Source organism: Thalassobacillus pellis, assembly GCF_016908295.1.
GTDB lineage: Bacteria > Bacillota > Bacilli > Bacillales > Halobacillaceae > Thalassobacillus > Thalassobacillus pellis.
The window spans coordinates 1-164,263 of sequence record NZ_JAFBDO010000006.1 but is presented as its reverse complement, the minus strand read 5'-3'; the positions used below and the strand labels follow the sequence as shown (position 1 = coordinate 164,263).

Annotated in this window: 171 protein-coding genes and 2 pseudogenes; 67 read left to right on the top strand and 106 right to left on the bottom strand. The window is 44.5% G+C overall.

Annotated elements, in window-relative coordinates:
* From JOC33_RS17205 to JOC33_RS17180, 6 genes and pseudogenes are all read left to right on the top strand, one after another.
* Positions 1 to 240: pseudogene (locus JOC33_RS17205) on the top strand (hypothetical protein); the annotation flags it as partial.
* A 479-nt stretch (positions 241 to 719) separates the two neighbouring features.
* Positions 720 to 953, top strand: coding sequence for a hypothetical protein (locus JOC33_RS17200; RefSeq protein WP_205093780.1), 234 nt, complete (start codon positions 720 to 722; stop codon positions 951 to 953).
* 334 nt (positions 954 to 1,287) lie between these two features.
* Positions 1,288 to 2,724, top strand: a complete 1,437-nt coding sequence (locus JOC33_RS17195) for a serine hydrolase domain-containing protein (protein WP_205093779.1) — start codon at positions 1,288 to 1,290, stop codon at positions 2,722 to 2,724.
* Positions 2,725 to 3,401: 677 nt separating this feature from the next.
* Entirely contained in the window at positions 3,402 to 4,007 is a 606-nt protein-coding gene (locus JOC33_RS17190) for a TetR/AcrR family transcriptional regulator (protein ID WP_205093778.1), read from the top strand.
* Positions 4,008 to 4,078: 71 nt separating this feature from the next.
* Positions 4,079 to 4,552: a DUF2269 family protein gene (locus JOC33_RS17185; protein WP_205093777.1), complete on the top strand. Its 474-nt coding sequence runs from the start codon at positions 4,079 to 4,081 to the stop codon at positions 4,550 to 4,552.
* A gap of 44 nt (positions 4,553 to 4,596) precedes the next feature.
* Positions 4,597 to 5,262, top strand: a complete 666-nt coding sequence (locus tag JOC33_RS17180) for a DUF1295 domain-containing protein (RefSeq protein ID WP_205093776.1) — start codon at positions 4,597 to 4,599, stop codon at positions 5,260 to 5,262.
* A gap of 43 nt (positions 5,263 to 5,305) precedes the next feature.
* On the opposite strand, the gene JOC33_RS17175 is transcribed toward JOC33_RS17180, so the two are convergent.
* On the bottom strand, positions 5,306 to 5,881 hold the full coding sequence (locus JOC33_RS17175; protein ID WP_205093775.1) for a hypothetical protein: 576 nt from the start codon (positions 5,879 to 5,881) through the stop codon (positions 5,306 to 5,308).
* Between the two features lie 807 nt (positions 5,882 to 6,688).
* Here JOC33_RS17175 and JOC33_RS17170 point away from each other — a divergent pair.
* Together JOC33_RS17170 and JOC33_RS17165 are read left to right on the top strand one after the other, a co-directional pair.
* Positions 6,689 to 7,069 (top strand): hypothetical protein, encoded by a 381-nt coding sequence (locus JOC33_RS17170; RefSeq protein ID WP_205093774.1) that lies wholly within the window; start codon positions 6,689 to 6,691, stop codon positions 7,067 to 7,069.
* 283 nt (positions 7,070 to 7,352) lie between these two features.
* Positions 7,353 to 7,775 carry a hypothetical protein gene (locus JOC33_RS17165; protein ID WP_205093773.1) on the top strand — a complete coding sequence of 141 codons (423 nt, stop codon included), beginning with the start codon at positions 7,353 to 7,355 and terminating at the stop codon, positions 7,773 to 7,775.
* Between the two features lie 5 nt (positions 7,776 to 7,780).
* On the opposite strand, the gene JOC33_RS17160 is transcribed toward JOC33_RS17165, so the two are convergent.
* Complete coding sequence (locus JOC33_RS17160) at positions 7,781 to 8,008, bottom strand: hypothetical protein (RefSeq protein WP_205093772.1); 228 nt, start codon at positions 8,006 to 8,008, stop codon at positions 7,781 to 7,783.
* Between the two features lie 376 nt (positions 8,009 to 8,384).
* Between JOC33_RS17160 and JOC33_RS17155 the strand changes: the two genes are divergently transcribed.
* The 21 genes from JOC33_RS17155 (at position 8,385) to mobQ (ending at position 28,804) form a co-directional block, all read left to right on the top strand.
* The gene (locus JOC33_RS17155) at positions 8,385 to 8,744 is read left to right on the top strand and encodes a DsrE family protein (RefSeq protein ID WP_205093771.1); all 360 of its coding nucleotides are present in this window, start codon (positions 8,385 to 8,387) and stop codon (positions 8,742 to 8,744) included.
* Between the two features lie 433 nt (positions 8,745 to 9,177).
* On the top strand, positions 9,178 to 9,819 hold the full coding sequence (locus JOC33_RS17150; RefSeq protein ID WP_205093770.1) for a hypothetical protein: 642 nt from the start codon (positions 9,178 to 9,180) through the stop codon (positions 9,817 to 9,819).
* Between the two features lie 399 nt (positions 9,820 to 10,218).
* Positions 10,219 to 10,617, top strand: a complete 399-nt coding sequence (locus tag JOC33_RS17145; protein WP_205093769.1) for a hypothetical protein — start codon at positions 10,219 to 10,221, stop codon at positions 10,615 to 10,617.
* A gap of 113 nt (positions 10,618 to 10,730) precedes the next feature.
* Complete coding sequence (locus tag JOC33_RS17140) at positions 10,731 to 11,138, top strand: hypothetical protein (protein WP_205093768.1); 408 nt, start codon at positions 10,731 to 10,733, stop codon at positions 11,136 to 11,138.
* 141 nt (positions 11,139 to 11,279) lie between these two features.
* The gene (locus JOC33_RS17135; protein ID WP_205093767.1) at positions 11,280 to 13,712 is read left to right on the top strand and encodes an ATP-binding protein; all 2,433 of its coding nucleotides are present in this window, start codon (positions 11,280 to 11,282) and stop codon (positions 13,710 to 13,712) included.
* Between the two features lie 15 nt (positions 13,713 to 13,727).
* Positions 13,728 to 14,627: a replication-relaxation family protein gene (locus tag JOC33_RS17130; RefSeq protein ID WP_205093766.1), complete on the top strand. Its 900-nt coding sequence runs from the start codon at positions 13,728 to 13,730 to the stop codon at positions 14,625 to 14,627.
* Between the two features lie 57 nt (positions 14,628 to 14,684).
* Entirely contained in the window at positions 14,685 to 15,017 is a 333-nt protein-coding gene (locus tag JOC33_RS17125; protein WP_205093765.1) for a hypothetical protein, read from the top strand.
* Positions 15,008 to 16,006 (top strand): conjugal transfer protein, encoded by a 999-nt coding sequence (locus tag JOC33_RS17120; RefSeq protein ID WP_205093764.1) that lies wholly within the window; start codon positions 15,008 to 15,010, stop codon positions 16,004 to 16,006. The genes JOC33_RS17125 and JOC33_RS17120 overlap by 10 nt, the downstream gene beginning before the upstream one ends.
* Positions 16,007 to 16,031: 25 nt before the next feature.
* Entirely contained in the window at positions 16,032 to 16,253 is a 222-nt protein-coding gene (locus JOC33_RS17115; protein WP_205093763.1) for a hypothetical protein, read from the top strand.
* Positions 16,254 to 16,256: 3 nt separating this feature from the next.
* A complete protein-coding gene (locus JOC33_RS17110) occupies positions 16,257 to 16,673 on the top strand; it encodes a conjugal transfer protein (RefSeq protein ID WP_205093762.1) in 417 nt (138 codons plus the stop codon).
* The gene (locus tag JOC33_RS17105) at positions 16,663 to 19,221 is read left to right on the top strand and encodes an ATP-binding protein (RefSeq protein ID WP_205093761.1); all 2,559 of its coding nucleotides are present in this window, start codon (positions 16,663 to 16,665) and stop codon (positions 19,219 to 19,221) included. The genes JOC33_RS17110 and JOC33_RS17105 overlap by 11 nt, the downstream gene beginning before the upstream one ends.
* Positions 19,218 to 19,652, top strand: coding sequence for a hypothetical protein (locus JOC33_RS17100; RefSeq protein WP_205093760.1), 435 nt, complete (start codon positions 19,218 to 19,220; stop codon positions 19,650 to 19,652). The genes JOC33_RS17105 and JOC33_RS17100 overlap by 4 nt, the downstream gene beginning before the upstream one ends.
* The gene (locus tag JOC33_RS17095) at positions 19,649 to 21,697 is read left to right on the top strand and encodes a CD3337/EF1877 family mobilome membrane protein (RefSeq protein WP_205093759.1); all 2,049 of its coding nucleotides are present in this window, start codon (positions 19,649 to 19,651) and stop codon (positions 21,695 to 21,697) included. Before JOC33_RS17100 ends, JOC33_RS17095 begins: the two co-directional genes overlap by 4 nt.
* A 17-nt stretch (positions 21,698 to 21,714) precedes the next feature.
* The gene (locus JOC33_RS17090; protein WP_205093758.1) at positions 21,715 to 22,350 is read left to right on the top strand and encodes a hypothetical protein; all 636 of its coding nucleotides are present in this window, start codon (positions 21,715 to 21,717) and stop codon (positions 22,348 to 22,350) included.
* The gene (locus tag JOC33_RS20695; RefSeq protein WP_205093757.1) at positions 22,337 to 23,512 is read left to right on the top strand and encodes an NlpC/P60 family protein; all 1,176 of its coding nucleotides are present in this window, start codon (positions 22,337 to 22,339) and stop codon (positions 23,510 to 23,512) included. The genes JOC33_RS17090 and JOC33_RS20695 overlap by 14 nt, the downstream gene beginning before the upstream one ends.
* 170 nt (positions 23,513 to 23,682) lie before the next feature.
* Entirely contained in the window at positions 23,683 to 23,928 is a 246-nt protein-coding gene (locus tag JOC33_RS17080) for a hypothetical protein (protein ID WP_420825722.1), read from the top strand.
* A gap of 98 nt (positions 23,929 to 24,026) precedes the next feature.
* On the top strand, positions 24,027 to 25,094 hold the full coding sequence (locus JOC33_RS17075; protein ID WP_205093756.1) for a monodechloroaminopyrrolnitrin synthase PrnB family protein: 1,068 nt from the start codon (positions 24,027 to 24,029) through the stop codon (positions 25,092 to 25,094).
* A gap of 60 nt (positions 25,095 to 25,154) precedes the next feature.
* Positions 25,155 to 26,381, top strand: coding sequence for a cytochrome P450 (locus JOC33_RS17070; protein WP_205093755.1), 1,227 nt, complete (start codon positions 25,155 to 25,157; stop codon positions 26,379 to 26,381).
* Between the two features lie 18 nt (positions 26,382 to 26,399).
* Positions 26,400 to 26,795, top strand: coding sequence for a hypothetical protein (locus JOC33_RS17065; RefSeq protein ID WP_205093754.1), 396 nt, complete (start codon positions 26,400 to 26,402; stop codon positions 26,793 to 26,795).
* 94 nt (positions 26,796 to 26,889) lie between these two features.
* Entirely contained in the window at positions 26,890 to 27,948 is a 1,059-nt protein-coding gene (locus JOC33_RS17060) for a hypothetical protein (protein WP_205093753.1), read from the top strand.
* 67 nt (positions 27,949 to 28,015) lie between these two features.
* Positions 28,016 to 28,804 carry a MobQ family relaxase gene (mobQ, locus tag JOC33_RS17055; protein WP_205093752.1) on the top strand — a complete coding sequence of 263 codons (789 nt, stop codon included), beginning with the start codon at positions 28,016 to 28,018 and terminating at the stop codon, positions 28,802 to 28,804.
* Between the two features lie 354 nt (positions 28,805 to 29,158).
* Here mobQ and JOC33_RS17050 read toward each other — a convergent pair whose 3' ends face one another.
* Together JOC33_RS17050 and JOC33_RS17045 are read right to left on the bottom strand one after the other, a co-directional pair.
* Positions 29,159 to 29,374, bottom strand: a complete 216-nt coding sequence (locus JOC33_RS17050; RefSeq protein WP_205093751.1) for a hypothetical protein — start codon at positions 29,372 to 29,374, stop codon at positions 29,159 to 29,161.
* Between the two features lie 86 nt (positions 29,375 to 29,460).
* Positions 29,461 to 29,757: a hypothetical protein gene (locus JOC33_RS17045; RefSeq protein ID WP_205093750.1), complete on the bottom strand. Its 297-nt coding sequence runs from the start codon at positions 29,755 to 29,757 to the stop codon at positions 29,461 to 29,463.
* Positions 29,758 to 29,895: 138 nt separating this feature from the next.
* Here JOC33_RS17045 and JOC33_RS17040 point away from each other — a divergent pair, with 138 nt between their 5' ends.
* Positions 29,896 to 30,159 (top strand): hypothetical protein, encoded by a 264-nt coding sequence (locus JOC33_RS17040; RefSeq protein ID WP_205093749.1) that lies wholly within the window; start codon positions 29,896 to 29,898, stop codon positions 30,157 to 30,159.
* Between the two features lie 1,655 nt (positions 30,160 to 31,814).
* Here JOC33_RS17040 and JOC33_RS17035 read toward each other — a convergent pair.
* The 5 genes from JOC33_RS17035 to JOC33_RS20610 form a co-directional block, all read right to left on the bottom strand.
* Positions 31,815 to 32,081, bottom strand: coding sequence for a hypothetical protein (locus JOC33_RS17035; RefSeq protein WP_205093748.1), 267 nt, complete (start codon positions 32,079 to 32,081; stop codon positions 31,815 to 31,817).
* A 431-nt stretch (positions 32,082 to 32,512) separates the two neighbouring features.
* Entirely contained in the window at positions 32,513 to 32,782 is a 270-nt protein-coding gene (locus tag JOC33_RS17030) for a hypothetical protein (RefSeq protein WP_205093747.1), read from the bottom strand.
* Positions 32,783 to 32,892: 110 nt separating this feature from the next.
* Positions 32,893 to 33,081, bottom strand: coding sequence for a hypothetical protein (locus JOC33_RS17025; RefSeq protein ID WP_205093746.1), 189 nt, complete (start codon positions 33,079 to 33,081; stop codon positions 32,893 to 32,895).
* A gap of 641 nt (positions 33,082 to 33,722) precedes the next feature.
* Complete coding sequence (locus tag JOC33_RS17020) at positions 33,723 to 34,145, bottom strand: hypothetical protein (RefSeq protein WP_205093745.1); 423 nt, start codon at positions 34,143 to 34,145, stop codon at positions 33,723 to 33,725.
* A gap of 65 nt (positions 34,146 to 34,210) precedes the next feature.
* A complete protein-coding gene (locus tag JOC33_RS20610; protein ID WP_275577010.1) occupies positions 34,211 to 34,345 on the bottom strand; it encodes a hypothetical protein in 135 nt (44 codons plus the stop codon).
* A gap of 236 nt (positions 34,346 to 34,581) precedes the next feature.
* Between JOC33_RS20610 and JOC33_RS17015 the strand changes: the two genes are divergently transcribed.
* Positions 34,582 to 35,919 (top strand): MFS transporter, encoded by a 1,338-nt coding sequence (locus tag JOC33_RS17015; RefSeq protein ID WP_205093744.1) that lies wholly within the window; start codon positions 34,582 to 34,584, stop codon positions 35,917 to 35,919.
* A 1,461-nt stretch (positions 35,920 to 37,380) separates the two neighbouring features.
* Here the strand turns inward: JOC33_RS17015 and JOC33_RS17010 are convergent.
* From JOC33_RS17010 to JOC33_RS16985, 6 genes are all read right to left on the bottom strand, one after another.
* On the bottom strand, positions 37,381 to 37,698 hold the full coding sequence (locus tag JOC33_RS17010) for a GNAT family N-acetyltransferase (RefSeq protein ID WP_205093743.1): 318 nt from the start codon (positions 37,696 to 37,698) through the stop codon (positions 37,381 to 37,383).
* A gap of 638 nt (positions 37,699 to 38,336) precedes the next feature.
* The gene (locus JOC33_RS17005; protein WP_205093742.1) at positions 38,337 to 38,549 is read right to left on the bottom strand and encodes a hypothetical protein; all 213 of its coding nucleotides are present in this window, start codon (positions 38,547 to 38,549) and stop codon (positions 38,337 to 38,339) included.
* Positions 38,550 to 39,495: 946 nt separating this feature from the next.
* Complete coding sequence (locus JOC33_RS17000; protein WP_205093741.1) at positions 39,496 to 39,729, bottom strand: hypothetical protein; 234 nt, start codon at positions 39,727 to 39,729, stop codon at positions 39,496 to 39,498.
* Positions 39,730 to 40,536: 807 nt separating this feature from the next.
* Positions 40,537 to 40,779 (bottom strand): hypothetical protein, encoded by a 243-nt coding sequence (locus tag JOC33_RS16995; protein ID WP_205093740.1) that lies wholly within the window; start codon positions 40,777 to 40,779, stop codon positions 40,537 to 40,539.
* Positions 40,780 to 41,301: 522 nt separating this feature from the next.
* A complete protein-coding gene (locus tag JOC33_RS16990; protein WP_205093739.1) occupies positions 41,302 to 41,727 on the bottom strand; it encodes a hypothetical protein in 426 nt (141 codons plus the stop codon).
* 163 nt (positions 41,728 to 41,890) lie between these two features.
* Positions 41,891 to 42,181: a hypothetical protein gene (locus JOC33_RS16985; protein WP_205093738.1), complete on the bottom strand. Its 291-nt coding sequence runs from the start codon at positions 42,179 to 42,181 to the stop codon at positions 41,891 to 41,893.
* A 971-nt stretch (positions 42,182 to 43,152) separates the two neighbouring features.
* On the opposite strand from JOC33_RS16985, the gene JOC33_RS16980 reads away from it, so the two are divergent.
* Entirely contained in the window at positions 43,153 to 43,326 is a 174-nt protein-coding gene (locus tag JOC33_RS16980; protein ID WP_205093737.1) for a hypothetical protein, read from the top strand.
* A 90-nt stretch (positions 43,327 to 43,416) separates the two neighbouring features.
* Positions 43,417 to 43,680 carry a WYL domain-containing protein gene (locus tag JOC33_RS16975; RefSeq protein WP_205093736.1) on the top strand — a complete coding sequence of 88 codons (264 nt, stop codon included), beginning with the start codon at positions 43,417 to 43,419 and terminating at the stop codon, positions 43,678 to 43,680.
* Positions 43,681 to 44,014: 334 nt separating this feature from the next.
* Here JOC33_RS16975 and JOC33_RS16970 read toward each other — a convergent pair whose 3' ends face one another.
* Positions 44,015 to 44,521 (bottom strand): hypothetical protein, encoded by a 507-nt coding sequence (locus JOC33_RS16970; RefSeq protein WP_205093735.1) that lies wholly within the window; start codon positions 44,519 to 44,521, stop codon positions 44,015 to 44,017.
* Between the two features lie 1,100 nt (positions 44,522 to 45,621).
* Here JOC33_RS16970 and JOC33_RS16965 point away from each other — a divergent pair.
* Together JOC33_RS16965 and JOC33_RS16960 are read left to right on the top strand one after the other, a co-directional pair.
* Complete coding sequence (locus tag JOC33_RS16965) at positions 45,622 to 45,870, top strand: hypothetical protein (RefSeq protein WP_205093734.1); 249 nt, start codon at positions 45,622 to 45,624, stop codon at positions 45,868 to 45,870.
* 332 nt (positions 45,871 to 46,202) lie between these two features.
* Positions 46,203 to 46,340, top strand: coding sequence for a hypothetical protein (locus JOC33_RS16960; RefSeq protein ID WP_205093733.1), 138 nt, complete (start codon positions 46,203 to 46,205; stop codon positions 46,338 to 46,340).
* Positions 46,341 to 46,877: 537 nt separating this feature from the next.
* On the opposite strand, the gene JOC33_RS16955 is transcribed toward JOC33_RS16960, so the two are convergent.
* Positions 46,878 to 47,042 (bottom strand): hypothetical protein, encoded by a 165-nt coding sequence (locus JOC33_RS16955; protein WP_205093732.1) that lies wholly within the window; start codon positions 47,040 to 47,042, stop codon positions 46,878 to 46,880.
* Positions 47,043 to 48,032: 990 nt separating this feature from the next.
* A complete protein-coding gene (locus JOC33_RS16950) occupies positions 48,033 to 48,434 on the bottom strand; it encodes a hypothetical protein (protein WP_205093731.1) in 402 nt (133 codons plus the stop codon).
* 174 nt (positions 48,435 to 48,608) lie between these two features.
* On the opposite strand from JOC33_RS16950, the gene JOC33_RS16945 reads away from it, so the two are divergent.
* Entirely contained in the window at positions 48,609 to 48,764 is a 156-nt protein-coding gene (locus tag JOC33_RS16945; protein ID WP_205093730.1) for a hypothetical protein, read from the top strand.
* A 602-nt stretch (positions 48,765 to 49,366) separates the two neighbouring features.
* On the opposite strand, the gene JOC33_RS16940 is transcribed toward JOC33_RS16945, so the two are convergent.
* The gene (locus tag JOC33_RS16940) at positions 49,367 to 49,681 is read right to left on the bottom strand and encodes a hypothetical protein (protein WP_205093729.1); all 315 of its coding nucleotides are present in this window, start codon (positions 49,679 to 49,681) and stop codon (positions 49,367 to 49,369) included.
* 114 nt (positions 49,682 to 49,795) lie between these two features.
* Entirely contained in the window at positions 49,796 to 50,479 is a 684-nt protein-coding gene (locus JOC33_RS16935) for a hypothetical protein (RefSeq protein WP_205093728.1), read from the bottom strand.
* Positions 50,480 to 50,708: 229 nt separating this feature from the next.
* Here JOC33_RS16935 and JOC33_RS16930 point away from each other — a divergent pair, with 229 nt between their 5' ends.
* Entirely contained in the window at positions 50,709 to 50,894 is a 186-nt protein-coding gene (locus JOC33_RS16930; protein ID WP_205093727.1) for a hypothetical protein, read from the top strand.
* Positions 50,895 to 51,533: 639 nt separating this feature from the next.
* On the opposite strand, the gene JOC33_RS16925 is transcribed toward JOC33_RS16930, so the two are convergent.
* The 13 genes from JOC33_RS16925 to JOC33_RS16865 all read right to left on the bottom strand — a co-directional run bounded on the left by JOC33_RS16925 (position 51,534) and on the right by JOC33_RS16865 (position 63,065).
* Positions 51,534 to 51,875, bottom strand: coding sequence for a hypothetical protein (locus tag JOC33_RS16925; protein ID WP_205093726.1), 342 nt, complete (start codon positions 51,873 to 51,875; stop codon positions 51,534 to 51,536).
* A 113-nt stretch (positions 51,876 to 51,988) separates the two neighbouring features.
* On the bottom strand, positions 51,989 to 52,816 hold the full coding sequence (locus JOC33_RS20740; protein ID WP_420825721.1) for a DUF7192 family protein: 828 nt from the start codon (positions 52,814 to 52,816) through the stop codon (positions 51,989 to 51,991).
* Positions 52,817 to 52,898: 82 nt separating this feature from the next.
* Positions 52,899 to 53,660: an AAA family ATPase gene (locus tag JOC33_RS16915; protein WP_205093724.1), complete on the bottom strand. Its 762-nt coding sequence runs from the start codon at positions 53,658 to 53,660 to the stop codon at positions 52,899 to 52,901.
* A 313-nt stretch (positions 53,661 to 53,973) separates the two neighbouring features.
* Entirely contained in the window at positions 53,974 to 54,177 is a 204-nt protein-coding gene (locus JOC33_RS16910) for a hypothetical protein (protein WP_205093723.1), read from the bottom strand.
* A 103-nt stretch (positions 54,178 to 54,280) separates the two neighbouring features.
* A complete protein-coding gene (locus JOC33_RS16905; protein ID WP_205093722.1) occupies positions 54,281 to 54,556 on the bottom strand; it encodes a hypothetical protein in 276 nt (91 codons plus the stop codon).
* Between the two features lie 1,261 nt (positions 54,557 to 55,817).
* Positions 55,818 to 56,252 carry a DUF6884 domain-containing protein gene (locus JOC33_RS16900; protein WP_205093721.1) on the bottom strand — a complete coding sequence of 145 codons (435 nt, stop codon included), beginning with the start codon at positions 56,250 to 56,252 and terminating at the stop codon, positions 55,818 to 55,820.
* A complete protein-coding gene (locus tag JOC33_RS16895) occupies positions 56,249 to 57,136 on the bottom strand; it encodes a hypothetical protein (RefSeq protein WP_205093720.1) in 888 nt (295 codons plus the stop codon). Before JOC33_RS16895 ends, JOC33_RS16900 begins: the two co-directional genes overlap by 4 nt.
* A gap of 231 nt (positions 57,137 to 57,367) precedes the next feature.
* Positions 57,368 to 57,787 (bottom strand): hypothetical protein, encoded by a 420-nt coding sequence (locus JOC33_RS16890; RefSeq protein ID WP_205093719.1) that lies wholly within the window; start codon positions 57,785 to 57,787, stop codon positions 57,368 to 57,370.
* A gap of 227 nt (positions 57,788 to 58,014) precedes the next feature.
* The gene (locus JOC33_RS16885; RefSeq protein WP_205093718.1) at positions 58,015 to 59,160 is read right to left on the bottom strand and encodes a ParM/StbA family protein; all 1,146 of its coding nucleotides are present in this window, start codon (positions 59,158 to 59,160) and stop codon (positions 58,015 to 58,017) included.
* 962 nt (positions 59,161 to 60,122) lie between these two features.
* Positions 60,123 to 60,764, bottom strand: a complete 642-nt coding sequence (locus JOC33_RS16880; RefSeq protein ID WP_205093717.1) for a hypothetical protein — start codon at positions 60,762 to 60,764, stop codon at positions 60,123 to 60,125.
* A gap of 146 nt (positions 60,765 to 60,910) precedes the next feature.
* On the bottom strand, positions 60,911 to 61,534 hold the full coding sequence (locus tag JOC33_RS16875) for a LysE family translocator (protein ID WP_205093716.1): 624 nt from the start codon (positions 61,532 to 61,534) through the stop codon (positions 60,911 to 60,913).
* Between the two features lie 52 nt (positions 61,535 to 61,586).
* Positions 61,587 to 62,063, bottom strand: coding sequence for a hypothetical protein (locus JOC33_RS16870; protein ID WP_205093715.1), 477 nt, complete (start codon positions 62,061 to 62,063; stop codon positions 61,587 to 61,589).
* Positions 62,064 to 62,201: 138 nt separating this feature from the next.
* Complete coding sequence (locus JOC33_RS16865) at positions 62,202 to 63,065, bottom strand: LysR substrate-binding domain-containing protein (RefSeq protein ID WP_205093714.1); 864 nt, start codon at positions 63,063 to 63,065, stop codon at positions 62,202 to 62,204.
* Positions 63,066 to 63,202: 137 nt separating this feature from the next.
* On the opposite strand from JOC33_RS16865, the gene JOC33_RS16860 reads away from it, so the two are divergent.
* The 5 genes from JOC33_RS16860 (at position 63,203) to JOC33_RS16840 (ending at position 66,862) form a co-directional block, all read left to right on the top strand.
* On the top strand, positions 63,203 to 63,823 hold the full coding sequence (locus JOC33_RS16860; RefSeq protein ID WP_205093713.1) for a LysE family transporter: 621 nt from the start codon (positions 63,203 to 63,205) through the stop codon (positions 63,821 to 63,823).
* A gap of 464 nt (positions 63,824 to 64,287) precedes the next feature.
* A complete protein-coding gene (locus JOC33_RS16855; RefSeq protein ID WP_205093712.1) occupies positions 64,288 to 64,572 on the top strand; it encodes a hypothetical protein in 285 nt (94 codons plus the stop codon).
* 135 nt (positions 64,573 to 64,707) lie between these two features.
* Positions 64,708 to 65,112: a hypothetical protein gene (locus JOC33_RS16850; protein ID WP_205093711.1), complete on the top strand. Its 405-nt coding sequence runs from the start codon at positions 64,708 to 64,710 to the stop codon at positions 65,110 to 65,112.
* 30 nt (positions 65,113 to 65,142) lie between these two features.
* Positions 65,143 to 66,246, top strand: a complete 1,104-nt coding sequence (locus tag JOC33_RS16845) for a sensor histidine kinase (protein ID WP_205093710.1) — start codon at positions 65,143 to 65,145, stop codon at positions 66,244 to 66,246.
* Positions 66,247 to 66,259: 13 nt separating this feature from the next.
* On the top strand, positions 66,260 to 66,862 hold the full coding sequence (locus JOC33_RS16840; protein ID WP_205093709.1) for a response regulator transcription factor: 603 nt from the start codon (positions 66,260 to 66,262) through the stop codon (positions 66,860 to 66,862).
* A gap of 495 nt (positions 66,863 to 67,357) precedes the next feature.
* Here the strand turns inward: JOC33_RS16840 and JOC33_RS16835 are convergent, their stop codons facing one another.
* The 9 genes from JOC33_RS16835 to JOC33_RS16795 all read right to left on the bottom strand — a co-directional run bounded on the left by JOC33_RS16835 (position 67,358) and on the right by JOC33_RS16795 (position 73,160).
* Positions 67,358 to 68,086 carry a DUF998 domain-containing protein gene (locus JOC33_RS16835; protein WP_205093708.1) on the bottom strand — a complete coding sequence of 243 codons (729 nt, stop codon included), beginning with the start codon at positions 68,084 to 68,086 and terminating at the stop codon, positions 67,358 to 67,360.
* Positions 68,087 to 68,102: 16 nt separating this feature from the next.
* Positions 68,103 to 68,363 carry a hypothetical protein gene (locus tag JOC33_RS16830; RefSeq protein WP_205093707.1) on the bottom strand — a complete coding sequence of 87 codons (261 nt, stop codon included), beginning with the start codon at positions 68,361 to 68,363 and terminating at the stop codon, positions 68,103 to 68,105.
* 581 nt (positions 68,364 to 68,944) lie between these two features.
* On the bottom strand, positions 68,945 to 69,391 hold the full coding sequence (locus JOC33_RS16825) for a JAB domain-containing protein (protein ID WP_205093706.1): 447 nt from the start codon (positions 69,389 to 69,391) through the stop codon (positions 68,945 to 68,947).
* A gap of 543 nt (positions 69,392 to 69,934) precedes the next feature.
* Positions 69,935 to 70,366 (bottom strand): DoxX family protein, encoded by a 432-nt coding sequence (locus JOC33_RS16820; protein ID WP_205093705.1) that lies wholly within the window; start codon positions 70,364 to 70,366, stop codon positions 69,935 to 69,937.
* A 22-nt stretch (positions 70,367 to 70,388) separates the two neighbouring features.
* A complete protein-coding gene (locus JOC33_RS16815; RefSeq protein WP_205093704.1) occupies positions 70,389 to 70,850 on the bottom strand; it encodes a DUF2269 family protein in 462 nt (153 codons plus the stop codon).
* A gap of 17 nt (positions 70,851 to 70,867) precedes the next feature.
* Positions 70,868 to 71,467: a TetR/AcrR family transcriptional regulator gene (locus tag JOC33_RS16810; protein ID WP_205093703.1), complete on the bottom strand. Its 600-nt coding sequence runs from the start codon at positions 71,465 to 71,467 to the stop codon at positions 70,868 to 70,870.
* Complete coding sequence (locus tag JOC33_RS16805; RefSeq protein ID WP_205093702.1) at positions 71,422 to 71,847, bottom strand: hypothetical protein; 426 nt, start codon at positions 71,845 to 71,847, stop codon at positions 71,422 to 71,424. The genes JOC33_RS16810 and JOC33_RS16805 overlap by 46 nt, the downstream gene beginning before the upstream one ends.
* The gene (locus tag JOC33_RS16800; protein WP_205093701.1) at positions 71,840 to 72,346 is read right to left on the bottom strand and encodes an immunoglobulin-like domain-containing protein; all 507 of its coding nucleotides are present in this window, start codon (positions 72,344 to 72,346) and stop codon (positions 71,840 to 71,842) included. The genes JOC33_RS16805 and JOC33_RS16800 overlap by 8 nt, the downstream gene beginning before the upstream one ends.
* Positions 72,347 to 72,608: 262 nt before the next feature.
* Positions 72,609 to 73,160, bottom strand: coding sequence for a hypothetical protein (locus JOC33_RS16795; protein WP_205093700.1), 552 nt, complete (start codon positions 73,158 to 73,160; stop codon positions 72,609 to 72,611).
* A gap of 105 nt (positions 73,161 to 73,265) precedes the next feature.
* Between JOC33_RS16795 and JOC33_RS16790 the strand changes: the two genes are divergently transcribed.
* A complete protein-coding gene (locus JOC33_RS16790) occupies positions 73,266 to 73,952 on the top strand; it encodes a hypothetical protein (RefSeq protein ID WP_205093699.1) in 687 nt (228 codons plus the stop codon).
* 163 nt (positions 73,953 to 74,115) lie between these two features.
* On the opposite strand, the gene JOC33_RS16785 is transcribed toward JOC33_RS16790, so the two are convergent.
* The 9 genes from JOC33_RS16785 to JOC33_RS16750 form a co-directional block, all read right to left on the bottom strand.
* Positions 74,116 to 74,580, bottom strand: a complete 465-nt coding sequence (locus JOC33_RS16785) for a hypothetical protein (protein WP_205093698.1) — start codon at positions 74,578 to 74,580, stop codon at positions 74,116 to 74,118.
* Between the two features lie 560 nt (positions 74,581 to 75,140).
* The gene (locus JOC33_RS16780; RefSeq protein ID WP_338054552.1) at positions 75,141 to 75,869 is read right to left on the bottom strand and encodes a phosphotransferase; all 729 of its coding nucleotides are present in this window, start codon (positions 75,867 to 75,869) and stop codon (positions 75,141 to 75,143) included.
* Between the two features lie 44 nt (positions 75,870 to 75,913).
* Positions 75,914 to 76,066 carry a hypothetical protein gene (locus JOC33_RS20690; RefSeq protein ID WP_338054550.1) on the bottom strand — a complete coding sequence of 51 codons (153 nt, stop codon included), beginning with the start codon at positions 76,064 to 76,066 and terminating at the stop codon, positions 75,914 to 75,916.
* A 43-nt stretch (positions 76,067 to 76,109) separates the two neighbouring features.
* Positions 76,110 to 76,661 (bottom strand): GNAT family N-acetyltransferase, encoded by a 552-nt coding sequence (locus JOC33_RS16775; RefSeq protein ID WP_205093697.1) that lies wholly within the window; start codon positions 76,659 to 76,661, stop codon positions 76,110 to 76,112.
* A gap of 106 nt (positions 76,662 to 76,767) precedes the next feature.
* A complete protein-coding gene (locus JOC33_RS16770; protein WP_205093696.1) occupies positions 76,768 to 77,256 on the bottom strand; it encodes a DinB family protein in 489 nt (162 codons plus the stop codon).
* A gap of 913 nt (positions 77,257 to 78,169) precedes the next feature.
* Positions 78,170 to 78,787, bottom strand: coding sequence for a DUF7010 family protein (locus JOC33_RS16765; protein ID WP_205093695.1), 618 nt, complete (start codon positions 78,785 to 78,787; stop codon positions 78,170 to 78,172).
* 244 nt (positions 78,788 to 79,031) lie between these two features.
* Entirely contained in the window at positions 79,032 to 79,535 is a 504-nt protein-coding gene (locus tag JOC33_RS16760; protein ID WP_205093789.1) for a GNAT family N-acetyltransferase, read from the bottom strand.
* Positions 79,536 to 79,751: 216 nt separating this feature from the next.
* The gene (locus tag JOC33_RS16755) at positions 79,752 to 80,078 is read right to left on the bottom strand and encodes a nucleotidyltransferase family protein (protein WP_205093694.1); all 327 of its coding nucleotides are present in this window, start codon (positions 80,076 to 80,078) and stop codon (positions 79,752 to 79,754) included.
* Positions 80,079 to 80,080: 2 nt separating this feature from the next.
* Complete coding sequence (locus JOC33_RS16750) at positions 80,081 to 80,482, bottom strand: nucleotidyltransferase substrate binding protein (RefSeq protein WP_205093693.1); 402 nt, start codon at positions 80,480 to 80,482, stop codon at positions 80,081 to 80,083.
* 329 nt (positions 80,483 to 80,811) lie between these two features.
* Here JOC33_RS16750 and JOC33_RS16745 point away from each other — a divergent pair, with 329 nt between their 5' ends.
* Both JOC33_RS16745 and JOC33_RS16740 read left to right on the top strand, forming a co-directional pair.
* Positions 80,812 to 81,369 (top strand): recombinase family protein, encoded by a 558-nt coding sequence (locus JOC33_RS16745; protein WP_205093692.1) that lies wholly within the window; start codon positions 80,812 to 80,814, stop codon positions 81,367 to 81,369.
* A 116-nt stretch (positions 81,370 to 81,485) separates the two neighbouring features.
* Entirely contained in the window at positions 81,486 to 82,406 is a 921-nt protein-coding gene (locus JOC33_RS16740) for an HNH endonuclease (protein WP_338054549.1), read from the top strand.
* Between the two features lie 250 nt (positions 82,407 to 82,656).
* Here the strand turns inward: JOC33_RS16740 and JOC33_RS16735 are convergent, their stop codons facing one another.
* From JOC33_RS16735 to JOC33_RS16680, 12 genes are all read right to left on the bottom strand, one after another.
* Complete coding sequence (locus JOC33_RS16735) at positions 82,657 to 83,439, bottom strand: hypothetical protein (RefSeq protein WP_205093691.1); 783 nt, start codon at positions 83,437 to 83,439, stop codon at positions 82,657 to 82,659.
* Positions 83,440 to 83,862: 423 nt separating this feature from the next.
* Positions 83,863 to 84,372: a hypothetical protein gene (locus tag JOC33_RS16730; protein WP_205093690.1), complete on the bottom strand. Its 510-nt coding sequence runs from the start codon at positions 84,370 to 84,372 to the stop codon at positions 83,863 to 83,865.
* Positions 84,373 to 84,556: 184 nt separating this feature from the next.
* Entirely contained in the window at positions 84,557 to 85,552 is a 996-nt protein-coding gene (pdxA, locus tag JOC33_RS16725; protein WP_205093689.1) for a 4-hydroxythreonine-4-phosphate dehydrogenase PdxA, read from the bottom strand.
* The gene (locus JOC33_RS20605) at positions 85,552 to 85,926 is read right to left on the bottom strand and encodes a nucleotide-binding domain containing protein (protein WP_275577008.1); all 375 of its coding nucleotides are present in this window, start codon (positions 85,924 to 85,926) and stop codon (positions 85,552 to 85,554) included. Before JOC33_RS20605 ends, pdxA begins: the two co-directional genes overlap by 1 nt.
* Positions 85,871 to 86,851: a four-carbon acid sugar kinase family protein gene (locus tag JOC33_RS16715; protein ID WP_205093687.1), complete on the bottom strand. Its 981-nt coding sequence runs from the start codon at positions 86,849 to 86,851 to the stop codon at positions 85,871 to 85,873. Before JOC33_RS16715 ends, JOC33_RS20605 begins: the two co-directional genes overlap by 56 nt.
* A 99-nt stretch (positions 86,852 to 86,950) precedes the next feature.
* On the bottom strand, positions 86,951 to 88,186 hold the full coding sequence (larC, locus tag JOC33_RS16710) for a nickel pincer cofactor biosynthesis protein LarC (protein ID WP_205093686.1): 1,236 nt from the start codon (positions 88,184 to 88,186) through the stop codon (positions 86,951 to 86,953).
* A complete protein-coding gene (gene larB / locus JOC33_RS16705) occupies positions 88,167 to 88,862 on the bottom strand; it encodes a nickel pincer cofactor biosynthesis protein LarB (protein WP_205093685.1) in 696 nt (231 codons plus the stop codon). Before larB ends, larC begins: the two co-directional genes overlap by 20 nt.
* Positions 88,863 to 88,886: 24 nt before the next feature.
* Positions 88,887 to 89,522, bottom strand: coding sequence for an urease accessory protein UreH (locus JOC33_RS16700; RefSeq protein WP_205093684.1), 636 nt, complete (start codon positions 89,520 to 89,522; stop codon positions 88,887 to 88,889).
* Positions 89,523 to 89,527: 5 nt separating this feature from the next.
* The gene (gene larE, locus JOC33_RS16695; RefSeq protein ID WP_205093683.1) at positions 89,528 to 90,340 is read right to left on the bottom strand and encodes an ATP-dependent sacrificial sulfur transferase LarE; all 813 of its coding nucleotides are present in this window, start codon (positions 90,338 to 90,340) and stop codon (positions 89,528 to 89,530) included.
* A 127-nt stretch (positions 90,341 to 90,467) separates the two neighbouring features.
* Positions 90,468 to 91,730 (bottom strand): nickel-dependent lactate racemase, encoded by a 1,263-nt coding sequence (gene larA / locus JOC33_RS16690; RefSeq protein WP_205093682.1) that lies wholly within the window; start codon positions 91,728 to 91,730, stop codon positions 90,468 to 90,470.
* Positions 91,731 to 91,824: 94 nt separating this feature from the next.
* Complete coding sequence (locus tag JOC33_RS16685; protein WP_205093681.1) at positions 91,825 to 92,955, bottom strand: 2-keto-3-deoxygluconate permease; 1,131 nt, start codon at positions 92,953 to 92,955, stop codon at positions 91,825 to 91,827.
* Positions 92,945 to 94,111: a glycerate kinase gene (locus JOC33_RS16680; RefSeq protein WP_205093680.1), complete on the bottom strand. Its 1,167-nt coding sequence runs from the start codon at positions 94,109 to 94,111 to the stop codon at positions 92,945 to 92,947. Before JOC33_RS16680 ends, JOC33_RS16685 begins: the two co-directional genes overlap by 11 nt.
* 144 nt (positions 94,112 to 94,255) lie before the next feature.
* Between JOC33_RS16680 and JOC33_RS16675 the strand changes: the two genes are divergently transcribed.
* Positions 94,256 to 95,353, top strand: coding sequence for a CdaR family transcriptional regulator (locus JOC33_RS16675; RefSeq protein ID WP_205093679.1), 1,098 nt, complete (start codon positions 94,256 to 94,258; stop codon positions 95,351 to 95,353).
* A gap of 18 nt (positions 95,354 to 95,371) precedes the next feature.
* Here the strand turns inward: JOC33_RS16675 and JOC33_RS16670 are convergent, their stop codons facing one another.
* Together JOC33_RS16670 and JOC33_RS16665 are read right to left on the bottom strand one after the other, a co-directional pair.
* Entirely contained in the window at positions 95,372 to 96,289 is a 918-nt protein-coding gene (locus tag JOC33_RS16670) for a selenium metabolism-associated LysR family transcriptional regulator (RefSeq protein WP_205093678.1), read from the bottom strand.
* Positions 96,290 to 96,369: 80 nt separating this feature from the next.
* Positions 96,370 to 97,434 carry a YeiH family protein gene (locus JOC33_RS16665; protein WP_205093677.1) on the bottom strand — a complete coding sequence of 355 codons (1,065 nt, stop codon included), beginning with the start codon at positions 97,432 to 97,434 and terminating at the stop codon, positions 96,370 to 96,372.
* A gap of 347 nt (positions 97,435 to 97,781) precedes the next feature.
* Between JOC33_RS16665 and JOC33_RS16660 the strand changes: the two genes are divergently transcribed.
* Genes JOC33_RS16660 through JOC33_RS16650 form a run of 3 tightly spaced genes read left to right on the top strand, consistent with a single transcriptional unit; the run spans position 97,782 to position 100,541 of the window.
* The gene (locus JOC33_RS16660; protein ID WP_205093676.1) at positions 97,782 to 98,732 is read left to right on the top strand and encodes a hydroxyacid dehydrogenase; all 951 of its coding nucleotides are present in this window, start codon (positions 97,782 to 97,784) and stop codon (positions 98,730 to 98,732) included.
* A gap of 16 nt (positions 98,733 to 98,748) precedes the next feature.
* Positions 98,749 to 99,468 (top strand): FadR/GntR family transcriptional regulator, encoded by a 720-nt coding sequence (locus tag JOC33_RS16655; protein ID WP_205093675.1) that lies wholly within the window; start codon positions 98,749 to 98,751, stop codon positions 99,466 to 99,468.
* Complete coding sequence (locus JOC33_RS16650) at positions 99,465 to 100,541, top strand: Ldh family oxidoreductase (RefSeq protein ID WP_205093674.1); 1,077 nt, start codon at positions 99,465 to 99,467, stop codon at positions 100,539 to 100,541. Before JOC33_RS16655 ends, JOC33_RS16650 begins: the two co-directional genes overlap by 4 nt.
* Positions 100,542 to 100,633: 92 nt before the next feature.
* Here the strand turns inward: JOC33_RS16650 and JOC33_RS16645 are convergent, their stop codons facing one another.
* Positions 100,634 to 101,779, bottom strand: a complete 1,146-nt coding sequence (locus JOC33_RS16645; RefSeq protein ID WP_275577007.1) for a UxaA family hydrolase — start codon at positions 101,777 to 101,779, stop codon at positions 100,634 to 100,636.
* A gap of 14 nt (positions 101,780 to 101,793) precedes the next feature.
* Positions 101,794 to 102,129: a UxaA family hydrolase gene (locus JOC33_RS16640; protein ID WP_205093672.1), complete on the bottom strand. Its 336-nt coding sequence runs from the start codon at positions 102,127 to 102,129 to the stop codon at positions 101,794 to 101,796.
* 341 nt (positions 102,130 to 102,470) lie between these two features.
* Here JOC33_RS16640 and JOC33_RS16635 point away from each other — a divergent pair, with 341 nt between their 5' ends.
* The 5 genes from JOC33_RS16635 (at position 102,471) to JOC33_RS16615 (ending at position 106,949) form a co-directional block, all read left to right on the top strand.
* On the top strand, positions 102,471 to 103,193 hold the full coding sequence (locus JOC33_RS16635) for a succinate dehydrogenase/fumarate reductase iron-sulfur subunit (RefSeq protein ID WP_205093671.1): 723 nt from the start codon (positions 102,471 to 102,473) through the stop codon (positions 103,191 to 103,193).
* A 24-nt stretch (positions 103,194 to 103,217) separates the two neighbouring features.
* Complete coding sequence (locus JOC33_RS16630) at positions 103,218 to 103,592, top strand: succinate dehydrogenase/fumarate reductase transmembrane subunit (RefSeq protein WP_205093670.1); 375 nt, start codon at positions 103,218 to 103,220, stop codon at positions 103,590 to 103,592.
* Between the two features lie 69 nt (positions 103,593 to 103,661).
* A complete protein-coding gene (locus tag JOC33_RS16625) occupies positions 103,662 to 105,389 on the top strand; it encodes an FAD-binding protein (RefSeq protein ID WP_338054551.1) in 1,728 nt (575 codons plus the stop codon).
* A 19-nt stretch (positions 105,390 to 105,408) separates the two neighbouring features.
* The gene (locus JOC33_RS16620) at positions 105,409 to 106,332 is read left to right on the top strand and encodes a fumarate hydratase (protein WP_205093668.1); all 924 of its coding nucleotides are present in this window, start codon (positions 105,409 to 105,411) and stop codon (positions 106,330 to 106,332) included.
* A 20-nt stretch (positions 106,333 to 106,352) separates the two neighbouring features.
* The gene (locus tag JOC33_RS16615) at positions 106,353 to 106,949 is read left to right on the top strand and encodes a FumA C-terminus/TtdB family hydratase beta subunit (protein ID WP_205093667.1); all 597 of its coding nucleotides are present in this window, start codon (positions 106,353 to 106,355) and stop codon (positions 106,947 to 106,949) included.
* A 392-nt stretch (positions 106,950 to 107,341) separates the two neighbouring features.
* On the opposite strand, the gene JOC33_RS16610 is transcribed toward JOC33_RS16615, so the two are convergent.
* From JOC33_RS16610 to JOC33_RS16485, 26 genes are all read right to left on the bottom strand, one after another.
* A complete protein-coding gene (locus JOC33_RS16610) occupies positions 107,342 to 108,109 on the bottom strand; it encodes a sulfite exporter TauE/SafE family protein (protein ID WP_205093666.1) in 768 nt (255 codons plus the stop codon).
* Between the two features lie 16 nt (positions 108,110 to 108,125).
* Positions 108,126 to 108,590: a tripartite tricarboxylate transporter TctB family protein gene (locus JOC33_RS16605; RefSeq protein ID WP_205093665.1), complete on the bottom strand. Its 465-nt coding sequence runs from the start codon at positions 108,588 to 108,590 to the stop codon at positions 108,126 to 108,128.
* A gap of 9 nt (positions 108,591 to 108,599) precedes the next feature.
* Positions 108,600 to 110,138 carry a tripartite tricarboxylate transporter permease gene (locus JOC33_RS16600; protein WP_205093664.1) on the bottom strand — a complete coding sequence of 513 codons (1,539 nt, stop codon included), beginning with the start codon at positions 110,136 to 110,138 and terminating at the stop codon, positions 108,600 to 108,602.
* Between the two features lie 36 nt (positions 110,139 to 110,174).
* Positions 110,175 to 111,158, bottom strand: coding sequence for a tripartite tricarboxylate transporter substrate binding protein (locus JOC33_RS16595; RefSeq protein ID WP_205093663.1), 984 nt, complete (start codon positions 111,156 to 111,158; stop codon positions 110,175 to 110,177).
* A 769-nt stretch (positions 111,159 to 111,927) separates the two neighbouring features.
* The gene (locus tag JOC33_RS16590; protein WP_205093662.1) at positions 111,928 to 112,824 is read right to left on the bottom strand and encodes a class II fructose-bisphosphate aldolase; all 897 of its coding nucleotides are present in this window, start codon (positions 112,822 to 112,824) and stop codon (positions 111,928 to 111,930) included.
* Positions 112,825 to 113,094: 270 nt separating this feature from the next.
* The gene (locus JOC33_RS16585; protein ID WP_205093661.1) at positions 113,095 to 114,261 is read right to left on the bottom strand and encodes a diphosphate--fructose-6-phosphate 1-phosphotransferase; all 1,167 of its coding nucleotides are present in this window, start codon (positions 114,259 to 114,261) and stop codon (positions 113,095 to 113,097) included.
* Between the two features lie 11 nt (positions 114,262 to 114,272).
* On the bottom strand, positions 114,273 to 115,616 hold the full coding sequence (gene sftI / locus JOC33_RS16580; RefSeq protein ID WP_205093660.1) for a sulfoquinovose isomerase: 1,344 nt from the start codon (positions 115,614 to 115,616) through the stop codon (positions 114,273 to 114,275).
* Between the two features lie 234 nt (positions 115,617 to 115,850).
* Complete coding sequence (locus JOC33_RS16575; protein WP_205093659.1) at positions 115,851 to 116,522, bottom strand: DUF4867 family protein; 672 nt, start codon at positions 116,520 to 116,522, stop codon at positions 115,851 to 115,853.
* A gap of 208 nt (positions 116,523 to 116,730) precedes the next feature.
* The gene (locus tag JOC33_RS16570) at positions 116,731 to 117,972 is read right to left on the bottom strand and encodes a Gfo/Idh/MocA family protein (RefSeq protein WP_239534272.1); all 1,242 of its coding nucleotides are present in this window, start codon (positions 117,970 to 117,972) and stop codon (positions 116,731 to 116,733) included.
* A 146-nt stretch (positions 117,973 to 118,118) separates the two neighbouring features.
* The gene (locus JOC33_RS16565) at positions 118,119 to 119,549 is read right to left on the bottom strand and encodes an aldehyde dehydrogenase family protein (protein ID WP_205093658.1); all 1,431 of its coding nucleotides are present in this window, start codon (positions 119,547 to 119,549) and stop codon (positions 118,119 to 118,121) included.
* A 151-nt stretch (positions 119,550 to 119,700) separates the two neighbouring features.
* Entirely contained in the window at positions 119,701 to 120,429 is a 729-nt protein-coding gene (locus tag JOC33_RS16560) for a GntR family transcriptional regulator (RefSeq protein ID WP_205093657.1), read from the bottom strand.
* A 282-nt stretch (positions 120,430 to 120,711) separates the two neighbouring features.
* Positions 120,712 to 121,530: a carbohydrate ABC transporter permease gene (locus JOC33_RS16555; RefSeq protein WP_205093656.1), complete on the bottom strand. Its 819-nt coding sequence runs from the start codon at positions 121,528 to 121,530 to the stop codon at positions 120,712 to 120,714.
* 17 nt (positions 121,531 to 121,547) lie between these two features.
* Positions 121,548 to 122,399 (bottom strand): carbohydrate ABC transporter permease, encoded by an 852-nt coding sequence (locus JOC33_RS16550; protein ID WP_205093786.1) that lies wholly within the window; start codon positions 122,397 to 122,399, stop codon positions 121,548 to 121,550.
* Between the two features lie 88 nt (positions 122,400 to 122,487).
* Complete coding sequence (locus JOC33_RS16545; protein ID WP_205093785.1) at positions 122,488 to 123,735, bottom strand: ABC transporter substrate-binding protein; 1,248 nt, start codon at positions 123,733 to 123,735, stop codon at positions 122,488 to 122,490.
* 824 nt (positions 123,736 to 124,559) lie between these two features.
* The gene (locus JOC33_RS16540) at positions 124,560 to 124,715 is read right to left on the bottom strand and encodes a hypothetical protein (RefSeq protein WP_205093655.1); all 156 of its coding nucleotides are present in this window, start codon (positions 124,713 to 124,715) and stop codon (positions 124,560 to 124,562) included.
* 723 nt (positions 124,716 to 125,438) lie between these two features.
* Positions 125,439 to 126,755 (bottom strand): nucleotide-binding domain-containing protein, encoded by a 1,317-nt coding sequence (locus JOC33_RS16535; protein ID WP_205093654.1) that lies wholly within the window; start codon positions 126,753 to 126,755, stop codon positions 125,439 to 125,441.
* A gap of 10 nt (positions 126,756 to 126,765) precedes the next feature.
* On the bottom strand, positions 126,766 to 127,383 hold the full coding sequence (locus tag JOC33_RS16530) for an SLATT domain-containing protein (protein ID WP_205093653.1): 618 nt from the start codon (positions 127,381 to 127,383) through the stop codon (positions 126,766 to 126,768).
* 518 nt (positions 127,384 to 127,901) lie between these two features.
* On the bottom strand, positions 127,902 to 129,065 hold the full coding sequence (locus JOC33_RS16525) for a hypothetical protein (RefSeq protein ID WP_205093652.1): 1,164 nt from the start codon (positions 129,063 to 129,065) through the stop codon (positions 127,902 to 127,904).
* Positions 129,066 to 129,171: 106 nt separating this feature from the next.
* Positions 129,172 to 129,810, bottom strand: a complete 639-nt coding sequence (locus JOC33_RS16520; protein WP_205093651.1) for a PH domain-containing protein — start codon at positions 129,808 to 129,810, stop codon at positions 129,172 to 129,174.
* Between the two features lie 11 nt (positions 129,811 to 129,821).
* Positions 129,822 to 131,048 (bottom strand): YHYH domain-containing protein, encoded by a 1,227-nt coding sequence (locus JOC33_RS16515; protein ID WP_205093650.1) that lies wholly within the window; start codon positions 131,046 to 131,048, stop codon positions 129,822 to 129,824.
* 280 nt (positions 131,049 to 131,328) lie between these two features.
* Positions 131,329 to 131,727, bottom strand: coding sequence for an HI0074 family nucleotidyltransferase substrate-binding subunit (locus tag JOC33_RS16510; RefSeq protein ID WP_205093649.1), 399 nt, complete (start codon positions 131,725 to 131,727; stop codon positions 131,329 to 131,331).
* Positions 131,703 to 132,026, bottom strand: coding sequence for a nucleotidyltransferase family protein (locus JOC33_RS16505; protein WP_205093648.1), 324 nt, complete (start codon positions 132,024 to 132,026; stop codon positions 131,703 to 131,705). The genes JOC33_RS16510 and JOC33_RS16505 overlap by 25 nt, the downstream gene beginning before the upstream one ends.
* A 751-nt stretch (positions 132,027 to 132,777) precedes the next feature.
* A complete protein-coding gene (locus JOC33_RS16500; RefSeq protein ID WP_205093647.1) occupies positions 132,778 to 133,107 on the bottom strand; it encodes a hypothetical protein in 330 nt (109 codons plus the stop codon).
* A 210-nt stretch (positions 133,108 to 133,317) separates the two neighbouring features.
* The gene (locus tag JOC33_RS16495) at positions 133,318 to 133,662 is read right to left on the bottom strand and encodes a hypothetical protein (protein ID WP_205093646.1); all 345 of its coding nucleotides are present in this window, start codon (positions 133,660 to 133,662) and stop codon (positions 133,318 to 133,320) included.
* Positions 133,663 to 133,969: 307 nt separating this feature from the next.
* On the bottom strand, positions 133,970 to 134,278 hold the full coding sequence (locus JOC33_RS16490) for a hypothetical protein (RefSeq protein WP_205093645.1): 309 nt from the start codon (positions 134,276 to 134,278) through the stop codon (positions 133,970 to 133,972).
* Between the two features lie 126 nt (positions 134,279 to 134,404).
* Entirely contained in the window at positions 134,405 to 135,436 is a 1,032-nt protein-coding gene (locus tag JOC33_RS16485; RefSeq protein ID WP_205093644.1) for a hypothetical protein, read from the bottom strand.
* A 540-nt stretch (positions 135,437 to 135,976) separates the two neighbouring features.
* On the opposite strand from JOC33_RS16485, the gene JOC33_RS16480 reads away from it, so the two are divergent.
* Complete coding sequence (locus JOC33_RS16480) at positions 135,977 to 136,600, top strand: hypothetical protein (protein WP_205093643.1); 624 nt, start codon at positions 135,977 to 135,979, stop codon at positions 136,598 to 136,600.
* A gap of 177 nt (positions 136,601 to 136,777) precedes the next feature.
* On the opposite strand, the gene JOC33_RS16475 is transcribed toward JOC33_RS16480, so the two are convergent.
* The 12 genes from JOC33_RS16475 to JOC33_RS16420 all read right to left on the bottom strand — a co-directional run bounded on the left by JOC33_RS16475 (position 136,778) and on the right by JOC33_RS16420 (position 150,157).
* Complete coding sequence (locus JOC33_RS16475; protein ID WP_205093642.1) at positions 136,778 to 137,119, bottom strand: hypothetical protein; 342 nt, start codon at positions 137,117 to 137,119, stop codon at positions 136,778 to 136,780.
* A gap of 173 nt (positions 137,120 to 137,292) precedes the next feature.
* Entirely contained in the window at positions 137,293 to 137,850 is a 558-nt protein-coding gene (locus JOC33_RS16470) for a hypothetical protein (protein WP_205093641.1), read from the bottom strand.
* On the bottom strand, positions 137,847 to 138,899 hold the full coding sequence (locus JOC33_RS16465; protein ID WP_338054548.1) for a lysozyme family protein: 1,053 nt from the start codon (positions 138,897 to 138,899) through the stop codon (positions 137,847 to 137,849). Before JOC33_RS16465 ends, JOC33_RS16470 begins: the two co-directional genes overlap by 4 nt.
* Before the next feature lie 56 nt (positions 138,900 to 138,955).
* Entirely contained in the window at positions 138,956 to 140,914 is a 1,959-nt protein-coding gene (locus JOC33_RS16460) for a CD3337/EF1877 family mobilome membrane protein (RefSeq protein WP_205093640.1), read from the bottom strand.
* A gap of 22 nt (positions 140,915 to 140,936) precedes the next feature.
* The gene (locus JOC33_RS16455) at positions 140,937 to 141,278 is read right to left on the bottom strand and encodes a putative periplasmic lipoprotein (protein ID WP_205093639.1); all 342 of its coding nucleotides are present in this window, start codon (positions 141,276 to 141,278) and stop codon (positions 140,937 to 140,939) included.
* A gap of 11 nt (positions 141,279 to 141,289) precedes the next feature.
* Complete coding sequence (locus JOC33_RS16450) at positions 141,290 to 143,731, bottom strand: ATP-binding protein (RefSeq protein ID WP_205093638.1); 2,442 nt, start codon at positions 143,729 to 143,731, stop codon at positions 141,290 to 141,292.
* Complete coding sequence (locus JOC33_RS16445) at positions 143,728 to 144,150, bottom strand: TcpE family conjugal transfer membrane protein (RefSeq protein ID WP_338054547.1); 423 nt, start codon at positions 144,148 to 144,150, stop codon at positions 143,728 to 143,730. The genes JOC33_RS16450 and JOC33_RS16445 overlap by 4 nt, the downstream gene beginning before the upstream one ends.
* A 21-nt stretch (positions 144,151 to 144,171) precedes the next feature.
* On the bottom strand, positions 144,172 to 144,393 hold the full coding sequence (locus JOC33_RS16440; protein WP_205093637.1) for a hypothetical protein: 222 nt from the start codon (positions 144,391 to 144,393) through the stop codon (positions 144,172 to 144,174).
* A gap of 13 nt (positions 144,394 to 144,406) precedes the next feature.
* Positions 144,407 to 145,369 (bottom strand): conjugal transfer protein, encoded by a 963-nt coding sequence (locus JOC33_RS16435; RefSeq protein ID WP_205093636.1) that lies wholly within the window; start codon positions 145,367 to 145,369, stop codon positions 144,407 to 144,409.
* Positions 145,370 to 145,406: 37 nt separating this feature from the next.
* On the bottom strand, positions 145,407 to 147,290 hold the full coding sequence (locus JOC33_RS16430) for a TraM recognition domain-containing protein (protein WP_205093635.1): 1,884 nt from the start codon (positions 147,288 to 147,290) through the stop codon (positions 145,407 to 145,409).
* Positions 147,262 to 148,059, bottom strand: coding sequence for a replication-relaxation family protein (locus tag JOC33_RS16425; protein ID WP_205093634.1), 798 nt, complete (start codon positions 148,057 to 148,059; stop codon positions 147,262 to 147,264). Before JOC33_RS16425 ends, JOC33_RS16430 begins: the two co-directional genes overlap by 29 nt.
* 574 nt (positions 148,060 to 148,633) lie before the next feature.
* Complete coding sequence (locus JOC33_RS16420; protein WP_205093633.1) at positions 148,634 to 150,157, bottom strand: primase C-terminal domain-containing protein; 1,524 nt, start codon at positions 150,155 to 150,157, stop codon at positions 148,634 to 148,636.
* Between the two features lie 1,088 nt (positions 150,158 to 151,245).
* On the opposite strand from JOC33_RS16420, the gene JOC33_RS16415 reads away from it, so the two are divergent.
* From JOC33_RS16415 to JOC33_RS16405, 3 genes are all read left to right on the top strand, one after another.
* Positions 151,246 to 151,935, top strand: coding sequence for a MerR family transcriptional regulator (locus tag JOC33_RS16415; RefSeq protein ID WP_205093632.1), 690 nt, complete (start codon positions 151,246 to 151,248; stop codon positions 151,933 to 151,935).
* Between the two features lie 1,627 nt (positions 151,936 to 153,562).
* On the top strand, positions 153,563 to 154,132 hold the full coding sequence (locus JOC33_RS16410) for a biotin transporter BioY (protein ID WP_205093631.1): 570 nt from the start codon (positions 153,563 to 153,565) through the stop codon (positions 154,130 to 154,132).
* A 188-nt stretch (positions 154,133 to 154,320) separates the two neighbouring features.
* On the top strand, positions 154,321 to 155,322 hold the full coding sequence (locus JOC33_RS16405) for a hypothetical protein (RefSeq protein ID WP_205093630.1): 1,002 nt from the start codon (positions 154,321 to 154,323) through the stop codon (positions 155,320 to 155,322).
* A 303-nt stretch (positions 155,323 to 155,625) separates the two neighbouring features.
* Here the strand turns inward: JOC33_RS16405 and JOC33_RS16400 are convergent, their stop codons facing one another.
* The gene (locus JOC33_RS16400) at positions 155,626 to 155,832 is read right to left on the bottom strand and encodes a hypothetical protein (RefSeq protein WP_205093629.1); all 207 of its coding nucleotides are present in this window, start codon (positions 155,830 to 155,832) and stop codon (positions 155,626 to 155,628) included.
* A gap of 725 nt (positions 155,833 to 156,557) precedes the next feature.
* Here JOC33_RS16400 and JOC33_RS20735 point away from each other — a divergent pair.
* The 9 genes and pseudogenes from JOC33_RS20735 to JOC33_RS16355 form a co-directional block, all read left to right on the top strand.
* A pseudogene (locus JOC33_RS20735) lies at positions 156,558 to 157,015 on the top strand (chromate transporter); the annotation flags it as partial.
* A 606-nt stretch (positions 157,016 to 157,621) separates the two neighbouring features.
* Positions 157,622 to 158,404 carry an AAA family ATPase gene (locus tag JOC33_RS16390; protein ID WP_205093628.1) on the top strand — a complete coding sequence of 261 codons (783 nt, stop codon included), beginning with the start codon at positions 157,622 to 157,624 and terminating at the stop codon, positions 158,402 to 158,404.
* The gene (locus JOC33_RS16385) at positions 158,379 to 158,669 is read left to right on the top strand and encodes a hypothetical protein (protein WP_205093627.1); all 291 of its coding nucleotides are present in this window, start codon (positions 158,379 to 158,381) and stop codon (positions 158,667 to 158,669) included. The genes JOC33_RS16390 and JOC33_RS16385 overlap by 26 nt, the downstream gene beginning before the upstream one ends.
* A gap of 845 nt (positions 158,670 to 159,514) precedes the next feature.
* Positions 159,515 to 159,901 (top strand): MarR family winged helix-turn-helix transcriptional regulator, encoded by a 387-nt coding sequence (locus tag JOC33_RS16380; RefSeq protein WP_205093782.1) that lies wholly within the window; start codon positions 159,515 to 159,517, stop codon positions 159,899 to 159,901.
* 48 nt (positions 159,902 to 159,949) lie between these two features.
* Positions 159,950 to 160,783 (top strand): MBL fold metallo-hydrolase, encoded by an 834-nt coding sequence (locus JOC33_RS16375; RefSeq protein ID WP_205093626.1) that lies wholly within the window; start codon positions 159,950 to 159,952, stop codon positions 160,781 to 160,783.
* 99 nt (positions 160,784 to 160,882) lie between these two features.
* On the top strand, positions 160,883 to 161,989 hold the full coding sequence (locus tag JOC33_RS16370; RefSeq protein WP_205093625.1) for a saccharopine dehydrogenase family protein: 1,107 nt from the start codon (positions 160,883 to 160,885) through the stop codon (positions 161,987 to 161,989).
* A gap of 486 nt (positions 161,990 to 162,475) precedes the next feature.
* Positions 162,476 to 163,354, top strand: coding sequence for an intracellular short-chain-length polyhydroxyalkanoate depolymerase (phaZ, locus tag JOC33_RS16365; protein WP_205093624.1), 879 nt, complete (start codon positions 162,476 to 162,478; stop codon positions 163,352 to 163,354).
* 74 nt (positions 163,355 to 163,428) lie between these two features.
* On the top strand, positions 163,429 to 163,845 hold the full coding sequence (locus JOC33_RS20425; protein WP_239534271.1) for a hypothetical protein: 417 nt from the start codon (positions 163,429 to 163,431) through the stop codon (positions 163,843 to 163,845).
* Positions 163,846 to 163,949: 104 nt separating this feature from the next.
* On the top strand, positions 163,950 to 164,263 hold a 314-nt coding region (locus tag JOC33_RS16355), incomplete at its 3' end, for a GNAT family N-acetyltransferase (RefSeq protein WP_205093623.1).

The window sequence follows — 164,263 nt, the reverse complement described above, 5'->3', positions numbered from 1 at the left end:
AAGGACTATATCGCTCCATGGATTGCAGGTATGGTAGGTATCCATTTTTTCTGGTTAACCAGTATTTTTAATGATGGCAGCTTATCTATTTTAGCGGTACTGCTGATTGCTGTGGCCTTGGTTTCCTTATTCCTATCAAAAAAACTGCAAGTGGCGAACAGTGCCATCACCGGGGTTGGTTCAGGGACGGTGCTGTTTGGTTTTGCGATTGCAGGATGGATCCGATTCCTCCTTGTATAAACGTAGAAAACCTTTAAAAATCCACATGCTTGCAGACGATAAGGTTTTCCTTAATAGATTCATATAATTTTCGAAATCACTCGTCTAATGTTAGAACGCAGCAACACTTTCGAAAGCGCGACTCATGCATAAAAAAAACAGCAAAAAAGGGAGGAGTTTACTTGTTAAAAAAAAGCTTGATCACATTGGCCGTCCTTAGTTTGACTCCTTTTCCCGCAGCCTCCGCAGAGTCGTGTGGAAAGAGGAGAATTATTGGGCTTATGCGGGAATTCCGGCAATTCGAGTGAGCCGCATATTCATTTTCAAGTAATGGATTCTCCGGATGTTTTCGAAGGAAACACGATTCGTATACGATTTCAACAGAGAAGTGCCCCCATACAAGGGGAGTTTGTTGAACCGATCGATTAATCATCCACTAATTTACAAACCTCTTATTCAAGAGTAGGAGAAGATGGGAGACGCAAAAAGGAGAGAATGAATTGGACAATAATAATCGGTTAGATGATTCTCCATTCCATTATCGAGTCAATAAAGATAAGACCGTTTTTTTAGAATACCACGGGAAGCAAGTGAAAATTTTAAAAGGAAAAGAAGCGGAAAAATTTTTAAGAAAAATCTCTGCGGCGGAAAATGAAAAGAAACGACAATTAGTAATGGCAAAGATAACTGGTAATTTCAAAAGAGGAAATGAGCGGAATCATTCGAAAAAATAGCCCCTCCTTTCCTCGCTAGGGGTTGTGCTCAATTTCCATCCCATCGAAGATAGAAACAGTTTTCGAAAGCTTACATTCGGGTCAAGAAAGCTATTCATCAAGAGGAAACAGGAAAACAACCGTACACAAACGTTTACATTTACGTATACGTAAATGTAAACGTTTGTGTATAAAAGAACAATAACGATTTTCTTTTCTTTCATTGGAACACCTACCCCCGGACGGCCATCGCATACTAGAAGAATGGAGAAGCCTACCGCCCCGCTCCTCTTTAATGGAATGTTTTTTGTTTGATACTAAAGTGGCGCAAGTTAAGAGAAAGAAAGGTGATCGTATGAGATACATCCTACTGTTAATCGTGCTGTGCCTTATTGCTACTCCTATTCACGCTCAGGAAACAATGTCTCAACGGGATCGTTTAAAAACTTTTATGGAAAAAGGACTGGAAACCTATCATATTCCTGGCGCGTCCTTAGCTGTCGTGCAGGACGGAAAAGTAGTATTTCAACAGTCCTACGGCAAACAAAGCAATGGACAACTGGTCACCAACGACACGTTATTCCCACTAGGATCCATCAGCAAACCCTTGACCAGTCTCGGAATCTTAAAACTGGCAGAAAAAGGACGCCTCGATCTGGATAGCCCGATGGACCGCTATCTCGATTTGGAGTATGGGCAGGCTCAGATGGAAGAACGAATCACCATCCGGCATTTGCTTGCGCATACGAGTGGAATCAGTACTTATGCCGGACTGAAAGTCGCTGAGAAAAAATTAAGAGGAGAAGATGCCATCACACAAGCAGTACAGATGCTAAATCCAGTGAAACTTTCGACGAAACCCGGAGACATCCATCAATATAGCGCAGCCAATTACCTGATCTTAGGGAGAATCATTGAAAAAGTGACGGGAGATACCTATGCCGAATACATGCAACAAGCGATCTTTTCGCCATTACATATGAAGCAAACCGTTGCTACCTATGAAGCTGCCAAACGTCAGGGCTACCAACCAGGGTTTCAATCCTGGTTTGGAAGACCGGTAAAAAGTGAAAATTGGGTGGATGACAGCGGTGCTCCTTATGGTTATATCACCTCCAATTCCAACGATGTGGTGCAATACATGAAGGCGGTATTAAATAGGAATTCCCTGCTTACCGAACCCTTTTCCAGCATGTATGTGTCCCCAGAGATACATCGAAAGGGAGATACGTATTATGGGTTGGGGTGGCGCATGGATTGGAAGCCAGAAGAAAAGATCCTTTTTCATGGAGGGGAAACGCCCGATTCCCGTAGTGAGCTGGTCGTGAATCTCTCCAAGGACTATGCATATATCTTACTTACCAATAAAAGTAACTTTTCAGAGGTCATGCATGCCATTTATTTGAAAGAGGGCATACGCACCATTCTAGAAACAGAAGAAATGCCTGACTTACCACCGCCGGCGTTTCAAAGAAAATGGTACCTCGTCCTCGCGATCGCTGTTACTGCCGCTTGGACGATATGGAACCTCTTTCGCTTGAGAAAAAAGAAAAGAAGGATGCCAAAGCGATGGATGGCGATAGCCGTAGGTATGATGCTTTTCGGCCTCCTATTGATCCCCCTGATGGTTTCGTTTTTCAAAACCCCGTGGCATACAATCGTCGCCTACGCCCCCGATCTTGCTTTCTTCCTCCAAGCATTGGCGGGAGTGCTGCTGATACACGGGATCGGGATTTTAGGAGTACAGAGGTGGAAAGCGAAAAAACACCCGCTTCCCTCTCAACAAGGGTAATAAAACAAAGTTCCCTTGGTGGAGCAATACGGCAGCAATCTCAATGGCTCCCTACTTTTTTTAGAATTTGCTTACGGAATGCCGGAAAGATATCCGACATGTTTCTATCGTTCCTATATAGCCTTTCGAGAGTTCCACCCTCCTTTTTTAGTTTACACTCCCGGAAAACAAACGTTTACATTTACGTAAATGTAAACGTTTGTTTTTATTCTATCTTTCTTCCCCATGTATAAAACGATGAAACGTTGGACAACCTATTAATAGGTAGGAAAACCATAGATGTTCCTTGCTTGAAAAACTTCATAGGATTTAACAATCTATCAATATATTCCCCTTAAACTAAAATGCAAATATCCTGAATAGCCAGAAGGATGGCACCCATTTGTTAATATATGGCAAATTCCTTGATGATGTTTACGTTTATATTTACGTTTTCGTTTACGTAAACATAAACGTTTGTGCCATTAGGTGAATGTAGATGTTGACATGTGTAGCTTTACAAGGGCTAGCTGTTAGTTGCTCCGGGTTGCTTACCCAAGGATTAGATAACCTCTAATGGCGTTGGTTAGCTTCTTCCTACATACGGTCATCTGGTGAAACTAGCACACCTATTGATTGACTGACCGGTCGGACAGTATTATGATAAAGAAGAACAATGTATTAGGGGGAAGGGAAACATGCCAGCAAGGATGCCGGATAAACGATACGAAAAAGGGGAAAAAACCAAGGAAAATCTTTTACAGGTCGCAATAACCATCATGGCCGAGCAGGGACTCAAAGAAGTATCCGCAGCCAAGTTGGCTAAAGCGACAGGAATCAGTAAAAGTACGGTGTTCCATCATTTCCATTCGACGGAGGCGTTACTGCTGCAGACACTAGACCTTGTTTTTCAAGAGCTGTGGCAATACATGAAAGCAGATCCGTCTCCAGATACCGAGCACTTTTTAGAAACGCTGGGACAAAGCATGGTCGATGTTGCTACCGAGGAACCTTCCTTAGTCAAAGCTTTTTTAGCTTTTTTTCACGAAGGGCTCTACAATGCGACATACCGCGAAGTTTTGGTCGCTTATAGTCAGCAGATGAATGACTTCTTCTTCCAGCAACTGCAGCCATTAGCTCCGCATTTAAAAGAAGAAAGAATCAGGGATATTTCGAAACTGCTCCTCCCCATGATCGATGGGATGGGTTTTCACTTTCTATTGAATAAAGATCCGCACTCGTTTGCCCATATGTGGAAGCTGCAAACACAAGGCATCCTGCACCTGATACAGGATCAAAAATAAGGATTTATTTATGGTGCCAAAAACTGACCTACCGGTCGGTTAGTTAATTAAAATGGAACGGAGGGAGAATCATGCTCTACCTTATCTTGAAATACATCCACATCCTGGCCGCCATCCTCATGATTGGAATGTCCCTAGCTAACGGGGTTGGAAAAGTATTTGCCGATCGAACCGGGAATGTCCACCGGATGGCTGCGATATCGGCATTGACCGTGTATGTCAACAAAAGAATTGTGCTTCCATCCTTAGTGGTGTTAGCGTTCAGCGGTATCGGATTAGGGTTATCCCTGCATGTGTCTTTTCGGGAAGGGTGGATCTTCCAAGCGATGGTCCTTCTGGTGATTTTAGTTGTTGGGTACTTTGTCGGGAATCACTATGAGACGCGCCTGCACCACCTTGCCAGCGATGCGGAGAAACACAACCAGTCGAAGGTATCCCCCCTTTATTGGCAGGTCAGCAACGTCTATTACCTGACCGGTGCACCAGTGCTTGTTGCCATGGTCCTCTCCCTCTACTTGATGGTGTTTCAACGAAGTCTCTTTTGAGAAGAGAGACGAATGGCACTCTTGCCAACGAAAGGATGAGTAAAATGTATGGCGTTCAAAAGAAGTCATGGCCACAAAAATGGACGATTATGGGAAGTGAGTGCGTGTTTCTGCTTGTGGTGGTGTGGTTTTTATTTTTCGATGGCACCCAGTACCTGCATCTGTCTGAGGGGAATGATGCACGAAACGTACTCTTGTTTCTTTTTTGCCTGCTTGTATATATCCGAATGAATGGGATGATGGTGTTTTTATTAAAGCGGGGAATTACTTGGGAGGAAGCAGGAGGTGTCATCGGTGCGTTTGCCGTTTATTATGTGGGATTTGCCTTGTTATGCGGGACCAGAAACGTGCCCCTGGATGGGGTGGACGGGATAGCTGTATTGCTTTTCCTCCTGGGTTCCCTGATTAACACCGGATCTGAAGTATTACGCCATCAATGGAAAAAAGATCCCCGGAACAAGGGGAAACTTTATACCGGCGGGCTTTTCCGCTATGCCATCCATATCAACTATTTTGGGGATCTGGTGTGGGTCAGCGGATTTGCTTTACTCACCCGTCATCCATGGGCCGGGGTAGTCCCGATTTTTTTAGGTGTTATGTTTGTGTTTCTCAATATCCCGCAACACGACCGGTACTTACGAAAAAAATACGGAAAAGCGTTTGAATCGTACGAAAAACACACCAAAAAGTTTATTCCCTTTATTTATTAATGGATCCCAAGAAAATTACAAATATTGCGTCCCGAAATGGCAACTATCTCGACATCCTAGCAACGACACCTAAAGGGACCAAAACGCAGAGGGCGAGGAGCACAGCAGCCACCCCAGCGTGCAGCAGCATCGTCAGCACAAACAATCCCGCGATCCCTTTATGCAGGTGCTTGGTCGAAGTAAACGCCGATGATCGCACTAAAAGCCCGAGGCCAAAGAGAAGCAGAAGTACCATCCACGCGACCCACCCGGAACCTTCCATGTAAGGAATGCCATGAATGTGATAAAAGTAGACGACATGAGGAAGCGATGTGACAAAAACAAGGACACCAATCCATACATGGTAGGTGTGAAAGAACCGGAGCAAACGCTGCATAGCATGCCTTTTGAACAAAAGCCCCCTTCTCCTGAGGGCTTTTTTGCTTAGCCATAAGGAAGCCCCCAATACCGTAAACACCCAGGAGGCCATGCCATAGAAAAAGTATTGTTCGGGATGAGGGATCCCGAAGATAGGCGTCTGTTTCGGATAGACGAAGGAAAGGAACGTCCAGCACAAAGACGTACCGATGAACAGGTATCCCACAAGTATAAACCCTTTATTCGCACGCAACACAAGCACCTCGCATGATCCTCATGACTCCCTCTCCTATCTGAAAGTGTTTTCTACCAAGAAGCACATGTAGCGATGGAAAAATCCGTCATTCCAACGGATAGGTCGAATAGTAGCATAATTCGAAATTTTTACAACATGATATTTGTCATGAAAAATCAAACGTGACTACCCGAAGGCACCTCCCTCCTGCACCTTTAAATCATTTTCTCACTGAATATTTCAATCCTTGATTCCCCATAGCTATTCTAGCAGCCACCTGAACAAAGTGAAAAAAGATGCTTGTTGGAGGTTGACAAAATTTTCAGATTGATTACAATTACATTGAAACACAGTATAAGAGGAGTATTGGTGCGGACGAAAATTCGGATGTTGCACAACTCGTTGGCAGCTTTACTGTACGAAAACAACGGATTTGGAGGATTTGTTCACGATCACGAAAAAAGACAGAAGAAGAGCGGGAGGTGAAATGGAAAGGTGTAAGATATCGACCCATTGGACGGATGGTCTACATTACCCCACCACGGTGTTCGCATAAAACGGGTGCCCACTATTGGTGTCGTCATGCCTCTGTATGCCTTGATGGAATGGAGTACCAAAGCGTTTACGGATGTATTTCGCGCAGATACTTTTTTGTTTCAGAGTGAGCGCTTTAATGTTGGTGAAACCTCTAAAGATGGAGGGTTGATGCCATTTTGAAGGCATTGATCAAATGAAGCGACGAGGAAGGAAGTAATGTACGTTCAAAGAATACATGTACCAATACACGGAACGATCTCTTATATTGTATGAATCTAAAAAGATGGAGGAATTCCTTTGAAAAAAATCGGTTTGTCATTCATCGTACTCGCTTTGGGTCTGATCATTCCATTTTCATCTGCAAATGCTTCCAGTGGCTGGGACTACATGGGAGTTTATAAGTTGATTCCCAATGCCTATGGTAACTATGATACATGGAATGTGCGATCTACTGGAGGATCTTTTAAAGTAGAATCATTTGGTGTTTCCAATAACTGTTCTTTAATGGAGTATGACCCTGGGTCAAATAATGATGATCGTGTAGGACACGTTAGACAAAATACCACTACTATTTTTAACGTTCGAGGTTTTGTGGATGGTTCTAATAATAGAGCTGAACTCTACGTGATGTGCCATACACGTCCTAGTTATTACTCGCATGTGGAATATTGGGACTAATAGTAAAAGAGCGGGAAAGTATGGAGTTTATCTGCAATGGGTGGCAGACTCTCTACTTTCTTATAAGGATTACAGGATAGTTGTTAAAGTAAGAAAAAAGCGAATGTTACTCATTCGGCAACATTCATCAGATTGTAGATGGTTCCAATAACCGGGAGGAATTTATGTTACGACAACGCTGGAATGATCACTTTCTGAGATTGAGTGATCTCCTCTTTCTTTCCTCTGCTTTATCCCCATTAGTAGTTTGAGCTTAAATATACTATACGAGGAGGTAATTCGTATGAAAAAAATCAGTTTGCTTTTGACTGCTCTTACCCTTGCCATGGTCATCCCTATAACATCTGCTCATGCTGCTGATCCTACACTTAATAGAGGAAATGGAGAGTGGGATTGGCAAGGTACCTTTGATCTTTTTTATAACGACACATATGATTATTTTCAGACGGTTAATTGCCAGTCTACTGGTGGAAGTTTTATGATGGAAGCCAGAGCTTTTGATAAAACGGTTATGGTTCAATTATGGGAGGACGATCCATCTGGTGATGATTATGTAGGTCAAGCAAAATTAGGACATGGGGACTCCGTATATTTTAACATTGAAAACCTGGTTGATGGTTCAAATAACCGAGCCGAGTTATTCGCTTTAACATATGAAAACCCATGGAAAGGTGGAGAGCTACCTGCCATGTACTTTTGGGATTAAGTTTCCTAAATGTATCGCAGTTGATTTCCGATTGGTAAACGCATCAGAGCTGCCATCTCCTTCGTTCCGAGAATGACACGATGTTTCATGCGTTCCATGGAAAAAAGGCGGTGTTTAAACTCCCAGCGGAAAAGGGAACGATTGGTTCGAAACCACCACCATTCACGCCCTTTTAATTGACTGAGCCGACCACTCGAGAAAGTCCCGATGGATTCCTTCACTCGTTTGATCAAACGTTGTGCATCCTTCGTATTTCGACCAAACGTAATAACCTTCATGTCAAGTCTAGAAAGGATCCTTGTCGATTTACTCTCGATTGCCGTTAAGTAGAGTTCATTATCCTTATAAAGGGATTCATCCGATGTTAGGGGAGGACCAGGGGGGCATGGTGAACCATTAGTGGTCTAGTTATTATTAAATGACTTCAAAAGACCCACTCCATTACTCCTAAGAAAGGAGATCATACAAAAAAGATAGAGAAAGTTTGGTGCAAGTAAGTGGTTGATGGATTCTCGTCCATCCTTTATACTCCCCTTATACTGTTATCGGAAGATGGTCTTTTTTAAGTAGAGATCGAATGCTATTAAAAGAAGGAGGAGGAAGTGAACGATGCCAGAAAAGTTTTTGATCATCATTCAAGCTGGAGAACAGGATGTTGGAAGGGTTTATCATGGTTTGACTTATGGGCAACAATTACATTTTGCAGGATTTGAGGTGAAAATTTTCTTTGATGGACTAGGACCGCAGTGGATTCCCAAGCTCGATGATCACGACCATATATTTCATCCTGTATTTAAAGCGATTCAAAGTCTAGGTATCATTCAAGGCGCATGCAAGTATTGCGCAGAATTTTTTGATGTTGTAGAAGATGTGGAAAAAGCTGGATTGTCCCTGGAAGGAGGTGCACAAGATGATCATTTGAGTATTGTGAAATACGTAAATAACGGGTATTCCCTAGTTGTTATATAAAATGGATGATAAGTAGCACTAGGACCTACGTTTTTAAAGCGGCCATGATTGACACGTCAATGTTCCAACGACTATTATGAAAAAAGTCGAAAGAAGGGTTTATTGCCCCTAATAAGATGATCTGATTTAATTAGTTAAAAGTAAATTTTATATATATGTTAGAATCAAGGTGTCTTACTAAGTTTGGGTTTTTATGATAAATAGATGATAACCTTATATTAATGGGCTAACATTTTCTATGTTTAATCCCACTATTTTAATGAATAATAAAATATATGGTTTCTCTATATCTGTAATCCAGTCAGGTTTTTATTTGGTGTTAACGGAAAGCAGGTGTTGGAGGTGTTTATTTTATTCTGATAACTTGCAAGGGGATATGAATAGACTATTTCTATTTCTGGAAAAAATATAGATTATTTAGGAATGATTGGTAATGGGGTTGAAATTAACCATTTTATTAAACAAAGAGACAAATGAATTATTGGATCGGTTAGCACTTAGAATGGGGACAAGTAAAAGGAATGTTGTTTTGCTTGGTTTATCCAACATTTTAATGCAAGGAATCAGTAAAGAAGACTTAGATCAGATGGAAAACCGTATAGATGATTTGACGCATTCTACGAATATTACCGTTAATGAAACATTTAAAAAACGATTGATGGAAGTTCAGAGATATGGGTTATCCATAAGGAAATTCTTTGGCTATATCATTTGTGATTATTTTCAGAAACATTATCATGAATTTTTCCCAGAGGATTGCGTGGAAGAGGAAAAGGAACTTCCCCTTACAAAAAAGGATGTTGTTCAAACAGCGATAGATAAGTGTCTGAAGGATAAAATAATTTCCTATTGTTATGATCAATCTATATCCGTGAACAGTCTTTTTGCCTATTATATTCTAAATAAACCTATAAAGGTTTGGAATTTCAAATCAGGGAATAAAGAACTGATGGATTTATCTTTTGGTGTGTCTGTTCGAAATAAACTGATTGATGACGCAACAAACGTAGGCATGAGCAAAAGTTTTTATTTAAATCTGATAGCAGTACAAATGAGTTATGATTTGGATCTTTAAAAAAACAGCAAAACTTTTGTTGTTTTTTATTTACCTTCATACACTCCCGTTATACTGAAAACAGGACGCAAAAAATGAATTCGAGCTGTTTAAAGGGAGATGATAAAGGACTGGGATGGTTCCTACTCAAATCGTTGAAAGAGGAAGCAATTGAACAATAACTGGGGATTAGCTTTTTTTGGCCACTATACCATGACATGTTCAAATAACGATTTTTCATGACATTTGTCATGAAAAACAAATGACAAACATGACTACACGATGGCCCCTCCCTCTCGTACCGTTAAAGCAGAAAAACTTTTTGTCGAATAATATGTAACCTTTGCGAACAAGAGAGCGACATATAACAAAAACCAAAGGGTAAATTTTGTCAGAAATACAGAAAGGAGGAAAAGACGCATGAACAAACGTTGGTTGTCATGGATGATATTGGCAGGACTCGTACTTGCTTCGTTTACCCCGATTGCTGCCGTTGAAGCAGCCGGGAATGGGCAGTGGGACACAAAAGGTACGTACAATCTTTATTACCGATCGGCTTATGGATGGTGGGATACCGCCAATGTTAAGTCCACCGGGGGCGGTTTCCGGATTAAAGGAGCACTTTATAACGTGGACTATGAGTTGTGGGAGTATGACCCCGGTCCGGGCAATGATGACTTGATAGGCCATCATTACCAAGTCACGTGGGATCCATATGGAGTATTTAACGTAAATCGATTTGTGGATGGCTCCAATAACCGAGCCGAACTGTATGTGAAGACATACGTAGACGCGGGATCGGTAAAGTTTTGGGATTGATCGGCACCTGCTTTTCGTACGTCATGGCCATGATAGAGGAACGAAATGGGAAACATCCCACCATTGGATTGTTGCCCAACTGTAACCGTTTATTTAAAAAGGAGGAAAAACAAATGAAAAAACGTTGGTTATCCATCTCGATGTTTGCACTAATACTTGTCTCGTTGATCCCGATCTCTTCCGCAGAAGCAGCTGGGAATGGAAGTTGGGATCGGATTTTGAGTGGAACGTTAGACTATAATCCAACTTATGGCTTTTGTGATTCGGCCAATGCCCGTTCGACGGGAGGAGATGTCTTGATTAGAGGAGAGGTGCCCTACGTCACTTATGAGCTGTGGGAATCGGATCCTGGCTCTGGGAATGATGACTACATCGGCAAACGTTACCTCACTCCTGAAAAAATCAATGGCATTTTCAGAGGGATTAACTGGGCGGTGGACGGATCGAATAACCGAGCAGAACTGTACGTGAAGGTGAATGGCAGGGCTGTGGATGGCAAATGGGTAGGGATCTGGGATTGATAGAAACATAGACGAGTTCCCGTCTTAAAGGAAGCGGTTCTCGCCCATCAAAGGGGCAGGGGAACCATTTCCAGGGATAGAGAGCCTTTGAGGCATGGGACGTTTTCGGAAACAACTGCCGGAAAAAGGAGGGGACACACGTTGCGGTATCATTTCTTTCCATTTTTAATTCCAAAACACGGCCAGCGGTATGAACTGACAACCACCAGGGATGCAAACCTAAGCTATACGAAGGAGGAAACCTCCTGGAGGAGCGTACTAAAGGCATTGGAACGCCCCTGGTATCGGCGGGGACGGAAACAGGAGTGGATCAGTTGGGAAATCGTCGCGACGACACGATCGATTCGTTATTTTGTTTGGGTACCGGATACCCATATCGGCCAAACCTTTCAGAACAATTATTATGCTGAACACCCGGAAGTAGAAATGGTGGAAGTAGCCAACCCTTCGCTAGATTTCACCCGTCCCCATGCAGGAATGAAGTTATATACCGATAGCCACTGGACGGTTCCGATTAAAACCTACCAGAAGGAAGCCATCGATACACAAGCCGAGTTAATCGAATTATTGGAGACACTGGAAGATGGACAAGAAATCCATCTTCGGTTTCTCCTGCAGCCGGCCTATCGCACCGAAAAAGATTTTCGGGGAATCACCAAACAATTGCACGAGGAAGGCATCGCGGATGCCTCCCTGCAAAAAGACAACGAACTCTATTTAACGGCCATTGAAGGAAAAGCAAGGCAGAAGCTCGCCTGGTTAGAGATGAAGGCGGTGGCCTTTGGGTCTACCACCACGGAGGCTCAAACCTTAATGAAACGTGTCCGCGGCTCTGTTGGAAGGTTTTCCAGTGGACGGTTGAATCAGTTGAACGGCCGGGAGTGGTGGTGGTTTCGAACCAATCGTCCCCTTTTCCGCTGGGAGTTTCAACATCGGCTTTTTTCCATGGAACGAAAGAAAAACCGGGTCATACTCGGAACCGAGGAAATGGCCGCCCTTCTGCGTCTACCTAGTGAACAGATCCAGCACAGCAAACTGAACCGATTAAACATGCGCTCCACCCCTTTCCCCAAAGAGCTGCAGCAAGAACAGGAGCCATCCCGGCCCAGGATTCCTCTGGGGATCCATTGCTATCATGGCCGGAGCCAAGAGGTTCCTTATGACCTCGCGAACCTTCGACACCATACAGCGATCCTAGGCATGACCGGGATGGGAAAATCGACGTTGATGGTCCACTTAATTGAAGGGCTGATCAAGCAAGAGGGAAGCCAAAACACCTTAGGCGGGACCGTCATTGATCCCCACGGGGATTTATGCCAGGATATCGCCGCCCGCATTCCTCCGGAGAAACAACACGCCATCCGGTACATCAAATTTGCCGAAGGCGATTTTCCGTTTAATCTCTTTCACATGGATTTTGCCATCACCGAAGATAAAATTGCCCAGACGGTCGTCGATGTCTTAAAACGCACGTGGCAAGAATTTTGGGGTCCGAACATCGACGATAACTTACTGAACGGCGGCATTGCCATTCAACGGGTGAAGGAAGCCAACTTAGCCAATTTGCAGCGGCTGTTAAGCGATGCGGTCTACCGGAAAGCCCTGCTGGAACAACTCGACCAGGACGATCCGTTGGAAAAAGAGTTATATCAGTTCTTTTCCGACCTGCAGGATCTCAATAAGCGTGAACACCAGTTCAAAACCAACTCCACCCTGAATAAATTGCGCAAAGTCACGCTATCCGGCGTGCTAGGGCCCATGCTCCAGGCGAAAACCAATGGACTAAGCTTCCGCGAAAGCATGGATCAAGGAAAGATCACGTTACTGGACCTATCTGAATTAACCAATGATGAAAAAAAATTAATAGGTTCCATCTGTTTGACCATGGCCGAACTCGCGGGGAGAAGTCGCGCAGACACCCCGAAACCAGCGCGGGACAAACTCCCGCATCACTTTGTCCTCGTGGATGAAGCCCCGAGTTTCATGGAGCACAGTGCCACAGCGATCGATGCTTTTGCTTCGGAATTACGGAAATATAAAGTCTCCATCATCCTCGGCATCCAAGGATTAAAAGGACAGCTTCCTGATGATATGGTCGACGCCATCTTCCGGAACGTTGGCACGTTGATGGCCTTCCGGTTGGGGAACCCAGCGGATGCGCACTTGATTCATCAGGCGATGCCATCGGAAATTTTAAGCAAACAGGATTACTTAACCATCGAACCCTATCATGCCTACACGCGACTGCAAGTAGGCATGACTCGTACACAACCATTTCCTATCCATATAACGGAGCCGGTCCCTATCAAACGGCCAACGGACCTTTCTGCTATCCGACGACGCACCCTGGAGGAAGCCATGGAACGGGAGCATCAGGCCGGGGCGGCTGCCTCCTTGGCAGCAAAAGATGCTCCTATGGAAGCAGCCAGGTGGATGGAAACACAAGAAAAAGGACAGGGTGCCTTCGATAAGGAAACAGGGGACGATGCCCCGACGGAAAACCTTCCAAACCAGGAACAGGAGAAACCACAGGAAAAGCAACAGGAAGTCAGCATTGAAGATGCCTTATTTTAAGCAGGAGGAGGAACCGTGCCAAAAAAGATCAGCGAGCGAGAGGAAAAACTGTTTGAAGTCTTGCATGATTTGGTGTTCGTCGATTACCCCTTCTTGGAAAAATTTATTTTCGTCAAGGAGGACGGGACTCCCCAACACAAAAACACCATACGCCGAGCCTTAAAGGCATTAGAGAACGAAGGCTATATTCAATCGTTCCCGGTTCCCAAAGCCCACATCCGGGGGGCCGACCGGCTCGCTTATACGTTAGATACCCGAGGGGTCCAGGAAGCAAGCGAAATTTTAGGAGGTACGGATTGGGATAAACGATGGACCCAACGTACCCCGACCTACATCCATCATTCCTTACAAATCGCAAATACCTTAATGACCTACAAGAAAAACCTCCCCCCGGGGAACGGATTGGAATTCATCGACTATTTTTCCGAACGGCGGTCCTTTCGTAATTACGGCACATGGAGATCGGATAAGACCGGGAAACAACGACAGTCACCGATGACCGTCATTCGCCCGGACGGGGCGTTTGTGCTACAGCGCTCGGTCCAAGGACGAACGTTTAGATTTTTATATTTCATCGAAATGGAACGGAGCCGGCAACGCATCGAAAACACGCTGGAAAAAATGTATCGCTACAATCAATATGTGCAAAAGCAGACCTATCGAGCAGACATGGTGTTTGGAGACATGGATGTCGTTCGGGTGCTATTCATCTCCAGAAATAACAACGAACGCAACCGCTTGCGGTTTCATGCTCAACGGGCCGTCACCAGGGACATCGAAAAGATACAGGGAGCGATCCTGTTTGCCACCTATGACGATGTGATGAGCGACCCCTACGGAGCGATCTGGCAAGCCAAGCATGCCAAGGAGCCCGATCATGTTTACACGCTGACCCAAAAAATAGACGGCGGATGATTTTCCCCTAATTCCACCGAACCCAAGGGGGATAACACCAAAGGAGGGGAGGAGAAAATGAGGTACAAAATCAAACGGGGAGCTCCTGCCGACCGAACGATACAACGGCGCATCATCCACCTGGGAATACAAGCGGGAAAGCCCCTGTTTTTGCTCGCCTTTCTGGTTGGTAGTTTGTATGGGGGAGGATGGCTGGCTTATCACAACAGCCCCAATTTTGCCCAAATCGTGGATAGGGGGCTTGGATGGGTGACCGACCTGTATCAGGCCTACGGCCTTTGGACGACTATTTTCTTGGTTTTTCTCATCGGGGCAGGAGGGTGGGCACTTATCGATGAAATGCAGCGAAAGGAATACGAACGCGAAAGGGGGAGAGACCGATGGAAGTGAAGGAGAAGCATGGGAAAAAACGGGAATATCCCCGGACCGTTTTACGCAAAAAAGTGTTCAAGGGCTTGTTTTGGGCAGGGTTTACCTTCGTCTTGTTCCTATCGGTAGTCGCGATCGTCCGCGTAGGAAATGCCAACGGAGGGATTCAGGATTCCTCCCCAGCAGCACGTGCGGAGCAAATAAGCCAAAACCCGGCGACCAGCATCGGTGCCCAAACGTTCGCGCAAATTTTCGCCACCCATTACTTCCATTGGGAAAACACCGACGAAGGGAGAAAAAAGCGAGCCGCCACCCTAAAATATTACCTGGCCAAAGGCATGGAGGAACAGGCGGGGCTCTCCTTTGACGGGTTGGAATGGAACAGCAGCCTCGATTCTTCCCGCGTGTGGGAAGTCAAAGAGACCGGAAACGATACGGCCATCATCACCCTGCGGGTGAAACAAAGGTTGCACCGCACCATTCCGCCGGACAAAAAGGCCATAGAAGCCGCCAAGAAAGCAAAGAAAGACATACCTAAACCCAAAGAAGAGGAAAAAGGGCCTTTCACCAACTATTTCGCCATTCCGGTAAAAACGGATGGACAGTCGTATGTCGTCCATCGAAAGCCGTATTATGTGCCAGAACCCTTCACCCCGGATATCCAGGCGCACCCAGACGTTAGTCCGGAGGGACGGGTGAACGATGCCGCCCTCCAGAAGCAGGTCACCGATTTCTTACAAACGTTTTTTAAGGTCTATACCACCGGTACACAGGAGGAATTGACCTATTACACCACCGGGGAGGACTTCCGAGGGATGAAAGGCATCGTGACCTTCCAGGAAGTGAAAGAGCTCCTCTTGAAAGAAGGGAAAAAACCAAATGAAACCCGCGTCTTTACGACCATTCGCTATTCGGTCGATCATTCAAAGGCCCAGGTGGCTTACAACTATGAACTGCTGCTTGAACAAGAAGGAGATCGCTGGTTGGTGAAGCGGATGCACGTACGATGAACCACCCGAAAGGAGGAAAGCATCCATGAATTTTGGCGATAATCTCGAAGGTTGGTTGACAGCCCAGCTTGGATCCGTCTTATCGGTCATTATTATCCTAGTGTCTATCTATTTTTTAACCCTTCGGCAGTTTTCCAGATTAATCGGATTTTTGATCTTTGCCATGATCGTATCTGTGGTCATTCTCCAGCCAGAAAAATTGAAAAACTTAGGGGTTGATCTCTGGGGGAAAATATTCGGGGGGTAAACGATGGAACCAAGACTGCTGCGAACCTATAACAATGTATGGAAAGTCCAGAAGGTGCTTTATGGCATTCAAGACATTCGGCTCCCGATTCCGGTGTCCTACCGGCAGCTGGCCTTTTTTGCCGGGACGGTGTGGCTCATGTGGCTGCTCAATCACTTCCCGCCGTTGAGCTTGTTACAGTTAGAACTGCTCGAATACGTGGTGATCCCTGGGGCTGCGGCGTGGTTTTTCACCAAATATCATATCGATGGCAAAGTGCCCCATCGTTTTCTGTTTCGCGTGATGCAATATCAGTGGGAACCTCGCTTGCAAAATCGGTATAAAGAAGTGTCCACGATAACCAAACCCTACCGGTATACCAGTACCATCGGGTACCGGGAGCGGGACGTTGTAAAAAGGGGGGAATCGGATGAAGATTGAATTTCCAATCAAATACTTTGAAGGAAATCTCGTTTTTTCCCAAAACGGTACGTGCTGGGCCTATTATCACCTGCCCGGATTTAACTATGATTTCCTTTCCCGGGAAGAAAAAGATATCCACTTCCAACATTTACAATCGTTTTTTTGGCAAATGCCATTCGATACCCATTTGCTGGTGGTCCCTAATTTCCAATCCATCCAGGAAAAACACGAACGGTTCAAACAGAAATTGACCGGCCCCCTGACAGCGGCCGCCCGGAAACATACCGACGATGTAGCCCGGCAACTGGAGCACATGTTAGGAAAAGAAGGAACGGAATACGGCTTTTATATTGGCATTCAATTGCCCAAACCGGACAACCAAAAACCGAAAACCAACCTGTTTCAAGATCTCAAGGAAGCATGGAAATCGTTCATCGGAGACGTGCATGCCACCGCCGGCTTAGACACCCCGGACATCATCGAGGAAGAGCTGGTGCGTTACCGGAAAGCCGAACGCCGTATCTTTCATAAAATCTATCCGCGATTAAAAGCCGAACCTGTCCAGGAGATGGATATCCAATGGCTGATCCGCCGCAATTGGTATCGGGGCATCGGAAAAGCTCCTCTCTTGGATACTTGGAGCCCGACCTACACCGTTCCTTATCAGGAATGGAACGAAGACGCCATCACCATCCGACGTCCCCTCTACCATGACGTATTACGGCTCACGGAGGGACTGATCGATGATTCCCCGAAACGAAGCCTGGTCGTGAAACAGGTGGTGGGAGGCGAAGAAAAAGAGGGCCATGTCGCTTTCTTGACCATTGCCAATGTGCCCTATGAACTGGAGTTTCCGGGAGAAGAATGGCTGTATCTGATCCAACAGTTGGATTTTCCTGTCGAAATCAGTGTCCGTACCGAAACGATGGACAACCGCAAAGCCTTGGCTACCATTCGTAATAAACAAAAAGAATTAAAAGATCAGGATCGCCATGCCCGGGAAACCGGCAATGAAACAGAACTAAACGTATTAGAGGGCCGACAGGAATCCTATGAATTGGAAGCCCATTTACAGAAAACACGGATGCCGTTGATCAAAACGTCCATCATCCTGGCGGTTGCTGCCGCGGACGAAGAGGAATTGAAACGACGGTGCGACACCGTGAAAGAGGTGTATGGGGATATGATGATTCAAGTGGAACAGCCCTATGGGGATCAGTGGCTCGCGTTCAATGAATTTCTCCCCGGGGCCCGTCGCTATATTCCCGATTATACCCATTTCATGGAACCGGCCACCGTAGCCGGAGGCATGTTCGGAGCCACGAAGCAGTTAGGGGATGGGGAAGGCTTTTTTATTGGCACGACCGGAATTCTCGATCAACCCGTGTATATCATGCCAAATCTGGCGGCCCAAGGGATCCGCGGCACCAAAACCAATGCATTATCCACGGCTTTTCTCGGCTCCCTCGGGGGCGGGAAGTCGTTTAGTGCCAACTTGATCACGTATCTTTCGGTCCTTTCGGGCGGAAAAGCGCTCGTCATTGACCCGAAAGGGGAACGGGGAAACTGGAGCAACGACCTCCTGGATCTACAAGACCAGGTGAATATCATCTCTCTTTCCACCAAGGCCGAAGACAAAGGACGGTTGGACCCCTTTTCCATTCATGACGATCGCAAAGAAGCCGAAACCCTCGCTGTCGACATTTTAACCTTTCTCACGGGGGTGCGATTGGATGATTCCAAGCGGTTTCCGAAACTGACCGGAGCGGTCCGGGCCGTTGCCCAAGGAGAGAAGCCCTGTTTGACCAAAGTGATTGCCCATTTATTGGCCGATAAGCAGGAAGAAGCCAGACTACTTGGCGAGCATATCCGTTCGTTTAGCGATTTATCGTTCGCACAGCTCTTGTTTGGAGATGGGGAGACGGAATCCGCCATCAGCCTGGAAAAAGCCATGAACGTGCTTCAAATTCAAAACTTGGAGTTGCCGGCACCCGATACCCCGCAGGAAAAATACAACTTATCGGAAATGCTTTCGGTCGCCATGATGCTGCCGATCTCCTCATTTGCGCTGAAATTCATTCATGCCAATCGCTCGATCTTTAAAGTCGTCCTGCTCGATGAAGCATGGGCCGTCTTAAATACGAGACAAGGCAGCCACCTGGCCACCCGTTTGGTTCGTGCCGGAAGGTCAATGAATGCCGGCATTTATATGGTCACGCAAAATGCCGATGACTTATTGGATGAAAAAATGAAAAACAACATTGGTATGAAATTCGCCTTTCGCAGTACCGACCCGAAAGAAATCGAGCATGTCCTCTCGTTGTTGAACCTGAAACAGACCGACTATAATGCCAATACTCTTCGGGAATTGCAGAATGGCCAATGCCTATTCCAAGACATTTCCGGACGCGTCGGTGTCGTTTCGATTCATGCGTTGTTTCAAGATTTATTTGATGCGTTTGACACCCGGCCGCAATTGGACAAAGAAACCTCCCCCACCTCCGGGGAAACGCAGCACCCGATGCCCGACACACCACCAGGGGAAAAGGAAGAGGAGTATGTATGAGACAACGTCTAACCATTCCATCCGTTATCGTTACCGTTTTTCTTGTGCTGGTGGGGTGCCAGGACAATGGGAACAAAGACGCCCCCACGAAAGTGGCGATCGCCTGGGTCCATGCGGAAGTACAGCAGGATGAAGCAAAAATGTGGGAGCTGTTAGCCGAAAAATCGAAGGTACTTGACCGGGAAGATGAAGCGGATCATACGTTTTCCATCGACCATATGGGGATCACGGCATGGCAGGCAGGGGCGGAACGATATTTCTATGAGGTGAGCTATGAACACCCGGAAACCAACGAGGTGATCATCGAACAGATGGAGATCATCCGTACCCAGGAAGGCTGGAAGCGAACCGAGTATGCGGATGTAAAGGATTTTGAAAGCCGGGTCAAAGACCTTCAGCCAGAAGTTCTAAAGGAGATGTATGCGCCATGAAACAAGTTTTTTTCATCGCCATAGTAGGCCTGGCCGTTTTCCTGTCCACGCCATTTTCTGTCTCTGCTGCGCTGTCGGATAACCTGGTTCCGCAAAACACCGGCGACGTCATCGGAGATGTTCCGCTTTTCTATAATGAATATTCGCCGAATCACTACCGTTTGGAGACCTATGTCGATACCTCAGGCGATTGGATGCCCTGGAATTGGGACGACGGGGTGGAACACGCCTTTTACTTAAAGCTCAATGAAATCATCAATACGCTTTGGATGCACAACATCATCCTCTCCAATTTCACGATGAAAGTCGTGCAGGAAGCCTTTGCATTAAATTTTGTCCAAGACGTCATTCAGCAGCTGGAACAAGCGATTCAACAAACGGCAGGGATTGGCCCCGGCGGTTTTCAGGAGAAAGGGATTTGGCCGTTATTGGTCACGCTGGTCCTCACCCTGGCGGGAACATGGGCGGCTTATGTCGGGATGGTCAAACGGCAGCTCAGCCGCGCTTGGGGCGGACTGGTTTCCACCCTGCTGGTGTTTGTGTTTGCTTTGGGCTTCTTTTCCAACGCCGGGACGATTCTTGGCGGGATCAATCACTGGACGAGCGAGGTCAAAAGCGATGTCTTAGCCATTTCCGCGAGCATCGTTAATCCTAGTGCTTCCTACAATCAGCAAGAAGGCATCGCCACGATCCATAACCAAATGTTTGATCTCATGGTCAAAAAACCGTACATCCTGATGCAATACGGGACCTTGGATGTCGAAAAAAAACGCGTAAAGGATTTGCTGGAACTAAGTCCAACCGAGCAAAAAGAAGCTGAAGACAGAGAGACCGCCGTCAAAAATGAAGTGGAAATCGAAGAGAATGTCATGATGTCTTTGGGCGGGGTCATGCAGCGATTAGGGTTTATCCCGTTGCTGTTTGTTTCCAATACGATCGTTGGCCTTGTGCTATTAATCGTTTCTGGATCGATCATTTTGTACCAGGTCGCCTTTATCGCCCTGGCGTTGTTCGCTCCGATCCCCTTATTGATGGCCCTGGTCCCGCGCTGGCAGCAAGCGGCCATCACCTGGCTGATGAAAGTCGTTCATACCCAGCTCATGCAAATCGGGATTTCTTTCTTTCTGATCATTCTCTTTGTCATTTCAAACATTCTCTACAAGGCAAGCCTATCGTCCGACATGGGTTACGTTTGGATGATGGTCTTGCAGATCATTTGCTTTGCCGGCATCACCACCCAGCGCCGTTACTTCTTTGCGATGGTGTCGACCATTACCAACCATGTCCAGAGTACCACGGGGCAGTCCCTGCAAAACACCTTGCGCAGGTATTACCAAGTCAAAGCCATCAGCCATATGGGGAGTGCCTTCACAGGTGGACGAAAAGGTCCACGCCCATTGCCACTGGCCAATCGGAGAGCCGCTTCCCAAGGCTCGGGGCGTATCGCTACCATTACATTCCCGAAGCGCACACCGGGAGATGCCCCACAAAAGCCAGCGGATATGAAACCGTACATCGAAAAAGGGAAGCAGCAGCCGATTTATAAAAACCCTAACGCGTACAAGGAGAAAAATCCAAATGACCTCCAGGGGGTCGAACGAAATGGAAGCCCTCCAGAAACAGGAGCAGCCCCGAAGGAGAAAGAGGCACACGGAAAAGAGCTGCAACGGCAGGAGCATAGCCCCACCCAAGAACATTGGCAACATATCGGAAGACAAAACAGCGCAAAGGTGGAAGACCGCGTGAACGGTCCACTCCCGGAGCATCTCACCAAAGACACCGCGAATATCAAAACGAAAGCGAATTACCAGGAACATGACCTGGCTCGCGCGCAATCACGGGCGTATGTGGCAAGACATAACAGCCAACAGAAGATAAAACACCCCGCCTCCCAGCAGTACCAAAAGGAAGAGAAAGACCTACACAGCACCGCTCAAAAGAGTAAACAACCTGCGCACGTCCAGCATGCCGCGCCGACTGCGACAAATCGGACGGCTGCCCAACACCCGTCCCCACCGCCAACAAATACATCCAAACGAGCGTAGGAACAAGGAGGAGAATCATGGTTGGCTGGCACTATGAAAATAAAAAAGACCGGATGCTTGGCGGGATTATCCTCGTCGTCCTTGGTCTTATCCTAGGGATGTGGCTTATGGCGAAGGTCTTCCCCATCGAGACGAACGGTTCGAAAACAACCACCCATGCACCCCAAACGCCAGTTGGCTCCTCTCCGTCGGAAACAGAAAAAGTACCGACGGAAGTAGGAGAGGAGAAAAACGTAAACCAAACGCAGGAGAATCCTTACGACCAGTCGCAAACCTTTTCAGAAGTGGCGTTACAAGCATCGAAGAAAATCGCTGTACAATTTGTAACCGCTTATCACACCTATGATGCCAAGGATCCAACCGCTTATCTGGAAAACAGCAAACCTTACATGACCGAAGCGTTATATGAACGAAAACGAGAACACGTGCGTCGCGGGACCCTCGCTCGGTCTCAATTAGCGGTGAAACACACCGAAGTCGTACCCGTGGCCAATCCCAGCAAGCACCTCATCCGTTGGAATATTATCGTCCAAGGAGCAGCCACCTCCGTGGATGGCACCGTAACAGAAACCGTCGATGCCTACGTCATCGGGGTAAAAGAGGTGGATGGAGAATGGAAAGTAGAGGAAGTGAACGTCAATGTTCCCCACTAATTCGAACAGAGAAACCAAGCCGAGCGCCCCCTTCAAACAAGCGGGACGGGTGGCGGGCAAAATAGCTTGGAAAAAAGGCGTGCTGGTCCTGGGCATTCCTGCGCTGTTTCTTATCCTCTTAGGGATGCTCCTGATCGGCATCCTGGCAATGGCTTTGTTCAGCAGTGACGACACCGGTACCCAAGCATGGGGAGGAGACATTTCCACCCTGGGAAAACATGAAATTCCGGCCCAATATATTCCGATTTACAAAGCGGCCGCCAAGGAATACGGGGTCCCCTGGAATTTACTTGCCGCCCATCACCGGGTCGAGACCCACTTTTCCACGATCCACCCCATGGTTTCTCCCGTCGGCGCCGAAGGGCATATGCAATTCATGCCCTGTACATGGGTGGGAAATAAATATCCTTCATGCAAAGACAAGCGGGGAAAAGGCAAGATTCCTAAAAAAGATTTAATTAATCCTGAAGTCATAGAAGAAAATGGTGGATATGGGCTCGACGCCGACGCAATCATTAAAGAAAATGGTGGTTACGGCCTCGACGGCCTCAACATCGACGAAAAAGGAAAGGCCGATCCTTATGATATCGAAGACGCCATTTTTGCCGCCGCTAAACTGTTGAAAAAGAACGGTGCCGCAGAAGGACGTTTGAGAGATGCCGTCTATGCGTATAACCATGCCGATTGGTATGTCGAAAAAGTCCTGGGATTCGCCGACCGCTATGTGGAGCATTACGTGGCGGTCCACGGGCCGGGCGAGGCTACCGGGGTCGAAGTGGTCGATGTCGGGAGAAAATGGATTGGAAATTCCACCTATGTCTGGGGAGGCGGGCGCAACCAGGCGGATATTCAAGCCGGCCGTTTTGATTGTTCTGCTTTTGTCCATTGGGCGTTTGCCCAGGTTGGGGTGGAACTGGGGAGAGTGGGAATGACCACCACCTTCACCTTGAAAAACATGGGAAGAGCCGTAACCCCCGAAAACATGAAACCCGGAGATTTGGTCTTTTTTGATACCAATGGCGTCGATGGCCATGTCGGGATCTATGCCGGAAACGGAAGATTCATCGGCTCCCAATCGTCCACAGGCGTCGCTTTTGCTGATATGTCTACGGGGTATTGGAAGAAATACTTTAATGGACGTGTAAGACGCATATTACCTTAAAGGGACCATCCAGAGGTGTCAAGAACAACACCCTTCCTCCAAAACAAGAACGAAAATAGAAAAGCTTTAGGAGGAGATACACATGCACACACGTACAGACCCCGCCACCGCCCTATTACGCGGTGACCTTTTCGGTCGAACGGACCGAAGGGGATCGCGGATATAGCCAAATGGCCGAAAAAATGGTAGCACTCGCCACCCAACAAGCAGGGTTTATCGGCATCGAAAGTTTCGGGGAGGAGCAAACCGGACTTGTCCTATTGGGAAACGCAAGAAGCCATCGAAAAGTGGAAAGCACATGCGGCTCATCAAGTCGCTCAAGCGAAAGGGAAAGAGGAATGGTAGCAACAACTCGCCCTTCGGGTCTGCCGGATGGAAAGGGATTACTTTTTTCCAAAGTTGAACAGGAGGGATAGGAAACCGGAGGGACATGCCCCTATTTACGTCAATAATTTTCAGAAATTTACCAATGTTCGTATAATAAATCCCCTTAATGAAAGGAGTACACATGGATATGCAGGAAGTACAGACAGAACCATCGTTATCCGTCGATCCCCTTTTTCCGCTGGAAGCTTTCAGTGACTATGTGGTGCACCAGTTGCCAGAAGCTAATGTGCAACAGGAGGTCGCTGCCATCCGAGAAGGAAAACGGCACCTGCCGGACATGGCCCGCTTGGAACACATTGCCTATCAGGAACCCTATCACGTCAAAATGGTGGCGATGGGAGATTTAGGCATGTTCCTGGTCAGCTGTTTGAAAGCCGGGATCAACCTTAAAGAAATCCCGACGGTTGTTGATCAATTGGAATTGCTATCGCTGGTGACCGGAGTGGTGCCGCGGGATACGTATGCGACCTATGTGACCTATAACCCCCCGGAAGCTTTACGGACGTTTTCCGCACATCCCAGTGAAGTCGGGTTTATCCAGCAGCATCGGTTGTCCGATGAAGCCATGAAACCGGCGGCAGAAGCAGCGTTTCGCTTACAAAACGAAAAGGTCGATCAAGCAACCAGACTCATGTGCTTAAAGGAGATCCAACAAGGCTTACAAGGATTGAAACAAGAAAATAAAGCGGTGCATCAAAAAGTCGATCCGAAGTATTTTATTCGTTTGTTCCGGGATTACTTTTTCCCCATTACGCTGCATGGCCAGGAATACCAGGCCCCGAGTGGCGTGCATATTGCCAATATCATTCTGGTGGATATCATTGTCGGCACCGCCAACGATGGGTACTTCCAGACGACGGAGGAACTGCTCCCTTACCTGGAACCCAGGGATCGCTGGAAAATCCAGCAGGCGATGCACCGCGTTTCCTTAAAAACCCGGTTGATGAACCAATATCAGGAACCGTGGGACACGGAAGAAATGCGGGTGGTCATCGACATCTATAAAATGCTCAAACATTTTCGCTACGTGCACCAGGGCCTGGTGAACCGCTATATTCGCAAGCAAGACACAGGCGTCACCCATGGGACCGGTGGGTTTTCCTTCGATGAATTTCTCTTGGAAAGAATCGAGATCACCGAAGCGACCCAACGGGAGGTACAGAAAGCCGTGGAGGAGAAGAAACACCTGCATTGACAAGGTGGATTTCTTTGCCACAAGCATCCTACCCACGACAAAAAGAGAGGAGAGAAGCACATGAAACCATCGGATTTTCCGCGTGATCGGCGTTTTCGGACGCCTGGTCCCGCGTTCATCGAACATGGGGTGGCACACCTGCGCAGCTATACCGACGTCCAACGGGCCATGAAGGATAACCAGGAGGACGAATTTTCCCAGGACAGTTCCTTTTGGATGCCGCCGAACGAGCGGGTCCATCTAGTCTTTCATTTTATGTGGTCCAAGGGGAGGAAAAAAGCGGACGGTTCGCCGGGTCGTCATGACACACTGCGGCGCATCATCGAATCCTGGTTCCGGAGAAAAGCGGTGAAGACGATGGAACGGAAGGTGCAGGAACAGACCAGCATCCTGATCCGCACCATTATTGAAAAGGGTACCGGGGAGTTCAATTTAGCGACCGAACTGGCTTATCGTTTATCCATTCGTACCATCTGCTCCCTGATAGGACTGCCCCTGGAACGGGAAGAATGGATGCGCCAGCACCTCGAAGCTTTTGCCAAAACTCCAAGCTTTGCACAAGTACACCGCGAGCCAGAAGAGGTGGAGGAGTACTTCTGGGAAGTCATTCATGCCCGCATCCAACACCCGCAGGAAGAATTGCTCGACGTCCTGATTGGGGCCTGGAAACAACAGAAGATCACCGACCTGGAACTGCTCGGCTACCTCTGGGGAGCGTTTTCCGCTGGTACCGATTCCACCGGGGTCAACATCACCAACTTCTTTTGTTTACTGGCCGAATTCGATCTGCTGGAAGAAGCGAGGAGGAGATTGGATGACCCGACTTGGTGGAACCGGGCCGGGGAAGAAGTGCTGCGTTTTTGTACGTCCTTTGCCGCTGCGCCTACGCTGGCCATTAAGGATGTCGTGTTGGAAAGCGGCCTCCGTATTCCGGCCATGACACCAGTAAGTTTATGGTTAAGTGCCGCGAATCGCGATGAAAAAGTCAATGGGGGAAATCCTCATGCCACCCATCCGAACTTTTTTGATATTCATCGATCGCCCAATCACCACCTCACGTTTGGTTCCGGGATCCACTACTGCCTTGGCGCCCAGTTGGCTCGGCTGGAAATGCGGATTGCACTGCAAACGGCCCTGCGGTTTTTACCGGAGCTCACGTTTGATGACACGAAACCCTTCCACCGCTACGCCGGGCTCGCGGATGGGGTTAGTGAAGCCCCCTTTCGTTTTAACCAGCGGAAAGCCGAACAACACTTGGACCAATTGCAAGCATCGTTCATTTGCTAAGAGAGGAGGAAATTTACTTTGAAAAAAATTATTTTGTCACTCGTCGCACTTGCCTGTGCCCTCATACTCCCTATTTCATCCGCTGATGCTGCCGGGAATGGTAGTTGGGACTACGTAACTACCGAACCTTTCGAGTTAAAGGATGGTTACCTGTGGGTTACGAAAAAAGTCTCTTCCACCGGCGGAGATTTTATGATCAAGTCAAATTGCAATTTTTATACCGAAGTTCAATTATGGGAGTACGATCCGGGCTCGGAAAATGACGACTTAGTCGATACGAGATCTTTTGGCTATGGGGATGAGGAAATATTCAGGGATATTAATAGCTTTGTCGACGGTTCGAATGATAAGGCGGAATTCTTTGTGGTGCGTTATGACGATTACAATGATGGAAAGGTCAAATTCTATGACTGATTGGAGAATGTTCGGTGTTATCAGAACGAACTCCCCAGCACTATATAAACACAAACTTTAGGTCATTAAAGGAACAGAAAAAGGAGATATTGGAGTGGGAAAAAGAAATGTTTTGATAGTCGGCAGTTTGCCATTTGAAAATGAAACCATGGCCATGGACCACGCATTGACCACCTTTCAAGGGGACTTGATGGGGCTGCCGGATGGAGAGATCGGAGAAAAGTCCAACAGGTATCCGAATGGCGATCGATCGGCCTGGGCGATGGTGGCCATCGATCAGTGTATTGCCGATGACAACCATTGGGAAGTCATCCAAAAAGGGAAATTAGGAGAAAACGGCTTCCCGCTTGACTATGACACGTTGTATAAGGTACGTCCCAAACATGCCCCGGAGGTGATAGGCAAACACTTGAATTTTCATTACCACGAGTTTTTCGAGCGAAACTATCCGATTTTTCAACAATTACGGGAGGATCACCACGTAAGGGATCTCCCCTTCCAGGTAGGCGTTCCTACCGGGATGGCGCTCGTCCTGCATATGCTGGAAGAAGACCAGCTGAACACGTATTATAGCCTGTTTAATCAACGGCTGGCGTATGAAGTGAATGAAATCGTAAGGATAGCGGGAGAGGATGTCACGATTCAAATCGAAATACCTGCGGAAACGGCGCTGGTCTATCAAGGTCAAGCCGACCTGGCGATGGAGAGTGTCCTGCATCTGGTGAGGAATATCCATCCTCCGGTGACGATCGGCATTCATATGTGTTATGGAGACTTGAACAATACCTCCTTGACCCACCCGTTATCGCTTGAACCGATGGTCGCTTTCATCCATCAACTGATCGACCATTGGCCGCGTACCCACCAGTTGGGCTATATCCACCTCCCCTTGGCGGAAGGGAATATCCCTCCCAAATTGGAAAAAACGTTCTATCTGCCGTTAAAAAAGCTGCAGATCCCAGAAACGACACGGATCGTAGCCGGATTGGTCCATGAACGCCGGGAAATTGCCGAGTTGAAAGCCATACTGGCTACCATAGAAACGTTGTGTGGCCGGACAATCGACGTTGCCTGTGCATGCGGCATGGGGCGAAGAAGCAAAGCGACCAGCATGCAGCTGATGGAAGTGACCAAACAACTACTGAACACCTAACCCCTTTCTACCGGAAAGAGAACATGGATAAGAAGTTTCGGAAATGTGGAAGAAAAGAGGAGGGTTCATGGCCATTTATCATTTTTCCGTCCAAATGCTCTCCCGCAGCAAAGGCCAGTCGGCCGTGGCCGCCGCAAGCTATCGTTCCGGAGAACGTTTACGAGAGGAACGCACCGGAGAAACGAAATATTACCCGCGGAAAGTCCGCCCGGAAACGTGTATTCTCGCACCGCCGCATGCTCCTGCATGGGTGCAGGATCGCCAACAGCTGTGGAATGCCGTCGAGAAAGCGGAGACACGCAAAAATGCCCAAGTCGCTCGAGAAATCAACATCGCGCTCCCGATTGAGCTCCCTCCTCCCCAACAGCGGCGATTAAGTCAAACGTTTGTTCAAGAGGTATTGGTAGCTCTGGGGATGGTGGCCGACCTGGCGATCCACCGCGATGAAGCCCACAACCCCCACGTGCATGTCCTATTGCCGACAAGAGAAATCTCTCCAACGGGATTCACCAGGAAAAACCGGGAGTGGAACCATCGAAGGCTGTTGCTGGAGTGGCGAAAGCGATGGGCAGAATATGTCAATCAGGCCTTAGGGGCGGCCGGCATCGAACAACAAATCACCCACCTTTCCCACCGCGAACGGAACCTCCCCCTGTTGCCGACGATTCACCTGGGGCACGTCGCGCATGCGATGGAAAAACAAGGAATCATCAGCGACCGGGGGCAAATCAATCGGGAACGACTGGCCTATAATGCGCTTATCACTGCGTTAGCGTTGGAACGGAAAACACAAGTACAGAACACCGACACGCCCGTGCCCACGCGGGAATCCGCGGGGCATGGCCGAAAAAAATAAAGCGCCCTTGTCCTTTGGGCCCATGGATGCTACTGGTAAAAAAAACCAAAAGGAATCCGGGTTCAAAGGACATCGAGTTTGTATAAGTGCGCTCTGTAGCATTTCCAATAGACCGACCAGCAAAATTCCGCTTCTCGCTTAGCTCCCTTTTTCCTTTCGTATGGCTTCTTCGAAAACGAAAGAAGAAAAAGAAAGAAACCTCAAATTATCCCCCTACTTTCTCCCAATCCCTTAAAAAATTCCGCTTCTAACAAGATAAGAGACAGAGAACCAAGGAAAAAGGAAAAGCCTCCTCCCACGAAAGCGGGTGGGACGAACCCTCCCCCGCTTTCGTGGATACTTGCAATTCCCTCCTTACTGGGAATCGTCTCCCGTGAGCTCCTTCCGCACCTCCTCCGCATAAGCAAGGAGATAGGGGAACGCAATCTCGGGGTGCTCGTAGTGGGCCGCCCGATTCCGCAGCCGGTTCCCGTAGTCGTTCAGGTAGCGGATATACGTACCAACTTCAAGCTTCACCGCCTGTCCCAGATCCGAACGAATGGCGGCGCGGTCCGTCTCGAAAAGCTCCATGAAAACCTCACTTCCTCGTTTGGCGGGCTGATAGGGACTAGCTTACCGGATGTCCGCCTGCCATGCAAGCGGACATCTCCGGACGATTACCGGCGCCGAATCTTCGCCAAAGCGGCGTTCGCCAGCCAAACGCCGTTATTCTCGCCCATCATGTGCGAGAGATCAAGCGCAGCCGAAAAGTCGGGGCCTTGCAGGGTGTAGGTATCTCCGCTTCGGTGTTGGATGGTGTAAGCATACCCGTCCGGACCGGTAAAGGAAATCTCCGTTCCGTCATAGGTCGCCTTACAAGCACGCTGATAAGCAAGGTGTTCGGCCGCATGGCTCATCGTTGCCCGAGGATTGGACGGCATAGCAGAAACCCTTTCTGTTTTTCCGGTGCTCACCGGAACAAGCACCACTCTACACGGATCGTCGCTCCGTGTCCAGGACCGAAAAAACCGCCGGTCACCACCCTTTTGACAAGGGGGAGGCCATCGTGTAAGGTCTTCCTTGTCAGCGCAAAAAGTGCGGAAGGAAACGAGATGCGCACGGTCACCACGCAGGAAGCGTTGGAGCGGGCCATCCAGGCAGGCGTAAGGGAAATCGCCGTAAAGAACGGAGACTTTCGGGTGGCTGCCGCCATCACCGTATTCGCGAAGGCCGGGGCAGTGGTTGTCGCCGGGCGAGGGTCGAAAGTGCATGCCCGTTCCGGTTCGGTGGTGTATGCCGGTCGAGCATCGGTGGTCGTCGCCTATCGAGGGGCAAAGGTGCACCCCCGCTCTGGAGCCAAAGTGGTTTCCCGTTGAGGTTTCATGGATGAGCAGGTCGAGGGTCCCCGTCATAATTGGTGGGGACCCTTCCTCGTTGTACCGTGTTTAACCATGTTCGATTTATCTGGAGCCGCAGAAACACGTGCCGTACATTCAAGGAGAGAACTCTAAAATCCACGAAAACGGCCTATCACCTGAGGCGATAGGCCGTTTACTGTCTATACGACTGCTTGGATTTTTTTCCTGTTCCACCCCCTAAAAGGGTTAAGACTTTGGAAAGACCCCTCTAGTTCACCAGGGGTGTCGCTGACGCCATTCCCTCTCCGTAAGATTGATCTGAGCCCGTGTGAGACCCGATCGATTTCGACCGGTGATGAGAGCGACACCCTTGCCGAAATGCTGGACCCGCCCACCCGAGAGGATGGTGCATGCCGGTTTCTTACCGACAACCGCCTGAATGGTTCTGGCACGCTCTGACGGATCATCGGATAGCGCGATTTGAGTAAACGTTCCGTTCACTATCTGAATGGCTATCATGAAGCTCTCTCCTGCCTGTTGTTCGGACAAGGGAAACATTACCCCTTCCACCTCCCGATGTCAAAAGCCTCTGACCTGCGGTTCTCTGCGTTTCGCAGGGCAGGGATGAATAAAAAAGTCGAGTGTGACTTGCCTTACACCCTCTTATCCTGATTTGACTTGGTCGATAGCGCTGGTAGAGTGGACGGTGTCCTGGGGAGAGTAGCCCACTTATAGGGGACTGCTCTCCCCTCCCTGTCGCCATAGCCAGCGTTTTGCAGACCCTCCGCAGATAAAAACGAGCGGAACCCCAAAGTGGGTCTCCGCCTTTTTTCCCCGTCCTCTCACCGATTCCCTTCCCGGCGTGCTGGACGGGCAAGGGGATCGTGGAATACCGCAGCGCAGCGAGGATATGCCGCGAAAGCCCCTTGACCGGGAGGCACAACGGGATATACTCGAAAAAGAGGACGGGCGAATAGGAGAAGCCCCTAAAAACCGAAGGAGCGCAGCAAATGCCGATCATCCCATCACGACAGACGTATCGCCACCGACAACGACATGTTCGATTTATCCGCCAGGATCAATCGAGACATGTCGGATAAATCCGGATATAGGCATATCTGGATTTATCCGGGACCGGTAGAGCAAAAGGCTAAAAAATAACAACGGTCACAACCTATTCTCCACACGATAACATCACACCTATAAAGCAGGAAAGGGAACATCCTCCACTATAGGACGATCCCTTTCCGCTTTCTTCACTTCTCGAACGTCTCTTAAGGGACTAATCAAGCATCCCTTTGGCCGTTCCCTAAAGGCCCAGCCTTTCTACAATCGCTTGGATACTCCCCTTGAGGGCAGTCGAAGCCTTCTTTCCCGATGGCCATACTGCCGTGATCCACTCCCCATCCGAAATGAGCGTGACCCCACGCCGGGCCCTTCCCGTTTCCTGGAGGAACTTCAGAATGTCGTTAATCGAGGCCATCTGTTCACCTTCTTCGATCTGTCGTACCCGGACAGGAACAACCTTACAGGGCAGGTGGTCCTTGTGCAAGTCAATTAAGATGGAAACAGGTGACTTGCCTCCCTACCCCTTGTCGCAAACGGAGGATTCCGCAAAGAATCCTCCGTTTGCTTTTCAACCATCTTTCTTAGCTAAGGTCGAGACCGTAGCTTTACACCACTCGATGGACCGTGTAGGGGGAGTAAATCACCACCGTCCCATCCTTGTAGTAGACGTAAGTGGGATCCTTCATACGATCCAGATCCTTACGATTCTGAGGTCCCCGTACCTCCTTGACCTGAGGATCCCTGGTAGCTTCAAGGATCTTCTGCTTCGCCTCTTCCGGATCCATGGTGGCGACGTCGCCCCGCTTTTTGTCCCGTACGTTCTTGCTGAAGTAATGCTTCGTTTCCAATGGCAAGGGTATCCCCTTTCCCACAAGTGTTTCCCGCTGACAGGTACAACACTACTCCCGTGAGTGGAAGAAGTCCACCGTCCAACGGGTGACTTCGACCACACAAGCAGGGCTTGGCAAGCATTCCACATGGCATAATGGGACAAGGACGTACAAAAAAGCAGCCCATCCCTTGGTAGCCCGCGTATATCGAGAACCAAAGCTTCAAATCCTCGTCCTCCATACCCACTTCCCCTCGGCATGTTCGATTTATCTCTGGACGAAGTCCGGGGATCAATCAGGACATGTCGGATAAATCCAACGGATTTATCCGTGGCCGGCACAAACGAAAACATTTTATTATTCCCTAAAACCTACGAAAAGCGGGGACGTATAAGCCCCCGCTTTTCGTACATCATTTCCAAAGAAAGCCGCTCATTGGTCACCCGAATGAACCGTTTCCTTCAGATTAATGATCAAAGCCCCAGATTTTCCAGCCAGGCACGAGTGTAGTAGACGATGCGGTGCCGCTTGTGCCGGTGCGTGACAATGACACACCCGGCCTGAAGGCTCCCGCTCACTTTCCATACCGGGCATCCCTTCCGGTCCCGGAGACGCCCGAGATACTGCATTTCCTGGAGGGCTTCCCCGACCGTCTTTTCCCGATCCTTCCACCTCCGCGAATCCTCGCAGATTACGGGGAACTCGCTACCATTTCCGTACGTCTGGCTGAATTGCTTCGGCACGTTTCTGCCTCCTTCGTTCCTCGTGGTGCCACCACACTAGCAAAGGCGGCCCTGCTTGTCTACCTCCACAGGTGTGATGCTGTTCACATAGGAAAGTTGCCCTTGCCGTTCTAGATGAATCCCTTCACGTAATCCAGAACGTCCCGCGCGTTGGTGAACACCTGCGGGGTGCCGTTCCGGGTCTCAAAAATCACCCATTCCCCACTACCCTCACGATGCCAACGGTTGATCTTGCGCTTCGAGACAAGAAAATTGAGAACGTCCCGTGCAGCCTTGTTCTGGTGCTTCAAACGGTCCATCGTATCTCCCTTACCGGCTTCACTCTTCCCGAGCAACACCCAGCATACACAGTGTCCCGCTTCCTGACCACCCTCCCCCGAGGTGAGACAGCTCACATCAAAGGAAGTGGACACAGTACGGTTGGTCCGGTAGATTCATACCAATTAACGTAATCGATCTCTAGGGGGGACAGCATGGCGCACACCCCGTGTAAAAAGTGTAGGGCCACCGCCAACTATACGTGCTGTGGGCGCTTCTACTGTAGAAAACACTTCATGGCCCATCGCTACGGTTCCCATTAGGGAGCACTAGACAGGGGACCAGTTCCTGAAAACTGGTCCCCTGTCTACACGTATCACGATAATTCCCATCCAAAAACGTCCGTTCGCCGGAAAACCGAGCAGACCCAATGCCTCCCTCCCGTAGCCTGCCTCTATCGGACCATAATTCTACCAAAAGGAAACAACACGGCCTATTATCGGCAACCATGGGGACATGTTCGATTGATCCTTGGACGAAGTCCGGGGATCAATCAGGACATGTCGGATAAATCTTATAGAATTTATCCAGGTGCAGACACCCATAACAGAGAGGCATGTCTGCCCTCCGTTATGGGTGTTAACCGTCCGCAGAAATCCCTGTCATAAATGCAGGGCAATGGTTAGGGACGAATCACTACCGGGGCGAGATGGCGGATATGGAATGAGAAGTTCGTCAAGTCAGCATACGTCGTTCGCTTCCATCCCTGATTGGTCTGAATGACCGCCATCTCTTCTGTAACGGGAACCCCGCGCGGATTGGAATAGGTGATCCGGTAAAAGTACCGAACATCGCTCGCCTTCCATGCGATCAGGCGGTAGTCATCCAGAGTCCAATGACGATCCGCTCCATCCTTCGGGTCCAGAACACGGGACTTTTTCGCCAGAAGAGTCCACATCTTTCCCTCGTCCTCCTGCTCTTCGGCCGTGACCCAGGCGACCGGAACCGTTGCCGCCTCCTCGGAATAGGGGTGCTGGTAGAGTCCGCAGGCCACGGTAAAGACACCCAAAAGAGGGAGCAGACAAAACAGACGAACCTTAACCATCGAAATTCCTCCTCGGATTACGTGCTCGATCTGGTGCCTATCCTTTCAACGAGGACCCTCCCTTGTCAAGCCGCTTCCCCGCTCCCTCTTGTGAGAGACATCACAACACCTAAAGGGACTGCTGAACTTGACGGGATGACCAGCGGTGCTAAGATGGAACGGGCATCCACTACCTGCATAAAAAGGTGATTCGGTGCCATTCTGGGCCGTAGCCCTAGGAACGGGAGCGGTCATGCTCTGGGTCGGCTTTTGGGCGGGGAGCTTGAAACTGGCGTATTGGCTGGGAATTCGCGCGTACAAACGAAGCAAGGAGCCTAACAATCAGCCCTAACAGACGCATGGGAGCGACCTTATCCCTGCCACCTTGCGCGCACCTTCCCAACCGGCTAAGGTGGTTCCCAACACGCGAAAGAACGAACGTGAGAAAGGATGTGTCGTGTCTCCTGATACACAGGCCGCTATTTACTCCAGCATCATCCGGAATTGGTTCCTGTTTGGACCCATTCCGGTGGCGCTCATGCTCTATATCGGGGCTTCTCCTCTCCATATCTCTATCGTGGTAAGTATGTTGTCCCTCGCCAAACCCATTGAGTGGGTGGTTCCTCGCTTGATGCGACGTTTCACCGACCGGAAACGCATGTTCATATGGTGCAGTATGTTGGAACTCGCTTTTCTGGTGGCTGCCGGTCCCCTCGCCTTGGTCATGCCGGTAGATTGGCAATTGCTGGTCTTCATCGCTTGTTATCTGCTAACGGCCATCTGTATGTCCATCAGTATGGCTTATTGGACTTCTCTCATCGGAGACGTCATCCCGCGAGAGGAACACGGAGCTTACTTTGGTAACCGGCAAATGATTTCCTTCCTGGCAGGATTCATTGCCTTGATCGTGGGCGGCGTGGTATTGGAATGGATAGGGGAAACCCTCGGATTCGGTTTGTTGTATCTGAGTAGTGCCGTGTTGCTGGTCGTCCGTTTGTTCATCTTGCGGAAATACCCCAATCCCCCGTTTGTCCAATCGGTGGAAACAAGTCTCCTTCGCATGATGCGAAAGCCGCTCGCGGATCATGCGTTTATGAAGATGACCGCTTTTCTAGCGGGATTTATGTTCCTCATGTACTTTGCGGCCGCCCAGTTTTCCTATATTCTGCTCCGGGTCCTGTCGATTGACCCCTTTTGGGTTACCATTGTCTCTGCAATCGCCGTGGGCATGCAGACGATAGCGTCATCGGTCTGGGGGCGATTGACCAAAAAGTACCCGATCCGAACCCTTTTCATCTGGACATTGCTCGCCCTTACCATCGTTTGGCTCCTGTTTGCAGGGCTGATGGTTCTTCCTGCCCTATTCCTGGTTATGGTGATTCAGGCCGTGTCCGGCGTGGGGCTGGGGGGATGGCGGCTGTTTCCCCTCCTGTATCGCCTTAATGCGCCACACACCGAACGTCCCGCCTATTCGGGAATGTTCAACGCACTGATCGGGTTGGCAGGGTTTATCGGTGGATTCCTTGGTGGATTCGTCTACGATCACACCGAATCCATTTGGATGCAAAGCATCGGTATTCCGGTAACCATTGGTCTCCTGCTTCTTGTCCTTACGGGAATCGCTCCCTATGCCATTCCCCATCTCAACCGTCTGGAAAAGGAGCAAGCGGAGGAACGCAAACTGCTTCGGTTCCTCAAAAAAATGGAAAAGCGCAGCAATCGAAACCTAACCCGAATAGAAAAGGGCTTGACCCGCATGGAAAAACGAATTACCGCCCTTCAAGGGACGGTTTAAGAAAGAACGTTCCCGTCTAGATTAATGGCATAGCGGTCCGGTACCTCTTAGCCTAAAGGTACCGGACCGTAAACGTGAATAGGCAGGAATTCATCGAACCCGATTACAACCGGTACACGGCTGATCACCTTCCGTGGCCCCTCGCTTCCCGTAGCCCGCCTCTTCTGAACGACGAATCTACCGAAAGAAATCTACGAACCCGGAGACCAAACGATTGGAACATGTTCGATTTATCCCTAGCCGAAGGCAGGGGATAAATCAGGACATGTCGGATAAATCCGGATATAGCATGGATTTATCCGGACCAGCAGAAGCACGAAGCACCGAAAAAATTCGTTAAGCTTTGTAATCTTTTTCAAACTATGTAATGGAAACCCTCCACATAAAGGGGGAACCCTCCAGGGTGGAGGGTTCCCCTTCAAACCGTTCTTAGGCGTACTTCAGTAGGCATGATGGGCACGGTGTGACCATCTTCCCGTCGATCTTGATCGGAATGGTTCCAGCCTTATTGTTACACCCCTTCACCTCACACTTAATGTGGTTCCGACGCTTCCGCCCCGTTTTCTTACGAATGACCCTGCCTGTAGCTGAACTCCTACTTATCACACTTCGGGCAGTAGAAGTGCTCCTGCTTCTTCCCCTTCTGCCCACTGGCGTCTGTCCAGACCTCTGTCTTCTTGAGGGCACCCTTACACTTCTTGCACTTCTTCTCAGGCAAGGATTGATCCAATCTTCCTTGTGGCTCTTGCTGACAGGAACAACATTACTTCATCTAGGGTACTCATTCAAGCCCAACCATGTCTTGGGATAGTGAGATGGCTCACAGCAACAGCCAGCCCCCCTGCTTCATAGCCGGCGCTTTACAGAAACCTCCCACTTGCCGCAACCATCCTTAAGAAGGCCGCGGGTGGACTGACGGATCGATTCGGAGGATCGATGCCCCACAATTATCAGTAAGTAAGTCTTCTACATTAATCCTACGGGACATGTTCGATTTATCCTCTGACGAAGTCGGTGGATAAATCAGGACATGTCGGATAAATCCGTGGTGATTTATCTGAGTCCGAAAAATTTTATCCCCCCCATTACCCGCCGTAATTATGGGATTATGCTACGTAACCACCCATCCACATCAAGGGGAAACCAGCGGGAAGGATTTCCCCCTGATGGGACTCGAATTTACATGATTGTTCGTGTGTTCTAGGGAATTCTAAGGAAGCGTTTCCCCCCTTGTGTGTTTGAGGAGGCACCGATAACAAGGAAAAACGGTCTTCCGTTTGCCATTAACCTTGATGGTAATGGACGTGGTGGTGCCCCGAGTGTTGTTACAGCCGGGAACGCCACATTTCATAGCTACCACCTTCCCTCGTTGACTGAAGCCAGCTTACTGCATCCGGCGTACGACTTCAAAGCGAATCAGTGGCTCGATCGAGTGAGAGGAATCACATTCCCATCATCCAATCAAGACTGCGGGGGGCGAATCATCGCCTCCCAGGTGGAACAATCCCGACGGCGTCCCGTGTTCGGACGGAAACCGAATGAACGGTACCAGCTCTTCAGTCGCCGCACGTTCCTGCCAAACTGGTTACTTGGGGTAAGGGCCACGGTGTCGCCATGCGCATCGGCCAACTCCAGCAGGCTTCGCATGATCTGGTTTCCGATGCCGTTGCCTCGCTCTGACTCGCTCACCTGAATGTGCGAAAGGATGACGATGCCAGCTCGATTACGGGTCAGGGTAAGAGCTTCCAGACTTTCGTACCGGTCCATCTGCGCTTTCACAAATGGGGACATCCAGTCGCTCGGCATAGGGGGCCTTTCTTCTCGACGTCTCTTCCCTCCTATGATAGGACCACCCCCTAGTGGATACAAGGCAGCATCGATAACATAAGGATAACGACCCAGCATTCCTAAAATGGCTATAAACAGAAATACTGTTATTCCCTCCCCCGACGTCAACCGTTGTAAGCTCCATTGACTTGCGGCCAGAAGGAAGCTGGAGCGATAAAAAAGGGGAAGACAGACGCCCTGTTCAAAGGTAGACTAGCCACCCGTTCTCCCACATGTTCGATTTATCCTTGGACAGAGTCCGGGGATAAATCAGGACATGTCGGATAAATCCCTCGGATTTATCTGTTTCTATCCATCACGCTAGGTTATTACACACCTTCACGAATCAAAAAAGCGCCAGCCTCCCCGGAGAGGCTGGCGCTTTCCCGCCGCGTTACGCGATCGGACGGCTCGTCAAATCAGGCCGTTTATCCGCTCGTTAGCGACACCGCTTGCAATAGGTCTTCTCCTTCTTTTCCTCCCCCCTACTGGTCTTAATCGTTACGACAACCCGTGAGAGTGGCCGGTGACATTGCTCGCATTTTTGGATACGCATGGTACGATGGCTTCCCTTCCGTTGAAGCGATGAGTTATAGGAGATGATTGATACGACGCTTGACCTCCTCGACGCTCCCGTGGAGAGGAACCATAATTCCTTTCCCGTTTGGAGGAGAAACCAGCACGTCTTCTCCCATATCGACCAAAACGGCCTTCCCTACATAAACCTGTTTCACCCCATTCTTATTTGTAAAGACCTGTGGGTTGTTTGTCAGATCCCGAATAAGGGCATCAAACGTAGCCATGTCCTCCCCTTCTACCCGTAAGGAGTAGCAATCACCGGGCCTGCCACCCACACTTCTCACATTTATATCGATCCCCCAGATAGCAATACTTCATCTTTCCCCCACACCACTTACATGGAAATATGAGCTTTCTCAACTCCTTCGGTGCAACCGGTCGTTGCCTAACAAGAACAATCCTAGGGCTTCTCTGCCCGTCATTCAACCCGCGTGTACTTCCTCGGACAGTGAATCACCTCACATCCTTATCCGGTTGCCGGTGCCTGCCGATCTGGTAAGCTGTCGATGTCAGCGGTAGTCAATACCAACATAAGGGAGAGCACATTTATGGCTTGTGCCGGAGATAAAAGCTGCCCTCGAAGCCCGAGCAGCCCCTGTGGTGCAACCCGCGCATAAAGGTGTGCCTTGCGCACTGGACGTTGCACGTCAAAAAGTGCCAAGCATGCAAGGGGTACCATTCCACTTCCTAACCGCCGGGACTCACCCCCCCTATCTGAGTTATAGGAGGAGTTAACCAAATACCCCCTTACTCGCTAACGAGTAAGGGGGCTTCTACTGGGAAAACGACTTCTCTTCTTCTCGTTGAGCCGATGCTCCTATAAGGAAAAGAAGCAACAAAAGGCACGCCACCTTCATTAGCCTGCGTGTCATTCCTGTGGTAGCCAGCGTTTTAAGGGAATGGACGCCCTGTGTTGCGCCAGCCACCGACTACCCGACATGTTCGATTTATCCGCCAGGATCAATCAGGACATGTCGGATAAATCCGGATATTTTCAATAGCTGGATTTTATCCGAAACCTGCGTTTCCTCATACAAAACACGAAAACGGCCAGCCCCTTAAGAGACTGACCGTTTTCTGTAGGCGGAACCCAATTAGAAGCAAAGACAACTATCCCGATTTAGGCGGTGCTCGAATCATCTCACTACCGTTGGAACTCATGCTGTCCTCTTACTTCCCCCGGAGATGCGGGAACAGTTGGTCGGCAACATTTCCACGGTATCCCTTCCCGGCCTTACGCTTCGCACCGTTGGGGTAGATAGCGATAAATTCACGACCGCCGTCCAGGAGAACGATACCGTCCTTGTTCTGAGCCTCCCCGCCCATCATCCCGAGCTGGAAACCCATGCTGTACCTGTCGTTGAGGTACCCCACGAGATCACGAAGGTTACGTGCCATGACCATGATGTACTCCCAAATATCTTCTTGGTTGTTTCTCCCCCGAACAAGAACCACAGTACCGGGTAACAGGTTCACGCGCAAGCCGAAACCGGGTTCCCCCGGTGTGAGGCACCTCACATCCGAAACGGTCGACACGCTTCTCCAGGAGGGGAAACGGCCGAAAGTCGGACGACAAACCCAAGCCCCTTGCGACTTATCCGTAGCCCGCGTATGTCAGAACCACTATCGCCTTTCAACCTCTCATGCTACCAAAACCATGAAAAAGTGAGGGTTAAACGCTCAAAAAAACTACTCTACGATGGAGCGACCACCGAATCGATTTCCGAAAACGACAGAAAGAAGTCTCCGATCTAAACCATCCAGGCATGTTCGATTTATCCTTTGACGAAGTCAGGGGATAAATCAGGACATGTCGGATAAATCCCCCGGATTTATCTAGGGCCTGCGAAAACTCGTAACGCCAAAAAAAACGACCATTCCCCTTGGGGGAACGGCCGTTTCTATCCATTGGTAGGAGGTACCCAGAAAGATTCGTTACTATCGCAGGCACCTACAAGCTACCCTAGTGCAGCGGGAAGAATGATTACACCTGGCCTCTTTGCAATTCGGGCAAACCATCAGCCCGCACTGGTGACCTTGAGCGGACAACCTTTACCTCTTCTCTCACCGGCGCCCACATGCACAACGCTCAAGCTCTACCGGAAACTTCGTCATCAGAATTCGAAAGGCTCTTGTTGCTGGGGCCTCCCCTCGAAACAGACTCGCCGGAGTCGGTCCCCCGGGGCGTATTTTCCCCGGGGGACTGACTGGTTACCGCTTTTGCTTCCTAGCCAAAAGACCGATAACCTCCCGGGCCGTTTGTTCCGGAGTAGTGATTTGGACGCTGTCCCGTCCAACATAGATCAGGTTCTCAATCAAGATAAGAACCTGATGACGTTCGTTTTCCGCGTCCACCCCGTATGCACCGATCTTGAAACGACCTTGTCGTTCGGTGAAGCCTTCCTGAGAGTTGATTGCATCTACAATCGATTTGAACGTCTTGCGGGTTGACACGTTACTGTCTCCTTCGTTCTCGTCTCCCCTGAACAAGAAGAACAGTACCGTATCTCAGACCCTAGTGCAAACCGAAACCGGGTCGCCCTGGTGTGAGGTACCTCACAACCGTAACGGTCGACACGTTCTCTCTTGGAGGGGAAACAGCCGACATTCGGGCGCCAGCTCCAATCCCCTTGCTCCCTCCCCGTAGCCCGCCCTTGTGCCGAACCAAATCCAGCGTACATCCCTCAAAAAACGTTAAATCATACAACCTGGAAAAAGATTGATGCCCAACATGAAGAAATTCCCAAACCTTACATGAGCCTTCCCCCGTCATGTTCGATTTATCCTTTGACGAAGTCAGAGGATCAATCAGGACATGTCGGATAAATCCCATGGATTTATCCGTAACGGGTACCTGATTACGTTCGGTAACCCATTGCCACACTGCGTTACGTCTTCAGTACACACCTAAAAATGACTGGAAACCCAAAAACCATCCCCCGGATTTCCGGGGGATGGTTTTGCCGTGAAAGAGGATTAAAGCTGCAAGCTCCCTTCTTTGGCCTGGATGATCGTTCCATCCGGTCGGGTGATGGTGACTCCCTTCAGTGTCAGTGTACAGGGAGCGGGGATACTTTCGGGAATCGGGGAAAGCGTCTTCTCGCTCGGAATCGCTTCCTTCTTCCGCAAACGCTTATACAGCACCATGAAAAGATTGGACACATACATGACGACGGTTATCAGGGGGTTAAGCATCATGCCGGGCTGCGTGGAAACCACAAAGTAATAGATGTATATCAATTGAACAAGGAAGCCCACGAAAAAGAGCGTGCACAGTTTGCGAACGCTCGACTTCTCCGGCCTCCTCGAAAGATAGGCAATCATCCATTGAACACCGACGGAGATGATGGAAATGGTAAACGTGATCCAGTCCCAAAACGTGTATGAGCCAAAAGCAAACATGTTTTAATTCCCTTCCTAAAGGTGCCGTTAACGGCTTGGATACCTGTCCATGCTCGGAATAGCTTAGTAACCGAGCTGCTAGTGACCTTCCCGAACAAGCACAATAGTACCAGGTGACAGGTACTCGTGCAGCCGAAACCCGATCACCATGGTGTGAGGTGCGTCACCCCACCGTCTTCTTCCCGCTCCTTGTCCGCTTCCGGCTCTGGTACATCTTCCGCATTTCACGGCAGCAATGAACGATTACCCAAGCGTTGAGGAAGAGCCAAAAAACAATAGGGTAGTTGTCGGAAGGATTCCGAGCAATAAGGGAGATTCCGATGAACAGCCAAGAAACCTGGAAAAATAGGATGATCCAGAACCCGGCTACCTTCTTCAACATTTCCTTGGAACTGCTCAAGAAGATTCCGATAGCCCCAATCAAGGGAAGAACCATAATAACTAGGATGGACACTTTTTCTCTCTCCTCTGTCTCTCCACGGGTCTCCGCCGAACGGCCTCAACGGTACCCGCTTCCGGCTTCTGGTGCAACCCTAACTGTGTCACCGTGGGGTGAGGTGACTCACAGCGAAAAAGACAAGCGCCACAAAAAGGTCCTCGGAAAATCCGAGTACCACATTCGGCCTCCTAGCCCGCGCTTTGCCTGTACCAACATCGACCGTAACCCCCCTGGAACCTTATATACGTCCCCCCAACATGTTCGATTGATCCGTCAGGATCAATCAGGACATGTCGGATAAATCCATTGGATTTATCCGCAGCCGGCAAACGGGATATCAAAAATAGAAACGGGTAACCCCCCAGGCCTCGGGTTACCCGTTTCCGATTACTCCTCTGATTGCTCCGGTTCCTCGGAATCCGTTTCGGCTTCCTCCTGATGTCCGGTAAAGATTCGAATGACTTCGCGAACCGGATCCATGTCGGCAGCCACTTGGGACCTCCATCGGAGATGAAAAAACCATTCTTGTTCACGCGGAGCAAAGGGACCCCGAGAAACACGTGATCCCTTTGCTCCTTGGCTTAGATAACTAGGAAAGCTACCTACTCCGTCAGTCCGTCTCGGGCTGCTGGTCCCGACCCGTGCGCTGGTCGGCGGTCCCGTCTGCGGGGTCCTTCGACAATGTTACTCCTTCTTTTGGTGGGGACAACTTATCGCGGACATGAACAGTGTCGCTGGCAGTGTCGCTGACGTTTACAACCAGCGAACACAGGCGCACCACATTCACACATGTTACCTCCCTGTTGTTGGCGGCATCTCCCCCGAACAAGCACCACAGTACCGGGTTACGGACGCTCGTGCAAGCCGAAAGCGGGTGATGAGGTGTGTCGTGTCTCACCTTCACAGACCCTTGACGACGGGACTGGGAGGGCATAGAGTGGGAATCGTCCCTCTCACACCGAATCGAAAGGATAACACAAGCAACCATGTCCCGAATTGGAAAGAATAAGAAAGACAAGGGGCAGGTCACCCCACCTTCCGAGTCCGAACGGATTCAAGGCCAGATTGCTCGGGGGGAAGTCCGGGCGGGTCCAGAAGCGGCGCGGGAAATTGCCGCTAAGATCGAGGCAAAGGGAGGGTTCTGGGGACCTCGGCAGTAAACGAACATCGGATGCCCCCTCTTTCCCCAGTGAGGGGGCATCCCTAGGCGAGTGATAGGGAAAAAAGACCAACGATAGATGGAGGACCCATTGCGTAAGGGCTTCTCACTCGAAGCGACCCTATCCCGGATGCACATGGCCATGGAAAAGGGCTATCCCGTTACGATCGATTACGTCAAGGAAGATGGAACGCCAACACTGCGAACCATCGAGATCTACGCCTGCCGGATAACCAAAGCCGGAAATCCCCTGCTTATGGCGATGGACCGGGAAACCCAACAACCGCGTTCCTGGAGGGTGGATCGCATCCAAACCTTTACCGTACACCGCAGCCGCTATCGCGTGAAGCGATAAAACCGAAAGAACAAAAAATCGGTTGCCCTCTCTGTCCACAAACAGAAAGGGCAACCGGGCGAGTACCCCCAGGCTCCCCAACCGATGTAGCCCGATTCCTGCCTTTCCGCCAAAAGATACTCATCCCTTACTATAAGAGCCCGGGTTCAGCTCCAGCACCTGAGTCCCACATGTTCGATTTATCCCTTGACGAAGGCGGGGGATAAATCAGGACATGTCGGATAAATCCCTGGATTTATCCGAGGCCGGCAAAAAACAAACTCCTTCCATGCTGCAACCCCCGTTACGCTCTGTTATCAAGGATACGGAGCGTAACGGGGGCTGTTTGCTAGGGTTATAGGGAGATTTTCCCTTCCTTCGCCGCCACCTTCGTTCCATTCGGAAGGTTGATCGTGATGCCCGTCAAGTGGGCGTCACCCATTTCCGTCCCGGTGACCGGTCGGTCTGCCTTCTCCATGGGCGAAGGGTGTATGTATTGCTCGTTGATACCGCCGGTGTTCGCCTCCGCGTACATGTTCACATGCTCAATGCAGAGCACCTCGCCACGACACGCTACAGCAGGGGCTACGCCACACCTGTGGCAAAACGCTTCCGGCTGGCGCATCTTTTTCAAGGTCAGGACAGACGTCACCACCGTGATGATATTGATGATGAACAATCCGTAAGACTCGGCGATGACGTTGAAGATGAACCACGGAATCTGGGCCACCAGGTTGAACCAAATCCCGTACTTCTTGATTCGCTTCGTCCGCTGGGTTCGCTGGCCGGACTCCCAAATCGAGAGCGCAACGCCAATGGCGCTCAGAATGCCGAGTACGTACGACATCATCGTAACCATCATCAACCCTTCCGCTTGCCTTGGTGAACATCCCCAGTATAGCAGCAAGAAAGCGGAAACAGGCACTTCACCGATAACAGAAAGGTCTCAGATCGGAAACAACCCCCACCGGCTACAGGCGCAGGCGCGTTTATGCCGCGAAAGCCTCTTGTTGTGGGGGAGTCCCCTCGAAACAGACTCAACGGAGTCGGTCCCCCCGGGGCGTACTTTCCCCGGGGGGAGTGACTTCGGGGAGCTCGAGGGGACAGGGGACCCGCAACAAGGGGAACGTGGAATAAATGCTCCACCACCGCAACCACGAGGGAATCGGAGGCTGACAGGTCCCCTCAAAAGTGCAGGGGTGAAGCGAATGCTGATGACTCCTTAACGGAAAGATGGGAGCCACCGACACGCCCCTCCGGCATGTTCGATTTATCCGCCAGGATAAATCAGGACATGTCGGATAAATCTGGATATGGTTATATCTAGATTTATCCGGGGCCGGCGAGGCGCGAAGCAACGAAAAAATTTTTTTGGTCGTTGTTACGCTGTGTAATCTATCCTTACACTACGTAATTGTCTTTCTCCACCAAAAAGGGGAAGTTCTCTCCTAAAGAACTCCCCCTTTTTGATCTATGGTCTCGGTCTTTACATGCTCTCCACCCCTTCCAATTATGAGTCTTGATTCGTTTTTAGGTATTGGATAAATATCCGGGTTAGGGCGGGGCTCGAATCATCGGATTCCTCCGTTTAGTGAGCTGGTACTAGCGGCGGGGACCCAGGCAGGTCTTCAGGTGGTCCAGCAGCGGGCTGCCCCCGTTCTTGACGAGAGCACCGCATCCCCTCGGGCACTTACCCGAGTCACGCTTGATCCCGAACTTCTTCATGGATGCCGCCATCGTCTTGTCCTTGCTCCGACTCGCCTGAGACACGATTTTCTCCTTGTTGGCTCTTAGAGGTGTCTCCCCCGAACAAGCACTACAGTACAGGGAAGCGGTCTCTGGCGCAACCCGATACCAGGGTCACTATCGTATGAGGTGTCTCACAAGCTGGAGGATGGACAAGAGCAGTGGTCCCCACTACATTGGAAGTTGTCCGCAAATCACGAAAGGGGCAAGTCCTCCATGATTCACGAAACGGCTCACCCGCTGGCCGGAAAGACCGTCACGCTCAAGAACGGAAAAATGTTCCGTATCGAAGACTGGTGGGACCGTGTTTCCGGAAAGTCCTGGAGGGACTCGGGAAGAGACCCTGCGGTACTCGAATATGCTGTTCGAGCGGGAGGTTCAGGGCTTCCCCTCAATGACGAAGTCGTTTACGGCAAAATCGGTTCAGATGGGCACCTGATCCACAAATCAGAACTACGGAAGTAGGGCATACCCTCCCCCCTCTGTCTTAATAGATAGAGGGGGAGGGTAACCTCATAAAAAGCACTCCCGTTACGATCGATACCGTTAAGGAGGGTGGAACGGGAAACAAAGAAATCACACTTTTTGGAAGGGGAATCACCTTAGGGGTACAGGATAAAACTAACTGTACAAAAAGCATTCCCCTCTGTATTCGAAAATAGAAAGGGTAACTGGATATCGGCCCTCTCCCTTTCCCTTGTAGCCCGCCCCTTACCTTCATTCCAACGATAGGCAGCCATTCCTAGAAGCAAAGCTCAAACAGGGAGTAAGGACCAGAGAAGGATACTTCACCTGACATGTTCGATTTATCCTTGGACGGAGTTCGTGGGATAAATCAGGATATGTCGGATAAATCCGGATATGGCCATATCGGGATTTATCCGGTATTGGCAGAGATGCAAAGCATCGACCCTCCCGCCATACCAGGCGGGTAATGTAAAGTAAATGGCGCAGGACGAGGCGCGAAGCGCCAAAAAAAATTTTTCAGCCATTACGCTCTGTAACCAGTATCACGCAGCGTAATGACCTAAACCCGAAAACAGCCCCCACCAAGGGAGGGGGCTGTTTTCAGTGTTGCTCAACCAGGACCGGGGTCACTTAGAGCGGGCTGGGGTCCCGCAGGTCTCACACATCCCAGTCTGGGGGTTGTAACCGGGATGACCTGCCGCTCTGCATGCCTCCCGGCCCGTGGCCCGCTTCTCCTTCTTCCTGCGAGTTCCCGCTGACGACTTACGCTTTCCCTCTCCCATGACTTCCTTTTCTCTCTATATTCCATTAGTTCCGGAACACCTATGGGGCCTACGCTTTTCTATACCATACGCTTCTCTTGGGGGTGCGTGCAAATCCTCCTCCCGCACTTGGGACATGGCTTCCAGTCCTTCGGAGGCTCATTCGGCGGTCTCGGAGCCATTAACCTCTCTCAATCTCTCGGCTTTTACCGATGAACTGTATCCATAGACGACCGATCTACTCTATACGAGCAGCACAGTCGTCCTCACGGTAGTAGTGTCCACCACCACTCCCATGACCATAACTACTTCCACCAATAACCCCAGTATTCCCATTGTTACCGTTCTGGTATCGACCGCTTCCCCCAGTGGTCCCACTGCTACCGCTAAGACTGCCGGTACTTCCACCGGTGCTCACACTTCTGCCGCCACTACGAGTTCCGCTACTCCTGGCTACAACCTCAGAGCTGGAGACGAGCGCCATGTCACGCTTACATACGTCTCCTACACGAGTGTTGTCTTCACAGGCAGTCAGAGCGAAGACAGTCAGAGCAGCAAAGCCAGCCCTGATGCCAAGCTTCTTCACGATCTATCCGTTCCTTTCGATCGCTTCATCGCGTCGTGATGACAGACAATACAGTACGGGAGGACAACGCCTGTGTCAACAAGCTCTGACCTGCGCCGTAGCGGAAAACGCAGGTCAAACGGGTTCTCCATCCGCGAAGAATTCAGAGTGTCTCTCGATCTGAGACGACATTCACCCATTGTCATCAAAAACCGGGACCGATAACAGCGGGTGACGATGACCACCGGGTCCCCGGGGACTCGGCCCGTGTGAGAGTTCTCACACTGCCAGTTGACAGACGGGCGTCACCCCTGCTTCCTAGCCCGTGCTTTTCAGAAACCAAAACAGACGGGAAGTTTTTCTCCCACCAACAACCCTAAATCTTTCAACAGCACGGAACCTACCACCGGATGAACAACGACCGGACCCTGATCTAGAATGTCCACTTGCCGAAACCACCCTAATCAGGTCGCGGGGGCTCCTCCGGCCCCTTCTCGCTATGATCGCAAGGAGCGCCAGCGACGAAGCCCGGAGGACCGCCATAAGGAGGGCTCCCAGGGCCCGACGACGGCGGCGGACGGCCGGATCGATCCGAAGGATCGATGCCCCACCAATGACAGGTAGTAAGTCTTCTACATTACCCGACACGGACATGTTCGATTTATCCTTTGACGAAGTCAGGGGATAAATCAGGACATGTCGGATAAATTCAAGGATATGGCTATATCTGAATTTATCCGGTATTGGCACCGAAAAAATTTTGTGCTCCCGTTACTCGCTGTTACCATTCTTACAACCCGTAAAGGGAGGAACCTCGCGGCTCCCCCCTTTACTCACCGGGCGTTGTGGTCACGATTCCTTAGCTCTTTGTATACCTTCCATGCACCATAAAAAGGGATGTAGATAAACAACATTATGTAGAGACCGAACCCACAAAGTGCCCAAGGTGCCCACATAATGGAATCAAAGTCCCACTCCTGCTCCCGAAAAACGGGGAGAATTAGCTGAAAAACGAGAAGAGTTTGGCTAACCCCCAGCACACAATAACCGGCCATTTCGAAGCCTTTTCGTTTGCTCCGTCGTGCTGTCATCACCAGGAGGTTACCGATGGCAAAAATCACCATCCAAAGGAACGTGATCGACACTGTCTCTCCTATGTCTTCGGGGGTGTAGCCTTTTCGTTGCTCCGTCATGCTGACAAGGAGCACATTACGGGATGCCATCCCCTGTGTCAAAATGCGCTGACCTGCGATGATGCAGAAAACCGCAGGTCAGCGAGCCTGTAAAAAAAGCGTGTGTGACCCTTCTCACATCGAGCGTTCTCGATTTGACTCGGGCGTCTTCTCTGGTAGACTGGTCCTGTTCATCAGTCACCTATGCGTTAGGACGTACATCGGATGATTCGGATCATGGGCGAGTTTGTACCGGATGATGTCTTGATGAGCATGCCCGGTACAGACGAAGACGGGAACTGTACCCACCTGGAAACCACACTCGACTTCGTAACCGGAGTGGAAACGTGTGAGGGCGAGGGATGCCCGAAAGTCTGGGGGGCGTGGGACTGATTCTCGCAGAAAACCGACCGCCCCCCGTAAAGGGGGGCGGTCGCTCGTTTGGCGCTGGCATCCTGGGTGTTTCGGTCAGGTGCAAGAGTTCTCACACGGGCAGCTGACAGACGGGCGCCACCCCCTGCTCCATAGCCCGCGCTTTTCATTACCACAAAAGACTGAATGCGCTATCCAACCTCCGACAACCCTAAATCACTGACCGACGTGGGATACATACTGCAAGATTCATAACGACCGGACCCTGATCCAGAACAACCTCTAACCGCAACCACCCCAATCAGGTCGCGGGGGGCGGGGGTCCGGAGGAGCCCCCCGCGAGGTTCGCAAGGAGCGTAGCGACGCAGCCCGAAGGGCCGCCATAAGGAGGGCCCCCAGGGCCCGACGACGGCGGCGGACGGCCGGATCGATCCGAAGGATCGATGCCCCACCCACGACAGATAGCGGGTATCCTACATCAACCCAACACCGACGGGGGGAGCCCCTAAAAAGGGGATGAGCGTCCAGCGAATTCCTCTTTCTGCCCCCCCTGCAGAAAGTTTACAACCTACCCCAACCACCGAAAAAAAATTTTTGGCCCCCGTTACGCTCCGTAACCGGAGTTACGGAGCGTAATCCCAACCGAATTCGTTTAGGTCCCCTATGGCAATATGAATAGCCAAATGAGCGAAACCAGAATCGGCTTTTCCCATGCCATAGGCGGAACAGTAAAGCTCAATCGCTTTCTTTGGTGTAATGCGGCTTTGCTTGATCCCTTTTGCCAGCTCCAGAGCGAATACCGCTTGATTTCTCGACGAAACCGTCACATCTCGATATACAGCTCGGTATTCGGCCTTTTGCATTCCATAGGCCGTTTGAAAAAGAATGCAAGCGCCCTCTTCGGTAATGGCACCGAAATGAATACCTATTTCCAGCATTCCCCAGAAATTCTCTTGCGTGGTGGGGGAAACCATGCCTATCCTTTCCATTTGGCGATTAGGAGAGCAGTATTACTCGGGAATACTGCTCTCCCAAAACTGCATTCCTCCAAATTACTGGGGATTCTTTCGGATAATCTTAACGTTAGCCGAGTGGAAATGCACTTCCGCTTTCGCGTTCACGAATACCGCTGCCGCATCTTCGTGGTACTGAACCTGACCAAAGGTATACACCCGCACCCGGTCATAGGCGTGAATTGTCGCCTTATCGTGAAGATATACCTTCCCATTGCCACGGGCAATAACCGTTGCCGAACCACCGGCAATGACCGTTGCATTCCCATATGCATTAACCGTACACCTGTACGAAACTCGTACGGTCGCTGCTCCGGTTACACTGAGTTCTATGTTTTGTGCGGTTACGCGAATTTCCTCCGGCATTTCATAAGGGTCGGAATGAATTTCAATACGTGTTGCACCGTCCCGAATCGCCTTGTCGAATTCTTCTTGCGAAGAAACCCTGATCAATTCTCCGCTAGGCTTGCGAGGCTTTTTGGTGGTCTTGAAAAACCGCACATTCTCAGCCTTAAACCAGTCAGCCCACTTACCATTATGTCCCCCGTCATCAAAAATGACGAATACCTTACCGATCACGGTCGCTTCCGCGTCGTTGAGAAAGATCCCCTCTTCGGTAACCCGAAGTGCTTCGGGGTCCATCCACTCGGCTGGCTCCCCGCTGACCGTAACGCGAACCTGTCCATTCACCTTACCGGCGATACCGTCAACCATAACGCGCATGTCTGCTCCTTTTTGCTCCGTCGTGCTTACAAGGAACACACTACGGGATGCCGCCTCCTGGGTCAAAACGCGCTGACCTGCGACGATGCGAAAAACCGCAGGTCACAGCACAGGTAAATATAAACGTATGTGACCTTCCTCACCTCGGGCGTTCTTGATTTGCATTCAGAGCTGATCATGACTACTGTAGTGATTGTTCAAGGGATACGCCTCTAACAGGAGTAAACAGATGAACAGCCAGGCTCGGTCCTTCTTTGTGCTTGTCGGTTCTGTCATCGGTGGAATTACCTTTGGCAATTTCCTCGGCGATTACGTGTCCATTCACGGGGTCCCTTTCCTCAATTCAGACAACCATGATGCTCTGATAGCGAGCATCGTTACAGTCATGCTTTATAAGAAGTTCGAAAACGAATAAGTAGAAACCTGGTAGGATGAAGCCCGTCGCTGTAGGAGGAATTCAATCCTCTCATAGCGTCGGGCTTCACCATGAGGCTTCTACAGAAGCGGACAAAAAAGCGAGTGTGACCTACCTCACAACCGGTAGACAGAAAACCAGCGCCACCACCCCCCAGGGGTCCCCCGCCCTTTTTTGCCCGTCCTCCCACCGATTCCCTTCCCGGTGCGCTGGACGGGCAAGGGGATCGTGGAATATCGCAGCGCCAGCGAGGATATGCCGCGAAAGCCCCTTGACCGGGAGGCGCACCGGGATATACTTGGGAAAGGAGGACGGGCGGGGGCGTAGCCCCTAAAAAGGGGGATGAGCGACTAGCGAATGCCTCGGGGCCGCTAGGCCCCATAAAAGGGATGAGCGTCCAGCGAATGCCTCGGGGCCGCTAGGCCCCATAAAAGGGATGAGCGTCCAGCGAATGCCTCGGGGCCGCTAGGCCCCACAAAAGGGATGAGCGTCCAGCGAATGCCTCGGGGCCGCTAGGCCCCACAAAAGGGATGAGCGTCCAGCGAATGCCTCTTTCTGCCCCCCACTGCAGAAAGTTAACCACTTACCTCAGCCACCTGAAAAAATTTTTTTGTCCCCCGTTACGCTCCGTAACCAGTGTCACGGAGCGTAATTCCAACCGAATTCATTCAAGTTTCCGATTTCCATATCAATGGCCAGAATGCCAGCAAGAAAATCGACGTTTTCCCTTCCATACGCGGAACGATAAAGCTCGACCGCCATTCGCCGTGTAAGGATATTCCGCTTCATGCCTTTTGCCAGCATTCGAGCGAATGCCGCTTGAGTAAACGTGGAAACCTTCACCGCTCGAAATTCGGCCGTTTCCAAATGATAGGCGGTTTGGAAAAGAATACGGGCACCCGCTCGGGTAATCGCACCGGCTTCAATTCCTGTTACCAGCATGTCCGAAAATTGCTTTTGGGTGTTGACGGAAATCATCATGCCGTTATGCTCCTCTATCATCTAGCCCTTTAAATCTAGCGAATGGGGCAAGCGACATTCCGAAAAATGCCACTCACCCGAAACGCTAGCATTTGAGCGATTCGTAATCCAGGTTATTTCAGTTCGATTCCCTGGGCCTTCAATTCTGATCCTATCCATGCGGTAGCGGCGGTTTCACTCTTCCATTGCGCATCCCTGCCACGCATGGCACTTAGATAAATGGTTCCCGATTCTATCTCCTTAATATCTGTCGGTATCCCATATCCGTCCCCCTTTCCTATCCCCACCTTATCGCGGATCTCCTTTCCTTCGCATTCCCTCGCCGAGAAAACCAACCGTCGGAGCATAGAAGGATGGGCAAGGGCAAAGGCGATACTTGGTAGGTTCACCTTTTCCTGACTCGACTTCAGGGTTATACGGTATTCAATGGAGCTTGCCCCCTCGTATGCACGAGAAACGGCCACCACTTCACACCTTCGGCCCGCACGCTCTAGCGTAGAAACTAGTGCGGTAATGGCGGCTCCTCGCCGTTCAATCACGGAACTATTCACCTTGGATGATGCGGCAATGTTGACGAGAAACCGCACTACCTTCCCTTTTCCCGTGCGGGGGCGGTTGGTCTCTTGCAGCGTGACGTATGGCTGCGGGTGACCGGTAAGGTAATTACCCATGGACAATACGCCGGGCCCGACTTCCCGCATAGCGGTGGTCCGGCGGGGCTTCCGACCCTTGGGGGTGAGTTTTGCGCTTTGCTGCGCGAAACGTCGCGCACCTTCCTGCCATCCATGGGCAAGGCGTGTCGCCTCCTCCCAGCTAGACGTACCGGTGAACTCCCGATTTCCCTTTGTGCGAGAGGAACGACGATACGTTGGCATGTCGCTTTCCCCCTTGGCAAAATCGACAAAGGCGGCCGGACTGCGAAACTGTCGGAAGACGTCCATTTCTAAAAAGCCTTTCTATGGGTGAAAGTATTTCCGCCAAAGGGAGGGGGCTATCCCCCCTCCCTTTATTACGGCCGGAGCCTTACATCTGCGCGAGTATCGACCGCTTCTCGTCGGTGCTTACTCCCTTCCACAAAACCAAGTTGGCGACGGTCTCGCGGTCCATCCCCTTTCGGATTAGCTTTGCACCGTTGATGCTGGCCCGGGGGGTGACAAGTAGCGAAACGCTGGCACGTTCGGCGGCGGCCCGGACGTCCTGCACGCAAACCACCCAAGCGGCTTGATCCTCTCCGGCGGCCTTGCGCTCTAGGGCCTCATCATACGACCATTCCACCATGGCGAAACGGTCAAGCGTAGCCGCGTCCAACTGCTCACGACCCACGTATTCCGCACTCGCACCGTCCCCGAATGTGTTCGCACCTGCAATCAGTACGAAATTCTCATGCCGGGGCACGTTCTTTCCGTCGGGGAAGGTGACCGTTTCCCCTGCCTCGACGGACGCCAAAAGATTGATGGAAACCAGAACGGCGGGATTCGACGCGTCCATTTCATCCAGCAAAACAACGCCGCCGTTTTCGAACGCTTCCCGAATAACGCCGGGAACGTAATTTCCGTTCGGGCCGACAAACCCGAACAGATCCCATTTGGTCATCATGGGGTTACACGATTCGGAACGGAAGGAAAGCCCCATTTCTTCGGCGACCTGGCGGCCTGCCGTGGACTTTCCCGAACCTGCGGGGCCGACCAGCATTACCGGTACGCCTGCCTGCGCGGTCGCTAGCAGAGTCGGGAATGCCTTGTGCCGCCGCTTCGGCTCCTCCTGCTTCGATTCGGCCTCCTTCACCCAAGACGTGCAGGAAGGGCAGTAGCGCGGGCGCGGGCCCTGAATGGCGGTCCGGGTCCACGGACCCCCACAGCTCTGGCAAGTAAGCCTCTGCTTCGGTGCCTGCTTGGGCTTTTCCGGCTGGTGTTCGGGGCAGTTATGCGGTCGGCGTCCCTTCTGAGCCGGTCGCCGCCACATGTGGTTTCCCTGCTCACAAGTCAATACTACCATCTGCATGATTTTCCTCTATTCTTCCGATGGGTGAATACGGACGGGGAGCGCGTGAACAGTTTTCACGCGCTCCCCTGCGGTTCGTTCGTGGGGAACGTGGCGTTTACCGGCCGGTGAGTACCCGGAACGTGGCACGCTCCGACGCGGCGAACACCGTGACGCGGTCGCAGTCGGCCGGGTGCCACTCCATCACGTCGTTTCCGGCCGCGTCCACCTGGTCAAAGAGGATCGCGAGCTTACCACGGTTGGGCCCGCAACCCTGACCAACGACGATACCGGAACGGTCCTCCACAATGGCGGTACGCATGTTCTGTTTCTCCCTTACTTATTCTTATCGATTGACGTTCAACCGATTTAGCGTGTGGCCGTTACCCATAAAGGGCAACGGCCACCGCTAGACCTGTTAAAGATCAGTCACAAGCCCACGGACAAAAGTCCGGAACCTTCTTCGGGTCGTTGTGCCCGTGCTTGATGGCTGCTACGGCCTCCACCGGCGAAAAGCCACGGTTGGCCCACTCAGCGGCCACCTCGGGGTAGAAGCCGTAAGCCATGTAATCCATGACACGCTTGTGGAACTGTACCGCGTTCTCCTTGAACGTCCGCACGTACCACTCATCGAGGATAATGACCACAAAAATCTCAAGCACGACTCTTCCCTTTCTTGTGAATTGAGAGTCAATCCACATAGTGACCGCCGCCCGGAAATGGCCGGTTGTCACTAGACAGATTGACTGTCATATGTTTCCCGGACATTTGGTTCCCTACGGGTTTCACCCCACGTCGGCTATAGCGCAAGTGGCTAAGGTGACCTGCCCTTTGGGCGAGTGTCGCATTCCGCTATCCGGTATCTTCGGTCCGGTCCACTATGGAGTTTTCAAGGTACTAGCACTAGCAGGAGGTCCGGGCGGTGGGGCCTTGCCGTTTGCTCCGTCGTGCTGACAAGGAAAACATTACTCTACTCCGCCCCCTGGGTCAAAACGCGCGACCTGCGACGATGCGGAAAACCGCAGGTCAGACGGGGGGTGCTCCCTGGAAAAAAAACGATTTTCTCATGATCGGAGGTAACGTTCACCCGCTGTCAGCAACATAAGCCGTTCGGACACGGAGCGTCACCGAACGGGCGGCAAGCAAAAAGGGCCCTCCGGTGTGAGATACCTCACATCGGCCGGTCTTGCTTCCCCTTCAGGGGGGGCACTACACTGGCGGGGGACGGGGTAGCACGGGCGGGGACCCGCGTAGCAAGGGGGACGGGAGCGCATCGTGGGCTGGTTGGGCGCGAAGCGCCTCAACCGCCCACGGCGCTCCGTCCCCCGCAGCGAAGAGGGGCCCCGCCCGTGCTAAAAAACAAAACACAGAAAGACCCACCCACCTTCCACGCCTCTCCCAACCGCAAACCCTTTCTCTTTCCCTCCCCCTTTCCGCCAGTCTGCTGCTCTTATGTCGCCTCCTTATTCTCAGCTTCCACAATTCCTTCGATGATCGTCCCTTCTTCCTTCTCCCTCTTCTCTCCTGTTCTTCCTCTCCTCCATCTAAACAGTCACAGGGAATGCGTTTCATTTTGAGGAAGGAAAAACCCGGAACCACAAGGGTTTCACACGAGGACCACCGATTCAAATAGCAACCATAGAAAACCTATTCATGCACCTATCCAAGCACACTTCCAATGACACATACAGGTTAGTGATAGAAGGAGTTCATCCATCCTTCTTGATACGATCATGAGATGGAACAAGCGTCTTTCCCCCACGAAAATACCAATGGGCAGGTTCCCATTCGGACACCTGCGCCTGCCTGGTCTGCTATAACTACTAAAACACAGGTGAAGTGGGACAAACACTCCCGAATCAACTAGTTTAAACTAGTTTAAAAAAGATCCCCTCCAAAGGGGGATAGAAAAAACGCCAGAGGGGAAAGACGGGCAAGCGAACAGTGGCAAACCAACCATAACTACGGGTGGAAATCTTGGGTGTGAAGGGCATAATAGCGCAATTGCTCCCCAATCCCCTTTCCTTGTAAGGGGGTCTGACAGGGGATTCCCCGTAACTCGAGATCATGCATAAGCTGTTCTCGATAGGGCCTCCCCGCATAAAAGTCGATGCGGGAGATGGGGGTCGGAAACGCCATCACTTGAGCAAGCACCGAATGCGACCATGTTTTTCTTGCAGAGGTATGCAGCTGGTTCACGGAAACATCGTACGGTTCAATCACCGTATCGGGTTCCAATAGTCCATATTTGGCGGAAAGGATGAACCAGGCATCATAATCGCACTGCTCCACGTACCGCACCGCCTTCTGAAATAAGGCCGATGGTTGATACATCTCGCGAGCGCTGCATGCATGCAGGGACTTGGTTTTCGTACAACTGATAAAAGCGACCTTCATGGCATCTCCTCCTTCGACATGGACCCAAGGCTTTGCAAGGTTGTGTTCATGTTATAAATCGCCCGCTTCACTTTCGCTTGGCGACTCTTCCCCTGGATGTGGCTGGGCTTGCCGTTCGCTGCTTGCTGTATCCATGTGGAACTATCACAACTGAAAAGTGGGGTGGTTTCAATGATCTTCCTGGAACTTGAACCCAATAAATGAAAGTGAACGTCCGGATGCTTTTTATGGAGCGTCCTCACCCACTGGGCAACTTTCCGTTTATTCCGTTCCGGAACGGTCCCCCCTAAAGCGATGTAGGGATTCCCAAGGTGGATATACCGGTCGAGCACATCCTGTTCTTCGCCATAATGATAGACCGGCAGAGGTCGAAACCCTTTAAACCGCATCATTTCGTAATAGTAAAACGTCAGATCAGGGTCCCCGATAACATCCAGACTGATGTAATGATCCAGATAATGCTGATTGGTTTCAATAAAAGTCATATAGTCTAAGGGAGCGATGTTTCTTCCGGAGTGGAAGGCACTGAACGCTCCGCTATCCAGCATGATGGCAGGCAGGTAACCCAGTTTGTCGACCACTTCCTCTAACGAACGGTTGCGAAAATAAAAGTAAGACAACAGTAAATGCTTGGGTTGGACGTGTCGAATCGCCTCCGTTTCCGCTGGACTATTCGTGTAAACAAAATATGCTGTACGGGTGGCATAGGAGGAAGCTTCCCCTGTTTGACAGAGAAACTGGCGGATTTGTTGAAAATAGGTCCCATAACGCGGATTCCCTTGGAGGAACATCAATGCCGTTTGGGTATTTCCCAACGATTGAAGGACGCGTTGTTTGACTTTTCCTTCGGAACGATAAGACTCCACCAAACTCCAATAATACACCCCTCGGATTTTCCTTTTTTTTAGGTACATTTGACCCCACATTCCTTCCATGTTGACACTACAAAACCGCTGGTACTTTCTCCTGAAAAAACACTTGACCCAGGTCAAAAAACATCCTCCAATTAGAAACCTTGCCCATACATATAGATATCCCTGCCTCTAACGGGGAGATGGATAGGTAAGGGACTTCCTTATTGGGAAGAGGAACCTAATACACAGAGTCCCAACTATTCAATTGGGATGCAGCAGGTGCCGTTTTCGCCTCAACTTTTCCAACACGTCCCGGGTTGATACAGGAGCGACCTGCTTTCTCTCGTTAACCGTGGAAGCAGGGGCGTCCAGGGTGTACGAAGATGGGACTTCCTCCGGCTTTCGCTCCGTTGCCTGGCCCCCTTCGCTTTTCTGCTCCCGGGCTCCAGGCATCGAGGAGAAAGACTCCCCCAACGCCTGTCCCAGCAATAACTGCAGGACATTATAGAGGATTCTCTGGCCCTGTTTACTCTGAAGCAGTGCCACCTCAGCAGGAGAAAAACCCGAGAGCGGTATTGTCAGGACCGAGTCCCGGTCCGATTGCTGGAAGAACGATGGAGATTGAGACCGAAGCCCATCTTCCAGGAGTTTTTCCGTCAGTTTATTCCGACTGATGGGCACTCCTTTTCCTTGGTATTCCGAAAGGAGCTGGTTGAACGCCTCGCACCAGGCTGCCTGCTGCGAGGGGGTAAACGTGCGGCCCTTCCCGGGTTCGTAACCATTTTTTCCATATGACAAAGCTGTTTTCTCCCCTTTCTCCTAGGATGACGGTGCCACCGTTTCTTTCTCCAGCTGATCAAGAACATTCGCGATCAGGTAGGCTTTACTGGTAAAAAAAGCAGTATCCCTCAAGGGTTCGGGAAACAGAAATCGCGGGGCAAGGGTGCGTAATTCCAGGAAACAAACAATAAACCGCCCCCGACCAACACAAACTTCTCCGCATGCGACGTTACCCAAAACGTATGCAAAGCTTGCGTCACTTCTGCCGCATACGCCTGGATGCCCTTGGTCACAATCGGGGTGACATCCACCTCTTTCACAAAGAGCCAGCTGGCGGTAAAGCGTACGTCCGATGGGTCCGTTCCCGCCACCATTTCCATCACCCCTGGAATCACGACCTTTCGCATAAACTCTTCCCTCGTCCGGTACGGCTGCCCTTCTTCCCCCGTCTCTTCGAGTAACCGATGGACCTCCTGGAAAGCTTCCATCTGCGCGATCTCCTCGAGAATGGCATCAATGTACGGGTTGGTACCGATACGCTTGTTGGTGCTTTTGTTTTTATCAAACCCGAGTTCTGTATGGAGGGCTAAATCCAGGGTTCCCGCTCCTAAATCCCCTAGGGCAAAATCATCGCCGATGACTTCTCCTAAGGGAAGTTCCGAAAGTTCCCCACGAGTAATGGTAAACCCTAAGGCAAGCGAACTGGTGACCCCTTCGACGTGGACCGTTCCCTCTCGGATGGTAAGCGTCACGCGTTTTCCTTCATAGGCGCCATCCAGGGCTTCGATGACATGGGTACCTTGCAGCTGGGCAAGAACCTTTTCCGGTCCGACGTTTTTATACTCTTCCACCGGAAGACCGCCGGAATAAGGGACTTGCACCTCCGCTTTCCCTGCCCGCCAAGCAGCAACCGCCAGCCCCGTCAACGTGGTGACGATATGTAACTTATTGTTAAACTTTTGCTCCGCGTCGGCGTGGGGTTCAATTTTGCCTGCTTTGTCTTTCGCATATTCCCCGACATAGAAATAGGCCGTGGTCTCATTGGCCGGCAACGCTTGACTTTCCACCCGCACGTGCAACAATTGCTCCCCGGTCATTGCCTGTTTCCGCTTCGCCATGTCCGTGACCTTGCTGGATGGTGCCGGTGCGATGATGGTCGGGATGGTAAACGATTCGATATCGCCCAATTGATTCAGAAAGCTCACTTTATTGGAAGTATTTCCACTATCCGTCCCTGTAATAAGGACATTTCCCTTGTACAACGCCTCTAACATGCCAACACTCCTTTTTAAAAGTAGAACCGGGACGAAAGGTGGAGGATTTCTAAGATGCTTCCCACTAGGATTAGACGATCTGGATGACCGTTGGGTCACAAATCGGCCCCAATTTTATCGATACTATAGCACAGGAACCTCCCGCCGTAAATCACCCATCAAACTAGTGGAAGTTAAACTAGTTTCCCCTAGTTGAGAGCAAGAGCCCTTGTGGCAGTATGGTCGGTGGTGGGTGCAGGAATCGAAAAGATGATAGGTATCATCAAAAAAAGTGACAAACATCACTACCAAAACACTCTTTTCCACGGTAACTTTTAGATGATTCAAAAATTTCTGCCGAATGATGTAACCGATGGGAAAAAGAATCGACATATAATACGAACGGACAGACATTCTTACCAACAGTAAGGAGGGAAAGAACAGAGGACGCTTATTTCCACCCATCTTAAACGATGGAATATAAAGAAGAAAACATACTTAGGTCATTCTAGGATGGATAGAGAGTAGCGTCTTTGCCATAAGATGGGACATTATCGTTAGCATGCCGACTCGAGCATCGGCGATAGGAAGATCTGTTTGGCGTTGTTAATGGCTACCAACCATGAACCATACAGGAAGAAACAAAGGAAAATAGAGAAAAAACAAGAGACGCTGGAAGTAAAAGAGAATCTATCAAAAAAACGTTCCCCCTTTTCCTTCCAACTTGGACACGAAATCCACGCTTGGAAGAAGAGAGGGAAAGAGGAAGAAGGAGGAAGCATGGTTGAAGTTCAGTGGAAGGGAACCGGAGGAACCGCATTTCCCAGTAACAGGAGCAACCAATTACAACTACAAGAAATTGGTTTGGGTAGGACGACTTGTTTTGGAATTCTTTTAAGTATCCTCTACTAATTCTCGTATGACCCGAAAGTCTTCCACCATCCCCTTGGTAAGGTAGCCTTCCTCCATTTGTATGTGTAAGGTCATAAACGTACGGTAGATGGTATGCCCTCCTTATTCATGAGATAAACGGATCCTCCTGCTTGAATCTTTCCATTTTGATAGACCGAGAGAAAATCATGGAACGCTGGCAATGACTTACCTACAAGACTGATCCTCCCCGCCCGTACAAGCGCATCCACTTCCCGAACCACTTGTAATGCGTCTGCTTGGAGACGGGGATGCAGTCCTCGATGGATTTCATAGTTGGGATACATCCCTTTGATTTCTTCCGGAATTTCCTCGGCCTGATAATGGGAGAAAAAGATGTTCCGTTCTTGTTCATAGGGATCCCCCCTGGTTGCCTTCGATGAGGCCGGGGCGGTAAATCGTTGCATGATCGCAAGATGGTAGACAAGAGCTTGTTCCAAATCATTCATCCGATACTTTTCTCCATTGGCATCTAAGAAGTTCCCTGCCTGATAGGTAGCCTGAAAGTGATCGAAAAGCGCCCGTTCACCCTTCTGGAGCGGGCGCTTTTCGGCATGGGCTTCATCGAGGATAGAAAGCATGTGGTTCACATCTTCTCGCAATTCATAGTGGATCAACCCAAAGCTTTTTGCATAAGAGGGTGGGCATACGACGAGAACAAGGAATGTCAATAGTAAAAGTGTGATTCGACTCATCGGTCCATCCCCTTCCGTTGTAGTTCCCCTTTATTCTACATAATTTTCAGAATAAAGAAAGGGAGATCCACAGCCTCCAAAGCGGGAGAACCTAAAACCGATAGAGCGTTAGCAGAGATACGTCCCTTTTCTAATCGGTATATGGGTTACTTTTGCCGTAGAGCCATTTGCAAACCAATGATAATAAACATGGAACCTTTGAGAACATTCATTTTTTGAGCAATCCAAGGATGACGGAGGAAGAGAACGCGCACCTTTTCCGAAAACACACTGATGAGCGTGAAAATCACGAGGGCTTGCCCCAAAAATAGCATCCCTAAAAGCAGCATTTGAAGGGATACTGCCATCCCGGACGGAGTGACAAACTGTGGAAGCAAGGCTAAAAAAAAGACGGAGACTTTGGGGTTTAACAGATTCATCACAATCCCTTTTTGATACAAAGCTTTGTACTGCCGTGGTTGCTGGGTTCCCTCTATCCCCACATCCGCTTTTTCTCGAAACGACTGCCAGGCCAAAAACAACAAATAAAGAGCTCCGGCATATTTCACCAAAGCAAAAACGAAGGCCGATTGGTAAACCACCGCCGAAAGGCCAACCGTAGCCGCAGTAATATGAACGATCAGCCCCGTACACAACCCGAACGAGGTGGCGATGCCGGCCTTCCGGTCCTGCGACATGCTTTGTACCATCACAAACAAATTATCCGGTCCCGGCATTAGGGTAAGAATGACCGCGACCCCTAAAAAAGCTAGTACGCTCGTGACTTCCATGCTTCTACCTCCGATACTTTTCGAATCTAACACAAACATTTACGTAAACAATTTAGGGTGTGTGATGCTCCTCCACAAATCGCAAAACGGTCTCGCGCAACCAAAAAGGTTTGCCATCAAAAATAAAATCCTCGGAAGGAAATTTGCCCCGTTTCCGATACACCGCAATTTTATTTTGGGTATAGGGAATTCCCTGGTCTTGCAAGTAACGGGCAAAATCCGATTGATTGAAATACGCTCCCCTTTCGCTATCTTGGACGAACGACGGCAGGGTTTCCCCGGCCATGACATACGTATCCCGCTCAAAAAACAACCGAATGGCTTCCAAAACAAAGGCAATCCATTTCCCATCCCGTAGGTCATAGATCTGCTGTAAAGCAAAGGTGTGCGCTCTTGGGTGATCAAAATACAGACATAATTGATACATCACTTGTTCCACGTCGTTTAAGGGCTGGCTCAACTCCTGTCCGTCCAAACGCCTCCGTACGTTCGGAAAACGGGCTACCACAAATCCTACGCTATGTTTCATCCAATCGCCTCCCTGTTGTAGGTAACAACAGTATACCTGTTTTTGTTGTAATGTACAACACCTTTCTTGGAGCATTCGTCTCAGGAAGAAGAGCGGATAGGTCCTTGGGAGAAGAAAACCCATGTGCTCGCGATAGAGTTAATAGAAAGTTTTCACCCATTGAATAAACGGTTGGAGTGCTTCCGATTCCTTTTTATACGTAGGGTAGGCGAGAACGGTCGGTCGTGATAACGTGCCCGCGGCGATATCACAAGCGACCAGGTCACCCTTTTGCACCTCCGTTTGAATCGTACGCGACGGAAGAAGCGTCATGCCCAGGTTTTCCTGTACCATGCTTTTCACAGCACTGAAACTATCTAACTCCATAATGATGTTCGGATAAACCTGATGTTTGGCCAAAAAGAGGTCGATTTGCCTTCGGAAGGGGGCAGTATGGTTCCCAAACGTAATCACTTCCTCTCTTCCCCAGTAGTCAAACCCTGGAAACCCCTTTGCCCACGGGTGATCCGGAGAGAGGACGAGTACGATGGGATCTTCCGGTAACAACACCTGGTGTAACTGAGGGTGGAAAACTTCCGCCCCAAGAAAGGCAATATCAGCTGCCCCCGTCAGAAGGGCAGTGACACATGCATCATAGCGAGCGGCACGGGCATAACAGGTAAACGTTGGGTGTGCTCGTCGATATTCCCCGAGTAAGCGTGGCAACTGATACGCCGCCAGGGCTTTCCCTGCCACAATACTCAGAGGGGGGATATGTTTTCGATCCGTATAGGTATGGAGCTGGTCCACGATCGAAGTAGCGATGGGCACGAACCGCTTCCCTTCCGAGGTTAACTGCACACCGGTGGAAGTTCGGATAAACAAAGCACTACCGATATAGGCTTCCAATTGTTTTAAACGATTGGTTACGGTGGATTGGGCAAGAAAAAGGGCGTTCGCAGCTTGGTTAATCGATTCGTAACGAGCAATTTGCAGGAACAATTCCAAATGTTCGATATGCACGGCTTTCGGTCTCCTTTTTGTTATCCAATGTTTCGATAGCATAAGCACTACAGGCGATAACCGGATAGGGGGATGCTGCGATAGACTAGAAAAGTAGATGAAAACACACGGGCATGAAACGGAAAGGAGAGAACCCGATGGAGTATGTAAATGTATTTGGATTAATGGTCATCATCCATATCCTCACGATGAGTATCCCGGGGATCAACTTTATCGCAGTCACGCAGGCATCCATTCGATTCTCCAAAAGGATGGGTATCGCCACGGCGGCTGGCATCGCCACGGGTGCCCTGATCTGGGCTAGTGCAGCAGCATTTGGGATCGGCCTGCTTTTTGAAACCTATCCATGGATGTACCATGCCTTAAAGTGGCTGGGCGGCGGTTACATCCTCTATATTGGAGCAAAATTTTGGTTCTCCTCCAAAGGGGGAGCTAACGAACCAACAAAAGAGAATGGACCTGCCCCCACCTATTTCCGATCCTTTCTTTTTGGCTTAATGACCAATCTCTCCAATCCAAAATCCATCCTGCTATTTGGAAGTATCTTCACCACTGTCTTACACCCTGTTTTCCCGCAATGGGTTCGGATCACAGCCGTCCTTGTCATTTTTTTAAACGTCCTTTGGTGGCACACCGCCCTTGCTTTACTTTTTTCCAGCAAACCCATCCAAAGCACCTATATACGTCATAGGAAATGGATGAATCGACTGGCAGGTTTCCTATTTATCCTCTTTGGGCTTCAGATTTTGATTCAATAAACTCTGTGAAAATGCAACTGGCGGTTGGAAATCTCAAGTATCCCTCCGTCATTACAATCAAGCAAAGGATGAAACGATAGATGCTTCAAAGACTTTCCGTCCGTGAATCGTTCTCTGCTCCGTTTCAGCCCCCTTCCCTAGTGCCCTCCAAATAAAAAATACATATACCAACTACTCCTACTTCTTTTTTTATGCGACGAACCCTGTCATACACGCTTTCAAATCAGGAAACGCGTTTCCAAGGAGGCGGAGCATTCGTATTTATGGTCGAATCTTGCCTGCAGAAGGTTACAACCTTCATGAAAGTTTTCCCTATTCTAAAAAGTAACGTAGAAGCTCGTCAGGTCGTAGTGATGTTTATCGCCATTTTGGCATGACATTATCAAACCATCTCGTATGGGGCGAACTCGGGCGCTGGCGGTCCTTATCCCGAATGATCATCCTTTCAGCCAGGGTTCGAGGAAGTGGACACCACGGTCGCTGCTTCCTTTTGCCTGTACGAATATTATGACTCCGTCGAACCTTCCTCTCCGTTGGCATCCTCCAATACAGAGGTACCGCCGTTTTTTACTAGTCATGGCGTTTGGGACAAGATCGTACCTGTCGGAAGAAGCTCGGCACCTCACCTCCAGACTCGTCTCTACCAAGCTTCATCCCAACCGGTCATTTATGCAGAACCACAGGTATTACTGAATGGCATCAAAGCATTATGGGTACGCGCAAACCACGGGAACAACTTCCCTCGTTAGCCCTTCCAGGAAAACCCACGCGTTGTCACCCTTCCATATGACATTTATCATGCAAAAGTCCTGATATTCATGACTAAAAAGGCATTCCTGTATCCGATACGCTTAAACTACCAAATCAAAATGAGGTGAAACCCAATGAAAAAAACTTTGTTAACCGGAATGGCTGTCGGCATCCTTGCAGGGATGGCAGCACTATTGACCGAATATGTGGTGGGAATGACAACCGACTTGTGGTTTGAGGAGTTATCTCCCGTCTCGATCCTGCTTTCCTGTATCCTCACCAACGTAGTTGGCGCTGTGATTTTTCAAAAGCTCGACCAAAAGACCACGAAAGCAAAGCTCTATTATGGATTCGTGGTAGGAGCAGTGACGTTGCTTACCACCCTGAACACCATCTTCAATCCCCCACAGGAGCAATTCGGAGTAGCTGGCCATCCGGTTCACATAATCGTGGCACTTCTCTCCATCTGGTTAGTTCCTAGGTGGATGAAAAAAAACACTTCAATACCGCAGGAAAATCCAACGGCCAAGGCAAACTAGTGAAAAAAAGGACAGAAAGGAGGAGAGGGAATGCCACTACATCCAATCCAGGCTATCAAGGAAAACAGGGCATCCATGTTGCTGTTCATGCTGGTTCTTCCTGCATTTTATTTGTTGCTTGGGCCCTATGACTTGGCTTGGGCCCTCAACCTATGCTTATTTACCGCTTTGGCGCTTTGCTACTGGCAGAGCATTACCAAACCAAAGCACCGGAAAGTGTTCGTCGTGCTGCAGCTCTTGATTGTAGGCGTTTTCGGCAGCCTCTTCTCCCCATGGAGTTTAGCGCTTGCCTTTTACCCGGCGCTAGTGATAGGAATGTTTTTTAATGAACATTCCGTTCGACGTTACGCGGGGTTGATGGGCTTGACGTTTTTCTTATCATTGATTGTTTACCATGTCCTGCAGCAACAAGCATGGTACGCCTACTGGCTGCCCGTCCTCTTGACCATTCTCGCCATCCCGTTTGTCGTACGGATGCAACGGCGAACCATGGTCATCCACCGGGAACTGAAAACAGCCAACGAGGAAATCACGCGCCTCATTAAAAACGAAGAACGGCAGCGCATTTCCCGGGACCTGCATGATTCGGTGGGCCATACCTTATCCCTGATCACCTTAAAAAGTGAGCTGATGGAACGGTTGATCCGGTTGAATCCGGACGAAGCCATCGAAGAAGCGAAGGCAGTACAGGGAATCTCCCGATCGGTATTGCTGCAAATCCGGGAATTAATCAGTGACATGCAGGCAGTCGACATCGAAGAGGAACTTCAACATGCCGAAGAAGTATTCGAATGGGCCAAGGTCTCGTTTCAGCATGAAAATCATATCTCTATGGAGGAACTCTCCTCCATCACACGTAATATTCTAGGGATGTGCTTACGGGAATGTACGACCAATGTCTTAAAACATAGCGGGGCCGGCCATTGTTCCGTCACCTTAGAAGAGAAAGGAAGCTCCTATGTGCTTCAAGTAGAAGATGACGGCAAAGGATTTTCGACAAACACGAACGATGTCCAAAACTTCGGCAGCGGCATCCATGGCATGAAAGAACGACTCTTGTTAATTGGAGGAACGCTTCAGATCGATACCAGTTCGGCAGGGACAAAAATAACGATTACGGTTCCGAAAATGTAAGGGGGAAAGCAGAATGAAAATTATCATTGCAGAGGACCAAGGGTTACTGCGAGGAGCCATTAGCCGATTACTGGGAATGGAAGCAGATATCGACGTGGTAGGAGAAGCAGGTAACGGGAAAAAAGCGTTGGCTTTAATCCAAGAAGCCAACCCGGATATTGCAGTTTTAGATATTGAAATGCCTTATTATAGTGGGTTGGAGGTAGCTGAACACCTCCAAAACATCAATCATCCTTGTAAGGTGGCGATTGTTACGACATTTGCCCGGACAGGCTATCTCCAAAAGGCGATCCAAGCAGGGGTACAAGGGTACTTATTAAAGGAGACACCCGTGGCTGATTTAGCAGAAGCCCTGCGACAGATTCACCAGGGGCAAAGGATCTTCAGCCCCCAACTGACATTTTCCTCCCTAAAAGAACACAACCCTTTGACTGAACGAGAGATTGAAATTATACAATGTCTTCAAGCTGGTGAATCTGTGCGAGAAATCAGTCAAACCCTCTTCTTATCCCAAGGCACGATCCGGAATTATATTTCCGAAATCATGCAGAAACTGGAGGCGAAAAACCGAATCGATGCTGTCGCCATAGCTGAGGAAAAAGGCTGGTTATCGTAGAGCCTACTAACCTCCGCAAACCAACACAAACGTAAATATCAACGTTTACGTTTGTGTTGGTTTGTAAGATTACTGCCCCCTCCACGCCGGTGTAGAATAAGGACACCAGGAAGGTGTCCTAAGGATAAAGAGGGCAGTATCCAAGTTGGGACCCGTAAGTCACCAATCGTCCGTGATATCAAAATTTGTTATATCACATTAATTATCGTGAAGACTCTTTTATGGTATCTAACTATTTTTTTGTTTAGAGCCGATAAAAATGCCAAGGAAAACAACGAAAACGGCTACCAAAATAGATAAATTCATCACTTTTTGATACCTCCTTCACGGGCGAAATTTCAGATCACACTATCAAACTACAGAAAAGACGTCTCGACTATACCCTCGGCTTATGCAAAATCCATTTGCATCTAAAGCATACGACGTTGCCCTCTCCTTATAAAAACCGTCCCAAGAAACCCCTTTCACAAACAAACCATGACAAGGATATCAGTTTTAAGAACGGATATCGAACCGGAAGTAAGCCCCCTTTCGGACAAGGAAAAATCCTGTCACTATCATCCAGAGGACCATTGGATACCCAGCTAAACGTTCCAATAACCCTCCAATCTCAGAAGTCGGAGCATTAAAAAAGAAACTGCCCAAACCAATGCCACTACACACAAGAGAAAAACTCCCCATACCTCTGTGGTACTTCCACACTGCGCAGCCAATGAGGAAAACCCCCAAATTCGTGAGCACCATACCTGCAATGGCTCCAAGGATATGGAGCACCGGCTGTTCGTTCTGTGGGAAAAATCCTGCCACTATCGCTCCGACGCTTCCTATCATGATGAAGGTGGTCCCCACCACTCTTAAACGGCGCTTGGGCCAGACATGACGGAGGGCGATCGCCCCTACCATGGACAATAATCCAAAAATGATGAAAGTCGCGTTCATCACCCCATGGAGCGGGGAGCATACCGTAGTATGGTAGTCCAATACGGTGATTGGCTCACAGGTGGTAACCCCTAGATCACTAATTTGATTCGTAAGAAGACTATAAGGCGTGGTTACGGCAGCTTGGGTCACCACCTGCCCCACAAAAAAGAGAGCGGTAAGTATCCAGCAGACGCTTCCAAAACCCACTGGGTTGGTAAGGAATGCGGGAATCTTGGCAGGAATGGGACCCCTCTTTTCACCTTCAGAACGAGCATCTTCTGAGTTTTGCAAGCTCTGGTTCATGACGTTTCCCCCCTTGTTATACGACCTGGCGAAAGGGTTCCTCTAAAGGAATTTTTCGCATTCTCCCTTGGACCTGATACGGGTTACTCTCCTGACGGAAGAACTGTCTCGCCCCACTATAGGTGGTATACCAAAGACCTTTTATAAAGCGATACTCCCGCTTTTCAAGTGAAGAAAGTAAAATCGGGCGAAAACATTGACCAAACACCGCATCTTCCATTTCTAAAATTCCTAGTTTTCCGGAACGGTCGACCCACATATTCACTGTTTTTTTCATGGTTTCTCCTTCTTTCCTTATTTTCCAAGCGTCCAGGCGACAAATGCTAGAAACGGATGTGGGGTTTCTCTTAAAAAGGACAGGAAACCAATCACATCCACCCAAAAACAAAATCTTCTGAAAATGGATGGTATAACCTCTTTACGATCATTCACATGTATTAAGTCGATTCTCCTCTCAGTCAAGTTACAAGTTTTTTCGGAAATAAATGATTATGTAAAACGGTACCATAGAAATGCCCCGGCAAGGCAGTCATGTTTGTCACCTTTTTTGGGTGATAAACATCATAATACTCTTCCCGAAACTTGTTCCAACTGTTGGGGGAGAGGCATTAAATGAACAAACGTTTACATTTACGTAAACGTTTGTTTTCATTTTATTGCTCTTGGTCTTCCCTAATCCGTTCAGGGTTCTACCGCCGTTCGCTTTCGCTTCCGTTGCTGGTGGCCTGCGATTTGAAACCCATCCAAAACCGATGCCTTTCATATTCTCGGCCATTTAAAAAGGGTAACATCCACGTTTATTGGAGAATTTTTCCCTGCTTTGTTTCCGACCAAAAAAGGGGGCAGTGCCCCTCTCTTTCACACATATCCTTTCTCCTTCAGGCTTGTATAGCTTCCACTGGCATTCACGATCAGATGGTCGAGCACTTCCACACCGATGATCTTCCCGGCTTGCACAAGACGGCTGGTAACTTCAATATCTTCCGGGGAAGGTTGCACTTCCTGGCTCGGATGATTATGAGCGACGATGATGGAGGCGGCATTGGATAAAATCGCCCCCTTGAATACCTCTCTTGGATGCACCGGGCAGGTATTCACCGTTCCGACATGCACGCGATGAACGGCTACGATATGATTTTTCTGGTTCAGGTAGAGCGCGAAAAACACTTCCCGATCCTCTTCCCCGATAAAATGAGCCGTGATGGATGCGGCATCCTCTGGGGAACGAACAATGGCTTCATACGGTACATCCTTCGCTTCTTCGACCACCTGCTTGATACGTACAATTTCATACATTTTTTCCATGGGATTACCCACTCCTTTCTTTGATGGAAAGGAGCAAATGTTGGCGAAGACGCCGGGGAAGGGCATGCGTACGAAAGACGCACGCTTGCCAGGGGAGGCAATCCAGCAGGGAACAGGCAGCTTTGCGGGAAAAGAGGGAAACCCAATGACGTAGGGCCCGTTTCCCCAAAACCATTTGCGACTTGCCTACGGGCCGTTCGCCGACTTGGTTTCCCCGATTCCCTTGCCGCCCCGCCAGCCCTTCCGCAAGTGATAAGCCAATCATTAAAATGAGGAAAACAAAGAAGGAGGAAAACGTGCTTTACATTGTCATCACCCACGTCTTTTCTTATTTCTCAAGCTTTTTTAATGACTTGCTTTAGTTTAAATAAAAAAAGAACAGCACGTGTACATCGAGCTGCTCCGTTACTACTGATTGGTCAACACCTTCGATGGTTACTTTACCTGCGAGATGATTACATTTACGCAACGCTCTTTCACTATTGTAAAACGCAAAGTGAGAAAGGTTATTTGGGCATAGGAGGAATCCCATGTTCCCCCTTCCTATCCAGCTAAAAGGACCGCAGCAACAAAGATACCTTGGAGGATGGTTCTTGGTAGGATGGATGTTACTCGTTTTTCCTTCATCTTGACACCTAGCTTTGCAGCACGAATATTAGCTGGAAACATCATCATCAGTAATAGGGCCAAACAGATAGATGCGATTCTGGAAGTGGCCGGTAGCAATAAACCGATCGCACCAATGATTTCTAATACGCCGGTAATAGTGACGACCAAAGGAGGGTTGGGCAGGGAAGCAGGTACCATGCTAATGAGGGTAGAGCGTCTTTTCCCCCAATGAGCCATGGCAGTAAAGAATAACATCAGGGCTAAAGCCAGGCGTAAGGAGGTCTGCCAGTCATCCAGTGGGAGTTCAAAAAAACCAATCACCCGAAACAGCAAAAAAGAAACCACTAACACAACAAATGGAGCCATTCTATCCATTCCCTTCTAATATTTAAAATGCCTTTGTTACCATCAGGTACAAAATAACCACGGGTAATAAGGTGGCTGCTATTCCAAAAATGGCCCAATAACGGGAGGCCTTCTGATACTCCGTGGAAAGGCTGCCGTCATTGATGGACCGTGCACTGTGCCGGATCATGCTTCGCTGTAAGGGGAGGAGGAGCGCTAACCAAAGGATGCCGGTGAACACAAACAACAACAAAGAGACCGTAAACCAGTTGAAAGTACCCATGGGATACCCGGATTGCACCGTCATGGCCGTGCCGGAAACTATAAGGAGTAGTAGTCCCGGCAATGTAAAGATGAAATCCGCCAACATCACGTTTTTCACCGTCTGCTGGATGACCACAGGATCCTTTTTGATGTCGGCTCTCACTTTCCAAAAAGCTGCCGTAACAATATTTCCAAGAAACATAACGACACCAATGATGTGCAAAAGCAACAAAACACGCAATCGACCGCATCCTTTCCTTATTTTTGTTTTGGCTGCAGCAATTCCACCATAAGTACTGAATAATCTTCGGCATTAAAGGCATGGTCTTCTGTGGAAATGGAGCTGCGCACCCGGAATCCATAGGAGATCAGTAAGAATAACTCGGCTGTTTTATCTGCATTAACCGATAAGGGGATGACGCCATCCGACTGAGCGACCGTAATCCAACGTTTAGATAATTGAAGGGCTTGATCGTAAAACTTCGTGATGATGGCGCGGACAACAGGTTGATCGTTCTTCGAAAGCAGATACAAAAAGATTTGATTGGTTGGATCTTGAGGTTCTTGCAGGGATGGCAAATTTTTAACAATGGCTCTCAAAGGATTTTCAAATTCTTTTTTTCCTTGGTTCACTTCGGCAAAAAAGCGATCATCGATAGTTTCCATCCTCTCTTGTAAGACCAAAGCCAATAGTTCATCTTTGCTTTTTACATAATGATAAATCGCGCCTTTGGATAATCCAGTGCGGGTCATGATATCACTCAGGGTCATTTTGCTGCACCCTTTTTCTTGAACTAAAGTTTTTGTCGCGTCTAATAATAACGTTTTTGTCTTGTTTCGTTTCGATTCCCGGTCCAATGCTTTCCTTCCTTTCTCAGTAAGTTGATTTCATTATACATACCGACTGTCGGTTTGTAAAGGATGAAATAAAAAAAGAGTACGAAACGGCCGATTACTTCATGTCCCATTTCCGTACTACCCAAACACAAGCGTTTATATTGCATCCTGTCTGCAGCTTTATAGATGAATGAGCTAAAAGGATGGCAACAACAAAGATACATGGCAGGATGGTTCGCGGTAGAGAGGCTGTTACTTAGTTTGACACCTAGATTTGCAGCACGAATATAGCTGGAAACATCATCATCAGCGCGCCCAGTAGTTAGATATTTCAATGTACCCCTTAAACGGATAAACCCTTCCCAGTCTGCGATATAAAATAATTTTGTTTGGCTAACCAATTGTAAATTCCGCTGTTAAATAGTGCTTATCATAATCTCCTGCCTTTCTAAAATCTAAGATATCTTTCACTATACGGTACTCTCCAGTATCCAAACTTCCATAAAGCCAATCCCAATCTACTGTCCATTCCCTAACATCGGAAGAATCTAAATCATAGCCAATATCTCTAAATCCGTAGTTTTCCTCTAGAGCAATAGGGACTTGGTACCATTTACCTTTCATTTTCTTTTCCAACAAAAAATATTCTCCATAGATCCATCGCTTGTCAGAGTTATTCTCAAATAGTACAGTCAATCCAGTAGGGGAAACCGTTCCTTCCTTTATAAACATCGTTACACCCTCCAGGTGGTTGACCCTCTCATGTATGGTAGGTTCCCAGTCCGTTTCTTTTGAGCTATTATTAGAACTTCCTTTCAAGCTATTATTGGAACTTCCGCATCCTATTAAAAGTATGAAAAGCATAGCCAAACAGGATAGCAAACAAACATCTCTCTTCATGAAATCCCCCCTTTTAATAACAGACGTATAATACCAGGTTAAGTTTCTTTTTTTGTTAAAGTAGCCCTGTTAAGGGTAACGACTAACGGTCCATAAAAACCAAAAAATTCTTCTGTGAAAAGAAGATCACCTGCAGAAATAACAGACTGCTTGTATTGGGATAAGAGGATAAATGAAATCTGAAAAAGCCCCACCTTAAAAAGGTGAAGCTTCTTGTACAAGAGAGAACAGTGGTCACAGAAAACGACGGATGCATTAAACTTTAATCTTTAATTTCTTTAGTGGCCAGAACATCTCCACTCTTACTATATAAGATCAATTTACGTATTTCTTCTTTTGACAAAGAAGTGTCCAACAAAATGCTTGAGCGAGTAGATCCATCTTCACTATTGTACAAATCATACTTTCGCTCATTTCCTTGAACGGTTTCTACTCCAAGTTTACCTAAAACGTTAGTACCTTCATGGAAACGAACCCCTAAATAATTTCGATATTTGCCATCTAAAAACACGTGATTTATTTTGCTATCTTCTTTTATTTTAGCAGTCTCAACATTCACATTTTCAGTAGAATATTCCAAGACCCCCAATTCGTCTCTACTCTCATTTATGAAAAAAGAGAATACAAACTGTTCATTATCCTGGTGAACTTCTATTGAAGTGTACCCGGCACGATCCATATATTCATCCCACTGCCTGAGTAAACTGTTTTCATTCTTACTATTCTCAGTTTGGCCAATAGCTGTATAAGTAACAACACCTATTAAAACAAATAGTCCTATTATCACCGTTAAAATGAACCCTCTTTTACCCATAGGGTAAATACCTCCTAATCTTTGGAAAAATATTGAAATATATTCTTTTTTTGTATTACATTGTAGACGTAGCCCATTTTAATACAAAAAAGGAGAGAGGAAAAGATGGCTTTTATTAAAAAACATTGTATGGGGGTAACATTTTTTCTACTAAGTCTTAGCTTAGTTATAATCCCTCAAGTAACAAATGCAGCAGAACTAAACGGTGATGCTCCAGAAATTAACTTTACTCCAGAAGTGATTAATACATATGAGGATGAATATGGTAACATCGTTCATGAGTATTCTAAACTTCCTGACAAGTTTATGACCGATGGGAACGGTAATATTATTGCTGAAGGTGAAGACGCTGATCCAGGGAAAGTAAAAACGAATATAGGTGATGGCTCCTTTGAAACGCTAGGTTGTCAATACCAATATTACTATGATGTAGTCAGTAGAACAAACGTAGAGTACCATGCCTTTCTAGACTACCACCCAGGTTTTAGTGAAGCACAGTATAACGTTAAAGAATATAATTTCTCTTTTGCAACACTTAGTTATTCAATTGGCATTTCCGGTTATGGGGCATCAGCTGAAGTATCTATTTCAACGCCAGGATATGGCTTTACCGTTGATTCAGATCCAACCAAGTGGACTCGTCCAGCTATTTACGGTACCGTTGTCAAGGAAAGAGTCAAACGTACCCGTACTGGCGGCTGTACCGGTGGTGAAGAAGTTACATATTTTACACGTTATGTAGCAGACGATACATATATTGGGACAAGAGAATGGAGCTATAACCCTAACTAAACATTTAAAGAGCCCTTTCAAGGGCTCTTTTTCAGATGATGGTAGTATCTCGCTTAGTGGTCGGTCATCACAACGGAAAAAGGAAGGATGGTTCTCCCTTAGTGAATTTTCGGACCTCAATTGTTGGAGATAAGGCTTGTTCTATACGAGACCTTTAAAGCATTTACTTAGATGCCATGGGGAAAATCTTATGCTTAATCAATTTTTTCGTAATGAAGTACAGCGTGGCAAATCCTCCGACATACATCAAAAAGGTATAAAAAATACTCCAGGAACTGTGATAGGATACTCGTTCTGTCACAACCATGAAATATTCCAAGGAAGTCATTCCTACTATAAAAATAGTTAATAATCGAAATGGTTTTACTTGTTTGTAATGCAATAAATACGTAAACCACGCCCCCACAATGGCGAAAATCCCCAAATCAAGGAAGATGGAGTCTAAAAGGACCACTTTAGGCATGTGATGAACCTTCCATAATTTCAAATGGATACCAAGTTGATTGCACACAACGGCAATAAGAGCTGTCATAGGCGCCGTGGTATAAAAAATTACTGGGGCTTTTTTATATAGATAGATGCCAAACATCCAAGGAATAATAAATCCCAGGATAATAATTAACCACATCAAATCACCACCGTTTTTGCCCTATTTTGAACAAAAAAGATTTTTAATATACTTTTATAGAAATTTCTAGTAGAAAATCCCTTCTTAAGCAGCTTTATGAGTACGAGTGGGTATTTTCCCTCCTGGTTAGCAACTAAAGGAGACGATAAATTCAAAAGCGTAATTATAGCACAAAAGAAAAAACACAAACGTTTACGTAATTGTAAACGTTTGTGTTACCTAATCTTTTCGTTTCCGTCTTTCAAATGGCCAATCGTCAGCACTTACGAAGAACCATATGAAAAATAAAGATTTGTCTGCTGGAATTCTGGATCACCCATGTTGCATAAGAAGGACCGCACTCCAAAGAGTACGGTCCTTCTCTGATAAAAAGAAATCGGGTTGTCGTGGTAAGTTAATTATATAAAAATGCCGTTTCCATAGCCATGCTACTTTTTAACCCTTTTCCTGGGCCTTGTTTCTCATAACCTTGTCCTTTGGCTTCTTTTTTAGTTTAGCCATTCTTTGGACAAAGGTCGCTTTGAGCTGTTAGACAATTGCCATCCAGGGAAAAATAACGATTAATCCTGTAAAGCCCGAAATATCGCTTCCTTTGCTTCAGCAACAATCCTTTCCTCTTGATCTTCAAACGCTTGCATCAGGATCAGCGTGGGTATAAACACCGCTAGAAAACGAGCTAAAAGGAACGTCTCTTCATCTACTTCCCCATATACATGAAAAAACTTCTCTCGCTCCGTTACAGGTAAAAAGCTAAAAGCGATGCTTAAATCACAAGCTGGATGCCCAATATTCATATCCCCCCAGTCGATGACCCCAGAAATGTGAGCGTGTTTATCTACTAGGATATTTTTAAAATGTAAGTCTCCATGCAAAAACACATCTTTTCGATGGATGGGCGCTGTTTTTAGTTCTTTTAAATAGGCTTTGAGCAATGCGAACTCCTCTTTATCCAAACCAGGAGATATGGTCTCCAAAAATAAAAACATCTTTTTCTTACGAGAGGGGAGATCAAGCAGGTTTCTGCTGTCAAAGGGCACCCCTTTTTCGATGGCCTTATCAACGGGAAAAGCATGTAATTCCTTTAAGAATGAGGCTAGAAGTAGTGTTGACGAGGCTCGTTGTTCGTCATTTAATCCAATCGGAAAACGCCCAGATATAAAGTTGTACCCTAAAAAAGGGGCTTGATATTCCCCTTCTCCTTGTCCAAAAAATAAAGGTTTCGGATACGGGAGGGTCACATAATCCTCAAGAATAGGAAGAATCGTTGCTTCACGTTTCAACCCGGGAATAGCAACCTCTCGCCTTGGAAAACGAAAAACATATTCTTCTCCAACTAAAAACCTATTTTTTTAACCGCCATAAAGGAGAGCTCCGGAAACTGACGATATATGTATTGTTCTACTTGCTGGTTGGAAAGCTCCCAATCGGCATGCCATTGGTGCTTTTTCCCCTTTTGATCGGCTTTATTTCCCTTTTGTTTTGTCATATCAAATACTCCCTGTCGAGAGTTAGCAATAGATAGAGATTCTTTAACGATAGTTATCCTTGAACGTTTGACGATCTAAACGCATGAAATACACGGGGCCATGTTCTTCTGGTATATCTGGAACCATTTTAATAATCTGAAATCCGATTTTTTCATAAGCCCGTATAGCGTTTCTATTGCTAACCTCTGGATTAATAATACACCTGTCTACATGTTCATCGGAAAAAACAAACTGACTGAGAAATTGGGATAGAATAGTCGTACTAAGCCCTCTATTTCTATATGCCTCTTCCCCAATAAATAAATCTAAACTGGCTGCATGACTTAGATTAACGTATTTTTCAAATACTGGATAATCCCTCCATTGAAACGTTTGGATATAACCGATCTGAGTATCATCATAAAGAATGAGATACGGATCGGTTGGCTCCACCCTTTTAATATAATCAGAAAACTCTTTGGTGATCTGTTCATAAGACTCTTTTTGGTTGTAAGCCCAAAAACGATTAACTAGGCGGTCATTGCTAATCCAGTTATACATCCGTGGTAAATCTTCTAATGTCAGCCTTCGGAACGTAATATTTGTTGGCTCCATTTTCTTACTTCCCCTTCTCTTGCGAAATGGAGATCCCCCTTCTCATAAGCATAGAAAGAGAGAGCACCCTTTATAGAAAAATGTCCTATGGGATCATGATACATATCTAATCTCTTGCCCCTAGTACATCCGTATTTATAGGTTCGTATCCCATTTGTCTGGCCATCGCTATGATTTGTCCTTTATGGTGGTACTCATGGGTGACGGTATGCAGGAATAGTTTTCGAGGAGTCATGGAAATAGCTTCGCGGGACTCCCGCCAAGGGATCGGTTGTACAATGGGCTCATCCCATTTTAGTGCGTAAGACTCCAGCACTTCATACACATAAGCATCTGCCTTTTCAAAAAGCACCCTAATCTCTTCCATACCTATGGTCGGTAGATGCTCACTAGGTGTAATTGGCTTTTTGGTTTGTAATAACACAAACGATCCTAACCAAGCATGATAACAATTCGCAACGTGCACAAGGGTGTCACGCACATTCTGCCAACCGAACCCCATTTCCCGTGTAAAATCATTTAGTGGCATTTCACCGCAAAAATCAAGCAATGCCTTTCGGTTCTCTTGGACCCATTCATATTCTTTATGATTCATCACATCACACCTTTCTACTTATCCTGGATAAGAATGCTTGTTATTTAGTGTCTGAGCTACTTTCTAAGTCTTGTACTCGCTTTTCTAAATCCTTTATCTTGATATGGAAAATAAAAAAGAAAAATACGGCTAAAACGAATAATACAGCCTCAAGCCCTCCCACGTAACCTTCACCCCCTAAAATTCATCAGACAAAAATCTCTAAATCTACATAACAACAATCAGTGCCTTCATAATAACAGGACCGGCAGCAAAATAAATGTTATAAATATCAGGTGTTAACAAGGAAAGCCTGCCTTTTCCCCTCGAATTAATGGGGAAAGAAAAAGGGGCTTTTGATTGCCGTAGCATAACAAAAGCTCCTTTGATAAACGTTTACGAAAGAGAATCAGATCTATACATTCGCACTTTTGCAGAAATTCTGAGTATCTTTAATGGACGGACCTATCTTAAACCTATGTAAAGGTGCTACTTCTATTGGTTTCCCCTTACATATTCTTCACCTAGATAGCCACTTGTGTCACCCAAGTAGTTTGGCTGCTTGGATCATTTGGGAGGTTGCTTTTTCCGCTTCTTCCAACGACACCTTCTCCCTTGACATATGAAACAAGTATTTCTTATTCTCCCCCCACTGAAGAAAATTCCTCCGTAACGGCCGGTACGATTGTTCTTTTGATTTTCAAATGTTGTTCCTCCGCCATGGACCGATTGTAACGCTTACCCGGGCGTAGAGCGTTGGTCCATTCAAGCTGAAGTAGTAGTGAGCCTTTCTTCTTTACTGGTATTAATGGTCTTTTCCTTGACTATTTTGCTCTTCTTACAACATACCCTTTCCATTAATGGAATCCGAAGATATGGGGATGTCAATCAGAATGAGAATGTCGCATTTATACTCAAATTAGTACGTATAAAGTCAAATGGCTTGTGAATCCCTAACCAACCTTCGGCCCATGAGCCATATGGCCAAGCTAGTTCCCCACAGGATGAGCGCAGATCCGAATCCAACGACAGCCATATATAAATTGACTTGATAGTCCATCCATGCAACATTCACAGGGACAAATATCCATGTTATAACAGGAACTAAACAGAGGAAAACACCAGTAAAATAATAAATCTTGACCTCGAAAAGATAAGCCAACGGCAAAAAATGGAGTCCAACAATCATGGCAATGATGAGGGGGATATGTTCCGTTTGCTCAGTTTTGTTGCAGACAATAATAGCAATCGCGATTGCTATCCCCTCTGCTGCGAAGATGATGTTAAACCACATCCTTAGATTCTTCCCATCCCTCCCCTCTACATTTGTAACCTGATTTGGCAAGTCACGTGAGGTGATCATTAGTAAACAACCACCTGAAACCAACACGATTCCAATAGCTAATGAAAAAATGAACAACCAGGGACTTCCGTAGCCCCCTAATCCCCCTATCCCTGTAGAAACCCACGCAAAACCAAAAAAAGCCATAAATAAAACTCCCGTCGCAATTCCACGTAGCTCGGGCTTAGATAATGGTTGTAATGTGTTCACTAAAACCTTCCTTTCATCTAAATATTTTTTTATCCTCCTTCCGTTCTACGTATTTTCTGTCGTAAAGGTTCCCTTTCCTATAAGTGGTGACGGAAATCCGACACATGGGTAGCGTAATCCAAAAATAACGGCACCATCGCTTACTAGAAATAGTTAAAGAATAATGTAAAACTTTTAATGTGAAACCACATTTTTTAGAAACCTGCAAGCCAGTTGTTCAGAAAGAATATGCTGTCCAAACCATCTAAAGATCACGAACATTCCAAACGATTTCGCCGCGCTCGTCCCACGTACTGTGGTCCCGCCTAAAGCCTATTTTTTCAAGTACTCGGAAGGATGCAGCATTCCAGGAGCGCACTGTTGACCAGAGTCGGTGGCTTCCAGTGGCAATTGCACCATGCAGGACAACGGAAGCCGCTTCGGTCGCATAACCATTTCCGTGTACCCTACGGAACAGCTCGTAAGCGATTTCTGGCTCTTCAAGTGTAGAACGGCCAATAATCAATCCACTGTACCCAATATAATCTCCTTCATCTCGGCGACGAATGGTCAGGGGAGCGATACCTTTTTCCATTGCTTTATCACGTATACTGATGACTCTGTCACGAGCAACAGTGAGAGTGGGCATATCCTGTCCACGTTCGGCAACAAGTTCCCTATACCAGGATGCATCTGATTCCTTCCCCATACTCAGTGACAGTCGATTGGTTTCCATTTCAAACTCCATAGGTTGAAAATTAGCTGTCATCACAAAAACACGCTCCTCTACTCATAGTTTTTAAATCTTTCTAAGCCCCACCTTACACTTCATACACGCCTTACATTTCGCACTTTTTTACGCGGGCAGGAGTTGCATAGTTAATTTAATACAATCATACCGTTTATTGCCTTTTTTAGTTCCCTCTAAATAAATGTGGTAATACACAAAGGAGCTTTTGCAAAACAAAAGCTCCTTACTTTATTTTCAATTATTATCTATCATATTAGCTTGATTCCACGATAACTCTTTCCCATATGCATCTACATGTTTTTTCAAGTTTTCATTCGAAATAGTGTTATAGTGAACCAGATCAAACATGTAGGGAAGAGGATAAATATCATTCAGGTACTCGCTTAATTGAAGAATCGTGCGATGGGACACCTCTTTTCCTACAATCGCCAGGTCCACATCGGAACCGTTCTTATGATTTCCCAAGGCGCGGCTGCCGAACAATAAAACATGTTCAATTTCTGGAAATTTATCCACTGCTTTTTGGATGTAATACAGATCACGCTTCAACAAACCGTACATGGTTATCGTTCCTTTGAAAGTTTATGATATAGTTGTTCAATCATCGGGAAGTAGCTTTCTTTGATTTCTTTGACTAGTTTATCCGCCAAAGCATCATTATACGTATGGGCAGTCAGGTTTCGATCCGCTAAAGCATCCATCCATGGGTGCCCTTCTTCAATGAGACCAATTTGAAAGGCTTGTTTTAACGTCTCTCGCGGGCTTTTCACAGAAAAACCTTCCGCTTCTAAGTAATCTTTTAATACTTTCCATGATAACTCAAAGGTCACTTCAAACAATTGAACCAATCCCGCACGTTCCAAATCGGTTTTTATGGGATGCGTAACATTTTCCTGCAGCACCAGATATGCCTTCTCAAAATTCTCAAACCGTTGTTTCCAACGGACTTCTTTTCCGTGAGCCATGAAAAGTTCCCTCCTTTTCCCCTTCTCCACTTTGACTGTTTCCCTTCCTTTATTTTATCATACCCCTTTACTTTCTGGACAAGTAGCCCTGCAATATTATTCTGAACATTCAAATTATTATAAAAATTCTGCCTACTTAATTTACGATCTCTTTATTCCGAGTATCTTAAACGGTCGTTTTTGATAACAATCTTCCCGAGAAGAAAATTTCACCAATCTTTTAGGAATTTTAGTTCCAAAAGCCGTCTTAAAATCTAAGTTCCAATATATACACTAATCAACCTTTTTGATAATATAAAGATAAGAAAATCGCAAAGGAGTTCCAAAAAATGTTAGTGGGGTATGCCCGGGTAAGTACCAAAGACCAAAACTTACATATGCAGTTTGACGCGTTAATGCGTTATGGTGTGAAAGAAGAAAATATTTATGCCGAAAAAATTACCGGAACGAAAAAAAGTCGTCCGGCGTTTAATGAGATGCTGAAATTTTTACGGGAGGGGGACACCGTGATCGTTTACAAATTGGATCGGATCGGACGAAGCACGAAACACCTTGTGGATCTGATCAATGACTTCCAAGAAAAAGGGATTAACTTCGTTTCCATCAACGAAAACATCGATACGACGACCGCCATGGGAAAATTGGTGTTTACGATTTTCAGTGGATTGGCGCAGTTTGAACGGGATATTATATCGGAACGGACCAAAGCAGGGCTAGAGGCAGCAAGAGCTCGGGGAAGAAAAGGCGGTCGACCCAAAAAGGAACCGGCCAAATTGGATATGGCGTTTCGGATGTATGACAGCAAAGCCTATAGCATTCAGGAGATCCTGGATGCTACGGGGTTAGGGAGAGCTACGTTTTATCGTTACCTTTCTAAGAGAGGATAAATTCACCTATTTTTATAGTTTCCTGTTTTTTAGTTGAACAGTACGTATTTACAACAGATATTTGCAGCATTTTTAGAAAGTAATAATTGTTTATAGGAATAGGGAGGTTGAAATACGTGAACGATTTTTTTGAATTATATAAGAAAGAAATGCAATCTAAGGATACCCGTTATTTTATTTTAGATACTAAAGGTATGAATAAAGAACATGGAGATGTTGACTTTGTCTCTTATGATTGGTCACCTAGTAAATATAACAGAGTAAGAGAGGGAGACCTTTTCTTATATAGACGACCTACTTCAGCGTCAGAAATTAGAGGAAAGTTCTACTTTTTTGGTTCGGGGAAAATAAACTCTATCTATAAAATTGAAGATGATCGCTTAAGAGGAGACATAAGTAAGCCTGTTTATTTTATGCCAGTATTACTTTCAGATGATCTTAAGGATTTTAAATGGGCTTTTAAAAAACGGAAAGATACATGGGAACACTTTTTTAATCAGTATGGAATGAATGAAATTAACCAGGAAGATTTTAGAAAAATAGTTCTTAAGGGAGTTGCTGACAAACAAGACATATCTATAGAAGAAATATCTACAGAAGTAGATATGGTACAACAACAGCAACGAAAGGATTATTTTGTTGATGATCAGCTTAGTACACAAAAGCAGCGCAGGGGACAGAAAGTTTTTTCAGACCAAGTGAAAAAGAATTTTGGTTACCGATGCGCTATTACTGGAATGAGATCCAAAAGCTTTTTAGTAGGCTCTCACATTATACCTTGGGCAAAGAGAAAAGATATTCGACTAGATCCACAGAATGGAATATGTTTATCAGTTTTCCTTGATAAAGCATTCGATCAAGGTTATATCACGATTTCAGAGAAATACAAAGTTATCGTTTCACCTCAAGCGAGCCATGACCGTATCCTATATGAACAACTTCTTCAATATGAGGGCAAGAAGATAATAATTCCACGAGTTCAACCACCTAAGATCAGTTATCTCAAATGGCATAATAAACATATTTTTAAGGGATGATCCCTAAACCATAAAACTCAAAGTCTTCATTTAAATTGCAAGACAATGTATCTCCTTTGTCTTGCAATTATAAAGATAATTGAGACGGTTCATACTTTAACCTACGAATCCATTAATTAAGTGTATTATAAGCATCCGTTGCCTCTTCACTTGGCGATTCATGGCGTTTATCATGTTTTTTAACCTATTACTATATAACAACTCAATTTGTGCAGAAAAAAGTAGAAACAAGTTACGTCCCTGCAATTTTTTAATATCGTTCTAATTCTAATTTTGTTTGTTCAAATGATTTTATATTGCAATTATCGTCACATACTACATCGTATTTATATTTTCTACTAGTAACTACAGCCGAAAAATTATTCTCCTTTACCCCGCTAAACCTTCGAAGAGATAAGCTAGCTTTTGATTCTCCTGATAAGTCTGCTACGCTTTCAAGCATTAACTCTTTATCAAAACTCGCGAAATTCACTTTATCAGGTCTATCAGGATACCTTTCTTTTATTTTTTCAACGGCATATTTTATAAAGTCGTAAGAAGCTGCCCCAGATATACCGATTAATAAATCGTACCAAACATCCCCATATCCTTTTTCAAATTGATTGTTAGTTCTATTAAGCCTCTTATACTCTATTTCTTCTGCTTTCAACGTCTCTTCAATTTCCTCAATTTCTTCCTCTGTTACTATATCAATAATATAAAGTTGATGAATTGAATCAAAATTTTCCCCTTCATTTTCCCCTTCATTTCCGTTATGTATCTCCACTTCAATAAATTGTATAAGCTCATCTATGTTTGTTGGCTCTTTACCTTCCCAGGTTAAAAGAGATATAAGAACATGAGTATTAGAAGTGTTTTCATTAATGGTTAAGTTAAATAAGCTATGGTTATAACTCAGATAATTGCTTAATTTGTCTTCCATTTCTTTTATATTTTCCACACCAAATTCTCCTCCAAATAAATAGTTAGAACCTGTGGCTTTAAAATTCCAATCATCCCAAGTTATGTCATATATATCTATAATTACTTTCATTAATTCTCCCCCCATAAGATAATGGTAATTCAATAAATGCTATATATGGATTTCTTTTTTTTCTTTCTCTCCCTCAAAAGCTGTTTTACTAGTTCTTCTCAAAAAGAATTCTCTTCGTTGCTGTAGTGGTAAGTTACAAAAGATTATTACGGAAATCGGAAACTTCTCTCCAAAAATAAAGAGGAAATTTTAGTTGGGATGTCTTAAGCCCCACTCCCCTTATAAATAGTGGTTTGATGCAATTTAAATGTAATAACAGGCGAAATCAGAATTTAGGAAGCAAGAGCTCGCAGAAGAAAAGGCTACGGCCAAGAAAGAACCAAGCAAACTGGATATGACTTTCCGTAAGAAAAATGATTATTCTTTTCCTCCCAATATACCCATCGATTATCTACCATTTTTAATCCAATGATTACCTGATGTTTACTCTTTACCTTTAATCCAGCGCGCAAAAAAGTTCCAATCCTTGATGGATCCATCATCTTCCAGTACCCCAAGGTATGTCCCGTCTCCTTTACCAACCTGCCATATGGCCTGAGCAGAATTTTCTTTATCTGTTATTCCATTATCTATTATATATTTAAAAAAAATTGATTTTTCTTTTCCAAAAGTTTCAGTGACGTAAGCGACTAGATAAATATCCAGACAACTTGCACCTAATTTGGAAGGATCGGTATTCAATATATGCCCCTTAACAAATTCAATCCTTTCATCCGGTGGAGAGGACAACAATTTGCTTTTGATGGCATCCAGCTGATACGCTTTATAGCTTCTTCTATCCCAAGATGGCAACTGACTTTCATCCCCATGGCTCTCCTCTAACTTCTTAAGCATGTTCTTAAGATTACTAACGGTAGGAATGACGTTTGTATGAATACTTCTTCCTCTTAGATGGTTGGGCAACAAGATTGAGTTAGTGGTATTAATGATCATGAATAGTCCCTCCAAACTTCCCTTAACTTCTACTCACTTCCATTATACCTTCCGTATAAAAATAGAGTGGAATTTTCTCCAAAGACCCGATTATAAATACTTATCCAGTCAGCCTAAAGATTCAAAAAACAAACGTAAACATCAACGTTTACGTTTTCCTTGTTCAAATTAGACCTACGTTACATTAATTATTTGGTGCCAGTTCAATTGCCTGATGTAACGCTTCTTGAAGACTTTTTTCATCCGCTTTACCAGTCCCGGCAATATCAAACGCTGTTCCATGATCCACACTTGTTCGAATAATTGGAAGTCCTACTGTTATATTGACGCCTGATTCTAAACCTAATACTTTGATAGGGCCATGACCTTGATCATGATACATTGCCACTACTATGTCAAAATCCCCACGCACCGCACGAAAGAAGAGCGTATCTACCGGCAATGGACCTTGTACATCAATACCCTCTTCCTGGGCCTGCTCTACTCCTGGTATCACTTTTTCCTCTTCTTCCCCGTATCCAAAAAGTCCATTCTCACCAGCATGCGGGTTAATTCCACATACTGCTATTTTAGGTTTAGGATTGCCTGCCTTAGTTAAGGTGTCGAAAGCCATACGGATAACATTATATACTCGGTTTGGGTTAATCATTGTTATTGCATCTAACAATCCAACATGAGTTGTTACATGAATAACTTTCAGTTTAGGTGAGGAGAGCATCATTGAAAAATTAGTTGTATTAGTCAATTCAGCAAGGATTTCCGTATGCCCTGGATAAAGATGACCACCTTTGTGAAGTGCTTCTTTATTCAATGGAGCAGTACAGATTGCATCGATCTTGTCCTCATTCGCCAGGGTAATCGCTGTTCTTAAGTATTCAAATGCAGCATGGCCAGCTTCTGCAGAAACTCTTCCAAAGGGTAAATCTTCAGGAAGCAGATCTAAATCCAGACAGAGAACCTCTCCTTTCTCCCCAAGAAACTTTTCAGTTTTATGTACCTTCCTAATGGTAATATCTGTACCAAGGATTCTGGCAGCTCGCTCAAGTATTTTTTGATCTCCAATCACCACAGGTATAGCTTGCTCATGAAATCCAGCATCGATCAAGCTTTTAACAATAATTTCAGGTCCTACTCCTGCTACATCCCCCATCGTGATTCCAATGATCTTTTTGGTTCCCATTATTCACGCTCTCCTTTCAATGCTTTCATCGCTCTATAAATTGATTTTTCACTTCCAAACGCTCCAGCTTTAGTTACAACTTCAATCAAACGATCGGTGCCAATTAAAATTCCTTGAGGGATTCCAGCTTCTATCTGTCGTGTAAGCCTGAAGCCTGTGGCACCTAATTGTTTTGATATATCCTTTGCCGTATCTCCTCCAGTCAAAACTAAAGCACGAAGTTCGGGAACATTATTAACAACTTCTCTTGTAATATCCCCCAAAGCTTGTGATATCCTGCCCGCCATATCCAAAGTTGTTAACTGCCACTCACTCGCTTTAAGCTGTACTGCTTCCTTGACTTCTGGAGTAGATGGAAGAATAAAGCACCACATCTTGATGTTGCTCAAAAGCATCTACACAGGCTGTTACAATCAGCTTTTTTTCGTCTTCCCATGTTTCTGTTAGGATTCTTTCTGTTTCAATTTTCACAGAAGAGATGCCAGGTTGTTTTAGTGTATATTTCACTTGATCTTGCGTGGTAGGAGATAGACTTCCACATACCGTAAGAATTTTTGCAGAAATAGGAAGTTCTGTGGTAACTTCTTTTTCTACGAAAAATCGGAATATTTCGGGTAAAACCTCAGCTAACCCTGCAGATCCTGCCCATATGACTTCATCAGTAAAATCAGAGATTGTTTTCGTAATCTCTTTTAAATCCTCTTGATTACGAGCATCACAAATAAGATAATGAACTCCCTCCTGTTTGAGGGATTCTAACTTTTCATTTAAGAGGATTGGATTATTTTTATATGATTCTATAGAAATGACAGCTGTTTTTTCTTTTGTTTCCCTTTCAATAATAGAATCGATACGGGATTCTTTCACTGGGTGCTTTGGATCTTGAGCAAATTCAGTTTCGGAAACGAAAGTCCCGTTCAGCTTATGTACACCGGCTTCTGCCGTTCTTCCATAAGCGGGATATGCAGGTGCTACTACTAAGAATAGCGGGTTAAACACTTCTTTGATTGCCTGCAATTCTATACCAATATACCCTCTAAGAGTTGAATCCATTTTTTTGTAGATGTATTGATACTTATTTTGTTTTAAAAACATAGCTGCTTCCTTGGTAAGTTTATAGGCTTCTTCTTTGGAAAGTGCTCTCGAATCTGTATCAATCACTAAAGTTTCCTCGAGCTGCATAGCACCTAAAGGTAACTGGAATAGAACGGTAGTTTCCAATCCTCTTTCTTTCAACTGTACACCACTATCATTTGCCCCGGTCATATCATCTGCTATAATGCCGAATTTATTACTCATACCAGGATATCCTCGCTTCCTTAAAGACTCACTTATACTTAACTCCTTAATTAAATCACATAGTAAACAAGAATGTAGCAAGGACCATACGTAACCTGACTACTTTGTTATTTGTTCTGTTGCTATATTTTCTACTAATCTATATACCTCCATAAATGGAACAAAATGCTTTCTGGCAACCTTTTTTATTTCCTCATATTCGGGGGAAATTTTATATATTTCTCCGTTTTTAAATCCAATTTTCACCGTCAGTGTACCGTAGGGAGTCTCCACTTTTTGAAAACGACGTAAAAGTATATGCCTTTCCCATTTCGACTTACGGACCCCAAAAGTAGTAGTTTCTCGTAACAGCAAGTCTTCCATGATAAACGCGCTTTCCGGTTTGCATAATACGGTAATCAATATTCCGGGACGGCTTTTTTTCATAGTAATCGGCGTATAATATAAATCCAATGCTCCTTTATCCAAAGCCTCTTCCATTAAGTAACCGAATGCTTCTCCTGGCATATCATCAAGTTGACATTCCACCACTGTAATTGTCTCAGTACTATAATTTTCTTTCGTTTCAAAAAGCATCACCCTCAGTACGTTGGGATGATCAAAATCTTTTTTTCCTGCACCGTAACCGATTTTTTCTATCTGCATTGCTGGCATAGAACCATATTCACTTACTAAAGCTTTAATAAAGCCTGCTCCTGTAGGAGTGGTCAACTCCCCTTCTACAGAGAAATCAGCCAATGGCACACCTGTTAATATTTCTGCTGTTGCTGGTGCTGGGATAGGATATAGTCCGTGTGCCATCATCACTTTCCCATGACCAGTGGGGACAGGAGAGGCAACAATCTTATCTACGTCTAAGCTTTCGAGGGCGAGGGCCACACCAATCACATCAATGATAGAATCCATCGCACCTACTTCATGAAAATGCACGGCAGCAGGGTCCATTCCATGAATTTTTCCTTCTGCTTTAGCAATCACATCAAAGACAGAAAGACTCCTTTCTTTCACTCTGTCAGACAAGTCGCTTTCTCTAATCATTTTCAAAATAGCCGAAGCGTGGCGATGATGATGCGTATGATTATCTGCGCTATGGGAAGGTGTAGGAGTGGTATGGTGATGAAAATGCTTGTGTTCTTCTTCCGTAAAGTGAAGTACTAATGATTTAGAGGAAATTCCCTTTTTCTCTATTTGTTTCACATCCATGATAAATGGATCAATCGGTAGTTTTCGTAATTCGGACAGGATGTACTCCATATCAGCACCTAAATCGATAAGTGCAGCTAGTGTCATATCCCCAGAAATCCCTGACTGGCAATCAAGATATAGGTTTTTCATTGCTGACCTCCTCAGAGACAAGCTGTAAAATAAGTGCCGCCTGGTATGCAGCTCCAAATCCATTATCAATATTTACCACACTCATTCCAGAAGCACACGAGGTGAGCATAGAAAGAAGAGGTGTTAATCCTTCTAAATGAGCTCCGTAGCCAACGGAAGTGGGGACAGCAATAACTGGCCGTTTGACCATCCCTCCGACGACACTTGGAAGAGCCCCTTCCATTCCAGCCACAACAATGAGTACACTAGCTTTTGTGATTTCTTCTCGATGGGCGAGTAAACGATCTATTCCAGCTACACCCACATCATATACTCTCTTTACTTTACAGCCCATCCATTCAGCTGTAAGTGCTGCTTCTTCCGCAACAAATAAATCTGATGTTCCTGCACACATCACCATCACTTCACCAGCATACTGCCGGGTTGGTTCCCCATATAATAAAATTCTTGAAGTTTCATCATACTTCGCTTGTGGGAATGCTTCTAGTAATGTTACTGCTTTTTCTTTTGACAACCGAGTTATCATTACTTTCTGATGATGGCTGATTAATCGATCCATAATTTGCGAGATGTGGTCGGAAGTCTTTCCCTCGCCATAAATCACTTCTGGATACCCTGTACGATCTTCCCGATCTGTGTCTACTTTACAAAAACCTAAGTCATCAAATTTTTTCACACTATTCACCTTCAATCGTTTTTATCATGTAAACAATCCTTCTACGAACCCGACCATATAAATATAATAGATTCCGTAACAGATGCTTAGAATAGCCGTCCCTCTTATCAGTAAAGTGTTGACCTGATGTTTGTTGACAATGAAAAAGAATGGAAAACTAAGCACAAATGTAAATAAAAGCATTCCTACAACCGTGCCGATTCCAAAGGTCCCAATATAGATGAGAGAATCTTTCAGAGAATCCACCACGGAAACTACCAGCAGTGTCATTGCTGCACTCCCTGCAAGCCCATGGATTTGTCCAATAACCATAGATTTGATAAAAAGGTTGCTCGTAATAGCTTTTCGATTTCTTCTTCCATTCTTTTTCTTGGGGAAAAATGGAGAAGTTCCCAAATAGACAAGCATAATCCCCACCCCTAGCTCAAAAGACATTTCCCATGTGCCAGGTATACTTGTTTTAGTAAAATATAGAAGCAGGAAGATTATCAGTAAAGTCAAAGTGTGTCCAATTCCCCAAAAAACACCTAGAAAGCTGGACCGCCATGGGGATTTATTCTTTCCTACAATGGTAGAAACAGCCACGACATGATCCGGCTCCAAAGCATGCTTGATCCCTAGGAAAAAGCCCAGACCAAGGATTGCGAATAAATTTTCCATTTCTGCTATTTCACTGCCTTTTTTATGGTTTTATTCATGCTTCCGCTTTTATATCCGGACAAATCCATCGTGACATAGGTATAACCGAACTCTTGTAACTTAGAAGTAATTTCATCATGATGCTTCAGCAAAACTGGTATGTCTTCCTGCTCCACCTCAATCCTGGCGATTTCTCCATGTGTTCGGACTCGGACCTGGCGAATCCCGGTAGCCCTAATCACTTGCTCTGACCAATCTATTCTCCGTAGTTTTTCAATCGTTATCTCTTCCCCATAGGTAATGCGAGAAGAAAGGCAAGCAAAAGAAGGTTTGTCCCAAGTTCGCAATCCCATCTGTTGAGATAACTCTCGAATCTCACTTTTGTAAAGATTAGCTTCCTGTAAAGGTCCACGGACATTATATTCTCGTGCTGCTTGGGTGCCCGGTCTATGTTCACCAAGGTCATCAGCAATTAACCCAAAGGCAATATTTTTGTACCCTTGCTGTTTCATAATCGGAATGAGATGCTCAAAAAGGCTTTTCTTGCAGAAATAGCAACGGTTACTTGTATTTTCAGCATAGCCTGGTATGTTTATTTCAGATGTTTCGATAATTTCATGCCTTGCATGAAGCTGTGTGGCGAGTTGTTTTGCTTCTTGGAGTTCTTCAAAGGGATATGTTTCACTGTCTGCCGTCACTGCTAGCACCCTTTCTCTACCAAGCGTGTCAATGGCCACTTTTAACAAAAAAGTACTGTCTACTCCTCCTGAGAATGCAATTACTACAGTCTCCATTTCTATCAGAATTTCTTCAAGTTTTTGAAACTTATGTTCTATCATAAATATCCTCCTTTGCCCTTTTTTGGTGTATTTATAAGAAAAAGTATTACTCCTACGAGGGTGCAAAATAAGACAAGCCAAATTGCTTCTACTGTAATCCTAGGGCATACCTACCATGCTCCATCTATTATTCTTCTATATATGGAATCGTTAAAGGTCCAAGAGGTAAGACGGCAATACTCATGTTCTCTCCATAGGTCTCTTTCAAAACTTCTAAGGTTTTTTCAATATCATGGGCAGGGGATAGCATTGCTCCTTTTACTTGCTCATCGGTAAGCTTGGAATAGACAAAAATGTCAGCCCATACTTGTGTTACGGCCTGCTTCTGTACCTGCCACTGATCGAACATTTTAAATTTCGGATCATTGATCATATCTAGTAAATCCTGTGGAGTATCCGCCATTTCAAAAATCTTTGAATAATTCCCATGACTCGGAAGACCATCTGCACATTCAGCAGCTATGATGATGGTTCCGCCTTTTTTCACTATTTTATGCGCAGCACTCATTCCTTTTACAGCCTGATATAGGTTTTGATCAAGGGGATACCCCGAGTTTGAGGCGATTACTACATCAAAACGCTCTTCGCAGCGTATCATGGCGTGCTCTTTAGCAAAGGCACATCCTTTGTCATGGGCTTTATAAAGCTCTCCAGCAAAAACAGCAGAAATATCTTTTTCTCTGTTTAGTGTCACGTTTAACATAAAATGTGGTTTACACATCCGGTTAATTTCACGGGTCATTTCCTGTACGGGGTTATCATTCATATTACCCCAAGTAGAACGAGGATCTCCTATCATACGTGCATTATGGAAGGTCATGATGGTTTCAATCCCTGCAATACCAGGCATGATCCCTTTAGGTCCGCCAGAAAACCCAGCAAAAAAATGAGGTTCGATAAATCCTGTTACTATTCGAAAGTCTGCTTCTACGTATTCTTTATTCAAATAAACATCACAGCCAAATTTACTTTCCCCAAGATTTACTAAAGTTTCTTTATCATGGCAGTGATTATTGATGATACGAATATTATTTACTACCCACTCGCCAAGCATTTGCACAAATTCTTCTCTGGTTTGGTCACGGTGAGTTCCCGTGCCGTTGATTATAACGAAGTTTTCTAATGGCACATGCTTCAATTCTTCAATTAATAACGGAACTAATATATGATTTGGAGTTGGCCTGGTAATATCGCTTATTACGATAGCTACAGTATCCGAAGACTTCACCATGTCTTTTAAAGGAGGAGTACCAATTGGATTTGCAAGCGCTTGGCGAATAACTTTTTCTTCTTCCTTTAAACCTGGTAAATTTTTCGGTTCCACCAAGAAAGATTGTTCTGGCAAATCCAGTGACAAACCTTCTTTCCCATAGAGTAATGTTGTTCTCATATGAATACCTCCTATTATTTCATTTTATACTGTTTTTCCATATTTCTCATAGAAAGATTTAACCCCTGAGAAGTTATCCCAGGGGCTGCACCTTTTAATTGACTGCCGAACGTACCCTTTCTCTCGTATCATGACTATAATTAAGCCTTGGTTCTTCTAACTTGCCATTAATGCCTTTTTTCTTTTGATGTTTGTCAATAAGAATGACTGCAATCGGGCATAAAATAGCGGTAGTAAGGGTAGCAATAGAAATCTGAGCGGTTGCTACATTGGCAATATTCTGGAATGCATTCGCTTCAGCAACACTCATCATTCCTGCACTGGCAGCTACACCGGCAGCAGCTGCTACAGCAGCTGGTGTAGCAGCTGCATTACCTGCTGTTGATGCTTCAGCAACTGGAGCAATATAACTTTTCTCTTTTAATAGCTTGAATACCAAAATTCCCATTCCCCCAGTTAGTACAGTAGTCATTATACCAATTGTTAATCCGGCCACTACGACGGTTGGATTGAAAAAATTAGCTAAGTTCATTCCAGCACCTAGGGCAAATGCAAAAAAAGGTACAGGCAAAATTTCTCCTGGCTTCAAAAATTCACGGATCTCAGAATCTAAATTCCCCAACAACATACCAATGGCAATCGGTAATAAGACGGCAATAAAAGAAATGATTGGGAAACTTGAACCTAGCAAACCTAAGGACATCAGCGTAAAAAATGGTCCGTCATTCAGAGAAAGAATCGCTACAGCACCTACATCTGAACGGTTGCCATACTGCCCGGTCAATGCGGCATACATACCCCCATTACCATTTGTCATACCAGCAATGATCGCCAGAGTAGAAAGACCAAACAATCCACTCATTGGATCGAAGAAATATCCGAATGCCATTCCGACAGCCAGGCCTGTTAGATATTTAGTGGCAGTCAGCATTACCCCTTTTTTTAAAGCTCTTCCGCCTATCCTTAAATCCATTTGACTACCAGCACAGAATAAGAATAATGCAATCAGTACAAGCGCACCATCTTTAAAAAGTTCCTGTGAGAATCCTCCGATTCTCAGAAACTCGTAATAACCTTCCTCAGTAGCTGAAACCCCCAGGCCTTTAAGGACGTTCATGACTGCCGGTATATGCATTTGATCGATTGTATTTAAAAAAGCTCCAAATATCAATGGAACTACCATTAATCCACCAGGTACTTTCTCAATTGATTTTTTAATTTTCAATGTATATTCCTCCCTCTCTGTGTAAACGGTGGTGAAAAAAAGAGCGTACTACCTGTTCGGCACTCGTTGTCAGTAATACATCCGCATTCTTCATGGATTCCCTTAAAGTCAGTGGTCTATTGATAATACTGCTAACGCTTACAACTCCAAACTGATAAAGTATTTCTACACCTTCTCCTACAGATCCAGCAATAATAACGGTCGGAATATTTTCTCTATGTGCAGCTTGGGCTACTCCCATTGGTGTTTTTCCAGAGGCTGTCTGTAAATCTACTTGTCCTTCCCCAGTAATTACCAGGTCAGTACCTTTCAAGGAATCGATTAATCCTGTATGCTCCAGCACAATGTCAATTCCCCGTTTCATTTTTGATGGAAAGAAAGCCAGAAATGCCCCCCCGATTCCACCGGCCGCGCCAGCACCAGGAAGCTCATGAAGCTGGATTCCTGTCACTTTTTCTATCTCATTTGCCCAGTGATCCATATTCTGATCGAGGAGCCTTACCATATCAGGTGTAGCCCCTTTTTGTGGGCCAAAAATATGCGAGGCTCCTTCAGATCCAATAAATGGATTCTGTACATCAGAAGCGATTAAGAATTGACAACCCTTAATTCTTTCATCAAATGACTCCATTTCTATTTTGGTAACTTTGTTTAACTCTCCACCACCATATGCAATTGGTTTAGATTGTTCATCTAAAATATTTAATCCTAGGGCTTGCAACATGCCTGCTCCTCCATCATTTGTCGCAGACCCGCCGAGTGCTAGAATGAAAGATGAAAAACCATCGTCCAATGCTTTTTTTATCAATTGTCCGGTCCCATAAGTAGTGGCCTTTAAAGGAGAAAGCTTTCCATCAGGAATTAACGCGAGGCCTGAAGCGCTTGCCATTTCAATCACACAAGTTTCTCCATCTCCTAAAATTCCATAGGATGCTTCTACCTTATTACCTAATGGTCCTACAACAGTGGCCTCCCTTTTTTCCCCACCAGTCGCAGAGACGAGTGTATCCATCGTCCCTTCTCCCCCATCTGCGACAGGAAGTTGCAGTACTTCTGCTTGAGGAAATACTCTTTTGATCCCTAGGTGGATCGAATTTGAAACTTCCACCGCACTCAGACTTCCCTTAAATGAATCGGGAGCAACTATAATTTTCATTGACTTTCACCCCTTAGTAAGCGCTTCCACGGTTATGAAACTTATTATACTTGCCTTGACGGGGGCTGTCTTCGGATATAATATATGAAATTAGCTTGTAATTTTTTGAATTTTTTGTCTAAAATCAACAAAAGGGGGAGGGAAATGTTAACTTCAGAGATTGCCAATGAGATTGTAAAAGAAACGTCCCTACGAATTAATCGAAACGTCAACATTATGAACAATGAGGGAGTAATCATTGCTGCAAGAGACAGTTCCAGGGTAGGGAGAATTCATGAAGGGGCTATTGAAGTTTTAAAGAGAGGGGAAACATTAATTATTCCTTCTGAACAAAATGAAACTTGGAGAGGGGCACAGTCAGGAATCAATCTACCCATAGTTTTTCAAGAAAGAGTATTAGGAGTCATCGGTATAACAGGGGATCCAGATGATATAGGTGATCTCGGAGGTCTGGTAAAGATGACGACAGAACTTATGATTAAACAAGAGTTCATCGCCTCGCAAATGGAGTGGAGGCAACGTACGAAAGAAATGATAATTGAAGAGTTATTAAAAACAGCCCCATCATATGATCAAATAACACGGGGACTTAATATCCTCCAATTGCAACTTCAGCCCCCTTTTATCATTCTTATAATACAAATAAAAGAGCGCTCCATTCCTAACCAAATATTAATCAATAAACTAGAAGATGTAGTTGGACAGGGTAATGGAATCATTGGTTTTATTAACATTAATCGCTTGTTTATTGGTATTACCGAGGTTAGTGAAAAAAATAACCATAATCAATTTGATAAAATTTATCATTTATTAAAGAGGCTCCATATTAAATTCCGCATGTCCTATAGTCTTCCTTTTTATCAAATCGAAGAATTCAATCAATCTTATTTGGATTGTGACCTCGCTTTAAATATAAGTGACGATTCTAAAGAGCTGGTGTCCTTCGGTAACCTTGAGGCTAAAGCCTTTATTTACCAAATAAATAGAAAAGAAGCAAAAAGGTTTTTCCACAGAGTAAAAGAGAATTTATCCAAAAGTGAAATCCAAACATTAGAGGCATTTTTTTCTGCTAATTTAAACATTCAAAAAACTGCTGAGGCGTTATTTGTTCATAGAAATACATTAATTTACCGTCTACAGCGAATCATGGAAAAAACAGGGTACAACCCTAAAAACTTTCAGGATGCTTTAACCCTACGAATTGCTTTATGGCTTATTGAAAAATTGAAAAATGATTCATAAATTAAGGTCGTCTTTTTCTTATAAAGAATCTGTCTTTTTGCATTGATAAAAGTCTAAAACAAAAGATTGAAAGACTTCTCCCGGGAGTGAGAGATTATAATCCTTATAGATGGTAAACAAGGATCTTTTTAGATTAATCCCTCTAATCATTAACGGTTTTAGCGTTTTTAAATGGATTTCTTTTTGGACGGCGGCTTTCGAAATGATCGATATTCCCAGGCCTGCTTCCACAGCTGATTTGATGGATTCTGTATTCTCCAGCTCCATAATGACATTTAATTTTGAAGGGTTTAAATGATTCTGACTTAGCTTTTCTTCAATCACTTGCCTTGTTCCGGATCCCCTCTCTCGTAAGATAAATGGCAAAGCCATCAGTTGTTCGGTAGAAATATAACCATTATCATCTGGAATTTCCACGTTTTCGTAAGAGGAAATGATAACTAATTCATCTTCTAAAAAGGCTTTCTGTACAAAATCCGGATAAGAGATCATGGATTCGATAAAGCCGAGATGAATTTCTTCATCGCTAAGTTTTTCGATAATTTGTTGGGAATTGTAGAGTTTTAATATGAAATTGATATGGGGGTGTTTAGCTTTAAAACTTGCAAAAAGATAAGGCAAAATATGTTCTCCGATGGTTAAACTTGCCCCAATGATTAAATTACCATGCGTCGAATGAGAAATTTTTTGAATGTCTTTTTTTGTTTCGTTTATTTCTTTTAAAATTTTTTCTGCTGTTTTTAGAAAGAGATCACCAGCAGGTGTCAGATATACCTTTTGGGTAGTACGTTTGAATAAAGGCGCCCCTAGATATTCTTCCAGTTGACGAATTTGCAAACTAACGCTTGGTTGCGATAAATGTAAGGCTTTAGCCGTTTCGGAGAAATTTTTTTTTAGCGCAGCTGTATGAAAGGTTTTTAAATGCTCTAAATTCATTAGGGATCCCCCACTGTTCTCAGATTGTTTTATCGTATAACTTCGCTATGAAGCAAATAAAACCCTTTCATTCCAAAATCCTATAATGTGAAATAAGAAAGACCTGTTAATAGCACGGAGACAATCAACATGGCAATTAAAGGCCGAGAAGCTTTGGTACGAATCGCCTGAAAACTGACATTTAGCCCTAACCCTACCATAGCCATGGTTAATATAAAAGTAGATAGACTGGACACACCTTCCATGACGGAGGTTGGGACGTCAATATATTCGCCAAATACGTAGCTTCCTAAAAGACTCATAAAAATAAACCCAAGTAAAAACCAGGGAAATCCGACTTTTGTTTTACCTGTTTTTGCAACATCGCGTTTATTCATCCAATAGACAAGAATAAAACATAACGGAATCAATAACAAAACGCGCCCCAGTTTTGCTAATAAAGCAATTGCTAATGCATCTTCCCCACCAGGTGCAGCAGCTAAGGCGACATGGGCAATTTCATGCAAACTTACCCCCGCCCAAATACCGTAAGCAGAATCAGAGATCGGTAAAACTGGTCGAATAACCGTGTAGAGAAGAGCAAATACAGTCCCACCCAAGGCAATGATTCCTACGCCAATAGCTGTATCCTCCTCTTTAGACTTTACAATCGGAGAGACTGCCGCGATTGCAGCAGCACCACAAACGGCTGTACCAACAGCAAGCAAAAGGGAGAGTGCAAAATCCGCTTTCAGCCACTTCGCTATTAGCATCATGACTACTAGGACAAAAACAATGGTCCCAATACCTCGAATGAGTAATGGCATTCCTTGATTAAAAATTACATTAATATTTAACTTTAGTCCGTATAAGATAATGGCAAAGCGAAGTAACTTTTTTGCAGAAAACTCAATCCCCGGGCGGATCTGCTCTGGATATTCCCAGATTTGCCGACAAACGATAGCAATAATGATGGCACTAGCCAGTGGTCCTACACGGTCAAACCCCCATAGTTGAGATAACCCAACCCCCAATAAGGCGATAAAAAAAGTAAATGCAATTCCACCAATCCACGGTAATACAATTTGTAACTTTCTTCTCGACTTATTCTCCGATTCAGGATGCTTTTCTTTCTCTAGCTTACGAGCGACTGATTGCTGTGCCATTTTCTAAATTGCTCCTCTCTAGCTTTTTTTAAAACATAGCATAGAAAAGAGTTGTTCATTTATATGGATTATTAATGAACGTTATATTAAAAAATCATAAAAAAGGACAAAAAACAGGAATGATAACAGCTCAGGCCGCCGTAATTACCGAAATTATTTGAAAATTTTATGATTTAATGGTATATTGGTTGGGTCACCAAACCTTTTTTGTCAGTTTCATTTACTATTTACCCCAATCAATACTTTGGGGTGGTTTCAATACGTAAGGTAAGGATGGATTTATAAGCGCCTTAGGAGAGCAAAAAAACTACTGTTAGAACTAAGTATAAAAGGAGGAAAAATAGAAAATGAAAGTGTTGATTACAGAGGTGATACGAGAAGAAGGAATACAACAATTAAAAGCACAAAATATCGAGGTCCAATATGACTCTAACCTATGGAGGGACAAGGAAACCCTTCAAGAGAAAATTCAACATGTAGACGCTTTAATTGTTCGCAATCAGACCCAAGTAGATGAAGCTTTATTAAAGGAAAACAGCGAATTAAAAGTTATTGGAAGACTAGGTGTTGGGTTAGACAATATCAATGTAGCAAGAGCAAAAGAAAAAGGCATTAAGGTAGTTGTCCCTCGCCATGCAAATGCGACTGCGGTAGCCGAATATGTAATGGCAACTTTGTTTCATGCCAACAGACCGATACACTTAGCTAATGAAGATGTAAAACAGGGCGATTGGAACAGAGTGAAACACACAGGAAAGGAAATAAGCCAGACAACCCTTGGACTAATCGGTCTTGGAGAGATTGCACATCGAGTTGCCAAAAGGGCAAAAGCATTTGGCATGGAAGTCATTGGATACGACCCCTTTCTAACGGAGCATGATCATATTATAGCTGAGACGGGAGTTCAGAAGAAGGATTCCATAGAGGAAGTATTGGCTACCGCTGACGCTATATCCATTCATGTACCTCTTACAGACTCGACGAAACATTTAATTTCTGATGAGCATTTTACAATGATGAAACCGACTACTTATATTATCAACTCTTCTAGGGGAGGCATTATTGATGAAATGGCCTTATACCAAGCGCTAAAAAACCAGGAGATTGCCGGTGCTTATCTGGATGTAGTGGAAAAAGAACCAATCGATATCTCTAACAAATTGTTAGCTTTGGAAAACGTCACATTCACCCCGCATATTGCTGGACTTACGAATGAATCCCAATCGCGCATCTCCATGCTTGTTACCCATGAAGTCATAAAACTGTTAAAAGGGAATCCTTCCCTTTGTGTCGTTTAATAAAGGAGGTTTGAAAATGTTTGAGAACTTTGAATTGGAGAGAAAAGGAATTTCAGAAAGAGCTGCCGACCATATTAAACAAATGATTTTAGATGGAAAATATGAAGTCGATCAAAAGCTCCCTGGAGAACGGGAAATGGCACTCAATTTGAAAGTTAGCCGGAATACTGTACGAGAAGCGTATAAAATATTAGAGGCTTATGGGTATGTACGTATTAAACACGGGACAGGTATCTTTGTGGCTTCTGAAGAACAACAGATACGTAAAATGACGGCTTTCTTCTTTGTTAGTACGGACCGAATCAAAGACCTATTTGCCATCAGGAAGGTGCTAGAACGAAATGCTGTCGCCTGGGCTATAGAAAATGCTTCTGAAGAACAGATTGATAAACTAGCAGAAATCGTAGAAGAGGCAAAAAAAGTAGCTAGTCAGGGAAAGGATTATGCCACTCTTGCAAAGTTAGATCACCAGTTTCACCTTTCTTTAGCAGATATATCCCAGAATTCCGTATTGATCCGTATTATGCATAATCTTATCGATTTGTTGGAAGAATCCCGCATGCAAGTGATCCAAATACCAGGAAGGCCGGTGAAATCGGTCGATCAGCATGAGGACATTGTAAACGCCATTAAAGCAAAAGAAGTTTCATTGGCTCAAGATTATATGGAGAAACATCTGGAAAGTGTAGAAACTTCGATTATGGAAAATATAAAAACGAAGGATAAGATAGAATGAGTACATTTCATGTAAAGGATTTAAGAACGTTTTCTACTGAGGTGCTGGCGGCATTGGGGGTAAAATCAGAAGAGGCTGAAACTGTATCGGACGCCCTGTTACGGGCCAACCTCGAGGGGGTAGACAGCCATGGCCTTAGTCGGCTTGTTGTCTATTCTAATCGTCTTAAAGACGATCGCATAAATCCAGCTCCGAACATTCGATTTGAACAAAGGGGGGCTTCCGTTCTCACGGTAGACGGAGATAACGGATTAGGACATGTGGTCAGTTCCAAGGCGGTAGAAAAAGGAATGGAACTGGCCATTGAAAGTGGAATGGCTGGGATAAGCATTAAAAACAGCAACCATTTTGGGACAGCTTCGTATTATTGTCAGATGGCGTGTGAGAAGAATTTGGCTGCTATTGCGTTTACCAACTCACCTCCTGGCATCGCTCCTTGGGGAGGAAGACAAGCTTTTTTCGGTACCAATCCGATTGCTTTTGGGTTTCCCAACGGCAGTAAGCCGCCGGTTATCATCGACCTTTCCACCAGTGTAGTAGCCAGGGGGAAAATTATACTAGCTGATAAACAAGGAGAATCTATCCCGGATGGCTGGGCGCTTGATGAAGAAGGACAGGTAACCAATGATCCTGGTAAGGCATTAACAGGTTCTGTTCTGCCATTGGGAGGAGCCAAAGGATTTGCTCTCGCATTAGCTGTAGAAATTTTATCCGGTGTGCTATCTGGAGCTGCTTTTGGTCCAAATGTCAACAGCATATACCAAGAGGCATCCAAGACTCCTGCCAACGTGGGTCACTTCTTCATACTTATGGATATTGAGAAGTTTATGCCTCATGAAACCTTTCAGCAATCCATGGAACAACTTATTCATCAAATGAAAGAAACTCCAAAAGCCCCGGGATTTGAAGAAATACGATATCCTGGCGAAAGACGGACGAAAGAATTTGAAAGAAGATTAGAAGACGGCATTCCTTTAACACAAAGCGTTCAAGATGAGCTAAAGAGTTTAGGTGAAGCTGTCAATATCCCGTTTCCTCAACCTATTTCTTCCTTTAATCATTCAAAAGCGTAAAAAAAGTTCCGGTCAACATTTTAGCTGACCGGAACTTTTTTCATCTAGATCTTTTCTATAATAAGGGGGGATGATTTTATAGCTGGAAAGCGTTAAGCACTTCGATATAGCTTGGTCATAACAAATTCACGGTGTCCGAGCGCTTCTGCACAAGTCAAACGACCATTAACAACTCGATAGAGATAATCCATTAAGGAACTGCCTGCCTCTGGTAAAGACATTTCCCGAGAGAGCAATCCTTGGACGTCGACATCGATATGCTCACTCATTGTTCCAGCAGTAATCGGATTGGCAGTGACCTTTACTACCGGCTCAATTGGATTTCCGATAATATTTCCTTGACCGGTAGGGAAGAAATGAATCACAGCTCCTGCAGCTGCCATTAACGTAATACATTCAGCTGCGGCAGAAGAAGTATCCATGAAGTATAACCCGTTACCAGAAGTCGGAGCCTCAGCAGGTTCTAAGACACCAATAACATTCTTCGTACCTGTTTTTGCAATATTACCTAGGGCTTTTTCTTCAATCGTAGAAAGACCTCCCGCAATATTTCCTTGAGTTGGTTGGGAACCTAATAAATCAACGCCCTTGGATTCAATCTCCCCAACGTAATCATCATAAATAGCCATAAATTTATCTTTCAACTCCGGTGTGGCCATGCGTTCAGCAATGAGATGCTCTCCTCCGGTTAATTCAGATGTTTCCCCAAAGAACACCGTAGCCCCGGCGTCCACAAGGCGATCGACTGCTTGGGATACAGTCGGACAAGATCCCATACCAGTCGTCGTATCTGATTCTCCGCATTTAATACTGATCGTGAGATCGCTCAACTCAATCGGTTCTCGTTGTAGCTCAGAAGCCCATTGTACATATTCTTTCGCTTCCCGTGAAGCCTTTTGTACCGTTTCCAAGTCTCCACTACGCTCAATATAGAAATAAGATACCGGTTTGCCCGTTTCAGCAATACCATCCGCTATTTTCTTGGTCCAATTTTCTTCAATCCCAATCACAACTACAGCTGCAACATTGGGGTTAGAACCTGTGCCAATTAGGGTTCTGAACAAAAGATCTAGGTCCTCTCCATATTGCAGTCGTCCATAAGCATGAGGCAAGGCTAATGTTCCCTTGACATTATTGGCTACAGCTTCACAAGCCGCATTGGAAATATCATCTACAGGTAAAATAACGACATGATTTCGAACTCCAACTTTTCCATTTTCTCTACGAAAGCCTAACAATTGTTGATCCAACTTTACCACCTCGCCGTTTTAATATTGTGTGTATGAACATAATCGCCTACTTGCCATTCTGTTGTAGTTAAACCAATGGGAACCCCATATTTGAGTACCGGTTCATTGGTAGCCAAGTTCTCTAAAGCAATTTTGTGACCTAGAGGTATATCACCATTTGCAACCACTTCGATGCTCGAATTATCATCCATAAATACCCCAATTACTTTTTCGCCTTCCTTGATATCACTGGTTGCTACACCGACCTGATCTCCTTTGTGATGAATCAAAAACTTATGGACGGCTACATGCTTTTCTTTTTCCCCAGTGGCTATTGCTGAATGTTCGTTTTGCGCCATTTTTTTCACTCCTTTTTTATGTAAGGATCGATTTTTGGTTAGGTGACCCAACCAATTTGTACTTATTGTAAACACTCCCCTGCGAAAAATCAACCCTATTTTCAGAAAATTTTAAACAATGAACCCCTGTTTGGGTAAGCGATTTCTCGTTAGTATCTTGGAATTATTTTAATATTAAAAAAATATTGAATTATTACGCAGATAGTGGTTTAATAAAATTAATATTGGTTGGGTCACTATACCATATTCATTTTTAAGGGAGGGAAGGAATTACATAGATGGATCACACTGGGGACTAGAAAAACCTGAAGAGCCTTCAGGATATACAAGGAGTGCTAAGGATGAGTGATGTAAAAATAACCATCATGCGTTATGACCCAGAGGAAGATGAACATCCCAAATATGACACCTTTCCTATTGAAGCTAAAAAAAACATGACCGTATTGGATAGCTTGTTTCTTATCGTCGAAGATCAAGACCCTACATTATCCTTTCGGTGTGCATGCAGACTTGGCATGTGCGGTTCTTGTGGCATGGTGATTAATGGGCGGGGGCGTCTGGCTTGCCGTACAAAAATAGAAAGTTTAGGCGAAAAAATAGTGGTACAACCGATGAGAAATATGGAGATCATAAAAGACCTGTCTGTAAACATGGATAAGTTCTTTAAAAACTGGGAAAAAGTAAAACCTTATTTTGTCCCAAAAGAAGAAACAGATGAATTTAGTGTGATTCCCCCATCATCGGGACGACGGGAGATCATCGATGAAAATCAAGATTGCATAACTTGCGGATTATGTTTCCAATCCTGTGACGCAGTTTCGCTTAGAGGAGAAGATGAATATATCGGACCTGCAGCGCTAAATCGAGCATACAATTTGATTGCGGATGAACGAGATGGAGCTACGGATGAAAGACTCGATATGGTAACTGATAAGGACGGAGCTTTTGGCTGTCGTTCTTTTGGTGCTTGTGTGGAAGTATGTCCAAAAGGAATCAAACCTATGAAAACCATTCAAAAAGTTAAAACCAAGAAACTGCGAAGAGCGGTAGGATTAAAATATTAAATTTAGTGAGGGAGATGAACGTGTATGGCTACTACAAGTGTCCAAACGAGGAAAAGCCTCCAAGAAGTTAAAGTAAAACAAAAGCCATTTGTCGGTTATATTGCCTGGATAGTCCAAAGAGTCACCGCTCTCATTTTGCTATTTTTATTACCATTAAAAATTTATAGCGGTTATGCAATGATCGGAAAGCTTCCGGGAGCTGGTACGATTTCCGCTTTGCATTTAAACGCCATAGTGGATGCTTTTTTGATATTCGCTCTTATTTTTCATGCTCTATACGGCTTTCGAGTTATCTTGATTGATATGGGTGTCGTTCAGGATAACCGCAGCGTCTTTAAGGCTTTTACGATTATTGCGGCTATTTTGTGTGCGGTCATGTTTTATGTGATAGTTTCTTAAATTTTAAACTTTTTTCCTCTATATAAAGCGATATAAATTCCTTAGAAGAAGGTGAATGATTTGGAACATGTGGAAGCAGATATTCTGATTTTAGGGAGCGGTGGTGCCGGTTTATTTGCAGCTCATCATGCAGTCAATCAAAGTCCCCATTTAAAAATAATCGTATCCGCCAAAGGGTTAATTGGTAAGTGTGGGTGTACGCGAATGGTTCAAGGTGGTTACAATGTGGTCCTTCATCCAGATGATTCCGTAGAAAAACACTTCAAAGACACGATTAAAGGCGGAGGCGGGATCAATAACCAGGAAATGGCCTGGACGCTAGTTAATGATGCACCTAAGCGTATCAGGGAATTAGAAACGAAAATGGGTGTATTTTTTGATCGGAGCGAAGACGGGACAATACACCAAAAACCGTTCGCTGGCCAGTCCTTTGACCGAACCGTTCATAAAGGAGATTTAACAGGAATTGAAATCATTTCACGAATGCGGGATCAGCTCTATGCTAAACCAACCGTAGAAGCATGGGACGAAGTAAGGGCCATTGATTTATTAATCGATGAAGAAACCCAACGTATTGCTGGTTGTTTGATGCTAAATATGAGGACAGGAGAATTTGTGGTAGTGCATTGTAAGGCTGTTATTGTAGGTACCGGTGGCGCTGCGACCATGTACAAAATTGCGACACCAAGTCTAGAAAAGGCGGGCGATGGCCTGGCGATGTGTTACCGGGCAGGGACGGAATTTTTGGACATGGAAATGATGCAGTTCCACCCAACTGGACTGTTAGCTGAGAATTCACGATTGAATGGTGGAGTTTTGGAAGAAGGACTACGAGGGGCTGGAGGATATCTGATCAACTCTTTAGGTGAAAGGTTTATGGAGAAATATGACCCCGAACGTATGGAACGTTCCACACGAGATCGAGTTTCCAGGGCCGCTTATATGGAGATTATGGAAGGTCGAGGCACTCCACTAGGGGGAGTATATGTGGATGTCTCTCATCTTGGAAAGGAAAAGGTAAGAAAAATGTTCCCGGGAATGGTAGAACGTTGCCAGGATGTTGGAAAAGATTTAAGCGTAGAACCGGTCGAAATTTCTCCAGCAGCGCACTTTCAAATGGGCGGGGTAAAGGTATCCAATGATTGTGAATCAAACATTGACGGGTTATTTGTTGCCGGAGAGGACGCAGGAGGCGTACACGGGGCAAACCGGTTAGGAGGCAATGGTGTTTGTGATTCTACTGTTTTTGGCGCACGAGCAGGAGATGCTGCTGCAGCTTATGTCGATACGTTAAATATTCCAGTAAGCGTTTCGGACGCCCAGCTTCATTCCATTATTGAAGAAATTACCAAACCCTTAACACGCGTTGATGGAGAAAATCCGTTCTATATCCGAAACGAATTGAAAAAATTGATGTGGGAAAAGGTCGGTTTGGTACGTAATGGGCAAGACCTGACAGAGGCCGTCCAAGAGCTTGAATTATTGGAGCAGCGTATTAATCGTGTAGCTGTGAAAGGATCTAAAAAATATAACCTCACCTGGCAAGAGCTATTAAATGCACGAAACCTTGTAACCGTTGCCAAAATGGTGACTTCAAGTGCTTTAATGCGTACAGAAAGCAGAGGATCACACTATAGAGAAGACTATCCAGCGAGTAACGATGAAAAGTGGCTAAGCAATATTTATATTTCTAAAAGTAAATATGGCGACCCGCAGTATAGGGTGGAGCAGACAAAACAAACCCATATTAACGTAAAAGAAATCCAAGGGTATAAAGTGGTTGCGAGTTCAAAATAATCTGTAAAGGAGTTTGTTGATGGCAATTACCGATTATGTTGCTGCCTATAAAAAGACCTGGGAAGTGAATGAAAATTTTTATCAGAGTGTCGAAGAAGCATGTAAAACCCTTTATATTGAGTCTCTTAAGGACCTGCCGCCTGACGTCAGAAGAGCCCTAGAAAGAGCACACGAAAAGGAAAAATTGGAGAGTGGAAAAGAAATATTAGCCACCCTTATTAAAACCGTTTCCACCGCGGATGAGGAAAAATTGCTGATTTGCCAGGATACAGGGATTCCTGTTTATTTTATCAAAGTAGGAAACCAAGTAAGGTTTGATGGATTACGATTAGAGCAAGCGATAAGAAAGGGAACGGAGCGTGCCACATTAGAACACCCTCTCCGGAGCAGTATCGTTAATACATTAACAAGAGAAAATCATGGAACTTCTACCGGAAATCAAGTGCCAGTCATTCATTATGAATTTGTGGAGGGAAATGAAATTGAAATCCTGATCGTTCCAAAAGGTTCCGGATCGGAGAATATGAGTTATTTAAAAATGTTAACTCCTGCCGAGGGAATTGAAGGAATTAAAAAATATGTGTTGGAATGTGTCTTTGAGTCTGGTGCCAACCCTTGCCCTCCTACCATTGTAGGAATCGGACTAGGGGGGTCAGCAGACAAATGTGCCGCGCTAGCAAAAAAGGCAGCTGCACGAGAAGTTGGTGCACCAAATCCTGATCCGGATGTTCGGGAGTTGGAAGAGAAATTATATACGGCGATCAATAAAATGGGAATTGGAGCCCATGGTTTAGGAGGAAATACAACAGCTTTGGCGGTGCATATCGAAGCTGCTGATACTCATATGACCTGTAATCCAGTAGCTGTCAATATGATGTGTTGGCCCGCGAGACGGATGAGAGCCACCTTTAAAAGCCAAACAAAACCGGAAATTTCTTATTAAGTAGCGAGGGAGGAAAATGCATGGCTCACTATCGATTACAAGCACCATTGACCGATAAAGACATTGAACAACTACACGCAGGTGATACGGTCACCCTCGATGGCATTATCTTCGGAGTAAGGGATGCCAATTTAATTCGCCTGTTTGATAAAAAGGTAGATTTACCGAACGACTTGAAACCTCAGCTACAGGGGGCTATCGCCCTTCATACAGCACCTGGAGTAAAAAAACTGGAAGATGGAACCTATGAAAAAGTAAGCATCGGTACGACAACTAGTTATCGCATGGATCGTTTCACCAGAGGGCTGATGGAAGATTTCGGTGTTCGTGTTATCGTTGGCAAAGGTGGTTTGTTGGAAGAAGGAAGCGAGGCGCTCGTTGATTTGAAGGGATGTTATTTTACCATTCTTGGCGGATCTGCAGCATTAGAAACCACACAGGTAGAGGCTATTGAAGACATCTGGTGGGAAGACTTGATGCCGGAAGCAATATGGAAGTTCAGGGTAAAGAATTTCGGTCCATTGATCGTTTCCATTGATTCTCATGGAAATAACAAGTATAAGGATGTTAAGAAAGTTGCACGGAAAAACCTGGATGAAATCATAAGCAATTTATAGGGTATGGTGGGGATGGATTCCTTAAGGCTACAAATATGCTCAACACCCCAACACCCTATTGTTCCCAAGGCCTAATTTAATAATTAAGGTAATGAAGAACATAAACCTGGAGTCCATCATGGAGTTAATGCTTGTCATTTGGAACCCTAGAATTATTTAAATGGGAGTGAAAAAATAGGTTTCTTGATAAAGGAAATTTACAAGTCTATAGAGACACTTAAGGAAGATGACCGCTGTATTGTACAGGGGTCATCTTTGTTTAGCCCCACGGAGTTTTCAGTAGTTGATTATGTAAATCTTTTCAAAAAAACACCCTATAGGACAGGCCCGTTGAAAGGGTCTGTCCTATAGGGGCAATAAATTTCCCCGCTAGTTTATCTTTATCAACATGGTTAAAATAAATCATAAAACAATTTCATACTAATCACTAATATCGAATACGCTGCAATTCGTTTCAGCGTGATCGATTTTAAATTCATGGTTATTCGCCCACCGATTTGTGCCCCTATCACCCCGCCGATAATTAACATGATTCCATAACCAATCGGGACTGCTTCCACACCCAATTTTATGATAAAACTTCCCACCGCCAACAGAAAACAGGTGATCAAACTTGTCCCGATTGCCTTCTTAATCGGAAGCTTATAGACATAAATCATAAGTGGAACAAAGATAAATCCTGCAGCCACACCAACCAATCCTCCTAGAATACCTATGATGATACTTCCGATGATAGTTAAAATCGAGGATACGGTTCTAAACTGATATGGTTCGGAGCTTTCATTGGATGTATAAGGTACTTGCATGATAATGGCAGCACTTACCGCTAATGAAGCAAAGATGATACGTAAAGCTAAATCGGAGGAATTGTTTGCGATTAATACGCCGATCATTCCTCCAAAGAAGGCAGGAAGCCCAATCATTAAAACAATTTTTTTGTCTACCAGCTTGGTTCGGATGTAATAATAACCACCGGATGCTGTAGAAAAAACGGATTGCATAATAGATAACCCCGCAATGGTCTGCATGCTAAATTGGGTACCAGACATAATGGGAAGGAGCAACATGAGGGCAAATACCAAAATAATCCCCCCGCCGATCGACAATAACCCAGTAATAATTCCGCAGACCAAACCGATGGCCAACATAATAATATTCATTTTAGTTAACCTCTATTCAAATAAAGATTCCTCCAGGTACTGGCACTCTCAAAAAGACAGTAAATGTCCCATAAAGCGCCAACATGACCAATGACGCAATCGTGATTGGTTTAACCAATGATTTAACACTGATTTTTTCATCGTTTAAAGATATACTGACCAATACTAAATAAATACCACTTGTGACATAGAATCCTAGGATGGGTACCAAGAAAATATAAGCAAGCAAACCGGTAATGCTGAACCATCTTCTTTTCATATCTACTTTTTCAGGCGTTTCTTCGTCTGCCTCTTCTCCATATTTCCTATAAAAAATGGCTTTTACTAGTAAGATGACACCCAATATACTGAAAATACCGATGACTACTTTGGGAAAGATGTCTGCGGGGGGAGTCAGCGTTTTGGTATTAATATAAAACAGGAAACTGATGGCCAAAACAATGATAGAGACAACAATATCTTGTACCCTTTCTTTTTGCATGTACTAACTTCAACCTCCTATATTCTGAATAGGTTTGTCTACCTCTGTGTTATCGTTTTCCTTCTTTCTTCCGCGCATATTAAGTAAAAGTGGGGTTATCAGGGACAGCGCTGTTAAAAGGATTAAGACGATACAGATAGGACTAGTAAAAAATAAAGTAAACATACTGGTTCCTGTTTTAGATAATAATGCGGATAAAACAAAGCCATTTTCAGCTATGACACCCAAGACCAGTCCTAAAACGATCGGACCTGGAGGAATATCAACCTTTAAAGCAAAATAGCCAAGGATACCGCACCCTAACATAACAAAGACGTCCAACATACTATTCCTGATGGAATAAGAGCCAATCACAGCTAGCACACCGATAATCGGTGCCAAATAATGAACGGGGATGGCAATTGCTTTTACAAAAAACCTTGTCCCTAAAAGTCCTAACAGCAGCAGTAAGACGTTCGCGACAAGTAACCCCATAATGAAGGTATAAGCCACCCCACTAGATTCCGTAAACAACTTCGCTCCTGGCTTTAAACCATGGATGAGCAATCCACCTAAGAGAACCGCAGCGACTGGGCTTCCAGGTATACCCAGAGTAAGTAAAGGAATAAGAGAAGAACTAACGGTGGCATTGTTTGCTGATTCACTGGTAACCACCCCATCGATATTCCCCTTACCAAACTCCTTCGGCTTTTTTGAAAATCGTTTGGTTTCGTTGTAAGCCACAAAACCAGCTACATTTCCTCCCGCACCAGGCAACATTCCTACAAATGTTCCAATAAGGGAACTTCGTAATAAAACAACGGGCTTTTTAAGGGTTTCAATAATTGTTTTCCGATAAATGCCTTTACGCTCTTCATACTTGGCAATATATTTATCTTTCTGTTCCATCATTTTAATGACCTGGGGAATGGAAAAAAAGCCAATCATTGCTGGAAGAAGGTTTATCCCTTCAATCAGACTATAAAATCCAAACGTAAATCGAGTCGACCCAGAAACAGGATCCATCCCTATCAGCGCGAGCATCAGACCAAATATTCCACCAATTAATCCTTTGGTAATGGACCTTCCAGCTAGGCTTCCAATGATTGTTAACCCAAAAACTGCAAGCCAGAAATTTTCCGGAGGGCCAAAACCTAGGGCAAAGTTAGCAAGCGGCGTAGACAAAAAGATGAGAAAAATTGTTCCAACAATACCACCGACAACAGACGCAAGAAGAGCAGTGATTAAGGCTTTATCCGCCTCCCCTTTTTGGGTGAGGGGATAACCGTCAAACGTGGTAGCAACAGCTGCTGGGGTTCCTGGTGTATTAATAAGAATTGCCGAGTTCGCTCCACCGAACATAGCCCCTGTATACAAAGAACCCAAGGCCAAAAGTCCGGTAGCAGGGTCCATTCCAAAAGTCAATGGGACAAGGAGGGCCACTCCCATGGTTGCAGATAAACCAGGGAGTGTTCCAACTATAATGCCGGCCATAGTAGCTAATGACATGATTAACAAGGTTGAAATGTTCAAGCTCGTAAGTAACCCATTTAAAAGTTCACCAAGCATAGTAACCCACCTATCATCAAGGATTTAAGATTAGCGTTATTTTATTAGGTCGTACTTTTTCAGAATTTCTTCGGCTTCAGCCTTTTGCTTACTAATTAGTTCCGCCCATTCCTCACCAGGCATAAATCCCTGGACCAAACCTGCTTTCTTCATCTTTTTCTTGTATTCTGGTAGGTTATTAATCTCCTTTAAGGCGTTAAATAATTTTTCTTTAATTTCTTTTGGCGTACCTTTCGGCACAGCCAGTCCTCGATCAATAGCAGCCACTAAGTCAATGCCTTGTTCTTTAAATGTAGGGACATCTGGTAGCCATTCATGCCGTTCTTCTGTGGCGATTGCAAGTACTTTATATTGTTCGATATCTTTGGTTACATCGCCTACATTACCCATAATGGCATCAATATGGCCACCGAGTAATTGCTTAACCTGGTCCGCAGAACCAGCCAGTGGAACGAGGGTGACTTTAACACCTGCTGCTTCCATAAATTTTAATGTCGTTAAATGATCGCCCGTCAATGTCCCAGTCAAACCAACTGACAAGCTGCCTGGTTTTTCTTTCAATTTTTTCACAAATTGGTCTAATGTTTTTATATCATTGCCCGCCTTCACAGCTAGGACTTGAGGATCGTGTACGAGGCGGGCCAAAATATCAAAGCTATCATGTTCAAATTCGGTATTACGCCCTAGTGGTTGTAAAATAATATGAGGCGTGTTAATGGACCCCATAGTGTAGCCATCTGGTTGAGATTTTGCCAGCTCAGTAAATCCGACTTCCCCTCCTGCTCCAGGCTTATATTCAATAACCATATTTTCCGGAAAGTGTTCCTTCCAAAGAGACTCAATGATACGTTGGTTGACATCGGTAGTTCCTCCGGCACTAAAAGGGACAATATTTCTAATCTCTGTTTCAGGATACTTTTCAATATCTTCCGAACTGACAGTAGTTCCCCCCAACTGGGAACATGCAGATATGATCATTACCGTTATTAAGGAAATTACAATAAAATACGCTTTTTTCATTTAACTTTCCTCCCCTTAATGGATATTCTCAGTAATTCTGAAACAAATATTTTTTCAAAAACTAAATTTTTTCACAAACAAAAATTCCGTTATCTATGTACCTTGAACTTCTAAGTTGAACGTAAATCAATTTATAAGGCCATTAGCAGTCCGCCCCCCCTTTTTTGTAAGCGCTATCAAATAATCTACCAACATATCCATTATTGGTTATCTGTCTCAGTGACCCAACCAATTTTCCTTTTTTTAATTAAAACATTATTTGTTTAAATATTCAATATTTTGCAAAAAATATTTATGGTTTTTCACTCAAACTTAACACAAACGTCTACGTAAACGTTTGTGTTAATGGAGACAAGATTAATAAATTTGAGTATGAACTAGAATTTTCTGTTCTAAAAATCACCTCCCCAAACATCAATTTCCTTTTAAATAAGGAAAAAATAGAACAATTTTTAAAACCCCAAATTAAGAAGTCGGTAATCGAGAGCCGATTACCGACTTTGGGAACCATGGAACATTAATTATAGGAAGTGGTTTATTATTTCTATATTTCTAACTTTAATTTCAGCAATTGATAACTTATCCCTCGCCCGTTCTCGTCGAACGTGCCTTGTATTAGTTCACCTGGAAATATACGAGTTTTCTGTAGACATTTCCATTTGATTTTCTAAGTTATTTTTTTACTCGTAGACAATGGTGGACATCTCCCGCTCGAATCGATTTGGTCGTTAATCCGCGAGTACCCTACCTCTTTTTTTCTCCGTTCTCCTCACTTTAAAGTAATAACGTCATATTCTTTGTTCTTAAATTCGCCTGCTTTTCCTGTACTTCCAAAAACATCAATTTTTTCCTCTACTTTTTCTCTCATCTTTGCGCGTCCACGCCCCAAGGAACTAGCTAAAACCATATCGTTAGGATTTACTGTAAAAGCCTCCTGTACTCCCTTAGAAAATGCATGGCGCAGCTCTGTATCTACGTTTATTTTGGTTACCCCTAGAGAAATCGCACGCTGTACTTGCTCATCTGGCACATCGGATCCACCATGCAGGACAATTGGACGCTGAATCGCATGAGCCACTTCTTCAATCCGATCAAAACGTAAATTAGGGGTTTCTTTATATATCCCATGGGCTGTTCCAATAGATAATGCCAGATAATCTACATCTGTTTCTTCCACAAACGCAACCGCTTCCGCTGTAGTTGTGATAGAGGCATCTTTCTCATCAACTGATATGTCATCTTCTGTCCCGCCAATTTTCCCAATTTCACCTTCCGAACCAATATTAAGCGACCGTGCTACATCTGCTACTTTCCTGGTTATTTCTACATTTTTCTCAAAAGGTAACGAAGAACCATCAAACATTACGGACTGGAATCCTAGCCGGACGGCACTCATGGTTTGCGTGAACTCCCGACTATGGTCCAGGTGAATGGAAATAGGAACGGTAAAATCCTTAGCAAAACTATCAATCATTACTTTCATAGGCTCAATACCTAGCGTTTGTATAACCTTCTGCCCCACTTGGATCATGACGGGAGATTGCTTGGTTTCAGCAGCTTCAAGGATCGCTAAAATAGTTTCTGCATTATGAGCACTAAAGGCACCTATCCCGTAAGAATGATCATATGCATGTTTAAGCATGTCTTTTCCACTTATAAATGACAAATAAATTTCCTCCTTCTATCGATTCGATATTGAAATATAACTATCCTTAAAGTTAAAACGTAAAAAAACCTAAAAGAAGGTGTTATTTAGTGTTGTAATACCTCCCCTCAAACCCTTTTTATTGTTCAAGGATTACGTTTCAAACTTAATAGTTCCGGCACCCTGTTTTTTCAATAATATAGCTTTATCTAGAATGGAGATAGCTTGCACGTTAACCTCTTTTCGGTTTGTTAATTGAAACAATCAAGCTTTCCCCTCCTTATTTATTTGCTATCTTTTTACGTTGGCAAACCTACTTTGAAGTAAAGGAGGATAGGACGGAGCTCCATTCCCTACTAAAGGCAATAACCATTCATAATAGGCGTCAAAGTTTTGAATAAACTCCAAAGGCATGGGGCGTTCTCCTGCTCTTATCACTTTTTCCAACTCTACTGGTTTAATATCGATGGAATAACTAAAAGAGGTGCCTCTTTGAATAGATACCATGCAGCCGCTTAATCCTTCTTTTATCCATTCTCCTGCTTTAACCCCCACGACGTAGGCCTCTTCTTGGTCAACACAGGAGGCTCCAACTGAATAAGAACGTTGGTTTATCCCTAACAATTCAGATCGAGTCATTAAATTCAGCTTCTTTTTCAAAAATCCTTCTATCTCCTTAGAAATCCCTCCAAGAATGGGACGTCCATATACCTGATCAATCTCTACCTGTGACCCTTTCACCCACTGAACTCCTTCACTTACTACAACTACTGCATACCCAAAGGATTGGATAGCCTTCCTAACAGCGTGTAGAAGTTCTTTTTTATCCAGCGGCTTTTCCGGAATAGCGATAAAGTGAGGCCCTTCCTCGGAATACTCCTTGAATAAACCCGAAGCTGCTGCAAGCCAACCTCCGTTTCTCCCCATAGTTTCAATGATCCGAATTTGTTCAAAGTTTTTCATGGCATCTAAGTCTCGACTGGTATCCTTTGTTGTTTGAGCAATATAGCGAGCTGCACTTCCGAATCCAGGTGCATGATCTATACAACCGATATCATTGTCAACGGTTTTAGGAATACCAATAACTTGCAAATCCACTCCAAGCTTTCTTGCTTCCAATCTCAGTTTGTTTAAAGCTTCCATCGTTCCGTTTCCGCCAATAAAGGCTAAAGTATGAATCCCATTCTGCCGGAGATTGGTAATAGCCTTTTTTATATCTGTATCAGTAAATGGAAAGCGCCCAGAACCCAGACAAGCCCCTGGAACCTGTTTGTTTCCCTGTACCCAATCAAGCATTTCGGTATCACCATTAATGAAGCTTCCATTAACTAAACCTTCATATCCATTTTCAACAAAAGTTATGGAACAGGAGTCTTTCACACTATCAACAAATCCAATTAAAGTAGAATTAACGACAGCTGTTGGTCCTCCAGCTTGTCCTATAGCAACCTTTTTCATAAAATCACCTCTCAGTTGTTTGAAAACACGACGGTTTTCAAACCAAGTTGACGACCTAACTCAACTAATTCATCTGCCACATCCGCATAGACAAGGGCATAATGCGGTTCAAACCCTTCTTCCATCAAGCTATACAATGTGCTATTAACTTCTGTTTCAAGCTCTACCTCGACTGAAGTGCCGTTAAAACGCTTAGGGGTATCTAGAGCATTGCCCCTCATTACAAGCAACCGATATCCTTTGGGGGTATATCCTACTCTAAACATGGTGACACGCCCTGGCTTTAATCCAAACTCCATAGTAAAACCTAATTTTCTATTTGGATGCACCCCTGGTTGGGCGCCTTGATCCGGGTGTGCTAGTGAATAAGCCCCAGCTCCACAATGCCAAAAGACGACGGAATTGCTCGCTTCATTAACATGTACCATGTCACCGAGATATGGTGGTTGACCACCTGATAATTGCTGTAAGATATACATAGAGACCGATCCATGAATATCTGACTCACATGACGAAACGATTCCATCTTCCGTGAATTGGGACAGTGTTGAACAGGCAGCTGCCCCAAGCTCATTAAAGAAATCTGGCCAGCAACGGATTGCTAATCCGTTAAGATTTTCCTTCTGAATCAAGCGCTGAACATGCGTGGAAAACTGCGCAAATCTCTCTACTGTTTTATCTGTTCTACTTAATCCTATTACCTGCTCTTCAGCCCGTTCTATAGCACCCTGCCATGCCTCTTTCGGTAACTTTTTAGATTCCTCAAATGCTTCATACAAATCTAAGTGCTTTAATTCCACCCCTAATTGCTTATGAAGCTTATCTTCATCTGTACCTGAAAAAAAGAATCCAGGGGGATGCTCTCCAATCACTCCGATTTTAAAAGCTTTAAGGTCTTCAATAACCTTTTGAACCTTTAGGTTTTTCAATAATTTATCTTGCACTTGTGCTTCCTCAGGATTTCCAAAAATAAACGTATAGGGGTGATTAGCACAGTACAAAACATGACTTGTGCTATTTCCCCCTGTTAATGAATTCAAATGTAAGCGGCCTCCTATACTTGGTTCCCGAATCGACCACACTGTTACAGGAGCCTTTATTTTCTTAATTAAAATTTCTACAAATTCTCCATCTGCAAAGGTAACACTCTGATAAATGGAATGAATTACTTTCTCACTATCTATGGAATCAAGAAATTCGGATAGCTCCTCGGGGGAAGTTATAATTCCTTCTGGTTCTATAACGTTCCAACCTAGTTGCTTAAGTAAAATAGAACTATTCTTTCTTTGTTCTTCACCCGTTTCCAAATTAAAAGTCTTTCTTCCAATTGGCATATATAGTATTGAATCCCTCATTCACTTCCACTCCCTTTGTAAGCATTTATGTCTATCAATTTGTATACCGAATTATGATACTTGGTGATTATCTTATATATGGTTTTCACCAATTATCTGAGTAGGTAGAATCTCCCCGATAAAATATTGGCTGGACTCCAAGAGGGCAAAACAACAATATTCCCAGCATGTGTAATCAGCCTAATGCGAAGAATTTATCCAGTAATTATCTGGCAGGTATACTTTTTTAAAACTTTATTTTTTTATGTACTGGACAAAAGTATTCGGACCTTTAATACCTATATGGGCTCCCTGGTTCACAAACCTTTGATGATCCGGGTGTGCTAATAACCACTTATTTTTCATAAATAAAAATAGATCTTCCTTCTTTACTTCATGGCTAATTGGCATATTCGTTCCTCGAGGTAATATCACTACACATTTAAATCCCTCCTCATTCACCTTACATGGAGCCAAGTGAAGTGTAGTCTGATAAATTTCAATGGAAGTTCCAGCGGGCACAAAAAATGCTTTCACATTCCCCGAATAATAGCCCCCTTCGGTGATATCCCTTACATCACCTAACAAAAGGATTAAGTCTGTCACTGCAACATTAATTTCACTGCCCTTATGAAATTCTAATCCTCCTAGCCTCGAATTAGTGCCATTACAGAATCCCATTTGAATACTCATTCCACCGTAATATTTATTTTCAATAAACCATCTTATTTCATCATTATCCAATGGTTGGTACACGGGTGAATATGTATTTCTTTCTGGTGGAATAACCGTCTCCGTCATATAATGAGCAACTTTCTTAAAAGGGAAATCTTCGAGCACTTTACCATAAGGTTCAAACCGTTGATCTCTAACATCTACTATAGTTAAATGAGGGTTTAATTCGGAAACCTGTGTTAAATTAGTCATGACTACATACCTACCTTTATCTAAACGTTATGATGTATTCGCATCCCTTTCAGTGTTAAGAACCATTTAAAGATAGCTAGCTGTAAAACAAATGCCTCTTCACGTGTTGAATCATTCATAAAAAACCTTTCGTGCATCAACTTTTTATACAAAAGGCCTTCTAAAATGTCTCCGTGTATAATACGCGGAGACATTTTAAATGAGGCCGCTAAGAATGAGAAACAACTTTAGAAAGGTTAACATTATGTTCTTTTAATAAATCCTCAATGTATACTACTTCCCCAGTTCTAATGGATTTTTCAGCCGCAGCCCCAATAGCAACGGACCAAAACCCCTCCTCTACAGAGGCAGTAGAGGTTTGTTTACCTTCTATATTGTCAATAAAATAAGCATGTTCATAAAAGGTAGCACCCCCGTGCCCACTCTGTTGTATAGTTTCAGGGTAGGAAGGGGTAGAGACCTTAGAAGGTTTGCCATCTGAACGCATGAGTTCAAACTGATATCGTGGCAAATTATTCGGCAGAAAGTCTTCCTGCTCTGAAACTTTCATTCGCCCTTCATCCCCACAAAGAATCATTTCTTCAAGGAACATGGGGGAAAACATACACAGATTAAAGCTAGCCTGAATTCCGTTTTCATAAGACACTGTTACAAAAGCATTGTCTATAATATCTGATTTTTCGTTATTATATTCAAACTCGGTAAAGTTCACTGCCATACTTCCTGTCGCATGCACGTGCACTGGCTTTGATTGGGCAAATAAGTTAAACAGATCAAAGTAATGACAGCACTTTTCAACCAAAGTACCACCGGAATACTTAGCGAATTTATTCCATTGATTTACTTTATCTAAAAAAGGAACTCTATGTTCTAATATACTGATTGTTTTGATATCACCTACGTTTTTTCTTTCAAGAGCTTCATGAATGGCTTCAACGTATATTGCCTTATAGCGATACTGTAATCCAATTTGAAAAATCCCAGTATAGTTTTGAGCGATTCGTGTAATTTCAAAGGCATCCTCTAGAGTGGTGGCCATTGGTTTTTCCAGCAAAATATGCTTTCCAGATTTCACTGCTTCTCTTACCATATCAATATGGGTATAATTTGGTGTACAAATGATTAATCCATCTACCTCTGGGTCATTACAGGCTGCTTCTAGGGAATCATATTCTACTAAGCTATTACCTGGAAAATTAGTAGAAAACATCTGTTTTGCTTGTTCAATACTGCTGGTATTGGTGTCATAAATGCCGTGGATAGTGCCTCTTTCTTCAAGCATCGTTACCTTCATATGTTCCTGACCAATGTTACCGGTTCCTATGACATTAAATTTATATTTTGGTTTTGCCCTAGCTGTTAAATACCTATCATGTTCTGGTAAATAATCAAATTTTGAATTACGTGATATATATTTGCTTTTTAACTCTTTTCCTTTTTTAATTTCCAATGTATGTCCCTCCGGTCTAACGCATTTTTTCTTCCTTATTTATACAACAGCCTTTCTATATACAAGTCAGAGTTCTAGTAACGAATCTATCTCTGAATAAAGTAGCCTTATCAAAAGTAGTTTACATAAATGGCTAGGATACAGATTTATAGATTTAATACGATGAGTCTTTCCTCTGTCATTTCTTCAATGGCATAAGCTGGCCCCTCTTTCCCATTGCCACTGTCTTTTACTCCCCCATATGGCATTTGATCTACCCGATAGGCAGAAGTATCATTAATAATCACCCCGCCCACTTCTATTTTTCTCGCGGCCTTCATGGCCAAATTTAAATCATTCGTAAATACGCCTGCTTGAAGTCCATATTTCGAATCATTAATACGGTCTAAAACTTCATCTATCTCCGTATAACTGCTAATAGCTATTACAGGACCAAAGACTTCTTCACAACTAACCTTCATGGCCGGCTCAACCTTTTCTAAGACAGTAGGCGTGAATAATGCCCCTTCCCGAACGCCACCCGTTATAAGGTTTGCCCCTTCGTTCACAGCTTCGTTCACCCATTCTTCGACCCTTTGAGCTTCCTGTATATCAATCATAGGACCTATATCTGTTTGCTCATCAAATGGATCACCTATTCGTAAAGCTTCTGTCTTTTGCTTTACAAGTGATAGAAAAGTTTCCTTTACCTCTTCGTGGACATAGACACGTTGAACAGATATGCAGACTTGGCCGGCATTATTAAATCCTCTAGCAGTAACAAGATTAGCCGCTTTTTCTAAATCACTATCCTTGTGTACTAACGTTGCTGAATTATTCCCTAGTTCCAAGGAAACTTTACGTATTCCCGCCCTTGCACGTAAATACTCACCAACAGGCTGGCTACCTGTAAAAGTAAACATGGCAACATCTTTGTTTTCCAACAGCCAGTTTCCGATTTCCCTTCCAGAACCGGTTAATGTATTCAATCGCCCCGAAGGAAGTCCAGCCTGTTTAAATAATTCAGTAAGCAAAAGGGCAACCATTGGTGTTTTCTCAGCTGGTTTTAATACAACGCTATTCCCAGCCGCTAATCCCGGGCCGATTTTATGGCAGACCAAGTTTAAAGGAACATTAAAGGGGGTTATCGCTGCTATGACACCAACGGGGACCTTTATTGTAAAAGCCATTCTATTTTCCGACCCTACAGCAGCCTCCACAGGAACACCTTCCCCATGAATACGTTTTGCTTCCTCTGCTGATAGAATCAAAGTTTGTATAGAACGATCCACTTCTCCATAGCATTCTTTTAATGGCTTTCCAACCTCTTTTGCTAAAGTTTCCGCAAAAGTATCCCGCTTCTGCTGAAGTAAGTCAGCCGCTTTCATAATTACTTGATATCTTTTATAGGGGGGAAAGTCACTATCCAATGCTTTCTTCCCAGCTTTCACAGCCTGAAAAACATGCTCTTTGGTAGCTACCGCAATAGTGGCAATCGGTTCTTGGGTATATTTGTTTAATACATTACGAGTCTCCATGGTTTTTACAGGCTGACCGTTGATCCACAAAGAAAAGTCATGGATTTCTGTTTGTAACATGCTAAAGTTCCTCCTTAGATATGATTCATAATGATGTTATGATCAATATATTTAAAAAAGTTATTTTCCCTTCATTCGCAACAAACCGTTTTCTTCCAGGAAAAGGGTGGGCTTCCAGATGTTCTTGTAGGACAAATCCCTATCATCTTAACTACCGTTTTAATTCAATACTATATTGGTAACGGTCGGACCTGTATTTCGTTCTAGTGAACTCTATGGGGTGGTCATCGATGCCAAAGCTTAACCGCTTCATCTCAAGTAACGCCTCTCCAGGAGAGATACCGAGCAAGTTTGCTTCATCAATTGTGGCGTTCGTTGCTTTAATAGTTTCGTCTGCTCTTTTTAAATACATCCCATGTGCTTCTAATATTTGATAATACTTAGCCCCCTCAAGATCATGTTGCATTAATACTTCCCCAATCTTCTCCGGCCAACAAGTACGCTCATAAGCAATGGGATCATTGTCAGCAAACCTAATGCGTTCTATAACCAGAATTTTCGAATCCTCTGGGACCTGTAATTTATTTTTCTCAATGTACAAATGATCATAAAATCCGGCCCTTAAGACCTTAGAACGAGGTAAATGCCCCTTTTCCATCACTTCTTCTGCAAAGCCCGTTAACCTTCCAAGGGTGCCAACAAGTTTTGGGGAATTGACAATGGTCCCTTTTCCTTGACGCCTCTCCAATAATCCGTCTTGAACCATCGCTGATATGGCCTGACGAATAGTCGTACGGCTAACGCCAAACTCTTCAATGAGCTCCTGCTCGGTAGGGATAAGGTTCCCTGGAAGCCAAATCTTGTTCTGAATACGATTAACTAATATATCCTTAACCTGGTGATAAAGAGGAGTTGGTTTACTTTGGTCAACAAGCTTCATAATTATCCTTCTTTCGTTAGTGTTTAATTTTATTAGTTCTCATGTTTGTCCTTGATATGGAGCCGTGTTGATTGATGATTTGTATTTCATACCATTTCCAAGAGACAGGCACACTACATGCTGATTATCCGCTGAAAAGTGTACAAACCCAGAGGTAGGTGGTCTTCACTACCTAAAGGAACCTAGTAGGCATCATAATTTTTGCCACACACGGGCTCATGGGAGCAAATTTCTTCACTAGACTATCGCATGGGCTTTAGATACTGAACTTTCTCCAGGATTCTATCCCTTTACTGAGCCTGCTGTCATTCCAGCTATGAAATAACGCTGTAAAAATATATAAGCGATAGTCATAGGTAACGAAGCAATGATGACTCCAGAGAAAATAAGTGGATAATTTGTGAGGTACTGCCCTTGAAATTCAAGAAGAGCGATAGGCAAAGTCTTAACAGAATCGGATTTTAAAAGCAGTAACGGATAAAGCAAGTCATTCCATACAATCACGAGAGAAAAAATAGTCACAGTCGCTATGGCTGGAAGTGATAACGGTAATACAATTTTTGAATAAATCTGCCATTCATTAGCCCCATCCATCTTTGCCGCCTCAAATAACGACTTTGATAACGTTTTCATAAAACCCGTTAGTATGAATACAGCAATAGGAATTAAAAACCCAATAGAGACTAGAATAACCCCCCTTAGAGTGTCAATCATTCCTAACTTTGTAACTAACAAATATATGGGAATCATGTTTACCTGAGTTGGGACCATCATTCCAGCTACAAAAAAGCCAAACAATAAAATACCCATTTTTCCAGATATTCTAATGATGGAGTAACTGATAAGAGTAGCCAGTAAAATCACACAGAATACTGTAATGGCAGTAACAATGATACTGTTTAGAAAGTATTGTAGCATTGCCTCTTTAACAAATAACTCGTAATAATTGTCAAGAGAAAAACTTTCAGGAAGACCTAATGGATCCTTAAAAAGTTGAGATGTTGTTTTAAATGTAGCTAAAAATACCATGCTTAACGGAATGAGAATCACAGCAGTATAAAAAAGTAGTATTAATTGTCTTGGAAATTCTTTTTTTTTCATTGTATTCCCCTCCCCCATTAATACTTAACATCATTTGATTTTAATATTCTGAATTGTACAATGGTTATCACCGCAATGATAATCATAAAAATTACCGAAATAGCGGAAGAATAACCGAATCTAAAATTATTAAAAGCTTCATGATAAAGCAATAAGGATAAAATCTCTGTTGCATAGGAGGGTCCCCCATTAGTTGTAGCTATGATCAGGTCGAATGCCTTGAAACTCTGAATCGTCGTATAGGCAACAACTATAGTAGCCGACGGAGCAAGCAGCGGCCATGTGACATATCGAAACGTATGCCACTTCCCTGCACCTTCTATACTGGCAGCTTCGTATAGTTCCTTTGGTATGGAATGCAATCCGGCAACAAAAATGATGAGCATCTGGCCCGTATGCATCCAAAATTGAATGAACGCTATACTATAGATTGCTATATCGGGATTCCCCAGCCAGGATTGTGTTAAATTTTCAAGTCCTATGGCCGAAAGGGTATTATTAATTACCCCAATATTAGGGTCATACATAAAGTTCCATGTAAAAGCAATAGAGACCGATGCTACGACAGTGGGGAAAAAGAATATAGAACGATAAAAGACATTAGCTTTAGTATTCTTAACCAACATGATGGCAAATACCAAACTTAAAACGGTTTGAAAAGCAAGTACACTAACCGTGAATTTTAAATTATTGGTTAAAGATTGATAAAAGATGGGGTCATTTGTAAATAGCTCAATGTAGTTACTAAATCCGATAAAATTTAGCTCTGCTGCAATTCCGTTCCAGTCAGTAAAGCTAAGAACTAAAGCTGCTATAGTGGGACCAGCAAAGAAAACACTATAAACCAAAAAACCAGGGAGGACAAACATGAACAACGCCCAGTTAACTTTTAACTTCTTCCTTCTAATTTTGGAACTGTAAAAAGGAGAAGATTTCCCTTTTACAGTTCCAGCACTATTATTTAATTGCACGATTCACTTCCTCCTGTGCTTTTTTTGCAGCCTCTTCTGGGTCCATCCCCATAATGACATCATCTACCGCTGTGACAATAGCCTGTTCCACTTCAGGTACTGTAATCATGTATCGCGGTTGAAAAAGGGTTTCTTTTTCCACCCACTTTGCACTTTCCTTGAGTGCAGGTGAGTCATATTCTACCTCTTTTAATGTAAGTAGTTGCCCAGTTTTTTTAGCATAGTAGGACGCATTTTCAGGTTGGGTTAGAAACTCAATAAATTTGGCGGCAGCTTCCTTATATTTAGAGTTTTTGTTAATGCCTAACATAAAGGTTGCCGTATGAATCCCTAAATATTTAGCTTTGTCTTTCGGCACTGTAATTGGGGCAAGTAATCCTAGTTTAATGTCTGGGTTTTGTTGTTTAACCGTCGCCATTATATAGGATCCATGTGCGAGCATGGCTCCTTTTTCTTGCGCAAGCATGGAAGCTGCACCAGCTTTTTTCGTTCCTAGAGGGTTTTCTTGTAAGTATCCGTTATCATTAAGAGTTTTAATTTGGGACAGAGTTTTAACAAACCACTCGTCTGTTAACTTCACTTCTCCTTTTTCGATACGAGCTAATGCATCTGCAGTTGGTTGGTTGTTCATTACCATTGGATTAATAAATTGGCCTGCGCTGATGTCCCCTGACCATAAAAGAGGTATATACCCATTTTTCTTTAAAGTTTCACAAAGTTCTAAAAAACCTTTCCAATCGTCTGGTGGGGTAAGACCAAGTTCTTCAAAAATACCCTTATTATAAACAGGTTGGTTATAAACGAGTTGGAAGGGGACGGCTAATTGCTTACCATCTACTTGTCCGGCTTTAAGTAAGTTTTCGGAAAAACTGTTTAAAAATTCTTGATCACTAAGGTCCTCATAGGCCCCTGCTTTTTGTAACACAGAAAATCTAGAACCTGGGAAACTAGCAAATACATCGGCACCTTTCCCTGAGAGTAAAGTTGGCTGTATTTTGGATTGATACGAATTCGAGGAGTATATATTCATTTGTACCTTGATACCCGGATTTTTTTCTTCAAACTTTTTAATTAAATGACTAAAGGCTTCATTATCTTCTCCCCTCCAATGTACAAAGTTTATCGTTTTAGTTTTTCCATCAGAAGAACTTCCTCCTTCTGCAGTAGAAGCTCCTGAATTGCACCCCATGAGCGAAAGACTAACCACCAGAAGAATTGATAGCAGTACATACATTCGTTTTTTCACTTGTAAGTCCTCCTTTTTTCGATTTCAATCATCATTACATCATTATATTTAAATCATACATAATGACCTTTATTACTAAACCAATACCAAACAAGTTATCATTAGGTACCTATCTTTATTAATAAGGTAATTACCTTTTATTCTTTATCGTCCCCCCATCCTTAAATTTAAAAATCTAGCAAGAAATAAACCAAGCCTTAGATACTTTATTCTCATTATACATAAAAATAAAGCGTTTTCAATACTGAATTTTTAGACTATTCTATTTTTTCGGACTTAAAAAAAATATAAATTATTTACAGTCCAGGTAACTTTCAAATAAAATTCAGTAGGAATTTTTTATGTATTGTACACCTGATAGATAGCTTTTCGCTACAGGCAGGCAAGGTATTGGTCATTCCATGTCTCCATGTGATAAAAGACTTGATTCTTATCAAAGGTCTGTTTCTAAGTCACAGTAAGTAACCCTTAGTAAGAGTTGAACCCCCTTTTCGTCTACCAGATAATATTCCTCTAGCACGGTTTGCTTCCGCTCCGTTACGCATGCCTGCGAAAGGAAACCAGCCCCAAACCGATTGCTTTCCTTTTCTCGGTCATAAAACAAACGTAAACGTCAACGTTTACGTTTGTTTTATGGAACCTTGGTATTTATGTTGCTACCTTATCTCGTATACAGTCGATCTATTTTTGTAATACATCATCATACACATGCAAATTGGCTTGTATTTTGAGTGCTATTGCTTCATCATCCTGGAAGAGATAGACTACCCGGCTGCTTCTAATCGCTGCCTTCCATATAATCCCCTCCTTTTTCACAATCTCCATATCAATATCGGAACTTTATTTTTCCTCTTCCCTTGCCCATGATCTAATAAATAGACACGAACCTTTTGGGCTGTCAATTGGTCGAATACAATGATTTTTAGCTGCTCTAAGATTCGTACCCGCAAGCCGGTGGAATCGCTCATAAAACCCCTGCTTTTTCCTGTTAGAGAAAACGTAAGTCTTGGACTTATGGAATGTGTCCTAAGGATAAATGAAAAAGGAAAGGAGAGTGAACCCAATGAACCTATGATTCTTATCAATGGAGATTATGGTATCCAAACATTAACTGTAGGGATATGTTATGGGTGAGAAATTGTCGCGGGAATAATCTTTTTTATAAGACATAAAACAGAGACATCAATATTAGGAGCATCCCCTCCTAGCTACACGAGTATTACCTTTTGAAATATAAAACAAACGTAAACGTCAACGTTTACGTTTGTTTTATGACTACACTTGTGTTGGTTCACTAACCAATCCTCGATCCTTTTTTTAACACCCTCTAACCAATATTCCACTTTTTGCTACTAACCCATGAACAATCAAAAATTTAGCTAAACCCTTTAGAGCATTTTCTTCATCAGTTGAATACCAAACAATCACCCATGAGCCATCTTTTGAACGTGGATTAAATTAATCATATCAAGATCAGTATGTTTAATTAATGGAGTGATACCTTGTTTGATTGCCTAAAGTATTAATTCTCGCATTTCATTAAATTTACCTATATTATCTGTTTCTTTAAATGAGGGACTTTAGACAGTGTTAATACCATAATAACACCATCCACCAGCCCTATAATTTACTAATTCATCTTTCATTTATCTTCCTCCTCCCACTCTAAAGTAGGTAGGCTTTTTTATACTTTATACTCTTAATTCCTTTTTAACATTTATCGGAACGTCTACCCTTCCTTTGGCGACCACCACACCATTCTTAATTACATATGCCTCAACATAATGATGACCTTTAAATTTCGTTGTTTCCCTGTGAGTATGTTTATCGACTTTTCCTTCCTCGATTTGCCCTCTTATCATATTTCTCTTGTGAGCTATTTCTCCAACGTTTCGAACCTTCCATTTGATATCATATGGTTCTTCAATATCAGCGGATATTATAGCCTTGAACTCTAATTTCTTGTCTGCTTGTAAAAACGGGATTTTTTGTAAAGCTGTTTTCCTCCACCCATCTTGAGTTACTTCGCAATTTACCTCTATTGGATAACGAATGTCTACAGGATACATATTTTCAATGAATTCCTCTGTATCTTTTGAACCGAATGCCTCGAAAAAGCTCTTTTCAACTCTCTCTTCTATTATGTTAGGTAACTTGTTTCCAAAAATCTCTCTCATCTTTCCATACATTTCATCGCTGTCATTAGGAATGTCTTTTATCTTGTTGTATGCATTCTTTGCTTTTGCAACAAACTTTCCCTCTTTATTAAATACTCGTTGGTTACTCCCCACTGCCAACCAATATTTTTGGTCCTTATTTAACCCTTTCAAATAATAGAATAAGTCCTTTAGAAGTTGAGTGTAGTCTGAAAAATCGGCTTTATAATTGTGTGGATTTTCTAGAAAAAACTTATAAACGAGAGTATCGATTAGCAATCCGCCAAACTTAAAACCTTGCTTATTTTTCCACGCCCGCATTAAATTGCATACATTTTGAAAATTGCCATCTGATTCATTCATCATGATTTCACTCTTAGTGATTTCCGGAATAGGTTTGGTGACTTGCCATGAACCACCATTATTGGAATTAGGATAGAGGTAGCTTTCTTCATCTTTATAAAAGTAAGGACATAACTCCACTTCATAGTCGGTAAATTCTAAAACAACCACTTGCCCGTCTCCTCGCACTATCGTTCTTGATGCTAATTCAGATAACGTAGTTTTGACATCCTGCAGCAAATCAGACTGGCCATTATTTTTACGAGCATCATATTTCCTATAGATTTCTTCGGGGAATACAAATGCTATATCCACATCACTAACTCCTTTTATAGCTGTTTTCCTTCCCAAAGAACCTACTAGCAAGAAATGCTCCTCTTCACTTTCATTTCCATTGTAATAGGCTTTATTTAGTTTCTTAGTAATACGTTTCATACGTTTCTCTTTATCTTTGAATTCAATATCCTGCAAGTAATCAATGAACTCTTCGAAAGCTTTCTCTATCCCCATAAAATCCTCCTTAAATGAGCAGATTATAAATGAACAATACAACGACGGTAACAATCACTATAGCTAGTGAACCCACAAGCAAATATAGCGCCCACCTAAATGCTAATGGCATTTTATCCTTGAATTTAAACGGCCTCTGTTCTTCAATCCAATCCGTCTCCAATTGGACAAAAAATTTATAATGGGCATACCAATCGCTGAAAACTATCTGTTGGGTGATCCCCGTTTCATTAAATCGTTTAATAAGTTCGTTATAAGCTTGTTCGTGCTCTTCCAAACGTTCTTCATCATCTTCTCTCGTCCCTTGCACTTTAAAATACAAGTTTCTTAGCTCTTGGTATATCGTATTAATTGTCACACCGGCATCTACGTATTCTTGTTTTTTATCTGCATAATGATTAATAAAAATCGAAGCTATACCAATGGATATTAATAAAACAGATAATATTTTGCTTATCAGTCCTGGTATCTCAAAACCTAGTTGAACAACCCCGGCAGTTAATGTGCCAAGAGCAATAAAATTTGGAACCTTACAGGCCATATCAAATGTGGCGAAATGCTTCTTAGCTCCAAATCCGATATCATATCCCTTTATCGCAATAGACTTTAACAAACTATTCCTATCCAATTTATCCCTCTTTTACTTTTATTTCCCTATTACATTATAGCAAACTAGCAGCTGGGTAGCGCACCTAGAATATGATGCTTTTTTTGTTAGAAAGATATACATGCTAAAATCAATTTTTCATAACCTACCTAAATATTTAAAACAGCAGCCTTTTCGGACTGCTGTTTCATTAAATGACTTTTTGGTTGTAGTGAGAAATTAAGCTTTTGTCACTTCATTAAATTATCACTTGGTAATACCAAGAATGAAGAACGACTATGGGAGTAATGTCCTAAAAGGGAATCTGAACCTTTAAAGATTTTCTTATAGAAAAAAGGAAACGTTTTGGAACTTGCTAAAGAAAGGAGCCTACTATTAAATTTGTAGAAAAACAATAAAGCCCTCTAATTAGAGGATTTTATTGTTCACTATCAACCGAAACCTCTTTTCCATCGTGCCATAGTCATTTGACGTTTATATGTAATTTACAATTTTAATACCATTCTTATTTGTTTTTAAGTAAATGACCATCAAAATAATCAAAGGGACTCTACCCATTGTATTGCTCTCTCATAATCATCAATTATTCCTTCTACTTCATTAGATGGAGGGGTTAAAGCAGTATGAGCAATTTTATGCCTGAAAGTCTTTCTATGTGCACTAATAACTCTCCATAAAGTTGAATTATCTGTTACAAAAGAAAAAGAAGTCTTTGCCTTTAGTTGATAATCACATCTTTGATAAAAGTTTGTTTCTGTTCTTGCTAAATAAGCATCAATAACTGTGGTACTATCACCGTTTTCTTTCATTTTTTCTGTTATTTTTTCTGCTACTGCTATTTCTAAAGCAGCGTTTGCCTCAATAACAGCCGATCTATACTCTCCTCTTTCTAATAAGTTTCTAGCTGTTATAATTAACTCTTTTGAAGGATTAATCCTATAAAAGGATACCAGATTATTTTTCAATTCCTGTAACTCAATGGGTGAAATATCGGGCATCCATTGGCTATGGGTTATAATAGACGGTGCTTTACCAGCGTGTTTATACTGTTCATACAAATTGTTGTCTATATAAGTTTGAACAAAAGTTCCTTCTAAAGTATGAATCGTTAAAGGTTCAACAAAAAAATCATTTCTGACATATCTATATTGCTTTATAAAGGTATTTAGCGCCTTATGATAATGAGTAATAATACCCGTTAATTTATAGAGTTCTCTTTTAGCAACAACTTCTATTCTCATATCATTTTTTTCTTCCTCAGATAATTCTGTATAAATCTCTGCTGCTTTTTTGTTTAGTTCTTCACCATTTATAGGTCTTCCATTCTTAATACCTTCTGAAATAAGAAAAGGTTTTATTGTTTTTTCCTTAATGTCTTCTTCTCTTATTCCTTTAGCCCTCTCCTCTGTAATTGTTATTTCTTTTTCCGTGCTGCAAGTTACATAACTTCTGAGTGGAGTAAAAGCATAGGTTTTAAGATTATTATCCTTAATATATTTATTAAGTTTACTAACTAACCCATCTACATATGAACCTTTACCGGGCTGACTATCAAGATGTAAACGGTACATTTCATCTGTTAAAGATAAAATTAATTCATTTTCTTCATTATTAATACCGTACTTAACTTTTACTTTATAATCTCCAGAAGGGAGCTGTACCATAAATGGCATTTCATTTGAAAATACTGCTTTTAATTTCATAGATAAACCTCACGTTTCTAAAATAGCTTATAATGGAACAAGTTACCTCTTACCGAAAAACCTCGAAAATACAGAAGAGCTCGCTTAAAAAACGTACCCTTTTCTTTCAGCAATGAACATTTAGGGAGTTTCTCTCTATAATGTTCACTAATTTCTGTAATTGTTTTGGCTCATATATTTCATCGAATTCCAATTTCTTGGTGCCATATTGAATCTTTAATTCTTTCTCTAAGATACCATCACGGTGGTAGCGGAGATCCTTGATGGTCTGATAGCGGAACTTTTGCTGGAATTGCAAAGATTTAGAAACAAACCACACGCGTTTGTTTGTAGCGATCAAATACCCTTTTATTTCTTTGTTTCGCGTCTTATCAAACTCACAATGGAGAAACGTCAACCCCTGTTCCTCCGGTTCATAAATGGTTTGGACCAGCTGCTGGAAAAAGTGTTTGTTGGTTTTGACTTCTCGGTATTCATACTCCGTATAATTGGTGTTGTTAAGATCCAATACCTTGGACAATAAAGCAAGTACTTCCTGGTGTTCTTGTTCCTTTTTCAATTCTTTTTGTCTCTTTGCTTCTTCCGCCTGCTTTTGAGCTGCTTCTTTTTTCTTTTGCTTAATGGCCTCTTTTTGGTCTCGATATTCCTTCACTTTTTGTTTCACTTCTTCCGGGTCCTGCTTCTTACTGAACAGACCGACAAAGACATCTTCTACTTTGTAACAAAACGTACGGTAAACGCCCATTTGCTCTCCCCCTAAGCAATCATTTTCTTCGCCACATACATCCTTCTTCCCAGCCACCCTAAAACAATCACTCCCAGCCCCATCAGGTTTCGAGTGTTCTCTTTCTCTTGTTTTTCTTCATACTCGGCGATGCCGATTTGATGATAATGGGTATATACTTTTTTGGCATCCTTATACTTTTCCGGTACACTTAGTTCCTTTCCTTGAAGACCATTTTCATAAGCCATATCCTGGATTTTCAAAACCTCTTCATTTGCTTCGAAGCCTTCTTTGTACCAGGCGATATATTTTTCTTTAGCTAAGTCTGGTTGCTTATAGGTAACCATTTGAAAAGCTGCTTGATATCCCTGATCGAGATACGTTTGCTTCAAAGCTTGTTGTCCTTCTTCGAACCCTTTTTCATAGGCTTCCACAAAATTTTTCTCAGCATCTTGAGGCAGCTCTTTCACATCGTTTTTTCCATCCTCATATCCCTGCGCTTCCAACGCTTTTTCTTTCTGTTTTATGATTTCCTGTACCGCTTTTTGATACCCCTCTTCAAAAGCTGCCTTTAAAGCATCGTGTTGATTATAGGCCGATGGAATTTTTAGTTGATCTGCTTCTTTCCCATAATCATAACCGGCTTGTTGAGCTGCTTGTTTTTCTTTCTTTAGTTTCGCTTTACCTTCCTGATAACCTTTGGTGTATCCCGTGTCATATCCTTCTTGATACGCCTCTGAACCACTATCCAGGGCATCCTTTTTTTCTTTATCGGCATATCCGTCTTTTAATCCAGCGTGATAGCCTTCCTCTTCTCCAGCAGCCTTTTCCTCTTTGGCCACTTGAGCTGGACTTCCATTTATGTTGCTCGTATCATAACCACTCGGAGCTTCACAAGGAATGCCATCATCTACGACATTTCCGAACCCATCCAGCCTTTCTGGATCATAGTCTTTGGTATAGCCTTTTCGGTTCCAATACGCTACCACTTCCTCATAAGAGGAAAAGTCGGAACAATCTTTGTCATTCGGTTGGGACGACTGGGAAGAAGGTGGTGTGCTTGATGTGTTCCCATTAGAGGAAGTATCACTGCCCCCGTTATGATAGTGGTAACCGGTACAAAGTCCTTTGGAAATTGATTTTTGGGAACAGTTATGCCCCCCATTGCTATCGGTACGACCGGAATGAGCTTCTGCTGTGTTATCCTGGAATGTCACCAGGAGAAATAAGGTAAAGATTAAAAGGATAAGTCCCTTCATATGTAATAACCCCCATATTTTGTAAATTACTTAAAGTTATTTTACAAGATTTCAACCAAAATAGACAGGACTTTTTTCACTCCCTTCCCAACTTCCCTCCTACATTTATAAATAAAAACTATGCCTGGACGTAAAGAATTATTTTCCATACTTTTATATCGAAAGGTAATGATTCGCGGGCTGCGAAGGACCCGTTCCCAACCGATGCTTCCTTTTTTTGCCCATAAAAAAAAAAACGTAAACGTTGATGTTTACGTTTGTCTATATGGATCCTTGGTACTTATATGGTGATTCGATCTCGCATACGTCCAATCCATTTTTGCAACAGGTCATGATACACATGCAAATTGGCTTGGATTTTGAGAGCCACTTCTTCATTATAGGTATGTACGGTTAAGTTACGATCATTCACCATCTCCAAAGCGACGATCGCTTCATCGTCCTGAAAAAGTTGGACTTCCCGGCTGCGCCGGATCACAGCTTTTGGAGAACCCACATCCAACCCTTCCATATCGTATAAAAACTGCTTGGCTGCTTTCCAGCTCGCCTCAAAAGAAAATTCAAACCGTTGTATCGCTGCGTCCCGTTCTATCTCAGTTGGTTGGTCGAGCATCGCTAGCTGTTTAAAAGAAGCCAATGCTTTTTCTGCTGCTTCTAATCGCTGCCGTAATCTTTCCATATAATCCCCTCCTCTTCCACCTTTTTCACAAGGGCTATATCCGCATGATTTAAGTCCACCACATCCACTTTATAGGGAATGGTGGATTCTTCGATTGATTCCATAAGTGCATTCCATTTTCCGGGAGGAAACGGATGGGGGGATTCAATCGCTATATCGATATCGGAACTTTGTTTTTCCTCTTTCCTCGCCCATGATCCAAATAAAAAGACACGAACCTTATGGGTTGCCAGTTGCTCAAGTACAATGGCTTTTAGCTGTTTTAAGATTCGTTCCCGCAGTTCGGTGGACTGTCTCATAGTACCCCTGCCTTTTTTCTTCATTATAACGTACGCCTAAAAGGATTACTATCTATCTCCCTCCTATTTCCCGTTAGAGTAAACGTATATCTTGGACAGGAGGAAGGTGTCCTAAAGATAAAAGGGATGGGAAGGAACCCGAGTAACCTATGGTTAAAGGTAGCGTGAGGAAAATGGGGATTTACAACGGTAAGGAAATACAAATAAAAAATCTAAATGCCTAATATATCGGTGTAATATGTGAGAAATGAGGCTCTAGTTACTTGATTAAAGCGCCAGTTTGTGGAAGATCGTTCTTAGACTAATACGCATCAACTTAATTCCAGAGAAGCTTACTATGGTTTAAGACTTGGATTCAAAATAAATATACACGTCACATTGGGATAACACTACTATTTATGTTTTTATCTCCCATTGTATTTTTCACGCTTTAACTGAACGAGAGATACCAGAATAAGAATAACACCTAGGCTCATTGGTAGTAATGGATACATGAAAGGGAAAAATATCGTAGGGTAGCTCTGCCATGCATTTGTATAGAACCCTAACCTATGAGGTGCAACCACGCCTGCGTTTAGTATTTTAGTTTGCAATGCACTCCTTTGATTTAGTCTGAAATCATCCCTATGTATGCTGCCATCTAGATCGAAAGTATATGTAGTGTACTTTAATTCATGAGACGAAGCTCCGCCAGTAATGTCCCCATTCGGCAATTCTTTTTGTATCTCTCTTGTTTTTTTCAAAACCACTACTAATGATTTTTTTTATTCTTTTTAATATCCTCTATTTCTATAAAGGCTATGTCTCCCCAATATCTACTTAATCCACTTTGCTCAACCCTCACTGGATATTCTTCCAATAATTCCTTGGCCTTTCCATCAACGATTAAAGCTAAATTACCTATTGCTGTTTTATGTTCCCAAGGGTCAACAAAGGTGTCATTATTCTTTAAATCTTCATCAATCTTTATTGAATGGTTTGCGTATTCAAAATACGGCTCCCTAGGAGGATAATCATTATTAAAAGAGGTAAGGTTGTATCGACTTTCCATTAGAGATGCATGAATGAGTTCAACAAACATTTTTGGTCCTAAGGGAACTGAACTTTAAAAAGTAAAGCTCCGCATAATAAAAAAACTTTTTCTTTTTCATCAAAAATCTCCTAAGACCTTTACTCTTTTCTAGCAACGCAACATTAAACTAATATTTCCCTTTAAAATGCCCCTTATTACAAAACATGATATCGAGATACCTTTAGGATTCCCAACTAACTCTCCCAATAGGTTAATAATCTAATTCACCGTTTCTACTTCAAACTTTAATCTATCTAAATCCCAGACATCTTCATCATAATTTTTGATAACTTTCACCTGTACTTTTTCGCCTTCACCATATTTCTTTGGATTGGACACTTGTATAGTTTGGGAATCTGGCTTATTTTCAAATTCATATGACTGTGTAGAGGAGCCTGCATCGCCAACTGTAGTCCAGGATTTGATTTCAATTTCCATATCCCCACTTTTTTTATTGATTTTTTTTATTTCTCCTTGAATAAATGTTCCTTCTTCAACCTGTGAACAACCTATCAAAGTAATAGCTAAAGTTGCAATAATGAAGAACATCTTGCTTTTTACCATTTGGTACTCCCCCTTATTCCCCACCATATGTATCACACTAATGACCTCTGTGGTCTCATTTTTCTGTATCTCTACTCTGCTAATCTGCCATGAAACAATAATATTTTCACTACTTCCTTTTACATTTATTCCCTATTATAAATAACCTCTTATTACAGGTACGATACCAATCCAATTTAGTTTCAAACTAATTATCTAGTACTGTGTCTTCCACAATACTACCCAAACATTAAAAAGAGGGCGATCCTTTGTATTAGAATTGCCCCTATTCCAGAAGGATCAGTTTCAAGGTTTCTTATTAGTTTATTTAAGTACCACCTTGTAATCTATAAACCACATATTCTTTTTCATTTTTCTTTAGGAAAAGAAGCGTTGGAACTGTATTTTGTTCTTCTGTTATTTTTTGTCCTTCTTCTGACATCATTATTTCCATACCTATTACTTTTTTTCCAACAGCTTCGACTTGTCCATACTTTTGATTGAACTCTTTCTCGGTATAGATAGTAGAACCCTCATAAGCCCTTCCATTAAATTTCACAGTATCTTCTATACCACAAGAGGCTAAAAGCAAAATTGAATTAATTATTATTAGAGTCTTACATATTTGGATTCGCATGATCTCACTCCACATAACCACCCATACATAATCTTGCTTTTATGAACACTCTAGAAGCTTATTTAGTGATTGAGAAAGGAAACCCGTTCCAAACCGACACTTTCCTATTCCCCCCCTAAGTGCTTTTCATTTTTGAATAGCGGCTAAAATTCCATCTTCAAAATAAAGGTACTGAAAACCCGGATAAACCCATTGTTCTCTTGTTCCATATTTTGTTTGAGTAATATTTTTATCTTCAGGCTCTCCCCAGCTTGAACTCAACACTTCTTCTTTAGTCATACCAATGGATACGCCTGTTTTCTTCTCAATATTATTGTTAAAGATATCTAAGTCGAGTCTGTTAGCTAAAATTCTCATATGTTTTTTGATTTCAGAGTTTGGGTTATTGATTTCATCCAAATATTTCTCTACATCCTTTCTTGAATATACATAAGAATTTCCAACTAAAATTTTCTCAGACACTATATATGCATTTGCTAACCGATTTAAATTTGTTATTGATTTATCGCCACTGCCCGCTGTAATACTCTCTAATTGACTATACTGCTTATTTTCTAATAAAGTTATATATTTTTCAATTTTCTCATTCTCATAATTCTCATAAAGTTTTTCGAAATCAATCTCTTTAGTAATTCGCTGCTTAGTAGAATCATCAAGTTCGGAAAAGTCGGAATAAGCCACTTCCAATAAATTTTCATCTTTGGATGCTTTTTCTAGAAAAGATACCAGTAACCTATCAGCTTTTTGTTGTAATTTTTTATCGATTATGGGATTTATTTTATATTCAGAAATAATTTTAAAATCAGCACCCATGTCCACTAATTTTTGCATATTAACTAATTTATTTACATCTTCATAATGGTATTGGTTGTTTACACTTTTTCTTTTTGTAAGCTGCTCATCTTCAATTATAGATAATGCTTCCTCAAATTTTTCTTTTTTGATCAATTCATTTACTTTATGTACTTGCACAAGGAGTTGATAATCATACTCGGTTTCTTTCACATCTGATTTAAGTAGTTCATATTCTTCTATTTTACTTATGGCTTCTTCATACTTTTCCTTTTCGATTAACTGATTCACTTCCTCAGCTTTTAAGCTTGTTGAGCAGCTTGCTAAAAAAACACTAAAACATAGCAACAAAGCCAACCTACACACTACTACTCCCCCTTTTTGTTATACTTATTGTACTACATACCGTTACATAATTGGTAAAAATTTACTTTAATGAAAGCAGTTCATTACGCTTTTATCACTATTTCTGATCATACCTGTTGCTGTATTGGTAAATTACAAAAGTTTATTAGAATCCAGGATTTCTTTTAGAGTCAAGAAAATCTGATGCTTAAATTTTTTAAAAATTTTCAACACAAAAAACAAACGTAAACATCAACGTTTACGTTTGTTTTTGTTAGTTATATTTAGTTATATATAGTAAAGGTCCTTACCTTTCCTTCTTTTTTTTCATCGGAATGCTGTGTTTTTTGCCATTCGCAATCATTTTCTTAGCTAAGTCCCTTGCTTCTTTTTTCGACATACCCATGACACCTTCCCCTTTCCTTCGCTGTTAGCACCATTTTTGCCAGATTGATAACTTCCTATACATACTCCCCCGTCCTTCCCCATAGATTAAGAGTAAGACTTGGACAAAGGGAATGTGTCCTAAACATAAATGCGAAAATTTAGGTGGGGATGAGCATGATACAGGGGAAAGAACGGAAAAAAAGAAGCGATAAAAAAATTGATTGCAAACCAACCATTTCGATGCAATTAAAAGAATGCATCTACCGATTAGCGTATATCACCAACACACCCGTGAAAGATGTGGCGGAAGAAATTTGTGTCGTTGGCCTCCGGTCTCGAAACGTCATCGAATACCTTTCGCAATTTTTCCGGAGGGATTTCCGTTTGGGGAACACGTTTTACATGGGAGACCTGGAAAGAGAGTCCTTACAAGCTAAAAAAGATAAAGAAAAAACAGGACGGGTCACCATCCGTTTTCCGCAGCGTACCCATGAACGGATCTGTGCCCTAGCCTACGCCTTGGACGTGACGCCTTCCCGAGCGACAGCCATTTTATTAGAGGCAAGTATCACCAACACGAATTTCAGCAATGCGTTCACCAGACACTACCTACAAGGGAAGCTAGACGAAGGACGGATGCGGGAATTGAAGAAAGTGATGCGTTTTATCAATCAAAACAACCCCTATGAAGAAGAAATTTCCTGGGGGGTATTGCTTTCCTACCTATATGAGGAATTGAAGCTGGGAGCCAACCACGTCGCAAACAGCCTTCATGTTTGGCTAGATCAAAAGAAATAATAATAATACTAAATTTTTTAGTAATGTCCGTTGGGATACAATCATATTGTCTCTCTCGAAGAGACTTCTCCATGCTAGATAAGAAGTAATAACAAAAAACAAACGTAAACATCAACGTTTACGTTTGTTTTTTGCTGCGATATAAAAGGGCCATCTATGCCTAGGGATATGGACGAGTTATAAATCCCCATGACTTTTCCTTAAAGATATGCCAATGGAAGGAGTTTCTCTACCTTCCTTGTCTCTTTGTTCGATAAAAGATACCAATGCTTGCTTCCCTTCCAGTAACAGATAAGCTTCTTCAAGCAACGAGCGAACCGGAATTCCGTCGCCTTCTATTTCCCATAGCTGTATTTGAATCATCGGAAGGTGCTCTTGCTCGTAGGGGACGAAAAAAGATGGAAACGTTTCTTGTACATTCCTATAAATGTCGATGGCATTCCCTTTTTCCAGCTTCTTTACATACAGAAAGCTCTCCGAATATTTCTTATCTAACACCTTCATTTGCACCTCAATCACTTGCTACACCTCTTTTGCAAGTACACACACGACGGTGCATGAACTGCTGTTTTTCTCTTACTATTAAACAGCACTATATAGTAGGTAGGGGACCAATGCAAGAAATATGAAAATAGAGAACAAGGGAGGGATGCTTCCCCGTTGAAAACAGAGCACGTGTACTACCGTTTAAATCAAACAGTCTCAAACTCAAAAACTTTCCATCTATCATCCACTCGTTTTAAGGACAACTGCATCGTAATCGTCTTGACACCTTGTTTGCCATTGGCTAGATTCTTCATTGTCTGTTCAAAGATCACATAAGCATGGCCTTTTTCTTTATTCACTGTGGTGTATACTTGTACCTCCTCCACGTCGTGTACATACATCAATCCCTCCCCCTCTTTCTCTCCCTCCGGAAAAAGGTGCTCATATAACGCGGTGGTCATTACCGTCTTCGCATTAGCCTTTCGTTCTTGGGCATTGTCTTCGGTCACCTGAAAGACAGAAGTGACAAAGACACGGACCGTCTCTTGGATTTGTTGCTTCTCTGATCGTTCTTCCCCCTTCGATTGGGAACGGAGATAATGTTGGAAATACGCCAGCTGCTCTTCCTGCCGTTGGATGGTGGCTTCCAATTTTTCAATAGCAACCGCCTGTTGATCAATTGTACGAAACGCCATCCAGGTGCCCATACCGACCAAAAGAGCGAGAAAAAGAATCAGGGTTTTCCATATCCACTCATGCATCATGACGCCCCTCCTTCCGAAGATAAGCCAAGCAAAGGCCCTGGATTCATATGATCCTTCCACGGCGCCCGCTTTGCTTCAAAATGGAGGTGGGGACCGGTGGAAGAGCCAGTCGTACCACAAATGCCAAGCGTTTGTCCCTGTTCCACGAGGTCTCCTTTGACAACCTTCCGAGAAGAAAGGTGCGCATATGCTGTAAACAACGCTTTTCCATGCTGGATGATGACATAATTCCCGTACCCCGGCGACCCATCTGAACTGGTGTGGAAGTCTGCATAAATCACTTTACCTGCGCCAGCTGATCGAATAGGAGTGATATGGTTGATGCAGCCAAAATCCATCCCCGTATGGATATCTGGTCTCCCACTGATCGGATGCGTTCGCCTCCCATAATCGGAGGTCGTTGTTAAAGCTCCGGCGATCGGAGAAATCCAGTCCCCTTTGCCGGCGACCACCTGGCTGTAATCATAATACTGCAGCACCGCATCCACATAGTATATATCCCCGTAGCAAGCCTTATAGGGAAGCGCCTCGGGACGGATGCAGCTATAATCGCCAGTATCCTTCAACCGGTGATACATCATCGCGGAAAAATCAATGGCTAACTCCTGGGTGTAAGCACCGCCGCGTTCCTGCACGTAGTCGATAAAGCCAGGGCCGAAATTGTAACTTTGTAACGCCAGTTTGATGTCCCCCTCGGCCTGTTCCAACACAGCAGCAAAGTACTTCACGCCCTGTTCAATGGATACTTCCGGATCCTGGATACATCCCACTGACCCGCAGAGCGATTCCGAGGCTTGCATCGGGTCTTTCCCCCGTCCTCCCGACTCCTGCATCATTAACGCCAAAAGCAACCCAACATGTTGTTCGATCCCGTATTCCTCCGCATAACGGGCCACCATCGGTTTATGTTCCAACACCGCTTCCGACAGGTGCATGGCTTCTCCTTCTTCACCTGGAAAGACCTGATCAAGCGTACTGCTGGCCAGAAAAAACACGAAAAGCCCTGCCCCACCGAACAATCCTATGATGAGAAGATATGGCAATAACACTTTCCACAACCATCCTCGAGCCAGTTGCTTGCTATAGGTCGTAGCCGTCTGCCGCATCATGGCGAGCGATCCTTTCTGTTTAAGCGTGCAGTACGATGGAATAATCCATCGCTTTGATTACCAAGGATACGTGGGTCCTGTCCGTCGGTTTGCTGTTTTTTCTTTTCTCTTTTTTCCTTTTGATACGCATAAGGGTCCCTTCCATGACTTTTCGTAGTGTCCCTATCGCTATCTTTGGAAGTAGGAGAAGGACGCTTTTGTTTTTCTAAAGCCGACTTTTCAGGCGATGATCCCCATAGGGGCGAAACCGAGGTTTCCTTAGGTTTCGTACGTTCATCCTTGGGTTGGTTATCTGGGGATTGGGATTGGTTTTCCGGATGGGTGGCTCTTCCGAGTTGCTGCTGGTTTTCTGCTTTCGTAGGCGTTTCTTTTTCCGAAGGGGAAACGGCTCGTAAGGAAGAAGAAGACTCCTTTTCCATCGTTGCCGCCACTTCGGGATGCGCAGGGACTGCTTGCGGGAATTTCTCCTGTTGTTTCCGTGGAAAGGAGGAACGCCCTTGCTTGTGATTGCTTTCTTTTCGGTTTCGCTTTCGGTTCGTCGGTAGGGATGGACCCGCATAAAAACTTGCCACGGTCCCATCGTTGCTGTCACGTTTTTGTCGTTGGTTCAAGCCTTTATACGCCTTGTTTCGCTGCCGCTTGTCCCACAGGCTTTTCCCTTTTTGAATACTGCTTCGTCCTACTCCTTCACCAGCACCCATCTGCTGCAGGGTCGGAGAGGCGCCTTCCAACATCGAAAACACAAACTGCCGTTTAGCATAGAGAAAGATAATGGTGATGCTGAAAATAATATGGATGAAGATGCGATAATACAAATCATCGGAGGAATTCGTCATCTCATACCCGAGGGTAATAAAACTGGTAGCGATCAAGACAAAAAACATGGTAAGCCCTTTAAACAAAATCAAGACAAATGTCCCCTTCGTAAAACGCCCCACCAAGGATTCAAAGCTCGGGAACAAACTGGCAAACAACACGAAAGGCACCATCAACATCATCACAATGAATGCAAATTGCAACAGGATACGAATCAACGCAATCGAAAAGAACACGATCCCCTGAATGCTAGTGGACAGGATCATCACCAGGATATATCCCGTTTGTTTGAAGGCATTTCCAGCAAAGATATGGGTGTTACCATACTTTTTAAACTCAGACTCCGCTATCTTTTCTCTCTTTTTCATTCCCTCTTCTGTTGCTGGATCAGCTTTTAGGTAAGCGTGGATACGATCAGAGTCTTCGGCTTGGATGGCTGCTTCATCGGTCGTTCCATACTGTAAGAGAAGATAGGGTTGGTAAATCAAAGCCTCAAAAACTTTGTTTTCAATCGCTATGGAGACGTTTTGAGCAGAGGTTTCATCGAAGGTTTGATAAGTAAAGGCATCGTCAGCACTCAAAGAGGGATTGGTCTGCATGATGGCATTCTCCAACGACGTAGAGATTCGATGGGCAAAATCAATGTAATTGAAGTTTTCCGATTGAATGGAGGAAAGGAGGATCATACTTAAAAGGACAAGTCCGACAAGCTTCAAGAAGGCTTGCCAGTTCTGTTGGATATAGGCACGGATAACGATCCCGAAAGCAGCGATCGTCAGGGCAAACAGACCAAAATGGTAAAGCAGGCTGCCGGCCGTGCTGGCGGTAATGCTCTGGACGGTTTCCTTGGTTATCTCAACGATATCAAGCGAAAAGAGCTGGTAAACGACCATCATGACAATGTGAGCCAAGACAAGATTGGTCATCCAGAAAAAGTTTTTAATCGCTGTCGCCGTTGCTGTCCCTGTTTTCTCGGCTACATTCCACCATGAGTCTTCGGCATAGGTCATTAATTCGTACCGTGATTCCTCGTATACCTTTGATTTTCTTTTCCCATCATGGTTATGTGCAGACACAGTGAGATCCGGTAAGATTAGAACACTTAGCAAAATGAAAAATAGTAAAAGCTTAAACTTCACGAACGTCTACCTCCTCTCTAACTCACCACTCTCTGCAACTGTTTTCAATATCTACATAATTGTTATTACCATACTCTGCTTGGTACTTTTCTAAAATAAATTTATCACTATGTTTTTTGTCAGTAGTCTGCCAATATACTCTGTAAACATCTTCAAGTTCTACTTCACCTGATCTGTCCATGACTTTGCATATTTTAGTGATTTTTATATCACTTTCTTTATATCCACCATCTTCTAACACTTTTTGTTTAACAGCCTCTTCAGCAATGGAGGCTTCTACATCTTCTTTATCCAAGCCGTAAGTGTTATTGGAGCAACTAACTAACATCACGGTTAGTAACCCACCCACTAGCAATCGCTTCACTTTCATCCCCCCTACAGATATGTTTCTTCCAGATGCACGGCCTCCGATGCTTTCTCCGTGGTTTTGAATGCTTCAAACCATTCTTCGAAAAGAATATCAATCGCAATCGCCTGATTCCGTCCCAGGTGGTCCTGAAACAAACACATCCCTGGTTTCAAATTGCTCACGACCTCGATGTTGCGGGCATTCTCTTCCATATCATAAAACCGTAGAATCGGTTTGATTGCATCGTCCGACTTCGGACGGAAGGCGAATTTCACGCCGATTTGTTCTTTCGTCGTGTCAACGTTAAAATCGTCGTACGCCTGCGTCACCAGGACAATATCCGTCTTCAACGATCGTCCCGTCCGCAGCATTTCATCGATCAGCTCCTGCCCGTTCGTCGACCGTTTCAAAATCCACGCTTCATCCAGGATAATCATCGCTTCTTCTTCCCGATTCGTGCTGAACGTGTGAACGTATTTCGAAATGGACATCATCAAACACAACCCGATGCGCTCCTCGTCGTTCATGTTATCGGATTGGGCGAGTTTCAATCCCTGCAAACCGAGAACATTGATCTGCTTGCGGAAATCCAGTCCCTTCGCATCCGCATGGCCAAACAGCATGCGTCCCAGTCCGTAATTATATTTCGCTATAAAACGGCCCAACGTGGTATTTTTGGCCGTAATGCGTTCCAGCACCCCGGTCAACGTCGGCGACGCGGAGGCGTTCACTTCTTCGATCACCGAATCGTAAATGACGACCGATTCATCCCGGGATCCCCGCACTTCCGCGAGTGTATTTAAAATCATCATCGCGGTCTGAATTGCCTGGTCCCCTTCCAAAAAGACGAGGGGATCCAGTGCGCCGTGATACGCCCGGTCTTCCGATAAATGCACAAAGTTGATCCGTTCATACAACGAATGGAATTCCGGGATATCCCCATACGTATGTAACGCCTCCCGGTAATAATTCTGGAATTCATTTTTCGGATCGACATACAGCACCTTGGTACCAAAAAACGTACTCCACGTGAAAAAGTTCTTTACCAGCATGGATTTTCCGCTGCCGGAAGGTCCGGTGATCAATATATTCCCGTTGGTGTGGGAAGCTCCCTGCAGCGACTTTTTCGTTAAGGAAGGGTTAAACACCACGATATTATGGTTGATGTCCCGCGCCTGCGCCACATGGGCTAACCTTTTCCCGGTAACCACCTTGCCAAGTACCATGCCATACCGGTTCCCCACCTTATTGGACACATCCAGGCCGGATTGCGCCAGGTAAGCCGCATCGACCACCTGTTCAAAATACCGGTAATCCGTCGTACTGCCAGGCAAGGCCTGGGAAAACAACGTCAATTGATCCACGAGGGGCTGCTCCAACGCAAAACCGGTATGCTGAAACAGGCTTTGCAACGCTTCGATTTTTTCTTGCAGGACAGACTCGGAGCGATCCGCGACCACGAGCGTAAACGTCATGAATAACAGATGGCGATGCCCGGCCTTCACATCCTCCAGCAGATCTTCCAACCGTTCCGAGGCCATTTCGACCGTCGTATCTTCATCGGCCGTGGCCGTCGACTGAATCTCCCGGTCGAAATTGGAGAAACGCCGTTTCAATTTCCGTACTTGCCGGATATTCGCCGCCCGGTCCTGAAAATGGTAACGAATTTGACACTCGACGGGAAAATCGACGGCTTCCAAGAGCTGCTGGAGAAACCGGTGATTCTCCATCGTTACCGGCATCGCCGAAAACGGCAGGAACGAGAAGTATTCCGTGTAATCCTGATGGGCAACACGCAGTTTGCCATAATCCTGGGTCAGTACCCCTTCGGTCAGGCGATAGGTACTGTCCGGAATATCCACCAAATCCCTGGTTCGATGGAAATGGTAATAGAGAATGGTATCCAGTTCTTCCTCGGTCAATGGATGAAACTGTTTATGGTACGCTACTTTGTTGCGGAAGGCCTGCTCCATTTCTTCGTAATAAGCCACATCTTCTTCCACAGCTGGAGCAAAGGTCCCCAATTTCGCCAGATCCTCACGCACCCTCCGAATAAACTTATGAAAGAAATCGCCCACATCCGTCGTGACCACTTCCTCCTGCTTGTTTAAATACACCCCGAGAAACACTTCGTATTCATGAAGGCACACTTCCTGTTCTAAAATGTGCTTGGCCCGGTCAAAATACGTTTTCCCAATATCGGAAAACTCCCCTTGGACTATATGTTGATTCATCACTTGGGTGAACGTGTCCATATCAAAGCGCTTGGGAAGGATCATCACATGATAGGCATACGCCTCTTGGGAAAGGAACGCGATCGTTCGTTCCAGGTAACGATCAAAAGCGCTATCACTATTTAACGGGAGATGCTCCCCGCTTAACCGGTAAAACGCCCATACCTGCTTCGCTTTATTAAAGACGAGGTTCCGGTGACGATGGGCGATGGGAAACTCCAGTATCGGCTTCATGGGTCCTTCCTCCCTTCCTTGCGATGATAGGCTTCATAACGGATTGGCTGCTGCCACGTGCGCATGGGGACTTCCAGAAAGTGCTCGTACGCTTGGTTTCGGGTCCGGTAGAACCGGAGACGGTCCCGGCAAAAGGCGAAAAAGCCTTTATGGTCATAACGCAGGTTGAAAGTCACAAACGTTACGACCGCAGGGATCACGGTAAGCAAAATCAGCCAGTTGTGAAAGATAAACGGAAGCAGGCGCTCTTCTTCCTGCACACCAAAAACAAAGAACAAGACCACCATGAGTAGTGCCAAAACAATCGCAAACATCATTTTCCGTATTTCCAGGCCATTGGCGAATTCTACTTGGCCCATGCGGTAAATTTTAATCGGGTACTTGTACTCCGGAGTGAAGTTTTCTCCTTGGATTCGCACCTGCCTCCTCCTTCCCTGTCCTTATTGAAAGACCGAATTGCCGATCGCCCGTGCCAGCTCCTGAAACTGCGGACCAAAAAAGACGACGATCAGACAACAGATGCCGAGCGCAAGTCCGGACCAGAACTGCCCCCAGTCTTCCCGTGTATAGGAGACAAGGGCGCGAATCACCATGATCAAAAGCACCAAAAATCCAATCTGTGAGACCAAATTCGTCGTAATATCCTGCAAGTTGATGTTCATCCCGGATTCCTCCTTATTGAATGGATGTGATAAAAAATGTGCCATCATCTGGTTCGACGACCAATGCATACGTGTACACACTGGCTAACGACGTGTTTTCTTCCCGGTACGTGACATCCACGACCGTCGTGAGGACGCCGTCTTTCTTTCCCAATTGCCGAAGCACCAGGCTTTCGAATACCTGCCCGGTCAGCCCCTTCTCCACCGCTGCCATGAACGGCATCGTTTCGTCACTCACCCCGTAGGAAGTAAAGAATTTCTCGAGAAACGCCGTCAGCTGTTTGCGCTCCGTGGTGGACACGGCTTCTCCTTCCACGGCCGGATCGGGAAGCTTCACCTCCCCTTGCAAGTCACTTTTCGTTAACCGCGGCGGTTTGGTCACGGCATACCCGGAACCGTCCGTAGCAAGCGATACGACGATTTCTTCTTCCTTTTCAAGGGAGTTTTCTTTTGCTTCTTCCGTCGAGGCATCGGTAATCGTAGAGGTCACCAAAAAGTGAAGATCGGCAGTCGTAGCCGAGGTGGGAACCGTTTCGAGATAGCGCAGGGACTGAAGCTCCCGGCTGCCGGAGAAGGTCTCCACCGCTCCCAGGCGAGAAACATCAAACCCTTGGGCATAAAAGGTCTGGAGGTTTTCCAACCGTTTCTTCCGCCCTTGTTCATCGGCAGGGATGGTGATATACGTGGTCAGAAAATTTTCGGTGTAGATAACAGCCGCATGAGAGGCGAAGGCATCGGTTTCTTGGGTTTCCTGGAGTTGTTCTTGGAGGGAGGTTTGTTGCGCTTGTACGCTGTGGCGAATGGTTTGATATTTGCTGAAGAAAATCACATTGAACAGAAGCGATAAACTCATCACGGAAAAAAATAAGAGACTAGCGGTTTTTGAGGCGGTTCTTCTGGAGAAGCGAAGATGTCGGGTCGGTTCGGGCGATGAGGTGGTTCGCTGCTTCCGGAAAACCGAAAAAGCACGTTTCACGACGACTCCCTCCTTAATCCTGGCTTAGACATGAAGGTTACGACGACGAATGTAACGGATGACGAACATAGACGACGGCGGGTTCAGGGGCACTGGTGGCCGCCTTTCGCAAAAACACAAATTGGCCGGTACGCAGCGCGCGGATATCATCCGGGGGGACCTTGAACTTATGCACCGGGCGGGACGTACCTTCGGGAGCTTTCAGGTCCACCCGTTGAAGCCGGCCGGGTTGGGCTTCGGTTTTGACGGTCAAATCCTGATCTTTGTACGTGCCGAACAGGTTGGCCCAGGCTTCCACTTCCTCGGGATGATTCGTCTGACCGATCGCATACGTATTGGTGTTGCCAATGATCTGTTTGGCTAGCACCGGACTCACTTTTTCTAAGTCGGCAAGGGTTTGCGTGGCAATGATACAATGAAAACCGCCGGACCTCGACTTATTGACGGTATCGACGATTTTATCATTGGCATAGACGGAAAACTCATCATAAATCGCTAACAACGGGGCATCTTTCAGCTGGTTCCGATTTCGGTAGGAAACCAGGTAGTTAATGTCTAAAATCAAAAAACGGGCAATCACTTGGATAAACGTATCATAGATCAGCCCGTCAAAACTGACGAAAAGAGCCTGCTTTTCCTCGCTGACACGGATCAGGTCGACATCCTCCTCCGCCTCCCGAAACAACTCGCCCAATTCGCTATCCAAGAGCAAATAAATCTGAGTCCGGACAGAAGAAGCATTCGCAAACAAGTACAACTCGCCGTCTTCTTCCTGCGCATAACGGCGGAAAAACCGCTCGTAATGCTTTTCCGCTCGTTCGCTTCGAACGGTCCGTTTTTGTTTGGTCCTCGTTTCTTTCGAAGCTGCGACAGGCGCCGGATCCAAAAACGATCCAAACTCCGCTTCCGGGGAAGTCTCCGGTTGCGCCTCCCTCTCCACGACGATGGTATCCTGATTCAACACCTTCTTAATGGCCGCTGGATCAAGATACGTAGCAAACGTCCATAAATCCCGGGAAAAGCCGTAATCATCGATGAATTGAATGATCGCTTGCACCAACGACAGGGAAAGTTCCGAGTAATATTTACTCTCGGTCGCAATCAACTGCTCGAGCTTATCCTTGATCACCGTCGCATTGCCATATTTCAAGGGGTTATACGTCACCGTCCCCTGATCAGAAAACACGCGAAGCTTTTTCCCATAACGCGTACACAAGGTTTGCACATCGTTCATGCTTTCCGCAGAACCCTTCCCATCGATGTAAATAAACGGGTAATCGTGCCGCAACGCATACTCGATATAACTCAACAACAACACCGTTTTCCCGCCGCCCGTCGTCGCCGGCACGAACATATGCTGATTGATCTCGGAAAAGTCCATCGCATAAGGTTTCCCCGCCTCCGTAATCCCTAATAAAAGCGGGTCCGGAGAAGCTGCTTCCCGCCAGCGTGCCTGGGCTTTGGCATTCAATCGAAACCGACGCGCATGTACGGCAGCATAACGTTTCGATTGCTTTTCCTGCTCCCGTTTTTCTTCGAAGGAAAGCACCCGTTTGGAACGAACGTAATCGGTCAGCTTCCCCCAAACAAAGGCAACACCGATACCACCCGAAACATACATCCCCAAAGCATAGGCGGACCAGGGAGGCACGTTACCGAAAACAGCATCCAAGCCGTTCAAAGAAATCGGCAGTACCGTATAGAAAGCGAAATAACGCATCGGGGCGAGGAACAATAAGCCCACAAACATCCCTGCCCCCACCAAGGGCACCAACCTATACCAACGAGGCAAACGAATCATACGGGAAAACAGATAAAACGGAAGACTAAACACCACCAACGGGAAAAATAAAAAGGCACCAAGCAGGATCCCTATCCCGAAAGCTAATTCTTTACTGACTTCCTCGTTGGTTTTCGCCAAGCGCAAACAACCTCCTCAACAAATCCAGCTGCAACATCGATGCCTCCATCCCCGCCTGTTTCGCATAGGTACGAACGACATCCAACAGCTTGTCCGATTCACAAAGGTAACGGACCGACTGATACGTTCCGTTCAACACTTCATCCCGGTACCGGGTCATCTTCTCGAGGTAGCGTTTGGCAGACTTCCGGGTCAATTCCACTTCGTACGCCATCCGTTCGCCATGCTCCTCCACCACAAAATCAGGAATCCGCTCGGGCACGCGCTTTAATTTCGTCGGGTTCCGGCGATCCGTTGGTGAGAAGTAAAGATCCAGGTAATCGCTGCGGAGTTCCCGCTCTGTCTGAAAGGCGAACGATTGTCCCCGTTGTTCTGCTAACGCCTTTAACGCCAGAATCGCATCATTCATCAATAGTTGGTGCCGCATCGTTCCATAATTAATCTTTGTAAACGCCGTTAAGGTGCTGCCCAAATAATCCACCCCACTAGGACGAATCGAAAGAATTAACCGATAGCCAATCTTCTCTTCGTGTAAAAAACCAAGATCGGCCAGTTTCTTTTTGCTATTATAAATCGTCACATGGGAAACTTCGCCTTTTAACATCTCTACCAATTGCGTCGAGGTTAAGAGTCCAAAACGATCGATCGTTGCTAACACTCGCACTTGCTTTTCACTTAAAATCATGGAAAATATCCCCCTTCTGCCATGTCCTCCCTCCATTGTATCGAATGTTTGTTCCGGTACAAAGCCTTTCTTCTCCGCATTCACCAGAACTTTTCCCACGCTTTTACAGCTACGTCCTGCTGTTTCCTACTTCTTGGGGATTTCCAACCAAAGAAAGCCTTCTCTTTCCTCTCTTTTTCCTGACACTTCCTTTAAAACACCCTTAAAACAATTTCCAATTACCTGGATGTTATCATAATTTTCAAAATATTCCCACAGGCACGAGGTCCTACTCTGTTAGGTGGTTGGTCTTGTGTGATTCTGACCACCCACAGTGGATGTTGGCTGTGGGTGGTCAGAATCTTCGAAAGGCGGCAGCCTGGAGAAAACAAGACCTCCACCGCTGACTTCAAAAGATCCACGTGCCTGTGGCCCTTTAATGCCTCCCCAACATAAATTAAACCTAAGAACCAATCATTATTAAAGGTTAATTAAAAAGACAAATTCTTTCTCCAGCCCCGAAAAAAACACAACAGAAATAGACAACCCCCAAAGACAGACCGGAAATAAAAACACCCATTCCCCCACCCAAAAGATAAAAACCCTAAGCTCTTCCAGAATCGCTGTAAAATCCAAACGGTTACTTTTGATATGTATTGGCAGACTGGCTCATTAAACCCTAACTCGTATTTCGCTTCGGTGGAGAACTTCCTGCCCGGTATAGGTCATCCATTTCGGCAAGGGGGAGAAGATCGGTAACCGCTTTGGCTTGGGATAATGATTGTCCTTCCGGAAAGAGCGCCAAGAGATCTTCCCATTGCAATTGCTGATCTTGCTGCTGTTGTTTCCGCAAGTGTAACCAGTGTTGCAAGAGCAAAGAACGGCTTGTCCAGGTCGTTACCGCACCTCTCCCTTTTCCAACCGTCTGTTTCCTCAATTGGTTGGAGCGTTTGAGCACTTCCTTCAAACTGGATACCGCCATTTGCAAGGTTCCCGCGAGTTGACGCAGCGAACTTTCCACATAAGGGGCAGCAGCATTTGCACGCTGATGGAGATAAGCCAGAACATCCTGTTCCCACTCTTCATAATGGGAACGCTCACGGGCTTCCCGTTTCTTCTTGAATTTATACCAGCCAAGGGTTTTCGGAAATACGGCTTTGCCGTCGGTCCATAATTCTAACAACGCCTCGACATACGCACGTTTGACACCTTTGTATCGACCACTGTAGGCGCTTTTTACAATGCGCTCAAACTCAGGCAGGGATAACGGGTACTCCAATTGGCTGTTGAATTGGTCCAATTCATCATACATCACCTCAAATGGCACCTCATCCTGGAAATTGGCAAGTGCCAACGTGAAAATCGTATTGTTCCGACTGGTGGTATAGTGCCCTGCCGTAATATGGCGTGCTTGTAAAAGGGCTTGATACCAGGCCGTTTGGGTTTGTTGGCGAGCTGGTTGATCATTAGCATATACGACTTGGAACGAACGGCGGCGCGTCGTCGTTTCGTATTCCTTCGACCATTTGAGTAAAGCCGCGGTGGAAGCCGGATGCGGATCAAAAAAGACGACATTCTCTGTTCTGGGGATGCGATAAAAGCCGAACGGGGTACAGTGTGGATCTACAGCAACATAGGTTTTTAACGCATGAAGGACATTTTCCGCCAGACGTTCGGCGACCCGAAGGGCTTTAAAATCGCTGTTTCGATGGATATAGAATGGTGTCTCGAGTACAAAAAATCCCTGATATCCCCGCGGCGTTTCTAAAAGGAGATTCGGTTGGGGTAACCCCAGTTCTTGACACCCTAAAAACAAGGCATACAAATCGACCTCCTTCGTGTCGATGTCAAACGCGATCACATTGATCTGTTTGAGGTTGTCCCGGGTATGCCCTTTGAGCACGCGATGCTTAAAATCGTAATACGTTCCTCCCCGAAACGTGTTGGGGGTCCAGTGCGTCAACGTCCCTTCCTGTTCCTCCAAGGTTTCGTACGAGGTAACAATATGCCCCTTCCCTTCTATCAGTGCTTCTTTCGAAGGAGACACAAACACCACGCCTTTGTTATGTCGACCTTTCTTTGCTTCCTTCTCGTAGGCGACTTTCCGTGGCAAAGCAGCTTTCGATCCTTTAGGTTTATAGACACGTAAGCTATTGTGCGTCATGAATTGCATGATGGCCGTATTACTCATTTCCATTTTCATCTGGTCACCTCCCCTGGCAACACAGACAAACAAAAAACCGTTACAAGCGTTCGCCCGTAACGGTTCAACCATGCTGCTTTCATAGGGAAATGCCTAGAGTTATCCGGTAAAAATGCAGCGCAAAGATACCGAAAAATCTTGCATCTGAGTGAAACATATTATATGATAGATGTACATATAAATATGTCACTTGGTCATGATGTTGTCAGCATCATGACTCCTATTGAAAGCTAGCAAAAGGTTGGTAGCCAGGGTACTAGCTTGTCGGAAAAGAGCGTTGTTGTCAGCAACGCTCTTTTCATTTTATGTAATTGTTTGTCTGTTTTTCTAGTAATCTATCAGAATTTATCTACACTATATCGTTTATCCTCTCTCTCGTCTACCCCTCTTTTCCCTTCAAGACAAGGTTTGAATGCGCTTTACCAACACAAACGTTTACGTATACGTTTGTGTTTTTTGCCTTTCTGCGTTGTTATTATCCCTTTTTGGCTATGGTTTACGTTTCTGTAAACGTAAACGTAAACATGTGGATATTTTTTAAAAATTTTTTTTGTTTCTCTTCTTTTTTCTTTCGGTAAGTGCCTTTTTGTGGATAACTCCATATACTTGAACGCTGACAGGGAACCTTACGAAAGAAAACCAGGATGGTCCCATCCGAGCAGAGGCCAAGATGGTTGACTTGGAGAAACGGCCGTTTTTTGATTTCATTTCGGAGTTCCTACTAAGTATAATATTGGAGTAGAAAGCGTGTTTTCTAGTACTTTCCGAGTGGAGTAGGGGAGTTGAATCTTACACGATCGTGGAAGATGATGATGACGATGAGAGGAACGGGAACGACTACGAATGTATACGCTCAGATGACAATGAATTGCGAAACGCTGACCAGACGAGCATGCATGACGACGAGGTAGGACTAGCTCTCCTACTCTCACTACCCATCATAAACGGATGCTTGATAAAACAAAAGCTGCAAACGTATACGTAAACGTTTGTATACGATTCCTGGGAGAAGTTCCCTCCTGGAAAATTCCAAAATATGACGGAAATTCCGAAAAGGTCTCATGATTCTTCCAAGGAATTTGCTAACGATGAGACGAATAGAAACGATAACCAAGCTAATTGAAAAGACGAAGCAGGCCGACGAAAGGAAATCCATACGAAAGAAGGGGACGACCATCGACTACGAACGTACGTATACACTGGCGGATATTTCCAAACGGATGAAACGCCCGCGGACCACACTACAATCCTGGAAAGATCAATTCACCGAATTTTTACCGACGTTGGGGCGAGGAAGAAACATGCGTTACGAGGAGGAAGCGTTAGAGGTATTCGCGATGATTGAAAAGATGAAAGAAGCGGGAGAACCAATGGAACGTATTCGAGAAGTGCTGCAGAGCATGGTGCCTACCATTACCATTGATGATGCCGCCAATGAAATGATGCCCAAACCAATCGTCAACACGCTTCTGGAAAGCTACGAGTCTTTTTGGAAAGAAGTACGCCTGCAAAATGAGTTACTGCAGGAACAAAACGAAGCGTACCGGATACAGAACGAGGAACGAAAAAAAGAATACGAAGAATTAAAACAACAATTACACACCCTTCAACAATCCAGTCATACATCTCATCAGCAGGTCATCCAACGGGTAGGCGAACGAGATGAGCAGCTCATGGAGCGGATGCAAACCATCATGGAAGAAAGAAAAAAAGAGGGCTTCTGGGCACGCCTATTCAGTCCAAAACGAGAAACCGCGCGGGAACCGGAGCATTCCTAAAAAACAAAAACAAACGTTGACGTAAACATCAACGTTTGTTTTTTTCTTTATGCGTTAATTTTTCCTCCTTCCTACATATAATGAGTAGGGCGAGGGATGATGTGTTTGATAACTGCCTATCCTCCTGGAAACTCTTCACCACTTGTGAAGAGTTTTTTAAGTGGGACTACCTATAACTTGTGTCGTGTATGGGAACGTTCAAACTAAGGACGTTATGGAGATATTAGTCTTTCCCTATAAAAAAATGGAGTTCCAAATGTATAAAACTAATAAACTTGGACAATACTAGTAATAGCTTCTTTCTTTAATTTTTATACTAAAAGAATCAGAACCAACAGGCATCATAATCCCTACCAAAAATCTAGTAAACGTAAACGTTGATGTTTACGTTTATATATATGAGTTCTGTCTCTATAAACTTCACTTTCTAGGGGGGAATTCATTCACCAGGCTTTTTACGAAGATCCTCTTATATATCTCAGTAAATAACTTATCCTTCAGATCATCCAAAGGAAAAACGTAGACCTTGATGTAAACACCTTATGACTAATCCCAACAACACCACCATTCCCATGTATAAAACTAGGAAACTTTGAACATCCTCAATAAGGAATACTAGTGAAGGTGAATCATGCCCTAAAGAACATATTAATAAAATAACAATCTAGTACATTCTAAATTCATACTGCTTGTAATGTTGATGTTTACGTAAACGTTTGTCGTATACAGAGTGGAATCTCCTTTTAAAAAGAACCATTGGTGGAGGAAGAGGTGATGGAAAGATGCCTTTTACTTTGACAGTGACCAACAACTAAACGATGGAACGATGACAACTGCGAGACGACCACACAAATCCCCCTCCCTTTTACGATCCATGCCATAAAGAGAGGGCTAACAAACGAAAAGTAGCATTAATCACAAACGTAAACGTTGATGTTTACGTTTGTTTTTTGCTATGTGACCAACACCACCAAAATCTACTTTTGTATAAAAACTTTGGGAAGGTAATGTAACGGTGCTAAAAACGAGGCATTCCTATTAAAAGAAAACACTAGTACGATTTGCATCAGTGTCAAGATTTTCAAATCGTATAAAAATATTTTTTTGCTAGATATTCATTTCAAACGAATAATTTTCTATAATTGGCCTATCCTATTAAGTTATAATTTTTTTCAGAGGTAAATAAAGAAGGAAATGGTTTACGATTCTGTTCATCCGTATACGTAAATGACTTGTGTTTATTCTGGAGCAGTGCAGGGATGAAATGATACGACGACGTATAGATGACTGTTTACCATACAGGGAATACGAAACACTAGGATGAACGACAAGATAGGTAGAGGTGGAATTCATCCGTTTTATCGTCGCATGATAACGAAATGACGTACAAGGTTGACGTTTTTAAACAACGGTATTGTGCCAACATTTCCATAGCTATTCTAATCAACACAAACGTATACGTATACGTTTGTGTTTTTATTATAGCGATAGGAATATTTCCAACGTACAGAAGGTTAAAATTGAGATCTATTCTAGCTAAAAAATACCCCCTAATATGAATCTACCTAACTAACAAAACATATGTTAACATATAATAAAAAATAGTTAACATATAGGAGGAAAAACGATGACCAGCCAAAGTGAAAAATTGAGAGTGATCATTAATTGCGCTATTTTCGCAGCAATTACAGCTATTTTGGCCCAGATTGAAATTCCCTTGCCTGTGGTGCCGATCAGCGGCCAGACCCTGGCTGTCGGTTTAACAGCAACTATTTTAGGCAGCAGACAGGGGGCTATTTCTATGATCTGTTACGCTGTGCTAGGAGCTGTAGGCGTTCCTGTCTTCGCAGGATTCAAAGGTGGAGTCCAGGTATTAGCAGGCCCGACAGGCGGATATATTATTGGCTTCATTGCAGCTGCATTCATAACTGGTTATATTCTTGAACAGACCAAATTCAATCTTACCATGGCAATGGTGGCCAACATAGTTGGAATGATCGTAACTTTACTATTCGGTATGATTCAATTGAAATTCGTCCTTGAATTAGGTTGGGGAGAAGCGCTAGCTGTAGGTGTCTACCCATTCATCGTTGTAGGTTTGATCAAAGCATTTCTTGCTAGTTGGATTGGTATAACTGTAAGAAAACGTCTTGTTCAAGCGAGCTTGATCCATACGAGTAAGAAAGCAGCAGTTTAATTAATCGTAAGCATGTGATTCCATTCCTGGATTCACATGCTTTTTAAATTCGTCTAAGAAACAGGTGAAACACCTTACGCTGATATAAACGTATGTGTTTGGGAAGATGCATTCTAATGAACTTCACTAAAATAAGTGCATCATTGATACAAAATCAAAAGGATTCGCAATCACCTTCGTGTTAAAATATGATCAATAAGGAAACAATTTACATTTTCTATGGTTCAAGAAGCATTGGAGTAATAAAGAAAGGAGGGATCCTTATCTCATTAACCAGTATGCTGAAAAGTAAGACGCACACCCATAAGGAATTTCAAACGATATTAAGAGAAGCGCTTCCGAAAAAGAAATCCTTTCGAACAATTTCTGGTCATGCCCCTTTTTCTAGTGAGTATCAGATGATTGTTCCCTATACATTAACGAATCCTTATAAATCTTTCCTTGTTGGCATAGCTTTCGACTATCTAGCAAGAATCATGATTGCCAAGATGGTCAAAAAGAATAAGGAAGTATCTTACATAAATTTAACAGCCGAAAAAGGGTTAACAGTGATGAAACTTCTCATGCAAAAAAACAAATGGGCCTTCTTTAGATTGAAGAGAAAGTATATAAAAATTATAAAGAAGATGAAACAATGCATAAATGGAAAAAAGGATATCGAAAGTTTAATTCCGAATACTTGTTTCTTAGCTAAATTGGAACAAGTCTATCGAAGTGGAATGCCACCCATGGATATAAACAAAGCATTCTATACTGATCCAGAATCCGATGTCATTAATGATTTAAAACAAATGTGTCATACATTCCAACGTTATTTCCTTACGGATAAAGTTATTACGCCTTATAGTGAAGTAATATACAACCCGAATTTCGGTGTGGCATCCTCCTTTGTAGGTGGAGCTGATGGAGATATCTTTATTGATGGTACGCTATATGACTTTAAAAGCGGAAAATCCAAAGGCTATAAATGGCAAGAAGTTGCTCAGTTAGTTGGATACTTTCTACTAAATGAATTATCAGCGGAATTAGAAGAAGGGTTTTTACATGCCAATAAACCATTAACGATTAAGCGAATAGCTTTTTATCGAGCACGGTACGGGGAAATAGAATATTTCGATATCTCTTCCTTTCATGAACCTTCCATCGAACAAACAAAATTAGATTTAATGGCTTTTTTTAAAAAACAGTAGCCTGGAGATTAAATAAACATGAGGTATTATATGTTCCAATCGATATATAAACGTAAACGTTGATGTTTACGTTTGTGTTTTACTTAGGTCATCGGAAACTTAAGGTAAACAAAATAAAGCAAACGACCACGGGTCCTTTAAAATAGACAGATTGAAATAAAGTAAAATCTCCCGGACATAGGGACTCTTGCATAAGTTTCCTGTGCCCAGGAGGTTGTTCAAGCCACCATCATATGGATCAGCTTTTTTACTTTAGTGGATCAAAAGAAGATGGCCACTGATCATTTCCATGGATGAAGCAGGTTATGGAAGCCTGTACGTTTTTACCTTACCGGACAACCTGTTGCAAAGCTCCTCATAATCCCCTTCCCGGGGTTCATTCGTAAATGTAACCGCTGAAGCAGGAATGGTTTTATTTAAGTACACCTCTTCATCAAACAACTTTTCGGTACTGATGCTTCTGCTTCTCCAAGTACTGCCGTCAAGATTAATTCTCTGGTAAATATACATAGATATCTCCTCCTTACCTTATAATCGCTTCGAGGAAGAGACATGGTGTCATCGTTATTAAAAATATTCATCATCCATGTTGCTGTCCAAGCTTAAGGATTTTTCAAGGCATTCATGAGGCAATCTAGGTTAATAAACGTAAACATCTACGTTTACGTTTGTATTTAATAGACGATGCACTACTTTCATAACGTTTAGTCATTTGCTTTAACCTTTCATATAATGAATTTACTATGCTTGATGGAAATGCCTCTTCATATTTACCTCCCTTCGTGTTATACATTTGCTCTATCCTCTCACATGAGAGGATTTTTTATCTACCGAATGCCTTTCAGTTCAGCCACAAACGTAAACATTTGATTTACCAAATCTTTAAAGACGAGGTGCTTAACCAAAAACAGAATAAAGGTTATCAAGAAAGGAACAACCATTAAATGAAAGTAGACGACGTCACACACACACAATCGTTTACAAGTCCTTTGAAAAAAGAACGTTTTCTGGAGTTTATCACTTAACTACTATTGAAACGTCTAGCGGCTATGATTGGACGACGAACCATTCCTTCAATCTTATCAAGGTATTTATCACGCCACCTGTTATTCCTTCCCTTATTCGAAACGTAAACGTCAACGTTTACGTTTGTGTTTTCATTTTGTTTGCACTGAATGTAGCAGAGAGTAGGGTGATTTACTGGAAAGGTGCTCCTGAATTAGAGAGCGTCACTATACGGAGGCGGACCTGTATCGATCCCGCTGGTTGAGAATGAAGTGGTCGATCGGTTTGGCTGGATGAACGTCCCGGAATTCAGTGAAATGTTAGCAATGGCAAATGCCTTGCCTGGACCGATCGCAACAAAAATGGTAGGATCAGCAAGCGGGGGGGTTGGGGAGCTGTCACAGGTGTCTTCGCGACTGTTGCTCCAGCCTTGATTTTGATGATTTTATTGTTGAGTCTTTTGGCTAAATTTAAAAACTTCCCACGAGTCAAAACAATGACTAACTTGATTCGTCCTGCCATTGCTGTACTGCTTGGAATGATGGCTTTTCAATTGTTCAGCACTTCCTATGAGGCTAGCGGGTTGTTGCAGACAGGCTCTTTATTTGTGGTTAGTTTGATTTTCCTCGAAAAAATGAAGATCCATCCGGCACTTGTTTATGATGCACTCTTCTTAGGAAATATTTGATAAAACCCTCACCAATATCGCAGCTCAAGGCTGCCTTCCAACATGGTTGTTTCGGATGTCGATAAGAGCTGAATAAAACCAACCACAAACATAAGCGCCTTATTAGGAATCATAACTTGTGCTTTAATGGTTTTATATCTTTCAATTTATGGTATAATAAACACAGAAACGCTATATATTAAAAAAACGACCGTAGATGCGCAAACATCTACGGTCCGTAATAGAACGGTTCCCTGCAAGGGGGATCGGCTATTAGTGGGAATAATCCACCTGAGCCTCTAACTCAAGGGTGGATTATTTTTTTTGGTTAAACGACAGTATGCCTACGATTAGTGTTGCGAAAGCAATGGCAAACATCAATGCTTCGAATACTGTCATCAGCACCACCCCCTTTCTTTCGGGGATGTGTGCCGACCCACCCTTGAGTACCTATTCTATTACATAGCGCTATTATAACATGGATAAGCATGGTTGCAGAGGAACAAATTAACGTTTTCTTACGAAGAATCCTGTAATTTCTCCATTAGAATTGTCGATGAAAACCTCTTGTAAACGTAAACGTTTGTGTTATACTATCCGTAACTGAACAAATAAAGGAGGGATTTTGTGGGAGTCACGATTAGTTTTGGGATTCAAAAAGGAGGAGTAGGCAAGACTACCACCACGGCCATTTCCAGTTATTTATTAGCTGAGATGGGATATCGCGTGTTAGCCGTGGACTTTGATAGTCAAGGGAATTTAACCGGCATGCTCACCCAGCAAAACATTTATGACTTTACCGAACGCACTGTCTTACAAGCCGTGAAGGAAAAAAATCCAGTTCCGTACATACATAGCGTTAACGACAACCTGGATGTGTTACCAGCGGAGGATTTTCTTTCGATTCTTCCTCGTTATATTTATCGGGAATATAAAGGACATCCAGCAGCGTTATTACGGGAAACCTTAGATGTCGTCAAAGCGGACTATGATTTTATTTTGATTGACTTGCCGCCAAACCTAGGTGATCACACGGTCAACGGGCTCACAGCATCCGATTACGCCGTGGTGATGCTGCAATCAGAGCCTTTCTGTTACGATGCCCTGGATCGGTACCTCGAATTTTTAACCGGGGTTCAAAACAACACCAACCCGGATTTGATTTTAGGGGGTATCTTGACCACCATGCTGGATGCAAGAGCGACGATTGATTCCTCGATTTTGGACCAAGCGAAAGAGGATTTTGAAGACCTCGTGTTCGCATCAGTCATCCGTCGGAAAAGCCGGATCAAGGAATTTTCGATTGAAGGGATCCAGAATCGCATCAAAGCAGACCGCGTAGCTCTAGCGCCATACCAGAGTTTCCTTGAGGAGTTGATCGAACGTGTCAAAGAAAGACAAGTACAGTAGCCTGCTAAACAAGAAAAATTCCAATGCGGAGAAGCATGAAAAACATATCAACGAGGCCCATAATACCTTGTTTCAGGATGCCGAACCCAAACAAGAAAAAAGCAAGGCAACCCCGAAGAAGAAGAAAAAGTTTGATGACAAGTACAAGCGTGCAACCTTTTATGTGGAAAATGACTTGATCAAGCAGTTGGACAAGCAAGCTGGAAAAGAAAAAGGGGAAAAAACCCGCCTGGTAAATGAAGCGCTCCGCCAATACCTCTCTTAACCCATTCAGACACAAACGTTGACGTCAACGTTTGTGTCTTTTTAACATAAAGCAAACGATAGAATGCAGCAGCTGCTCGATATCCATACAAACCCTATATATATCACAGGAGGTATAATTGGGCATTTGGATGTTTAAATCATAAGGTTGCATCAATGAAAGGGCCCTACTCAGTCCGAAAAGAGAAAGCGTGCGGGAACCAAGCACTCCCTAAAAAACACAAACGTTGATGTTTACGTCAACGTTTGTGTTTTTTAGGTGTTCCTATTATTCATACCCCTATAAATAGTAGGTCGAGTTTTTCTAAGAGTGACTCCCCCACCTGTAGCGTATGTATACATGTGAATAAGGACGTTGTGGCCCCTGTCTCACCGAAAAAAAGAGTGTGGAATGTATAAATCTAATAACCTTTGATAATACTAATCATAAATCTCTGACTTAAAATTGCTAGCATAACGAACATGACAAATCCTCCCCAGGATTTCTACCAAGATTAACACAAACGTAAACGTTTATGTTTACGTTTGTGGTATACCCTTCAAGCTCTGTCTCTATAATGGTTGGCTTCATGGGGAGGGGAATACATCAGTAAGGTTTTTATATGGTTATATTATCCACATTAATAACTTTCCCATTGTTTAGAGAACTGAAAATAAAATGAAACGTTACATATTAATTTTTTTAGAATGGTTCATTGAATACAGACCAGTAAACAATGACTTTTTTATCAGCCTATTGACAAATTAAAGTTTAGATACTAAATTAAAATCATGGATAAAAATAAGAACCAATCAAAAAAACTAAATAACCGGGCTAGGGGCAGTCACAATCTTGGCCGTTTAATCATGCAACTTCAACAACTCGAACGCCATCCTCGTACTTTTGGAGAAGCTGGAGCATTAACACCTAGCGAAATTCATACCATTGATGCCATTGGCCTCGAACATGGTATTCTTATGAGTGAGCTGGCAGATCGTTTGGGGGTCACGAAAGGGGCCATTACACAGATTGTAACGCGAAAAAAAATGAAAGAACTCGTAAAGCGAACCCCACACCCTACTGATTCCAGGGCGGTTCTTGTTTCCTTAACCGAAAAGGGAAAAGACGCCTATAGGGCGCACGAAACGTTACATCAGCATTTTTACCAACAGCTTCGTTCCCAGTTGGACCCAAAGGAAATCGAAATTTTTGAGAGATGTATTGAAAAACTAAATACATTTTTAGAGAAATAATTTTTTGACAAATAGTTTAGAAACTAAACATAAATACAGGAGGGTATTATGGAAGTTCAAGCGACTGTTCTTTCTGAAAACAGCGTATTCGGTAATTTAGGTGCAATTGCGGAACATGGCTGGTCTGTTTTTCTAGAAACTGACTATGGCAATTACCTTTTTGATACCGGACAAGGGAAGGTACTGCTCAATAATGCTCGTGTCTTCCACAAAGATTTATCAAGGATGAAAGGAATTATATTGAGCCATCATCATATGGATCACACGGGAGGTTTACTTGATGCGGTTCAAGCATCGAAGAAAGTACCGATTGATGTCTACGCTCATCCCGCATTATTCAAAGAAGGATATCTGGTTCGAAATGGTCACAAATACATTGGCGTCCCTTATTCGCGGGTCGCCCTGGAAGGTAACGGAGCAAACTTTAAGTTCAACACCGAATTTACTGAAATTGCCCCCAATGTTTACTTGACGGGAGAAGTTCCCCGTGTCACGGACTTCGAATATGGGGACACCGATATAGTCCTCCGAACAAGCGAAGGTTATGTTCAAGACGCTGTCATTGATGATCAGTCCGTAATTATAAAAACCCAAAAAGGCTTGTTCGTTATTCTCGGATGCTCCCATGCGGGCATCATCAATATTCTTCATTACGCGGTTCAAATGACGGGGGAAAGTCGTATTCATACAGTTATCGGCGGAACCCATTTAGCCCCCGTGAGCAAGGAACAAAAAGAAAAAAGCAGGAACGCTTTAAAAGACTTGGGTATACAGCACTTAGGCGTCTCCCATTGTACCGGATTAAAGGTAGGCAATCAGTTGTCCAGGGACTTTGGGGAAAGGTTCTTTTATTGCAATGTCGGAACAGTTGTAAACGTCTGATCAGCTTGGGAAGGAAAATCCCAAGACAATTCCTTGATATGGATAAACGGAGCGCCTATGTATGGGGAGAACGTAGGCGCTCGAAAGGAAGGAAACCATTTGAAGGATCATATTCTGGTAATTGGTGGGTATGGCCATGTTGGAAGAGAAATAAGCCGCAAACTGGGAGACGCATATCCAGGAAAAGTTATCGCTGCGGGAAGAAACATTGCTAAAGCGGAGCAGTTTTGTCGAACCACAGAGGGGAAGGTACGCCCTTTTCAGTTGAACATAAACGATCCCGTTGAACCAAGTATCCTTGCAAACATTAAGCTTGTGATTATGTGCGTGGACCAGAAAAATACGAATTTCGTGCGCTTCTGCTTTAGTCAAGGTGTTCACTATATGGATTTAACAGCTAATTATGGGTTCTTGAGACAAGTAGAAAGGCTGCATGCTCAGGCAGAAGCTAATGAGGCTACTGCTGTATTAAGTGTCGGTTTGGCGCCTGGGTTGACAAATTTATTGGCTGAACTTGCGAAGCGACAATTGGATCATGTCGATACTATGGACATCGCTATATTATTGGGTATGGGCGATCATCATGGAAAAGCTGCGATTGAGTGGACGATGGATAACCTCATCTCGGATTTCTACATAATGGAGAAGAACAAGAAGGTGAAAGTATCCAGTTTTTCAAATAGGAAAAAGACCTATTTTGGAGAAGAACTTGGTCATAGGATGGCATATCGGTTTAATTTTTCAGACCAACACGTCCTTCCATACACGCTTGGAATACCAAGTGTTTCTACTCGTCTCTGCTTTGATTCTCGGTTTGTCACCTTGATATTATCGCTTGTTAAACGATGGGGGTTAGCCCGATTATGCAAGCCCGAGTTCATGAAAAAAAGTTTGGTTAAGCTCTATAGTGCCATCACTAATAAAAACGAAAAGGTGGCAATCAAAATCGAAGCGAAAGGGAAAAAGAGAGAGGATCTAAGGTTCGTCGAATACTACCTTCATGGGAAAGAAAATGAATCATGGATAACTGCAAGAGTGGCCACGTATCTAGCAAAAGTGATGGAGAGTTCCACTTTCCCTTCAGGTGTCCATCATACGGAGCAATTAATAAAATGGGAAGATGTATGGCAAGACATGGGGGATAGCTTATGGTTGGAAACACGTGTAGACGGTAAAGTTGTAAATCTGGGTCAACGACTTGCATGATGAGCCTGCCTTGAAAGATTTCCCATAAGCGGCTGAAGCTACTACTCCCTCTCATAGAAAGTATGGTTCGAAGGGGTGGGAAGGAGTAGTAAAGGAATAACACGTCTGCAGCAACAAACGCAAACGTAAACGTCAACGTTTACGTTTGTTTTTTATTTGGAGAGAGTGATCCTGAGACAAGAAACGGTGCGGACAATTTTAACGCCATCATTCCGTCGGTTCGAGTGGGGAAATTTAATCGATCGCTTTCCTAGAAGAGTATTTACACCACTTTCCAAGCTCTAGCACTAGCACCCTAGTGTTGATGTATATCATGCTAAAAGGATGACAAACATCACTACCTAAATGCCCATTTATAAAGTAAATTTTCATAGAAGGAGATGTAACCTTTTAGTAGCGGAAACGACAAATCAAAAAATAAAGAAGAGAGAAAAACTGTGTGAAATTATCCATCAGATCGTTTCAACGGAAAGGAGGAATGAAAGAATGACCATAACATTAAAAATCACGCTAAAGAATAAGGAAAAACTCACTTACAAAGTACGACCGGGGGGAGCTTCCAACCTGCTCTTGATCCACGGAAATATGGCTTCTTCCGAACAATGGGATGTATTCATGGATCAGTTGCCACCGGCCTATACCGTATATGCCGTCGACTTACGGGGATATGGCAAGTCCACCTACCGTACCCCCATCCAATCCCTCGGAGACTTCTCCGAAGACCTCAAGTTATGGATGGACGAATTAGGAATCAAGACAACACATGTGATGGGCTGGTCGAATGGCGGTGGAGTAGCCATGCAATTGGCGGCCGATTATCCGGAGCGTGTCGAAAAAGTTGTCCTGTTAGCATCAATGTCGACACGTGGGTACCCCGTTTATCATACCGATGGCAAGCGTTTACATACCAGAGAACAGATGGCATCAAGTCCCGGGCTGGAGACGCTGGAACAGGCGCAAAAGCATCACAATCGCCTCTTTTATAAAGCCGCCATGGATTACATGCTTTATGCCCACAAGCAACCGGAGGAAAACAGCTATGAAAACTATATCGATGCGGCGCTGGAACAACGCAATATCATGGATGTGGCCTTTGCGGCGAACCGGTTCAATATCAGTAACATTTCCAATGGCGTAGTGAATGGCTCGGGAGACGCAGGTCGGATTACCGCGCCGGTGCTCGTATTATGGGGAAAAAACGATCGTATCACCACAGAAGAGATGACCAACGAAATCTTGTTGGACCTCGAGGAAAATGGCGTCGAAGTCACCTACTCCCTTCTGAATGCAGGCCATGCGGCGCTGATCGATGATTTGAAAGTGGTAAAGGAAAAAGTAATGCATTTTTTAGGTCCTCCTTTGTAGGGGGAAAGATTGCAAGTTTACAACCTGCTGTTCCGGCCATGTGGTTAGTAAAAAAATTAAAGGAGGAAATGCTTTTGAAAAAAATCCGTGTTCTATTGGCTGCTCTTAGTTTTGCCATGGTTATTCCTTTTTCATCTGCCCATGCTGGTGATCCTATACTTAAGGGAGGCAACGGAGAGTGGGATAAAGTAGGAGAAAGAAGATTAAAAGAGATAACATGTGCCGGTGGTGCCACATGTTGGAAAACGGGCAATGTCCAATCGACTGGAGGTTCCTTTCGGATTATCACATTTATGAGCGACGTTTTCTTTGAGGTATGGGAGTATGATCCGGGATCAGGGAATGATGACTTGGTTGGTTATTTCGATAATGTCGGGGGCGATTTCCATAACCTGAATGGGTTTGTGGATGGGACCAACAACCGAGCAGAGTTTTATGTGGTAACAGTGGATAAGGAAGCTGCGGGGAAGAAGGTGTATTTTTATGACTAATCCCCTTGTTGGCATCTATTCGTATCAGTAAAGATACCAAATGTATGCCTGGGGAATGACGCTGTTCTAAATCTGCAAAACTTTTTGTGGAGAGGAGGTTGGTGATGGCCCGATTGCAGCTAACAAAATTCCAAAAAGAAGACTTTGAAGATTATTTTAAACTTGTTGCTGATATAAAAGTGATGGCCCAAATAACGGAAAGAGCGATTCCGCTGGAAGAAGCCCAAGTAAACTACGAAAAGTTATTAATGCGTAATTCGAAGCATGAGATATTAGGGTCCTATAAAATACATGACACAAATACCAACGAATTCGTGGGTCTGGGTCATTTGACGTGGAATGAGGATTGTAAAAAAGAAGCCGAGATAGGGTATATGTTAGTCCCTAAACACTGGGGAAAAAGGTATGGAACAGAAAT

Bases quoted from the DNA above. Each gene is read 5' to 3' on its own strand.
- JOC33_RS17140 (WP_205093768.1), top strand. From the start codon at position 10,731: ATGAAAAAACGTTGGTTATCCATCTCGATGTTTGCACTAATACTTGTC.
- JOC33_RS16545 (WP_205093785.1), bottom strand. From the start codon at position 123,735: ATGTATGTACTGCTATCAATTCTTCTGGTGGTTAGTCTTTCGCTCATG.
- JOC33_RS16870 (WP_205093715.1), bottom strand. From the start codon at position 62,063: ATGAAACATAGCGTAGGATTTGTGGTAGCCCGTTTTCCGAACGTACGG.
- JOC33_RS16535 (WP_205093654.1), bottom strand. From the start codon at position 126,755: ATGGGGATAGAGAAAGCTTTCGAAGAGTTCATTGATTACTTGCAGGAT.
- JOC33_RS16730 (WP_205093690.1), bottom strand. From the start codon at position 84,372: ATGATCATTAATACCACTAACTCAATCTTGTTGCCCAACCATCTAAGA.
- JOC33_RS16980 (WP_205093737.1), top strand. From the start codon at position 43,153: ATGTCCCGAATTGGAAAGAATAAGAAAGACAAGGGGCAGGTCACCCCA.
- JOC33_RS16660 (WP_205093676.1), top strand. From the start codon at position 97,782: ATGAAAGTGTTGATTACAGAGGTGATACGAGAAGAAGGAATACAACAA.
- JOC33_RS16745 (WP_205093692.1), top strand. From the start codon at position 80,812: ATGTTAGTGGGGTATGCCCGGGTAAGTACCAAAGACCAAAACTTACAT.
- JOC33_RS17100 (WP_205093760.1), top strand. From the start codon at position 19,218: ATGAGACAACGTCTAACCATTCCATCCGTTATCGTTACCGTTTTTCTT.
- phaZ (WP_205093624.1), top strand. From the start codon at position 162,476: ATGACCATAACATTAAAAATCACGCTAAAGAATAAGGAAAAACTCACT.
- JOC33_RS16655 (WP_205093675.1), top strand. From the start codon at position 98,749: ATGTTTGAGAACTTTGAATTGGAGAGAAAAGGAATTTCAGAAAGAGCT.
- JOC33_RS16420 (WP_205093633.1), bottom strand. From the start codon at position 150,157: ATGAAAATGGAAATGAGTAATACGGCCATCATGCAATTCATGACGCAC.
- JOC33_RS20605 (WP_275577008.1), bottom strand. From the start codon at position 85,926: ATGTGGTGCTTTATTCTTCCATCTACTCCAGAAGTCAAGGAAGCAGTA.
- JOC33_RS16600 (WP_205093664.1), bottom strand. From the start codon at position 110,138: ATGCTTGGTGAACTTTTAAATGGGTTACTTACGAGCTTGAACATTTCA.
- JOC33_RS16825 (WP_205093706.1), bottom strand. From the start codon at position 69,391: ATGGAAAAAATGTATGAAATTGTACGTATCAAGCAGGTGGTCGAAGAA.
- JOC33_RS16515 (WP_205093650.1), bottom strand. From the start codon at position 131,048: ATGAAGGGACTTATCCTTTTAATCTTTACCTTATTTCTCCTGGTGACA.
- JOC33_RS16605 (WP_205093665.1), bottom strand. From the start codon at position 108,590: ATGCAAAAAGAAAGGGTACAAGATATTGTTGTCTCTATCATTGTTTTG.
- JOC33_RS16760 (WP_205093789.1), bottom strand. From the start codon at position 79,535: ATGACAGCTAATTTTCAACCTATGGAGTTTGAAATGGAAACCAATCGA.
- JOC33_RS16440 (WP_205093637.1), bottom strand. From the start codon at position 144,393: ATGAACATCAACTTGCAGGATATTACGACGAATTTGGTCTCACAGATT.
- JOC33_RS16615 (WP_205093667.1), top strand. From the start codon at position 106,353: ATGGCTCACTATCGATTACAAGCACCATTGACCGATAAAGACATTGAA.
- JOC33_RS16940 (WP_205093729.1), bottom strand. From the start codon at position 49,681: ATGCTGGAAATAGGTATTCATTTCGGTGCCATTACCGAAGAGGGCGCT.
- JOC33_RS16495 (WP_205093646.1), bottom strand. From the start codon at position 133,662: ATGGTAAAAAGCAAGATGTTCTTCATTATTGCAACTTTAGCTATTACT.
- JOC33_RS16585 (WP_205093661.1), bottom strand. From the start codon at position 114,261: ATGAAAAAGGTTGCTATAGGACAAGCTGGAGGACCAACAGCTGTCGTT.
- JOC33_RS16820 (WP_205093705.1), bottom strand. From the start codon at position 70,366: ATGGCTCCATTTGTTGTGTTAGTGGTTTCTTTTTTGCTGTTTCGGGTG.
- JOC33_RS16675 (WP_205093679.1), top strand. From the start codon at position 94,256: ATGTTAACTTCAGAGATTGCCAATGAGATTGTAAAAGAAACGTCCCTA.
- JOC33_RS16900 (WP_205093721.1), bottom strand. From the start codon at position 56,252: ATGAAGGTCGCTTTTATCAGTTGTACGAAAACCAAGTCCCTGCATGCA.
- JOC33_RS16755 (WP_205093694.1), bottom strand. From the start codon at position 80,078: ATGTACGGTTTGTTGAAGCGTGATCTGTATTACATCCAAAAAGCAGTG.
- JOC33_RS16860 (WP_205093713.1), top strand. From the start codon at position 63,203: ATGGAGTATGTAAATGTATTTGGATTAATGGTCATCATCCATATCCTC.
- JOC33_RS16540 (WP_205093655.1), bottom strand. From the start codon at position 124,715: ATGAGCGATTCCACCGGCTTGCGGGTACGAATCTTAGAGCAGCTAAAA.
- JOC33_RS16930 (WP_205093727.1), top strand. From the start codon at position 50,709: ATGAACAGCCAGGCTCGGTCCTTCTTTGTGCTTGTCGGTTCTGTCATC.
- JOC33_RS16680 (WP_205093680.1), bottom strand. From the start codon at position 94,111: ATGAAAATTATAGTTGCTCCCGATTCATTTAAGGGAAGTCTGAGTGCG.
- JOC33_RS17080 (WP_420825722.1), top strand. From the start codon at position 23,683: ATGGCCGAAAAAATGGTAGCACTCGCCACCCAACAAGCAGGGTTTATC.
- JOC33_RS16490 (WP_205093645.1), bottom strand. From the start codon at position 134,278: ATGCGAATCCAAATATGTAAGACTCTAATAATAATTAATTCAATTTTG.
- JOC33_RS17120 (WP_205093764.1), top strand. From the start codon at position 15,008: ATGGAAGTGAAGGAGAAGCATGGGAAAAAACGGGAATATCCCCGGACC.
- JOC33_RS17000 (WP_205093741.1), bottom strand. From the start codon at position 39,729: ATGGTCATGGCACGTAACCTTCGTGATCTCGTGGGGTACCTCAACGAC.
- JOC33_RS16795 (WP_205093700.1), bottom strand. From the start codon at position 73,160: ATGGGTAAAAGAGGGTTCATTTTAACGGTGATAATAGGACTATTTGTT.
- JOC33_RS16845 (WP_205093710.1), top strand. From the start codon at position 65,143: ATGCCACTACATCCAATCCAGGCTATCAAGGAAAACAGGGCATCCATG.
- JOC33_RS17180 (WP_205093776.1), top strand. From the start codon at position 4,597: ATGTATGGCGTTCAAAAGAAGTCATGGCCACAAAAATGGACGATTATG.
- JOC33_RS16415 (WP_205093632.1), top strand. From the start codon at position 151,246: ATGAGACGAATAGAAACGATAACCAAGCTAATTGAAAAGACGAAGCAG.
- JOC33_RS16875 (WP_205093716.1), bottom strand. From the start codon at position 61,534: ATGGAAGTCACGAGCGTACTAGCTTTTTTAGGGGTCGCGGTCATTCTT.
- JOC33_RS17040 (WP_205093749.1), top strand. From the start codon at position 29,896: ATGCGCACGGTCACCACGCAGGAAGCGTTGGAGCGGGCCATCCAGGCA.
- JOC33_RS16785 (WP_205093698.1), bottom strand. From the start codon at position 74,580: ATGTGGTTAATTATTATCCTGGGATTTATTATTCCTTGGATGTTTGGC.
- JOC33_RS16635 (WP_205093671.1), top strand. From the start codon at position 102,471: ATGAGTGATGTAAAAATAACCATCATGCGTTATGACCCAGAGGAAGAT.
- JOC33_RS16945 (WP_205093730.1), top strand. From the start codon at position 48,609: ATGGGCGAGTTTGTACCGGATGATGTCTTGATGAGCATGCCCGGTACA.
- JOC33_RS16830 (WP_205093707.1), bottom strand. From the start codon at position 68,363: ATGAAAAAAACAGTGAATATGTGGGTCGACCGTTCCGGAAAACTAGGA.
- JOC33_RS16405 (WP_205093630.1), top strand. From the start codon at position 154,321: ATGATCAATAAGGAAACAATTTACATTTTCTATGGTTCAAGAAGCATT.
- JOC33_RS16965 (WP_205093734.1), top strand. From the start codon at position 45,622: ATGATTCACGAAACGGCTCACCCGCTGGCCGGAAAGACCGTCACGCTC.
- JOC33_RS16735 (WP_205093691.1), bottom strand. From the start codon at position 83,439: ATGAAAGTAATTATAGATATATATGACATAACTTGGGATGATTGGAAT.
- JOC33_RS16470 (WP_205093641.1), bottom strand. From the start codon at position 137,850: ATGATGCATGAGTGGATATGGAAAACCCTGATTCTTTTTCTCGCTCTT.
- JOC33_RS16550 (WP_205093786.1), bottom strand. From the start codon at position 122,399: ATGTTTGTCCTCCCTGGTTTTTTGGTTTATAGTGTTTTCTTTGCTGGT.
- JOC33_RS17150 (WP_205093770.1), top strand. From the start codon at position 9,178: ATGGGGTTGAAATTAACCATTTTATTAAACAAAGAGACAAATGAATTA.
- JOC33_RS17070 (WP_205093755.1), top strand. From the start codon at position 25,155: ATGAAACCATCGGATTTTCCGCGTGATCGGCGTTTTCGGACGCCTGGT.
- JOC33_RS16610 (WP_205093666.1), bottom strand. From the start codon at position 108,109: ATGAATATTATTATGTTGGCCATCGGTTTGGTCTGCGGAATTATTACT.
- JOC33_RS16960 (WP_205093733.1), top strand. From the start codon at position 46,203: ATGTTCGATTTATCCTTGGACGGAGTTCGTGGGATAAATCAGGATATG.
- JOC33_RS16510 (WP_205093649.1), bottom strand. From the start codon at position 131,727: ATGGAAAGATTACGGCAGCGATTAGAAGCAGCAGAAAAAGCATTGGCT.
- JOC33_RS17095 (WP_205093759.1), top strand. From the start codon at position 19,649: ATGAAACAAGTTTTTTTCATCGCCATAGTAGGCCTGGCCGTTTTCCTG.
- pdxA (WP_205093689.1), bottom strand. From the start codon at position 85,552: ATGGGAACCAAAAAGATCATTGGAATCACGATGGGGGATGTAGCAGGA.
- JOC33_RS20690 (WP_338054550.1), bottom strand. From the start codon at position 76,066: ATGACAAAACAAAAGGGAAATAAAGCCGATCAAAAGGGGAAAAAGCAC.
- JOC33_RS16800 (WP_205093701.1), bottom strand. From the start codon at position 72,346: ATGAAGAGAGATGTTTGTTTGCTATCCTGTTTGGCTATGCTTTTCATA.
- JOC33_RS17110 (WP_205093762.1), top strand. From the start codon at position 16,257: ATGGAACCAAGACTGCTGCGAACCTATAACAATGTATGGAAAGTCCAG.
- JOC33_RS16790 (WP_205093699.1), top strand. From the start codon at position 73,266: ATGGCTTTTATTAAAAAACATTGTATGGGGGTAACATTTTTTCTACTA.
- JOC33_RS16450 (WP_205093638.1), bottom strand. From the start codon at position 143,731: ATGAAGCCGATACTGGAGTTTCCCATCGCCCATCGTCACCGGAACCTC.
- JOC33_RS17075 (WP_205093756.1), top strand. From the start codon at position 24,027: ATGCAGGAAGTACAGACAGAACCATCGTTATCCGTCGATCCCCTTTTT.
- JOC33_RS17050 (WP_205093751.1), bottom strand. From the start codon at position 29,374: ATGGAGCTTTTCGAGACGGACCGCGCCGCCATTCGTTCGGATCTGGGA.
- JOC33_RS16555 (WP_205093656.1), bottom strand. From the start codon at position 121,530: ATGAAAAAAAAAGAATTTCCAAGACAATTAATACTACTTTTTTATACT.
- JOC33_RS17125 (WP_205093765.1), top strand. From the start codon at position 14,685: ATGAGGTACAAAATCAAACGGGGAGCTCCTGCCGACCGAACGATACAA.
- JOC33_RS16885 (WP_205093718.1), bottom strand. From the start codon at position 59,160: ATGTTAGAGGCGTTGTACAAGGGAAATGTCCTTATTACAGGGACGGAT.
- JOC33_RS17115 (WP_205093763.1), top strand. From the start codon at position 16,032: ATGAATTTTGGCGATAATCTCGAAGGTTGGTTGACAGCCCAGCTTGGA.
- larA (WP_205093682.1), bottom strand. From the start codon at position 91,730: ATGAGAACAACATTACTCTATGGGAAAGAAGGTTTGTCACTGGATTTG.
- JOC33_RS16575 (WP_205093659.1), bottom strand. From the start codon at position 116,522: ATGACTAATTTAACACAGGTTTCCGAATTAAACCCTCATTTAACTATA.
- JOC33_RS17145 (WP_205093769.1), top strand. From the start codon at position 10,219: ATGAACAAACGTTGGTTGTCATGGATGATATTGGCAGGACTCGTACTT.
- JOC33_RS17090 (WP_205093758.1), top strand. From the start codon at position 21,715: ATGGTTGGCTGGCACTATGAAAATAAAAAAGACCGGATGCTTGGCGGG.
- JOC33_RS17155 (WP_205093771.1), top strand. From the start codon at position 8,385: ATGCCAGAAAAGTTTTTGATCATCATTCAAGCTGGAGAACAGGATGTT.
- JOC33_RS20610 (WP_275577010.1), bottom strand. From the start codon at position 34,345: ATGGCACCGAATCACCTTTTTATGCAGGTAGTGGATGCCCGTTCCATC.
- JOC33_RS16525 (WP_205093652.1), bottom strand. From the start codon at position 129,065: ATGAAATTAAAAGCAGTATTTTCAAATGAAATGCCATTTATGGTACAG.
- JOC33_RS16990 (WP_205093739.1), bottom strand. From the start codon at position 41,727: ATGTTTGCTTTTGGCTCATACACGTTTTGGGACTGGATCACGTTTACC.
- JOC33_RS16665 (WP_205093677.1), bottom strand. From the start codon at position 97,434: ATGGCACAGCAATCAGTCGCTCGTAAGCTAGAGAAAGAAAAGCATCCT.
- JOC33_RS16850 (WP_205093711.1), top strand. From the start codon at position 64,708: ATGAAAAAAACTTTGTTAACCGGAATGGCTGTCGGCATCCTTGCAGGG.
- JOC33_RS17025 (WP_205093746.1), bottom strand. From the start codon at position 33,081: ATGGACCGTTTGAAGCACCAGAACAAGGCTGCACGGGACGTTCTCAAT.
- JOC33_RS17165 (WP_205093773.1), top strand. From the start codon at position 7,353: ATGAAAAAAATCAGTTTGCTTTTGACTGCTCTTACCCTTGCCATGGTC.
- JOC33_RS16400 (WP_205093629.1), bottom strand. From the start codon at position 155,832: ATGTATATTTACCAGAGAATTAATCTTGACGGCAGTACTTGGAGAAGC.
- JOC33_RS16700 (WP_205093684.1), bottom strand. From the start codon at position 89,522: ATGGAAAATTTATTCGCAATCCTTGGTCTGGGCTTTTTCCTAGGGATC.
- JOC33_RS16880 (WP_205093717.1), bottom strand. From the start codon at position 60,764: ATGAGTCGAATCACACTTTTACTATTGACATTCCTTGTTCTCGTCGTA.
- JOC33_RS17020 (WP_205093745.1), bottom strand. From the start codon at position 34,145: ATGGTTAAGGTTCGTCTGTTTTGTCTGCTCCCTCTTTTGGGTGTCTTT.
- JOC33_RS16750 (WP_205093693.1), bottom strand. From the start codon at position 80,482: ATGGCTCACGGAAAAGAAGTCCGTTGGAAACAACGGTTTGAGAATTTT.
- JOC33_RS17185 (WP_205093777.1), top strand. From the start codon at position 4,079: ATGCTCTACCTTATCTTGAAATACATCCACATCCTGGCCGCCATCCTC.
- JOC33_RS16410 (WP_205093631.1), top strand. From the start codon at position 153,563: ATGACCAGCCAAAGTGAAAAATTGAGAGTGATCATTAATTGCGCTATT.
- JOC33_RS16835 (WP_205093708.1), bottom strand. From the start codon at position 68,086: ATGAACCAGAGCTTGCAAAACTCAGAAGATGCTCGTTCTGAAGGTGAA.
- JOC33_RS16770 (WP_205093696.1), bottom strand. From the start codon at position 77,256: ATGAATCATAAAGAATATGAATGGGTCCAAGAGAACCGAAAGGCATTG.
- JOC33_RS16630 (WP_205093670.1), top strand. From the start codon at position 103,218: ATGGCTACTACAAGTGTCCAAACGAGGAAAAGCCTCCAAGAAGTTAAA.
- JOC33_RS17190 (WP_205093778.1), top strand. From the start codon at position 3,402: ATGCCAGCAAGGATGCCGGATAAACGATACGAAAAAGGGGAAAAAACC.
- JOC33_RS16650 (WP_205093674.1), top strand. From the start codon at position 99,465: ATGAGTACATTTCATGTAAAGGATTTAAGAACGTTTTCTACTGAGGTG.
- JOC33_RS16595 (WP_205093663.1), bottom strand. From the start codon at position 111,158: ATGAAAAAAGCGTATTTTATTGTAATTTCCTTAATAACGGTAATGATC.
- JOC33_RS16375 (WP_205093626.1), top strand. From the start codon at position 159,950: ATGGAAGTTCAAGCGACTGTTCTTTCTGAAAACAGCGTATTCGGTAAT.
- JOC33_RS16910 (WP_205093723.1), bottom strand. From the start codon at position 54,177: ATGCGTACCGCCATTGTGGAGGACCGTTCCGGTATCGTCGTTGGTCAG.
- JOC33_RS16640 (WP_205093672.1), bottom strand. From the start codon at position 102,129: ATGGCGCAAAACGAACATTCAGCAATAGCCACTGGGGAAAAAGAAAAG.
- JOC33_RS20740 (WP_420825721.1), bottom strand. From the start codon at position 52,816: ATGGACGTCTTCCGACAGTTTCGCAGTCCGGCCGCCTTTGTCGATTTT.
- JOC33_RS16670 (WP_205093678.1), bottom strand. From the start codon at position 96,289: ATGAATTTAGAGCATTTAAAAACCTTTCATACAGCTGCGCTAAAAAAA.
- JOC33_RS16715 (WP_205093687.1), bottom strand. From the start codon at position 86,851: ATGAGTAATAAATTCGGCATTATAGCAGATGATATGACCGGGGCAAAT.
- JOC33_RS17195 (WP_205093779.1), top strand. From the start codon at position 1,288: ATGAGATACATCCTACTGTTAATCGTGCTGTGCCTTATTGCTACTCCT.
- JOC33_RS17005 (WP_205093742.1), bottom strand. From the start codon at position 38,549: ATGGCTACGTTTGATGCCCTTATTCGGGATCTGACAAACAACCCACAG.
- JOC33_RS16905 (WP_205093722.1), bottom strand. From the start codon at position 54,556: ATGTGGATTGACTCTCAATTCACAAGAAAGGGAAGAGTCGTGCTTGAG.
- JOC33_RS16620 (WP_205093668.1), top strand. From the start codon at position 105,409: ATGGCAATTACCGATTATGTTGCTGCCTATAAAAAGACCTGGGAAGTG.
- JOC33_RS20695 (WP_205093757.1), top strand. From the start codon at position 22,337: ATGTTCCCCACTAATTCGAACAGAGAAACCAAGCCGAGCGCCCCCTTC.
- larE (WP_205093683.1), bottom strand. From the start codon at position 90,340: ATGATAGAACATAAGTTTCAAAAACTTGAAGAAATTCTGATAGAAATG.
- JOC33_RS16565 (WP_205093658.1), bottom strand. From the start codon at position 119,549: ATGTTACAAACAGAAATCCATGACTTTTCTTTGTGGATCAACGGTCAG.
- JOC33_RS16480 (WP_205093643.1), top strand. From the start codon at position 135,977: ATGATACAGGGGAAAGAACGGAAAAAAAGAAGCGATAAAAAAATTGAT.
- JOC33_RS16520 (WP_205093651.1), bottom strand. From the start codon at position 129,810: ATGGGCGTTTACCGTACGTTTTGTTACAAAGTAGAAGATGTCTTTGTC.
- JOC33_RS16970 (WP_205093735.1), bottom strand. From the start codon at position 44,521: ATGATGGTTACGATGATGTCGTACGTACTCGGCATTCTGAGCGCCATT.
- JOC33_RS16925 (WP_205093726.1), bottom strand. From the start codon at position 51,875: ATGATGATTTCCGTCAACACCCAAAAGCAATTTTCGGACATGCTGGTA.
- JOC33_RS17105 (WP_205093761.1), top strand. From the start codon at position 16,663: ATGAAGATTGAATTTCCAATCAAATACTTTGAAGGAAATCTCGTTTTT.
- JOC33_RS16505 (WP_205093648.1), bottom strand. From the start codon at position 132,026: ATGAGACAGTCCACCGAACTGCGGGAACGAATCTTAAAACAGCTAAAA.
- JOC33_RS16380 (WP_205093782.1), top strand. From the start codon at position 159,515: ATGCAACTTCAACAACTCGAACGCCATCCTCGTACTTTTGGAGAAGCT.
- larC (WP_205093686.1), bottom strand. From the start codon at position 88,186: ATGAAAAACCTATATCTTGATTGCCAGTCAGGGATTTCTGGGGATATG.
- JOC33_RS16775 (WP_205093697.1), bottom strand. From the start codon at position 76,661: ATGGAGCCAACAAATATTACGTTCCGAAGGCTGACATTAGAAGATTTA.
- mobQ (WP_205093752.1), top strand. From the start codon at position 28,016: ATGGCCATTTATCATTTTTCCGTCCAAATGCTCTCCCGCAGCAAAGGC.
- JOC33_RS16560 (WP_205093657.1), bottom strand. From the start codon at position 120,429: ATGAAGCTTGTTGACCAAAGTAAACCAACTCCTCTTTATCACCAGGTT.
- JOC33_RS16840 (WP_205093709.1), top strand. From the start codon at position 66,260: ATGAAAATTATCATTGCAGAGGACCAAGGGTTACTGCGAGGAGCCATT.
- JOC33_RS16500 (WP_205093647.1), bottom strand. From the start codon at position 133,107: ATGTTTGTTGAACTCATTCATGCATCTCTAATGGAAAGTCGATACAAC.
- JOC33_RS16935 (WP_205093728.1), bottom strand. From the start codon at position 50,479: ATGCGCGTTATGGTTGACGGTATCGCCGGTAAGGTGAATGGACAGGTT.
- sftI (WP_205093660.1), bottom strand. From the start codon at position 115,616: ATGAGGGATTCAATACTATATATGCCAATTGGAAGAAAGACTTTTAAT.